Below are 230686 nucleotides of genomic sequence, written 5' to 3' on the forward strand. Positions count from 1 at the left end.
CGGCAGTCGGCTGCAGCTCGCCGGTTATAATATTTCCGCCTCCAAGCGCTAATGGGAAAAAACAGCCTATGATTCCGGCGAGAAGGAACGGAACCATCGGCCTTGTTTTTAAACGTAACCATTTGGCATTTTTATAAAGCTGCTGCGTTTTTAACAGGATAAAATTATAAAAAGCACCGCAAACCCCAAGAACGACACCAAGAATCAGCAGCAGCCAGTAGCCGCTTAGCGGAACATTGTTTGTCACTTGAAAATGAAAGACAGGCTCCATTCCAAAGAGTAAATTTGTCATCCAATCACTGACAACGGCCGCAGACATCACAGAAAGTAAAATTGTGGGAGAAAAATATTTAAAAATTTCTTCCAATGTAAACATTGTACCTGCCAATGGAGCGTTAAAAGCCGCTGCCAGCCCGGCACTTGCCCGCTGGCAATAAGTATTTTTTTCTCCGTCCGCGATCCCGCATATTTATCGCCGATGCCTTGTGCCACACAGGCGCCCAATTGGATGGAAGGGCCTTCACGTCCCAGTGACAGTCCCGCTGACATGGAAACAACTCCACCAAAAAATTTGCTAATGAGCGTACGGAACCAGTTGTAGTGAAAATACCCCATCATTACGCCTTTTACTTGCGGAATGCCGCTACCGCTGATCATCGGAATTTAGAGATAAGCATCCCGGTAACGTATCCGGCTGCCCCGAGCAGAAGCAGGGCAATCGGCAGGAAGGCAACATGGCTGCTTACAAAATCAGATACCTGTAATGAAAAGGATTCCGCCTTGATGAGAGAAAAGCGGTATGCTGCAACAATCATCCCGGCTAACAAGCCGACCACAATGCTTTTTAATAAAATTGGCAGTTTCTTCGATTCGCGATTGATAAGGGCACGATAATTGTTATCCATTTTTACAAATTCCCCAACTGAAAAAATTTTGTTATCTATTTATATTCGCACGTATTTACTTTACTGAATTGTATTTATTTTTATCAAAGCCAAAAGCCAGATAATCATCACAGTTTAAATCTCGGACAAATGGAGATATTTTTTCTTCTTTGCACGAGTAATTGCAACATATAAAATCCATTAGACCGAGTTCTCCGTCGGGTAGAAGTTATTTACCTAAATGAAGACAGCTATAGAATGAAACACCGAAGCACAATTTTCAAAGAGAAAAGTGTTCAAAATTAATTAGCAAACAGTGTTCAAAATTACTTGACGCTTACAATTTTATCCCTTTGTGGTCACAGATAACTTTTCCAAACTTGCCATCTCTTTCAGCAATGATATCTTCCACTTTTCACATTAATATGTCCATTCCTTTTTCTTTGCATTTAAAAAGCACCCTGATTAGAAGATGCTAAAATTCCTTTTTGTTTCTAGTTATGTTCGTCATCTATTATGTAATCATTTTGTCCCATACACAACCCAATATAGATTGATCAACTTCATCCATAATTTCAGGAGATAGCCTGCCAGCCCCCTCCAGAGAAACAGAATACCTGCTCATTTTCCCATATTCAGATAACCCTTTTTACACAATTATAAGAACTTAACTTAAGAGTCACAGACACTGTCGTAACCTCTATTTCATTGATCTAAATTGCACTTCTTGCATGTCTTTAGAGTTCTGATTATAAATTCCTTTTTCTTTACTATTCATTTTATGTCTAAGATTGGGGTCGTTTTTTCTCTTCATAGCTTGTTTTCTTAGTTCAGCTAATTCTGACTTTATTTTTTCTGAAGGAATTGCCATTTTTTTCTCCCTTTCTTATCACACATACCAACACCAATATAGAATGGTAACAGTTTTATAATTAAATTGCGGATTAAGTTACTTACCTAAAATTTATGGAAACTACTCACAGATCGCGAAACAGGCTGCTGGCAACAAACGGCTATATGCTCATTGTGAAATCATCCATCGTTATTTTTGCTTTTCGAGCTTAACCTTTGTAGTCGTCCCCATAGCAGAAGCTTCATAGCTTAATACACCATTTTGGTATGTCATAGTTTTAGTATCATCACTTGAAGCGAGCAAAGCGTGATCAGTTTTACCATGATCATTTTTTGAAACCCATTCATAAGGTTCATCGACAGTTGATGGAGCGATAAAAGATCCAGCCCAATAAAGCGATTTTGTGTCGCCGTTATCAGTAACCCAGTTAATTTCAATCGTATGACTGCTTATTTTAGCGACTTGATAAGAGTCATCAGATTTACTGTTAGTTTGTTTCCATGTGCCCTTCAAGTCAGGTATTTGCTTTTCAGGGCTTTGCTTTCTGTTGAACTTGAAAGAGAATTGTCGCCGTTGCTCGAGCTTGTCTGTGTAGTGCTGCACCCAGTAAATAGAATTGTAAGCAGAACCACACAAAAGGTTATGCCTGCCAGTTTTTTCATCTATGTTGTCCTCCTTTAGCCTTAACTTATCTAACAGCTTTGTATCGATAGTATATGAGCTCAATAAGCTTACATCTGTACAATCAACTTGGCTTTGATTTTGGAAAATTCCTCATCGCTGATGATTCCTGCGTCAAGCATTTGTTTTGCCTTATGAATTTTCTTCAATACAGAGCTGGATGAAGTTTTGCCTCCCTCTGTAACAATCTCTATATCGGGGGATTGAGTAATGTATTTCCCATCATTTTCACATACTTCCGTAATATCTCACCAATCAGCTTCAAAACCAGCATGAGAATATGAGAAGTAAACTTTGTCTAAAGCATCTGTAAGGCGCATCCCCATGGGGAGAAATGTAGCAAATGTGATTTTGCCTGAAACCACGCCTCCAATAAGAGGAATGACCTTTGAAACACTTTTGGCAAAGACTTTTTTCGTCATCTTTGCACCAAATGACTTGGCAATAGATTGAACTATGCGATAGTAAAATTTCTTTGTCATAGCTTGCTGAGGGACTTTCTTTAGTACTTGATCAGCCAAAGAGGATGAAAGTACTCTTACAGCCTGAGATGCACCCGACGCACCCAGCATAACACCACAATACAGGATCAACTGGTATGTGACCTTTTCTGTATCGAGCTTGTCACCAGACCACAAATCCTCTTCACCATATAAGTAGGTGATTTCTTGTGCCAAACAAGTGCAATTCCTTAAAACTGAAACATATCTGCAGGAATTGTAGCCGCCATTGCAATACCACCAGGGAGTCCGGCAACAAAAGATGCACCAGTAGAAAATGCAGTTCTTTTGTGTATAAGCTTATGGGTTTTTTCGCAATTCACTTCTGGGTCATTTTGCTTCAACAGGACCTTTTTCGATGATTAATTGTAAACGTTCAGGCGATACATCCTTAAATTGTTCTCTTAAAAAGAGATCTCTATCTACCTTTATGCCTGGGATTCAGATTGCCGTACTTATAATATTCACCAAGGAAATACCGCTATTGTTTTCGTATTCCATGTTTTCCAATAATGTTTTTTCCCCCCCCTTTTAATTTATTTCTCATAATATGCTGTGTATTTTTTGCGACGGCTTTTGCTTCTTCTAAATTAAGAATCCCTCTACAAATTTTCTGCTTTTCAAACATTCAAAATTTGAATTCTGTTGTCTCTTGAACAGATCAATTGACTTCTCTGAAAATCTTGCTTTTACAATGTTTATCACATTATCAATCTTCAGTTCAATCCCGATCTTTTTTATAAGTTTCTCGGTCTTCTGCTACGAGCATCCCGTCATATGTCTCGGCATCGGGTGCTTCGTTGCTTGACATCAGGTTGACCTGCTTCATCACGGTGTCAAGTGCAGCCTTTGCCTGTTCCGGCGGATAATGATACTTTTTCAGCAGTCGACGGATATGAATCCGCATCATGGCCTGAGCCTGTTCACGGATGTTGAAATCAATGGTAACATTTTTACGGATCGTGTTGGTCAGTTCTTGCGCAATCTTCTTCAGTGTGTCGTCCGTATAGAATTTACGGACAACCTGATCTTTAGAGAGGGCGTAGTAAAAGGCGATTTCATCCCTGTTTAAGCCAAGTTTGGCTTCATCTGCACCCATTTGCCGGATTTCATTAGCCATTCGGATCAGTTCTTCAATGACTTCAGCATTGGTGATCGATTGATTGCGGTACTTGTTCAGCGATCTCCGCAGCTTCTCCGAGAACAATTCGGATTTGACGAGGTTCGTGCGGCCCATGGTTTTGATCTCACCTTCGAGCAGTTTCTTCAACATTTCCCGGGCAAGATTTCTCGTCTTCATCGTCTTGACTTCCTGCAGAAACTGTTCGTCAAGCAGGGAAATTTCCGGCTGCTTCAGGCCCAGGGTATCAAATACGTCGATTACGTCTTCTGAAATGATTGAACGCTCCAGCATCTGGCTGACACGCTGTTCAATCGTTTTCTTCGCCAGATCGCTTGTATCCCGATGCTTGAGTTTTACCAGGCTGGCTTTTACTGCTTTAAAGAAGCCGACTTCCAGGGCAATCGCCTTGCCCTGTTCTGTGGCCGCGCACAGCCCGTGGGCCTTCCCCAGTTCCGTCGCATACTGAATATAGTCCTTCTGGTCCTTATCACCTTTCCCGAGGATAAAATCCATACCACCGGTAATCGCCCGCAGCCGTTTCACCGGTGATTTTTCAAAATAACCGCTGTAATCGAAGCCATGGAACATGCCTTTGACAATCTCGAACTTTTCTTCCATGACCGCAATGGCCGCCGAGGTATCGATCCCGGTATTCTTCCGGTCACTGTCTGTATATTGATTCAATGCTTTTTTCAGGCTTTCAAGGATCCCGATATAATCGACAACGACGCCGCCTTCCTTATCCTTGAACACGCGATTGACGCGGGCAATCGCCTGCATCAGGTTATGTCCCTTCATCGGTTTATCGATGTACATCGTGTTCAGCGAAGGCACATCAAACCCGGTCAGCCACATATCACGGACAATCACGATTTTCAGCGGATCGTTCACATCCTTCATCCGTTTCGCAAGAATGTCGCGGCGCTGCTTGCCGCCGACGTGCTTCTGCAGCCGTTCATTGTCGGCCGCACTGCCCGTCATGACCACTTTGATTTTTCCCTTATCCACATCATCGCTGTGCCAGTCCGGACGCAGCCTGACAATGGCATCGTACAGATCAACGCAGATGCGCCGGCTCATGCAGACGATCATCGCTTTTCCGGCCATTTCTTTTTCTTTGGCTTCGAAGTGCTGGACAATATCTGCCGCCAGCTTCCTGATCCGGTTCGGCGAGCCGACCACGGCTTCGAGACGGGACCATTTTGCCTTGATCCGCTCCCGTTCGACCTCTTCCTGACCCTCGGTGATCTCGTCAAATTCATCATCCAAGCTCTTAAGCACATCATCATTGGCGTCAAGCTTGATAATCCGGTTTTCATAATAAATTTTAACCGTTGCCTTATCCTCTACCGAACGGGTCATATCGTAAATATCTATGTAATTACCGAAAACAGCCGGCGTCGATTTATCTTCAAACTCAATCGGCGTCCCGGTAAAACCGATATAGGAAGCGTTCGGCAGGGCATCACGCATATACTTGGCGTAACCGAACTTCACGTTTCCGGTTTTCAGGTTCGTCTTCGCTTCGAGACCATACTGACTGCGATGGGCTTCATCAGCAATAATAATCACATTACGCCGGTCGGTTAACACCGGCATCCCGCCATCCTCCGGTTTGAACTTCTGAATGGTTGTGAAAATGATTCCGCCGGACACGCGGTCGTTGAGCAGGTCGTAGAGTCCGTTCACCTCGTGCGTATTCTCGCCGGTCTGAGCCTTCTTCTGCTCCTCACTTAACTTGCGGACATTGGCCTGTCTGGGTTCCTGTCTCAGGATCTCCTGAGATTTGGCGAACGTTGTGTAGAGCTGATCATCAAGATCATTACGGTCGGTGATCACGACAATGGTTGGATTATTCAGTTGCCGGACCAGTGCTGCCGCATAGAAGACCATCGTAAAACTTTTCCCGGATCCCTGAGTATGCCAGACGACCCCAATCTTCCGGTTTCCTGTAGCGCTGGTGGCGATCTTTGTCTTCTCAATCGCTTTCTTCACGGCAAAATATTGATGATATGCTGCCAAAATCTTAATCAGCGATTTTTTAGCACCGAGCTTCTTTCCGCTGCGATCGTAATTTTCTGAACTGGACGTCTGAAAAAGAATGAAGTGCGTGATGATATCCAGAAGACGTGACGGGCTCAGCATGCCGCGAAACAGTGTTTCATACTGCGGGACCGACAGCGGTTCCACATGCTGACCATCGGCGCTGCGCCAGTTCATGAACCGTTCCAGATTGGAAGTGATGGTCCCCGCCCTGGCATTGATCCCGTCGGAAATAATGCAGAAGGCATTGTAATTGAACAGATCCTCAATGTCCTTTTTATAGGTCTGAATCTGGTTGTAGGCATTTTCAATTCCAACATTGTCATCGGAAGCGGATTTCAATTCAACGACAACCAGCGGTAAACCGTTGATGAATAAAATCAGATCCGGCCGCCTTTTTTCCAATCCAAGAATGGTAAACTGATTGACGACCAGAAAATCATTCCGTTCAGGTTGCGCGACATCGATAAGATAGACGCGTTTCGTCCGGATCAGGCCGTGTTCCTTAAAGGAAACTTCAATCCCCTCGGTCAGCAGCTGATGAAAATAGTGGTTATTCTCAGCCAGTGATGGATTATTGAACGTGATCACCTGACGCCAGGCATCATCCAGCGCTTCACGCGGGATCTCCGGATTGATCCGAAACAGTGCATCTCTGAGTCGATTCTCAAGAAGAACCCCTTTGTAATCTTCACGTTCCGGACTCCTGCCATCGCAGGCAATGTCCGGCCCCGACTGATACTCATAACCCAGTTCCTGGCAAATTTCAATACATGCCTTCTCCAGAACATCTTCTGTAAAATTATCCGCCGCACTCATAGGTATTTCCCTCCTGTCTCAGTTTTACTTAAACAGCTTTTTCAGTAGAGAAAAAATATTAAACGTCGTCCGATGATACACCTTGTTATACACGTACTTCTTCGGATTCCGCGCCCAGCCGTAACCCTTTGGCATCTTCAGCCCCGCCCGCTGGACAATCTGGCGCTTCATGCTTGTCCGGGCAGCAATCCGTTTCCGTAAACTCGGTTTCCGTATCCCGAATTTCATTGTGTTACGCCTCTTTTTTGACAGTTGAATTGATCACAATCTGTCTCTTAATCAAATGATCATCAAATTAGAAAATATTGGTAATAAATATTACGATAAACAGTAATTTATCTGACCATCTGTTCCGTTGGCACCCGAATCTCACCAGACATCAGTTTGGGGAGGAGAGTGTCCCTGACTGATTCTAGAATTTTATTTTGATTACTCAAAGCCAGAATATGTTCAAATATGGGATGCACTATACAGTCAAAATTTTTTATTATGCTATCTGGTGCATTTACAAGTTTAAAGGTATTGAAATCCTTTACATTTATTGCACTAAACACAGCACCACTTGCATTGTTAATAATTTTTTTTATTATGCTCCTTAAAGAAAACAACATATAGTATTGTCTATCATTCTTATGCCATATAGCGTAACACGATTGATTCATAGCCATGTTTCTACTTGCCAGATTTAATTTGCCTACAGTTCCACGAGCAGTGATAAAAATTGTGTCCTTTCCATATAATCTACTGTTACACTTTTCAAGTCCCTCTTTTGTTATTAATTTTTCAGTATCTAAAGTATAGCAACCGTTTCTTGCATCCTTCGGTGTAAAAAAGGGAATGTTACCATCCCAATATCGCTTAATTTTTGTCTTAGGGGTCCCTCCACTAAGGATATCTGCAATTTCAGAAACTGAGACAACTTCCCATCCTTCAGGTATCCTCCCCAGTTCACTCTCAATCATCTTCCCGCCGCTGGATTTGTATGGGTTACCGTTCTCATCTGGAAATTCAAAATCCACAAACCAGTGCTTGAAGATGGCCTGAGCCATCTCTTCTAAATTCTGATTTCCCTAAAAGAATTAAAAAATCTTGTAACTACTTTTATCATGGCCTTTATGACCCGTTTTAACAAGTACAAATTCTGATTTATCCTGGTATTTAGCTCAATCTTGTCATCTAAGAGTGACAACATTCGAGCAATTACATTTTGTTCTTCTATTGGAGGTAGCGGTATTTCAAATTCTTTTAAAACTTTCCCAGAAATTTCTTTAAATGTTGAGCCACCTGCAATATTTTCTAACTGACGTCTTTTTACTATTAGAAGATAATAAAGAAAATAATTATTGATCTTTTCTTTGTTGCAAATGATACTCTTAAATCCCTGATTCGTGCACAGTTCTTTTCCTGCAATGGCAAGATAACCAATGGGTGCTCGTGAGCTAAATAAAACTGTCCCTTTTGGTAATAACTTTGCAGAAGAATTGCATAAGCCTTTATTAGTGATTTTGCGATGGCCTGTACAAATAAGCCGCCTGTTGTAATTGGACAAATCTTTAGGAGTTATCCAAGATATGTCCCCATTCCAATATTCATCAACAGTCTTTTTTGGAGTACCACCACCTACAACATCACCTATATCGCATATTGAAGTTACAATCCATTTTGTTGGGATCTTACCTATTTTTGTTTTTTCAAACTCCATGATTATTCACTCCAAATACTTATCAGCCTACCCGATATATTTCCTATGTGCATTTTTCACATTTATCTGATTTACCATCGCATATTGCAGCGTTGTATCAATACGCTGATGACCTAACAAGTGCTGCACTTGTTCGATTGGCATGCCCTTGTCGATAGCAGCTGTTGCCAGGGTTCGCCTGAATTTATGCGGATAAACTCTTTCATTACTTACGGTTTTCCCGATCTTTTTTAATCTGGCTTCGACTCCTCCGATTTTCAAACGATAATGCGGAGCATTCAACGAGACAAACAATGCAGGATTCCGATCATGTCTCTCATTAAGATAGTGCATCAGATGTATTTTTGTACGTGCATCAAAATAAACTAAACGTTCCTTGTTTCCCTTACCAAAAACGACACATTCACGCTCCTGAAAGTTAATATCCGCTTTGTTGAGTTTAACCAGCTCTCCAACCCGCATACCGGTGGAAGTGAGCATGTCAATTAAAGCGAGGTCTCTTGTTTGAACGCAGGAATCCCTCATCTTTTCCAGCATTTCATCTGAATAAGTATCTTTGACCACTTTGTTCGTCTTCACCTTATGAATTCTTCGCACCGGGCTCTTCATAATTAATTCCTCATCTTCCAGCCAAGAAAAGAAACTGGAAAAAATCCTTCTGATATTATCGATTGTAACTTTGCTGACCTTTCGTTTATCATGATAATTCGCCAAATATTTTCTTATATCTTCAGTTGTAATGCGTGTAATATCTTTATCTAATGATGAAAGCAGTCGTTCAATCGTCTTATGATAATACTCAAGAGATTGACTTGAACAACCCTCCACCTTTTTTGAAGAAAGAAAGCTGTTCAGCCTGTCCGTATTTGAAGAAACAAAATCACTTGTTTCATTTACTTCTTCGACCTCGATTGAAATTCCTGAAAAACTTACTGTCAACACGTCCTTCAGCTTCTGCAGCTGGTAATTATCGAGATAAGGTATCATCTTATTCAGAACGTCGCTTATAATTTCTTTTTTCATGATTTCCTCCATTATCTTATGTATTTTCTATCATTTTATCTTGAAAACACACAATTCAGGAGAAAAACAGTAATTTATCTGACCTTTTGTTCCATCGGTACCCGAATCTCACCGGACATCAGTTTGGGGAGGAGAGTGTCCCTGATTTTAGCAAGTTTCATGTTTTCTTCACCATTAACCTGGATCTTCCTGAACAGGCACTGAGCGATTATTCTAAAATCAAAGATAATATTATCTAATGGGATCAACGTTTTATAACTATTTATTAAGGTTCTAATATCCAAATTCTTTATCCCTGTAGTTCCATTCTCATAGAGAAAGAATACTCCTTGATCATATAAAGTCTTCCAGTAAAGATAGAAATATTCCATATAGTTGGGATCTCTCAAGGTTATCGCTCTACAAAAATTAGTGCAAACTAGACCAAATGAAAACTTACGTAGAATCTCATTGCTCACATATGTAATTCTTCCTGTTGATTGAGTAGGACTTCCACCTGAAATTTCTATTACCAAATTACCAGGCTTTAGTTCTTTCTTCTTATAATTTTTCTCAAGGATGTATCTAACAGGCAAACTTCCCATGTTACCCTTCTTTATTTCTAAGATATCTGCTCCTCTTAGGATATTTACTCTCCGTATATAGTTTCCTTGCTGGTTGGGCTTGCCCCAATCTCCTCCTATAATATCTTCTATAAAATTGCTAAAGTGTCCTACTTTCCAACCTTTAGGAATCATCCCTAGTTCACTCTCAACCATCTCCCCGCCGCTGGATTTGTATGGGTTACCGTTTTCATCTGGAAATTCAAAATCCACAAACCAGTGCTTGAAAATGGCCTGAGCCATTGCTTCTAAATTCTGATTTATATTAGAGTTGATCTCTATCTTTCTGTCAATGTTGGTTAGAATCCAAGAGATTTGCTTTTGTTCATTCAATGGTGGGATGGGAACTGGCACTTTCTTAAGTGATGTGGATGCTCTAGCTATAGCTGGTACTCCTACTTGAGATTTATTCATCAATAAAAAGTATTGGCCAAGTGGTGAATTTAAATAGTAATATAAAAATTTATTATCAATTTTATTACTATCACAAGTTAATTTCATCCCGCTCTGAGAAACTATATATACTGGGAATTTAGTTTTTTTCGGAATAAATCCAACTTGCCCAAGAGTACCCCTATGAGTTATAACTATATCTCCACTTTTTACCCAACTTGATTTGAGTGTAATTGCTTTCTCTTCAGTAACAAATACGAAATCATTATCCCAGAATTTGAATGGTCTCAAATTATTGCCCCTGATTATTGGTATTCCATGATTAACAAAAGAACTTTTTTTTAATTTCGAACCAAATGGTCCCATTGAAATTGCATGTCTATCCGCTGATTTCAAATGGTCTATGATTTCTACCGACCAATCGCTAGGAATGCTACCTACTTTTGTCTTTTTAAATCTCATACCCAATCCCCCTCAGATTCTTCTTAACCTCTTCTTCAAGTTTATGAGATTGGTTAAACAAGTCACTAAGTTCACTGGTTAACTGATTCATTTTCTGGTCAAAGGGAATGCCGTCGTCTTTTTCCTCTTCAATACCGACGTAGCGACCGGGCGTCAGAATATAGTCATTTTCTTTGACGTCATCGAGGGTCGCCGATTTGCAGAAACCTTTGACGTCTTCATATTTTCCGTCACGGTTGCGCCACTGATGGTAAGTGCCCGCAATTTTATCAATGTCCTCCTGACTGAGTTCCCGGTGACGACGGTCAATCATACTGCCGAAATGTCGGGCATCAAGGAACAGAAATTCGTGTGAGCGGTCCCGCTGCACGGCATTGCCTTTTTTATTCCGATTGAGAATCCAGAGAGAAACCGGGATGCTGACGGAATAGAACAACTTGTCCGGCATGGCAACGATAGCGTCGACCAGATCGGCTTCCAGCAGATTCTTTCGGATTTCACCTTCGTTGGATGTGTTTGTGCTGAGTGAACCGTTGGCCAGGACCACGCCAGCCGCGCCGCGTGGCGACAGATGATAAATAATGTGCTCCAGCCAGGCATAGTTGGCATTCCCATGCGGCGGAATCCCGTAAGCCCAGCGGACGTCTTCAGTCAGCTGATCGCCGCCCCAGTCACTGATATTGAACGGCGGATTGGCCAGAACAAAATCGGCCTTGAGATTTTTATGAAGATCGTTGTGGAACGTGTCCGCCTGATAGGGACCGATATCTCCGGACAAGCCGCGGATCGCCAGGTTCATTTTGCAGATCTTCCAGGTGGTTGCGTTCAGTTCCTGTCCGTAGATGGCCAGATCAGCCAGACGCCCCTTGTGCCTTGCAACAAACTTACTGCTCTGAACAAACATTCCGCCCGACCCGCAGCATGGATCGTACACCCGCCCTCTGTAAGGTTCAATCATCGAGACCAGCGTCTGAACGACACCGGTCGGCGTATAGAATTCACCACCGCCTTTGCCTTCCGCTTCAGCGAACTTGCCCAGAAAATATTCATAAACACGGCCGAGCAAATCCTGTTCGCCGGTGGTATAAAGCTTGATGGTCGAAACCAGATCAACCAGTTCGCCGAGCCGCCGTTTATCAATTTCCTGGCGCGCATACCGCTTTTCCAGCACATTTTTCAGACTGTCGTTATCCTTCTCAATCAGGATCATCGCGTCGTCAATGATCTGTCCGATTTTCTCACTTCTCGCATGGTCACGGATATGCTCCCAGCGGGCTTCCTTTGGCACCCAGAAAATGTTATATGCCAGGTATTCATCGCGCTCTTCTTCAAACCCAGCCCCTTCGGCAACCAGTTCCTGATATTTCATTTCGAATTTATCCGATATGTACTTTAAAAAGATCAGGCCGAGTACAACATGCTTGTATTCGCTGGCATCCATGCTGCCGCGCAGCTTGTCCGCCGCTTTCCACAATTTTTCTTCAAATCCGATATTTGCTGTCGATTCCGCCATTTTTCTCTCTCCTCAGAAATTGTAATCATCAAGCACTTCAAACAATGCGGCTTCGAATTCTTCCTGTTCCGGTCCGGTTGTAATATCACCGGGCAGAACGTTCAGGTAATGGGCCAGACCCTGAATGGTTTTTTGTAAAATGATTTCTGATCCGGCCTTCTCCAGCAAGGCCATCATAATCCGGTAGGTATCCATGTAGGGATGTTTATCCACCTGTTCCAGGGAGGCTTTGAATCGCTCAATCAGTTGCTCCTTCTCAATACTTCGTTCAATCCTGTTGATTTCTTCCCTGTCATAGACTGGGACAGACTCCAGCTTCTGTGCACTGCGACTGAGTACCTGCTCATGGCGTTCAATGATCGGCTTCAGTTCTGCCTTCAGCTTTTCCTTCTGAATCTCAAGTTTATCAATTTCAGTCAGCTCTTTTGAGAAGTAGTCCCGATTGATATGAAAAAGCTGCTCCAGAGTTGGCAAATACTTCTTCGGGATATTCTGTTTGCCTTTCAGCCACAGATTAATATTTTGTTTCTTAATCCCCAGCCGGTCGGCCAGTTCAAGCTGCTGCATGTTGTAGAGCCCAAGAACATACTCCAAACCGATCAATTCATCACCACCCGTTCGGGCATTACCAATTGTCTCGGTCAATAATATTTTAAATCCGCTTATTGACTGAGTCAATATTTTCTGCTATTTTTGTGTTGTGAGCCACACGATGTATTTCACAACTGCCTCCCGGATCCCAAAACCAGCCAGTTGCCCTGTGATATACAAGCATGGTTACTAACTCTATTATGGTCAAAACAGGAAGAAGTCTCAATATCGCCGGCATGACTTTTTTCTGATTCATGGTCTCAATAGGCGTTAAACCTTGCTCAACGGGTTGCCGCTTCCTGACCAGGGGACACCGGGACGCGAAAAATGGAGGGATGTTCATGCAGCTGACCCTGGTTCCCGTTCCATATGTGCAGACAAAAAAAGGGCTTACCGCCCAGTCAAAGGTGAACATACTGAAAACGATTGAGCACATGGACGAGGAGATTGAACGTTTGAAAGAATCAAAACTGGCGCTTGATGAAGCAAAACGGATTGTGTTAACAGAGCAACTGAAAGGCATGAAAATGGCACTTGAGTTAACCGGTTATACGTTAATGTATCGATAAATTATGACATTGGAGGCGTTTTTATGAAGAAGTTATGGTTTCTGCCACTGGCATTTATTCTTGTTTTTTCACTGAGTGCATGCACTGAGGATGTATCGGTTGGAAGCAGCTCATCAGATTCCAGTGCGGCTTCCAGCAGTAAAGCCCCGAAAGAAAAAATCCATAAGCAGGCGAAGCTCAATTTTTCCAACACTTCTGCGCAGCAAACGACAAAAGTAGATTCAGCCGAGATCAGGGATGTGACCGATCTCAATCTGGTTGACAATGAATTTGATCAAGTGAAATATGCGCTGCTTGTCCACATGAGCGTATCGAACAAGGCACCGGATGCGGCATCCACTTACCCCTCTCAGGGACATGTCGTACTTGCTGATGGGACGCAAATTGAAGGACTCGTTGGCGCCGACGTGAATATTGATGATGCCTTCAAAGATGGAGAAATTGCCAATGGAGCAACTGTATCCGGTTACGTGGTTTTTCCGTTAAAAGAAGACCAGGCTGAGAAATTTACGAAAGGCTCATTCAAATTCAGTGTTTTAGCCGGGGACGAAATGTTTACAGAGAAAAACTACACCGTTGATATGGCATTCTAATTCTGGGGGGAACTGCATTGAAAAAGAAGTTAAAGTTAAATATCTTTACAGGAATTGCTGATATCATTATGGCCTTCCTGATCATGATTTCCTGGTTTGCCGTCTTCTTTGCGGCAGTAGGAGACGCAGCGACAGGAACGCAGGCAACCGGAGGAGTCGGTACCTTCTTCTACGTTTGTGCCGGAATTACGCTGATCTTGCATATCATTGCCTTAGTGAAATCAAAAAAAGCCGGCATCTCTATTGTCGGCCACGTGCTCGGAATTGTCGGCATGGGCTGTTTTCTGATCACCATGTTTCTCGCTCTCCCGGCATTTGTCCTGGCGATCCTGGCGGCTATTTTTACCCTGTTACAAAAAAATGTGGATTCATCCGACAGTCTAAGCAAATAAAGCAAAAGCCCTGTGTGCAGGGCTTTTTGTCGTATACCCGTTTTCCGTTTCATGCGGTGGGACGGCCCGCGTGTTCTTCGGAATGATCGTGCGGTAGTTTCTGCAGCTTTGGTCATAACAAAGACAACGACGTAAACAAGGAAAGTAATCTGGGATACTCTTATCGGTTGGGGATCCGGTTAAGCGCCTGATCAGATGCATAGACGGAAAAATTCCGCTTACGTTAGTCATTAAATTTAAGAATAGCTAAGATAGACGGAGAGATTCCGCCTATTGACTCAGAAACCGGGAAAATGGAGCTTGTTGCCTGGCATAAGCGGAAAACTTCCGCTTATATACCCTCCGAAAAGCGTGCCGTTCTGCCCTAACCGGAAAATATCCGCTTATTTTACTTTCTGCTCTCAGGACAAAACATCTTAGGACAAGTAAGTGAGATGAAAACTCTTGCAAGATGGGAGATGGCCTGTGGCGGCTTTGAAAGGGATCACAATATGTTGAAGAAGATTTACCCGGCCAAGAGATAATCCGGAAAAGTTGCACCGCTTAGATTGACGTGATGAAAAAAAGCAACATCGCAAAAAGTTCTATAATCCATCCTGTTGACAGGTTCTCTATTATCATATACCCTTGGTTTGGAGGGGTAACCCCTTTCATTTACCAAAATAAAAAAGAAAGACCGAATTTCGGCCTTTCTCAAAAAAACACTATTGCTGTGCGACCTGTTTAGCTGGCTTGGGACGCTACTAAATTAGTCGTATATTTTTTCTTTTTATCCAAACTAAAATCTGTGACAACTGAGACGCCTATGCCTGCATATTTACTCATGTCGTTGAAGACGGTATCAACATTGCCAAGTGAAATTTTGGCTGTAACCAGTTTTCCTGGGTGGAGACGCTGCTTTTCAACCATCTGAAGCATTCTCGGATATTCGGAAATCGGCATACCGAACGAGCCAGAGAACTGAATTTCACGGTCGACAATTTCATTCAGTGGAATATTCAGCATCCCTTCGTTTTTAAAAGAGGTCATCCCGATTTGGACATGTCTGCCCTTCTTGTTGAGGCTGCGGATGGCATTAAGCATGGTTTCCTGAATACCTAATGCATCAACTGAGACATCGGCACCGCCCTTTGTCAGTTCCATAACGGCTTCAGGTGCTTTTTCTTTTTTACTGTTGATTGTGGCTACGGCACCCAGTTTTTTCGCAAATTTGAGCTTTTTATCGTCAATGTCTACGGCGATGACATTGGCACCGTAGGCTGTCGCAATCTGAATAGCTGATAATCCTACGCCACCGGCTCCGTACACGACAACCCATTCACCGCCGCGCACTTTTCCTCGTGTCGTCACACCATGAAAGGCAGTCATATAACGGCAACCCATGGCACTGGCATCAGTAAAATCGACGCCTTCCGGGAGTGCAACCAAATTGTAATCTGCTTTAGGAATCCGGACATATTCAGCAAAACCACCATTATAGGTAAAACCGGGCATAATTTGATGGTCGCAGACATTGGAATGACCAGCAAGACAATGCGGGCATGTCCCATCGCCCTGAGTGAATGGAACAATGACACGATCACCTTTTTTAAAATTATGAACATCTTTACCGACTTCTTCCACGTACCCACTCATTTCGTGACCCAGGATATGCGGAAGTGGCGCAATAAAACCAGTCCATTCGCCCATCCAGCCGTGCCAGTCGCTACGGCAGACACCTGTGGCCTTTAATTTGACGATCACCCCGTCAGAAGTCAGTTCAGGATCAGGAACCTTTTCAAGCGACAGAGGTTTTTTAAAAGCTGTAAGAACGGCAGCTTTCATAAATCATGCATCTCCTTGATTGTTATATAGTTGTGACATTTGTCACACTTGTATACTAGCACAGGAGATATATGATGTAAACGCTAACAACTTGAGTCCCTTTATACGTACATTCAGAAATACACAGTTCCTTTTCTCTCCAGGCAAACTCTCATTTCAGTGTAGTGAACTTCCCCAATTAGAATCTATTTTTGTTTACTTGCGTCGGCCCTATTCAATATATCAACATTTCTGAAATCCGGTACAGCCCCAAAGTGACCTGACGCAATAAAGGGGCAAAAGCCAGCAGGTCATACAACCGTAGCAGGGGGCACTTTCTTCTCCTGACCCTTCACAAAGGAGACACAACACAGCGGCTCTGTGTAAGCGCATAAATGATAAAATTATGGATAGATGTTAATGGGTTCACAATTTAAAGATCCCGGGAGGATAGTCTTATGTTATCTAAAGCAGAAACGGCCTTACTCGTGATTGATATGCAATACGGCGGTGGTGCGCCAGACGGTTCACTCGTGCAGATGCTGCATGTCGATGTGTCCAGGCAGGAAGATATCGTGACCCCGATTATCAGGCTGAAGGATTTTTTTAACGAAAACGGGATGCTGGTTGTAAATATTAAAACGGAATACGAAGAAGATTTCAGCAACTGGCCGATGCTTGCGAAACGTTTCGAGGTGAAAAAATACAGGCATTTTGCCAGGGGTTCCGCAGATGCAGCTATTATCCCGCCTCTTGCCCCGCGGAAGGGTGAAAAGCTGGTTGTAAAGCATCGCTGGGACGGGTTTTTCGAGACAGACCTCGATCAGCTGCTGAAAGCACATCACATTGTCAACCTGATTCTTGTCGGGGCCGCGACGGATGTCTGTGTCCTGGAAACCTGCAGTTCTGCTTTCTCGCTGAACTATAACTGTATTGTGCCCATTGAGACGACGGCTTCCTTCAGTCCTGAACGGAAAAAGCTCGGTCTTGAGGTACTTCGTTTTGGAAGAAGTCAGGTGGTTCCGGTCAAAGAAGTCTATAAGCTGTTCAATTAATAAAACTTCAGCTCTGAGTGATTTGCATGATCTGCCAATACTCAGAGCTGTTTCTCTTGTCAACTCAAACAGGGAGGGGACACGTTGTCCCCTCCCTGTATTTGTGTAAATCTTATTTTACTTCCTGATTTCCTGAAACTTCCCCTTCAATTTTAGCTGATTTCTGGATGGCGTCATTTGCGTAATACACGTTTCCGTCTATTTTTGCTGTTTTATGCACGTTAAATCCGTTCGCTTCTACGTACACATCACCTTTAAATGTTCCACCCTGTAATCTGAAATTCTCACTTTTTACAATCAGTTTCGGCGCAGTCAGAGTAAACGAATCGGTGATTTTCCGATTTTCATCCTGAGTATACAGCGCCAGCTTACGATAGATATCGGCAGATGGATCATTCTTGTCATGGAATTCACCTTCAACGACAATATCTTTGTCAACCGTGATGTTACCCAGTGTGGCAACCATCCAGGTCCCGTCTTTGCTTAAACCATTTACAAGAGCGTCCGCATCGTTGACAATCGACGCACTTGTCACAGCGTCCACAGAGGTTTTTCCGGTGACTTTTCCGTCAACAGTGGCCGCGTTTTTGAATTCATCACTGGTATAGATGATATTGCCATCGACAGTTGCCGACTTGTCAAGCGTGAATCCCTTAGCTTCAACATAAACATCGCCGACAAAGGTCCCACCCTGAATTTTGAAGTTTTCACTCTTTACGGTCATTTTCGGTGCGGTCAGTTTGAATGATTCGGTAATCTTATGATTTTCATCCTGGGTGTACAGTGCAAGTTTACGGTATATCTCTTTCGACGCATCACCCTTATCGTGGAATTCACCTTCTACAACAATATCCTGATCCACCTTCAGATCACCCAGTGTCGCAACGATCCAGGTCCCATCCTTACTTAAAGCTTTTACAAGAGCATCCGCATCATTGACGATTGAAGCCGTTGTCACAGCATCGGCGGATGACCCTGATGATTTTTCGCTGTCCCCTGAGCCGTTTCCGTTTCCGCAGGCGGTCATTGCGGTCAGCATGGCAACAGCCAGGACGGAAATAACCAACAGCCTGAATTTAGCCTTCATCAGTAAATCCCCCTAAAGTTCAGTATCCTATCTATATGTGATCTCTTTCACGTCACACTCCTATTTTATCATGTATGCGTTTACATATTTACACTCTGATTTGTATAATTTATGACGTTTTATATTGTGAAATCCGTGCGGTTTTAAGAAAGGGTCTGCTATAATGGGGGGCGGAGGTGTTTCTATCAACTACCTGCCGCTAAAGTGAACAGGCTTGCCGCTGCGTTCTTAATTTGAAGCTCATTCCTTCCTCTCATTATTAAAATAATGAGTTTCCTGGAGGTTACGAATCATGAAATTCGTGAAAATTCATCTCTTCAGCATGCTGTACGGTTTTCTCCTGTTCGTGCTCACCTTTATGATCTTCCGCCCTGATCTGGCAGCTGAACGCCTTCATATTTCAACCGATGCCGTATCCCGGGGCTATCTCTGGGTGGCTATCCTCGCGGCTGTCGTCTACATGCTGTTTATGAACCAGGTTTCCAGAGGCCGGCCACGGGACTGGAAGGCGGGACTTATTGTCGCGATACAGGCCATGCTCTGGTTCCCGTATTGGCTGCTGTTTGTCCTGATCGCATGGCTTATTTTGTGAAATCGATTAATACGTAATCGCCTGCCCGCCAAACTGTTCCCATCCCTGTATGAACGCTTTCCTGTCAAGCTTCTTGTTTTTCTTTCCATCCAGAGGATCGTTGACGTAGACAGAGTCTGGATCAAAACCGGTAACAAGAACGGCATGCTCGCGATAGGTTATTTTCACAGGCCCGTCCTTTGTCTGCCAGGTTTCCCATTCTTCTTCCGGCAGAGGTCGGAATGTGCTTGTTACGATGACCCATACCGGTTTTCCTGCCACAATCTTTTTTTCAACGTCCAACCAGGGCCGTCCGGTCAGATCAACTGCATCCATATATTGACGTGCCAGATTATAAACAGGGCCATGATAAACCGCATATCCCGATTCATCAAACGTCTCGATGTTACCGACAAATCCTTTATTCGGGTTTCCGCGATACACGCCATCACGAAAAGGAACCTTTTCAATCTGATCGGCAAGGGTCATTTTATCTACCGCTTTCCCGCTTGACTGAATCAGCATGGCCAGTACCGTGACCTCACAGCCGCGGGCAAGCTCCGGCATCTGGGAGATCACAGGGAAATTCATTATTTTCTTAGTGACCGGGACCGGTTTCCGGGGAACTTTATCCTTAATCAGAAGTGTGTTCCGGTCAACTGACCGGGGAGCCTCAGTAGAGGGTACTGCACTGTTTTCCGCAAGGCTCACCGGATGATCTGCGTCAACGTGGGGCACGATAATGATCGTGATCAGCAGGAGGGCCGCGACGGCCAAAACGATCGTATAAACGTATGCAGTCTTTTTCAATTAACGATCCGCTTCTCCTTTCAAATTTCAGACACTTTTTATCATTATACACTTCACTTCACTGAAAATTGCAGATCAGGTCATGGGTGAAACCAGAAATTGTGAACAGGCTTTGACATGTAAGGGGTTGCGATATGAATTGCTTTTATTTATGCCCTCAGGGTTATAAGATGATGTAGGGAGAGTTTACCCATGTTCAACCAAAATATACTTTTTCTGGAGGGATACTGTTGAAGCAAATCGCTATCGGACCGGAAAAGAAACAAAGATCTGCCGTAGTTCAGGGCTGTATGAGAATTGCCGACATGTCAGATGAGGCCGTTGAGCGGCTGATTCGGACAGATCTGGAAAATGGTGTGACTTTTTTTGATCATGCTGACTGTTATAACAATGGAGCATGTGAAGCCAAATTTGGTAAGGTGCTGGCAGCACATCCGGACCTGAGAGACAAGATCACCCTGCAGACCAAGTGCGGGATTGTTCACGGACCGGAATATACTATTTATAATTTTTCAAAAGATCATCTGCTTGAGACGGTCAATGCCAGTCTGAAGCGCCTTCAGACCGATCATCTTGACTATCTTCTACTTCACCGGCCAGACGCGCTGATGGAGCCTGAAGAGGTTGCTGAGGCATTTGATACCCTGCATCAGCAGGGAAAAGTGCTGCATTTCGGAGTCAGCAACCAGAATCCGATGCAGATGGAACTTCTGAAAAAGACGGTCAGACAACCTCTTGAAGTCAATCAGCTGCAATTCAGCATCATGGCGACAGGCATGGTTGATGCCGGAATCAACGTCAATATGACCGTAGATGCCTCTAATGTCCGCGATGGCAGCATTCTTGATTACTGCCGCCTGAATGGTGTCACGATCCAGGCCTGGTCACCGTTCCAGTACGGGTTCTTTGAAGGTGTCTTCCTTAATAATCCGAAGTTTCCCGAACTGAATAAGAAAATTGATGAAATTGCCAGGAAATACGATGTGACGAATAATGCTGTCGCTGTCGCATGGATACTCCGTCATCCGGCAGAAATGCAGGTCATTCTCGGCACAACAAATCCCGATCGCGTCAAGGCGTCGGCGAAAGGCGCAGACATTCATCTGACACGTGAGGAATGGTATGAAATTTATATGGCTGCAGGGAATAAATTACCGTAAGTGGCTGAAACGGGCAGATCCGGTTAACGGATCTGCCCGTTTTTTATAGATGAAATGAACCGTATATCAGATTCAGGCAAATGAATCCTGCGGCGAGGAGTACGATCACCAGCAGGCAGACCGTGTCTTTCATTTTCCATTTCAGAGCCCGATAAGAAGATCTTTTGCATTCGGCGCGGTAACCGCGAACCTCCATGATATCAGCCAGTTCCTCCCCGCGGTTCAGCGAATTTGAGAAAATCGGCAGAAATACGGGGACAAGTGCCTTCATCTGCCGGAAAATGGATCCCTCACCAAACACGGCACCGCGTGCACGCTGGGCATCCATAATTTTCTGCGTTTCATCGAGCAAGTCAGGCACGAATCGCAGGGCGATCGTCAGCATCATTGATAATTCTTCGACAGGAACATGAATGAAACGCAGCGGACGCATCAGAAAGTTAATCCCATCTGTCAGGTCAACCGGTTTGGTTGTTAAGGTCACAACCGTCGTTACGAAAATGATGGTGACAAACCGGGAAAAGATATAGATTGCGTTAATGAGACCGAACTCCGATATGGTGAACGGCCCCCAGTCTACATAGATGTCTCCTCCTGCCGTAAACAGGATCTGAAGGGCAACCGTAAACAGAATCAGCCAGATCAGCGGGCGGACACCGCGCAGGTACGTCCGGAAGCCTGTCCCGGACAGAAACATGACAAGAAATGTAAAAGTCCACAGCAGCAGGAGGCCCTGAATGTTGGTCGCCAGAAAGGTGATGAAGACAAATGCCAGGCCCGAGATCAGTTTCGCACGCGGATCCAGATGATGGATCCGCGAGGCGCCGGGAAAGTACCGGCCAAGGATGAGTTTATTCATACCCGTCCCACCTCGATCAGTGCATCGGTCAGTTCATCTGCAGTCAGACAGACGCGCGGCAGCTTGATTCCGGCACGCTGTTCCAGTTCCAGCTGAAATCTTCTTGCATCCGGCAGATCGAGATGCCAGGCCGCAAGTTGTTCCGTTCGTGAAAACAGCGCGCGTACATCACCGTGAAAGACCACTTCTCCCTTTTCCATAACTACCACAGCATCCGCATCACGGGCCACACTTTCCATATCATGAGTGACAAGCACAACGGTCATCCCCTGCTCATGATTCCACCTGGAAATCAGCGACAGAATCTCCCTTTGCCCGTGCGGATCAAGCCCCGCCGCCGGTTCATCCAGCAGGAGGATATCCGGCTCCGTCGCCAGTACGCCGGCCAGCGCAACCCGTCTCCTCTGACCGCCGGACAGGGAAAACGGTGATTTTCTCAGAAGAACCGGATCCAGTCCGACCTGGCGGATTGCTTTCTCCGCAATTTTTTTCGCCTCGGGCAGCCGGGCACCAAAATTCATCGGACCGAAACAAATATCTTTCTCCACTGTCTCAGCAAAAATCTGTGATTCCGGAAACTGAAAGACGAGGCCGACCCTTTTACGGATTTCTTTCAGTGTTTGTCTGTCATTATCCCGGGAAAAGTGAACGATCCGACGTGTACCCTTCCGGACCCGGGCATCAAAATACCGTCGATCACCTTCAGCAGGCTCGATTTACCCGCGCCTGTCGGACCGACCACAGCTGTAAATGACCCCGAAGGAAGCGTCAGACTGACGTCATTCAGAACCTTCGGGCTGTGGATCGGCCCCAGTATATAATCAGCTGTAATGTGTTCCAGTTTTATTTGCATAACCATTGAACCATTTCATTTTCCGTCATATAATGCCTGGGCGCCCGGCGGCCGTTTTTCAGCAGCAGCCTCCTCAGTCTCTCACTGAACGGGGCTTCCATCTCCATTTCTGTGCTGAAAATCTGTCGTGGTGTGCCGTCGTTGACCAGCCGGCCGTTTTTCAGAACCAGAATGCGGTCACTTTTCGCCGCTTCATTCATATCGTGTGTAATCGAAAGTATGGTCAGCCGCCCGCCCGCGCGGAGCTTCTGCAGTGTGCGGAGCATCTCACGTCTGCTCGCCGGGTCGAGCATCACAAGCGATTCATCCAGAATCAGAATGTCCGGTTTCAGCGCCAGAACACCCGCAATCGCCACGCGCTGTTTCTGACCGCCGGACAGGCGGGATGGGTCGGCTTCCTTCAGTTGTGACAAACCGACGGATTTCAGCGCTTCCTCCACCCTGACTCTCATCTCTTTAACAGGCATATTGATGTTTTCCAGTCCGAAAGCCACATCATCCTGAACCGTTGCGCCGATAAACTGATTATCAGGATTCTGAAAAACAATCCCTGCATGCCTTCTGATCTCCCATTTATTTTCTTCATTGAGTACGACACCTTTGATCCGGATCGTTCCACAGGAAGGCTTAAGCAGACCGACCAAAAGGCGGGCCAGAGTCGATTTTCCGGCGCCGTTATTGCCGATAACCGACAGCCATTCTCCCTGATGGACATCAAAGGAAACAGAAGACAGGGTATTCGCTTTCTCCCTCCTGTCATATTTAAAAGAAACATTCCTGACCTCAATGATTGCCATCTGATTAAAAAACTCCTTTTAAAGGATCACTGCGATGAAAAGCAGCATGGTCAGCGTCCCGTTAACCAGCGCGAGACTTTTCACAGATACGATAAACGTCTTCGATTTGAGCTGCACCCGGCTGAATCTGCGGCAGAGCCTGTACACCGGCACAGCCATCAGCAGTGTGAGCAAAAGGATCGCCGGCAGGATACGCAGGACGATGCAGACGACAATCGCTGCAAATGAAGCGGCGTACAGCCCATTATACAGCTGAATCGCATGGCGTTTACCAATATAATACGGCAGCGTATAGCGGTGATTACTGATGTCTTCTTCCAAGTCGCAGATATTGTTCGCCAGCATAATGTTGGCAATCGTGAAGACGAACGGAAGGGAAACCAGGATCATTTCTAATATTAGCACAATGTCCATGCGGACCTGAATCAGCCGGTCCTGCCAGATCAGATTGACAATGCCCTGATCATAGGCGTTGATATAAACGGCCAGAAAAAGATTGATGAACCCTTCCGTCACGCCCGAAAAAATTTCTCCGAGCGGCATTCTGGAAAGCGGAATCGGTCCAAAGGAATAGAGAATACCAATGGCAAAAGCAGCTGCGCCGAGAAGAAGCAGAACAAGATCCGTCCGGAAGGCAAGCCAGATGCCAAGTCCCGTTGCAATCGAAAACATGATAAGAATGATGGCAACGATCTGCCATTCCGGGACCCCTGCCTGACCGATAATGTTTTTGCGCCTGCGGTAATCGTCTGAAGTGGCCTTTCGAAAATCCATATAATTATTAATAGCTGTTGTGGTCATGACAAAGACGAGTAAAGCGGTAATGAAAATCAGTGTATTGATCGGTCGGAATGTCCCGAAACGATAAAATGCAAGCAGACATCCGGCAATAAACGGGAAAAGGCAGGTCAGTTTCGTCTGGATCTGCACCAGTTCCAGGAACGTACGCAAAGACATCCTTACACCTCCCGGATTTTTCTTCAGAAGAACACAGCGATCATCAGTAAAACAGCGATGGTCCCATTCACCAGAACGAGATTTTTCACAGCCACATTAAAAGTCTGTGATTTCACCTGTTTCTGATTAAATTTCTTCACGAGTCGATAGACCGGCAAAACAACAGGCAGCACGAGCAGCATAATGAGTGGAAGAATCTTCAGCAGAACGCAGGCCAGTATGGCGACAAAGGAAGCCAGATAGAGACCATTGAAGAGCCAGATCGCGTACCGTCTGCCGATATAATAGGGCAGGGTAAACCGATGATTCCTGATGTCGTCATCCAGATCGCAGATATTATTGGCCAGCATGATATTGGAAATGGTAAAAATACAGGGCAGAGAAACCAGGATGATGTCAATAAACTGAATCAGATCTACACGCAGAGTCACGATGGCCCCCTCCCAGACCAGATTGGCAATCCCCTGATCAAAGGCATTGACATAAACGGCCAGAAACAGAATACCGAACCCCATAGTAATCCCGGAAAAGATTTCACCAAGCGGCATTCTGGAAATAGGAATGGGACCGAATGAATACAGAATACCGATCGCAAAGCAGAGCATTCCGGCCAGAAGCACGATGAGATCCGTTCGTACAACAAGCCAAATGCCCAGTGCAGTCGCCGAAGTCACGAGCGTGAGAATGGTCAGGACGACCAGCCACTCGGGGATCCGTTCCTGACCGATAATATTTTCTCTTCGCCGGTACTCCTCACTCGTCGCCTTGCGATAATCCATGTAGTTGTTGATCGCCGTTGTCGCCATATCAAAAAGCACCATGGAGCCGAAAAAAATCAATGTGTTGAGCGGCTTAAATGTGTTGTAGCGATAAGTGACAAACAGCAGGCCGACGATCAGCGGAAACAGACTTGCCAGTTTCGTCTTAATTTCCACCAGTTTCAGAAAGGCGTACAGTGACAATTTTTCCACCTCTTATCTAAGATTTCATCAATCTGCCAGTTCAAAAGATGTATCTGTCAGTTCAAAATTTTTCTTCAGACCGGACGTGATATAAATCTTTTTATCCCGCGTGACAAAAATGGCTTCGACGTCTTTCATTTTTTCGGCGTTTCTGATCCCGGCCTGAACACCCTCGGCGAACAGCGTCGTCGACAGCGCGTCTCCGTTCACGGAACGGCCCGTCACAACAGAGACGCCGGCAATATCATTATTTAACGGATAGCCGGTATCCGGGTTCAGTAGATGATGATAGGTTTTTCCGCCGACTTTAAGATAACGTTCATAAATACCGGACGTTATGATGGTTTTATCGGATTCCCTGATTTTACCAACGATTTCTCCGCGCGGCGAAAAGGGATTCTGGATGCCGACCGTCCATTCTCCTCCCCTCGGACTGTCCCCGAGGACAAAGATATTGCCTCCAAGGTCAACGATCGCCGAATGTACGCCGTGAGCCTTCAGTACGGCGACTGCCTGATCTGTAATATAACCCTTGGCAATCGCACCGAGGTCAAGCTTCATCCCCTTGCCCTTCAGGAAGACCGTATGTTTCTTCTCGTTCACCACGACTTTTTTGTAATCAATCAGCGGCAGAACCCGGTCAATTTCACTCTGTTTCGGTTTACGCGCATCGGGAAAACCGATATGCCAGAGCCGCGACAGCGGACCGATCGACAAGTCAAATTTCCCTCCAGACTGATCGCTGAAATGTCTGCCGATTTTCAGCATATCCAGGATATCTTCGGAAACCCGGACCGGTTTCACCCCGGCATTTCTGTTGATTTCACTGATTTCTGATTGCTTTTCATTTTCTTCGGCCGTTGTGGTATCTGCGAGCACTCTGATCCGCTTAAAAACAGGGTCAAGCACTTTTCCTTTTCCCTCGTCATATATTTTTACTGTGACGACGGTCCCCATCAGAAACTCGGTTTTACTTGATGGATTATCGGATATTTTCGGCGTAGCCGGCTTCTCCTCTGAGGAGCAGCCGGCTGTTATAAGAAGCATGAGAATAAGTAATACGGTACATACCTTTTTCATGATGTTCAGCCTTTCTGCGCGGTGATCTGTTTTGCGGGATAAATAAAGGCTTTAGAGTGTGCACGCTCTAAAGCCTCCTGTCTTGAGCCGGGTATTACTTCTCTTCTTTAAAAACCTGATTATCCACGACAATCGGCGTGGTGTCACCCTTCTGAGCCGCGTTGATCAGCTGCGCCGCATAGATTTTAAAAGCATGGCTGGAATGCGTCGCACCGGTCACAACATCCACTTCACCGGCATTTTGTTTTTCCTTCAGTGACTGACTCAGCTCCGGTATATACTCCTGAGGCCCGGTACCGGATTGTGCTTTCATTTTCTTTTCGTATGCCTTATCTTCAGATTTCAGTTTGTTGTTTTTATCAAGGAAGTTGTAATCCACTTTCGTGATCTTGCCACCCTTGACCGTCATATTGATATAAGTCTTCCAGCCGGTGGGTCCAAGATTCTTTTCCGACAGCTTGTATTCACCGTCTTTCAGCGTTCCCTGGGCATCCACCTGAATAGGCGTTGTATCTCCCTTTTGCGCGGCCTGAGTCAGCTGCTGTGCATAATTCATAAAATTGCCTGAAGACTCGGTCGCACCGGATACAGCTTCAACCTGCTGCGCGCTCTGGCTGTCAACCAGTGATTTGTTCAGCTCAGGGATATATTCTTTCGGACCGGTCCCTGACTTGGCTTTCATCGCTTTCTCATAGTTTTTGTCTTCCGATTTCAATGCGCCATCCTTATTCACGTAGTCATAATCGGATTTTGTAATCTTACCGTCTTTTACGGTCATCTTAAATTGGGCTTTCCACCCGTGCTTATCAAAATCTTTTTCATTTAATGAATAAGTGCCGTCCTGATAAGCTGCTCCGGTAACCAGCTGAGGCGTACTGGTTTCGGAATTTCCTGCTGCTTTTTCCGTGTTTCCTGTGTCAGCGTTTTCATTTGAACCGCAGGAAGCGAGGATCATTGTAAATAAGAGTGTTCCCGTGAGTGCCAGTTTTTTCATCTTCATGATCTCTTGTACTCCCTCTCTATAGTATGTGTGAACTAATTCACATCTGTATCATAACACTGGGCAGTCCTTTATGACTATAAACAAACTGTGAACAATGTAAAAAAATTGAAACGTTTTCTTCTTGATTATATAGACACTTTTCACCTGCAAGGTTAAAATAAAAATTGATAGAATGATATTTGCTTCACAAATTCTATCATGTTCTTCTTCATAAATTCATTCATTGATTTATAACAGCCTGGGGGGAAAACGAATGAGTAACAAAAACATTGTGATCATCGGAGCAGGCTATGCCGGTGTACACGCCACCAAAAAACTGGCCAAAGCGTTCAAAAAAGATGATTCTGTTACCATCACACTGATTGATCGCCACTCCTACCATACAATGATGACCGAACTGCATGAAGTTGCTGCACATCGGGTAGAGCCTGATGCCATCCAGTTTGATCTGAGAAAACTGTTCAGAAAGTCTAAAGTCCGGCTGGTAACCGATTCAGTCCGGCAGCTGGACCGTGACAGGAAGACGGTGATTACTGACCACGGCGCCTATCCTTATGATTATCTGATTCTCGGTATAGGCGGCGAGCCGAATGATTTTGGTACACCCGGTGTGAAGGAACACGGGTTTACACTCCTGTCCTGGGAAGATGCCGTCAAACTTCGCCGGCATATTGAAGAAACAGTCAGAAAGGCCGCCACAGTTCACGATGAAGCCAAACGAAAAGCCATGCTGACGTTTGCTGTCTGTGGTTCCGGTTTTACCGGCGTGGAAATGATCGGCGAACTCCTTGAATGGAAAAGGGAACTGGCCGCCATCAATAAACTGGATGAAAGCGACATTTCGCTTATTCTTGTTGAAGCGGTGCCAACCATTTTGAATATGCTTGACCGAAAAGATGCCGGAAAAGCAGAACATTATATGGTGAAAAAAGGAATCAGAATCCTGACAAGTTCACCGATCGTCAAAGTCGAAGCTGACCGGATCGTGCTTAAATCGGGCGAAGAAATTCCAACCTATACGCTGATCTGGACAGCCGGCGTCCGGGCCAACTCTGATGTTAAACCCTTCGGCCTGGCTTCCGCCAAAGCCGGCCGGCTGAAAGTTAACCCGTATTTGGAAGCTGAAGGGATGGAGAACATTTACGTTGTCGGCGACCTCGCTTACCATGAGGAAGGCGGTAAACCGGTACCGCAGATTGTCGAAGCCGCTGAACAGACCGGCGGTACCGCAGCGAAAAACATTATCGCCTCAATAAACGGCGGTGAGAAAACGGCCTATCACGGTAAGTACCATGGCGTCATGGTTTCCATCGGTGCGCGCTTCGGTGTCGCCAATCTCATGGGCTGGCGCCTGAGCAGCTGGTTCGCCAATTTTATGAAACATGTGGTGAACCTGTATTACTTTCTCTGCATCCACAGCGGCTACTATATGTTCCATTACATTATGCATGAATTTTTCCATACGAAATATAAACGGAACATTTTCCGTAACTGGTCCGCGCGTTACGGAAACGTTCTCTGGAGTGTCCCGCTGCGCGTCGTTGTCGGCGGTTTCTGGCTGACCGAAGCCTTTGCGAAAATCTGGGGAGAGGCAACATGGAAAGAGGCAACATCCAGCTGGTCGAAAGTCCATCTGCTGTTTAACGGGATCGGCAAAGATTCCTGGCTGACCAGTGATACGGTGAAAATGCCCTTCGACTGGCTGCAGACCACGACAACCGGAGCCAGTCAGGCTGCCGGAAGTAGCAGTGATGCAGCAACACAGTGGGCTGCGCCGATTTTCAGTAAAATGCCGGGATGGTTTGAATGGATCATGAAGATCTTGCTTCCGAACGCAGATGTCGCGATTTTCATGCAGAAGATGATGCTGTTTATCGAACTGGGCATCGGGCTGGCTATTCTGGCCGGGCTTCTGACCTGGATCTGCAGCGCGGCAAGTGCCGGATTCCTTGTCGTCTTCATTCTCAGTGCGATGATGGGTTGGGATAAATTCTGGGCTCTTCCGGCATCCATTGCCCTGATGAACGGTTCCGGGCGGACGATTGGCCTTGATTACTGGGTTGTCCCCTTCTGCAGAAGTTCTTCGGACGCCTGTGGTACGGGAAGTCGCAATCCGTGTACGGGCCTGATCAGAACACCGGCAGCCATACGGACACCACTTCACGTGGCATGTAAAACAGAAATCAGAAAGGACGGGCAGAGATGAAATACGGTTTTTCAATGATCAGACGCTGGGATATCATTATCGTCTGCCTGCTCGTGCTTTTCTCTTTTCTTCCGTTCGGCATTTTCAGTTACGTTCAGGCAGAGCAAACTTCCGGCGATAGAAGTGAAGTGGCTGTGATTAAGGTTAATAATAAAAAAGTGAAACAAGTGGTGCTGTCCGGAAACGCGGAGAATCAGATTTTTGATATCCATACTAAAGACGGCGGTGTCAACACCATACAAGTCCGCAACAACCGGATCAGGATAAAAAGCGCGAACTGTCCCGACCAGGTCTGCGTCCGGACCGGTTATATTTCCAAACCGGGAGAGACGATTGTCTGCATCCCGCACAAAGTAGTTATTGAAATTCAGAGTGAAAAAAGCGCTCCGGAGCCGGTAATCATCAGCTCCTGAGTTTCTCGGGGATAAGGGGATCTGCATCATGATCATGACAAAAAATCATCTGTCGGCTTATATGGCTCTCCTCGCTGCGCAATCTGTCATTATCAGCCTGTTTGAGTCGGCCATCCCCTTCCCCTTTGCCGTCGCTCCGGGCGCGAAACTTGGCCTTGCCAATATCATCACCTGCATGGCATTATATACCCTGTCGGGAAAGAACGCGGCAAAAGTAGTGACCATTCGTCTGATCCTGGCGACCCTTCTGAGCGGCACGATTTCAACGTTTATGTACAGTGCGGCCGGTATGATTCTGAGTTTTACAGGCATGTGGGCAGTAAAAAAACTGGGGCCCCGGCGTGTGAGCCTGATCGGTGTCAGTGCAACAGGCGCCATTTTGCACAATGTCGGTCAGCTGATCGTTGCCAGCTGGATTGCCCGGACCTGGACCGTCCTTCTTTATCTGCCGGTATTATCTTTCGTCGGCATTCTTGCCGGTGTTGCGATCGGTATCATGGCTAACTATTTACTCACACACGTAGAGAAACTTCAATATTACAGATATTTACAAGAAGCCGATGATCGGGCATAGTAGAAAGAGAAAGGGGCGAGAAGGATGCGCGTACATCCGATGTGGGAGGCTTATCCGGAGTTAAAGGCTGATTTATCAGCCGTACTCGAATTGATCGATTCCCATATCCGTGTTCATGACTCCGCGATTGAACGCAGAATTAAAGACATGATCCGCTCGTCGGGAAAAATGCTCCGGCCGGCCTATTCGCTCTTATGCTCAAAAATCGGACCGGAGAGAAACAGAAGTCGGGCACTCGCTGTCGCCGCGGCGCTCGAGTGTCTGCACATGGCAACGCTCGTTCATGATGATGTGATTGACCAATCGGATACAAGGCATGGCCGGCCTGCTGTTCATACTTTATATGGAAATAAGATCGCTGTTTATACGGGAGATTATCTGTTCAGCCTGTCCTTTTCACTGCTCGCCCGGCATGCCTCTTCACTTCCTCATTTACGTGTCGACGGCATACCGGCCGACAGGATTCTGGCAGGCGAACTGGAACAGCTGCATGCTGAATTTAAACCGCCATCATCAATCAAAAATTATCTCTCACAAATATCCGGTAAAACGGCTCAGCTGTTTGCGATCAGCTGTTATTCCGGAGCGATGGAAAGCCGGAGCAGCTCTTTCTATGCGAATCGCGCTTATAATATGGGGCATGACATCGGCATGGCTTTTCAAATTATCGACGATATACTGGATTATCAGGGTAACCGGGACAGGATGGGAAAACCGGTAATGAGTGATCTGCGGCGGGGCATATATACCCTTCCGGTGATCTATACGTTCAAAACAGAACCGAAGACCATGCGTCCGCTTCTGGAAAAAAGGGCACATCTGACAGATCAGGAGATCGATACCATTCTGGATTGCATCCATCGCTGCCGGGGCATTGAACGAGCCAGGGAGCTTGCGAAAAAATATACCCGAAAGGCACTTCAGGAACTGGATCAGTTACCGGAGGGAAAGAATAAAGCAACACTCCGAAAATTAACGCTTGCACTGCTGGAAAGAAACCGGTAGCTGATTATATTCATATTCAGGGCTGCGGACAGTCACATATCCGCAGCCCTTTTTGTTTTACCGGTCGCCTTAATGATCTACATAAACAACACTTCGTTTCAGTGCGCGTCCATCCGTTTGATCGTGGCCGTTTGCCCTTTATCACTTTCAGAAGCTGCATGCAGAATCACAGAATAAAGCCGAAAATAAAATCTCCATAAAGACAGACAATCCCCTGCTGGGTGAAATACAGCTAATCCAAAAATTAAGGATCCCCATTTCTGCAGATTCAAAATAGATTCAGAGCGCCTGTAGTTTCGTGAAGACAAACTTATATGAAGAAACTGAATCACTTACTCATGACTGAAGTCACGAGTGTGCGTTCGCAACAAATCAACATCCTAGACAGATGTTTTCTCCGGAATTAAACTAGAATCTGTATCTATTTTAAACCACTCGTCATGGGAGAAAGGAGTCTGCGACATGATGCACAATCCAACAGGAAAAAAACGTTTGGTACTCGTCCTGCTTCTGGGGATGCTCGGCCTGTTAGGCCCGTTTAATATTGATCTGTATTTACCTGGTTTCCCTGATATTTCGCGTGATTTACATGCGAATGCTTCACTGGTCCAGCTGAGTTTGACCGCTTGTCTGATTGATTGGACTGACAATTGGTCAGGTTGTTGTCGGGCCGATCAGTGATGCACAGGGAAGAAGAAAGCCCTTATTAATTTCTATTTCTCTATTTGCTCTCACATCGCTGCTCTGTGCTTTTGCACCTGATATTTTCACGTTGGTGATCGCCCGGTTTTTGCAGGGATTCACGGCTTCGGCCGGTGTTGTCCTGTCCCGCGCGGTCGTGCGTGATGTGTTCAGCGGACGGGAAATGACGAGGTTCTTTTCTGTTTTAATGGTCATCAATGCGGTGGCACCAATGATCGCCCCGATGATTGGCGGGGCTATTTTACTGCTGCCGTTTGCGACGTGGCACACCATTTTCTTTTTTTTGTGCCTGGTCGGCCTGCTTATTGCTCTGATCGTGGCCTTGCAGTTAAAAGAAACCCTTCCCCGGAGAAGCGTATTTCCGGTTCAGTCGGTGAATCCGTTCGCGTTATGGGAGGGCTGCTTCATGATCGGACATTTATCGGTTACGCCTTAACGGTTGGATTCATACATGGAGGCAGCTTTGCTTACGTATCAGGAACGCCATTTGTCTATCAGGACATTTACGGGGTCTCGCCACAGGTCTTCAGTGTCCTCTACGGTCTGAATGGTTTAGCGATTATTATAGGAAGTTATATCATTGGGCGCCTCAGCGACCGGTTTCACGAATGGAATCTGCTCCGAGTCGGCGTGATGATTTCAATCAGTGCTACTGCACTGCTTCTTGTCATGACAATGATCCATGGACCGCTGGCAAGCCTGGTTCTGCTCATTTTTATCTACATGATATCTATTGGTATGACCGTTACCAGTACGTTTACGCTGGGAATGAAAAATCAGGGGCGGCATGCGGGAAGCGCCAGTGCGGTACTGGGCATGCTTCCTCTCCTGCTCGGTTCGATTGTCTCGCCCCTTGTCGGTATTAATGAATCGACTGCTGTACCGATGGGCGCGATCTTATTTGCTACCTCGTTCATTGGTTCGGTCGTGTTCTTTAAACTGACCAAAACCAAAAGGAAACGGACGCAACCCGTACATGGATGAAACTGTTTCTCCATCCATAACCGTCCGGATCATGAGTATCAGATGTTTTGCTTCATCGACTAAAAGTCCCGGCTCGGCTAACGTCCCTTCCGCTGATCCGGCAGAATTTGCGGCACGGTGACATTCCGGGTGAACACCGAATAACCTGGTCAGCATTTCATGGATTGTACGAACAGTCTCAATGATAGAGGAGGCAGTTCACACTGCCGGCCTCTCACACCGCCGTATACGGATCCGTATACGGCGATTCAATAACTTAGCACTTTGAACAGGCTGGAGCATCCTGGAAAGGTTAAATAATCCAGGATGCTCCAGCTAATAATTATTGACATCTACTTCATTACTAACTATATTGAAATAGTATTAAACTTTTCTGAATTCTCGATATTATCTTATTAGGTAAAAAAGCTAGCCTATTTGTACAGTTCAGGAAAAGGAGAAGAAAAATGGCTGGAAAAACAGCAAGTCATATAAATAACGATGCTCGCCCTTTAACAGATACTTTTAAGACATTAATATCTATTAGAAATTATCGTCTTTTAATTTCAGGTCAGCTTGTATCACTATTGGGTGACGGCGTTCAAATTCTTTCTCTTGTTTGGACAATGAAAGTATTAACAGGTTCTTCTGTACAAATGGCTTTTGTCTTGGTGGCTGATACTATTCCAATGATTATTTTCGGAATATTTTCCGGGGTCATTATAGACAGGGGAAATCAAATAATTCCCCGAACAAACCGTAGAATGACAAAAAGGGGGTAAGATAATTGATCAGTTCCTCCCATTCATCTGGGAGTCCATGGCGGTTATAATAGCACTTAATGGTTTGATTACCATTGTGCCGCGTTAACTCGATGGATAACCTTGGCGTTTTATCATCGCTATTCGTGTCGGTAAAATTAAATTCCTCAAAATAGCTTTCACAGTTGTCCAAAAGATCGCGGACACCATCCCGCACATAATATTCGTGCGTAACCAAGCAGCCACTTCCGATGCCTTTCTTATAGGTTAGTGTTTCCGTTTTTCTGTAGATGATTAGTTTTTCCGAATAGTCCCCTATAAAGTTTGATGGTATATTTGGAGCTGTTGATTCAGGATTCATCTGCCTGAGGCGATGATAATTTAATTCGATATGTTCCAGTTGCTCTGCATCGATCAGTGCGGCTTCCGGGGCAAGGCGATCCATGACTTCGATAAAATCATCCCAATTAGGCGGATAGGCGTTATCCCCTGATATGTGGCGACATTGTTTGCCAATTTCTTTATACTCGAGCCTCCACTGCGTCCCATCACAGATTGCAAAGTCCGGACTGTAATCGCCTTGCCAACGTTTGATCTGTAGCTTTGCAAGACTTGTCAGCCACGCATCACTGATCTTCTTTGGGACATTTACACTGTCAATCGTGGTTCCAAATAGTTCCGTGGTACTGACGGAATAAGAAATATGCCCTTCTTGCAGGCGAACACTGACAGAAGTAGAACCACCAAAGAAACCTCCGATTTCAATATGCACGTGACCGCATGAAGGATCATATTTTAAGTCTTTACGGTATTCCTTTCATGCGTTTTGCAACAAATGGAAGTGAAGAGATCACACAAATAGAACAGGCTTTAGATGGTTATGAGAAAAACAGATAGAAAACAGAGACTTTTAATTCTAGCAGCAGTAAGCCCTATTGAGAGTATCTCCGATGGCATTTAATCCAGAAACATCCTGATTGAAAACTCCAATAGCCATTGAAAATGATTTGTAAAAGAACAGCAGATTCAATGGCTATTTGCGATTAGTTTCTTGTACGCAGATGAATGGTAAGATTATCGATGTCTTGTTTCAATAGGTGTGTCAGCCAGTTGTGCCGCTCGTTTACATCCGTGTAACCAAGCCTTGTCTTCACACTTACGGACAGTCCCCTGCTTTTGTGGCTTGGATTAAATCTGCTGCAACTTCGGGACGCAGGATAAGGCCGCTACCCATTCCATTCGCCGTCACATTTTCCATACAACATATGCGCTATGATTGCACATCGCAATACAATCGAATATAATTGTGGTACAGGAGGTGTTTCAAATGACAAGAACTTCAAACATTTTCGCCCGCGTTGAACCTGAAATTAAGGAGCAGGCTGAGCAAGTGCTGAAGCAGCTCGGTATTCCCATGTCCAACGCGATCAGTCTTTTTCTGCGTCAGGTTGTGCTGCAGCGCGGGATTCCCTTCGATATAAAACTGTCCGAAAACAAGCCACTCACTTTCGGATCTCTCAATGAAAAGACGTTCAACGCTGAAATTGAAAAAGGACTAGCTGACCTGACCGCCGGGAGAATTACATCGGCTGACCACGTCGCCGAGAAGATGAGACAGGATTATGGCAAATGAGTCAATGGAAGATTGTATATACCGTTCAAGCGGAACGAGACCTGCATGACATTTATGAATATATTGCCCTCTCACTGCTGAATCCGGAAATTGCGAAAAAACAAACCCAACGTATAATGAACGCAGCGTCTAAATTGGATGAGATGCCGTTTCGTTTTTCTCTTTATAATAAGGAACCATGGCATAGCAAGGGTCTCCGCGTCCTACCCGTGGATAATTATCTTGTCTTTTATCTGACAGTGGAACCAATGAAAATCGTGGTAATCGTCCGTATCATGTATAGCGGGCGTAATACTGAGACACAGTTGCGGTAAGTTAAAAAAACTGTGAAACGGTAAGGATTCTAAGGATAGCGACGATGCGATCAAGCGCATGAACCGCCGTGAGCTGCTTCTTAAAATCTCCTCCATGTGCTTGCCTTTTGCCAATTCATCCACAAGTATGTCAATTTATCTGATTTTCTGCATGCGCGGTTCTTTGATTTCCTCGACTCGATGTCCGCAAATTACATCTGAAATTTAGGCAGCGTAATTTCTCTTTATCGTTTAATACTTCCTGAATGTCAACGAATTGGTTCACCTCACCAACAATCGAAATACTAACTTTACGATGCGGGACTGCTTGTGGATGGATAGCCCCTACTCATGCCTGGTAGTTACATTTCTTCTCAATAACCTCAAACATAAAGCCACTGTAAAAAAGGCAGGAATAAAGTCCAGCTTCTCTCCATTTACAAAGGGTGGCAGGCAAGATAGCCCAGCTTTTCTCCATTTATATTTTGGCTTTTTGACCGATCAAAAAGCCTGTCTCGCCAGGGTTTTCATTTCACTTCCTATAAAATGTTTTCCTTTAATTGAGTTACGAGCAAAAAAGTAAAATAAGAGGATTTTTTCCGGTTAGATGTAGAACGGAACGCTCTTCGGGGGTATATAAGCGGAGGTTTTCCGACTATGCAAAGCAAAAGTCCTCATTTTCACGTTTTTCAAGTCAACAGGCGGAATCTCTCCGTCTATTTCAGCTATTCTTCATTTTGTTCACTAAAAGTAAGCGGAACTTTTCCGTCTATTCATCTGCTCGCACGCTTAACCTGTTCCAACAACCGGTAAGAGCGGATTCCAGATAACCTCCCTGGTTGACGTCGTCGCCTTTGTCTATGACTTTTTTAATCTACCTGCATTGGGGGCACCTGAATTTTTCATATCGGGGTAAATTTTCTCGGTCGTCCCTGATTTTTGACCATACGACTTCAGATTGCCCTCTATTTTGGCAGAAAATGATTTCAGAACTCCTTATCATCCCTTTTACACAAGGGTTCCCCACATCGCAATTAGCTCTAAGGATTAATCCATGACCAGTACAAATAACCCCGAAAGGAATCTTATCCTTCAGAGGTATTGTAGGAACTCTACTTTATTCCCTGCGCATTCCACCAAACCGATTTCTGATCATTTATTAATTTCTTCCAGCGCTTTCCAATGCAATCAATAAATCCAGCGCACATTAATAGCCCATGATGGCGGCGACTTCTTCCCATATGCTTCCACCAAAGCCATTTCAACTCTATCAACGCCACGTACTCGACGTGGCTCGAGAGGACAGACCGAATGTCATTTGAGTGTGTCCGTTCACGGGAACATATCCACAGCGTTTTTAGCAGTATCTTTTTAGAGAATAGGATAGGTTTGTACGTATCGAGGATTAGTATAATAGGGCGGTCTGGGTCCTATTAACGGCATTGGCCACGTGTAAGGGTTGTCATCATAGAGCATCTCTACTTTTTCATCAGAAAAATTCACGAGTAATAATTGGACTTCAGGACTATATTGAAACAAGCGAATAACCTCCTCTTAAATTTACCTGATATACCTTATTCGGTAACCTCTAATAAAGAGCAAGTACTTCTTTCGTCAAGCTTTAAACGCTTTTGGATTGGAACATGCACTGGGTACGCCCAAGTAACATAGTGTAAAAGGTCATTTCTATTCATGCAAGGAGGATTCCAATGGGGCAGGATGGGCAAAAAAAAATCAGAAGAAAATTAACGATGGAAATTATCCAATGTATCCAAATTACGGGGTCATAACTCGCTATGAGGACATTCCGATTAATGTCCCTGAACAACGTCAACTTCGACAACCGGGTGTGGAAAGACTGATGGTCCCGCGGCCTATTATTGAAAATCCGGAGTACAGGGGAAGCGGGAAATTAACAGGGAAAGTTGCCCTCATCACAGGCGGGGACAACGGGATCGGAGCAGCTGTAGCGATTGCGTTTGCTAAAGTAGGCGCCAGTGTTGCTATTTCCTACTTTGATGAACATGAAGATGCAAACAGAACAAAAGCGCGGATCGAACAACTCGGTCAGCGCAGCCTTTTACTGCCAGGTGATGTCCGAGACAAAAATCAATGTATCTCCAACGTGGAACAAACGATTCAATCATTCGGACGATTGGATATTCTTGTTAATCACGTGGGTATCCAGTTCCAGCAGCCAAGTTTACTCGATATCACAGACGAGCAATTAGATGACACCTTGAAAGTTAATATCTATTCTCATTTTTACACAACCAGAGCGGCACTTCCCTATTTGAAAACAGGCAGCTCAATTATTAACACATCTTCGGTTGTAACTTTTAAAGGCCCTTCACAATTGATTGATTACACCTCAACGAAGGCGGCGAATATTGGCTTTACTCGTGCTTTGGCCAATAATCTTATAGATAAGGGAATTCGGGTCAATGCTGTCGCACCAGGATCAACCTGGACTCCGCTCCAGCCGTCAACCTATTCTGCAGATCAGGTCGCTATATTAGGTTCCGGTAATCCGATGCGGAGAATGGCCCAACCCTTTGAGCTTGCGCCAGCGTACGTCTATCTTGCCTCCGACGATTCCAGATTTGTTACTGGCCAAACCATTCATGTTAATGGTGGAGAGCTGACATCATCATAAGAAACGATTCAAGCAATAAGTTGAGAACTATCTCGAAATGTATTAAAAACCAGTCTTCCTAAAATCGTTGATTAAAGGAAAACTGGTTTTGATGAGTTTATATGAATGGCAGGCTGGATGGCTAAACCGCGGGCTGGAACCGCCCTGTTTTGATCACAGATTGGCAGGTACAATATTGTTTGCCTTTTTATAGGCAGCTTTAGCCAGTTCGCATAAGTAATTCCATTGCTGGTCAAACTCCGGCTGGAAGAAGAAATCAGCCAGTGCCAGTTGCTGTGTGGTCTGTTTTGTTTGAATGGCCAGAGACAGCGTGTTGATTGCCGGCGTGATATCGTGTTTCGACATGAGCTGTCCGCCGACAATACGATTGGTACCCACTTCGTAAGTTAATTTCATATAAATCTTTTCTGTATCTGGTACAAAGGACGGTCTATAATAATCTTCTACAAATACCGATTGAGTCTTCAGGCCGCTCTTTGCTGCTGTTGCTTCTTTAATCCCTGTCGTAGCAAATTTATAGTCGAAAAGAGACAAAGCTGATGTGCCGGAAACGCTGGGCATCTCAACCGATGGCTTCTCAAGATTCAGCGCGGCAACAACGGCCTGACGGCGCGCATTTGTAGCCAGAGCAATCGGCATTTTCTCGCCATTCGGGCTGTAATCGATCATGCAGGCATCACCGGCTGCAAAGACATCTGGTGCACTGGTTCTCTGATAACGATCTACTTTAATGGTTCCGTTCGGATTCTGTTCAATCGTTCCTTTCAGCCATTCTGTATTAGGCACAACGCCTGCAGCCTCAACAACCAGGTCGGCCGGATAGACACCTTTATCCGTTGCAACAGCTGTTGCTTTACCGTTTTGCCCTTGAATCTCCTGAACTTTTTCGCCAAGCTGAACGTTAATCCCCCGCTTGATGAGATCAGCCGTCAGTAAATCAGTAAATTCCTTATCCAGATAAGTCGGCAGAATCCGGTCAGCAACATCAATGACAGTCACCTGCTTGCCAGCTTTAACATAAGCTTCAACCAATTCAATGCCGATATAGCCGCTTCCGATAACGACGACATCTTTTATATTTGGATCATTGATTTTCGCTTTGTTTTTCAGCGCCCATTCTCTGCCGCGCAGAAAATAAACATTTTCCAAATCGTTGCCCTTAAATGGCAGCTGACGGGGAACGGCACCAGGGGTCAGAATGAGTTTATCATACGAGATATCAGACGCTTTCTGTGTATCCAGATTGATCGCATGAATCGTTTTCGCCTTCGGATCCAGGCCGGTTACCTGGTGATGTGCATAAACGTCTACACCCTGATCACTGTATCCTTCCCTGGTTGCATAGTGTATATAATCTATATTTTGAACAGCATCCTCTAAATACAGCTGAATCCCGCAAGAGAGAAAGGATACTTTATCCGTTTGCTCAAACAATTTGATTTTCGCATCAGGATAAGTCTCTAACGCTGTTTTCACAGCTTCATATCCACCATGAGATGTTCCGACAACAACAATATTCACATAAACCCCTCCAATAATGTTTATCATTAACCAACGTGTATACAATAACACATACTATATTATAATTAAAGTAATATGATAATCATTATAATAAAGACCTTTGATTATTGACTTAATCCTGCGGTTTATTCATTGAAGGGATTCTTATTTTTGGCTTTCTCATTCCGGCCGAAGCGACTCATAAGGCACGTTTGCCGCTTACTCATCCGTGTCCCTTCGTTTGATCATTACGGTTGTCCCTTTATCAATTTCAGAAGCCACATGCAAACTCAGTGACAGACGGTCGGTGACCTCTTTAACCAGAAAAAATCCTAATCCGGTCGCTTTTTTATCGCGCCGGCCATTGTAACCGGTAAAACCATGTTCGAACAGTCGTGGCAGATCTTCCGGTAAAATACCGATGCCTGTGTCCCTGATCTGAATGCTTTCCGAAGTCAGGCCGATACGGACACCACCCTTTTTCGTATACTTTACAGCATTACTGATGATTTGTTCCAGCGCAAAGGACAGCCACTTCTCATCAGTGGTCCAGGTTGCGTCACCATCGACCGTCACGCGGAGTCCTTTTTTAATAAACAAAGGGGCAAACTTGCGCACAGCTGCCTGGACGAGTGGTTTCAACGGCACCTTTGTAAAGCGGTAGTCCGTCTGCTCATGGTTCAAGCGCAGATAATGCAGCAGCATGTCCAGATAGTTCTCCAGCTGAAACGTCTGCTCTTTTAACTCATCTACGGTAAAATCGCCGGTCTGTCCCATCAGATCAAGGACAGAAAGCGGTACCTTCATCTGATGACTCCACATACGTACCACATCTGTTAAATCCGCATCAAAATGTCTGATCCCGGTCATCTTATGTTCGTAGTATTTTTTTTGTTCCTCGAGCAGCTTCAGCATATCTTTCTCGGCCTGAGACTGGGGTTTCAGATCGACCTGAGGCACGACCTGACGGAGCCGTCTGTGATGGCGGCGCTTGAAGCAGTAATAATCCCAGCTGCTGAAAACGATGAGCGCCGTCGTCCCAAAAAGGAGAGCCGACCAGAATGTCCGCATGGGCAGACCCCGCAGATAAAAGGTCAGGCACATCACGGTGACGATAAACAGAGCGGCATAGATATAGTGCTTTCGCTCACGCCAGTACATAGCCGACACCCGGACGGTTCCGATGTAGTCGAAGCCAATCACATGCAGCTTTTTCCGCATGCGGGCAATATTTACCTGCAGGGTATTGGCATCAATATACTCATCTGATTCCCAGAGTTTTGCGAGCAGGACGTCTTTTGCTACCGTTCGATTGGGCTGTTCGAAGAAGGTGCGAAGGAGTTTAGCTTCAGTAGGGGTCAGATCAACTTTATCCGACCCTTTTGTCAATTCGGTGCCTTCCAGGACGAAACCTTTAAAAGTCAGTTGTGCCTGAGAGAAGCTGTAGGTTCGCCGCAGCAGGGCATTAATTTTCGCCTTCAGCACATCGACCGAAAAAGGTTTGGTGATATAATCATCCGCACCCATGTTCATCGCCATCACCTGGTTCATCTCATCATCCGCCGAACTCAGGAAGATGATCGGTGTTGTTGCCCTTTTTCGAATCTCTGTCGTCCAATAAAAGCCATTAAAATAAGGCAAAGTAATATCCATCAAAATCAAATCAGGTGCCACTTCTTCGATTTCCTGACGTACGCTGCGAAAATTTCGAACGGAAACCAGCATGTATCCAGTCAGTGCCACAGTCAGCTGTTTCACGATCGCCGGGTCGTCTTCCACAATAAATACTTTTGTCATCAGTGAATCTCCCATTATGACAGGCTATATTCATTTTACTGATTTTTGCGATCAGGGACAAATGCAAAAAGGGCATCCCGAAACAGGATACCCTTACTGATCACCTTTCCACAATGCGATAATATGCCCGGCTCGTTTGTTTGTAGATCATGTAGTAAATCACGGCGACGACGGCGATCGTTCCGATACTTGTCAGCAGCAGTAAGCCGAAGCGTGTCGTGCCAAATAAGCTGATCAATTTTTGAATCATGATGAAGGCAAAGCCGAAATGGACAATCGCCACAGCAATGGGCAGGAAGAAGACGAGCAGCACCTGGGAGCGAATTGTCTTTTTTACTTCTTCGCCACTTAAACCGACTTCCTGCAGGATTTCAAAGCTGCGTTTATCCTGTTCCCCTTCAGAGATCTGTTTGTAGTAAATGATGAGCGCGGTGCCGAGAATGAAGGTGAAGCCTAAGACCAGGCCAATGAACAGGAACCCGCCGGCAAATGAAAGGAAAGCCTTGTGCGTCTCATCATAGGTTTGCAGGGATGGCGGCATACCGGCAAGCGTCTTTTCTTCACCGCGATCATCCGCTTCAATCTTTGATTCAGTATCGCCGGCATGTCTGATTGGATCGTCTCCATTCACCCGGTAATAGGACAAAGCGTTCTGGAGTTTCTTCGCATCATTGACCATCATATTGGCGCTGATTGTTGTATCGAAAGCAAGCGGATAATGATTACCCGCCGCTTTCGATGCAGCGTCGAGTACAGGCTGAATCTGCGCTTTCGACTGGACGATCAAAACCAGCCAGTTTGCTGTCGTCATGCTGTTTGATGGAAAATTTCGGATTTTGCTGATTTTGTCTTTGATTGCAAACGTGTGAGCCCCAAATGTCGCTTTATCTTCATTGAAACTGCCGACTACCGGGTAAGCGATGGCTTCATTGCCTTTTAAATAAACATTTTTACCGGTCAGCTGCTCATAAGTATCCGCGGTCATGAAGTTGACTTGCGTCAGGCTGGAAAATTTTTGCCTGTTCTCGAATTTTCCATCGTTCATTGAGCCCATCATGCCATTTGACATTTCATAAACGACAGGGTGCTTCAGTGTCATGCCATTTATTTCAGCCACCTGGTTGACCAGTTCACTGGCGCGCTGCTCGGTCGTGTTGACATTGATCACCGTATTGCGAACAAAATAGCCATCCATCACATTACTGATGCTGGAATACAGCCCGACCGTCGTCGCCAGGGTAACGAACGTCATCGTGACTAATATCGTCACATTGGCCAGACCAAGTGCATTTTGTTTCATCCGGTAAAGCATACTGGAGACCGTAATGAAGTGTTTCGGCTGATAGTAATAGGCTTTATTTTTCTTCTGCCGTTTGAGCAGCCAGATCGTAAAGCTCAGGTAAAACAGCAGCGTACCGAGGATGACAAACAGTACAGCAATAAAGAATTTCAATAACGCGTCGAGTGGAGACGTGACCGTTACGGCAAGGTAATAGCCAATCGCAAGTGATACGATGCCAAGCAGGGCGAGAATGCCGCGTGACTTCGGTTCTTTTTCTCCTTTGCTCGCATTTTTCAGCAAATCCAGGCTTGACTGGTGGTGGATGGAAAAAGTGCTGATTATGATTAAGAGCAGATAGATCCCTGCAAAAATGACGGTAACCACCCCAACGGCAAGTGGGCTCCACTGCAAGTCAAAATAACTTTCGCCAAGCAGGTGAATCAAAATAAGATAAAAAAATTTAGCAAGGATAATACCCAGAACGGTTCCTGCAACCACGGTCACGAGAAACATCATCAGCAGCTCCAGTAAGGAGATGCGGACAATCTGACTCTTTTTCAGACCAAGAATATGGTAGAGCCCGAACGCTTTCGTTCTCTGTTTCAATAAAAAACGATAACTGTAGATTAAAAAGATGGTGGCAAACAGGGCCAGAACGATCAGACCGAGGGCGAGCAGCATCGCTGCATTGGAGGCTCCCTGCAGCTTTTTCAAACTCGGACTAAACAAAATCGTTGCAATTAACATATTCATGATGAACATCACAACACTGGCCAGGCTGAAGGGAAGAAAATGGCTCATCGACTGACGGATGTTGCGGCTGGCTAATTTCAGGTAAAACAATTCAGTGCACCTCCGTCCCAAGCAGGTTGGTCATGGTCATGCTGATCTCCTGCATGAAAACGGCTGCTTTTCGACTGGCACGATAGAGCTGGTGAAAAATGCGGCCGTCCTTAATGAACAGCACGCGCTTTGCGTGACTGGCCGCGATCGCCGAGTGGGTCACCATCAGAATGGTCTGGCCCGTTTCATTGATATCTTCCAACAGTGAGAGCAGCCCCTCGCTGTTCTTGAAGTCGAGCGCTGCCGTCGGTTCATCGGCGAGGATAAGTTCCGGCTCGGTGATCAGGGCGCGCGCAATCGCCACGCGCTGCTTTTGACCGCCGGATAACTCGAAAGGCTGCTTGTTCAGCAGATCGGCGATGTGTAATTTGGGCGCCAGTTTTCCCAGACGCTGTTCCATCACGCGCACTTTTTGACGGCCAAGAACGAGTGGTAAGAAAATATTGTCACGCACGGACAGCGTATCAAGCAGATTAAAATCCTGGAAAATGAACCCCAAATGCGTACGGCGAAACTCCGCCAGCTGGTTTTCTTTAATTTTCGTCACATCCTGACCATTCAGGATGACCGACCCCGACGTTGGTTTCTCAAGTGTTGCCAATGTGTTCAGCAAGGTCGTTTTCCCTGAACCGCTTTCCCCCATAATGGCGATGTATTCGCCATCCTCGACACTGAAGGTAACGTCCTGCAGGGCAACGGTTTTTTCTTTACTGAATCGTGTCTGAAAAATTTTCTGCAAATGATTGGCTTGTAGCAACATCGTGCTCGCTCCTTGTCTGTAATTTCTCTGATGTATTCAGTATACAGGCTCTCGCGCGGGTCACGCTGACAGTTCCGGTGTAAATCCTTACAGATTTGTCAGACTTAAAAGCGCAAGCATGGCTGCGGTCTCTCGTCTGCAGGGCGGATCAGTCAAACTGCGTCTGCCAGTCTTTTTCTCTGTAAGCCCGAAAGCACATGCGGATCTGTTCTGCCGTGTTCTTTTCTTCAGACAAAGGGGGCAGTTCATCCAGGCCAAAGAATCGGCTTGCGATCGTTTCACAGTTCTCCCTGAACCTGCCGCCAATGATCGCACACTGAACAAAAATTTTGCAGACCCCATAGGCGTATACAGGGTAATTGTGGGCGTTTCGATCCTGGACAGCGATCACGCGCAGCGCTGCGACATCCAGTCCCGCCTCTTCCCTGACTTCTTTGACCGTGTTCGATCTGACCGACTGATCGACATCGACCCAGCCGCCGGGCAGTGACCAGGTGCCGGATCTTTCCTGGACAAGCAAAATCTTATGCTGTTCAAAGATGGCAGCACGGGTATCCAGTTTCGGTGTCTGATAACCCGTCTCACTGCAGAAAAGGTCTTTCACATGATCTTTGGAAATGCCCGTTTTCAGGCTCATCATTTCGGCAGCGATGTCTCTGATGCGTTCGAACCGTTCCCGATCGAACCGGTCTTTGGAATAGGCCAGTCCCGCCTGGCCCAGTGCCTGCAGTTCCATCGCCCAGCCAAGCCATGGCTGATGCGCCTGAATAGCTGCCCTCTGTGTCACGAGACTGAGCACATCTTCCGGCTGATTGAAATAACAGGTTGCTTTGATGTGCCGCGGTGAACGGCCGCCCCACAGGGCCAGTCCTCCGTCGACACCTGCGGCAGCAGCACATTGCATATCACTTGCGCTGTCTCCGATGTACAGAATCTCTTCTTTCTCAGCGCCGGACTCCCGCCGATACCGTTCCATCGGTTCCGGGTCCGGTTTGGGATGAACACAATCATCCGCACAAATCACGGTAGTGAAAAAGTGAGCCATTGAAGAAGGAAAAACCTGCCGGAACTCCTCCCTGGTCTGCGATGTGATCATCCCCAGTATGAAGTGCCTCTCTTTTAATGCTTCCAGCAGTTCCCGGACTCCGCCGAAGAGACGGATGGAAGAAGCATATTGGAAAAAGTACTCCCCCCACACGTGCATCGCCGGCTCAATATCGCCAATTCCCAGTTGTCTGAGCGTCTCTCTACCTGGCAGATGCATGGCGAATTTGAGGTCGGATAACGTGACGGTTCGCTGCTGCAAACGGCGGACGGTCTCCTGCAGAGAGTGCAGCGTTGCCTTTTCCGTATCGATCAGCGTGCCATCAATGTCGAATACAATCTGTCTGTACGTCATAAGTGCCTCCGTATACAGAAATTTGAACTCCTCCTCAAGTATAATCGAATTTCCGCTTCCATTTATCCATGACCGCCCGATTAAGGGATCTGGCTCAACAAATTTTCCGCCCTTCACAATTGACAAAAATGATGATATCTTATATAGTTCGTTACATAAGTAATTAACCATACAGGTGGTGAGCCAATGCGTGAACCCATGAATGATGGTCGTCCGATCTTCATCCAGATTGCGGAGCGGATCGAGAATGACATTCTTGACGGATCGCTGAAAGAATCAGCACAAGTCCCTTCCACGAATCAGTTTGCGGCTTATTACCAGATTAATCCGGCGACAGCTGCGAAAGGTGTCAATGTGCTCGTGCATGATGGTATTTTGTTCAAAAAAAGAGGAATTGGCATGTTTGTTGCCGAACATGCCCGTGAAAAACTGATGAAAAAACGCAGGAGAACATTTTTCAACGACTATGTGGTAACCCTGCTTCGCGAAGCAAAAAAATTAAACCTGTCAAAAGAAACACTGATTCGCATGATCAAAGACGAACACCAGTGAACGACTACAAGGAGGTTATTATGGCAACTGAAATTAACGTGAACCATGTTTCATTGCATTTAGGAAAGCAAACGGTTCTATCGGATGTTTCTTTTAAACTGAAAGGCGATAAGATCTATGGCCTGCTCGGGCGAAATGGTGCGGGAAAAACGTCACTCCTGTCGCTGCTTGCCTCTTTTCGTGAACCCACTGAAGGGACGATAACGATCAATGGGAAAACTCCCTTTGAAAATGAGCAGGTGATGAGTAAGGTCAGCTTCATCTATGCCAAAGATCTGAGTGCTGATACAGATACTGTAAAGGACGCGCTGGAATTTGCTGAACGCTATCGTCCAAACTGGGACAGTGAGTACGCCAAAAGGCTCGTCAGTCGGTACAAACTGCCCATGAAAAAGAAAATCACAGCACTATCCAGGGGAAAACAATCGGCACTTGGTATCGTGATCGGCCTTGCCGCCCGCACACCCATCACGATTTTCGATGAAGCGTATCTTGGCATGGATGCGCCGTCGCGGGCTATTTTCTACGAAGAGCTAATTAAAGATTACGCGGGGCACCCACGCTGCATCATTTTATCCAGCCATCTGATTTCCGAGGTGGCTACGATCCTGGAAGAAGTGGTGATCATCGACCATGGCCGGCTGCTTCTGCACGAGCCGGTCGACGCCCTGCTGTCCCGCGGGCTCAGTGTCACCGGACCGGCTGAACAGGTGGAACAGTTAACCGGCGGCTTGAACATTTTGAAGCAGCAGCAACTGGGATCAACCAAATCTGTCATGGTCTACGGAACGCCTGAGCCTGTGCAAATCGGGCAACTGAGAGACGCCGGTCTGGAACTCGGTCCAATCGGGCTTCAGGAATTATTTATCTATTTAACTGAAGAAAAGGAGAATGAAGCATGAGCGGTTTGCTGAATCGAACAGATCGGAAAGTAGCGGTTGATATTTTTATGCTGATGTCCGGATGGCTGATCTGGGCTTTGTCCATTTTCGTCGGTGTATTCGTTCTGAGCCAAATACTTCCCTGGATGGACATTGAGTTTAACTTTAACAGTCTGACGTATAACTTTTTTGATGGTGCGACACAAGCGGCAAAATATTTTATGCTGGTCACTGGGATTATTCTTGCATCCTATGTACCGGTAGCTTATGTGCGTCATGGGGTCACGAGAAAAAATGTATTCAAAGGCACTTTTTTCGGCATCACGGCCGTAGCTCTCTCATTGTCAATCGTTGTGCAAATCCTTTACAGCTTAGTGTCCCTGATCTTCGGTTCCGATGTCGGCGATACGAGCAGCTTGTCTCGGGTCTTTCACGGCCAGGTCCTGTTCCTGCTGCTGATCTTTCTCTTCTCCTGCGTGATTTATTTTACGATCGGATGGCTCATCAGTTTAGCCTTCTCTCGTTATGGATTCATTCCCGGCATGCTGTCGATCGCTTTGTCACTTGCTGTTATCATTGCATTCGAGTCCTTATGGAAAGCAACGATTCAACTACCATGGATACGCGAGGCACTGATGAACGGGATAAGATTACCACAATTGCCCATTTGGGCCGCACTGGCAGGCAGTCTTGTTCTATTTTCCCTGCTGCTTGCCCTGCTCCAATTGATGATGCGGCGCATGACTATTAAGCCGTAATAGATGGTTAAAGGCTGTGAAATACATGATGATGAACAGAGGAAGAATGAATGAATAGCCTCCTCTGTTTCCTGTTTACTCATCATTTTTCAAATGAGTCGTTACACCCGATATGAAAAAGGATGGGTATCAATCAGAGGAGTGATCAGATGGCTCAGTCATCTTGCAAATTTTATTGAACCATTCATCAAAAACCAGTGAAAAGAACGTCAATCCGATAAACACTCACCCACTGCGCAAGTTTTTCCGATTAAATAAAAAATGTTGATACAGCAGGATTTTTGAGTGCTTTTGTCGAATTGATATGCAGGGAGAAGTACATGATTTTTTGGCAATTTCGGAAAAAAACTTGCACATGGAGCCGGAGACGCCTCAGGGCTTCTTTGCGCTTTTTTAAGTTTTTCACAATAACCCTGCGGGGTTTTCGGACCCAAAACTGTCTGAAAATTGTCGAAAATCTGGATTGGTTCAGCAAACCCTATGTAACTGGTTCTATACTTTAGTGGAATTGCCCCGATTTCATTTTTTAATCCCCCACCGGATATGCTTCGATGCCGAACGAAAGGAGTCACAATATGAATACGATAGCTGTTATAGATGATGACGTATACATAGGCAACATGCTTGAAGAAGTATTGAAAAAGGAAGGTTACGCTGTATTTCACGCCTATTCGGGAACAGAAGCAGTCTATTTGCTTTCTGAAAAGCATCCTGATTTGATCTTACTCGACTTGATGCTCCCTGGTCTTTCAGGTGAAGAAGTATTGCCACGCATCAAAGGCATACCGGTCATTGTGATAAGCGCCAAAGTAGATGTACAGGACAAGGTGAGCCTCCTTCTTGGAGGCGCGGCGGATTATGTCACAAAACCGTTTGACACAAAAGAGCTTCTTGCACGAATTGCTGTTCAGCTTCGTAAAGTTCCAGCGGCGAATGAACGATCTTTTTTGAAATTTCTTGATCTTGAACTGGACATCGCTACTCGCAGGCTCACGGCAAACGGTACAGATATTCACCTTACAAGGACGGAATATGCCATCCTGAAACTGTTAATGCAGAATCCAAATCAAGTGATTACAAAATCCACTATGCTGGATAAAATTAGCAGAGAAACACCTGACTGTATGGAAAGCTCTCTCAAGGTTCACATCAGTAATCTACGCAAAAAACTGCGGGAGGCCAGTGGTAAGGACTATATTGAAGCGGTCTGGGGAATTGGTTTCAAAATGCGTGAAGCATAGATCTTTACTGTTTCTTTACGGTTTTCTTTACCGGCAGATTAACTATTTTGTTTTATGCTGTTGGTATCGAAAACGAGGAGGCTGGATTATGGAATATGTTTTGCAAACTAATGCGCTACAAAAACGGTATGGAAACTTCAAGGCATTAAATGGCCTTACCATGCATGTGCCAAAGGGGTCAATCTACGGTTTTGTGGGCAAAAACGGTGCGGGAAAGACGACGCTGATCCGTACGATCTGTGGATTGCAGGAGCCGACAGCAGGCGAATATACTCTGTATGGAACCCAAAACACTCAGAAAGAAATCACAAAATCCAGGCGGAGAATGGGCGCAATAGTGGAAACTCCTTCTATTTATCTGGATATGACCGCTAAAGAAAATCTCAAAGCACAGTACCGCATTTTGGGGCTTCCGTCGTTTGAGGGTATTCCGGAACTGCTTGCCTTAGTAGGTCTTGCACACACTGGGAACAAAAAGGCAAGAAACTTTTCTCTCGGTATGCGGCAGCGGCTTGGAATTGCAGTGGCGCTCTCCGGTGATCCGGATTTTCTGATTTTAGACGAACCGATCAACGGTCTTGATCCACAGGGCATTATTGAAATACGAGAGTTAATCTTGAAACTGAATCGTGAACGGCAGATCACAGTCCTGATTTCCAGTCATATTCTGGATGAGCTTTCCAGGCTCGTCACTCATTATGGATTTATCGAAAATGGACGCATGGTCAAAGAACTAAGTAGCGGGGAGCTGGAGGCTGCCTGCCGGAAGTGTATGCGGTTAAAAGTAACAAAGCTCGGAGTTCTTACACATGTGCTGGATACCATGGATCTGGAATACAACATTTTTTCCGACAGCGAAACTGATATTTACGGCGAGGTCAATATCACTGAGTTAGTGCTTGCACTTGCAAAAGAGCATTGCGAAATTCTTTCTCTGCATGATCACGATGAGAGTCTCGAAAGCTACTATATCGGTTTGTCAGGAGGAGGAGCCCATGAATAAGCTGATATCTGTGGGTTTTATGCGTCTTTGGCGGGACAAACCATTCTGGATTGCCTGTGCATTTATGATTTTATACGGTGCTGTAATTTCCTTGAGAACAGATACAAATGCGCCACTTGAGGCCATCTTTTTTGCCTTTGCCGTTGTGATTGGCATTCCGAGTGCTGCTTTTTGCAGCCTGTTCATGGGGACGGAATACAGCGATGGGACGCTTCGGAATAAAATCATTGTCGGACATACCAGGGCGACTGTCTATTTTTCCAGTTTGATTGTAAATTTCGCTGCCTGCCTTCTAATTGCCCTTTCTTACGTGCTGGCTGTCCTTGTCGCAGGCTGCCCAAGACTGGGTTTTTTTCAGTTCGGAATGAAACACATGGTTCTCTACTCATTTGCGGCAGTTATGATGATTTTTGCTTTTGCTTCGATCTACACGATTATAGGAATGCTTCTCACAAATAAGGCGACTTCAGCCGTTGTCTGTATCCTGCTTTTCCTTGCGTTGTTTGCACCTTCAATTACAATTCAGTCAAGGCTGTCTGAGCCGGAATACTACAAAAGTTCTGTTGATGTTAGTCATACCGGGGAGATGCAGTCAAAGAAGCCGAATCCCAATTATCTTGCTGGTATGAAGCGAGAAATGTACCGCTTTCTCTATAATTTGATTCTTCCTTGTCAGGGCATGCAGATTACCATACAATCATCGAAAGAGATCGTGCAGTTGCCACTTTTTTCTACAGGAACGATCATTATTTCTTCCGGATTGGGTGTATTCCTGTTCCGGAAAAAAGACTTAAAGTAAAGGAAAAAACAAAATGCTTTGGTTATGGACGTTATCAGGTTCTGCTCTAATCACTATATTCTTTCTGCTTGTAAAAATATATTTGTTACGAAAGTCTGCAGATGAAATCCGAAAAGCGTTTAAGCAGCGTCTCTACAGTGATACCAACACGCTGATCGATATTTCCAGCCGTGATCGGAAGATGCGAAAGCTGGCAGCGAAAATCAATCGTTCACTGCGGGATCTCCGTTTAGAACATTTGCGGTTTCAGCAGGGCGACCAGGAGTTGAAGGAAGCTGTCACAAATATTTCTCACGATCTGCGTACTCCGCTTACAGCCATCTGCGGCTATTTAGATTTGTTGCAGCAAGAAGAGAACAGTGAGAACACGACGCGGTATCTCTCCGTGATCGTGAAACGCACGGAAGACATGAAGCAGCTGACTGAGGAATTGTTCCGATATTCTGTCATTCTGTCCAACTCGGATGAGAAACATGAAATCGTAGATATGGGCAGTGTGCTGGAAGAAAGTCTTGTTTCTTATTATGGGGCAATGCAGCAGAGAGAGATTACACCGACGGTTCAGATGCCGAAACATAGAGTGAAACGGCTGTTGAGCCATTTTGACATTTCGCGGGTTTTTGCAAATATTATTGGAAACGCATTAAAATACAGCGATGGAGATTTTTCGGTATCCATGGAGGAAAATGGGAAAATTGTTTTTTCCAACACAGCCAGGGAATTGACACCAGTCATGGTCGGCAGACTCTTCGACCGATTTTATACAGTCGAAACCGGCAGAAATGCAACAGGGCTGGGACTGTCTATCGCAAAGCGTCTGACCGAGCAGATGGGAGGAACTATTTCAGCGGAGTATCAGGAGGGTAGACTGATCATTTGTATCATTTTTTCAGAGGACATCACGGGTGTTAATTAAACTTGATTTTGAAGAAAAGCTTGGCTCAGCCTGGCCTCTGGCGCTGGCTGAGCCTTAGTTGTTCTTACACCACCTTTCACAGAAATTTGCATACTTTCTATATTAATCCAGCAATCTTTCAACTTCCGATTTGCACCATAAGTTAAGTAAAGCAGCTTATGTTTACGATTGCCTGTTGCATGGCTGTACTCCCGGCTCACGAAACAGATCTTTCCCGTGCAGGGAAAGTGTTCAATCTGCTCGTTCTGAGCTTCTGAACGCCTGTACATTCATTATAACGAGGACTGGGTTTTTTAATGATGATCTCTGGTGCTTTCGAATTACTGTATAATGTTAGATAAGCGCATTCAGGAGGCTGACAATAAACGATGAAATCACTTGAGATCATACTTGCAGATATTACCACTGTCCATGCCGATGCCATTGTCAATGCGGCCAATACCACCTTACTGGGCGGGGGCGGTGTGGATGGTGCGATTCACCGGGCTGCCGGTCCTCAGCTGCTCGAAGCCTGCCGGGCGCTGCACGGGTGCCGGACAGGAGAGGCTAAAATCACGAAAGGGTATCGGCTGCCTGCGCGTTATGTCATTCACACCCCCGGTCCGATCTGGCATGGCGGGCATAAGGGGGAAGCGAAACTTCTGGAAAGCAACTACCGAAACAGTCTTGAGCTGGCGGAGAGCCATCAATGTCGTACGGTCGCTTTTCCCTCGATCAGCACAGGTGTCTATCATTTTCCGCTCGAACAGGCAGCCACGATTGCTGTCCGAACCATCCGCACTTTTCTGACACACTCACAGTACGTTGAACGTGTCCTGATGGTCTGTTTTGATGAAGAAACAAAAGCGGCTTACGATCAGGCGCAGGCTTCTCAATAACGGGGGGAGATCTATTGAAATTTGTCCTGCTGTTCGGCCCTCAGGCCGTAGGAAAAATGACAGTCGGTCAGGAACTTGCGAAAAAGACCGGTCTGAAATTGTTCCACAACCATATGACGATTGATCTGCTTGTCCCGCTGTTTGGGTTTACTCCTGAAATGTGGCAGTTGTGCCACCTGTTCCGTAAAGAAATCTTCAGGTCGGTAGCAAAAAGCAACCTGTACGGGATCATATTCACCACGGTGTGGGCCTTCAATCAGCAGGAAGACTGGGATCATGTGGAAACCATCTGCCGGATCTTCAGGGAAACCGGCGGAGAGATCTATTTTGTGGAACTGGAAGCTGACGTTAAAGAGAGACTGAGGCGTAACCGGACACCGAACCGGCTGAATCACAAACCAACGAAACGCAATATCAGCCAGTCCGAACAGGATCTGCTCGATTCACTGAAAAGGTATCGTCTGAACTCACATGACGGAGAAATCCGGGAGAAAAATTATCTACGGATCAATACGATGCATCTCAGTCCGGAAAAAGCAGCGCAAATTATTCAGCAACAATTCGATTTGTGATAAAAAGGCCCGGGCTGACGTCCGGGCCTTTTTCATTCACTATCACTGCACAGAAGGATGGTTACTGATTTACGTCTTTTACATATTTGTCCACATCTTTAAGAAATGCATCGACGGCTTCTTCTTTTGTTGCCCACGAAGTCACGAGCCTTACGGATGACTGATCCTCATCAATCTTTGACCAGATGTAAAAAGCGTAGTTTTTCCGCAGCTCATCAATGAGTGCATTGGGAAAGATGGGGAAAATCTGGTTCGACGGGGACTGCGTCAGGAAGCTGAATCCGGCTTTTTCAATGCCGCTGCACAGTTTTTCGGCCATATGGTTGGCATGTGCGGCAAGGTCAAAATACAGGCTGTCACGAAACAGTTCCAGAAACTGAATACCGATCAGCCTGCCTTTGGCGAGCATCGCCCCCTTCTGCTTGATCATATAGCGGAAGTCTTCTTTTAAGTCGGGATTGACGATCACGAGTGCTTCGCCAAGCAGTGCCCCGTTTTTCGTCCCGCCAATATAGAAGGCGTCGGTCAGCTGCGGCAGATCACTCAGCTGCAGATCGTTTCCCTTCGCAGTGAGGGCGGAACCGAGACGCGCTCCATCCAGATAAAGGAGCAGATGATGGGCAGTGCAGAAATCGTGCAGCGCTTCGAGTTCCTTTTTCTTATAAATGGCGCCCACTTCCGTTGTGTCGGAGATATAGACGAGTTTTGGCTTCACCATATGCTCATCTTCATGGATTTCCAGAACTTCCCTGATATCCGCAGGGGTCAGCTTCCCGCCATCATCTGACGGAGCGATCACAACTTTATGACCGGTTGCTTCAATCGCTCCTGTCTCATGAACATTAATATGACCGCTTTTCGCTGCAATGGCTGCTTCATGCGGACGGAGAAAGGCGGATATCGCCGTTAAATTGACCTGGGTCCCTCCAGTCAGGAAATGAATCGCTGCGTCGTCCCGGCCGAGCCGCTTCTTCAGCTGACTGATCGCCTGCTGCGAGTAAACATCCTCCCCGTAGCCTTCGCTCTGTTCCAGATTCGTTGCGGTTAATGCTTCGAGAATGCTTGGATGTGCGCCTTCACTATAATCATTTTTGAAACTGTACATGCCCTTCCTCCATCTCAGCTGTTCATTTTTTCATAGACTCTATGATGAGATCAGTGGATCCGGTCTCCATGCTTATCCCCCATAATAAAAACCGGTTTCCTTCATCGTCAGCGGATCGCCTTCACGATGTACGCCGGCATTGATCACTTCGCCGATATAGATGAAATGATCGCCTTTTTCGATACGATCTGTGACTTTACATTCAAAATAACTGAGTGCATCCTTAAAAATCGGACATCCGGTTTCCCGGGTATAGAATTCATAACCGGCCAGTTTGTGCTCTTCCGGTTCAAGCGCTTTGAAAAAGGCCATGACCATATTCTTCTGCCCTGTCTCGAGTATGTTCACGGTGAACACACTGGATGCGGCAATCTGCTGCTGCGACCGGCTGCCAGCTTTGGCGGCAAGCGCAACCAGCGGCGGTTCGAACGAGGTCTGGGTCAGCCAGTTTCCGGCAAAGGCGTTCACCCCGCTGTCATCTTTTGTCCCAATCAGATACAGTCCGTATGTAATGCCGCGCAGCGCCAGCTTTTTTGCTTTTTTATCCATTTTCAATCTCCCCTCTGATCTATTTTCACTATTTCGTCATATTCACAATTTATTATAGGTCAATCTCCTGTGCCAATTCCAGTGTCCGGCTGCGGTTTCTCATCAGATTTTCATCTGTTTTTCATCGTTTTCTTTGACAAATTTCGTACACTGAACATGCATCCTGATCGCTCTGTTGGTACCTGTAAGCGATTTTCCAGTAAAATGACTGTAGATCGTCAGATCAGGAGGGGAAGCGGTTGAACAAACACATTCTGATTGTTGAAGATGAGGAAAAAATTGCCCGTGTGATCCAACTGGAACTGGAGCACGAAGGCTATTCCGTTGAAAAAGTCAAAACCGGAGAAAGGGCTCTGGAAGAGTTTCAGAACGGCGGCTGGGATCTGATTCTGCTGGACGTCATGATCCCGCAACTGAACGGCATGGAAGTGCTGCGGCGTATTCGCGCGAAAGATAAACGCTTACCGGTGATTCTGGTCACGGCGAGAGATTCCGTGATCGATAAGGTCAGCGGGCTCGACCAGGGGGCGAACGATTACATTACCAAGCCGTTTGTGATTGAAGAATTGCTGGCACGTATCCGGGCCTGCCTGAGGACCCTCCACACGAATCAGGAAGAAGATGAAATCCTGAAAGTCAGTGACCTCACGCTCAATCCGTCAACACGGGAAGTCCTGCGTGGTGACCAGTCCGTTGAGCTTACGCCACGTGAATTTGATCTGCTGCTTTTCCTGATCAGGCACCACAGGCAGGTTCTTAATCGGGAGCAGATTTTGCAGCACGTCTGGGGTTATGCGTATTACGGGGACACCAATGTCGTTGACGTTTATATTCGTTATCTGAGGAAAAAAGTGGATGCGGGGTTCGACGCGCCTCTGATCCATACGGTACGCGGTATCGGCTACGTTCTGAAGGAGTAATGTGATGAAGCTGAAAACAAGGATTCAGGTGCTCACCACCGGACTGGTTCTGATCACCCTGCTTGTGACAAACCTGGCCATTTATCTGCTTTTTTACACCATGACCGTCCACGGCGAACAGGATCGGGTCGCCCGGCAGGCGGGCAACATCATGATCACGCTGAATGCAGAAAACGCCGCGCAGGTGGACCCGGAGCACCTGATCCGCGGCTATCTGCCTGAAGACGGCATGATCCGCCTGGTGACCAGGGCTGCAAAAGTGAAAATTGCGGCTGCAACCGATTCTTCCTATAACCGGGTTCCAACTGTTTTTCACGATCGAGAGACGAAGCGCACGGAGGAGATTGGAGGCAAACTTTCTGTCATCGCCTCTGTTCCGATGATCTGGCGCGACGGATCCATTGTCAGTCTCGAGGTCATCCAGAACATCGATGCCATCCGCCGAAACATGAACCTGCTGAAGATTGTACTCGCCCTGACCTCTCTGATCATCCTGATTCCAATTCTTTTCACCACTCAGATGCTGAGCCGGCTGATTCTCAATCCGATTCATGCCATGATCCGGACAATGGAGAAAATTCAGCAGGGGGACCAGATGCAGAAAATCAAATGGAAAAACAAATCAAAAGATGAGCTGCAGCAGCTGGCAGATACCTTTAACCGGATGATTGACCGACTGGAGCACAGTTTTGAAAAACAAAAGCAGTTTGTCTCAGATGCCTCACATGAACTGAAAACTCCGCTGACCGTCGTCGAAAGTTACGCTGCGCTGTTGAAACGCTGGGGCCGTGAAAAGCCGGACGTACTGGATGAAGCCATCCAGGCGATCCATTCGGAAGCCCTCCGGATGAAGTCCCTGATCGGACAGATGCTGCTGCTTGCACAGAGTGATGATGAATGGACCCTTGACGTGACGCGGGTCGATATCATCCGGCTCGCAGATGAAACGGGACGGCAGATGGGAAAGGTATACGATCGACACATCCGGACGATCTCCACGTTTACCAGCCTGCCTTGCGACATGGATGTGGCGAAAATCCGCCAGCTGCTCGTGATCTTACTCGACAACGCCATCAAGTACAGCAAAGAGTCGATCACCATCCGGATTGGGACTGACGATAATTCCCTTGAAATCAGAGTGGAAGACCGTGGCACAGGTATTCCTGAAAAAGATCAGGAGAAAGTGTTCGACCGCTTTTTCCGTGTAGATAAAGTGCGCAGCCGGGAAACCGGTGGATCAGGACTCGGTCTGGCCATTGCACGGCATATTGTTTCCGCCCATAAAGGCCGGATGAAACTGCAAAGTGTCGAAGGAATCGGGACGTGTGTCATTGTCCTTCTGCCACTTCACAGGGAGTTGAATAAATGAAGAAGAAAAAAGCAGGGTGGATCGCCGGCCTGACCCTTTTCACCCTGGTTACCGCAGCCGGTGTTGCACTGGCCATGGATTATGGAGAACGGATTCCTGAAGACCGGATCGCAAGTGCTGCCGTTGAACGATATGGTGGAAAAATCCTTTCAGTCCGGCTGGAGAATCAAAACGGACGTGAGGTGTACCTCATGGCTCTCAGGCATCCGCGCGGGGAGTACCAGCTGACGCTTGACGCCGAAACCGGAAGTACTGTGGCTTTGAAAAAAACAAAGAACGCCTCATCTGTCGCACCCGCGCCTGAGACGATCACCGAAAAACAGGCAGGATCCATTGCGACAAAGCGAACCGGTGGAGCCATTCTGTCTGTTGAAAAAGGTGAACTGGAGGGCCGGGCGGTCTACACTGTCCGGACCCGCTCAGGCAGTAACACCACCGAACTGAAGATTGGTGCGGCAGACGGAGCCATTATAAGCGAACAGGCGCTGCCTGCCCCGGAGCAGAAAAAAGAACCAAAGACTGTGATCAGTGAACAGGAGGCACGAACGCTCGCACTAAAAAAAGTGAAAGGAACCGTCATCCGGTCCCGTCTTGAAGAAAATGATGATCAATATGAATATCAGGTGACCATTCAATCCGGTAAGGGGACGGCAGAAGTCTATGTCCATGCCTACAGTGGGAAAACCTCAATCAGCTGGAATGATGACGACGCAGATGATGAAACGGATGAAAGTGAAAATGAACAGGATGAAAATGAAACCGATGAAGAGGATTGATCCTGATGCAGGTCTTCATTTCTCATCATTTTCTCATCTTACGCTCGCTTTCCATTAATCTCCTCAGACTAAGATAAAAATGTACCAGAAAACAAGGAGGAAATGGAAATGAAAAAAATTCTGGCAGCATTGGCAATTCTCGGGGTATTCATTCTGGCAGGCACCACTTTCAGCTTACTTGCGAGTTCACCGGATGTATCCCGGGCAGATGAAGCCGTCGTCTATACCGATGACGATCTGAAAGACGACGACAGCCGTGCCGAAAATGACGACAATCTGAAGGACGACGACACACGTGCAGAAAATGACGACGATCTGAAGGGCGATGACGGCCGCGTCGAAAATGATGACGATTCGAGAGATGATGATGCTAAAAAGCAGACGCAGAGGAAGCCGGAAACTGATGTCGTCTCTGCTGATCAGGCGGCAGAAGCAGCTGTGAAGGCAATCCCTGGGAAGGTTACCGAACTGGACCGGGACAGTGATGACGGAAAAGTGGAATATGAAGTCGAGATTGACGACAGGAACCACCACGAAAAAGAAGTCACTGTAGACGGCAAAACCGGAAAAGTAACCGCTGAACGTGATGATGACGATGACAGAGAGAGCGCTGAAGATGATGATGAAGGCGAGCATGATGATGACGGTGAACACGACGATGACGAAGATGATGAAGAGGATTAAAGTGAAACATCAATCAGTGGGGCTTTCTTCATCCCCCACTGATTTTGTTCGTTAAACCCATCGGGCTGCTACGGGCAGTGATCCCCACCGGGCCTGTTCTTTTCCCCCTCATAACCCTGAGGGGGAACTGCCCGTTCAGGCGGGATATGTTTTTGCCCGGCCGATTGCGGAAGTTGCGCAGAAAGCAGGCCCGACACTACTGCCAGGCGGCTCTATACATTAGGCGAAAAAATTCTGCTTAACTTAAGTAAAAAGGATAACAGCGAACTGCAATAGACGGAGGGATTCCGCCTATTGGCTCAAAAACCATGAAAAGGGGGAATTTTTTATTGTCTAATCGGAATTTCTCCGCTTATTACACTTCGAAACCCGTTCTACTTTGCATTAAGGCGGAAAATCTCCGCTTATTAAGCAGAAGGATTATATTTACAGGCTCAGTATTTCGGCCGGAAGAAAATTTCATTAAAAGCAGATAACGTCCCCCCTGCCGCCACGGATCCGCGCGTCCGGATTATTTTTGCTTTTCGATGCATGATAAAGCTAAAGAGACGTGCGGGAGGGGTGGATGATGAATCGTTTTTTATATCTGGCCGCTATGCTGAGCTATATAGCCGCCACACTCCTCCCCGCCTCTGATTTTCCGGACACTGCGGTCTCCGTACTCTGCCTGCTTGCCGTTCTCACCAGTCTGCCTGCCGTCCGTGGACCTGTCTTGTTTTTCGGGCTCGGTTTTCTCGCTGGCGGCATCCTTCTTCTGGCCCGTTCCGGTATCACGCCAGCAGCGTACGTCACATCATTCGGAGACATGATCCAGATGGTCACCCTTTTTGCCTTCATTCCGATCCTCACCTTTCCTGTCCGTTTTGGCGATTATGCGGAACAGATCCGTCACCTGGTCAGAAAGAGGCTCCGCGGAACAAACAGTCTGTATCTACTGACCTCGGCAGCTGCTTATCTCTTCAGCTCATTTATGAATCTTGCCGCGCTCCCGCTCACTTATGATACCATTGCCCGCTCCGCAGGGGATTATCCGATCGGGAAAAAGAAACGCTTTCTGACCCGGGCCATCACACATAGCTACGCGATGCCGCTTGTCTGGAGTCCACTGACACCGATCGTCGGTACCGTTCTTGATCTGACCGGTACTGAATATGCGCCTGTGCTGCCTTACCTGATTGGGCTCAGTGCCGCCGGACTGACTCTGGACTGGCTGACGGCAGGTTTGATACTCAGACGGGCCGAATCCGGACCCGTAAGAAATACCCGAACAGAAGTTGCAGCTGCCCGGGCGTTGCGTGATCGTCCGTACCGACTGATTCACATTCCCGTGGCGCTGATCATTCTGAACGGGCTGATTATCCTTCTTGATCAATGGTTGAAACAGAGCTTCCTTTTCCTTGTCACCTTGCTGGTTCTGCCTTTTTCCGGCATCTGGTGCCTGCTGATCAGGCGGGGAGCGCTCTTCTTCCCGGCTGTCCGGCATCATTTCAACACCTGGCTGCCGAAAATGGTCCATCCGTTCTTTATCTTTCTGTCCGCGGGATTCTTCATCACCACACTTCACGTTTCCGGAGCAGATGCGACCCTGACTGAATGGGTGGCCATCGTCATCCGCCGGACAGATCTGCGCGTTTTTCTGGTGGTTCTGCCGCTGATCCCGTTCGCCCTGGCTTTTCTCGGGCTGCATCCGGCGGTCAGTCTCGCCCTGATAGCCGGTTCTGTTCACTCCGGTTCTTTTTTTCACACACCTGTTGTCATCACCGTGGCCATGCTCGGCAGCGCGGTTCCGGCTTTTCTGATGGGACCTTATAATGCGACTCTCAGTATGATGTCCGGAATCGTTAATGAGAAGCCGTTCACCCTGTCGAAGTGGAACTTCTCCTTTACGTGGCGTTATCTCGTGATGCTGACCGTGATGATTCAACTGCTCTATACGCTGTTGTGATTTGGAAAAAAATACGGATGAGTTCCGCCCTCACCCTTCCATTTTACTTCTTGTCATAGGTCCCGATATGTTGCAGCGCTTCTTCGACGATGCTCATGTCTACAGCATCCTCCATATTCACCTTGCCGACAATCGCTCCTCTGTCCTGATAAAACTGGTACTGATCAGCAATATTTTCAACCCGCAGCCGTCCATCCGGATCAAGGCCCGTCACCGCGACTTGCTTCCACTGTTCTTTATCATCCAGCGGCGTATATTCCGTCATGATGTCTATGATCTGATTGAGGTTTTCACCTTTTTTTACAAAAGCATCATTATAATCCCGAAGCGCCTGAATATAGGCTGCCATAAAGCGAACCGCAACATCGCGCCGGTCAGAGGCAAATTCCGGTGAAGCCAGCACCATGGCGATCTGGGCATCTGGAGCGAAATCCGTCGCATCACCGAGCCGGACATGAATCCCGTCGCTGACGCCTTGCGTGATCTCCGGCTCAATCTGCAGCGCCGCATCAATCGATCCGTTGGCAATCGCCGAAAGCATATTGCCGAAGTCCGGCATCAGCACAAATCTGACATCCTTCCGCGTCAGCCCGGCGCTTTCCAGCATTTTCTGATAGATGTAGTCATCCACCGCATTTTCTGTGGAAACAGCCACTTTCTTCCCTTTCAAATCCTGATAATCTTTAATCTCATCCTGCTTATCCTTGCCAATGACGAAACTGAAATAGGCATTTCCCGGAAGATTATGTCCTTTGTCGCCAATCATCTTCACATTGATGCCCTGAGCGATGGAGTTGAAGAAGGAAGCCGAAGAAATGCCGCCGGCAATATCGATTTTGCCTGAAGCCAGAGCCGGAAGCATATCATCGCTGTTTGTAAAAGTGGTAAAAGAGACGTCAATGTTATAAGCATCAAAGTAGCCCAGCTTCTCCGCAATATAAAATCCCGCCCCTGAGGCCGACCCGTCTTCGGCAATCACGACTTTTGCCCGCTCTTTAAGTGGTGTAAGATTCCCCGGCAGATCGACTTTTTTTGCCGGCTTATCGTCGGTCTGATCACTCCCGCATGCTACAAGAAAAATCAGTGTGAGAATGAAAAATCCCTTCAGCCATCTGGACATCTTTACATATCCTCCTTATTTTTTGCCGTGCGGGAAGCCGTGACTTCCTGCCGCAAATGATGGTGAATCTTCACAAACAGCTTCGCCATGCCACTGTCCGCGCGCACCTTTTCAATGGTCCGCGGGCGATCGAGACGGACATCGATAGACTCTGTTATCGTCCCCGGCTGGGACGACATCAGTTCCATCCGGTCGCTCAGAAGCAGTGCTTCATCGATGTTATGTGTGATAAAGACAACGGTTTTTTTCGTCTCCGCCCATATGGTGAGCAGTTCCTCCTGCAGTATGATCTTATTCTGTTCATCAAGTGAGGCAAAGGGTTCATCCATCAACAAAATTTCCGGGTCATTGGCAAAAGCCCGGGCAATTGATACCCGCTGCTTCATTCCGCCGGACAATTCTTTCGGATATAGACGGGCGGACTCGCTCAGACCGGTTTTTTCCAGATATTCCTCTACACGGGAGCGGACGACCGATCCTGGGGCACCGCGGACTTTCAGCCCAAATGCCACATTTTCCCACACCGTCATCCAGGGAATGACCCCGTTTTCCTGAAAAACCATCGACTGAAGCGGGCGGTCTCTGGAACCGGGCCGGATTGTAAAAGAGCCTGAACTCGGCTTTTCCAGGCCGGCCAGGATACGCAGTAATGTCGATTTACCACAGCCGGACGGTCCAAGCAGGCAGACAAATTCCCCCTCCCGTACCTGGAGGGTGACATGGCGCAATGCAGCCGTACTGCCTCCCTTCTTATAAAAAACTTTTGAAACATCATCGACAGTGATTTTTACATCTGACATGGCATCTCTCCTCCTCTTACTGCCACGGGACCATTCTGCTCTGCAGGGCGCGGACGCCAAGCGAAAACAGGTAGCCGAAGAAAGAGATCAGAACGAGACCAACGTACATTTCCTTCATGACAAATGCACTGTACGAGGTCCAGATCAGGTAACCAATACCTGACGTGGCGCCGACCATTTCGGCGGCAACGATCGTCAGAAGGGCGATCGCCTGCCCCATCTGAATCCCTTCGAACATGACAGGCAGTGCGCCGGGCAATGCAATTTTCAGCATATAGTCCTTGCCTGTTGCTCCGAAATTTCTTGCGACATCCATGTAGATGCTGTCAATGCCCATCACCCCCGCCGCTGTATTGATCACGACAGGAAAAAAGACACTTGTTGCAATAGTGATCACTTTCGATACTTCACCAATCCCGAACAGGATGATGAAAATCGGAAGCAGGGCAATGGTCGGAATCGGCATCAGACTCATGACAATCGGCTGCACAAACAGTTTTACCGGCTTATAAAGACCCATGAACAGACCGATGATGATGCCCGGAATGACGCCGAGGAAAAAACCGCCGGCGATCCGCAGCAGACTGATTGTTAAATGGTTAAACAGTTCGCCGGATGCCATCAGATCGATAAAGGTACCGATAATTTCAGTCGGCGGCGGAAAGAAACGGGCGTCGACAAGATTTGTTCGTGAGAGTATTTCCCAGATCATCAAGAGGAAAACGGGAGAGGCAATCGTCAGCGATTGCTTCAGCCGTCCTCTCCGCCTGCGTCTGCGCCATTCCTCACGCTCACTCTCAATCATTTTTTTATCCTGTTCACTCATGGTTTCAATCCTGTTTGTCTCCTTCTCCAAGTGAACAACACCTCGATTTATCTGATCATTTATATATATAAAGAAAGGCTGAAAAACAGAAGTGGACAAAATTCACCTTTGTTTTTCGACCGGACACGCCAAGTGGGCTGCCTGAAATGATGGAGTGCAGAATCGTGTGTACTCAACTTTTTATATTCTTCATTAGAATCAAAGGTGAAAACATAGTTGCCATTGCATTTCATTAGTGAGACTCCGTTCTATGTGACCATGACAGCGGTCACTTAAACTTTTTTGCCTGTGTGATTTAGATTTGTTAAAGAATCGATGAAATGAAGGCAAATAAAATCAGGGACACCTGTATGGTGAAGGTATCCCTGATCTTTGTATTATGCGTGGGTTTTAAGCAGTTTTCATGGTGAGAAAACGGTTATATGCGGTTCATCGCTTGCTTCAATTTACTCCCTGACCTTGCCGGCACGGGCGCTCCTTTCCTTCTTTTCACCCGGCTTTTCACCCGGGTATTCATTTTTCACACACTGTCGACAGATTCCTGGCGAGCTCATTTTTCAGTTTTCCGTGTTTTTCCATGTTGAACTGTTTGTCTGCATCAAACCAGTTGGAGGCATCATAGAGCCACACCGGCTTTTTTCTTTGCTCTTCTTTTTCCCACTCATACCGGGGAAAAATATGAGCGTGCAAAAACGCGTCAGTATTGCCCAGGATATCGTAATTGACACGTATCGGATGACAGACATCGATGATGACGTCTCCAATCAGGCTCATATCCGTTAGAAACTGCGAGCGTTCAGAGACTGATAAATCATTCAGGCTGAACACTTCTTTTTTCGGAAGCAGGACGCAATAGCCGGGCAGAAACTGCGTATCGCCAATGACCGCGTAGCCGCTTTTCATTTGGGCCAGAACCATCGGATTCGTTCCGTTTCTTGCTGATTCAATTCTGTTTTTTCTCCAGTTCACGGCTGTCACCTCCAGCATCTGTTTTCTTCAGTCATTCTGTTACAGTTCGATCCAGTAGCGCTGAGTGATCCGCTCTTTATGTTGCCTTTCATTTTCAAGGATACCGCCATTATTGGTGATTGTTTTCGCAGAACCTATATTATTCTTATCACAAGTGATGAGCACACGTGTGAGTTGAAGGTTGCGTGCTTTATTCAGTGCCATGGCCAGCATCAGGGTTGCGTAGCCCTTATGCCGTTCCAAAGGGCGAATGCCATAACCCATGTGCCCGCCGAAATCGAGTAAAGCGTCATTCAATTCATGGCGCAACTGCACCGCCCCATAAAGGCGCATGTGATCGTCCGCCAAAAAGTATAAGGTTGCCGGAACCCAGTCACGCCTGCGCACCACATCGGTTTTTCCCTCTTCCAGGCCCGCCAGGAATTGCGACCAGGTGTGACTTCCTTTGTCCGAAGCCTCTGGAACAACCCTTTCCCCGGACTCTTTCCATTCCGATAAGTAATCATTATAATTGTCTTCAAGTTCTGGCGTCAGTTCAACTAATGTCAACATTGAATCACCCCGATACCTGTGTGGACTTCATCAGCCGGCACCGCATATTTTTTAATCACCCTTCTTATATACCAATTCAAAAACTTCGCAGACACATGGCATGTTTTCGGTAAACGTCACCCCGGCTTCAGCATATTCCTGTTTGAAAAAGGCTTCATGGACACGGCGCCAATATGCCAGTGTGCGGTCCCCTTCCCCTTCGTGCCAGGCATGCTCCCAGGTGACTAAGCGATAGGGAAGAGTTTCTACAACAACGGTTCGGGTCATTGCCACAGGGTCACCGCTGCCATCAAGAATCATGTTGAACTCGCCGACTTGCGGAAGGGGTTCGCCCTTTTCATAGAGTTCACGGGCTGAGGTTGTTGCTGTTTTTATCCCTTTAACAACAAGATCAGCCAGTTCATCAGCCATATCAGGCGTATTGCCAAACGCCCAGGCCTGATAATTGTTATGCGTGAACCCCTGCCTCTTTTTAAAATCGTTCCAGAAAGCCTGAATTGCTTTATCGTTCGTCATGGATACGCACTCCTCCGATTGGGCGAATTTTACTGATTTTTGTTCCCTCTTCCTATGTAAACGAGACCATTTGAACAATGTCCATTCATTGTCCTGTAAACAACCTTTTCATATACTAAATCCTCAAAACCCTCTGTCCAGATTTTTACACGTTCATCATCATGATGCCTCAGGACCGCACCATCCGGTAATTCGAAGACGCCATACGCCCCATATTTTTGTTCGTACCTTTTATACCGCATGACATTTCGCTCATCGGCATTTATCAGAAAATCATTCACGTAAATGATGCCGCCAGGTTTTAAAACACGCTTGATTTCGCTGATGATTGCGTCCTGCTCTTCATCTTTATGGACGCAGGTAAGAACAGCAAGCAGCAGCACCGCGTCAAAAGTGTGATCCTCAAAAGGTAACTTGCCGCTGTTTATGGCAGAAAGCTTCATTTCGTCAGATTCATTAAACCGGGCACGCTGAATCATTTCTTCTGAGAAATCAACCCCGTATAAATGAGTAAAATGACGGCTGCTCAACTCCGATAACGTTCGACCATAGCCGCAGCCATAGTCCAGTATTCTATCATCTTTCGATACATACCTGGAAAAAAGATCCAATCGAAAAGGAGTAGTAAACCGCTTATCACCTGCCACTTTATTCCAGTAGTCTTTCTGGCTTTGCATGCATCATGCCCCCTAACCACGCATGCGGCACATTCGCCTCATATGAAATTGATTGTACAATGACAGCAGGTAAAAAGCTACAGGTGACAGGCAGATACTTTATTTCAAATCTGAACAGGCGTGCCTGATTCGTCAATTCTGATGCATGAAAAACGATTTTCACTCATTACTGTGATACATTAATGGCGATGGGAAATACAAGGAGGTATTTGAATGAGCATCGTGACGATTGGAAAAAGCCAGGTCAAAACCGTCCCACTTGGGCTGGGGACAAATAAAGTCGGAGGCCATAACCTGTTTGCCGGTTTATCGGAGAAAGACGGTCGGGAAACCGTTCGGGCCGCGCTGAAATCAGGTATTCAACTGCTGGATACAGCTTTTATGTACGGTAAAGGGCGCTCAGAGGAATTAATCGGAGAAGTCATCAGGGATTTTCCAAGAGATCAGGTGATTATTGCCGATAAAGCTGCCCATGACTTTTCAAGCGGTCAAATGGTACTAAATAATGATCCTCAGTTTCTGAGACAATCAGTGGACAAGGCTCTGAAACGACTGAAGACGGATTATATCGATATTTTTTATATCCATTTTCCTGATGAAAAAACACCAAAAAGTGAAGCAGTCGGCGCCCTCCAGGAATTAAAAGAAGCAGGGAAAATTCGAGCCATCGGCATTTCCAATTTTTCATTAGAACAGACCAGGGAAGCTAATCAGGACGGTTATGTGGATGTGGTTGAGAATTATTACAGCCTGATCCACCGTGATGAAGAAATAAATTTATTCCCTTATTTGCGAGACGCGGGGATTTCCTTTGTCCCGTACTTCCCGCTTGAATCCGGACTGCTTACAGGCAAGTTCAACAAAGAGACGACGTTTGACGAAAGTGACCCACGCAGTAAAAATAAGAAATTTACGGGTCAGGCGTTCCAAAAGACGATGGAGGCGGTTGATACCCTTCGCCCGATTGCGCGCAGGCACCATGTTGACGTCCTTCAGGTTGTCCTGGCATGGTACCTGGAAAATCCTGATCTGACTGCTGTAATTCCGGGTGCCCGTAATGCCGGACAGATACCAGGCATTGTCCAGTCTCTGGATGTTCAACTGTCAAAAGAAGAATATGATCTTATTGACCAAAACTTCTCAACCCGATAAACCCTGACCAAAAAGAAGCGCTGTGAGGCGCTTCTTTTTTCCGCAGTCTGCCGTTTATCCCGCATAAACGGACAGGCCCGGGTGGGGATAACGGCCCGCACCAGCCCGATGAGTTCAACGAACAATCAGCGGGAGATGAAGAGCCCCCCACTGATTGAAGTTTGACTTTATTCAATCGAGCCAGAGCGTTTGGATAAAAGCACATGGATCAGCATCTGATGCCTGCAGATCTCATCATGGTTATTTTTTAATTCCCCAGTAGCAGCGTTTTGGGATACAATTTTCTCTTCTTTCTTGAGCTTTGCCATGATTTTGCTGACTTCTTTCTTGTCAATCCCGGTTGCTTCAGCTACAGCACCCGCATTTGCAGGTCCCGCAGCTTTTTCAAAAAAAGCAAGGACTGCATCATAATTTTCCACCTGGATCCTCTCCCTTAAACGTATTCACTCAAACTGAAAACACCTTCATTATACAAATTCACCGTTCCCCTGATATATTGCAGGTCGCAGTGAATATGGCATTTCTGTGTCGTTTTGACTACCATGAGGGAGCATCATACCGTATGATCAGGATCAGCTGAGCTTCGATAATGAGTACCGGGAGAAACGGGGATAGGTTTTCCCTCTCTGACAAATATTAGTTACCCGACCAGAGCACGTGCTTCACAGATTGGAAAACATCATATGATTCAATTAAAATACATTTCTCATTTGAAAAGACAAACTTGACAATCCAAGGCATCAGATGCTTCATAAGTTTAAAATTCTGGAATCCATAGTCCGAATCAAAGTAATGAATCATTACACTGAGAAGCGTGCCGTGACTGCTGATGACTAACGTTTGATCCCTATAGTTACGCAGTAATATATTTAAGAAGCCGATAACACGGTCCTGGGCTTCCTGCAGGCTTTCCCGGCAGGAAGCTTATACTGAAAATCTGCCCACTGTCTTTTTGCATATGATTGAAAATCATCCACCCATTGTCCGATAGTTCGTTCACGAAAACCCGGAACATGATGAATGGGCATACCTTTTTTATCTGTAAAATGACGGATGGTATCCAACGCACGCTGATACGGGCTTGAAAAAACAGTATTGACGTCTTTATCCTGAAGAAAGTCGGTAACCAGTGTTCTGTCCTTCAACCCCTTGCCGGTTAATGGTCGACATCTGTCATTGTGGACACGGGCATCTGACTCAGCATGCCGGACAAAATAGATGATGGTCATCTGGCGACACTCCCATAAGTAATCTTTATATCAGAATGTGTTTCTTACTTTCCTCATGGTGCTGCGCTATTCCGGAGAGTCCCCAGCTCACCCTACAATCAGTGCTCTGCGTCCCATTGCATCGTAAATCCGAATGAACTTTCCTTTTTCCACCCGAACATTTTTTCCGCTCCGCTCAGTAGATTCGCAGTCGTTGAAAGTGACGAAATCATCATTTGTGCCGGTGACGACAATACAGTGCAGCGGTCTCGGGGCAAAAACATTTTTCCGGCAGGAGTCTTCCAGTATCGCATGACCGGCATCTCATGGGAGATTGTGAACCAGACAAGGACCGGTTTCCCTTCGCCAACAGCCTGCTCAATAACCTTGAAATCTTTTCCATAAAGTGCCGTCCCGCCACCGCGATAATGGTCAAGGACCTGCTTTAATGGCTTCGGGTTAATCGTGACACCATCGCCATAAGGATCTCCGACAAAGCCGACTTCCGGATCGCCCCAGCTTCTCACGGAACCATCCGGGTTTTCGATCAGCGGTGTGCTGTCGCGCGGCATCTGCCGGACCACAGTCTCCTTATCCACATTTACTCCATAATAATGAAGGGCCATCGTCAGGGCGACCGCCTCACATCCGGTCGGCAGTTCCGGTCGCTGCCGGATCAGAGGGACATCCAAAAGAGCTGTCAATACGTCCACCTCCTGTTTTTCCTGCTTTATTCGCTTTTTTCAAAGGCGACTGGTAATATATTCGTATGGACAAAAGTCTGATCATTTTCCAGGCCATGCAGGCGATCTGTCTGAAGATACGTGTAGTATATCATATCAATATAGTATAATAATCTTAGTCTTTATTATAATCTTTTCCCGTTCGGGCAAAATATGGGTAAGGCTTTATTTGTGTTTATACTGATTCATAAAAATAAAACTAAAAAACTGTTTAACTGGGAGTGGACATTTTGACGTTGCAAATACCTGAGCATGTGAATCTGTATGATGAGATGGTGAAGCAGGCAAAATTACATCCTAAGAAAGTAATCATCGAAGATTTAAGCGTTGCGCTAACCTATAAAAAATTCTTAATCGCTGTCAATGTGATGAGCGGTAAGCTGGATCAGATTGTAAAGGGCGAGAAAAGGGTGGGCATTTTTCTGCCGAACGTCGCCGCACAGGTGATTGTCCTGTTCGCGCTGTTTAAAAATGAACAGCAGCCCTGTCTGCTGAATTTCACGATGGGCACGCAAAATATTATCGACTGCATCGAAACCGTCTCACCGATGGAGACCGTCATCACATCAAGGGAATTTGTGAAGAAGGCGGATCTCGAGTTTGTTATTGAAGAGATGGAAAAGCAGGTTAAAGTCGTTTACCTCGAAGATGTCCGCAGCAGTATCACCACATTTCAGAAGCTGTCCGGATTATTCGGATCCAGAGTGTCCGGTCTGAAGAAAAGGGAGCAGTCGGAAGTCATTCTGTTTACATCGGGAACCGAATCGAAACCAAAGGGGGTCATCCTGACACATCGGAACATTTATGCGAATATTAAACAGGTCTTTAATCATGTCGCACTCGATGAGGATAGGGACCGCATTTTAAACCCACTGCCACTCTTTCATTCTTTTGGCATGACAGTCGGTTCGATCCTTCCGGTTGTCGGGAATGTAAAAGTATTTCTCTACCCGTCACCACTCCATTACCGGGAAATCCCGAAGATCGTTGAAAAAGACAAAAGTACACTTTTTGTGGCGACCAATACTTTTTTCGAGAATTATGCAAAATATGCAACGAGAGAGCAGCTTCATACTCTGAGAATTGTCGTCTGCGGGGGTGAAAAGCTGCAGAAAGATGTCAGAGATACCTACCGCGATAAGTTTGGCATTCAAATTATGGAAGGATACGGAGCAACCGAAACGTCGCCGATTATTTCTCTGAATACCGCGCAGCACCATAAAGAAGGAACGGTCGGCCGTCTCGTTCCCCTGATGGAAGCCCGGATTTCCAAAGTGGAAGGAGTGAATGAAGGCGGTAACCTGCTACTTAAGGGGCCGAATGTTATGAAGGGCTACCTCATCCATGGAAAAGGATTCGTTCCGTGCGGAGAGTGGTATAATACCGGTGATATCGCTGAGATTGATAAGGATGGATATATTCGGATTATTTCCCGGTTAAAACGCTTCGCAAAAATAGCTGCAGAAATGATTTCATTAAATAAAGTTGAGGAACTGGCACTAGAATGCTTCGGCGAATCAGTTTTCTACGCCGTCAGTATCCCCGATAAGCGCAGGGGAGAAAAAATCATTCTGTTCACGACCAAAGAAGATGTCCCGGTCAGGAAGTTTAAAAAGTTCATCAAGGATAAGAAAATGTCTCTGCTCTATATTCCTTCCGAAATCAAACATATTGATGAAGTGCCACTGCTCGGCAGCGGGAAACCCAATTACTGGGTACTTGAGAAACTGGCCAAAAAAGAAGAATGAAAGCATACAGGAGCACGCAAAAAAGGATGGCAGATTCAGCCATCCTTTTTCTTTAACCTGATTTTCCGTTGTCGGAAGCACAATCCTCAGGCCGTCTGTTCAGGCACCGGTTCACCCGCTGTGACCAGGGTCTTATCACGTCCCATGAGGAACGTCAGAATTAAGATGAAGACCCCGGTACCGATCAGCAGCCATTCGATTTTAATGAAATCGGCGATGGGCCCGAAGATCAGCATACCGATCGGCATCATCGATGTAGAAATCATCCCCATGACGCCGAACACCCGGCCGAGATAACCTTCCTCAACTTTCTCCTGCAGCATAACAGTTGTCGGTGTATTCAGCATCGGCATAGAAACGCCGAATAGGGTCATAAAGACCAGATAAATCCAGAAAACCGGAATAGCGCCTAACGCGAAAGTGCAGATACCCATAATCAGAGTGGAGAAAACCAGCGTTTTCGTTCTGTTTCGGAAACCGCCCCAGGCTGCGATCAGCCCGCCGCCGGCCATCATACCGACAGAAAAGGCAATTTCAATTGCTGTCAGACGCCAGACATCGCCGCCGAATGTCCGTGTCACCTGCAGAGGTGTCAGAAATGCAGCAGGAGCCATTAAGACAAAAAACAAACCAAAGAAAAGAAAAAATTGCTTCAGAAAAGCATGATCACGCACATACCGCAAACCTTCTCTAAAGTCACTCAGATAACTTGTCGTCTGCTTCTGCATCGCTTTCTCATGAGGTGCGATTTTCACTAATGTGAGCAGGGTACTGATTGCGATGGCGGCAGTCACAACATCAATAAAGAAGATGATTTCAATGGACGCCAGGGACAAAAGTGCTGCACTGACGATCGGAGAGATAAACATAATCACCGCCTGAATACTTCCGTTGGTTCCATTGACCTTTGTCAGTTTATCCCTTGGGACAATCTGCGGCAGAATCGCGCCGACTGCCGGCGTCTGAATACCTGTTCCGAAGGCGCGGACCGCTGCCATAACAAACAGCAGCCAGATCGCGTTGTATCCCATGAGGAAAAAGAGGGCAAGTATAAGTGTCGAGACGGCGACCAGTCCGTCAGATAAAATAATCAGATGTTTTCGGTTATAGCGATCCGCCCATACACCTGCCACCGGGGACAGAATAAAAGTGGGTATAAATCCGCAAATGATATAGAGGGTCATCATCATACCGGACTTCGTCTGAAGTGTGATGTACCACATCATGGCGTATTGTACCAGGGAAGATCCGAAGAGCGAGATCGTCTGGCTGCTCAAAAACAGAATAATGTTCTTCAGCCAGTGTTCTTTCAAAGGAGGGTTTATTGTATTCATCTTATATCACTCATTTCCGTATCATATTGAACGCATCAAAAAAGAGAGGCCGTCAATCCTCTCTGTCATGACGTTTACATGAGGTTATTACATGGAAAGACTGATCCCGTTGCGCCAGGCGCTGTCGAAGCTGATAGCTTATGAAATTAGCGGACAAGACCGGCTCTTCTCAATCTGAGTGATGCTGTCATAAGACAACCCTCCATTTTTTCAATCCATAACATTTTTATCATAGCAGGTGCAAACCATTTGGGCAATGGAAAATGGATTCCGACCATCATTTTTCTTACTGGCCTTCATAGAAAAACGGCCTGTTGCTGAAAAAGCAGCAGGCCGCGAGTCAATCCGTCTCTTACAGAGTCAACAGGATTCAGGCAAGTGAATCCCAGGGAGCAAGTTGTACCGGTTCCATATCTGCGATTTTGCGCTGCGTCTCCGTCAGGTATTTGCGGCGGACAACAACCTCATAAGTGAACGCTTCAAACCAGCTGTCACTCATCACAAAGTAACCTTTTTCACCATTCTTTTCGCCCCAGCTGTTTTCAACCTTCCACTGCCGGACCTTTTCTCCATCCAGATCAACGCCGGTCAGAGTCATGGCATGTGACACCGAGGCTTCACCGTATCGCAGGCGATCTGCTTTGCTCATCGTCAGGTCAACATCGAAAAGCTCGCCGGTTTTATAAAGCTCCGTATCCAGCAGTCCTTCCTTGCGATTCATCTGTTTCAGTACATCATTTCCAAACCAGACGGTCTGCCCATCTTTAAGCTGTGCGACGGCAGCTTTCCGAAGGGCATCCATCTCGACATTGACGAAGATGATCGGCTTTCCCTCAATGATGTTGTCCTGGGCCGGCATGCTGTAGCTTTTGTTCAGTTCCTTATCCGGTGAATTGGTCAGAACAACATAATCGTCAAGGTCCATATCAAAGTAATCATGAAGGAATGCTGTCGGGGTCAGATTCTTCTTCAGATGATGTTTTTTATCATCATCCCTGTATTCCAGATCGAATGTGGCCGGCGGCTCACCAACCGCCATCGCAGTCATCCGGTAGACCTCCTCCAGCATCTTATGACGCTGCCCGCTCAGTTCACTTTCATCGGCACCATCCTGCTTTAACTGGCGCAGAATTTTTGCGTCTCGACGCAATTTCAGATTCAGGGTTTCCCGGAATCCGGTGGTATCATTTGTATTAAACGTCTCAGGCATTGCGTAAGCAGGAACGACCCCATACTTCTGTATCAGCCCTGCCGCCATTGCCCATTGACCGCCGTCACCCGCAGGTCCGTCCAGTTCAGTCAGATAAAAACGGACTTCCCTGTCGTTCGCTTCTTTTTCCGCCGTCCTCAGGATTTTCTCATAAAAGATGTTCGCCCGTTCAATTTTATCCCAGAAATAAAGATAAGCCTGTGACAGCTCAAAATCTTTCACTTTATACTTCTTTGCGAACTGATGGCGGAGTGTATTCAGTGTCGCAAACATCCAGCAGCGTCCACTGTTACGCTGGTTCGTCACTTCTCCTGTCTCGACTTCGACTGAAAAAACACGATTCAGCTTTTTCCTTGCTTCCGGATTGTAACTGGCTTCAAACACGCCGCTGCGCATCACTGCTCTCTGAATAACCGCCGAACTCGGATGATCCGCAAAATGGTTATGTAATGCTTTTATTTCCTGACTGGTTAATGGATGAGACATGACAAACTCTCCTTTATAGAAGTCTTCCTTAATAAATATAACGCACACACGCGATTAAGCAAGCAGACGTCATCAGCAACACGAATCCTGTCGTATAATAAGAGATAGCGAATTTCAGAGATAAAATAAAGAGGTGCGGTTCGTTTGGATAAAGAGTGGTTTTATTCCACAGGTTCAGAAGTCAGAGGTCCTTTCTCATCTGATCAAATGATTCGCCTCGCTATAGATCAAAAGATTAACAGAAACACGCAGATCATCGCCAGAGGGATGACGGACTGGGTGCCCTTCGCCGCGTCGGATCTGCATGCTCTGATGAAAGCACAAAGCGGAAAGAACAGTGCGCAAGCCCCGCATGCCACAGGCAGTCTTATCCGTGCCGCTGCCCGACGAATCAGCGAGATGACCGGAGAAACGGGACCGGTCAGCCTGAGTCTGAAAGATATTTTTTCTGAGGTATTCAAAAAGCATACGAAAGAAGACGGTGAAAAAATATTTATTGCCGGGACCGTCTATACCACGCCAAAAGTGAAAGATATTTCTGCGGATTGGCCGAAACCCTGGCTGTTCTTCCGCGTGTTTCTCGTCTCAATGATCGTCTACGGATTACTCTATGTGTGTGCCATCAGCCTGAGAAATCCAGTGACGCTTCCGGGATTGATTCTGGTTGGTTCCTTCGCTGTCCCCTTTTCCCTGGTCGTCTTCTTTTTTGAAACGAATGTACCGCGAAACATCAGTATATTCAGTGTCGTTCAAATGTTTTTTGTCGGCGGGACCGCTTCCATACTGGTCTCCCTGTTTCTTTACAGTATCGTGCCTCTTGATCAGCTGACGATGACCAGCGCAATCGGTGTCGGAGTGATCGAAGAAACCGGGAAGATGCTCATCGCCGCCTGGTTCATTTACCGGCTCAATTCCCGTTACGTCCTGAACGGGCTCCTGATCGGTGCGGCGATCGGGGCCGGATTTTCTGCTTTCGAGACCGCAGGCTATGTTTACCTGTTTCAGGCGTTTGGCTTGAGCGATACATCGTTCCTGGACGTGATTTTCGAACGCTCCTGGACAGTTGTCGGCACCCATACGCTGTGGACGGCCATCGCCGGCGCGGCGCTCATGATCGTCAAACAGGATCAGCCGCTTCACTCCCGTCATTTCATGCAGCGGCATTTCCTGACATTCTTCGCCATTGCTGTTGCTCTGCATGCCGTATGGGATATGCCGATCATGAATGGCTCTGATCTCAAAGTCATTGTGCTGACTGCAATCGGCTGGTTCATCGTTCTGATCCTGATGAACAGCGGTCTCCGGCAGGTCACGCGAATGATTCACAGCGAAACAGGTCATTAAAGATGAGAACGGACAGCAGGACATCTCCGCCTGCTCTTTTTTATAATTCTGATTTTATGATTAGAGAAAAAGAGCTGCACGGTTTCCACCATTCCTTTTCGCCTGATACATCGCTCGATCCGCACGCCTCATCAATTCAGGAAGCGCCACATAATCCGTCCTCGGAATCGTTAACCCGAGGCTGATGCTCAGATGAGCGCCAATACCCCTGGATGTCTGAAACGTGCTGTCATAGATCTTGCGTCTGATCCGCTCGGCCACCTGTTTTGCCTCGTTCTGATCCGTATTCGGAAGAAAAACCCCAAACTCCTCACCGCCAAGGCGTCCGATCAGATCCCCTTTTCGCAGGACACTCCGGCTCATATCCGTCACCTGTTTCAACGCCAGATCTCCCATAGCATGACCGTATGAATCATTCATGCCCTTAAAATCATCAATATCAAACAGAATGAACGCACAAGGGTATCCATTATCCTGATGCCATTGCAGTTCTGCCTGAACAGACCCTTCGAAAAATCCCCGATTGGAAATGCCAGTAAGTGAATCCGTGTGTGCAAGGTGTATCAGACGGTGCTCCAACTGTTCGGAGTACCTCAGATAGTAGAAGGAAGCATAGGACAATCCAGTGAAACTCGCCAGTACATTGGACAGATACATAAAATGCGTCATAGCCGTATTGGTTTCTGTAATGGGTGGGAAAATTTCTGAAGTATAGAAAAGTAAAAGTGCGACCGAAAAAAGGGTACTGGTCAGCATCAGGCGCAGAATACCTGAAAATCCCGAAAAAAACACAATCGGCACCAGGGCGAGCAGATAAAAATAGTATCCTTGATCCCAACCGTAGACAATGATGCAGCCTGTCGAATGGGCGACGATCTCAATCGTCCAGATTATACCTGCCAGGCGGGTCCGGCCCGCACGATTCAGCCGCAGACAGAAAAAGTCAATGATTACAGCCAGTATATTATTTATGAGAACGACCGGATTGCCAAGCATATAGAATATCGGCATAAATAAAATATGGGCGAGAAAAGTGAAGGAAAACATCGTATGGCAAAAAGCAGAAAATTTTCTGTTTCCCCCGGTTTCTTCGGAAGACAGCTCTGCCCATTGTTTTTTGGAAACATGTCTCATATCATAAATCATCCTCTGCTCGGGTGATGATCAATAACGGCCCAATGATTCTTACAGACAGCTGCGTTGGCCGCATCTCATTGATCTTCAATAACAGATGAAACCGCTACCGGTCAGTCTGTTAATCTATTTCACGGATTCAACCCTTTTCCAGTTTTATAGGACCTTTTTATTATAACTTAATACCTATTATCCGTGTGAACTATTTTCACCTGTCCGCTTCCGGCAAGGACATCAGACGCATGTCACCGATTCCGGTGTTACAGATCCAGGGAGGGCAACCCCCCCGGAGCCCTTTTATCACCAGGCGTTGCACTTCAGGAGAATAAAAAGCTCGCCGGCCGGATGCCGATGAACCATCGGATCTCAGCCAGCGAGCTTGTATTCATATGGAACGAGTGTCAACGGTTCTGTCCGTTCACTCAGTTAACTTGTTCATTAAACGTCTGGAATTTTTCTTTAATCGTATCTGCCGAATGTTTGAATTTGGCTTCCTCTTCATCTGTCAGCGGCAGAACCGTAACTTCTTCAATCCCGTTTTTACTGATGATGGCCGGCTGCCCGACATAAGTTCCGTACTTTTCGCTGTAGCAGGAACAGATGTAGGCGGCATGGGCATCAGAGAGCACCGCCTGGCTCAGTTTAACCGCACAGGTTGCAATGGCCCAGCTGGTATACCCTTTACCCTTATAGACCTCCCAGCCGCCGCGGCGTGCTGCTTCTTCCAGATCATCCAGATTCAGATCCCGCTGTTTTGCAAGCGCTGTAATGTCCAGGCCATTTACACGAACCGTAGACCATGCCGTGAACTGGGACTGGCCATGCTCACCATAAACATAGCCGCTGACGTTCTTCGGATCGCAATTAAACTCGTCGGACACAACTTTCTGCATCCGCGCCGTATCAAGGAAAGTCCCCGTTGCAAAGACCTGCTGACGGCTGAGTCCGGTATTTTCCTGGAAATATTGCGTGATCGCATCACATGGGTTCATCGTATCAATGGCAACGCCTCGGAACCCGGAAGCTTTAACTTTAGGGGCAATGTCTTTTACAATTTCTTTGGTGTATACGAATTCTGCCCAGCGATTGCCCTGCGCCTGTTTCTCCTGATACGCCAGAATATTACCGGCAGTAATAAACAGGATGTCTGCGTCCGCAAGTTCACTGTAATCATTGATTTTAATAATCGTCCGTGTTTCAATCCGGCCCTGCATATCCTGCAGATCAAGCTGTTCAGCCCGGGCCAGTTCCTCATTCTTGTCAATCAGAATCAGTTCATCAGCAATTCCTTTTGATACCAGGGTAAAGGCAACGGCCGCGCCAACGTGACCGAGACCAATGATGGCATATTTTCTCATCTATCTATCTCCACCTTTCTGAAATGTGAAAATGTATATCCTTTCTAATTTTAACATAACGAACAATTTCCGAGTCCGTTTTCTAATATTTTTCTAAAATCAGAGCATACGGGAAATATAATGACGCATGTATTTCCCTGTTTTCTCCATCTCTCTCATGACGACATGAATGCGATGATCATCCAGAAACCAGTTTTGTTTCGTTATCCCCGTCCGGTCAACGATTGGGCTGACATAGAAAAGCGTGTGACGAAAGTGAATTTGATAGGTTAACAACGCTCTTCGTGCATGGTAGTTTTTACAAACAAGGATAGCTTTTTCAGGCGTTATGCCTTTCTGCTGCAGCACATTCCAGGAATATTTCGCATTCTCAAAGGTATTGGTTGCCTGATCTTCTTTAAGAATTGCCCCGTCCGGTACACCCAGAGACAGTCCGATTTCCCGTAAAAATGCCCATTCCGTCGTTGGAACGTTCCGACTTTTCCCTCCGGATGGAAGAATGAAGGGAGCTAGCCCCTGATGATAGAGCTCTGCCGCCCTGACCATTAGTCCGGACTGGCCGCTCCCGGGTATCAAAATGATATTTGAGGGTTTAACCGGCGTTTCAAAGAACATGAAGTCTGTAATACAGTCAAAGGGATGCGACATGCGATTCTCTCCTGCTTTCCTTAGAATTCCCTTTCCCTTTTTCACTTCCACAGGATTATGGCCAATTCCTTTATTTCTCTATAAAACGGATATCGGAACCTGAGCCAACTTTCCCGCAGTAAAGAAATTCCTGCTGATTGACAAACTGACGGATAACAATACCTGTATTCGATCATCCACCACGCCCTAAAGGGCGCGGTGCCCATTTCCCACTTTGTGTTTTTGTCCAGCCGATTGTGGACGTTGCGCAGAAACCAGGCCATATAAATTAGGCGGAAAAATTCCGCTTAACCTAGTAAAAAGGATACCAGGGAGCTTCAATAGACGGAGGGATTCCGCCTAACCTAGTAAAAAGGATACCAGGGAGCTTCAATAGACGGAGAGATTCCGCCTAACCTAGTAAAAAGGATACCAGGGAGCTTCAATAGACGGAGGAATTCCGCTTAACCTAGTAAAAAGGATACCAGGGAGCTTCAATAGACGGAGGGATTCCGCCTGTTAACTCAAAAAACATGAAATTGGGAGGACTTTTCATTGCCTAATCGGAAATCCTCCGCTTATTAGATTTCGAAACCCGTTCTATTCTGCATTTAAGCGGAAAATCTCCGCTCATGAACCAAGACAATAATACTATTTACAGGCACGAGATACCTGCCGGGAATTTTCATTAAATCAATCGCTCAATATATTGTTGCTCAAACTGCACAGGCCGTCCAGATTATCTTTTTCTAAGGGTGTAAAGCCGATCCAACTTAATTCTCTCTGGAGTCTTTCTGGAAGTTGATCATAGACGTGTTCAAAACTGATGGAATCATTTATACAGAAAAATAACCACAGCGCCTCCCCATACATCTGCCATTGAAGATTAAAGGAGTCGCCTGTTTCAATGAATCGCTTATTCTTACGTTCAACCAATTTCTCCTGCAATGGATCAAGATCGAAAGGTGCTTTCACATGATGTGCTCTTAAGTACTCACGAAGCCGGTGAAGAATGGGCGAAAAGTCAGTCATAAAGTCGCAATCACGAATAGATGCATGTGTCCGAAACGCACGGTACAGGTCCTGATCCTTCCGAATGCAAGGGATAACGCGGCTTGTGGACAGACTGCCTTCCTTCAGAAATAAATTCAAAAAAGCAGCCTCCGACCAGGCACCCATCGCCGCATTCGTCGCCGAATAGAAGCGACCAGCCTGAAAAAAACGTTTTGTAGCCAGAATCCTGTCCTGAACAATGGCCTGGACCGTACGAATCATCTTCTTCTGACCTGCTGATGAATTTAAAAATTTTTTCGCATCACTTTGGACGCAGCTGAGAAGATTGTTTTTGTCTTTAATGATTTTAATTTCGTTTAGAAAGCGATACGCCCAGGGATTCTGGTAAACAGCTTCCAGCCGCGGTATTGGAGAACATTGAACCTGGATCAGGGTATGACGAAATTCGATGTTTTGATCGCACATCTGTGTCGAATTATTATAGACTGTCAAATCAAGATCACTGTACTGATCGGCTGTTCCTCTTGCTGCCGAGCCGCCAATTGAAACGCAGCATGCACTGGGATAAAAAGAAGCAATAAAGCTCATGGCCAACTGCATTAACTCATGGCATCTCGAATTCATTGGAATCAACTCCCGCAGACACGCTTTAAGTTACTCTTAGCCGGTATTACGCATTGTGACCTGATTTATACCTTGAACCGTTATTTCCCAATCCGGTCAATGATTTTGTATGCTGCCTGTTCAGCGGAAAGATGGCTCACGTTGATTTTCTGTGTCGCTAATTTCTGGTACAGCTCCATTCGCTCATAGCTTTTCTCAAGTGCATCCATCGTTCGGATACCGTTTTGAACGTCCTTTGCGAAATGTTCACGTAATGTTTCTCTTGAGCAGATCAGCGAAAATTTATACAGTTCAAAATCACCATGCAATTGCGAGAGAATCTGGTCAAAAATGGATTCACGATGAAGCACCCAACAAAAGACAAGATAGCGAAATGAAGAATTCGCCAAATATGCATTCAGTAAATATGTAATATTGTCTGTGACCATTGCTTTATTTTCTTCCGAGAAGACCCAGGGATTCATTTTCCAGCACCAGTCGCCATCAAGATATATACTTGGTACCAGTTTGTCCGCGACGATTTCCGAAACGGTTGACTTTCCGACGCCCATTGTTCCATTAATTATGATCAATTTTTTCAATCTCATCAATCCTCGTTCATTTTTTATCCGCGACCCGTATTGCTGTGTTTTGAGATCGATTATACACCCTGACCCTGTCAAAACCTGAAGCCCTTTTTGCGGATCAGTAAGGATGGTACTGATGTGCCGCTGAAAAGCCACTTCACTGCGAGCGCAATAAAGTGAAACTTCAATCCGTGGGGGGATCGACGCACAGGACGTGCTCGTGCAGGATTGCGACAGGACGCCCTCGTTTTTAGCCTGCGCGCATCCCCGCTGATTGTCAATTATACCCATCGGGCTTCTGCGGACAGCGAGTCCCCCACCCGGGCATCGTTCGTTTTCTCTCATGACCCTGAGGTGGAGGTCTTACCGACCATCCGGGGTAACAGTCCCTTCTGTCCTCGTCAAATGACAGGCTGTTCATGTCCCGCACCTGCCTGTCATATTGATTCTATCGGTCTTTTAATCTATAGTTAAATAAGAATTCATTGATTTAGCCGCTGCTTTTCATCAGGCGGTTCGATTCGCATAGATGATGTGTACAGGCAGCAGCGATTACGCGAAAAAGAGAGATGAACCTTGTGAAACTCTTTACAATAATGAATAATCTATTCATTTTTCTGACCATCTCTTTAGTCAACACATTCATATCGATAAAGCTGCCCTTATCGATCTTCCATTTTGACAGCTGGCTGTTCAAAGTAAGAAATTGGGAGAGAAACGGAAGAATCTATCAGGACTGTTTAAGCGTAAAAAAATGGAAGAACCGGTTACCGGAACTCAGTGATTTTCTTTCATTCCTTTTTTCCAAAAAACAGATGGAGCATCACAATACGGATTATCTGTATCGATTTGCACTGGAGACCTGCCGTGCTGAACTTGCCCACTGGTGTATTATTCTCAGTTCTCTCATTTTCACCCAGTGGAATCCGACCGGCATGTCGCTTCTGATGATCTTTCTTGCTGTCCTGCTTAATCTCCCGTATATCATCATACAGCGATATAACCGGCCCAGAATCCTGGCCATCCTCTCCAGCAGAAGAACGGATATGAATGATCGTATGGTCCACGACTGGGAAGTCATCCATAAAGATATTTAAAGGGGAACTATTAACGTGAACAGAATCCTGTTTATCTCTTCTAAGCATACTGGCGGTGGGCATCAAAGTATTATTAAAGCACTCAGTCAGCAGCTTCTTCTTCTTTCTCCGGAAACAGCATTTTCCGTTATCGACGGATTTGAACTCGGTCACGGGTTCCTCCGGTTTTCCAGCCGCAGTTATGATTCATTTGCGATTAAATTTCCCGCCTTATGGGGACTGATCTATCAGCTCAGCACACCGTTTAAACCGCTGGTCAATTTATTCATTGCACGAAGTATCAGAAAATCTCTGTTAAAACAGATCCATATCTTCCATCCGGATATCATCGTGTCCGTACATAACCTCTTTGTCGGATCTGTGATTCATATTCTACGTCAGGAAGGTCTGGACATTCCGGTTATTTCTTTGATTGCTGATCTGGACCATGTCACCAGTCTCTGGGCAGACAAGCGGGCGAAATATATTCTCTGCCCAACGGAAGAGTCCAGACAAAGGATGTTAAAAGCAGGTATGGCAAAAGATCAGCTGATTCTGACCGGATTCCCGGTCCGCAGAGAATTCTGTGACCTGAACCCTGATACTCCCTTTCACCGGCCGCTTAAAGACCGGAAAGATCTCTCTGTCCTGCTTATCAGTGGAAGTCAGGGGTCAGCCCAGGTAATCAGGATCGCCAGAACGCTGTTAAGGAATCAGAATATCCGGATCACGATTATTGCCGGTCATAATGCACATTTAAAAAAAACAATGGAGAAGGCATTATACTCCTCCTCTGCCGGAAACCGGGTGACGATCTATGGCTTTGTCAGGGAAATGAGCACACGGATGAAGGAAGCAGATCTTCTGATCATGCGGGCAAGCCCCAATGTCTTAATGGAGGCCGTTAATCTGTGCAAACCGGTCATCGTGACCGGAGCATTACGGGGGCAGGAAGCCAGGAACCCTCAATTTGTCTTAAAATATGAGTTAGGTTTTGTTTGCAAAGATGTGGACCGCCTGCCAAACATCATTTCAGCGTTAATGAAAAATCATGGTGAACAGCTGAAACGGCTGGCTGAACACCAATACCGTTTTCGAAAACCGGAGTCTGCCCGCAGAATCACTGAACGGCTGATTCAAACAGCCAGTGAAGCCCACACGTCACGAAGCCTTCCAATCGCCTGAGAGCCGCCGGCCACAAACCGGCAAAAAGTTCAGTAATCAGTAAGGAGTCACCAGATGTCAGGGAAAACAAAATTCAAGCTTATCGCAGGAATAATCATCACCATCGTGATCATCTATTATTCAATAAAGTCGCTCGGAAAACTGGATCTGAGTCTGCTGTCACAATCGAAAATCAACTGGGTCCTTGTCTTTTTTTCCATTGTCATCACGATCTATTCCAATTATATTCGCGGTCTGGGCTATACACGGGGTATGGATCCAAACATAGATCGGCTGACTGCCTTTCAGATTGTTGGCATCGGACATGCAGCGAACATGGTCTTGCCTCTCCATATTGGTGATGGCCTGCGTCTGGCCTTCTTCCCGGCTGATTACTCCGCGATTCGTCGTACGAAACTGGTGGTGATACCGGCTATCGCCGACTCGATCGCAATCATCATGATTTCACTCCTTGCTGTTCCCTTCTCCGGGTTCAGAGACCCTGAAATCGTACGGACGTTATGGATCCTTTTCTTTATATGTATTGCTCTTGCCGTCGTGTTTCTGGCAAGTATTTTCCTGATTCCGCGATTCCGCAAATATATGAATGACTACTTAAATATCGGCCTGCTGAAAATGATGTTCTGGGCCTTTTTATCCTATCTGCTGCTGCTTATCGCCACATGGCTGGGGCTTGCTGCCTGCGGATTTGGCCTGTCTGCATCGCTGCGGATGTCACTGGCTGTTTTCGCCACGACGAATATTATCGGATTTATTCCCGCCTCACCCGGGGCTGTCGGTCTTTTTGAATACGGAGTCATTATCGGCCTTGCCGGACTGGGGGTCCCGCAGAGCACCGCACTGTCGGTCGGTCTGCTGCTTCATGTAAGCCTGTATGCAGCCATGCTTCCGATGGGCATCATCCTGTACATCATTGCCCTGAAAAGCAAATATAGGAAGGAACTGAAAAAGTTGCTGCGACAGAAATAACGCCGGGCAGTCACGAACACGATCGGTAAGCCTTTTTCTGATGCAGCCTGCCGAATGAACTGTCATTCGTTTGCACAGCGACCCTGAATTGAAAAACGGACCCTGCGGATTCATTCGTACGGGATCCATTAATCGATCGAAAATTGTACCACGCCTTTTGAAAGCACTTTTTGATTAGCTGATATGCCGCCCGGTATCGGATAAAGTGATACTTCAATCAGTGAGAGCTTCTCGGGCACAGGGCGTGCTCGGGCCGGCGTTGCGACAGGACGCCCTTGTTTTCAGCCTGTCATCCCCCCACTGATTGTTCGTTGAACCCATCGGGCTGCTGCGGGCAGTGATCCCCACCTGGGGTCAGTTGCAGGCAATTTTCAAATTTCCCAGGCCTGCCTTAAAGAATAAAGCATTACCGTTACAGCAGTAATATACCCGGACCTTGTTGATAAAAGATCGTTCCAAAGCGTTTCAATTTTTTTTGCTGCGAATTACATCGAATGACATCACATTAAATATTTAACGATCTGGATGATGGCAATCAAAGGTAGGCAGCATGTTCAGTTTCAAGTTGGACATTTCCAAAAATAGATGTTCATGCTTGCTGCTTTTGTTGTGGAATACCTCCTGTTTATAAAAGCCCGGACGGAATCATTATCCGTGCGGGCTTTTGAATGGATATTTTTATTGTTATCTGACATGATTCTATATACCTGACTATCCTACAATGAAAATGAGCTCTTTTGGAAGATTACTTTGTTTATGTGAATATGAGCTCATAACAGCAACTTTTTGATTCCATTTCTATTTTATAGTCGATGTTACGGGAATAAACAATACTTTTCCATAATAACTTTGAGACTGCAGTGAAAGCTACAGCTCACATAATGAAGTGAAAATGTGGACCTGCTGGTAACTACCCCTAATGCATGCATTGGTAGAAAATATCATTCTATTGAATATAGTTCACTGGGTTAACTGCTCCCTTATGTGGTGGCGGAGTCCAGGGACCTATGTATAATTCAAAATGTAGATGAGAACCAAATGATTCCCCCGTATTACCCATTCCTCCAATGACTTGGCCCTGTGCCACTCGTTCACCTGCAGAGACATTATAAGCATTTAGGTGAGCGTAAACCGTCGTATACAATTTCCCATTAATTCTATGAGATAGTATCACTGTATTACCATAACTGGAAGATTTATAGGCTTTGAACACTACTCCATCCGCAGACGCTTTTACCGGTGTTCCGTCAATGTTCGCAATATCAATTCCTGGGTGAAAGCTATTGTCAAACGACCGCTTACCAAAACCTGATGAGATATAACCCTTAGTAGGATTTATAAAAACCGATCGGCTCACAGATAATTTTTTAATTTCTATTGACGGCATCTGCTTATTGACTTCGCTCGTTTGAGCTTTAGCAATTTCTGTTTCTTCTTTTTTATTCATTTCTTTTTCTTTGATTTTTGAAGCTTCTTTTCTTAATAACGCTAACTCGCGGCGTTGATCTTCCTTTTCATTAAAAAGATCCCTCTCTAATTTTCTTAAATCCGCCAATCCATTTTGCAATTTTCTTTGTTCCTTTATTAAAGAAATTCTTTTAAATACCTGATGCTTCTTATCATTCTCTTGGGCGGTCAGTAATTTTTGATCATTTTCATAAATAACTTTCAGTGCAAATAACCGATCAAGAAAATTCCCAAAACTTTCTGCACCTAAAAGTACATCAAGATAGCTTATTGCCCCTCCATTGATGTATATGGAACGAAGTCGTTTTTTTAATAATTTTTCTCTGGCATTGATCTGCCTGGTCAGCCGATTAATTTCCTTATTCAACCACCTGGATTTTTCTTGACTCTCATCTAATTTGCTCTGCTTGTCCATCACATTTTTTTGTAGTGTTTCAATTCGCTTTTCAATGGCCTTAATTCGTTTAACGACCACATCTTGTTGCTTATTGTTGTTTGTTAGTTGTGGATTGTTTGATAGATTCTGTTTAATATCCGTTTGGCGATCAGATGCTGCCTGTGCGTTATACGCATTAAAACCAAGCGTTAATGAAAGTACCATCCCTAAAGTCATAGTCACGTGTAAATAGTTTCTTTTCACTAATTTCTTTCCCTTTAACTTCCTCTCTGTTCTATGGAGTATTAGGTGAAAGACCCCCGTTCCGTACTACGTTGAATGATATGTCTGACAACTATCTCTTAAATTTTCAAGCCCTTTAAATTTCATTTATATTTTTTATTCTGCTTCACCCCTTTAGAACCCCTCAATTGGTCCATTCGAACATTGCGCTAAATATAAAACATATTCGGACCTTGAATTTGTGAGCCTGAATCATTATGAATCAAATCGTCAAGCGTTGTCCCCTCCAAAATATTACAGACGGCATCGTGAATTTTTGCCCACATTTCACGTTTTGCTAATTCATCTTCTTCAGCGACTTTTACAGGTTGAATCGGGCCATCTAACACCCGAATAACATTCGCTGCCGTGATCTCTTTTGGGGTTTTCGACAAAATGTACCCCTCGTATGCACCACGTACACTTTATACTAATCCGGCGTTACGGAGAGGGGCGACCAGAAGTTCCAAATAATTTTCGGAAAGATTATAGGCCTTAGCAATTGCATTCAACGACAGTGGTCCTTTACCCAGATTTTTGGCCAAAGCCATCATGATCGTCAGTCCGTAACGGCCCTTTGTCGAAATCAGCATCAAAAGGACCTCCCTTAACTGCCCTTAACATGACATTAATTAGTTTCGATATTTTCTATTTAAAGATAATAAGCAATAAATGTGTGGATTTTGTTTGGAAACTATGTAGAAACAAAATATGTTGTGAGGCGAAACACCTGCCATTACGTATGGCAGCAGTAAAACATCAGTAAAACAACATCATTCTGATTTGAAGTAACTTGTCATCGGAGTTATGTCTTTTTAAATTAGTTTTAATTTGTTTCTTTAATTATTAATATTGTTATCCTGCACAACAAGACAGCGAAGATATATCTTTGTCAAATGTGAGTGCTGCTAATCTCAGGCCCTCCGCCATAGTCAAATAGGGTGCAAGACTTTTCTGAAGATCTTCTACAGTCAGCCCGAACTTAATGGCCAATGTTGCAGCATAAATCACGTCTCCCGCATTTTCAGCGACAATATGGACGCCCAGGACTTTGAGCGTCTTTGCTTCTGCCACTAATTTAAAGACACCAGTCGTCTCTCGATTAACGATTGCTCTGGGCACGGCATTTAAAGGCAGAACAGACGTTTTTACCTTAAGGCCCTTTTTTAGTGCCTGCTCTTCCGTTAATCCAACCGTGGCAGTTGATGGCGTTGTAAACATAACGCCCGGTACAATGCCTAAGTCAACTTTTCGACTAAGTCCTCCGACAGCGTTGTCTGCAGCAAGACCGCCTTGGTAAGCAGCGACATAGACGAACTGCGGGCCGAGCGTGACATCCCCAGCTGCATAAATACGTGGATTGGACGTTCTGGAAAATTCATCAATGAGGACTTCGCCCTGGGTACCGACCTTAACGTTTGCTAAATACAGATTTAAGTCTGCTGAGTTCGGTTTGCGTCCTGTTGCGACAAGTAGCTGCTCTGCTTCAATAACTTGTTCCTTACCCTCAGTCTCTATATGAACCTTCTTTATCTGCCCGTCTTGTTCGATACGCTTGAATTTTATTCCGGTAATAAAATGAATACCTTGTTGTGTTAAAGCTCGCCTTATGGTTTCCGATATTTCCGAATCATATTTTTTTAATAATTGATTGCCCCGCTGCATCAACGTGACTTCCGCACCTAAATAATGATAAAGCTGACCTAATTCAAAACCTACATAACCGGAACCGATGACCGCAAGACGTTTCGGGACCTTTTTCAGTTCAAGTAAAGTTGTGCTTGTTAAGAAATCCACATGATTTAATCCGGGAATATCGGGTATGAACGGTGAAGCACCGGTGGCGATTAAAAAACGTTTTGCCGTCAATTGTCTGCCATTCACTTCGACCGTTTTTTCATTGACAAACTTTGCCTCTCCTTTAATAAGTTCAAAACCATAAGTTCCAATTAAACTTTCATACTTTTGGATCCGTAATGTTTCAACCAATTTATTTTTTTGCTTAACCAGTAGTGCTAAATCAGGTTCAGCTGCTGAAGTGTGCAATCCCTCGAATGGATGATTTTTTGCCTGGTTATTAATTTCCCCGGCTCTGAGCAAGGTCTTAGAAGGAACACAACCGATATTGACACAGGTACCGCCCACTATACCTCTTTCTATCATTGCCACTCTGGCACCATACTCTCTGGCTTTAATGGCTGAAGCAAAAGCCGCACCGCCAGAGCCAATAATAATATAATCGTAATCGTCTTCTTTATCAGAATCTCCTTCTGTTTGAATCTGCATAAAATTCCCGGGTTGGTAGTGTGCTTCAACTATTGCCTGTTCCACAGCCTCCTTTTTAATATTAACTGGTAGCTTAAAAAAGGCTTCTCCACGATGATAATTAACCTTAATGTTTCTTGCACCAATATGTTCCAGAGCACTTGCCACATGGTCTTCACAACTGGCACAGGTCATCCCCTGAACAGTCATTCGATACGTTATCATATGAGTTCCTCCTCGTATTCTCACATTAAAGATCCAATAATGGGGCAATCATAAATTTCTTTATTCTCAGGACATCTTTTTTTCAGATCGACAAGCATCTTTTCTACTTTTTTTAATTCCCCGATTTTACGCTGTATCTCACTAATCTTGTTAACGGTAAAATCATATATATCCCTGCACTTCACTTCATTGCGGTCAACAACACCTAACAACTTGTCAATTTCATTCAATGTAAATCCTAATCTCTGCAACTTTTTAATAAAATTCACTCGATCCACTGTTTGAGTCGTATAGAGACGGTATCCTTTAGCAGTACGAGAGGGAATTGAAATAAGCCCCAGCCGTTCATAGTACCGGATCGTTTCTTTGTTGACGCAAGTTCGGCTGGCCAGCTGTCCGATTCGTAACCTCATTTGTTTCACCTCATATACAATATAAACCCTGTACCAAAGTACAGGGTCAACTCTTATTCCTAAACATAACTCCATATCATAACGATAAAATCATTAATCGTTCTTTTAGAATGGACTCAACTGAAAAAAGAGCTTTTCTGATTAAAAAATTGGTCATACAAATTTACTATATTGAATTTCTTGTACAGTTTGCTATAATCTCTTTTTCCTTCTAATACATCAAAAAGTAAGCTTAATAACTTAGGGAAACGAGAAACAATTTTTTGCATCAATTTCGGATCTTTGTAAAATTCCCGGCCAAACTGATCCAATGTACTGAGTTCGGGCATGATTGTCAGATCAACATCTCTTTGATAGGTTGAAAATGCTTCATTATATCCATCCCTGATCGTCTTTATTAAATGGTCAGCAAGTAATTCAGCACTCCACAAAGCATAATAGATGCCCTCTCCGGCAAATGAATCGACCAGTCCGGCTGCATCTCCGATTAATGCTGTTCGTTGCGTCATGATTGTCTGCCGGGTACCGCTGGCAGACAAAAAAGATCCTTTCGCACTTAGAAGATCTTCACTCACTTCCTGATGGTTCAGAAATGAATGCAAATATCTCGACATCAATTTCTGACCTAACGAGTAAGAACCGATACCTGCCGATAGAATTCCATTTTTCGGAAATATCCATATATATCCGTCAGGTACACTGGTATAATCAATAATAACTTTGTGTTTATATTTTGTGTTTGTTGCCTGGTTACATCTGAATTCATATTCCAATGCCAGAGCTTTCCTGCGTTCCGACATTAACCCGACCTGTTTCGCAACGATACTGTTTACGCCATCGGCTCCAACCAAATACCGTCCTGAATATTTCTCATCCCTTGTGAAGACCTCGACCCCTCCACCATGCTCGACCACTTTTTTAACGAAGGAATCCTCTTTCAGTTCTGCACCACAGTCAACGGCATGTTTCGCCAGTAGTTGATCCAATTCGTCTCTCATTACCATATAAATAAACGGCGTTTTATGTTTAAACTCCTGAATATCATGATTCCCTTCCACCGTGACAAATGAAGTGATCTGATCTCGAATAATCGGTGTGATATCAATCGGCATTTTCAGGAGGGCTCTCTTGGTTACCCCGCCTCCACATACTTTATAACGCGGAAAACTTTGCTTCTCTACAATTAAAACATGAAGCCCTGCTTCAGCAAGTTTTGCTGCCAGTGAACTGCCACCGGGACCTGCTCCGACAATAATCACATCATAAAGCCTTGAATCCATTTTAATTCCTCCAGCTTACATCACTTAGAATATAATTGCACGGACTACCTGTTCGTAACGCCATGATTGTGATCATGAGTATTTATACTGTCATTGTCGGAATCCTGATTTTGTGTATCAGGAGAAGGCTGAACGAATGTGGCGATCGTTTGGGGAATCGCAGAAAATACAATCACAATCGAAAGAATTGATGAGATAGCATAAACCCATGCGATGGATCGTTCATGGCGCCATTTACGTTTTGCAACGAAAATAAATTGGACTGAAATAAGCAGAGAAACAATTAACAGAATCATCTTCAAAAGAGGTGACATATTAAATAAAAACGCTCCAATCGATGTCAGACCCACTGAAATTAACAGTACATGCAGCCAATGGTGGGAGGTAGCAAGAATGGCGAACAGAACAGATCCTATTGACTTCAGCCAAGTTTTCCCCTGACCTGATTTCTTTGCATCCGAATCAGATTCAAGCGCTCGCTTTCTCATAACTTTTCTCCTCTCTACTCTCTATATTCCCTGTTTCCTTAAATTTTTTCCCTTTGATAATTTTTCGTTTGCCTATAGCGTCGGATCATAAAACCAATAGCGATTATAATTGTAAGCAGGGCAGTCACTTGAGCTGTTTTCAAATTAAATACGGTACTGAGGCTGTCGCCTCTCCAGAACTCCAACGAAAATCTCAAAATCGAGTATAATTCCAGCATCAGAAGGAACAAGAATCCTTGAAATGGTTTTCTGTGTTTAATCAAAAACAGAATACCCAAAATCACAAGATCGCCGATCGCTTCGAATAAGGGTGTTGGCAATACCGGCGTGCTACCAAAGGCATGGTAGACAAACGTTCCCGGAGGATATGTAACAGCCAGGAACGAATCACTTGGAATACCGTAGGCATCACCAGCGAGAAAATCGGATAAACGACCGATAGACATTCCGAGTATTAACGCCGGAGCGACGATATCCGCTACCTGCCAGACCGGCAACTTATGTTTTTTCGCAAGCCAGATGCCAATTAAAATCCCACCAAGAATTCCACCTTGCAAGGCCAGTCCACCCATCCAAACCATAAGTATTTCTCCTGGGTGAGCCGCATAATAAGGCCATTTAAAAAGTACATACCATAATCTCGCCCCTATGACTCCACCCAGTACACAGTAGAGAGCAAATTCAACCATATAATCGGCATTAATATTCTGCTTTCTGGCCTCACGATTCACGATCCATAAACCAAGCAGTGTTGAAAGCGCAACTGATACTCCTAAAGTATTGATCGCTATTGGACCAACCCTAAATAAAACAGGTCCTGGAAACCACACGTATCGTCATCCTTTCCATGAATCTCATTTTTCTAATTTGAATCTTATAGTAAACATTTGTGGAAATGATATAGAAACAGTAAAGAAAACGATACCCCGTTTTTGTTTTCACTATCGGCAGATGTCATTTAGTGGCGTTAATGATTCGACTCTATCTATAAGTAAATAAGAAAAGATGACGATTAAACCATAGTCAACTTTTTTACGTGTGTTCTTTTTTTGTAAAATTAATCAAATGAATCCGGGGAATGAACCTGGGTACTCTCTTCATATAATCGATATACTCTTTGCCAAACTCCTGTATCATATTTTGCTCCTCTTTTTTGGCCAGTTTTCTGTACATAATTAATAATGTTGGTGCCATGATCAGCGTAATCAATGTGGGCCACTGTATCAGGAAGCCAAGGATACTGAGTCCAAAACCAGTGTATTGAGGGTGACGGACAAATCGATAAATTCCATCCTGGACTAATTTTCCATGGCCAGAATGTATTTTTCTCCAACCAATCCAAATTATAATTAACCCACCAAAAATAAACACATTGCTTAATGGATGCAGAATTTCAAACAATACCGGAGATCCTCCCGTTAGCGCCACCCAGAGATGGCCATTTATATGATTGAAGGGATCAAGGACCGGATAATTTTTACCTAAAATCGATGTCAGAATATAAATGGTCAAAGGAAAACCGAACATCTCGCTGAACAACGCGACTATAAATCCTGTAAATGCCCCTAAGGTTCGCCAGTCCCGCTTCGTTGTCGGCTTAAAAACAGACAGTGCAAATAGTCCAAAGAAAATGATGTTAAACAGAACAGCGCCCCATAGACCATATGCGTATTCATTCTCCGGCAAGACTAAATCTCCCCTCTCAGCTGTTTTTATTTGTTTCAGTTTTTAACAATAATCTTTCCCTTGAACATGCCCATTTGGCAATTAAAATCATAGGCACCTGTTTTCATAGGAGGAAGATCGACGATCACTTTCTCGCCGGCAGGAAGCGTTGCGCTTTTCTCAAAATCGGGAAAGACCACCATGCCGTCGCATGCGCCGGTCTCAACTCGAGTAAATTCAAATCGAACTGGCTTCCCGCTCTGTACAAAAATTCGGGAAGGATTGTAACCATTCTTGACAAGAATCTTTGCTTCCTGGTATCCGGATGCATTGATTTCCGCCTGACTCCCACCTTTTTTCGGTCCCCAGAAAAACCAGGCTATGACACCCACTAATAACAATCCTCCGATCGTAACAATCCAATCCAATCCAATCACCCTCTTTTTTTAACTGAATTTTAATTTTAATCCCTTTAAACGATTAGCATTAAGGACAACGGTTAAAGAACTGAAAGCCATCGCGGCCGCAGCGAAAAGCGGCGATAATAAGATTCCGGTGAAGGGATAGAGGACGCCTAAAGCAACGGGAATGCCGATTGCGTTGTATATAAAGGCACCAAATAAGCCTTCGTAAATGTTTCTCATCGTTGCGCGGCTCACTTTGATTGCACTGACGACCCCTTTCAGACTGCCCGAAATTAGAGTAATATCGCTGGCTTCGATTGCGACATCTGTACCGGTTCCGATTGCAATACCGACATCCGCCTGAGTAAGCGCAGGTGCATCATTAATGCCATCACCAACCATGGCCACCTTTTTGTCCTCTTTCTGGAGATTTCGGACATTCTCAGCTTTATCCTGCGGAAGCACCTCTGCCAGTACTCGACCAATACCGACCTGTCTGGCAATCGCATGAGCCGTCCGCTCATTGTCCCCGGTAATCATTACGATTTCAAGGCCCATCGCTTTCAATTCACGAATAACGGATATCGAATCACTCTTTACCGTGTCTGCAACTGCGACAATTCCCCCAGGTTCTCCATCAATTGCCAGAAACATCGGCGTTTTTCCTTGATCGGCAATAGATGAGGCATAACGTTGAAAACCGTCCAGCGGAATATTTTTTTCTTTCATCAATTTTAAGTTGCCAAAATAGATTTTCTTCCTGTCCACAATTCCTTCGACTCCATGTCCCGGGATCGCATTGAAGTCTGTACTTTGAACAACTGTCAGCCCTTCTTCTCTTGCCTTTTCCACTATAGCGGATGCCAGTGGATGCTCTGAACCTTGTTCAATCGATGCGGTAATCAAAAGAACTTCTACTTTAGAGAAACTTCCTAATGGAATGATATCTGTCAGGGAAGGCCTACCCTCCGTAATGGTACCGGTTTTATCCATAACAATGGTTTCCAGTTTTTGGGCAATCTGAAGTGCTTCTCCTGAACGAATTAAAATCCCATTTTCTGCTCCCTTCCCAATGCCTGTCGTGAGTGACATTGGAGTGGCCATCCCCAAGGCACATGGGCAGGCAATAATCAATGTCGTCACGGCAACGACCAGGGCGTAAACCCATCCGGGCTGCGGCCCAAAATTAAACCAGACGAGATAACCAAGTATGGCTGCGATAATCACCCCTGGTGTAAAGATAGACGAGACCTTATCGACTACTTTTTGAACCGGTATCCGGGAGCCCTGAGCTTGCTTAACCATCTCGACGATGTTGGCCAGAGCCGAATCTTTTTGTTCCTTGGTCACGAGAAGTGTGAAGCTTCCCGTTTTATTCAGTGTTCCTCCGAACACTTCATCGCCCTTTTTCTTTTCAACCGGGATGGATTCCCCGGTCAGCATGGATTCATCAATCGCCGACCCTCCGGAAAGAATGATCCCATCAATAGCAACCTTTTCACCCGGCCGGACGATGATCTGATCGCCGATTTTTATTTCTTCAAGCGGTATCTTGACTTCCTTCCCGTTCCGAACAACATTCGCTGTCTGCGGCTGCAGAGCGATCAACTTATTGATTGCCTCAGACGAACGCCCTCGCGCTTTGACTTCTAACGCCGATCCAAGCACAACCAGTGCCGTAACAACCGTAGTCACATCGTAATATACATCGGCCATTTCCGGGCGGGGGAAAATTTGCGGCCAAAACAGGGCAATCATTGAATAGAGCCACGCTGCCGATACACCGGTTGCGATCAACGTATTCATATTTGCGGAGCGTTGTTTTATGCTCTCCCATGCTCCGATAAAAAATTGTCCGCCACTTCGAATGACAACATACAGAGCTAACAAACCCATGACCAACCGCGTCCACCAGAGTTGTTCACTGCCCATTGGCAACAGGTCTCCCAGCCCAAATAAATTTGGATAAGAGACTAAGATAACAGGAACGGATACGATGGCTGCCCGCCACCATTTTCTCATCAAAGAACGATATTCCTGTTCTTCACCGGAACTTTTCTGGTCGCTCCTTTGTTCTGAATGTGTATGACCTTCCATCATCGTGTCTTCTTCTCTCACTTTTCACCCCTCCTTTGAAATTTTAAAAAAACATGGTTAATTTGTTCTTCTTTAAATGGATGATCCAAACCATCGCTCATGTTTGTTAAATGGTTGTCGACTGCCTGCCATGTACCTTATTGAATAGGTTCCCCTCACTTATAGATGGTATAGGAAAATCATGTAGAATTTGAGTAGAAAGCATGTAGAATCTGTTTACAACTACTAAATAATAAGGTGCTGATCGATTGATGCCCATTCGTCTCTTTTAATATGATGAATGTCATGAATTTTATAATCTCGAGTTACATTTGTTGTTGCTCCTTAAGTTTTGTCATCTTTTCATCCGCCTTTAATATCTACAATGACTATTAAACAGGGGCGAAAAAACCGAATCGATTTTTCGCCCCTGCCGTTGAAATTATCTTTTTCATTTCTAATTTACATTTAATGATGGTGCTCTTTATCTTTTTTCATTATTCCCGGCATCATGAACAGATGCATCAATGGGCAAATGAGGACTGCAGCGAGAATAAGCAGATTTGCGGATCCTGAAACGCCGCCTGTTAAGAATAAACCGACAACCACGGCGATGGGAATGATGAAGCAGATCGCCATCATCAAGCTATGGTTGTGATTATGCGTTCCATGATGATCCAGATTGTTATTTCCCTGGTTGTGATTTTCATGGCTCTGATGATCATGATTTCCGCAACAATTCATCGAAATCCCTCCTGAATTCTATTCCTTTATTACTGTTTTACGATTGGCGCTTCCCCTGATGATGATCATTGTGTCCTTTTAACAGATCCGATTTCTTCTGCGCCTCATGAGTAGGCGTGTGCTGCTGAGTGTGCTGATGGTGCTCAGATTGATGGTCTTGATGATTGTGATCTCCGCAACATGACATAAAACATGTCTCCTGGTTATTCATTTTTGTTTTTGAGTTGCTGCAGTTGCTCGCGTAAAAGGTGATTCTGTTCCTTCAGTTCGTTTAATTCAGACGAATTTTTCTGGTGTTTCGAATGATCTGCGTCTGAATGATCCCCCTTCATCATAAACATCATGGGAAGCATCATCAGGGGGCAGGCAAGTAAGAGTAGCCATGACCAATCCATCGATTTCTTCCTCCTCTCGTTCTTTATACTGAATTATAGGCAGGAATTGTGTGGAATCTGTGTGGAAAACAAGTCTTTATACGAAAAAGAAAATTTGGAGGGACTACCGTTTATTTCGGTAATGAAACCATAAATAGAGGCCGCCGATGACGACCACCGGACAGGCGACCCACATGCAGGCTCTGACAAAAGTCCTTCCGAAAGCGAGTAAACTTTCGTGGCCAAAGGCATTAGCGGAGAAGAACAGGCAGGTCAGCCCCATAATAATTAAAAAAAGGGAAAGAAACCAATCGATTTTTTTCATGGCTGCACGTCGTCCTTTCTCCACTACTTTTTATGAGGAAAACGCAGAATAAAAGTTGTCCCTGTTCCTTTTTGACTCTTCACATCGACTGTGCCGCCCTGCATCTCAACATACTTCTTGACAATGGACAGGCCGAGACCAGTCCCGCCATATTTCCGTGCTCTTGACTTCTCCACACGATAAAAGCGGTCAAAAAGATACGGCAGCTCATGCTCAGGGATCCCGATTCCGGTGTCCGATACAGATAAAACGGTCGCTTCCTTCTCATCAGTCAGCTGAACAGAAACATGTCCCCTTTCCGTATAACGGATCGCATTTTCAAGCAGGTTCAGCAGCACCTGTTCCATGCGCTGACGATCCCCATAAACAGGCGGCACATGATCTTGCAGCTCCAATTGCAGACTTAATTGCTTTTTTTCTGCCTTGAGTCGGACCTTCTGCATAGCTGTTTTCGCCATTTCTTTGAGATCGAGCGGTTCCAGGGAGAGCGTGATCCGTCCCTCTTCCATCTTTGCAAGGTCAAACAGATCATGGATTAAATGTTCCAGCCGGACGGATTCCTGATAAATGATCGAAAGATACTGCTTTTTCTCCCTTTCAGAATCCACCAGGCCATCGTTCAGCACTTTGGCATAGCCTTGCAGATAAGTCACCGGCGTGCGAAGTTCATGGGAAATATTTGAGAAAAAAGCGCGCCGCGAGTCCCGATATCTTTGCAGACTCGCCGCCAGATCATTAATGGAACGTCCGAGCTTGCCGATTTCGTCCCGGCCCTTCACCTGAAGGCGGGTATCCCAGTTTCCCTTTGCCATTTTATCAGTCATTTGCTGCATTTTCAGCAGCGGGCGGGAAAATAATTTGCTCATGATCACAATCAGACCAAGGGCAAGGAGAAAGGCCCCTAATCCGGAAAGCAGCAGCAGATTTCGCAGTTGCTGCAGAGACGCTTCCATGTTTTTCGTTGAAGCCATCACATAGATGGCCGAATGTGTTGCCCCTCCCTTTTGAACGGGCCTGCCAACAATATAAAACTTTCCACGGGCATCGCTTCTCAAAAAAGACTCAGCGTGGCCCTCCAGCAGGCGGCGGGTATCCTGCGCTTTTATTAAAGACAGATTTTCTTCTTCACCAGGAAATGTCACGATTTTTCCCCGGTCGTTTACCCATAAAACTTCTACATCCGAAAACTCGGCAAAGGTACGAATCATCGATTGAGTGGTGGCTTCACCGGACTCAGCCATCGTAGTAAAATGAGCGGCGATTTGCTGCGTATCTTCTTTCATCTGCGTATCGTAAAAATTCATAAATAATCGATCAACGGCAAAACCTGAAAATACCAGAATCACAATCATCAACGCCATCACTGCCGCACCCAGTTCAAGAGCGATCCGATTGATTTTCATGATTGTCCGGCCTCTGTCTCAAATTTATAGCCGACGCCCCAGCTTGTCTGGATCGGATGATAGGCCAGGCCTGATCTTTTTAACTTCTCTCTGATATTTTTGACGTGTATATCGACTACTCGGGCATCTCCTTCAAAATCATAGCCCCATATTTTTTCGATTAACTGCTCGCGGGACAGGACGCGCCCTTTATTTTCCGCCAGTGTCATCAACAGGTCGAATTCTTTAGGCGTCAAATCAAGCGGCTGGTCATGAACAAAAATCCGCCGTCCGTCCCTGTCAAGCGTCAGCCCGGGAAAGTGGAGCAGATGATCTTCCGATTGTTGGGGTGAAACGAAAGAAGCACGGCGAATAAGCGCATGGACACGGGCGATCAATTCTTCCGGATCAAACGGTTTGGTCAGATAATCATCCGCCCCGAGTTCAAGGCCCTGAACCTTATCTTTTGTCTCATCCAGTGCAGTCAGCATCAAAATGGGGACCGTCCGGATTTCCCGAATCGATCGACAGACTTCCCAGCCATCCATATGGGGCATCATGATGTCAAGGATCACCAGGTCAAAAGATTGATTTTTCATTTTCACAAGGGCTTCACAACCATCAGCGGCTTCAACAGGATCAAATCCAGCTTTTGATAAATAGATGCGCAGCAGATTGCGCATCTTCCATTCGTCATCAATGACCAGGATTTTCAGCTTTTTCATGATCATCACCTTTTCTTATCATATAACCCATGTTTTTTCTCGAAAAACAGGTTCATCTCATGCCTGTCATAAACCTGGTTTCCGTTTTCTTCTAACGCCTCATCCCAGCTGAGTCACGTTCCTCACTATCAATCGCAACCGGTTCCCGCTCAATTTCTCTCTTAAAGTGTGAAAAGGTGCCTTCACCATGCGGCGAGGCACCTTTCCTGATTAATTATGACCGACTACATCGTAGCCCTGCTTTTCGACAGCTTCCTTCATGTCGTTAAACCGGACTTTCGTGTCGTCATACTCAACGGCCGCCTGACCTGAGGGCAAATCCACTTCAGCCGCTGAAACGCCATTCAGGTCTTTCAGTGTCTTCGTCACCAGGCGTTTGCAGTGGTCACCCATCATACCTTTGACATTCAATGTTGTTTTTGCCATTTGACTCAAACTCCTTTACTGATTATTTTCCGGCATCAGATTTTCACACGTTTCAGGCGCAAACTGTTTGCAACAACAGAAACAGAACTAAAGGCCATGGCTGCACCGGCAACCCATGGTGCAAGGAGTCCGAATGCAGCTACAGGAATGCCGACCGAATTATAGAACAGTGCCCAGAACAGGTTCTGACGAATGTTTCGCATCGTTTTCCGGCTCAAATCAATGGCTTTTGGAATATGAAGCAGATCGCCGCCGACCAAGGTGATGTCGGCTGCCTCAATGGCAACATCCGTACCGGTACCGATTGCCATGCCGATATCCGCCGTAGCAAGCGCCGGTGCATCATTGATGCCGTCGCCGACCATGGCCACTTTCAACCCTTTGTTCTGAAGAACCTTTACTTTCGCTGCTTTTTCTTCAGGAAGAACTTCGGAAAACACATGGTCAATACCCGCCTGCCTGGCAATAGCCTGCGCCGTTCGCTCGTTGTCACCCGTAATCATATAGACGGCAAGGCCATGGGCTTTCAATTTTTCAATGGCCTGCTTTGAAGACGATTTAATGGCGTCGGCAACCGCGACGATCCCCTGAAGCCTGCCGTCACTTGCGACAAACATCGCCGTCTTCCCTTCTGATTCAAGCTGCTTCATTTGCTGCTCACTATCCGCATAGGCAATACCTTCCTCTTTCATCAACCGCCGCGTGCCGATCGCAACCTCTTTTCCGGAGACAACGGCTTTAATACCGTAACCAGCCACTGCTTTAAACTTGTCGGGGGATGAAAGCGCCGGGTGACTTTGTTTACCGAAGGCGACAATCGCCTGTGCCAGGGGATGTTCACTTGCTGATTCAGCTGAAGCAGCAAGCGACACCAGTTCATTTTGATCAGAACCGTTCAACGGGATAACATCTGTCACTTCCGGTTTTCCTTTTGTAATCGTCCCGGTCTTATCAAGCAGTATCGCCTGCAGATTGTGCGTCGTTTCGAGATACTCACCCCCCTTAAAGAGAATGCCATGCTCAGCTCCTTTGCCGGTTCCGACCATGATAGACGTCGGCGTCGCCAGACCCAGGGCGCATGGGCAGGCGATCACCAGCACACTGATTGCCGCAACGAGTGCCGGAGCGAACTGACCTGGTGTGACAAACAGAATCCAGACAAGGAAAGCCAGCAGTGCGATGCCGATGACGATCGGCACAAAGATACCCGAAATGCTGTCGGCGAGCCGCTGGATTGGTGCCTTGGATCCCTGCGCCTCCTCAACGATTTTGACAATCGAGGCCAGTGCGGTGTCCTTACCTACTTTTTCGGCCCGCATCGTCAGTGTCCCATTGGCATTCACCGTGGCACCAATGACTTTGTCATCTCTTCCCTTTTCAACGGGAATCGATTCGCCGGTAATCATCGACTCGTCAACCGATGACTCGCCGTCAGTGACGATACCGTCTACCGGTACTTTCTCTCCGGGTTTGATACGAAGCACGTCCCCGACAGCTACCTGGTCAATCGGCACTTTTCGTTCCTGACCGTTCTCAATGACCGTAGCCTCTTTCGCCGAAAGTCCCATCAGTTCCGTGATCGCCGCAGTGGTTCTCCGCTTTGCCCGGCTCTCAAAATATTTGCCTAAGAGGACAAGCGTGATCAGAATGGCACTCGTCTCGAAATAAAGATCCGGATTGGTAAGCCCGCCGAACTGGAAGCGGAATGTTTCAAATGCACTGTAAAACCAGGCGGCACTTGTCCCAAGCGCAACCAGTACATCCATATTGGCGCTTTTATTAATCAAAGCCTTTGTCCCGCTGATGTAGAACTGCCCGCCGATATAGAACTGGACAATTCCGGCAACAACAAGCTGAAACCACGGATTCATCAACAGATCCGGCATGGGAAGCCCTGTCTGGAACGGCAGATGGGCCAGCATGGTGTAGAGCAGCGGAAGTGAGAGAACAGCAGACAGGATCAGTTTCTGCAACTTTTTTCTCAGCTCCCGCTCTTTGGTGTCCTCTGTCTGTTCTTTTTTGGGAACAGCCTGGTAACCAAGTTTTTTCACGCGGTTATAGATCGCATCAGGATCAACAATCCCGGGTTGAAAAATTACCATCCCGGACTCTGTCGCCAGATTGACCTGAGCGGATACAACGCCGGCCATCCGATTCAGTCCCTTTTCGATACGCGCGGCACAGGAGGCACAGGTCATTCCCATAATATCGGCATCGAGCCTCTTCGTTCGTACGCCATAACCTAACTTTTCTATTTTTTGGACAATATCCGCCGGCTTTGTCTTTTCTTCATCAAGAGTTACTTTTGCCTTTTCCAGTGCAAGATTAACATTCGCCTGAACACCGTCCATCCTGTTAAGCGATTTTTCAATTCTTGCAGAACAGGAGGCGCAGGTCATTCCTGTAATCCCGATTTGTATCGCCTTTGAACTCATCCCTCTCATCTCCCTGTATGATGACTTCAGAAAAAATATCATAAACATCCGGAATCGTTTTGTATCCATTAAAGAATTACCGTACTTCATGTTCATGATACCCCCATAGGGTATATATGTCAAAGTATCCGATACATGCCTGTCTCTATTTGCACAACTTTCTTAGATTCTCCCTTATTCTAATAAACAAATGTGTAGATTTTGTCAGGATAGAAAAAAATCCTGTCTTTTTTCTTCCGCCATTTTTCAATCTTCACAGTTTCCCCACATTTATACGCTACACTGAGGGAAACCAGAGAAAGGACGTCGATTCATGAAAAAATTGCTTTTCGCCGCCGTCATCGGGTTCGCCTTACTGATCTTCACGGCGTGTTCTGCGAATACAGAAAACGGCAATGAAGGAACGGCTCAGCAGGAAGCGGGCGGTGAAACGGCGACATTACCATCACCTCCAATACTAAAGGGACCAAATATCACGCTTGTTGCTAAAAAGGGGGCACAAAAGTTAAAGAACGGCGTCACCGTTCCGGTCTGGACATTTAATGGAACGGCTCCCGGCCCGGAAATTCGCGTGAAAAAAGGGCAGAAAGTGCGTGTCACGCTTAAAAATGAACTCCCCTCACCTGTTTCCATACACTGGCACGGTTATCCGGTCCCAAATAAAATGGACGGCGTTCCGGGCGTGACGCAGGACGCCGTTGCACCCGGAAAGAGCTTTACCTATTCGTTTGTCGCTGACAGAGCGGGAACCTACTGGTATCATTCACATCAGGACTCAGTAAACCAGGTGGATCGGGGATTATATGGCGCTTTTATTGTCGAAGATCCCGAAGAAAAATATGATAGGGAGTACACGCTGATGCTGGATGAATGGGTGACCGATAAAAGTCAGATCGACCGCCAGATTAAGTCTATGACTCAGGGAAGCGGCCAAAAAGGCAGTAATGACTCTGGAGGAATGAATCATATGCCCGGGATGAACATGGGAGACAATGGCGACATGGATATGGGCGACATGGATATGGGCAACATGGGCATGTCCGGAAATATGATGAAAGATAACATGAGCATGTATGACCTGTATACGATCAACGGAAGGAGCGGCAACTCAGTTAAACCACTGGACGTTAAAAAGGGCGATCATGTCCGGCTTCGTTTCATTAATGCCGGCTATCTCCCGCACAGTATTCATATCCATGGCCATCGCATCAGGGTTATCGCAACCGACGGGCAGCCGATTAACAAGCCTCAGACCGTTAAGGATCAGGTCATTCCCATAGCCCCTGGTGAACGCTATGATGTTTCCTTTATTGCCGACAATCCGGGAAAATGGTACATTGAAGATCATGGAACCGCCAAGGGTACGGACGGCATGAAAGCCGTTATTGACTATGAGGGAAGCAAAACAACAACCGATCGTTCTGATGCCGACTTGTCTTTGCCGGCAATCAGCCTCGACCAATACGGAGCAAGCGCAAAACCGACGTTCACTCTGAACCAGAAATATGATGTGAACTACACGATGGATTTGAACGCTGGCATGGACAACAACGGGATGATCTATACTATTAATGGAAAGACTTTTCCGAATTTCGATCCAATCAAAGTCAAAAAGGGGGACCGTGTAAAGGTTAAACTGGTCAATCATGATCATATGAATAATCATCCAATGCATCTGCATGGTCATTCTTTTCAGATCCTCAGTAAAAATGGCAAGCCGATAACCGGTTCACCTGTTTATAAAGATACTTTAAATATGAAGCCGGGAGAAACCTATGAAGTCGCCTTCCTGGCCAATAATCCCGGAAACTGGCTGTTTCACTGCCACGATCTTCATCATGCAGCGACCGGGATGATAACAGAAGTCAACTATACAGATGATAGTAAATAGAAGAAAGGTATGATAGACATGATGGGATGGAACAATGGAATGATGAATGGATTCGGCATTGGAATGGGCTTTATCGGATGGCTTTTACAGCTCGCGCTCTTTATCGCCCTGATTTATCTGGCAGTTGTCCTGGTTAAAAAAGTGAATCACCATCATTCAGGCAACAGCGATCATGCCGAATCGATTTTAAGGGAACGGTTTGCCCGCGGTGAAATTACCGAAGAGGAATACGAGAAAATGAAAAGAATTTTGCACGAATCCTAAATCAACGAAAAACGATTGAACTGGCTTTCCTGATTTTGAATTGTGCGCCCGGCAAAACGCTGCCGGCCTGATACTTCCGATATAAGAAAGCGACCCGGGAAAGGTCGCTTTCTTTTTTTAGTGTTATCCTTCCCCACTTTTTTGGGGAGTATGCCGGCGGTCACATCGGGGCAGGCGTTCTCCACCAGCTGCGTGATTGCTGGCCGTTTCTTCTCGCAGGTTACCAGGAAAGCGTTTAGCAGTTCCTGGGCCACTTTGGTGTTCGGCGCATGAAAGATTTCCCGGACGGTGTTGCTCACTTCCCGCTTTGTGTTTATGCCCTGGCGATCCCGGACGTTGCGCAGAAAAAGGGGCCCGGCATCGCTGCCAGGAGGCCCTGTAAATTAGACGGAGAAATTCCGCTTAACTTGGTAAAAAGGACAGCAGCGAGCCTCAATAGGCGGAGAAATTCCGCCTATTGACTCAAAAGACATGAAAAGGGGGAGGTTTCACTGAATAAGCGGAAAACTTCCGCTTATGCTACTCCGAATCCCGTTTTATCCCACATTTAAGCGAAAAATTTCCGCTTAAGCAAAACGACTGTATTTACAAAATAGCCATGGTTGACTTACAAAGCCATAAGTGTAAAAAAAGCTCCGGCCTGCAGGCTTTTTCAAGATCAAACCTGCTGGCAAGGAGCTTTCTGCAAAAAATTTCACAAGGTAACTTCATGCGTGGTGACTTACCTTACGGGCAATGATATCACCGATGAACTGAATAACGAAAACCAAGAGAAGGATGATGATCATCGCCATAAATGTCACATCGTTTTGGAAACGCTGGTAGCCGACACTGACGGCGAGGTTACCGAGACCACCGCCTCCAACGGCACCGGCCATTGCCGTTAAGCCGATCAGGCTGATCATCGTCAATACAGACACTCGGATAATATCAGCCAGTCCTTCCCTTAAATAGACTCGAAAAATAATTTCCAGCGGACCGGAACCCATTGATTCCGCGGCCTCAATGATTCCCGAGTCTACCAACGACCAATGCGTTTTGAATCTGCCTCGCATAAAATGGCGAGGTTCCAATCACCAGCGGTACGATTGCTGCCGTCGTGCCGATCGTCGTCCCGTCGGTGTAGTTCTCATGTAACCATTCCCTGGCGAACGCCGTTGGGCAATTCACGATAAAGGTTTTAGGATTTAAGAGAGACATGGGCAATCAGCGAGCGAACAATACCGCCTGTCTAATTAATCTACGTCTTTCATAAATCCGTGGATCCAGGGAGAAACAAGATACAGCACGCCGCTAAGAATGAGTACAATGCCGCCTATAACCAGGAAATACAGGACTTCAGTCTGGCTATTATAAAGCGGAACAACAATTGCATTGATGGCCTGAGCGGTTGCATCAGACAGCAGCCACAGGCTCATCGTCTGAGCAGCGAATGCCTTCGGTGCCAGTTTCGTCGTGGCCGACAAGCCAATTGGAGACAGGCACAGTTCTCCGAAAACCACGAGCAGGAAGCTGGCAACCAGCCACAGCGCACTGACTTTAACATCCGTGCCATAGAGAAATCCGGGTAATGCCATAATTAGAAACGAAAGACTGGCAAAAAACAGACCAAAAGCAAATTTTTTGGGTGTGTTAGGCTGTCTCTTTCCGAGTTTGAACCAGATATAAGAAAAAATGGGGGCGAAAATAATGATAAACACTGGATTTAAGGACTGGAACCACGATGAAGGAATGGTGAAATTGCCCAGCGAAAGATCCGTTCTTTCATTTGCAAACGCGGACAGGATGACCGCACCCTGCTCTTGAATCATCCAGAAGAAAATCGATGAGAGAAACAGGGGGATATACGCATACAGACGTGGTTTTTCTTCCGGCATGGTCTTCTCGCTGTGAAGCATTTTGTAGAAGTATCCGATCGGAAGAAGAATAGCAAGAAACGTAATGCCCCAGACGAATCCAGTAGCGCTCACCTTGCCGGCTGATCCAAGCAGAATCAGAACCACTATCACCAGAACCGCAGCAGCTATCCCGAGAGACATACTTTTTTTCTCGTGGGCGTTCAGCGGGTTAATCGGTGTACTGTTGGCCAGCTTCGGATTTCTCTTGCTGTTAATTCCGTAAACGATCAGCCCCAGCGCCATACCGAATGCCGCACAGCTGAAGCCCAGATGGTAATTGTAATTCTGGCCAAGTGTTCCGGCAATATAGGGCGCAAGAAATGCACCGATATTAATCCCGGTATAATAAATGCTGAATCCTGCATCTCTGCGGGTGTCATCCGCCTCATACAGTTTACCAACCGAAGTTGCAATGGTTGGTTTCAGCAGTCCTGTCCCGGCAATAATCAGCGCCATCGAGACGAACAGGGCGGGAACACCTGCCGGAATCGACAAGGCGATATGCCCGAACATAATAAGGATGCCCCCGTAAAACACCGTACGTCTCATGCCGAGTACCCGGTCGGCAATCCAGCCGCCGGCAATTCCGGACATGTATACGAGCGCTCCGTAGATACTCATTATCGAAGCTGCCAGCCCCAATGACAGCCCTAACCCACCGTTACTGATCTGGTCATACATGTAATAGAGAAGGATAGCCCGCATCCCATAATAAGAAAATCGTTCCCATAGTTCTGTAAAGAACAAGGTGAATAAGCCTTTAGGGTGACCGAAAAAATTGCTATTTGCATCAGCCTGATTGTGGCTGCCTGTATTCATGATGTCTGTCAAACTCCTTTATCTATAGTATTATTTAGTTGCATGGCGCATCCTGGTATCCGGTCTCTTCCGGGCAAATAACAGGGAATGCTTGTCCTGCCGGAAGAAAACCGCAGATCTGTTAAAAGATGCGCCGCCCGTGAACGGTAAACTTTCTAAATGAATAAAGCCATTCACACCTGACCGATAAAAATTGATGAGAAATGGAGAAAAAATCGAGCGACAGAATGAAATGGATCATAATTTGATAGACCATACTGATAAGGTAATGAGAAGTAAATTCACTCAATTTATAGTGGTTCGAAAAAGAGGCAGAAAACATGAACGGAACGTAAAAAGTCAAGCAGTTCAGACAAAACACAAAGCAATAAAGTAAACTTCCATTAGCGCGAACTGTCTGGCCCAACCTGAGGGGAAACTCCTTCAATGACAATACCGATAACGCAGACAAAAATTATCTGATCTGTGAAGATATTTTCGTCCACAGACGATTGACTGTGGATTTTCTTCATCTTTAATTTTCTCTCCGCGAACACCGCAGACGACTCCCGTTATTTTATGGGCGTTAGGGTGGTTCTGCTTTATGGCATTTTTTACAGGGAAGTGGGGTAACCCGCTCTTCAGAAAGTCATCGTCCACAGGCCAGTAGAACCAGTTTGGATTCACGACTGGTGTTATGTTCGATGTTATAGAGGAAAATGCCATCTGCTTTTCGTATCTGATCTATTTTTCCAAAATGATGTCACTATGAAATATCCCTCATTCACCTATTTCCTGTAATCCTTCCTTATAAAAGGCTCTTTTATACATTCGGAAGTGAGCAGCCTGTACTTCTGCGGATGGCGGTAGGCGTTTCCCTGCGTTTCAAGACTTCTGTACTTCCTGATTTCATCGACAGGAAAATCGGCAATGTAGATTCCCTCTCGTTCCCCGGCTTCAATAATCAGCGTATCTCTGGAAACGGGTTCGGAAGGTCTGTATGCCATCCCGTCAAACGCAGTGGAATGGCCATTACAGTCGGGCTGACCCATCGGATAGTTAACCGTTGCAATACCCACCATATTTTCAAAAGCTCGCGCCCGCAGCTGCGAGATACGGTTAATCTCCATCGGACAGGCATTCGGCACCAGAATAATCTCGGCACCCTTCAGCATCAAAATTCGCGCGCTTTCCGGAAATTCGCGGTCATAGCAGATCATCGCACCAATCTTTACATTACCCTGCCCGGTGTCTAAATCGACGACGTAAAAATCATCGCCGGCTGTCAATCTGCATTCGGCACCAAAATCACAGGTGTGTACCTTCGCATAGGTGAGTACCCTGTTCCCTGAACGATCAAACAGGCAGATCGTGTTCCTTGGCAAAGGCTCGTACTTTTCGAGAAAGGTTATGCCAATTGCCATATTAAGATCCCTCGCAAGCTTTCCGAATGAACCCGTAAATTCACCAGTGGCCGATACTGCGGTTGCCTTTAATTCATCTATATCTTCCGGTATGTTGTAGCCAACGCTCCACATTTCAGGGAACAGCGCAATATCCGCGCCCATTTTCTTTGCTTTTCTGCAATATGCTAATCCCTTACGCAGATTGCCATCCATAGTGTCTTCAGGCAGGAGCTGCAATAAAGCGACTTTCAAATTTTTCATTATCTATTGCTCCTTTTAATCATGATTCATCTCTGTAAAACAGCATACACCCATATCCAGGCTACGGACTGATTCGCTTAACCGGTTAAAAGTGTCATTTTCAGACTTTGCCTTCAAGTCTTAAAATCACAGAAGTGGCTGATTTTCGTGCCTTCACTCTTTTGCCTCGACATCAGTACGCACGTCTCTATGTGATAAGAGTTGACAGCAATATGTCTTTTCCAGCGTTGCTGGTAACAGATCTACAACATTTTGGGCACGATCTGCAGGCAGAAACATAGCAATCGGAGCTCTTCAAAATTCTCAATCAAGGGTTCTACCATTTAATATATCTTAACTCTGTGAAATTGCTTATTCCTATCCTTTTCCCTTGATACTTTCTTGTGAGACTTAACTCAAATTGCCTAAAATAGGGTGATGACAGCCATTAATGCCCAGATTCCAATACCCATATATCCCTTAGAATATTACAGGGGGAACGGGTAACAAAATCATGCTTAGCATCAGCATACTGTACCATAGAGCATCATTGAATGTGAAACAAGATAACCCGGGGTATGCCAGCCCGAAGCAATTAAAATGTTCAGAATTTTAATGTGACGCATGATCTTGTTGGTTATAATAATATTTGGAGTATATACTCCCAATAAAATCAGAGGAGCTGAAAAAATGCAAATTATTCCTTATTTACAGTTGAACGGAAATGCAAGAGAGGCAATTGGATTTTACGAAAAGGTATTTCATGCAGAAGTTTTAGCAGTTACTACATTTGGTGAAATGCCTGTTACCGCGGATTTTTCTTTCCCTGAGGATGCAAAAGACTTCATTTCACACGCTGCGATAAGGGTTGGAGAGTCAGTAATGATGTTTTCAGATACATTCCCAGGTCAACCCGCTCACGAAGGAAACCTGGTGACCATTTGTGTCACGTTTGATAATGCAGACAAAGCCCGCCAAATTTTTGGAGCCTTACAGGATGGCGGACAAGTTGAAATGCCACTGTCAGAAACGGGTTTTAGTCCTGCTTACGGGGTGATTAAAGATAAATTCGGTGTAACCTTCCAAATTTACACTGAATAATATCAAGGTTAGTACATGTGATAACAGTAGAAAAGCGGCTTTGCACAAATGACAAAGTCATCTTTTAAGCTGGCTCCATTTTCCCACAAAATCGACTGCAAACTATTAGCATACTTTTCTTCTCAAAACAAATAAGAACCGGGGAAGGATGCTCAATTTCTTCGCCAGTTCCTATTAGCGAATCCAACAGATACAAAAAAATCGATCCAAAACACAAACGATGTGCGAAGGATCGGCTTTTAAACATTTGTCTATCATTTTCATCCTCTATAGCGGATTATTGACCGCCTTGTTCCCCCCATAAATCACGCACTTGAAAGTCACAATAATCCCCCAACAGTTCCGGCTATTTCTTTGCTGTTATCTGCTGATCATGGGCCACTAGTCATAACGGCAGGGTATTTGATGTCGAATTATGTCGATTCTTGCTTTTTCGTAAAATCCCAATGCCCTTTTAGGCATTTCGGCCGTGTTCATCAAACGGTCACATTTTGTACACTAGTACTAAACCAAACTTCATCCTTCTTCACTGACTGTTTCTTCTAAAAACACATCACGTTTTTGCATTTCCTGATCATCAATCCTATTGAACAGCCCTCTATTCTGAAGGTGATAAAATGAGAGTAAACATGGGCTCCGGCTCAGCCGGCGAGACACAAACCTACGATGCCGAGGGACTGATCGCAGCCGCCGAAGCACGTGCCAGACACTATCAAACGTTACGGGATCAATTCCATAGCTTACGCACCGCATTCCAGCAAATCGCCGGACTCGGCTCCGATTTCCAGGGTATGGGTGCGGATGCGATTAAAGAATTTTATGCCGCTCAAGTCACTGTCGCCGATAGCTGGCTGCGGCTGATTGACAAGAAGATTGCCTATTTCCAGGGCGTTGCCGGGACCATTGAGGATAAGCATCTTGGCGGAGACACAAAGATTCATGTATCTTTTCTGAACGAGGACTTGTCAGTCGGTCACGCACGCTCCAAAGAAATGGTGCGCGAGCAGCGTGAGGACATTGCCAGGATCCTAAGCAGCATCTCTGATCTTGTACCGATCCATGTCTTTTCCAACCACGACGTCGATCAGGCCTTAGACGCTGCCGATAAAAAGCGTGCACAAACAGCGCTCGATGTTCAAGACCTGGACCAGTCTCTGACCAGCGAATACCGGCAAATCAGTGAAGATCTGCCGCACATCCAGGCACTGTATGAAGCACTGATCCAATCGACCCGCCAGGGCGCAGACGTGCTGCCGATGCATTTCAATGCAACCACCTATTATGACAGCAAAGCTTATCAACTTGAGGAGAATAGGACAAAGGAAACATATCTTTACCTTAATTACAAGGCTCAGCAAAAAGCAAAGTACCACCGGTTAAGGGGCAAAACAGCTTTTCCCGCTGACCGTCCAGCAGCAAAAAAATTGAAACCAAAATTAAGGCTTTACGTGAATAAAGCAATAGAAGACCATAAAAAAGGAAAAATCAGCAAAAAAACACTTGATTCCATTCTGTCCGGAATTCTTAATACAGGGACCGCTTTTATACAAAATTCTATTGAAACAAAACTAACCAATAAAGTTTCAAAACAAATCGCTTCTTCTGTAATCACATGGATACAGAAGAATACGACTCATTTTGTAGATCGCGGTTTGGTTGGTGCCACAATTACTGGAGGAACAACCACCATTCGTGAAGCGCCTGCCTTATTAAGCAGTGCAATTAGAACCGGCGCCATCTATGGTGTGCCAGTCGTGGGTTCTGCAATAGACTTTACAGTACAATTGTACCGTGGCGAAGATACCAAAGACGCCGCAATCAAAACCGGGGGTCATGTTGGAGCAGGGATGGTTGGTGCTGCAATTGGATCGGCAATTCCTATTCCAATTTTTGGATCAGCTGCTGGATTTGCTATAGGTGTCACTGCTTCTATGGCTTTTGATTGGTTATATGATCATAAAGACGATATTGCTCATCAATTAAAGAAATTAAGCGAAGACGCAGCTCATATAAAAAAGAAAGTTGTTCACTCAATAATGGACAATGGTAAAGAAGTTGGTGAAGCAGTCTCTGGTTTCTTTGGGAACTTAGGTTCTGCATTCAATTGAAAACAGGAAGTGAAAAAATGGCACGTCGACTCATTCCTTTTTATCGAGAAATGGGCAAAAACAATCCGGGATTTACGCTCTTTTTGGATACAAACTCCGGCAAAGTTTACAAAGCATACCATAAAAAAGTGAATCAGCTGATCTATTGGGTAGCCTTTGTACTGGTTCTTGCTTTGCTGAGAAGCATCCAACCGCTGAACCTGCTCACGGACACCCCACTTGCTTTGTCCATTCTGCTCCTTTTAGAATTAACAATCAGTTTTTTTATTGGTTATAAACTTTATAAATCCTACTATTTTAAAGAATTAAAAGAAGTATTTTTTGACCAGACGATGCTTCAGGAGTACATCATTTCCGGTAAACGTATGCTTAAAATTGATTTGATTGCTACTGTTAGTTCATTTGTCGTTTTTGCGCTCGCTTTAGCATTGTTTTTACTCACCTATTGGATTATTTGGTACCTATTATCATTCCTGATGCTTGTACTTACTGACTATATGTTATGCAGCTTCTCTCGAGATCGATTTAAACTGTACAAACGCGGGTGACCCATTAACCACACCATTGGTTAACAAATACTTTGAAAAAAAAGGAGAAATCACGACATGAAGGTATTGCCTATCGGAAGTGTCGTTCGTCTGAAGAATGGCGATGTCAAACTGATGATTTTAAACCGAGCACCCCTTTACAATAAAAATGGAGTCATTGGATACTTTGACTATTCAGCTTGTATCTATCCAACCGGTAAAGTTGAGGAACAGGTCTATTTCTTTAATCATGAAAATATAGAAGAAATCTATTTCAAAGGTTACATAGATGAAGAAGAGGAATTATTTCAAAAACAATATCAGTTGAAAATGAAAGACATCCCCTATGAAAGGTTTCTAATAGAGGGGTAATTTTTAGAATTTACAGATATTAACATATTTATGGCCAACAGATTCGCTTAAAGATCCAGTAGATGCAGGTAAATACAGTTTGCGAATTTATCAACCTAATCCTTATTTCTTATCCTTATTTCTTAAAAAACTTCGACAGATACAGTTAATCACTTTTACCGATGCGTCATGTGTCGAAAAAAGACACACAGCCCATCAATCATCTGCCGGTAAACGCAACCAAAGCGACGATCCTAGATCAGGAAATTCAGTATGGCATACGTGACGGCGCAAAAGACGCGGTTAAAGACACCGTCATGGGCTTATGGGAGGCAGCAACAAATCCGGTTGAGACGCTCAAAGGCACTTGGCACGCAGTGACCCACCCAATTCAAACGGTGTATTTGTCAACTGAAAAATCCCCCGGATTTAAAATCTAAGTGCAACACATCAAGATTACACAAATAGGCCATGGAGACCTAAACTTAAAGTGGCAAAACTCTAAAGAAAGGAAATCTCCATGACCCAATCTAAGAATAGCACTGCCGAGCATTACCAACAACTCACACCAGAAGAAAGAAGCGCAATTGAAGCGTATTTGAACGCTGGTAAGTCAAAAGCCGAAATCAGCCGTCTGCTTCATCGCAGTCGCAGTACCATCTCTCGCGAAATCAGGCGGGGCAGGGTTCAACAGCGTAATTATGACTACCTCTTTGTCTATCGATACTACGCTGACACCAGCCAGCTCTTTCATGAACGGGCCCGTCAAAAGTGCCATTCTAAGGGCTTAGAAGAACGCTGCTGGTTGTTCTTCAAGATGTTCACAAAGGCGCTCAAACGGCGTCCGCGGATTGAAAGTGTGGACAGTTATATCCATGTCTTCAAACAGGCGCATCCAGACAAGCCCTGTCCATCAACGCCGACCGTTTACCGCTACATTGATCAAGGCCGGTTAGGCGTGAAGAACATTGATCTGCCGGCCAAACTGAGGCGTCATGTGAAAGCCAGTCACCACAATCATTCACGTAAGAATCAGCGCCTGGCTGGCACCTCAATTGAAGAACGGTCAGACGTCATCAACGACCGGAAACGCTTTGGCGACTGGGAAGGTGATCTGGTTAAAGGCAAGCGCCGGGCCAGTGAACCAGCTCTCCTGACGTTAACTGAACGACAGTTACGTTATGAACTGATTGTGAAGATTCCCGACTACCACGCTGACACCTGTTTGAAGTATCTTCAAAACGTTGTCGACAAGCAGCCTGAGCTCTTTAAGACCATCACCTTTGACAACGGTTCTGAGTTCAAACTCTTAGATCAAGTCAAGGGCCCTCAGGTCTACTTTGCCCACCCTTATTCACCCTGGGAACGAGGCAGTAACGAGAACCAGAACGGTCTGATCCGGGAGTACATCCCTAAAGGCCAGTCACTACGTGGCTTCTCTAAAGATGCTATTGCTCAGGTTCAAGAGGCACTGAATCAGAAACACCGCAAGGCGCTCAGCTATGCTAGCGCCGCCGAGCTTATTGAGGCCGCGCTGGCAAGCTAGCTCACGGCCTGACTCCATGGTTGTTGCGCTTGATTTGACATTCCGGGTTGAAAAAAATGATTAATAATAGATTATTTTTTAATCCTAATTGGAGTATGGAAGACATAAGTAAGTATTCTGAGATTGCTTACAATGATTTATTGTATTTGTCAACTGAAAAATCCCCCATATAGTCATTTAAAATTCCCCCACCCAACTTATTAAGCTCATGGGGGAATGGGATAGAGTTCAACCGATTTGTTGCTGCTCCATCCAAGCTTTTGTTTCTTTCATTCGATAGGAATTGCCATTCATATTGACTAAATACGCCTGATGCGTGAGTCGATCAATCATCGCTGCAGTCATGACGGGATCCTGAAAGATTTCGCCCCATCGTTCAAAGGATAAATTTGTTGTGATGAGGGTAGACTTTTGTCCTGCCCGTAGTGAAAGATGAGTAAATAAGAGTTCTGCCCCTTCCTTGTCAAAAGAGATATAGCCCATCTCATCCAAAATGACCAAATCATATTTTTTAAAGCGGGTTTGAAAGGCGCGAAGCGTCCGTTCTGATCGACACTCTTTCATATAATTAATGAGCAGGGGAACCGTCGTAAACCAAACGCTATACCCTTCCTCACAGGCTTTGATGCCAAGTCCAATAGCTGTATGGGTTTTCCCGGTTCCGGGATTGCCGGCTAAAATAAGATTTCTTCCTTCCTGGATGAATTGAAGGGTTCTCAGTTGTTTGTATTTCTTTTGGGCATCCTCCGGCAAGTCCTGAACGGACAGATCTTCCAGATATTTTTTGTATGGAAATTTAGCGCGTCGAATGCGATTAGCCTGTGCAGTCTGCCTTCGGGCATCCCATTCCTTTTGCAGGAGTTCTGCTAAAAAGGCTTCATAATTGATGTCACGGATCACCGCATCATTAATCTGTTCCTTAAAGCATTCACGAATCGTCGGTAATTTAATATCCTTGCAATACTGGTAAATTCTATCGTTCACGTTGTTTGACTTGTTCATACGCATACCTCCTCATGCTGTCCAACCTTTGTCGTGTTGAATAATTCGTCATAAAGTCTGAGATGCCGTTCTGCCTGACTTGCAATGGATTGCGTTTCCTCTGATGTGAGCGGGGGAACATCCTTGGGTATTCGATTTTTTGCACAGACGGCTTTAATCTTATCGGTCGTTACATGATTCGGTCCCATTTGTCTGAGCTCCTGAATGCTCTGTTCAATCTCCGGCAGTGTAGCTTTTTCTTTTAAATAATGAATCAGTTCTATAAAATCACGCTCACGGTTGATATAATGGGTAGTGTAGATATTTCTGATTTTGGGATCTGCCTGTTGCAGTGCTGCGCTACCAGCTAATGCACCGGGCTTTTTCCTTAGGGTCTCAAGGTAGTGCTCAATCTGAAGACCCCATTCATGACAACCGGTCAGTAGTTTGTGCTCAGCGACTTTTTGTTCGTTATAGAAACAGTGAATCCGATTCGTATAAATTTTAACCTGAACCTGTTCACCCACTAAATGATCTGGAACCGAATAGTGATTTTGATCAACCACAACCGTGGCATATTTGTCTACCCGCAATGTCGCGTATCGAGCGGCGTCAAAGGGCTCAGGCAGACGAAGGAAAAAGGGACGTTCAGCCTCCAGAGCCACTACAGGTGTCTGATCGTTATATGATCGCTCCTTTTGATTTAATCGCATGCAGACTTGATACAAATAGCTATTGGCTTCCTCGATGCTTTCAAAGGAATCTTGAAAGGCAAACGCTTTCCTACGAATAACTTCCACGCTCCGCTCAACATGCCCCTTCTCATTTCCGCGTCTTGTATTACAGAAACGAAAAGTGAATCCATAATAGATCGACAGTTTAAGCAGACCCTCGGTCGGCTCTTTTTCATTCGGCCCGACAAAACGTTTCACCGCCACACGCATATTGTCGTAAACCATGGTATGATAGACACCACCCACCTCTTTGAAGAACATCGCGTGTGCTTCTTGAAAACACTCCGTTTTTTGTTTTGAAAACAAGTACGCCATGCGAAAATTGCCATAAGCAGACGTAAACACGGCCATCTGAAACGTTCTCAGCTTTCCTCCAATCTTTATTTTGACTTCACCCCAATCAAATTCACAAATGTCCCCTGGAGTATAAGACCCTTTAATATAAGCATCCTTCACTTTTTTCTCGATGGATCGAACGGTTCGAAGAACCGTACTGTAACTGATAGGAACACCTCCTGCCTGCAGCGATTCGAAAATATCCATCGGTTTCTTTTGTTGCTTATGGAGCCCCTGTTTCCGTTTGTTCTCATTTTCCTTAAGATGACCCCGAATCATTTGTTCAATCTCATCCGTTACAACGCGCTTTTTTCGATTGTTCACGTGATACCTTGGCTTCTCAACTAACTCCTGGATTAATTCACCTCGATCGACCTCATGATCAACCTTTTGAAGCTGTTTCAATTTCTCCTCGTAGTCATGGATATACTTCCGAATGGTTTTTCGATCAACCCCCGTTTCTCTCGCAATCTCTCTTTGGGATCGCCCCTCCCTCAAATACATAAGTAAAATGTCTTGTTTCTGCATCAAAGCAATCATCTTCCCATTCTCCCCACAAAAGAATTTATAGTCTGTGGGTTTATTATAATAGAGTGGGGGAATTTTCAGTGACTATCCTGGGGTACTTTTAGATTACTATATACAATTTATTACGTCGCGGCAAAACAGGAAATTTAACCTATAAGATAAATGGTGAAATTTTGAATGTATATATTCATTCTGACGGTACTTTTGGTACAGTGTATGGAACTCATAAGTTCACTGTTCAAGAAATTAGAAACATCAATAATTAACCGGAGGGATCAAAATGTTTCACATAAACTATAAGATATTTAATCATATAGTAAACGAAGTAAATGAGCTTAGGGGGGCAGATGGATACTTTCAAATACAAGTTGGTGATTCAAAGTATGGTCTAATGCTTACAGAGGACCTAGATGCTTTTTCTGTTTCAGTATACTGGTGGTTTATCTATTTTTTAGAAGCACTGTACCTTATTCAAAGGGAAGATCAGGTATACATAAGTGATATTGAAACACCTCAAGTATGGATTGAGCTAAAGAGAATAAACAATGATAAGCTGCTAATTAGTGAAGCCCATGCAACTAAGCCTGAAGGAAGCCATGCCGTTGTCTGCACTATTTCAAACAAGGTGACCTATCCTGCCTGGAGCGGAAAACCTGTATTATTCACTGAATTTAGAGATGAACTATTAACAAGTTCAATCAGCTACTTAAATGATTTATATAAAATAAACGCGAAAAGTCACCCCAATCTCATAAAATTGAAAACATTAATAGATAAGGTGAAAAAATAAAAAATAATATCATATAAAAAAACTCAGACTTTAACTGTCGTTTGTCTTTACCTTTAGATGCAGTCACGTGTCGAAAAAAGACACACAGCCCGTCACTCCTCTGCCGGTAAACGCAACCAAAGCGGCGATCCTGGATCAGGAAATTCAATATGACATACGTGACGGCGCAAAAGACGCGGTTAAAGACACCGTCAGCGGTTTATGGGAGGCAGCGACAAACCCGGTTGAGACGCTCAAAGGCACCTGGCATGCAGTGAACCCACCCAATTCAAACGGCTGACCTCATCAAAAACGCGTTGGTTCAGTCGTTTGATAAAGAGATGGTGCACGGCAATGCCTACACACGCACAAGATGGGTCACCTATGCCCTTACCACGCTGGCAGTCTCTGTTTTCGGTACAAAAAGCGTTGATAAAATCAGCAAAACAGCCAAAGCTGGAAAAACAGGCGAAGCAGCAGGCAAAGCAAGCACTGCCATTAAAACAACACGAACCAGGGGAACAGAATGGGTGAATCAAAAACTGGATCAATGGCGCCGCCCGCTCCCAGAAGGCTGGAAAGTCCTTTTTGTATCTAATCAAAATGCAAGGTTATGTACTTTTAGGCTGCATAACTCTGTACTTTTATTTTGCCATACACAAGACATTCAAGACAGTATCACTATCTGTAATTCCAAAACCATGTATTGTAATCATCTATCAAATGATCATTTGGGGTGTCTAAACTAACTTTGAGATTTCCTATCGGAATATAACGCCTCTTTCTTCCAATTTTAACAGAGCAAATAAGTCCGTAAAAATCATCAATTTCTTCATCAAGTCCTGTAACCCTGACTTCGTACGTCTTCGCAGACAAAAAACCCGTTTCACGTTCGTAACTGGCCGTGAACGGAAAAACAAGATGATCTTTCAAATAGTTTAAAAATGTTTCAAGCGTTTCACCTGTAACCATGGGAAGATCGTTATCATACCCGATTTTTCGGAAAGAACGTCTCTTAATATATCACTTACTCTCTTCTCCCATTCATCCTTCATCTATTGACCTTCTTTCACCGCGATATGGGCCATCTGCTATTTTTTCTCCTCACAGTGGGGTTTCCCCTCACTTCCCACAGCATTTCTTATACTTCAGTCCACTGCCGCAAGGACAAGGATCATTCCGTCCAATTTTGTCAACTTTAACGGGCTGATGACTTGATTCGAGATGATATGTGCTCTTCGCTAATTCTTTTTCCCATAGAAGTTGTTCCTTCTCCCCGTTCTTATCAAAACATGCCCACCATTCCATTTCAGCAATCGAATCCTCAATGAATTGAAAGTATGGGTTATTTCTGGATTGATTAAGCGTTTCCTCTTTAGTGGACTGTAAAACGCGTTCTACATCCTTCAAACCGATCACCATCGTATCTACGCTGCCTTTCGCGTAAACACGTTTTATAGAATCATAGGTTTCTTGCGGATACAAGTCCGTGCAACAGTTGATAATATGGGCATTAAAATAGTAATGTTCATCAGATAGTTTTTCCGTGAGCAAACTTTCAAGATACTTGACGATCCTTTCCCTCTCGATCTGTCCATTCAGGGCAAGGATGACCAGTGCGCTGAGACCTTGACCGCGCGCAAACTCATCTAACTCTTTATTCTCGATCAGTTGCTGAAGCATTTGAATGTCTCCATTATAAACGGACGCAAGCATACGACTTGTTCCTTCGGTAAGTACGTCTCCCAGTATCAAATCAAGTTTATCATCCGGAAGGTGCAGAATTTTCACTAATAATGGAAATAGTTCTTTGACACGGAATTGCGATAACAGATATAAAGCATAAATAAGATCTATTCGCTTCTCTTCATACTCATCAGGATGTTTGACAACTTCTTCGACGATCTCAATAAGAAACGGAATGGCCTCGTCTTTTCTTTCAATGATTTGCTGCAACTGATCTTTCGGAAATGTTCCATTATAATACTTGATGGACTCGATTATCTGTTTCATTTGCTCATGATCCTTTCACATATGTATGGGGCCGCCAATACATTTTTTAACAAAGTCTGATGAAAAAATAGAGATAAAAATGGTAGTCCGAAAATCTATTACCGTTTCCTGGGCCCTCATCTCTCTGTTATTTTTTTGCGACACACACCATTCGGCATGGAACGACTGGCATCGGATTGATGTCAGGTCTCTTTTTTCCGTTTTTCCATTTGGGAGAATATGTCCAACATGATTTTTAAGGCCTTTTTCGTGTGTGGGACCAAATCCACAGTATTTCTATATCTTATATCCATTGGCGGGAACAAGTCAGCATAGTAAAAGATTAAGTCCTGTCATCTCCGGCAGCAGTGGTGAAATTTCACCCTCATCTCCGCAAAATCTTCTCCATTGTCTTGCCTTTCGCCAATTCGTCCACCAGTTTGTCAAGCCAACGAATTTTCTGCATAAGCGGTTCTTCAATCTTCTCGACGCGATGCCCGCAAATCACGCCTGTAATTTTGACGGCGTTCGGATTGATCTGCGGAGCATTGGCGAAGAACGTTTCAAAATCAGTGTTCTTGTCAATTTGTTCCGCAAGGCCTGCATCGTCATACCCTGTCAGCCAGCAAATCACAGCATCCACCTCAGATTTGCTGCGCCCTTTTCGCTCAGCCTTTTGAATGTAGAGCGGATAAACTCTCGAAAATGCCATTTTGTACACGCGCTCATTTTTCATAAAGTATCATCCCTTTTCGCTTCATGTTTACCCTCACCGCGTGATATCGATGAGGTCCCCACCCTGCCCGAACGTCGGCATCTGCCACGAGATTTTCTCTGTCTTCCGGCGCGGCAGGTTTTCGGTTACTTTGCCACTCCGGATCGCCCTTGTCTTATTGCCGGACAAAGTGATCAAGCAATGCACGCACTTCATCGGTTGTCTCTGTGTTCATCAGTTGATTTCTTAGTTCACTTGCCCCTCGAAAACCATGGACATAAATCTTAAAAAAACGATGAAGAGCCTTAAACGGACGCAGCTCTAATTTTTCCGAATAGTGATCACGGAGATCCAGATGCAGCCTTAAGAGATCAAGCAGTTCCATACTGCTATGGTCTTTCGGTACTTTTTCAAAAGCAAATGGATTTTTAAAAACGCCACGCCCGATCATTATCCCATCCACACCATACTGATCCGCGAGTTGCAGACCGGTTTGACGGTCAGGGATATCGCCATTGATTGTCAAAAGTGTATCTGGTGCCACCTCATCACGCAGTTTCTTTATCTCCGGGATGAGTTCCCAGTGGGCATCTACTTTGCTCATTTCCTTCTTTGTACGCAGATGAATGGACAAATTCGCAATATCTTGTCTCAACAGGTGTGTCAGCCAGCCGCGCCATTCATCTACATTCGTGTAACCCAGCCTTGTCTTCACACTTACGGGCAATCCCCCGGCTTTTGTTGCCTGTATGACATCTGCTGCGACTTCGGGACGCAGGATCAAGCCGCTTCCCTTCCCTTTCTTTATCACATTAGCCACTGGACAGCCCATATTGATATCAACACCACGAAACCCCTGCTTCGCCAGACCAATACTCATTTGCCGAAAGTATTCAGGCTTGTCCCCCCATATTTGGGCGACAATAGGCTGTTCATCCTCTGTAAAAGTCAGACGCCCACGCACACTATAGATCCCCTCCGGGTGACAATAACTATCTGTGTTTGTAAACTCTGTAAAAAACACATCGGGTCTGGCGGCTGCACGCACGACATGGCGAAAAACAACATCCGTTACTTCTTCCATTGGTGCCAATGCAAAAAAAGGTCGTGGTAAATCACGCCAAAAATTATCGATCATCGTTACATTCAAATCCTCACATTATATGGGATGCCAGATCAAAAACTTCATCCCCAAAATTGCTTTCTTAACACTTATAGCACGATCAAGCTCACTAAATCAAATGACATACCCTAAATCGATCACTTGAAGGATTTGTGCCTGCAACTGTCGAAGTCGAGTTTAGAACCCGGGATGAACCGTCCGGCTTTTGAAGGACCAGGCCAGGGTGAAGCATGACGTCGCCAGTGTACTTCCGCAATGACTATGAAAAAGTGGTCACACCGGTTGTGGATTTTGTTAGAACGCTTGACGGAATCGATCCATGTTAAAAACATGATGTTTATCGTTCTTCCTTTAATTCATCCAGTCTCTCTTTTATTGCTTCAATAGCCGTTTGATCCCTGGCAATTGTTAAGCCCTTTTCGTATACTTCTCGTGCTTTATGAACATCCTTCTTTTGTCCAAAGAAGTACAAATCTCCCCAGCCGATATAGCCCCAGGGATTGTCAGGAAAATCTTGCACTAACTTCTCAAACTCGGAGTCAGCCTTTTCATATTGGCCTAATTCAGCGTAAGATTCCGCAATGGCACGCCGCATATTATGAATTATCTCACTTTCTTTGGGAAAATAGTGACAGAACTCACGACAATAATTTATTCTTTTTTCAAAATAAACAGGCTTATTCACACCCGCATTATGAAGTTCATCTTCCAGATCCTGGCAAAAATTTCGAATAAAAAAACTGCCTTTATAGTGCTTGTCCAAATAATCTAAGTTTTGGTATTCAGGGTTGATCCTGTCCTTTATTGCCTCCCAGACTGTCAACCATATATCACATGCAGATGTTGCGTTATTTTCATCCAGATACTCATAACCCCTGTCAATCAAGTCATTCATTTGTTCCATGGATAGTTTTTTAGGTGGAGCCAACCTTTCCCATAAAACCCATGCCGCCAGCCAGGGGAAATCTTCATCTCGGCCTTTGATAGTAATCATATATTGATCGAACCAGTTCTCCGAAAGCTCCTCGGCAGAGTAGAACTTTTCAACATCTTCTAAAAATGTTTTCTGTTTAAATGGAATACCAAATCTTTGTAACTTGTGAATGATTTCATTGGTACTTAGTGCGTTCACTTCTTCATAGGTCATAAGCCTGTTAACGGGATTTCTTCCAATTTTAGCCATGCTTTCTTCTCCCCTCTCACGATTTCTGTGACAAATTTACCCTTCATTGTCAAAATATTAAATTTGTTCATCTACCACAATCAAAACCGTTCTAACCAAAATTCAAACCCTCAGCGAGCCTCGGAACCCCCTGGCAGCATAGTAACTCCCTGCTCCATTGTGATACACAAAAACAGTGTCATAGCGACGATCACAAAAGATGGCTCCACCGAGTTTTCTGATATGAGAAGGTGTTTTCACCCAGCTCGATGTTTTAGTATCGAAATTTCCAAGCCTCTGCAATTCCCGGTATTGTTCTTCCGTTAATAGCTCAATACCCATGTCAGCAGCCCTGTCCAAAGCGTTGTTTTCCGGTTTGTGTGCTTTCCTTGATTCCAGTGCCTCGCGGTCGTAACAAAAACTTCTTCGACCTTTAGGACTTTCCGCTGAACAATCATAAAAAATGTATTCGTCCGTCTTTATATCGTGACCAACAACATCCGGTTCCCCCCCGGTTACTTCCATTTCATTGAGGGACCACAGTTTTTCAGTATTCATTTCCAGCTTTGCTTGTATTTTAGTCCATTCGAGTCCTTTATGACGATTCATGTTTTTCTCAAAGCGTGCTTTCAATACACCGAGTATTTCCTCACGGTGTTCTGATGACAGCTTCCTTTTTTCATTATCCACTCCAGAGCTCCTCATTTCCTATTGTTTAGTTACAAATTCCTTTGTAGCAGTGCGACTATCTCAACATGGCTCGAGGGGACAGAATGATATTTCACTATTGCTTTTAGTGGTTAAATGATCAAAGAAAATTGTAAGATTTGATCATTTCATTCCTTGTCCATATTTCTTCGGTACGTTAATTTTATAGAGTTCCGCCCAACGGAAAGAGTTCTCCATTCCATCTTTTGTTGATCTTCAATTGTTGGCAATTCAATAGGCTATGTTACTGATTTTTAATCCTGCAATCTTTTTATCCAACGTGTAAAAGACTCTCTATGTCGCTCATACCACTGGCTTGTAGCCAAAATCTTCATTCCGTTAAATTCAAAAATCTCTTTCCAATAATGGCCATACTTTTCATCCCTAATTTGAACAGAAATATCTTCACCGTCTTTATATTTTCTAAGAAGTGGGTAATCTATTCCCAGTATTTCTTTTGACCATTGTTTTGACAGCATCAAGGTTAATTCTTTATCAGTAAAGCGCCTATTTGATAGCTGCCTCAGTGTTTGGCGGACTAATTCCCCGATTTTTTCCTCATTATTGAGGCTATCATATTGCATAGAATTATATTCATCTTACACTTCCTCATTTTTATGTACATGTAATGGAGTATAATCTGCTCTTAGATATACGTAATAGTCAGTCAATTTTATATTAAATTTCTTGAGCAGCTTTCTTATAAGCTTTCTTATACTGTTTGCACTTAAATTAGTCCAGACATATACCTCAATGTTTTTCATTTTAGCATTTTTTCTATCGAGATGTTTTTTGCTGAAATAAGAAATCTTTCTTCCCTTCATAACAGGATCATTAATAAACTCTGAGAATTTAGTGGCATCTATCTCTGCTAACAAATCACATGTTTGCAGCAATGCATCCTTCCAGTCTTTTGCTGGATACCGATTATTATTAAATGAAAACGCAACCACTTTTTTATGGGTAAAATCTTCATAAAGGGTATGAGGTATTGAAGAATCAACTAAATAATTGGAATAGTTTGGTATGGATCTCCGTTCCTCTATTTCGCCTGGTTCTTCTTCAGGCTCTTCTTCATCAATTTCAGCATCTATACTTATCGAAGTTGAATATTCATTGATTTTGTCCTGAATCTCTGACACTGATTTAGAAAACTCCAGCAATTCCATACCTTTGTCATAATCTTTATTCTTAAGGAATTCTACAATAGTCGTATTTGTGCTACTCAGTAGTCCGTCTAAGGCAAGGTTTAGTAAATCCAATGCATCAGAGATTTCGGTCGCATCCTCTGGAAAGTATAGCTTGATAAAATCAATTAATCTGTTGATATCAATCTCAACCATTTTACACCGTCCCCTTTTCAACAAATGCATAATGATTATACCTTTTTGGTTCTATGATTTATCCCAAATATACATTCTCATTATGTCACTCTAAGTAGTTTGGAAATCATAAATAGTCAATTCTTCGTTATTATCAAAGCCTTCTCGCACATATCTTTTTTCCTCATCATCCAAATCATTTATATGGCCAACAATTAATGCTTGCTGTTACAACTTTTCTGCCATTCATGAACCACACTCCAAAACTTATCAATTTTTCCCAAAATTATAGATCACCGCCACTAGTACTTTCTTAAATCAATCGAGCCTCTATTCAACAATTTTTTCAGCCAAACTGTACAATCATGAAAAACGGTCTTGATATCCTTTGTTTCATTTCCGAAAACTCGTACGATAACTCCCTGGGTATTCAGTCGAGAAAAACCAATTCTGCAGGTTTCATGATAACGATCAAGGATTTCCATCAATTCTTCCGTTTTATTTTCTACTTTTTTATTGATCATGAATAATGTACCTAAATGGGTGTAGCCCTCGAGAAAACCGGTATTCTTCATATACTGCATTTTAGGAATTAATGACAAATGATCTAGAACCACTAATTTCCCATCAACATAAATCTCGGTTTTCATTCGAATATTCCGGTATGGAAACAATTGATCATTGTCCGACCATCCAGGGGTAATCATATCCTCATACAAAAGCATTGCTTTAGTAGACATACGAATCACACTTTTTTGATAATAGGAAGCATCACGATAAGCGATGAGTGGTTCCGGTTTATATTCAAGTAAACTATCATCGTGCAGCTCAAAAAAATTCTCTTGATAGACGGTTTTTGTTGGCGTTCTATAAACTTTCGTCGCGGCCTGTGTTGTCAGAAGCAGTTCAGACCCGTCTTTTAAAACGACATCCATTTTATACTTATCTTGGTCAACATAACCACCCCCAGGGTTAATGACAATGTAGCAAGCCTGACCGCTATTATCCAAATATAAAGGGCGCATCACTTTCAATGCTCCCCGGAAATAAACAGATGAGGGTACTGTTTTCCCTTGTTTTCCGCTCATCTCCAGCCTTAACTCACCCGTCCATTCGCTCATATCCGCTATACCCCTCTTTATTGTCAACCATATATAGCACTTCCTCACTTAATTCATCCCCGAGAGCATTGCATTATGATTCAGCCAATCGATAATTTCATTAAGTCCGGTGCCATCCAGTAAATTCGTAAATACAAACGGTTTCTTCCCTCGAAAAATTTTAGTATCACGTGCCATGACATCCAGATTAGCGTGAACATATGGCACAAGATCTGTTTTATTAATAATAAACAGATCAGATTTTATCATCCCCTGCCCTCTCTTACGTGGGATTTTTTCACCTTGTGCCACATCAATAACATATATTGAAAAATCCGCGAGTTCCGGGCTGAATGTTGCAGCTAGATTATCTCCGCCGCTTTCAACAAAAATCAATTCGAGATCCGGGTGATCTTTTTTTAGTGTTTCAATGGCTTCCACATTCATCGAGATATCTTCCCGAATCGCCGTATGCGGGCACCCGCCTGTTTCCACACCGACAATTCTGTCTTTTGACAGCACACCGCGTTTTATTAAAAACTCAGCATCTTCTTTAGTATAAATGTCATTTGTTACGACAGCCATGCTGAAATGATCTTTTAAATGATTTGTTAATTGATCGACAAGCATTGTTTTCCCAGCACCTACCGGACCACCGACCCCGATAATTACAGGTTCCATAATAGTTTCCCTCCCACAATTTAACTCATAAAAATTCTGACTGTCAGATGTTCATGTCGCATCTGAGCTATCTCCAAACCAGGAGGAGTGGCTCCCAGGTCATCCATTGACAAGGATTTCATTTTCAACACAAGGTTTTCCAGTCTCTTTCCCATATTCTGAAGCAAAAGCTGTCCTTCTGTCTGACCGAGTGGAATGCCCCTAACGGCATTTTGAATCAAGCTGGACGCTATACTGTACAAAAATGCCAATGTTGTCTCAAACTTATTTAGATCTAAAGAGTATCCAATGATAGCAAAAACAAGAGCGGGATGAGCCATCATTTGTCCTGCTTGAATCTTCTCCTCAAATTGATCAAGTAGTGAATCAGGAAACAGTTTACGGCCCAAAGTCAAAAAACGGACACCAATTTTGCGATTAGCCTCGCGCACCTCCCGGGCTAATGCCATGGCTTCCAATCTCTCGCTCACCTTCAAAAAGGACGCATCATTTTGCGTTTTCAATGCTTCGCAGGCGAGAAAACAACCCAGACCATCTGATTTCAGCATCAATTCCCCAAAATAAACCGAAAGCCACTCACTCATCGTTTGCCTGTCTTTGATTTTTTCCTCCTGAATGTACGTTTCAAGTCCATAGGAATGGCTGAAGTTGCCAATCGGAAAATTGGAATCAACTAATTGCATTAATGATAGAACTTGAGCATTATTCATGATGATGCCCAATATGCCGAAAAGCGGTATGAACCTTCCTTTTCTGGCGAATATAAGGAATCGATAATTCATTAAGAAGGTCTTCCACGAGATAGTCATACTGAACCAACATCTCATTCCCCTCAAACTGTACCGGTAAATGCCTGTTCCCTAACTGATAAGCGATTTTCCCCATTTCCTGTATAGAACCTGGGTGTATAGCGAGCACTTCTTCCGGTAGGACATCCACAATGATTAATTGATTGTCTTTCTGATACAAAATATCGCCTGTATGTAATTCCGTATGTGCAGAAAGACGGATTCCGATCTCACGTTCATGATCCGTTTTTACACGTTGAATACGTTTTAATAAATCACTACTTTCCAAAAACACCTTTTCAATATGAAAAGCTTTCTGTTTCTCAGGTAAAATTGTATTAATATTGCCTTTTATTTTTTCAATAATCATCATCCAGCAACGATAAGTTAATACCGTCGCGCCCACCTCCTCAATCAAAAATACCCTAGTGAATCTCTCCGTTTATTTTCACTAAAAAAGTCCGTTCAAAAAGGAAGACAAAAAGAGCCGAGAAGGTCAAGGAAGCGCAGCTTAGAGCGCCGGATCGAATAACAGAAATACGTGAGGAGCGCATAAACAAGATAGCGATGAGATTCGACAGCAATTTGTCCCGGACTTTTTGAACACCCTCTAAAAAAGAAAATACCTCTGCGCCATAGACAATCGATCCAAGGGCTCGCATGTGATCCGTTCTCCATCAACCGCAACGTCATAGGTTTGGGGATCAACCTTTATATCCGGTGTTTTATCGTTAAATTTCATATCTTTCTTTGACAAATTCCGAATACCCTCAACAGGCAAAACCTGCCTTTGAAGCCCTAATTGTCCCTTAAGATCATGGTCATAGGCATATCGGGAGACAAACGTTGCACATGTTGATGGCAGTGCTTTACCAAAAGAGCCAAACATCGGTCGATAGATACCCGGCTGCGGTGTTGGAATAGATGCATTTGCATCACCCATGATACTATAAGAAATCATCCCGCCCTTGATAATCTTATCAGGTTTCACACCAAAAAATTTAGGATCCCAGATCACCAGATCAGCCATCTTCCCAACTTCGACTGAACCGACATATTTAGAGATGCCATGCGTAATCGCCGGATTGATTGTGTATTTCGAAACAAAGCGTTTTACTCGAGTGTTATCGCCGATCCCTTTGTCCTCACTTAATTTTCCCCGCTGTTTTTTCATCTTATCCGCAGTTTGCCACGTACGAATGATCGTTTCGCCGATTCGTCCCATGGCTTGCGAATCCGAACTGGTCATACTAATGACACCCATATCATGCAGCACATCTTCTGCAGCAATCGTTTCCGGCCGAATACGAGAATCAGCAAACGCAATATCTTCTGGCACACTTGGATTCAAATGATGGCAAACCATTAGCATATCTAAATGTTCATCAATCGTATTGACCGTGTAAGGCAAGGTTGGGTTGGTTGATGAAGGCAAAACATTGGAATAACTTGCTATTTTGATAATATCCGGCGAATGGCCGCCGCCTGCGCCTTCCGTATGATAAGTATGGATAACACGATTTTTAAATGCTTCAACTGTGTGTTCCATGAACCCGCCTTCATTAAGTGTATCCGTATGAATAGCCACTTGAACATCATATTCATCAGCGACATTTAACGAATGATCTATAGCTGCAAAGGTTGCACCCCAATCCTCATGTACTTTAAGCCCAATAGCTCCTGCTCGGATCTGTTCAGCTAACGGTTCGTCTGCAGACGCATGTCCTTTTCCTAAGTAACCTAAATTAACCGGCAATCCTTCAGAAGCCTCAATCATTCGATGAAGATTCCATTCACCGGGCGTAATCGTCGTGGCATTTGTCCCTTCTGCCGGTCCTGTCCCGCCGCCAAGCAACGTTGTGATACCGGCCATCAATGCAGTCTCTACCAGCTGGGGGCTGATAAAATGGACATGGGAATCAATCCCGCCGGCTGTTACGATCTTCCCTTCACCGGAGATCACTTCAGTTGATGCACCAATCATAATATCCACACCATCCATGACCAGCGGATTGCCCGCCTTACCAATCTTAAAAATATTACCATCACGAATAGCCAAATCCGCTTTGTAGATGCCTGTATAATCGACAACGACTGCATTTGTGATTACTAAATCGGGTACCTGATCGTTCCGGACAACAAGAGGATGCTGCCCCATACCGTCACGGATCACTTTCCCACCACCGAAAACAATTTCATCTCCATAATGTGTATAATCCTTTTCAATCTCAATAAACAAATCCGTATCTGCTAAACGAATGGCATCGCCAACCGTCGGGCCATACAAACCTGCATATTGTTTTCGAGTCATTTTAAGAGACATATCACTGCAAGCCTCCATCTGTTTTCCCATTTGTTTTATCGTTCAAGCCATATACTCTTTTCTCTCCGCCCAGCTCAACTAATTCAATCGTTTTACCATCACCCGGTTCAAAACGAACAGCTAGTCCAGCGGGAATATTCAATCGATAGCCAAATGCCGCATTTCGATCAAATTTTAGCGCTTCATTGACCTCATAAAAGTGATGATGAGAACCTACCTGTATCGGACGATCTCCTCGATTGAATACTTTCATTCGTTTCGTTTGATGACCTGTGTTACATTTAATCTCTCCTTCTTGTAACATATACTCTCCTGGAATCACGCTGCATCTCTCCTCGCCTTATCGAATAGGATCGTGAACCGTCACTAATTTTGTCCCGTCCGGAAAAGTTGCTTCAACCTGAACGTCGGATATCATCTCCGGAATGCCCTCCATGACATCTTCCCTTGCTAAAATTTGCATTCCATAAGACATCAGTTCAGCCACGCTCATACCGTCCCTTGCACCCTCCAAAATTTCATAGGTGATTAATGCTATCGCTTCGGGATAGTTGAGCTTAAGCCCCCGTTTTTTTCTCCTTCTCGCTAAATCGGCTGCCACAACAATGAGCAGTTTTTCCTTTTCTCTTTCCTGTAACCTCATACTTTACACTCCTGTTCAGTAATTTAATTTCAAGAAACACTTATGACACCTAACATAACTAGTTAGCCATTCTTCTTACTGATTGATACAATCTCCATTAATAAGTGGCAAAAAATAGCCGCATGATGCACCATGTTTACTTATATGACGATCTCTTAGGTCAAGTCTTTTTTTATGTGTAAATTATCTCAGCCAGGATAGGGTTGATTATCCTGGATAAATGGCTGTCACTTTACTGGAATTAGCCACTTTGGGTTGTTTCGCTTTCCAGTCAAAATAGTCATCCATTCTCAGGTAGCGCCGGCCGTTCGACCACTTTTCGTCCTGCTCCATGAGAACAGAACCCATGAGGCGGATGACTGACTCGCGGTTAGGAAAAATACGAATGACCTGCTCCCGACGGCGAAATTCTTCATTGAGGCGCTCCATACCGTTTGTCGTCCGCAGGCGGCGACGATACGGCTCCGGAAGTGAAAGGACTGCAGTGACATCATCAAAAGCTTCCTCCACCATTTCAGTCACTTTAGACGCTTTCTCCTGATAAGTATCCAGAAAAGACTGAAGGAGCGTACGAGCGGTTTCGATGTCTGGGGCGTGCAGAATCGCTTTTACCTGTTCAGCTCCTTCTCGCTGTAAATCATCTGGGAACCGATCGTTTACGTTGCGCAGAAAGTGAGCCTGGCACCGTTGCCATGTGGCTCCCTGAAACGCTTTTTGAACGGCACCGACGAGACCCCCATGATCATCACTGACAATCACATCGACGCCCTTCAGACCACGAGACTTCAGCCAATCGAAATAGTTCTTCCACGCCTCCGTGCTTTCGCTGTCATCGACTTTCAGACCCAGAATCATGCGATACCCTTTCTCGTTGACGCCATAACTAATCAATACACCACGAGAACGAACACGGCCATTTTCACGCACCTTTGTATAAATCGCATCAACAAACAGAAACGGATAGCTGCCCTCCAGAGGGCGGTCATTCCAGCCATGGACCAGTGGATCCAGATGTCCGCAAAGATCCGATACGGTCGACTTCGAGAAGTCTGTGCCGCAAAGCTCTTCAGTGATGTGACTGACACGGCGTGTTGAAACCCCATTGATCACCATTTCCATCAAAGACAAAACGAGCGCTTGTTCACTGCGCTGATAGCGTTTAAAGAGATCGGTTGAAAAATGACCGTTGCGTAGTCGAGGAACGTTCAGCGAAAGCTTGCCCACACGGGTCGTTAGTTGGTGGGGATAGGAGCCGTTTCGGTAATCGGTCCGGGCCTCACTACGTTCATATTTTTCGGCTTTCAGTTGCTCACTGGCCTGCGCCTGAAGTACTTGATCTAAAATCGCCTCCAAAAGGGCATTCATGCCAGATTCTTTTGAATCGCCAAGAAATAATTGATGCAAAAGTTGTTCATCTAGAGTAATATGTAGTTGAGCCATCCCTGAATCTCTCCTTTAGAATTTGGTTTTTGGTTAACTCTATTCTAACTGAGATGATGGGCTCCGGCTCATTTTCTATGAAAAAAATGACAGAGACGAGAGAGAAATGAAATCCCGCTGTTTTTTTGGAGGGGCTGGCCAGCCCCTCCAGAAAAACAGATTCCCTGCTCACCATTTTCTCATATTCAGAAACCCTTTTTACACAATTATACGGACTCAACTATCTCTTAATTTCAATATTGTATAAATGTAGTTTTTTATATAACGTGGTTCGAGACATATTTAACCTTTTGGCCACTAGGCTAACATTGGAACCTGTTTCTTTTAAAGAATTAAGTATAACGTCCTTTTCAGATTCTGCAGAATCAATGACAATTTTTCGATCCCTATTCTCCATATTTTCATTAGGCGGTCGATAAATATAGGAATCAATATTGTGGGCGTCAATGGTTGTTTGGAAATGTGACAAGTAATAACTTCGTTCGACAATATTGCCTAGTTCTCGAACATTCCCGGGCCATTGATGTTTTTGAAGAATTTCCAATGCCTCTTCTGAAAACTTCTTTTTTGTGAGATATTTCCGATTTAATTTCTCCAAAAAATCCTGAGCTAACTCAGGTATATCATCTCGTCTTTCCCTTAAGGGAATTAACTCTAATTGAAACACATTTAAACGATAGTAAAGGTCTCGACGAAAATTACCTTTATAAGCGATTTCATCCATGATATTTTTATTTGTTGCAGCAATAATTCTTACATCAATCGGAATCGGTTTAAAGGATCCAATTCGTGTGACTTTCTTTTCTTGAAGGACTCGCAATAAAGTCGCTTGCAAATCCAGTGGCATTTCTCCAATCTCATCTAAAAATACGGTACCTCCACTGGCTGTCTCGAATAAACCTGGTTTCCCTCCCTTCTTCGCACCGGTAAAAGCGCCATCAACATAGCCAAAAAACTCTGAATAAATCAGCTCCTTTGATATTGCGCCGCAGTTAACAGCCACAAACGGATTTTCTCTGCGCTCACTCTCATTGTGAATTGCATTTGCAAATAGTTCCTTTCCGGTACCACTCTCTCCAATGATGAGAACATTCGCATCTGTCTCAGCAGCCGTTCTAGCAATATTAATAGTGGTTACAAACTTACTGTTCATGCCAATAATATCTTGAAATTTAATTATTTTATTCTCTTTGGAATTTTCTGCTTTTTTAATGTGAAAAGGTTTAATGTGGATAAGATCTGTATCCATGAAATGTTGAAGATTAATATCAAACACTTCATCTTCTACTCTCCTGCGTAAATGTTTTTCCATTGTACTGTCAAGGTGTTCTAAATGTTCGAGAAGAAGTTTAATTAATGAAGGTTTTTTACTCTGCAAATAATCAGCAACCACATTTGAAAAGATGATTTGTTGATTATGCACTAAAAAAAAGCCTTCGGTATTTTGATTCGTTTCCCTCTCCAAGATATTCTTAAACAGATTCAGTTTCTTTTGGACATTGATAAATTTAATAAAAGAATTGATAAACATTTTAAGCGAATCCAGCTCTGAGGAGTAAAAATTCTTCGCGATAAAATCAACAACAGCCCCCTAAATAATGCTATATATGAGATAATTTAACAGTAATAAATCCCATAATAGTGCTATTTTTTTAGGAGGTTCTTATGATTACACGGAAAGAGAAACGAGAGCAGGAGAAGAACGTCAATTATTTTCTCGAGTTTCAGAAAATATGCCATCATTTCTTTAAAGGATTCACCAACAGGCTCAGAAAGGTCAAAGATCCGAGACATCAGAGTTATGTCACCTATGATTCAGACTTGTTGCTCTGGATGATGATCCTGAAAAATGTCTGTCAGTTCACCAGCATGCGCAGCCTGAGCAACGGACTTAATCGTGAAGAATGTATCGATAACCTGCAAAAGATGCTCGCTACTCAAGAGCTTCATGAACTGCCCCACTATGACACGATCAACGATTTCTTGTCGCGGCTTGATCCGAAGGAGCTGGAAAACATTCGCATCGGTTTAATCCGGGAGCTCCTCAAAAAGCGGTGTTTTGAGGCCGAACGGATCGAGGGGAAGTATTGGGGGATTATCATTGATGGGACCGGGCTTTTCCACTTTAACAAGAAGCATTGTGCACATTGCCTGAAACGCGAACATACCCACAAAAAGACCGGAGAAACCTGGACGGATTACCAGCATCACGTTCTGGAAGCCAAACTGGTCGTTGGGGACATGGTGCTGAGTATCGACTCGGAATTTATAGAGAACGAGCACGAGGACGTGACCAAACAGGACTGTGAACGTCGCGCCTTCGAGCGCCTGAGCACCCGATTGAAAGCGACCTTCAAGCGTCTGCCCATCTGTATCCTGGCGGATAGCCTATATGCGTGTGAATCAGTCTTTCAGCGATGTGAGGCTAACCGCTGGAAATACATGTTTCGCTTCAAAGCAGGCAGTATTCCGAGTGTGGCGCAGGAATTCGAGGCGCTGAAAGCGCTGAAGTATCGGGGACAATCTGCAACGACCTACTGGGTGGATGACATCGCCTACCAGGAAAGAAAACTAAATGCCCTGGAAGCTACGGTTCAGGAAAAAGAAAAAGCGCACACCTTTCTGTTTCTGACCAATCTGCCCATCACGGAGAAAAAGGCAGAGGCGTTGGTAGCAGTTGGGCGAAGGCGCTGGAAGATTGAAAATCAGGGGTTTAATCGACAAAAGCACGTACAGTACGCCATTCAACACGTGAACAGCCAGAATCATCAGGCGATGAAGAATCACTATCTTCTTACACAGATTGCGGATATTTTGATGCAGTTATATGAAAAAGGGTCAAAGCTGCTCCGTACGCAAAAAAAGACGGCAAAAGAAATATCCTCAGCCCTGTTAGAAGCGATTCGGACACGCAGATTAACAGAGGAGGATATGGCTAGCCTGGTGAAACCGATGCAAGTCCGGTTCACCGGTTAAGAACAGTATATCAGAAAGGGGGAATGCCAGGCAAAGCTACAGTCAAAAAAAATTAAAAAAGGCCATCAAAATTTGGCTTGTCCCTTTTTCAAAAAAAGCGGAAAAGCAGAATTGGAAATATATGTAAAATTTAATCAGCTATTCGCATGACACGGAGGGCCTCACAAAAATTTACTCCTCAGAGCTGAAGCGAATCAAGTTGACTTGACAATTCTCTAAAGTCATCTAAATCTGCTAATATCCCTATAACACCTAAACAGTTTTTATCATGTATGATGGGAATTCCTGCAGTAACCGAATCATTTAATGATGCATAGTCATGCTGTTCCCCCTGCATAATGTAAGTTTTTTTACACGCTAGCGCCATTCCAAACCCATTTTTTCCCTTGAAATCAGATAACCAATTCGTTCCCATTCCTATTCCCTTGTTACTCAAAGGGACTTGATCATTATTCAGCTTATCGATTAATATACCGTCTGGATCCAAAAGAAAAAATTGATATTGGTAAAATTGAGGAAGCTGATATAAAAAAGGCATATAATCCTTCCATCGACTCTGCCGTACTTTCAATTGATCATCTGATATCACTCGCTTTTTAAATTTATTGTTAAAGAAAGATTTTTTGATAGGGAGATTCGACTGCGCATAGGACATGAACGGTGTGGGAGCAATAAGGGAATCGGATTCCCAAACGATTTCAAAATTGCCTCTTTCAGTGATATGCCCTATTCTTGAACCTTGCCAAAGATGGTGATTATTTTCGTCAAACCGAATATAACCCTGAGGCGAATCGAAACTCGACTGGTTTAAAGATCTTCTAATTGAATCTGTATCTAATTTGTTGGCTCTTTGCACAGCGTCCTTTAATAGATAGATACTATTATACGTATTTTGCATCACCGAACTGATAACTTTGGAGCTGTATTGTTTTTCATAGGCTTGAATAAATGTCTTATTAGACAGCGATTTCACTGTATTGAAATAGGGAAAAGAAGAAAAAATATTTTTGCTATACTCATGATGCATGGCAGTGATTTCCGTTTCCGCTGTAATCGGACTACAAATGGGCTGTTCAAAACCATTCTGATAAAACTGTTGATAGAACGATACAGCACTGTCCCCAACTAGTGTCGAAAATACAACATCCGGTTTTAAATACTCGATTTCACTTAATACTTGTTCAAAATTCTGTGTTCCTAATGAAGCATACGATTCTTCGTTCACTCTACCACCATTTATTTTTAACAACTCATGCATATGCTGATTTGTAATTCTTGGAAAGATATAGTCTGATCCTACAAGATAGAATGACATCCCCAAATGAGAGATAATCCAAGGAATAAAAAATTGCAATTGCTGATTGGGAAGAGCACCAGTGTAATAAATCCAGTTATTTTGTTCGTTTCCTTCATATAGAGTTGGATAAAACAGAAGAATATTGTATTGTTTTAGAACAGGAATGACTTCCTTTCTGCATGCAGAAGTATAAGGCCCAACAAGAATTTGAACTTTGTCTTGTTCAATCAATTTTCTAGCCTTTTCTCTAGCAAGAATTGGATCAGAAGCAATGTCTTCTACAAAAGCTTCAATCGGAAGATCATGAATTCCACCGGTTTGATTAATTTGCTGAATAGCTAGAAGGGCTGACCGATATTGTCCCACCTCGGTAATCGCTGTACAACCTGTTAAAGAAAACAAGATCCCAACTCTTATACTCTCGCTATGCATTTTTTAACACTCCTCTAAAATGAATAATCGATTAGCTTAATTATAATCTATTCATCTAAATAATCATAATATTTTACTAATTTGAACGAATGTGAACAAATTGTGTCCACATGTGTCCATACGATATTTTAAAAATAGCCTAAAATCTGAATTTTAAATTTGGCACGTTTCTTGCTTATATAAATTTAAGTGAAAAAATCACTTTATTAATCAACAATGGAGGGATTATCGATGCCAGTTGGTACTATTTCTAGTTCAAGGGATACTGTTGGTATTGCTGTGGTGAATTATCGCGTACCGGTTCTAGAGTCAAAGGAGGAAGTCTTAGCAAATTGTCATCGGATTGCAGATTTTGTTGAAGGCACAAAGTTAGGTTACCCTGGATTGGATTTAATTGTATTCCCTGAATACTCCACACAAGGTTTCCACCCTACTAAATGGAGAGACCTCTGCACCACTGTTCCTGGACCCGAAACCGATATTTTTTGTGAAGCTTGTCGGAAGAATAAGGTTTGGGGTGTTTTCTCAATCACCGGAGAAATAAATCCTGTCGGTAATCCATTTAATTGTTTTATTCTTATTGATGATAAAGGAGAAATCAAGCTCAATTATCATAAAATTAATCCTTGGGTCCCAAAAGAACCATGGTATCCTGGCGATGAAACGATGGTCATTAAGGGGCCAAAAGGGCTAATGATCGGCGCAAATGTCTGCTACGATTCCAACATGCCGGAAATTGTGCGTGACACAGTTATGAAAGGTGCGGAACTCGTTGTTCGAATCCAGGGCTATATGTATCCTTCAAAGGAACAGCAAATAAAAGTAGCCAGTGTTCGTGCTTGGGAAAATAATGTTTACTTCGTTGTTGCTAATATGGCTGGCCGTGATAAAGTGTATTCTTATTTCGGTCATTCTAACATTATTAATTTTGATGGCACGACATTAGCAGAATGTGGCACAACACCTGATGAGGTAACTTATTCCGAACTGTCCATTTCTGCCATCCGCAATGCGAGAAAAAATTGGACTGCAGAAAATCAAATCTTTAATTTAACACACAGGGGCTATACTGCCGTTAAAAACGGTGTCGCAGAAAGTCCTTATACCTTTTATAAAACCTGGGCTGAAGATCCAGAAAAAGCCAAAACGATTTGCGAATCTTTGACACGCAATACACCTGGACAACCTGTTGAAGAATTATCTGATAATACGCTGCTAAATAGATAATCTAATCTTCTTTTTCAGATAAAGAAAACTTGTGATATCATCTCTGGAGAAGGCTGAGCCTTAGTTACGCTTATGCCGTTTTCTTTTTATACTTTCCTAACTGTATAAAAAAGCTAAATTCAATATTGACTTGCGCTTATGTCTCTACTGTTTTCTTTAGCAAAAGATCAGAATTTAGAGAAAGCGAGGATTTATAGACATGGAAACTACAACTCCTGTTAAAATAACAAGAACGTTTAATAAATGGGTAAACAATCCCGTATTAGAGGACTACGCGTTACGTTATGCCCCTCGATCCTTCCGGAAATTTTCAGAATCCGCTGTTGCAAATTCAGCACTTGGTGGGATTGCTTTTCTCGCTAACTTTGCCATCGGAGCATCAGTTACTATTGCTTATGGTTTTTCTAGCGCATTTTGGGGAATCCTCGCTGCCGGACTTGTTATTTTTCTAACAGGCATTCCAATTTCTTATTATTCAGCGAAATACAACGTGGATATGGATCTTCTAACACGCGGGTCAGGATTTGGTTATCTAGGATCCACACTGACATCACTCGTTTACGCGACCTTCACTATCATCTATTTTGCTACAGAAGGGGCTATCTTAGCCCAGGCATTGGATCTCTATTTTGGAATTCCCCTTGGAGTAGGCTATCTAATCGGTGCGATTGTCGTTATTCCAATCGTTACCTATGGTATGACTTTACTTTCTCGGGTGCAAACGTGGACTCAGCCTTTATGGATTGTTCTGATGATTGCACCACTAATTGGTATCTTGGTGAAAGATCCACAATCATTAGCAGCATGGACAAATTTTGGTGGAAATTCACCTTCAGGATCAGCTTTTAATCCATTGTTTTTCGCTCTGTCCGCCGGCGTTGTTTTATCCCTTATTACACAAATAGGCGAACAAGTGGATTATCTGCGATTCATGCCGGAACGAAAACTAAAAAATCACAAAATTTGGTTATGGGTAGTCATCCTTGCAGGTCCAGGTTGGGTGATTCTCGGTGCCTTTAATATGCTTTGTGGTTCATTATATGCTTCTTATATTGCACCATCAGTTGGGCTTACCGCTGCCGTTGAACCTATACAACAATTTATTCATGGATTTGGAACATTTATACCCGGCACATTTCTTGTTTTAACAATCGCAACACTTTTCGTTGTATTATCCCAGATGAAAATCCAAGTCACTAACGCCTATTCCGGTTCGTTGTCTTGGTCGAACTTTTTCTCTCGGCTCCTTCATTTCCACCCCGGGAGAGTCGCGTGGCTTTTCCTGCAGGTAGCGATTGCTTTAGCAATCATGGAAGCAGGGATGTTTAACTTTCTAAATGCTGTTCTTGGCTTCTACTCGAATGTGGCGGTTGCATGGATAGGTGCTATCGTCTCTGATCTTGTCGTGAATAAATCAATACTTAAGATAAGTCCAAACTATATCGAGTTTAAAAGAGCGCATCTTTATAATTTCAATCCGGTAGGTTTTGGTTCGATGATTATTGCTTCTATTGTTTCAATCATCGCCTATTTTGGATTGCTCGGGCCAGTTTTGCAGGCCTTCTCACCATTCTTGTCACTCGTATTAGCCTTTATATTAGCACCCATTTTTGCCATCGCTACAAAGGGTAAGTATTATATTGCACGAGAAAATCCAATGTACGCTACCAATCAAGAAACAGCTTCAACCATTCACAAGCCTTTAGAACACGGACATAATCATGTCCATTCAAATAACGATGGCGTCGAAACCTATACTTGCTCCGTTTGTCACTATGATTATGAACAAGAAGATATGACATTCTGTCCATTTCATGATGGGATGATCTGCTCTCTCTGCTGCAGTCTTGAAAAAAATTGTCACGATATGTGTAAGACTGAAAAAGTGTTGAATGATTTATCTGCGAAATAATTTTCAAGGAATTTTTTTAAACAGTATTCTGAAAAATATTAACTATATAAGGAGAGATTATTTATGGGAAGTATTGGAAGCATGACGAAACCAAGTGAAGGATTTCTTGCCGCTCTTATTCAATATCCGGTGCCAGTTGTTGACTCTCGAGCAGACATTGACAAACAAATTAAACAAATCGTAAAAATCCTTCATTCAACGAAGGCCGGATATCCCGGAGTTGAACTCATAGTATTCCCAGAATACAGTACCCAAGGATTGAATACGAAAAAATGGACAACTGATGAATTTCTCTGTTCGGTACCAGGTCCTGAAACAGACATCTATGCCAAGGCCTGCATGGATGCCGGAGTGTTTGGTGTCTTTTCAATTATGGAAAAAGATCCAGAAGGCGGTGCCCCTTTTAATACCTCAATAATTATTAATCCCGAGGGAGAAATCGTATTAAAATATCGAAAACTTAACCCGTGGGTTCCTGTTGAACCATGGCAAGCAGGCAATTTAGGGTTGCCGGTCTGTGAGGGACCGGGTGGAAGCATATTATCAGTTTGTATTTGCCATGATGGGATGTTCCCGGAAATCGCGAGAGAAGCAGCTTACAAGGGTGCCAATGTGCTGATCCGAATTTCCGGATATAGCACACAAGTCAACGATCAATGGATATTAACGAATCGTTCAAATGCATGGCAAAATTTAATGTACACACTGTCTGTCAACTTGGCCGGATACGATGGGACATTCTATTACTTTGGAGAAGGTCAGGCGTGCAATTTCGATGGAACAACATTGGTGCAGGGTCACCGAAATCCATATGAAATTGTCACAGCAGAAATTTATCCGAAATTAGCTGACCAGGCTCGATTAGACTGGGGACTAGAAAACAATATCTATAATTTGGGGACACGTGGGTATGTAGCAACCCCTGGTGGAGTCAAAGAAAATCCTTATACCTTCATCCAGGATTTGGCTGAGAACAACTACAAATTACCTTGGGAAGACAAAATTAAGATTAAGGATGGTTCAATTTACGGCTATCCAGTTAATAAGGAAATGAGCAATAAATAAATAACGAAAGCTGAAGAGAGCAAACATCGTCTCTCGTTCCTATCAACCTGTTGATTGAATAGAATTACCTACACCTATTCTCTATGATTTATTTACTAGACTATCCTATATCTTCATTTCCTGGTTCTGCGAACAAGCCATAACCGGGATTTTTTATGGAAAATTTAAGAAGCATTATTGCTGCTAGCGTTTATTATCGTTGCATCTTCTACTAGAGCGTATAGTACCACACTTACCTGGAAGAAGAAAAAGCTTTTCAATTCAGATCCGCATGCCTTTAAAATGCGTTACATTTACCAGAAATTCCGGATTAATTTTCAGCCCTTATCTCACCAATCGCCGAAAAAGCCGAGGGTCAATCTGTCCCAAACACAGTGCTCTGCCAACGTACTGGACTCATCCTGACGTATCACCTCAATCACGGCCTTTCGGCCCGTCGGACCGCCGCCTTGATGAAGGATGTACATGGCGACTCGATCTCGCATCAGATTGTTTTTCTTTTTCGATACCATGAAAAAGATCCCGGAGGATCTGGTTTTCATCGTCGACGGGAATCCGTTCTATCTTATGGCTCAGCAATTCTTTGCCCAACACGGGATTGTCTTCGACATCAAGCAAGCAAGTGGTTGGCTCTAGACCAACGAAGATCCAGTAACGGCCGATGAAACAGATTATCGAGCGGCTCAATCGTATCAGTAAGGGCAACTACCGGGCAACTCAGGGCTTCAGCTCCAGTGCAGGATCCGTCTCGGTTTGACAGTCTGCTTACTTCAACTTTCTCCGGCCACACGCAGCCCTGGATGGTCGGGTCCCAGTGGTTCTACTATAGAGATGGAGGAACCAGGAAATATTCTGAGACGCTGGGTCAAGCTGCTTGGTTTATCCCAGGGATGGCTGAAGGATCCGGTTACCTAACTTTTTTGTTTTGCAGAGCCCGGAAACAGCAATCGGCAAAGCGAACACTTGACAAACCAAACAAGCCAATGGTTTATAATGAACAGACTAAGGGTGGCTTTGTTGTGCCAGCTTTTCTGTCCCCTCGTCGTCCTTGACACCTACCATCCAAATTATGGGCCTGTATGCCAGGACGATTACGGGACTCACCACATCCCTTATGCCGAAAGTCATTATCCGCCATGCTTTTTCAAAAAACTTTTGACACTACCTGTATTTGTAATGCAGTCGTTAAACACTCCGAGATAGCTTTCGCCATATTCATAACTAAATTTAATCTCGTATTTTGCAATACAATCGATTCTAAATAATTCGCTGCATTAACGACTCCTGATAGGCTTATATCACCTACTATTGGTAATTTTTTATTTAACGCTGCTCCTGGATTAATCGGTTCATTATCTGCATAAATCATTCCTATATTGGCTTTATCCCCTAGACAAGAATCAACGCCAATAACGAATGGATTATCAAATGATTTATATATTTTCCGCATAACATCTTTAAGATTAACGGCGTGTACGGGACTGCTTAAGGTTCCATAAACAATTACATTAACCAAATTTTTCTGACTAAGCATCATACCGGTTAGTGGTCCTAGTGAATCACCTGTTGATCGATCTGTGCCAATACAAACAATAACGATTGATCTATTGCATGGGATTAGATGATGAATAAATTTAGATAAATGATAAAGTTCTAACTCATTTTCATAATAGGCATTTGCATTTTTGTAATCCTTAATATTTAATTTCAACGTAACATCACTTCCTTACATAAGAAGTACTAAGATCTATTATAGGATCCTATTATAATTTTATTTTTCCAGAGTATTTCCGTTGATCATTTTATTTATCCTTCTCGCATGATGTATGCGCTTTCATTAATTATTGTATTACATTAGAAATATTATTTCCACTGGAAGTGAAAAGTTCTCCATGAGAAATTCAACAAAAAGATAACTCTTTTGTTGGATTTTATGGTATCCTCAATATCTGCTAAGAAAAAAGGAGTATAAAATCGCCAAGGGTTATCGGGTTCCCAGTTTACCCCGTTCTGCAGCGATTGACTAGTGCCATGTTCTTGATTCTGTTTTTATGTTTCCGTTCCTGTTTCCATGGATTTGCTGCTTTCAAATGGTTTGTTGTTGTTATTACTGGGATGATGATCCATTCTGATTGTCTTGGCGCTACCTGTGTGATTCGTGATTTAGCTCAGATCCCCAAGGGGTATGAATCGATAATTCATTCTTTCCGCTCATCTACCTGATCGCTCGATTCCCTCTAGCAAATGTGGCTCCAAGTTGTTCTGAAAAACACGCGCCTCTTCGCCGAGTAGGCGATGCAGTGATTCTCGTTGGCGATGGCGTCAAATATACGAAAGAAGCACGGCGCATGCCAGGCGTCAAGAAGCTTTGTCAAGAGTCTGAGGATGTGTCCAGAGCCCGCTTCATTTTTGGCCATCTCTGGGGCGCCGGCGGCGTCCTGGTAGGAACCTTCGGCAAAGTCTTTTGCCTGCCTCTGTTCCTCAACCTTCAGGATGGCGTCAAAAACATCTCTAGTTGGGCGGACGAACACAACACACGCGAAGACTCACATGTGGTTCAGATGGTTGACCATGGGTACGCCACGCCGCAGCTAAAGCTCTGGAGCATGTTCTTTTTCTCCTTGATCATTATTTTTTATCTGTTCCTGCGCTTCAATATGACTCGATCGGCTGAATTAGGAAGGAACGGTCAAACTCGATCTGGTGACTCGGGCTAAAGCTTCTGCTGCCGCCTATACTTATCCCGTTCAAACAAGGCGAAGGGGGGCATCCGAGAAAGAAAGGTGAGAAAGTCAAAGCCAGGAGCGACGCGTTTCAGACAATCACGCTCCAACTGTATGGTAAAGAAGAACTTGTGTCGTATCTTTGTCGAGATCTGTTATGAGATTTGGGATTATACCATGACATGCGCTTGTACTGGCTAAGAATGTGTTAGACGGCAGGAAATTCTGCCAAAACACAGACCAGTCATGGGCTTCTGAAGCAATCATTCGCCTCTATGCCTGACGCTGTACCATAGAAGCCACCTTTCGGACGATAAAGCAATCCATGGGCTCTTTTGCGTATCATGTTTAGATCCGCTCGATACCAAAACTGAAGCGCTACTTTAAAAAGGGTTGAATCCAGTGGTTGGATCAGGTGATCAACCAAACAACCAGAAAGGAATTCTGAAAACCATAAACGCTATGGAAGTCTACATGATATGCAGTGTATCGCATTGAGACTCCTTCAGATGATGGCTTTAAACTATTCGAAAAGGGTGCCGCAGCTCCTTTTTCGATATTTGCGTACGCCGGTCGAAAGGCGTTGTTTCTGAAGCGAACGTATGGCCTATTTACGCCGTTCAATTTTTTGCCTGTTTGCCCGAAAACTTCGTTTAACTTAACGCAAATAATTCGAGAAAGGTAGGAAAACATTAGCAACAGACAAGAAATTGATGGTTTCTTAGATGCTTAGGACTTTTGACTGTCCAAGAACTAAGAAGCAAAAACTTATACCCATTTTTTCGGTTTTGCAGCAAAATCTTTTATTACCTGATCTCTCTCCGCTCAACAGTTGAACCTATCCCGCATTCTCGGCGATATTTTGATACAACACGTCTTGAACATTGCAATCCTTGTTCCCCGAGCAAGTCGACCAGTTTTATATCGGCAAGCGGTTTTTTCTTATCTTCATTATTAATCCATGTCCGGATCAAAGACTTGATCTTAAAAACTGAAGCAGTACCTGTTCGTGTTTCAATCCCTTTGACAAAAAATCTTTTTAACGGATAAAGGCCGTATGGCGTCTGAACATACTTATTAGCTACAGTCCGACTGACAGTCGATTCAGCCACTTGAAGTTGTTTCGCCGCTTGGTTCATTGTTAATGACTGGAGATATTTTTCGTCTCCGGACAGAAAATAAAGTCGCTGATGCTCCATGACCAGTTGAGCAAGAGCAATAATCGTTTGTCTACGTTTGGAAAGACTTGACACCAACCAGTTGGCTTCATTCATTTTTTTACGCAGATAACTCTTGGTTTCATCATCTGCATTCTTAAAATACAACTCGAACTCAGAGCGAGCAATCGTCACTTTTGGCAGGTAACGATCTTCTAATTCCAATGCTAGATTATCCCCATTCTTAATAATTGACATATCAGGAACAACATACTGGACTGATTCTTTATGAAAATTACGGGCAGGTGCAGGATCAAGCCTCCGGATCTCCGAGACCGCTTTCTTAACTGATTCCTCCGTTACATTCAACGATTGACAAAGCCCCGTCCAGTCTTCTGTCAAAAAGTAGTTACTATATTCTGAGATAATCGTCTCTGCTAGTTGATTGCGGGTTTCTCTCCTCCTGAGCTGAAGAAGCAGACAATCGGTAAGAGACCGGGCACCAATGCCAGCCGGATCAAGCGACTGAACAGCCACAAGCGCCTGTTTCATACCGTCCCGATTCAATCCGGAATTTCTGAGTACCTCTTCAGGCTCCACATCTAAGTATCCATTATCATTCAGACTATCGATCAGTAGATCCGCAGCCATTAAGTATTCTTTGTCGACCTTCAACATATGAAGATCCCGATGCAGCCGTTCACGAAAATCAACCGTCTGAGCCAGTGTTTCTTCAAGCACATCGGTTGTACTTTTAGTTTGGTCTCTACCCGAATAGGAGAAATAATCAGCCTGGCGATCCGAATCTGCAAAGTTAAGTAATGGATTCTCAAGACTCTTTTCAAGAAGAATGTCTGCCAATTCCAGATTATTATATTGCAGCAACTTCACTGACTGATACATCGCGGGTGCCATTCTTAATTGCTGGGACTGTTTCTGAACGAGTTCCAGGCTCATCTTCATTCACCTCTTTGCTTACCATTATATCAGAAAATAGTGATAATTTTTACAGGATACTTGTGTAATGTTTTTTATAAACGCAGAATGTTCCAACTACCAAACAGTAGATTACTTGAATATATTCACCAGCTGGTTGTTATCTATACCGGCGTTAGAAAAACTAGCCCTTACGAAGTGCGGAGTTAAGACCGTGTAATTGTGTAAAAAGACTATCTGAATAAGAAAAAATGAAGAGCGTGGGGTTCTGTTTTTTTCCGGAGGGGGCCAGTCCCCTCCTCAATCGATCAAAGTTTTTCATTTCATAACTTTGTCATTTTGAATGTATGTCAATATATTGGACACAAAAAAGTTGCCAGATGATGTGAACCCCCTAAAGTTGAATTTTGTTCGTCCAACTTTAGGGGCTCAGTTTCAAAAAAAGGATCTTAGTAAATGTCTGCTCATAAAAGTGTGCCTACATCTGTCTAACTCGATTTATAGGCACTTCTTCCTCCGTTTCATCCGAAACATCATCAATAATGGCTTTAGGCAAACCAGTATATGCGCCCCAATAATATGAGGTAACTGAAATAGCCGTCACCACAATAAAATCCCATGGCTGAGAGACCATTTCATTTCCGCCGAATGTCCCTAAGTAAGAAATAACCATCATTGCAGCGTAATAGAAGATCAACCATAGTGATGACTTGATTTGCTGAGCAAAAGATGTCTTGTCTGTTGGGACAACACGTTTAAACAGTAGATAAATAAGAAACATCACTATTTGCGATCCGAGCAGCCAGAAAATGGTATTCCAACCAGACCAATAAACAATTAGAGAAGCAATGATAAAGGATAAGGGACCAATAATAGCCATTCCTTTTAAATAAAACGGGCGCGACAGATCGGGAGCATTTTTTCTTAAAGCAGCAGCCGATATCGGAGCAATGGCATAACTCAAGACTAAAGCAGCAGAAACAACGCTGATTAATTTCTCCCAGGAAGGAAAAGGCAAAGTCCAAAAAACAGAAAGCAGGAAAGAAAGCCATAAAGCTGAACGAGGGACACCTGATTTTTTATCAATTTTTTGAAATACCTTAAATAATGTTCCGCTTTTTGCCCAACCATACACGACTCGGGAAGATGCTGACAGAAAAATGTTACCCGTACCCGTTGGTGAAATAATGGCATCGGATATGATAAACCACGTGAGCCACCCAAGGCCGAGACTCACCGCAATATCTCTGAATGGAAGACTGAATTCGCTGGAAATACCACTCCAGCCTGAAGAGAGTATATTCGTTGGAATGGCACCTATAAAAGCGATTTGTAAAAAAAGATAGATAGCAGTAGCTAGGATGGTTGATAAAATCAGCGCAATAGGAATGGTTTTTTGCGGATTTTTTACCTCGCTAGCCACAGACACAATCGGCGTTAACCCAAGATAGGCGAATATAATGCCACCGACGGAAATAGCTGACTGGATACCATTAATACCAAAGGGAGAAAAACCACTCACTGTGAAATTCTCAAACTTGATTTGAGTTAACAGAACAACGATTGTCAGTAAGGGAACAATAAACTTAAATAGCGTAATTATCATATTAGATCTTGCAAAGATCTTCACACTCCAGTAATTTAGGACAAAGAATAAAATCAGTAGCAGAAATTGAAATAGCCATCCGGAAATGGTTGGCATCGTAGATCCCTCCTCAGTGAGAAAGGGTGCCCATGAAGCCGCGTATTGGCGGGCAGCTTCAACTTCTATAGCGACAAGACTGGTATTAGCAATGAGTGTGATAAAACCCATAAGATAGCCCATTATAGACCCATGAGAATAGACGGGGAAACGAACTATAGCGCCTGCCTGGGGAAGAGCTGCACCAAGTTCAGCAAAAATTAACCCAAGTAAAAGAATGGAAATGCCGCCGATAACCCATGATATCAGTCCAGCTGGCCCGGCAATTGAGGCGACATGACTTGACGCGAAAAGCCATCCTGAACCAAACATAGAACCGAATCCGATAAAAATAAGGTCTGATAATGTAATTTCTCGTTTAAATTTTCCTTGATTTAACAAAAGACGTCACCTCTCAAATATAAACTAAACATAACATGCACAATGAATTGGATACTCGCTGTTTCATTGTTCCGTTTCTCTGAACGTTTTCAAACGTATGATTCTATCCTATCGATATCATGGTAATAAAGAAAACTTCATGTATTGGTGTAACTTTAGGCATCAACGCTGGCTAGACTTTGTGGTTTTAAAAAAAACTTCAAACCCCTTCATCAAGAGCATCTTAAAAGTACATTTAAAATACATGAATTAGTCGTCTGTCATTCATGAATTAACAGAAAAGCAGAATTCAATATACAAAATAATCTGTATTCTCCAGGCAAGAGGGGGCTTGTCCCAAATAGCCCCACCAATATCAAAAAGAGGCTTTTTTGGAAAGCCTCATGAATCAACAATACTTAGCCTTTCTTTCATTTTACTAACATGAATAAAAGATTCTAAGTACCGGAGGATTTTGACAAATCAACATGAAATTTCAGAATTAGCTTTGATAATTGATCTCTGTACTTGCTGCAACCGAATCTTTTAAAATTTCATAGGCCTTATCACAGTCATTCTTGCTGGCAATAAGCGGTGGTATCAGTCGAATGATACGGTCACCTATAAGCGTGACAAGCATGCGACGGTCGAAGCACCCATGCTTCACGGCGTAACCGATCGGAGCATCAAATTCCACACCAATCATCAGACCCTTACCTCTGACCTCCTTTACATGAGGCAATGTTTGCAGCTTTTCTACTAGATATGCCCCGACTTCCTTCGCGTTTCCAGCAAGATCCCGATCCAGCAATTCTTTTACCTCTGCATAGGCCGCCGCACAACAGACTGGATTACCGCCAAATGTGGTTCCATGCGAACCCATTGTAAACGCCTTGCCGACTTGCTCAGTAGCGCAAATAGCAGAAATCGGCATCCCGCCGCCGAGTGCCTTGGCCATTGATACAATGTCCGGCTTAACGCCGTAATCCATGTAGGCCATAATTTTACCGCTCCGGCACCAGCCGCACTGTACTTCATCAAAAAGCAACAGCAGCCCCTTCTCTTGACATAACGCGACAATTCCCTTCATAAATTCTGGAGTCGCCGGCTTAACGCCACCTTCACCCTGGATCGGTTCTAGCATAATCGCAATAGTATCATCCGTAACCTTGGAACGAAAATCATCCACATTGTTAAATTCAGCATAGCTGAACCCAGGGAGCATTGGTTTGAATCCAATCTGGCAGGCATTGTCTGGCTGTCCTGTCGCTGACAGAGCGCCATAAGTTCGTCCGTGGAAGCTGCCTTTAGCGGTCACGATGTGGTATTTGTTCGGTCCATATTTTGTCACACCATACTTGCGGGCCATTTTAATCATGGCTTCATTGGCTTCGGTCCCTGTGCTTTGAAAAAAGATTTTATCCATGTGCAATGTCTCGCAGATCAGCTCCGCAAGCAATGCCTGGGGTATAGTATAGGGATAATTGAAGGTATGCATGATCTCGCCGACTTGATCACGAACAGCCGCTACAACCTTCTCATTGCAGTTACCCGCACTGTTTACGGCAATCCCGCCGTAAAAATCAAGGTAACCATTTCCCTGTTCATCGTAAAGATACATTCCCTTGGCACTTTGGGCCACGAAATCATAGCGTTCATACGTCTCAATCATATACTTTTTTGTTAATGCTTTTATCTCGTCCGACGTTTTATGGACTTCAGATAGTTTCATAGCTTCTCACCCATCTTATATATTCTTATACACGATTAATCAGGCTTTCGATCATCCGGTTTTGCTTATCACCATTAATTGTGTCTATATTCATAAGGAAGAACTCTCATCTGTCCAAATGTATCCATTTCTTCAACTGCTTTGAGCGTATCCTTCAAAATCGCTGTCTGCATCTCAATGTTGTTAGGCTCACCTGCGTTGGAACCAATTGGGACATGGGGTGCAGTGATTCGAGGCGCTCCCTGTTGTTTCGCTATCGGAGGCAGAGCAGCAATGATTGCCGTTGCAATGCCGGCGGCTTCAACAGCCCGTTCAACGATGGTTGCCGAACGATGACACGTCCCGCAGCCGCCAGTAAATAGTGCGATATCTACCCCCTCATCCTTAAGGATTTGCGCAATAGCTGGCCCGGTTTCACTCTTGAATTTTTCCACGTTGCCACCGCCGCCCATAAAGCCAATCATTGTTGGTGCAAGTTTGCCAATATATCCTTGGGCTTGTAATTCTCTCAGACGATCAATGGGTAACATCGAATTGATATCTTTATTGACATCACTGTTATCATATCCGCCATGACTTACCATCATTTCTGAGGTCGGTACCTCTGATGGAATCTTTCGGAACGAATAATCTCCTGATAGAACAAATCGTTTCTGAGATTTCAGATGGACACCTCCTGCGGTACATAAAGCCACTGTACATTGATTTAATGGTTTATTTAAGTCTGTCCATACTGGTTTTGGTGTAATTGGAACAAAAATCTCCGACTTTATACCTCTAGCAACTGTTAATGTCATTATTTTTTCCCCTTTCTTTATAAAACCTGAATATAGCTTAGATACACTTGAATCGTCTGACCAACCTGAAGCTGTTTATCAGTGATGACACATCTCATCGGAACTTGAATGATCCCCATACGACCCTTAAGCGTTACCTTGACACCGAGATCGGTAACTTCTATGATTTTGCCAGGTAACAGGGTTGGTGTGAGTTCATAATTCACAGACAGCCACATCCTTTATCTCAGTTATGAACAAGTTTCTGGTTTCCCTCAACCACGTCCACTGACCATTTATGGTTTGCTGGTTCGATCGGAATTCCTGCCATTTTCGTTTTCAACATGAGTAGAGCACGTTCGGCATCCGACTGGCACAGCGTACTGTCGCCAAGAATTTCATTTTCAAATCCTTCTTTGTCTTTATTCAGTTCAACCATGGCATCCATATATTTGTTGCCGACGACTAATTGTCCCTGATAAGCACTGAAAGAAACGCCCACGACTTCTATACCTCGGCTGCCAATCTGTTCGATATTTTCCGCAAAATCGATATGATTGTTTCCAAACCCTTCAGTTGTAACGATGGCTCCTTCTACATTCAACGCTTCTGCTAAAGCACCTAACCGAGCGGAAACAAAAGACTTTTCGTCATTTACCTGTGGACTGCCGATAAAAACGATACCAGCCAGATCAATTTCATCATCATTTGCCATCAAATTAACCAATGGCTCCCGGAAATAATGACGGGTGTCCTCTTTTGTAGCGGGGCCGATACACGTCAGCGCATGAATCCCACCATCTCGTACTTCATTCGGAGAAAGAACGACGGGAACATTGCCAAGGTCAACATTGCGTCGCCCGCCTTTAACGCCTGCCGGCTCAACTGGAAGGATCACATTGTCATGCATCGCCCCCTGACCCATAATTTCCTTGACAAGTACGACACGTGGTCTGCCTGGCTTTTTCCAGTCATGAAATACATCCTCTTTGATACAGGCTTTAGATGGCGCCTTTTTCAGAACTTCACGGATTTCCTGAATAATATAATCACAGGCTTTATGAGCAGCGTAAGGACCACGTCGCTCCATACCGGTATTTGCTTGCACCGTTACATTGACCCGGACAATAATATCATTTACATCCGGGCAACCCGGGCGTCCGAAGCGAATCTTCTCATCAAGATACCCTTCGCAAGAACCAAACTCGTGGACTTGAACGCCTTCTTCATCGATACCGGTCAGTACGACGACGACACCATTCATCACGTGAGTCCTTCCTGCCCCTAACGTGCCCTCCACCTTAGTTGCAATTGGAATAACGTCCATGATCGTGTTCGAATATACATGACGATTTTCCGGTGTTATTATGTCCATGTCTACTTTCTTAACGAGGGGATCTGCTTTCAGGGATTCTTTACAGAGTCCCTTACGAATCGTCAGAATGCCGTTTTCATAATCCGTCTGTGACCCTAGATTAACTTGCTTGACTTTAAATTCTCTTTGAGTCAGCGTGCGAAGTGCTTTTTTCTCTTTTTTCTCCGGCTTTTTCTCAGATGTCTGCGGAGGAACGAAGGACAATCCGTTATTTATCCAATCAGTAGGAAGTTCAATTTGTCCTTTCAGTTCATTAATATTAAACTTAATAACGCCCTTTTGATCTTGTCCTTGTTCTGTTGCCACTGTTATAGAGTGTTCAGACCCTTGCGTTTCTGCTTTGTGAGTTATTTCGGTATAATGGCTGACTATTTTCGGTGTTAAAGGGGTCATTGCATCTGCATCTTGTTCCAAGGTCGCTCCTATGACTTGTCCGATAGCTAACGAATCATCAGGTACCGTCAGGAGACCAGATTCCTCGAGTTCGAGGAAAAGAGTCGGATCCTCGAGATCGGACGCAGAAATAATGGTTCCCTTTTGTCTCAGGCAACAAAGTACCGCTGGATCGTTTTTATGCTGGTTGACTGTTTCACTGGAAATTGACATTTTCCTTCTCCTTTTACAAAGTGATTGGTAAATAATTAAAATGATACGATTTCACTTTTTTAGTGAAGCTTCCGAATAAGATGTAGACCCATGGCACGCATCGCACTGTCCGTTACGTGATGCACATGAAGATGGAGCTTGGGTGCAATCTGCATCACTGTATTGGTACAATCGCTGCAATTGCCAATCAATACTGCTTTTGCCCCAGCCTTTCTTAGTTTGAGCAGTCGATCAGCCTGGCCGGGGCAGACACCGGGATTTTGGCATCTGAGCGCACCACGGGCTTTTACAGCATATTTACATTTTTGCACATCGACGACGTCTCCCCCCATCTCATAGGCCATTTCCTTCATCCGAGTTTCATCGGCACTACAAGCACAAACGAGTAGGCCAATGGGTGAGCGTTCTTTCAGGAAGGGCATTGTAACGATAATGCCACCACTTGTCTTAGTCACCACATCATCCAGTGTCACTCTGTGGCCGGTAAATGGACCACCCATCAGAATTTCACCATAATCTCCATCGATTCCACCGACCGATTCGATTAAATCACCGATGCGCGTGCCAATAGGTACATCCATAAGGGGAATTGATTTAGCCCCTCCATACAATTTTCCAGCAATCGTTAAATTTTTGGAAACGGCCGGCCGACCAAGTTCGACAGCCTGTGTAACACGAGAAAGGGTTTCCGAATTAATGACAATAGCATTAGCGGTAATGACACGTTCCTCCGGAGGAAGCAACTTGCCGAGAATATCACGAATCAGTGCCCTTTCCTCACCCACAGGGTATAAGTCAGGCATGAGAAAAACGGATACACGGTCATCGTTAATGGCTTCTTTTATAAGCGATACGGCTTTTTTATGTTTGGCCTTGATCGCAATGACGCCACGTGCCGCATCCACAGCTTCCATAGCGTAGAGCAGTCCACGATAGACTTCATCGGGGTTCGATTCAATCTGAGCAATATTGTGTAAGAGTATTGGCTCACATTCGGCCGCGTTAACAATCACCGTTCCGCCGGATATCTTCTGGCTTAGTTTGATTCCGGTTGGGAATCCTGCGCCCCCCATCCCGACGATCCCTGCTGAACGGACCCGCTCTGCAATCGTTCCAGGCCGGAGCGATTCAAACTCGTCTTTCTCGGGTTTGTCTCCCTTGATTAGAATCGCTTCGGGCGTCACCTTGATGACTTTGCCGGAAACACTTGCGTGCAAATCTGCTCCCAGACCATTTGCGCTAGCAATCCGACTGCCCCTTTTAACGACATCTCCCTCCTTTACGCACGGACTATCCGGATTACCGATGTGCTGTTTTAAAAGGAGTTTATAAATTTGAGTCAACTATGTACCTCCCTTCCGACTATGCTCGTTAAACCATATTCAAATGGATCCTGGTCATCAAAAAGCAGTCTGTTTTCTCCCGTTACATAAGCTCGCCCAGTAATTTCGGGAATAACCGCCGGATAATCTTTAACAGTCGTTTCTTTCAAAGCGCATCCCTTGAACCGGGTACCTGTAATACTTTCATTCACAAGATATTCACCGATCTTCAGCTTTCCTTTTGCAAAGAGCTGGGCAATTTTCGCACTCGTTCCTGTCCCACAGGGTGAACGATCAACCTGCTTTTCCCCAAATACAACAACATTCCGCATGGTCGCGTCGGCTGATTGCGCCGGCCCATAGAATTCCACCAGATCGACTGAGTGAATGTCGGGAAGCAGAGGATGCCGGATTTTAACTTGTCGGTTAACGGCATTTCGTATGGCAATGCCTTCCTCCAGTAGTTTGTTTAAATCGTCTCTTACAAGCGAGATACCCATTTTCTCCGCATCGACCAGCGCGAAAAAGTTACCACCGAACGCAATGTCTAACTGAATTTTCCCTAATTTGGGAACATGGATGTCTACATCTGACCTGTAAAGAAAAGCCGGCACATTAATAATACTGACTTCCTTTGCCCTGCCATTCTCCACTTTGACCTTTGTGTGGATCAAACCCGCAGGTGCCTCCAGTGTTACGTACGTAAAAGGCTCAGTAACCGGCACTAATCCGCGATCAACAGCTACTGTTGCGACACCCATCGACCCATGACCACACATGTTCAGGTAACCCCCGCCATCTAAAAATACGACACCTAAATCCGCTTCTCGGCGAGTAGGCATCAGAAGCACGGCACCGAACATATCCTTATGTCCCCGTGGCTCGTTTATGACGGCACAACGAAGATGGTCATAATACTTCTTGAGATAATTTTTCTTTTCCATCATGGTCTCCCCGTCAACTTTCGGAAACCCCTCCAAGATAATTCTTGTGGGTTCGCCCATTGTATGCGAATCAATCGCAAAAAGGCTTTTTCGATAGAGCATCGATGTCCTCCCTTCCATCCTGACTAGCGGGTTCATAATTAAATAAGCAACTTTCATGCCAATTATTAAATCATGGTTAAATACTCATTTTTCAGATTAAAGTGTATAACATGATTAAACAAATGTGTATAAATAATTCTAAATTTTACAAGTATGTAAATTACCGAGGAGTGATCGTTGTGTTTTCGAACGTTCCCATTTCTTCACTCGCTTTGCCATGTGATAAAATGCCGGACATCCATCATCTGCAGGCAGTGCCTGAACATTTGTCTCTATCCGACCTTGATGACTTCTCCTCTAAAAAAGACTTAGTCCTTGTCAATAGGGAGGGTAGACCAGTTAGCTGGATTCCCTTTGAAAGACTGACAACTTTTCTTTTTCATAGACTAATAGAGGTTTCCGCGCAATATGAAGCACTTCTTGAATCTGTAGACGATGCAGTCACTGTCGTTGACAAAAAGGAAAATATAACCGGTTGGAATAGCGGTGCTGAACGTCTTTATCATTATGTTGAGAAAGATGCAGATGATCAGCCAATCACTCATTTCTTTAAAAAAGATGCACTTATTTTGATGTCCGTATTACATGACGGGAAAAAAGTCAACAGAAAATATAATCAGCCAGCGCCCAATGTTCATGTGCTCATTAACTGTCATCCGATTATCCTCGGTAAACAAATTATCGGTGCTATCTCTGTTGAGCGAAACATTAATGATATCGTAAAATTAAATGAAAGTTTATCCTCAACATCAGCCTACATACAGCATTTGGAAAGTCGGCTGAATAACGATCAAAAAAATATGCCCTTTCATAAAATCAAAGGTAGAAGTCCCGCACTTCACACATCCATCAAACTCGCGAAAAAAGTGGCCTCAACTGAAGCATCCGTTTTATTAACAGGAGAAAGCGGTGTTGGCAAAGAACTATTTGCACAAGCCATTCATCAGTCAAGCAACAGATCTGCTCACCCTTTCGTTGCGATCAACTGTGGAGCCATACCGGCTAATCTTTTTGAAAGTGAATTATTTGGCTATACAAGTGGCGCATTTACCGGTGCCGCGAAAGAGGGAAAAACAGGAAAAATGGACGCTGCTAAGGGGGGCACGTTGTTTCTTGATGAGATCGGAGAAATGCCGATGGAGCTACAGGTCAAATTACTCCGTGTATTACAAGATAATAAATTCTATCGAGTTGGGGGAAACCGTCCGATACCCATGAATACAAGGATTATCGCCGCAACCAATCGTGATTTGGAACAGATGATTGCCCAAGGTCAATTCAGAGCGGATCTCTACTATCGCCTAAATGTTGTTTCTATAAGAATCCCGTCGCTGCGTGAACGAATTGAGGATATCCCGGAACTCGTGCAGATTTATATGAAACGATTTGCTTTAAAATATAAAAAAAGAGTCCCCGTACTTGACCCTGAAGTCATGGTGCGCTTCATTCAGTATCCTTGGCCAGGAAATATCCGTGAGCTTTCCAACACGCTTGAAAGACTAATTATCCTCTCAGAGAAAAACCGGATCACGAAACATTTGCTTCCTGAGGCCTTCTACAAAGATGAAAAAGTAAATCAAAAAAATGAACCAGCACTTGTACAAGCAAGGTCACAAAAAATCACAGAAGTCTCCGACAAAGTAAAGATACGGGATGCCTTACAGAGAACATACGGAAATAAGGCCGCTGCAGCCCGGCTCCTGGGTATCTCTAGAGCAACACTGTACAATTACTTAAAAAAATACTTTCCAAATGGCATTCAGATATTAGGGAAAAACACAAGATGAGCGAGTCATTCATTGTATCCCGGCAAACACAGCCCTCCCTTGGCGCCTTTCTCGCCACCACTTTGACATTTTGTAAAAAATGAGGGGATTCGGCAATCGAACATTTAAATTACTGGTCGTTCCTGCCAACATGCAAACGATTATCAATGAAAACATCACCATCGTTTAAACCGAGAAGGGTTATTTCTATATTATGCATCGATGTCATTCGGAGAAACGTCTGAACTTTATCAAGGACATGCACGCCTGCGGTTTATATGCTTCGATCAGTGTCGTTGTAAAAGAAGGTAAATACAGCAGCTTCATTGAAAAGCTGGCGGAAAACCGTCTGGTTCCGGAATATATCACGATCGATGTCACCCATAGCCATGCCGACTCGGTTATTAGGATGATTCACTATATCAAAAGCCATTTTCGGATGATTCACTATATCAAAAGCCATTTACCGAATAGTTTCGTTATCACCGGAAATGTCGGTACTCCGGAGGCCGTATGGGAACTGGAACATGCCGGTGCAAACGCCACGAAAGTTGGGATCGGTCCCGGAAAGGTATGCATTACGAAAATCAAGACTGGTTTTGGAACCGGTGGCTGGCAATTGTCAGCCCTCCGCTGGTGCAGTAAGGCAGCCAGCAATCCCATTATAGCCGATGGTGACATCCCGACACACCGCGACATTGTGAAGTCGATTCGGTTTGGCGCTTCCATGGTCATGATCGGCTCTCTGTTCGCCGGGCATGAGAAATCTCCGGGAAAAGTGATTGAGAAAGACGGGAAGATTTACACAGAGTATTTCGGGTCCGCTTCTGAGTTTCAAAAGGGTGAAAAGAGAAACGTCGAAAGGGAAAAAATGTACCTCGCTTATCGAGGGCCGCTGAAAGAAACATTGGACGAAATGAAACAGGACCTTCAATCTTCCATTTCCTATGCATGCAAAAAAATTGGATGCGATCCTCAATGTGGATTATATTATTGTCAAAAATTCAATCTTCAACGGCGATATGAAATATAGTTATTGAAACTAAATCGTATGAAGAAATCGACCCCTCAATAACCCAATCAATTAATGAATGGTAAGACCCGAGAAACTTTAGAAACGGTTTCGGGTTTTTTTGATCACGTTACATCACGCCAATATCGGTTATATCTTTTTTAAAGCACTGAAGCAGGTCCGCTACGATAAGAATAAGGACCATGATCCGCTGTCGCATATTAACCTGGCGCTCCTTTATGGAGAGATCTCCGGTCTGCCGGGGGATATTTATGATGTCAAAACCATACGGAACTCGCTTATGTGGACTTCCTCAAACAGAAGAAAGTGAAAGTGATCATGGATCGTGGCTTTTACAGTGAGAAGAATATTAATGCTTTTTATCGGGATCATGTCAAATTTTTGATGGGTACCGAGTGTCACTGAAATTCGTTCATCAAAAGTTAAACGATGTCCGTCAGAGCATGATTACCATGATTACCAGTGCCCATTATGTTTCCGACTGCAATCTTTATTATCAATCTTTCCTGACCGACTGGGACTATACCGAGGTCAAAAAGCGATCAGGTCAAATCATCGCTGGCAAGAAAAGGCTGCACTTTCATCTTTTCTATAATGACCAAAAAGCAGCCGACGATAAGATGGCGTTCAATAAACTGTTGGATCGTCTGGAAGGAGGGCTGCAGTCCGCATGAACTGAACTAGCTGAAAAAATTCATGTTAGTCGCCAATCATTTTCAAAATGGGAAACTGGTAAGAACTATCCCAGTATCGAAGTTATCATTGCTTTGGGTGATTTATTCGGTATTACAATAGATGAAATGCTGCGGAGTGACGAAGAATTGAAGGAAAAAGTCATTCGAGATATTCCAAAATGGAACTTGATTTGATTGCAGAATTTTATTTTGCTATTTGAAAAACGTATTTAATATCACTCCCAATTTTTTGGGAGCATCCAAATTCACTTCATGCCCTGCATTTTCAATAATCGAAATTTCTGCATGAGGTATCTGTTCTTTGAGTTGTAATGAAGCCCGCTTGTTTACATTATCTTTCTCTCCGCATATAACAAGTACAGGACAGCTTATATTCTGCAAATTCTGTCTAAAATCCAAATTCATCATTGACTTTGAAAGATTAATAAAATCTTTCTTTCCAAATCCCATTTTCTTAAATGTACTATTAGGCATAATATGAAAAACTACATTTTGAAGTTTCAATAATCCTTTTGGCATAACATACTGTGTCCCAATTAACACCATAGAATTTATCTTATTTGGATTTTCAATGCCATACTGTAAGGTAAGAATACCACCTAATGATAAACCACATATATTGAGCGGTTCAGTAAAATTCATGCAATATTCAGAGAACACTTTATACAGATTAGAATAATTAACTTCTTCATCACGAAGCAAATCAGATAAATTAGGACAGAGTATATCTGATTTCTTTTCCATAACTTCAATAGTATCATTCCAACTTGACGAAGTTTGCCCTAAGCCATGAAGTAGAATATATTTCACTGTTGCACATCCTTTGCAAATTCTAATTGTACAAAATCGTTGCGCGACGGCCTGTTAGTTTGCGGTATAGCGATTTTATGTGGGCATCCACCGGGCCGTCATTACGGTTTATTACGGTTGCTTTGATTACCTCGTGATGTTCAGCTCTACCCATTGGCCATCTGCCATGACGATTGATGATATTGCACAAAAGGTGGGGCTTAACAATGTCTGTACCTTTTACAGGCTCTTCAAAAATGAAATGTCTGTCTCTCCCGCAAAATACCGGGGTCATAAATTAGAACAATCGTAAGCGTTGACTTTCTATTTCTTATCCCTCTTCATGTCATTGCCGCAAGTCCTTCGCCTAAAAGGCGAAGGGTTTAGACCTAGTGTATTCTTCGGCGCCTCTTCCGGCCGGCTTTCAGCCAGATTTTCCGACGATCCGGCTGGAAGCTCCTGCATCACCAGCCATTCGTTGATTTGATTGATGTCCTTTTGCTTCAGACGCTTGCGAAAACGAGACGTCATCGAGTGATGAAAGGGCGGTTTCTTTCTCCTGGAAGGCCCAGAAAGTACTGCATGTACGGGTTTTCCGTGATCTGCAGGACGGTTTCCCAGTCCGTAGTTCCCTGGCGTTGTTGAATGATCAGCGCTCCGAGAGCCAAACGGGCTGACAACGGTCTTGTGCCTTTCGCCGTAGCCTTTTTAAACGTCGTAGCGTAGTACTCCTCAACCTTCCACCAAGGGATGATCTGAGCAAGCTGTACCTAGCGGTTATCTTTATTCAATGTACCTCCGAAGGGGAGGAAAAAAGTCTTCCGACATGATGATTTGCTGTTCCTGATATCGATACATTTGAATCGGCTTGCAAAGTTTTTTCCGGGATTGCCCGGAAATCTGGTATTTTTCCTTGAATATTTCGACAAAAGTGCCCGAAAATCCTGCTGAATCAACATTTTTTATTTATTCAGCAAGCCCTAATTAATGGTCTCTTTCCTTTACTGGAATCCAGATTTCGCTTCTTTTCTTATCTGACCCTGTCATTGAATATTGGCTCCTTTCAGGTGCTCAACCTCATTTACTAGTCTTTGGAGAATCTCTATTCCTTTTCTTGTACAATCTTCATCAGTTGATATTAAGGAAATAACCTTATCGACCCTTTCCTTGTAATCGCTTGGCTTGATCTTAAAATCATCAATCATTTTAACAGCCTTTTTTTCATTTATACAGTATTCTTTATTTACTGCAAATAAGACTTGATTAAGGGAAGCTATGCTTCGAAAGCAATGTCCGCAAACATAGGATACATCGTCTTTATCTATATTGTTCTCAGCAAACATTAAAGAGAAACCAGCCTCAAACATAAAAAATTCAGTTAATTCTTTCTGCAAAGCGGTTGGATAACGTTCTGCTTGCTTTTTAAACTCATAAAAGCTTTCATCATTAGCATATTGTATCTTGCTGATTGCCAATTCTCCACGATACATAGCACTTATATAACCATGGGGATGCCCAGTCTGATAATTGGCAGTAACAATTCCTTGCTCCGTATCTTTCATTATTTGTTCCACCCGTTTTATATCACGTAAAATTAAGTCAACATGATACCCATTTATGACTAACCATCCACCGCCATTAACCCAATCGCCCCACGCTCCGGGAGGTACAACAAGGTTGCTTCTATGCTCATCATCCAACTCTGTAGCAACTTGATTAATGGTAACCAGGTCAAATGATTCTGAATTGTAATAGATTCCGATATCTATATCAGAATCCTCTGTATGGGTGCCTCTTGCACGTGAGCCACCTAATACAACGCCTTCTATATAAGGCAAAGAGGATAGTTTCTTTGTTACTAATTGAATAATATTATCCACCATATAAAAGCGCTCCTAAAACCTTTTTATCTTGAATCTAATTTTCTTATCTCCGTTATCATCGGGCAAACTATAGCAATTCCAATGATTAAAATATCTGATATTAAAAACCAATGGTTTATACCAATTCTATCAGCAAAGGACCCACAAAGGATTAAGTGTGCATTTATGGGGCATTCAGTTCCATTTTACAGTGGTGTACAAACAGCACTATTTCAGGAAAAATCAAACCTGAATATTTAGGATGTGTATTTTCCTTGACCGGCAGTATCATGTCACTTGCTATGCCACTTGAAGGGTAAAATCGACGACACCACGGGAGGTGTAGACATTGCCAGAACGTAGTTCGGCTTTCAGGCAGTAGCCGGTCAGCGAGTCAAACAGGAGAAGTGGGTGGTAGCTGGTGTCCTGGTAATGTGCATTGTAGGCCGCCCCTTCCTGATGCCCGTCGGTCTCAAAATTGGCTGAATCCACGTCAAGCACTACCTGCTGACTGGGCCTGAGGGCATAGAGTCGATCCAGATAAGCTTGATTGACGGCTTCCAGCGATTGAACGGTGTCGGTATCCCGGTATCCACGCGTTGATTAAAGCGGGACAGCCGCGGTTGGGAGGCCAGGTGCTTCTTCTCAAGCACGATCGTGAATATGGGATCTGTTCCCAACTCATCGGCCTGGTCGTCGGTGTGATAGCCAGCCGGGTGCTGATAGATTTTCTGAATCACCACCTTTGGGTTGGTGTGCCTGGCATGAGTGACCGGATCGTTCACGTACAGTTTTTCCTGGATCAACTCACTGAGGCCAGTCTTTTCATCGAATTCTCGATAAAGTAATAAGCCGGAATCGGAAGAAAGCGCGCCGCCTGAGAAACTGGCCTTAATCTTTTTATTGAAATGGAACGTTGATTCCTTTACACTGGACATATGAGGAGCCCCTGTATGTTTGGTTTCGCTTAACTTAATCATACAAGGAATGAGCTCCTTTTTCATTTCCTTTTTTCACTTTTCAGGTGAAAAGTGAAAATGGCTGTAAACCCTGGTGGCTCAACGACAAGTAAAGTTCATACCGCGGGCTATGAATATTCTAGGATACAGATTGTCCTCATAATCTCATCGATAAATTGAAATCTGACTGCTCCATATTATGCTTATACTGCTACTGCTCGTCAATGACTCGCTAAACGTTTTTCAAGATCTTCCTTAAACAATAGAATAGCATCAATATTTAAAGCAAAATCGTGGTCGCTGATATTAAAATTGGTTATAAACTCGCCAGATCTCTCACGAACCATAATTGTCGAACGGCTATTGTCGCCAATATCATCCTGAGTTACAGCACTTCCGTAGAAATACCAGTTAGTTTCGGTAGGGGTATGAGCAGCGTTCTTGGATAAGTCTTTTTTTATTATTTCGCATAGATTATTCATTAAACTTTCATTAAGCCCAATGACTTTTCCGTACTCACCATCAACATAGATATCAGCATCTCCATACCAAATATTCCTGCTCGCTTGCTTTCCGTCATTTGAAGCATATGTTTCATCAAAAAGAATCTTCATTTTCTTTATCCTCCATATAATGTGAATAATTTGCAGTTCAAAACTGGCGTTCAAATTCTAATTTGTTTTATCTGAATTATATAAAAGCTCTTTACTGAACATAATTCTATACCTATGCATATGAATCTAAAAGAAGTTTCTTTGTTCCTTTTTTATTTTCATCATCAATTATTAAATCACAAGTTAATTTGTCTATGTCACAGAAATCCATATCTGGTAACCAATGATTCATCATCAATCTGTCAAATGCTGCTTCACAACTTCTCCTAGGGGATCTTCCTATTGTTGTTGTAAAAAAGTTTGGTATGAATAATGATGCGTATGAATAAAATCGTCCCACGATTTGATAACTTCATCTTCATCACACAAATCAACTATTTCTATTTCTTCAAACTTCCTGTCTTCCACCGCACCCCATGCATTTTTCAACATTGCAATAGCTTCTACATCACTTTTTGGTGCGCTATATCCAAAAATAGTAACCATTTTGGTTTATAGGTTTGTGATGCTTTTTCAAAAGTCTTTGCAATACACCAACGCATACAGCTTTCCACTGCGGTGTTTTGTGTTTCATTTGTTACATTCAATGCGATGCAGAATTTCTCGGACACATCTGCATCCACTGTAAAGGTCACGCTCTGGTTCACCGTTTACGCCTCACTGTTTACTCTATAAAAAATTATATCTGTGATTTGTATTTTGTGAATATTAATAATCTAATTTGTATTAACTCATCGCAATAAATATGAAAACACCCTGTATTTCAACAAGGTGTCAGATCCTAATAATATTTAGTTATTCAGTTCAATTTTCAACATCTATACTAATGCCTGACCTGAATTCCACCTCAATTTTGTCATCATGCACTGTAACTGTCCGCAGTAAACAATAGTCGATTAAGTGCCTGACGTTAACATAGCTCAGACCCTGCTCTAGCCATGAACTTCTTCTGCAGCTATAGCGTCTTCTTTGGTAACATGAACTGTGGCAAATGGATGATTAGGCGGAGCATAAATTGAATAAAGTTTCAGTGGAACATTACCTGTATTGATTAAATTATGCCAAGTTCCTGCGGGTATCATAATAGCAGAGTCATCAAATACCCTTCTCTCAAAGTTCAAATTCTCTGGACTATTCCCCATGCGAACAATCCCTTGACCTTGTTCAATTCGTAAAAATTGATCAACGTCTGAGTGCATTTCCAGACCAATATCTTCACCAACATTAAGACTCATTAATGTTACTTGCAAGTGTGTTCCAGTCCATAAAGCGGTACGAAATGTATTGTTTTGCTTTGATGCTTCATTGATATTTATGACAAATGGCCCTGGTCCATAATCTGTTAGCAAAATAGTTCCATTACCATTGGAAGAGCGAAAAGAAGCAAACCCGTTTATCTGCTCATTCTTTTTAGAATAAGGGCAGTAAGCGGAATGTCTTTCATAGTTATACACAGGTACATTAGCATAATTAGGATACTGATATTGATACCCATATGGGTTATAGTACATTTTTCTCATTCCCTCATCAGTTTTTCTAATTATCTTATGCAATTGTTATCATGACTGTACTTAGGGTTTGTTGCACCCATCCCGATTTTCAGCAATTATAATTTTCAGACATATTTAGGCCTGAAAATTACCGAAAAACCTGCGAAAATAGAATCGACGTTCGGAAAAGCCATAAAAAAGCACAGAGAAACCCTGAGGCGTCTCTCTAAGTTCAAAACCAGAAACTTGAGCGCAATCACCGTTTCATTCCTGAGCATCGCGTAGATCTTGTCCAGCCCAAAGAGGTGTTTGGCCTGGCCCAAACTTTCCTTCAACCGGGATCCGGCCTTTAAAGTCGCTCTGCTCCACCCTTCGATCTGTTTTCCGGGCTTGTTTATCTTTCGGCTTCCGGCCGAGTTTCGGTCCGCTGAGCAAGATGTTACGTGCCTTGCAGAAAGCCCGATTCTTCCGATTGCGATAGAGTGTGTGGCCAGGACGGCTTCCGGATAAAAGCCATAGCACCTTCGATAGGCTTCGACAGAGTCCTGAAGGGTTTTCCCCTCGTTGAAGTTGTCCCAGCCCAGTTATTCGACCAACAATTTTTCGTGTACACAGGTCCATGACTGAGGCCAGGTAGCACGAGCCCTCTTTGATCGTGTGAATATAAGTGATATCAGCCACCCATTTTTGGTTGATTTTTGTGGCTGTAAAGTCTTGAGCAAGTACATTTTTCTGTTCTCAACCGGTCTATAATTCTGCAATTTTTCACACAAAAGGAGGCGCCGGCCTTTGGGTTTTGGCCTATAGAGATTTGGACCGCCCCTGCTCCTTCTTGTGGAAGTTTTGATTTTGTATTGCTAATCGTTATACAAAAGAATACAATAAAGAAAAAAGAAAGGTGGAATGATTTATGGCAGCTAAAACCGCAAATGTCCTTGCACGTGTTGAACCGGAAATAAAAGAAAAAGCTGAAGCAATTATGTCTCAATTGGGAGTGCCTGCTTCTGTTGTCATCAATATGCTTTACAAACAAATCATCATGACAAGGAGCATCCCTTTCTCTCTGTCCGTTCCCACTGCACCGATTGCTCTCGATGAAATGGATGCAGCACAATTCGATGCCATGATGCAAGCTGGGTTTGAAGATGCTAAAGCAAACCGTTCCCGTCCTGTAGCCGATGTATTTGCCGACTTAAGACGGGAGTTATAAAACGATGGCTGAAACCTACGCTGTAAAAATTACCACTCAGGCAGAGGAACAGATGCAGGAAATCACACACTACATTGCTTCTAAACTGAAAGCCCCGAATGCAGCACTAAATCTATTGGATGCGTTAGAGGATGTGATTTCCTCTTTCTCCGAATTTCCACAGCGAATTGCCCTTACTGAAGAAGAACCGTGGCACAGCTTCTGTTCAACATCAGAAAACATAGTAAACACCTCCGTTATTTGAAACTCTTACTTCTCCTCAGTATCTTCTTTAATGCCAAATAGAACCTTCAGGTCATTGAAGTTGTATGGATAAGAATTATCACCGTCAAAACGAACATTCCTGTGTCCGTTGTCATATTCAATTTCAACTTCCCACTGTGTACTGATAGGTTACACCTAATTGAACGGATGAGTTAAGGTCATATAAACTTGGTTCAACGATACTATCCGCCTGGATCATAGGTATGTATTTTGACAACATATCGTATTTACTCATCCTCGTCCTCCTCCTCAGTATCGTCAATGCCAAATAACATCTGGAACTTATCGAAGTTATATGGGTATGAGTTATCACCATCAAACCTTACCGGTCTATGGCCGTTGTCATATTCAAATTCCAGCTCCCACTGCGTACCATCACACACTGTGAATCCAAAGCGCTTAGTTGAATATCGTCTGCTCCATTCACCGATGTGTAGATCCTGAAGTGCGGCTATGAAAGTATCCTTTGTAAATGGCTCCTTATTATCATAATTTAACAATAAGAGTGGTTCTTCATCTTCCCATAATTTTGTATAGGCTTTCAATCCATCTGATAGTTCTACAACATAACTACGGTGGCCAACAAAGAAACCGCCAATGCTAAAGGTAATCTTGCAGATAGCATCCATATTTGCGTCAAAGTCGGCAACCTTTTCTTCTGCCTTTGATAAGGTATAAGTTCCACCAGCTTCAGCATAGGCTTGCCTGGCTCCTTCCAAGTATTCACGAGTCCAGTGAAGGCACGTTTCTTTACTTGGATGCACAATAGGTACTATGCCATAGTCTGGGTTTTCCATTGTATTTTTAAGGCGGCCTATTTCTTGCTTAAGCCCACGTATAACGGTCAGAATTTGTTCTTTAGTTTTTCCTTTGAGATACTCTTCATAGTATCCTTCCGGGCTGATCATCATATTAGGTCGCCTCCTTTACTCATTTCCTGTCTTTATTTCATTGCCATTGGGCAGAATGAAAGCCTGCTCAAACTTAACATCCATCACATCTGCTATGGCCTTAAGTTCTTCTAATGTAATAGTCTCACGCTTCAGCTTCTTCCCGAAGTTCTGTGGTGACTGGCCTAACCGTCTGGCCAATTCTGAAACGCTGATATTCATTTGTTCACATAGCTGTCGAATCATGTCCGAAGTTTTCAATATAATTCCTCCAAACCTTAATAGGAATATTGTAAATCATTTGGTTTCAATTTGCGATATTAACATATAAATGTTTACAAACAACAAACCCGCAATTTAGGTACGTGAGTTACGAATTTTGTTGTGTTACTAATTATTTATCGATTTGGATTTCGATTCCTGATTTGAATTCTACTTCAAAGTTATTACCGTGTACTGTAACTTTTTCAATAAACTGCCTTACCAACTGTTCATCATATTCCTCCAACTCGCAGGATTGTTCATTCAAAAAATCAGTCATTTCACTGATTCGTCGTCTTTTCCCTTCTCGCTCTGCATTTTCAACCAGTGCATTTTGCTTCAATTCTCGAAGGCGGTAAATTTCATCAGCTACATCTTCATAGTCATTCATGACTTTGCTTGGAGAAACTGTTGTTGTAATTCTTCCAATTTGCTATCAATGTCATCGATGGCATTATCATTTTCTTCATTAAATACAGTGGTTATTTTTTTCTGCAACGCCTGGAGGAAGGGTTCTTTGTTAGCTAAAAGTTCGTTAATTGCCTTGACCACTGCTGTCTGCAATGTTTCTTCGTTTATGGTAGGGGCATGCCATAATGGTCAGCAGGACTTCACCCTTAGAATCCATGGTGTTAATATTCTCTTTCTCAAAGAATACAGCGGTGCTTTTATCCTTTAACTGACGAATGTACTTAAGGCAGTCCAACGTGTTTCTGGCAAATCGGCTACACATGTTTATCCGTTCGACCTGTTTCCTCAATAAATAAAATAAGGATTTCCACGGCAAAAGACACTGCCAGACATTGGGCAGAAAACCCTTCACTCTTAGAAACCCTTTATTTATCAATGTTTTGCGTAGTCCTGTAGTACTATTTCTCCACCCTAGACATCAATACCACGCACTCCACATGTGTCGTCTGTGGGAACATGTCCACTGGCTGAACTTTTTTAATATCATATCCGCCTGGTACCAGCATTTTCAGATCGCGGGCAAGGGTTGCCGGATTACACGATACATAAACGATCCGATCAGGTTTCATGTCCAGCATGGTCTGAATCAGGGCAGCGTCGCAGCCTTTGCGCGGTGGATCCACAACGATTACGTCCGGTTTAATACCCTGATCACGCCACTTCGGTATAACTTCCTCCGCCTTACCGGTTTCAAAGCGGGCATTCGCAATCTGGTTCAGTTCGGCATTTTTTCGTGCGTCCTCAATCGCCTCGGGGACGATTTCCACACCGTAGACCTGTTTCGCTTGTCCTGCAAGGAAAAGGGAGATCGTACCGATGCCGCAATAAGCGTCAATCACTGTCTCCTCTCCGGTGAGTCCCGCAAATTCGAGTGCTTTACCGTAGAGCACTTCCGTCTGCTGCGGATTAACCTGAAAAAAGGAACGGGCGGAAATAGCGAATCTGACCGTGCCAATCTGGTCATAGATGACGTCGCGCCCCCACAGCGTTTTCGTTGTTTCTCCGAATATAGCGTTCGTCCGTTTCAGATTGATATTCTGCATGATTGACTTGATCTGCGGGTATTTGCCGATTAACGTTTTGATCAGTTTTTTCCGGTGCGGGAGGTCTTTGGTTCGTGTGACAAGAACAACCATGACTTCACCGGTATTCCGGCCGGTCCGCGCCATGACATGACGGAGAACGCCGTGGTTTTTCGACTCATTGTAGGGTTCGACTCCCGCCGTCTCCATAAATGTCCTGGCTGTCTGTACGATTTCGTCAATCAGCGGATCGGTGATCAGACAGTGATCCATCGGAACAATATCGTGACTGCGTTTTCGATAAAAGCCAAAAGCAAAGGAACCGTGCTGAATCGCAACTGGAACCTGAATTTTATTCCGGTAGTACCATGGATTCGCCATGCCGAGTGTCTTTTCCACATTAATTTCTTTAAACCCGCCGATATGTGCAAGGGCATCCCGCACCAGGCCGCGTTTGAAGTCGAGCTGAGCGCCGGCCGCAACGTGCTGAATGGCGCATCCGCCGCACTGATCGAAAATCGGGCAGGGCGGATCGGTTCGCATGCGGCTTCGCTCAGTCAGCTCACAAATCCGGGCAAATCCATAATTTTTCTTTGTCTTCACTACCTGTACCCTGGCCTTCTCACCAGGCAGCGCCCCCGGAACGAACAAAGTGTAGCCGCCTGTTGTTTTTGCTACACCCGATCCATCCTGAGTCAGATCGGAAAATGAGACCTCTATTTGATCATTTTTTGAAACAGGCAGGGTTTTGGACATGATTTATTGCTCCTTTCCGGTTAAAAAGCCACGGCTTTGTTAACCCCATGAAAAAAGTGTACCCGCCCAGGTCATGCGGACACACCTTAGTCACTCCATTCCTTTTACTGCAGCGATTGCTCAATCTGTGTTAATAACGCTGACTGCTCCTCAGAGACTTTCTTCGGTACCATTAACTGAAGATGTTGACGAAGATTAACGATTTCTCCGGGAAGATCACCGCCGTATTCCCCGTCAATGTTCAGTTGCATCTTTTCATTTGTTTCAATTTTGATCCGGCTCGCCTGAGCGTAGATCACTTTTGGATCTTTCATATGTTCACCGCGTGAAGCAAGTGAAGCCAGGCGGATAAATTCAGCCAGATTAACCGCTTTTAAAATGATCAGGTCAAACAGACCATCATTCAGCCGGGCATCCGGTGCAAGCCGTTCGAAACCACCGACGGAATTTGTATTGGATACAAGAAAAAGCATGATATCCCCGGAGAAGGTCTCCTGATCATAGTGAATCGTACAGTTTGTCGGGCGAAGTGAAGGCAGCATTTCAATGCCCTTGATATAATAGGCCAGCTGACCGAGCATCGTCTTCAGTTTGCTCGGAACGTCGTAGCTGAGTTCCGTCAATTTTCCGGCACCGGCAATATTGATGAAATAGCGGTCATTCACTTTTCCGATATCAACGGGCATTTCGTAACCTGCACACAGCACGTCGCAGGCTTTGACTATATCGCGCGGGATATTTACTGCCCGGGCGAAATCATTGGTCGTACCCATCGGAAGAACACCCAGCCTTGGCCTGTATTCATTCTCAGCAAGTCCGTTAATGACTTCATTAATCGTCCCGTCTCCACCTGCTGCAATCACCAGATCGAACTTCCTTTTCACTGCCAGATGTGCACCACGGGTTGCATCACCCTTACCTTTTGTTGCATACGCTGATGCTTCATAGCCCGCGCCTTCCAGTCTGTCCAGTATATAGGCGATGCTCTTTTTCGCCATCTCTCGCCCGGAAGTTGGATTATATATCAATCTTGCCTTCTTCATGCTTTATCACCCAATCACTCTCTGTATAGCAAGTACCGTCGGACACACCCGTGGGGATCCTCCGTTATTTTTATCTGAATAAAAGCTAACTACGATAATTATATTTGAATCCTTTTTTAAAAGCAAAGCATCAATGACAACTGCTCGATCACGTAAATTCAGAGGGTACGAAAAAAAAGAGAAGGTGATCCTTCTCAACCCCTTACAAAAGAAGGGGACTTCCCTCCATTATGGTAAAAAAACAGGCGGAGTGAAACACAGACCCCCTGCTCTCTCTTCTTATTTATTTTCGGCATTTTTTTCAGATCAGCTGATCAACGGTCTCCAGCCTTTTTTATTATCTGCTGAAATAACAGGTAGCCCCCGGCAGAAAAGGGGAGAACAAACAGAGAAAGAAGCAGAACGATACCGGTCGAAGTGAAGCCAGAGTGAGCCTTCAGTACCGAAGCCGGCTGACAGGGGTTATTCCCTCCTGATAACAGATCATCCATAGTTTATTTCATCTTTCGGCACCGTAAATTTAAAATGAATCCGGCAGAAAACGGCCAAACCCCTGTTTTTTCACTTCTGATCGTCATATGATAATGATTTACGAAACAACGGAACAGCCGTCTTCTCGTTTTTTCGATACTACTCTTTTCACCTGCTCTGTTTTCTGAACACTTCTGTAAGTGTTTCATTAATAGCCTATCGAAATCCTTCTGATCCCCGGTTTATTGATGATACTCTGTCCCACCGGCCTGATTGCCTTCGTTTTCGTCCTGAAGGGAAGAGTTATAGGTATTTTTTATTAGAAACCGCTTACATTTATCTGCTTTAATCATCCGCTCTTTAAGTGAAGAGCTGACCTGCAGGTTGTTTCGTACCGGGTAGTCAACCATGACATCCGTTGAACCGGCCTCCCGCAGCAAGTGAAAGGTCTCGCGGGCAATCACCAGCTCTTCATCAGTCGGAATCACCAGAACGGCCGGTTCCGATGCCTCTGACTGGATAATTGGCCCGTTCTGTTCATTTTTTTCCGAATCAAGATAAATATGCAGCCCTTTCAGCTTATCGCAAACCTTTTTTCGTAAAAAAGGAGAATGTTCTCCGATACCGGCCGTAAACACAAGCGCATCCAGTTTTCCAAGTTCTGATTTGTAGCGTTCAATAAATGAACAAATTCTCCTGGTGAACATCTCGATAGCCAGAATGGACCGTTTGTCACCTTTATTTGCGTATGCAAGGACGTCTCGAAAATCGTTAGAGACACCTGACACGCCCATGATCCCTGATTTCCGGTTAATCACCTCTTCTGTCTCATCGACTGTCAAATGCAATTTCCGCTGCAAATAGGTCAGGATGGTCGGATCAATATCTCCTGATCGCGTCCCCATCATCAGTCCCGCGGTCGGTGTAAATCCCATCGATGTGTCGATGGATTTCCCCGGTCGATACAGCAAATACTTGAACCGTTACCGAGATGACAGGTAATGATTTTCAGTTCGGTGATCTTTCTCCCCAGAATTTTTGCTGCTTCTTGGGCAACATATTCGTGGCTGGTCCCGTGAAAGCCGTATTTTCTGATTTTATATTTTTCATAATACTCGTACGGGATCGGATACATATAGTTTTCTGCCGGCATCGTCTGATGGAACGACGTATCAAATACCGCAACCTGAATGGCCTGCGGCAGCGCCTCGGAAAAGAGCCTGATTCCTGCTGCATTCACCGGATTGTGCATCGGCGCAAGATCGCTTAGCCTGTCAATCGTCTGCAGCACATACTGATCGACCCGAACCGGATGTTTGAAGATTTCGCCCCCGTGTGCAATCCGGTGCCCGACACCTTTAATTTCATCGAGTGAATGCACAACATGGAGATTAAGCAAAAGATTCAGTAAATGATCTACTGCCTTCTCATGAGAAGTGACAGCGAGCGCTCCACTTGCCCTGAAGTTTTTAAAGTTCATCCTGAACGCCGCATTTGGGTTCCCCAGGCGCTCATAGGCTCCACTGAGGATCAGATGTTCAGAAGGCATGTCAAAGAGTTTGTATTTCAGCGAAGAACTTCCTGAATTAATCGCCAACAGTTTGTCACTCATTCTTTTATCCCTTTCCTGATTTGGCTTTTTCTAACCGTCACCGTCCGGAATCGTCTGATTTTCTGCTTTTCGCCCTTCTTATCTCCTGTTATGTTATTTTACGGTTGGTCGGGGCATCTGCACACCACATTGCAAAGAATTTCGATACGAACGTTCAGTTATCCTGCCGGCCCCGCCCTTTTTATTTTTCCGGTCCGTTCTTTTGTTAATTGATCTCCTTGTCCTGATGGCCCGTTTATCCTGTCAGAAAGCCATTTTATCAGTATGAAGGACCCATTTCCGTAAAACAGAATATTTTTCGACATGTGCCTGTTATCCTGACCCTGACCCGCTGCAGCAGAAAGAAAGGACCCGGGAAGGTAAGCAGAACCCGCAGACTCGTGGAACCCTTATCGAAAAAGATAATAGAGCGATAAATAGAATGAAACTTCAATCAGTGGAGGTTTTGGGGCGCACAGGACGCCCTTATTTTTAGCCTGCGCGCATTCCCGCGGATTGTCGTTGCCCATCAGGCGTCTGCGGGCCTGGGCCTGTTCGTTTGTCCTCTTGACCCTGAGGGGCACTGCCCGTTCATGCGGTAAATAAAATTTTAACTGACGTCATCAGCCTGCAGTACGATTTAAAGATCCTGCCAGGTCTATTCTATTTTTCAGATTTTTTGTCTATGATAGAATATGTAATCAATAAAACAGATGACAGCAGAAGGAAGGGAACTGCTATTCGCAGGGGACAAAAAGGACCGCTTATATTTAATCTTATCGTTTTTCTGCTGATTACGGTCGGCATTATCTGGCTGAGCTGGCTGTACGGACCTGCATTGACCAGTCTGGCCGCAAACCCCGGCAAGCTGGAGAGGTTCCTGAATTCGTTCGGCGGGATCAGTATTTTAATATTTATCGGGTTACAGATGATTCAGGTAATTATCGCGGTTGTTCCCGGCGAACTTCTGGAAATTGCCGGCGGCTACATATACGGCACCCTCGCCGGATCTCTTTTTTCCATCATCGGTATCGCACTCGGTTCTGCCGTGAACTTCTTCCTTGGCAGACTGTTTGGCATGTCCCTGCTGCAGCTGTTCATCTCTAAAGAAAAGCTAATAAAAATGAGTATCCTGCTGAATGGACAAAAATCGAAATTAGCCATACTGATTCTCTTTTTACTGCCCGGGATCCCGAAGGACATTCTCTGTTATGTCGGCGGACTCCTGCCCGTCAGGCCGCTTTATTTTCTGAGCGTTTCCGCTGCCGCCAGGATTCCCGCGCTTCTTATCAGCTGTTATGTCGGTGCAAACCTGCGCAAGGAAAATTTTCTGCTTGCGGCCATCGTCACAGGTTCGTCAATCATTATTATTGTTCTTGCTTTTCTCCTGAAAAAGCGGATCACGGCACTTTTGCACCGGCATCATCAGTCAGAGGAAAAAGACAAATATCCTGATCTTCCCCGGGCGATTCACCGAAAATGATCAAAGAGGGTATCTCAAAAGTCAGCTTTATGACAATGATATACCCTCTCTTTAAATGTGGCTCTGTTTATCTGTCTGTTATTTTCGCCAGGTGTTTGACTTTCGGCGGGCGCACCTTTATCCTTCAAGCCTTCACGTCCGTCCCCTCGCTTGCGCGGCCAAAAATGAGTGCTTCTTAAGATAAAAAAGGAGTAGGGCACCGAAAAACCTCAGTTTTTCAGTGCCCTGCTCTTTGTGTCCTTCTTTAAAGCTTTTCAATTTCTCCAAGAATGATCTTATTGACCATCTTCGGATTGGCCTTGCCACGGGACTGTTTCATCACCTGACCGACGAGAAAGCCGAGTGCACGATCCTTGCCGTTTTTATAATCAATCATGGATTGTTGATTGGCTGCAAGGATCGGGTCAATCAATTCGTGAAGCGCCTTTTCATCAGAAATCTGAACAAGCCCTTTGGCTTTAACGATTTCTTCCGGATCGCCGCCTTTTGTAATCAACGTTTTAAAAACTTTCTTGGCAATCTTGCTGGAGATTGTCCCTTTCTCAATCAGTTTAACCAGTTTGGCCAGATCTTCCGGCTTCATCGGCACCTGATCGATCGTGATATATTTACTGTTCAGGTAAGCTGAAACGTCACCCATCAGCCAGTTGGCGACAAGTTTCGGATCAGCGCCTTCATCGATCGCACGCTCAAAGAAGTCAGACATCGTTTTCGCCTGAGTCAGAACCATCGCATCGTATTCAGGAAGTCCAAGTTCTTCAATATAGCGTTTCCGACGGGCATCCGGCAGCTCAGGGATCTCATCCTGAATCCGTTTGATCCATGCATCATCAATTTTCAGCTTGATAATGTCCGGTTCCGGGAAGTAACGGTAATCGTCCGAGCCTTCCTTGCCACGCATCAGCGTCGTTGTCTTCGTGGCATCGTTATAGCGGCGGGTTTCCTGTTCCACTTTACCGCCGGAAAGCAGGATTTTCTCCTGACGCCGTTCTTCATAGGAGAGTCCTTTTTCTACAAAGGCAAAGGAGTTGATGTTCTTCAGCTCTGTTTTCGTACCGAACGTGGTCTGACCGTACGGACGGATGGAGAGGTTGGCATCACAGCGCAGCGATCCTTCCTCCATCTTCACATCGGAGACGCCAATATACTGCATAATGGCCTTCAGCTGATCAAGATAAGCATAAGCTTCCTGCGGCGAACGCATATCTGCTTCAGATACAATCTCGATCAGCGGTGTACCGACACGGTTGAAATCGACAAGCGAGCCGGAGCCGTCTTCCAGGTGACTCAGTTTCCCGGCGTCTTCCTCCAGATGGAGGCGGTGCACGCCGATCTTTTTCGGCTTTCCATCGACTTCAATTTCGATATAGCCGTTTCTGCCGATCGGCTGGTCGAATTGGGAAATCTGATAGGCCTTCGGATTGTCCGGATAGAAGTAATTCTTCCGATCGAATTTGGTCTCGCGGGAGATGTCGCAGTTTAAGGCGAGTGCCGCTTTAATGGCATAGTCTACGGCCTCTCTGTTCAGAATCGGCAGGACACCGGGGTGCCCCAGACAGATCGGACAGGTATGTGTATTCGGCGGTGCGCCAAATTCATTGGCACAACCGCAAAAGGCTTTCGTTTTTGTTTTCAGTTCAACATGGACTTCGAGGCCGATTATCGTTTCAAAATTGCTGCTCATCAGTCATTCGCCCCTTTGAATGCCGGCTCCAGTTTAAACCCGGCAGTCTGTTCATAAGCATGTGCCGCGCGGTAAAGTGTTTTTTCACCAAACGGCCGGGCAATCATCTGCAATCCGACAGGCAGTCCATCCGCAAGTCCGCACGGAAGACTGATCGCCGGTACGCCGGCAAGATTGACAGGTATCGTCAGAATATCATTGGCGTACATGGTCAGCGGATCATCAATAATCTCACCAATTTTGAAAGCCGTCGTCGGTGTCGTCGGGCCGACGATGATATCGTGATCTTCAAGAACTTTTTCAAAATCCTGTTTGATCAGCGTACGTACCTGCTGTGCTTTTTTATAATACGCGTCGTAATAGCCGGAACTTAAAGCAAAGGTTCCAAGCATGATCCGGCGTTTCACTTCGTCACCGAATCCTTCACTTCTCGACTTTTTATACATCTCGATCAGATCATCGGAATCCGCACGTACCCCGTAGCGGACCCCGTCAAAACGGGCGAGGTTCGCCGAGGCTTCCGATGACGCAATCAGGTAATAAGCCGGCACCGCATATTTGGTATGCGGCAGCGAAACTTCTTCACAGACCGCGCCAAGCGCTTCAAGCTGACGGACGGCCGCCTTAATTTTGTCCTTGACCGGCTCGCTGACGCCTTCGCCCAGATATTCTTTTGGGACTGCCACGCGCAGGCCTTTAATGTCACCCGTCAGCGCATCTGCATAATGCGGCACCGGGATATTCGCACTCGTCGAATCCCACGGATCGAGTCCGGATATGGCCTCGAGCAAGTAGGCGTTGTCTTCAACGGTCCGGGTAATCGGTCCGATCTGGTCAAGAGAGGAGGCAAAGGCCACCAGTCCGTAACGGGAAACGCGGCCATAGGTCGGTTTCATCCCGACAACACCGCAGAAGGCCGATGGCTGGCGGATGGATCCGCCTGTGTCGGATCCAAGAGAGAAGAGGACTTCCCCGACTGCGACGGAGGCTGCGGAACCCCCGCTTGATCCACCGGGAACCCGCTCAAGATCCCATGGATTATGTGTGATCGCCATGCCTGAATTTTCTGTTGAGGACCCCATCGCGAACTCGTCCATATTCAGCTTGCCGGCCACGATCCCTTTCTGATCAGAGATCTTTTTAACCACTGTGGCATCGTAGATGGGATCATAGTTTTCAAGAATATGGCTCGCACACGTGGTTTTCAGCCCTTTGGTCACGATATTATCCTTGAGGCCGATCGGCATGCCGAAAAGCAGCGTATCGGAAGGAGTCCCTCCCTCATCTATCTTTCCTGCTGCCTTTCTGGCTGCTTCTTCGTTTAAAGTCAGAAAAGCTTTGATTTTATCATCGACTTCATTAATGCGTGAGAATGCTTCATCAACGAGATCGGATGCCTTAATTTCCTTTTTATGTATCTTTTCTTTAAGAGACACAAGGCCTTCTTCAAAAAGTGGCATCTTCCGTTTTCCTCCTTCTGTATCGCTCAGTCTGCTTCCATAATCTGCGGTACTTTAATCTGTCCGTCTTCCTGGACAGGGGCGTTCTTGAGCGCTTCCTCTCTTGGCAGAGACGGGACAACGACATCGTCACGCATCACATTATGCATATCGAGCACGTGCGTTGTTGGTTCAACACCCTCGGTATCGAGTTCATTCAGCTGTTCAGCAAAACCGATAATATCATCGAGCTGTGTCGTAAACGTGCTGATTTCCTCATCATTAAAAGAAAGCCGTGCCAGGTTAGCGACATATTTCACTTGTTCTTCAGAAATCCGGCTCATAAAATCACCTCCGTCAAAAAGTTGGCCCGGGGGCGCGTCCAGCGTTCCGCGGGCCCCCGACAATGCCTCTATCATACCAAATTAGAGGGTTATGATGCAATGACAGCGCCGATCAATCCGCCGCCTGTTTTTGTGGCCTGCAGAACCTTTTTATCATCAATCCGGCGGAAGAAACCCCCGCTGATTGAAGCTTCACTTTATGAGAACATCATCGCGATCCTGATGACGCGCGGGGTCAGTTATTATAAACAGAGACATAGGCATCATCCATGTCAGGTGTCCTTTCAATCAATGCTTCCTGCACATCGCCTGTTGTCAGATAAATGTGTACACTGACCGTGCGGGGAAAACGGAAACGCGTGTTGAGCACAGAGGCAATATAGTTGGTAAAGCCGATGATTTCCGTCTTGTCCCGGAACTTATCCAGATTGACGGTCAACGTAAGATCCTGAAGCTTTTTATCCCGATAAAAACCTTTACCGATCACATCTACATAATCCGGATAATAACTCTTGATGTCATCTACAAAGACGTTAAACTTGTCCAGGTCGGCTTTATATTTTGATGAAGCCTGACTGGAAGGAAACAGGACGTGGTCCTCATTTACATTGGTCCATTTATTAATGGATGAGGACCCCTGTGGAATTTCAGTATGGGCAAAGAAGTCTCCGGAAACAAGTGAATCCGGGGCCGCCGTCATATAAAGTGCGAGAAAAATCGGTACCTTTTCCAGACCTTCGACACTACGGATGCGCTGAATAATCTGCGGCGCATGGGCTTTTCCCCACACCTGCACGTCGGAGGCTTTCAAAGGGACATTGACATTATGAATCATCTTCTTATTGTCCATAATTTTATCGGCATAGACCGAATTAAGCGAAATGGCGATAGATACCCCGCTGAGTGTATATTTCCCACCGGACCCCTTTTTCAGATAATCCTGTTCCAGAACATAGTTGATCATTTTCGGACTGTTCCTGGACTGCTCTACTTTGTTTTTTCCCTTTCCGAGCGCCGGATTGAGACCTGGCAGAGGTTTGATCTTTTTTCCCTGATCATTCAGTTTCCGGGGTTCCTGACCGCGCCGGTAAAGTATACCGTTAATATCGTCTTCTTTCAGATACTGCCCGCTTTGAAAGACGTAATCATCCGGGCTGAAAACGTCTTTTGACATCTGCATTAAACCCGTTTCCAGCTGGTCGCTGTCCGCCTGATTCTTAGCTCCGTACTGGATATAACCACGTACTCGGTCATTGCCGAGCGGGCGAAGTGAGGTATATTCTTTATCGCTTGCTCCCGGAACGAGCTGAGCGGTCTTCGTTTTTCCGTTTTTCTGATCAACCACTTTACTTTGATCACTGCCGCCAAATCCGCAGCCGGCTACGACCAGCTGTATGCTGATCAGGACGGATAAGACGGCTGCTGCTTTTTTGCCTTTCATCCGGATACCTCCTCAGTCTATCTGAGCGTTTCAAGAAAACGCCCCTCGTCCCATATTTCTATATTCAAATCTCTTGCTTTCTTCAGTTTTGATCCCGCGGCTTCACCTGCAATCACAAGATCTGTCGACGCGCTGACGCTGCCGGTCACATTGCCTCCGCGGCTTTCAATTTCCTTCTTCGCCTGGGAGCGGGTCAGTTGTTCCAGTTTTCCTGTCAGGACCACAGTCTTTCCATTAAAAGGTGAATCGGCGTTTGCGATGGTTTCCGGATCGGGGCCAAGATAGTTCATATTGAGTCCGTGGGCCTTCAGTTCGGCAATCAGCGACTGGAATTCAGGCTTGGAAAAATAGGTGACCAGGGAATCTGCCATTTTATCACCAATTTCATCCACCGCCGTCAGTTCTTCTACGCTTGCACGGGAAAGGTCATCCATTGTCCTGAATGCCATGGCAAGAATTCGGGCAGCCTTTGCACCGATGAACCGGATACCGAGCCCGAAAAGCAGCCGCTCGAGTGAGTTCTGTTTGGAGCGCTCGATCGCATGCAGCAGATTGGTGACTGATTTATCCCCCATTCTTTCCATTGAAATCAGATCATTGTAAGTCAGGCTGTAAAGATCCGCCACATCGTGGATCAGATGCTTTTCAAAAAGCTGTGTGATTACTTTTTCACCGAGTCCGTCAATATTCATCGCATTTCGGGAGACAAAGTGAATCAGACCCTCCCGGATCAGCGCCGGGCATTTCGGATTGATGCAGCGCAGGGCGACTTCCTCATCCAGTCTGACGAGTTCACTGCCGCATTCCGGACAATGTGTCGGCATCGAAAACGGTTTTTCATTTCCGGACCGCTGTTCAGTCAGAACATTGACCACTTCAGGGATAATGTCACCGGCTTTGCGGATCACCACCCGGTCACCGATCCGCAGATCTTTCTCCCGGATCAAGTCTTCGTTATGCAGAGAGGCTCTTCTGACCGTCGTTCCGGCCACCTGTACCGGAGTCAGTACGGCAGTCGGTGTGACGGCGCCGGTTCTCCCGACGCTGACTTCAATATCTTCCAGTGTCGATACGACTTCCTCCGCCGGAAATTTATAAGCGATCATCCAGCGTGGCGATTTGACTGTATGCCCGAGCTGTGCCTGCTGAGCCATGGAATCGACCTTGACGACAATCCCGTCGATCCCGTACGGCAGCGCATCGCGTTTTGCCGTATAGGCATCAATGTAGTCGAAAACTTCCTGCATTGTGGCACAGCGGCGCGACTCCGGATTAACAGGAAGTCCGTACGATTTGATGGCTTCGAGCAGTCCGTAGTGTGTGGTGATCTTCTCACGATCGAAGGTGCCGGCACTGTACAGAAAAATGGAGAGGCGGCGCCGCGCGGTAATCTTCGGATCCAGCTGACGGAGTGAACCGGCTGCGGCGTTGCGCGGATTGGCGAAAAGCGGTTCTCCGTTTTTTCTGCGGTCTTCGTTGAGTTTTTCGAAAGACCGTTTTGGCATGTAACACTCTCCGCGCACCTCGATGTTCAGCGGTTCCGGAAGAGTCAGCGGCAGGGCGCGTACAGTCCGCAGATTATTGGTAATGTCTTCTCCGGTTGTTCCATCTCCGCGCGTGGCTCCAAGAACAAACTGTCCTTTTTCATAAGTCAGAGATATGGCGAGTCCGTCAATTTTCAATTCACAGACATAGGTCACATCATTTCCGACCGTCTGACGGACCCGGCGGTCAAAATCGAGTAATTCCTCCTTACTGAATACATCGCCGAGACTGAGCATCGGAATCTCATGGGTCACCTTGGAAAAGGCTTTGAGCGGCCGGCCGCCAACACGCTGAGTCGGCGAGTCCGGTGTAATCCACTCAGGATGTGCCTTCTCAATGGCAATCAGCTCCTGCATCAGCCGGTCATATTCACTGTCCGGAACACTCGGATTATCTTCCACATAATATTCGTAGCTGTATTGGTCAAGCAGTGCCCGCAGGCTGCGGAGACGCTCTGATAATTGCTCTGCCATGTTCGTTTCTCCTTTAATTAACAGAAGATGATTCATATTTTTTCAATCGGCGCGAATGAAGCAAGGAGACGCTTCAGACCGGTGGGATTCGGAAAGACGATGTCAAGTTCGATACTGTCGCCGCTCCCCCTGGTGCTGACGACGGTTCCCTTCCCCCATTTCTTATGCATCACCTTATCACCGGCCTGCCAGTGTTTCTCGCCGCCGGACCGTTTCTTCAGCATGGGGACAGGCTGGCGGTAAACCGGCGCCGCCTGCCTGTTGTAAGGGGTATTGCTCCTTTTGCTCCAGGGCAACGGGCCCGCCTGCGGGCGATGTTCCGGTTCCTGAACGTCAAGCAGTTCCTCAGGAATTTCCCGGATGAAGCGGGATTCGGCGTTGGTGACCGTCTGACCGAAAAGCATGCGGATCTGGGCGGATGTCAGGAACAGGCGCTTTTTTGCCCGGGTAATCCCGACATAGGCAAGCCGCCGCTCTTCCTCCATCTCTTCCTGATCATCCAGCGCACGGGCATGGGGGAAAATCCCTTCTTCCATGCCAATCAGGAAAACAACAGGGAACTCAAGGCCCTTAGCCGAGTGCAGCGTCATCAGTGTCACGGCATCAGAAGGCGCCTCCGGATCTTCTTCATCATGATCGGTGTCGAGGGCAAGTTCAGTCAGGAAGGTGATCAGCGATTTATCCTCATGAGATGATTCAAATTCTTTCGTCACGGACAGGAATTCATCAAGGTTTTCCAGGCGGCTCTGAGCTTCAATCGTCCGTTCGGATTTCAGCGCTTCACGATAGCCGGATTTATCCAGCACTTCATCAACCAGGTCGGTAATCGACAGAAACTCCTGCATTTTCGACCAGTTCACGATCATTTCAGAAAAGCTTTCCATTTTATGTGCTGTCCGCGCGGCAATGCCTGTCTGTGAGACTTCACCAATCGCTTTCATCAGCGAGAGATCTCCGGCCAGTGCATAATCTGCCAGTTTATCCATGGAAGAAGCCCCGATTCCGCGCTTCGGTTCATTGATCACACGGGCCAGACTGATATCATCATCCGGATTGGCAATCAGTTTCAGATAGGCAAGAACATCTTTAATTTCCTTACGATCGTAGAATTTAATACTGCCAACCATCCGGTAAGGGATATTTGATTTGACAAGCGTCTCTTCAATAACACGGGACTGGGCATTCGTGCGGTACAGAACGGCAAGATCCGAATAACGGTACCCGTCTTTGGCCAGGTCACGCATCTTTCCAGCCACATAATAGGCTTCATCGTGTTCCGTTCCGGCCCGGTAATAAGCAATTTTCTTTCCATCCGCGTTCTCCGTCCAGAGATTCTTTGGCTTACGGTTTTGGTTGTTTTCAATGACATGATTCGCCGCTTCAAGAATTTTCTTTGTTGAGCGGTAGTTCTGTTCGAGTTTAATCACCGTTGCATCGGGATAGTCTTCCTCAAAGGAAAGAATGTTATGAATATCCGCTCCGCGCCAGCCATATATCGACTGATCGGAATCACCGACAACGCACAGATTCTTAAACCGGTCGGCCAGCATATGGACGAGCAGATACTGAGCGCGGTTGGTATCCTGATATTCATCGACATGGATATATTGAAATTTATTTTGATAGTAGCTCAGCGATTCAGGCACTCTTTGAAAAAGATGTACGGTTGTCATGATCAGATCATCAAAGTCGAGCGACTGATTCTGCAGCAGGCGCTTTTCGTAAGCTTTATAGACATCGCGGACCACCTCGTCAAACGGACCGGAGGCTGTCTTTGCAAAATCCGCTGCCGTTTTCAGCTCATTTTTCGCTCCGCTGATCCGTCCGAGAATGCTTCGCGGCGTGAATTTTTTCGGATCAAGGTTCTGCTCTTTGAGAATATGCTTGACCACGGACTGCTGATCTGTTCCGTCGAGAATCGAAAAATTCCGGCTGATGCCGAGTCTGTCACTGTCTCTTCTGAGTATACGTACGCACATCGAGTGAAATGTGGACACCCAGGCATCGTCCGCCAGCGGGCCGACGAGTTCCGCCAGACGTTCCCGCATTTCTTTTGCCGCTTTGTTGGTAAATGTGATGGCGAGCAGATTCCAGGGAGCGACATCCCGCTCAAGCATCAGCCAGGCCATGCGATGCGTCAGGACGCGTGTCTTTCCGCTCCCCGCGCCGGCCATAATCAAAAGTGGACCTTCATGATGCCTGACCGCCTTCAGCTGCTCTGGATTCAGTCCTTCAAGCAGTTCCTGTGACATTTTTTCCAAAAAACCACATCCTAATATATAAGTCTCTCAATGATTTTTATCGTTTAGCCGTTTGAGGGTCATCTGATAACCGTCATTACCAAAATTTATGCAGCGTTTGACACGGGAAATGGTTGCTGTGCTGGCGCCGGTATCCTCTTCAATGCGATGATAGGTCAGACCGGCCATCAGCATTCGCGCCACTTCCAGCCGCTGTGAAAGCGACTGAATCTCGCCCATGGTGCATAAATCATCGAAAAAACGGTAGCATTCCTCACGGTCTTTTAAGGTCAGAATAGCATCAAACAGCTGATCCAGTGTTTTACCTCTCAATTTATCGATCTGCACATTGTCCATTCCTTTCAGGTTCACTAAATATTCAGTGAGAATGATTCATCTTCACTGCTCACTTATTCGGGCTCCACGAGGCTTCTGCGCATGACATCATACAGCCCCTTGGGTGTCAGCCGGATATAGGGCAGATGGGTGGAAGACAGGAACAGCAGGCTGAAATATGGATTGCCGGCTCCGCAGCCAAAGCGGCGCAGTACCTGCTCAAACTGCCCCGCATCATGCATGAGCCGCTCCATTGGCTCCTCGGACATGCATCCGAGAAGCGGCAGACTGAGTTCCGCAAGCACCCTTCCGCCCTCGGCAATGACGAGGCCGCCTCCAATCTCCTTCAGCCTTCTGAAAGCTGTGATCATATCGCTTTTATTTCTGCCCATCAGCAACAGGTCTCCTGTAGCCGTGAAACTGCCGGCAAAGCCGGACAGGCGCGCCGCAAAGCCGCGCAGATACGTATTGCGGATCCAGGTGCCCTTTTTATCTAAAAGTGTCAGGTACAATACAGAGTCCGGGAGCTGTTTTCCAGGCTCCAGTTCAAAGGATCTTGTGATCACATCATTAACCATGTCGATGCCGGTCCGCGTCGATGCCTGAAGGCTGTCTGTATCAGGCGATGCCGTAATCTCCAGCGGCGTAAGATCCTCAGTGAGGTCATATCCGGAGAAGGCGTCTGCAACCATTTTGTTGTGGCGCCGCACCCAGCGTCCCTTGGCAAGTACCGAAACCGGTCGCGGATCAAGTGAATCATTCAGAAAATTGATATTTGCGATCCGTCCCGGCGCAATATGCCCGATCCGGTCGCCAAGATGATAGTGAGAAGCGATATTGGCGGAAACCATCATATAGGCGTCTGCGGGCGTGATGCCCGCTTCAAGTGCAATCTGAATCAGCTGATCGCACACGCCTTTCTTTAAAAAGCCGGGGGTTGCCCCGTCAAGGGTCATCGTTACATGATCAAAAGATCTCACGCCTTTTTTTAACAACGTGCGAAGAATCTCCGGTAAATCCGGGCGGATCGGTGAATAACGCAGCGAGACCATATAGCCCAGCTTCAGACGCGCCAGCGCTTCATCTCCGGTCATCGCTTCGTGGTCACCATCGGCCCCGAACAGTTTCAGCCGGGTCAGTGTCCGCTCGGAAGCCCCGGGCAGATGGGACTCAATCGGCTTTCTTAAATGCTTGGTCGCACGCATCCACGAGAGCATCTGATCATCACCATGAACGACACGCGGCCAGCCTGTCAGTTCTCCGCCCTGCACCACGCGCGGGTGGTGCAGCCAGCGGTAAATACGCTCATCAGTAAAAGGAGAGTGATAAACCTCCGATTGCGGATCATACCGGCACCACCAGTAGAAGGTCTCCGGCAGCCGTTCCAGTTTTTCGATAATCTGAAAGGCCTTTTCATCTGTGAGACTTCTGACCAGAAGCGCATTGTCACAGATTAATGCGGTCGTACCCAGCGGGGCGGCATATTGTGCCAGTGTCTGCGGGTTATACAGCTGCCCGGGGTGGACATGCGGTTCAATATACCCGGGCACAAGTGTCAGTCCTGAACAATCAATAATCTCTGTCGACTCCGTTTTCACCGGCATGTTATTGCCGACGTAGACGATCCGGTCTCGGTCTGTCCAAATATTCGCTTTGATCCAGGTTTTCAGATACGTATTCAGATAAACCGCAGACTGCAGGACTAAGGTCGGCGCTACTGTACCACTGAGGATGGCCGAATGCCTGCGCATGTCACCTATTGTCCAATACCCGTTCCGATCCATACTGCACTCCCTCTGAACGATTGTCGCACACTAATCCGTAAAAGCATTTCATTTATCATTTTACATCAAATAAAAGATCATTGGAAACCGCGCTTTTTGCGATATTGATTTTTTTATCACGCCAATCTGAGTGGCGCAACTTTTCCAGATGGTCAAAGGTTTGCCTTCTGATTCGATGGGATTTTTTCAATGATCCACCCAATCAACCCATCTTGCAGGGGCTTTCATCTCACTTACTTGTCATAAGCGGTTTTATACTGAGAGCAAAAAGTAAAATAAGCGGAGATTTTCCGGTTAGGAGGCAGAACGGCACGCTTTTCGGGAGGGATATAAGCGGAATTTTTCCGCTTATGCCAGACAACAAGCGCCATTTTCCCATTCCTCCAGTCAATAGACGGAATCTCTCCGTCTATTCTAGCTGTTTTTAAATTGAATGACTTAAGTAACCGGAAGTTTTCCGTCTATTCATCTGATCATGCGCTTAACTCGATCCCCCAACCGATAAGGGCGGACTCCCTCTGTATTTTTCAGCAAACCCGAAACGCCAGGAACAGAGTTATTATATAATGAACACAGACGACAAAGATTTTTCTGATCCCGCCTTAAGACATGGAGCTGACTCATGATGCATATACTATGGGATTTTGATGGTACACTTTTTAACACCTATCCGATCTATCAGAAGTTGATGAAGGAGGTCCTGCCCGACCGGTCTGAACAAGAAATTCTCGCCCATATTAAAATTTCATTCACCCACGCCTTCAGCTATTTCCACATGACGGTGTCACAGATCCGAGCGTTCCGTGACCTCATGCACCAGGTCCCCGCGAAAGCAGTCCAGCCTTTCGATGGCCTGGAAAATGTCCTGTCCTCTGCCGAAAAGCATGTCATCATGACACACAACAACCGACATGATGTGCTCCAGGTACTGAAATATCATCAGCTTGATTCATATTTCAATGATATCGTCGCCTATGAGGACGGATTTCCTAAAAAACCGGACCCCGCTTCCTATGTTTATCTCGACAGAAAATACGGCATCGATCTCGTGATCGGTGACCGGTTGCTTGACATTATTTCCGGGCGAAAAATTGGAAGCAGGACCTGTCTCTTCCAGAACAGACAACCCGGAGCAGATTTTTATCTGGAGGATTACCGGGAGTTTTTCAATGTCATAAATAACAATTTTTAAGTCCTTCATAAGGATGAATTTATTTTTTTCAATAAATGGATAAAATAAAGGAATTTCTATGTTTTTCGTCGAATATAATCTCTTGGTTCAACTTTTTATAAATAAAACTTCTTTTTATCCTTTTGATCTTATTGATGCAAGCCTTTATGATAAGAAACAGACTCCACTATATAGATATACATATCCTGAGAGAGTACGACAGGTAACACGTAGGGGAATTATTTTATTTATGAGGATTTGATTATGTTGAATACTATAGATTTTCTACCAAGGACCCCAAAAAGAAGTCATTTAAACAAGAAGGGGAAAAGCGGCTTCTATGATTATTATGCAGGATATTCATCAGAATTCGTTGAGGATGTCCTTAATTTCTGGAATCTTCCACATGCTTCAGTCATTCTGGATCCATGGAATGGGAGCGGAACCACAACGAATGTTGCGGCAGCTCATGGATACAAAGCACTTGGGTTTGACATTAATCCAGTCATGCTGATTGTAGCAAAATCCAGAGAGATCTCACCTTCTGCTGCGTCAAGGCTGGAGTTTTTTAAAAGGTTAATTATCGAGAGATATAATTCACATCGTTCCAATCAGTTTCCGTACTCCGACCCGCTCGAAGGTTGGCTGACTCTTGAAACGAGTACAGCGATTCGCAACATTGAAGCTTTGATCCAGACGATCATTATCAAGCATAAAACTCCTTTTCTGCTTTATCATAATCTGGGGGAATTAAAAAACCTGTCAGCTGAAGCCTCTTTTTTTTATGTTGGTCTTTTCCGGTTGCTCAGAGAAATTTCTCTCCCGCTTCGCTCCTCGAATCCCACTTGGATTAAAAGGCCAAAATTGGGTGAGCGGAAAATCAGTATAAGTGACAATAGCATACTTGAGATTTTCCAAGATCAGGTAGAAGAGCTCATTGAGTTACTTCATCAGGAACAGAACATAAATGGACCGCGACAAGTTCGATTAGATATCGCCATGTCTGAAAATCTTCCACTTGAAGACAAATCGGTCAATGCCATTGTAACCTCCCCACCTTATTGCACGAGAATCGACTATGCTGTATTAACCAGTCTTGAACTTGGTCTCCTGGGGTGTAGTCAGAAGGAAATGAAACATCTTCGTCAAAACTTCATGGGCACTCCTGTGATCAGTAAAACAAAGCCCGTCGTGAGTCAAAAGTGGGGACAAGGCTGTCTGAAGATTATAGACGCAATTGGAAATCACGAATCTAAAGCGTCGCAGACGTATTATTTAAGAACATATCTTCAATATTTTGATTCGCTGAACCATTCTTTGAGAGAACTGAATCGCGTTCTGAAAAATGATGGTCAGTGTGTGCTTGTGGTCCAGAATTCATATTACAAGAATGTTTATATCAATCTGGCTGAAATTATTAAGGATATGACTGAACCTTTCCACTGGGAAATCGTTCAGATATTTGACTATTTATCACCTCAAAATATGCTTCAGATTAATTCAAAAAGCAAAAAATACAGGGTGGACGGAAAAGAAAAAGAATTTGTACTTTTTTTCAAAAAGGAGGGATCCGATGACTAATCGTGGAAAATCAGCACCAGTTGAACTAATTGAAAAAGTTGACTCAAAAATTGAAATGGTAAGAACTCGAAGCCTTGACCTTTCTTTTAACGAACTACTGGATATGTACCAAAGCGAGGAATTAGAGATTGCTCCGGAATATCAAAGGTTATTTAGATGGTCAGAAGAAAAGCAGTCTCAATTTATTGAATCACTCATTCTTGAAATGCCGATACCCCCAATATATGTTATTGAAACCGAGGAAGGCGTTTATGAACTGATTGACGGCTTACAGCGTATTTCCTCCTATCTGCATTTTCGCGGTGCTCTGAAAGATTCTGATTTTTTACGTCTGATTGACTGTGATATTGTTACCGAATTGAATGGTTACACGTATGACGAACTGCCAAAGGCCTTACAAATCAAATTAAAAAGAAACTTTATCCGGGTAGAAGTTATTAGAAAAGGCAGCGATCAGCGCCTTCGTTACTATATGTTTAAACGGCTCAATACTGGCGGGGAGTTGCTGAGTGAACAGGAATTAAGAAATTGTACCATTCGTTTATTGGATGAAAGGTTCAATGATTTCATTATTGAATTGAGCCGGAATAAAGATTTCAAGGCCTGTATGACGCACCTTTCGGCCCAAAATTTTAATTTGAAAATTGATCAGGAATATGTGTTAAAGTTTTTTGCTTTTAAAAATGATCGGGAACATTATCAAAAAAACATTGCCTCTTTTGTCACTTCATACATGGAAGGTGTTTCTTACTCTCCTGGCGAAGAGGAACACATTCCTTTTGATTATCAGAAAGAGAAAGCTATCTTTAACAAGACATTTGCTGTTCTTCATTCATCTCTTGGAGAATATGCTTTTGCCCGTGTTAACAATCATGGAAACTGGGTGTCCTCTGTTTCGCCGACCCATTTTGATGCGATAACACTTGGTATTCAGCCGTACATTGAGGAACTAAACGCAGAAGACCCCCGGCAAATGGGGCATCTCAATCAATTGTTGAAACAGATCAAACAGAACTCTGACTTTTTGAACGCAACTCTTGGCGGCGGTAAAAATACCAGAAGTTATCTTGAACAGCGCATTAAACTCGTGGAGGAGAGAGTTGGTGAGTGGCTTCGTGGATCAGGAAAAACTTCTTGATAAAAGGGCACAGCTGGAAGAGGAACTGACTTGGAGAGCTGATGAAATTCGACTGCTGCGAAATCAACTCTCATATATTGAATTCGAGAAAGATCAGAATCGTTTTCGCAAAGCATTACTTGTTATGCTTTATTCTCACTACGAAGGATTTTGTTCGATAGCTTTTCAGATATATATTGCCGCTATTAATGAGGAACATCTAAAACGAAGCGAGGTCAATCATTTTCTCGCTGCTTCATCTATGATTGAAGCATTTGATGCTTATGAGGATGATAACATCAAACCCCGGCACTATAAAAAAATTTTTAAGAAGACATTACCTGATAAAAACAATCTGCAGAAATTCGCCCGACAGATCGACTTTGTCGACAGTTTCTCTGACTTATGGACGCAGAACGTATATATTCCGGATGATATCGTCGATACAGAATCTAATCTTTGGCCGATTGTGCTGAAAAAGCTTCTTTATCGACTTGGACTGCCCTGTAATTATTTTGAGGATCAGGAGTGTTATATTCATGAATTGGTAAATCGCAGAAACGGAATTGCCCATGGACGGGATAAGGAAGGGATTACGGCAGATATATATAACCACATTGAGAAGTCTACATTTTCAATTATGGAACGTGTGATTAACTTGATCATTGATGCATTGAAGAAAGGAATTTACCTCGTTCCTTCTTCTTAACCTCTCCGGTTTGTATTTTTTTATAAAGGTTGCTAACTTAGAAAACCTGGCTTTTTAATGCCAGGATGATTCAGTGCCCTGGACGATCATATATTCTATGATATATAGTTATTAGGACAAAAACCAGTTCTTAAAAATATGGTGCTACTAAAACTGGCTCGGAATGAGCTATGGTAAGTAGCAGTAATCTCTACTTAGCCTGTCTAAGCCAGTTAGCAATGCTCTCAGAACCCCGGTACTTAAGTGCCCATGTAGACAGACATTTTCCGGCATTTTCAACATCTTATATATAAAGGCGCTGCACCGGTATTCCGGGCAGCGCCTTTTCCATTACTGTGCAGGCTAATTATTTTTCAGCTGTCTCTTCGTAATCGGTCAGGGTCTGATCAATGTGGTCCCTGATCAGTTTCGCTGAAGCATTGAATGATTTGGTCTCTCTTTCGTTCAGGTGAAAATGAAGGATTTCTTCCACACCGTTTCCGCCAAGCACAATCGGAACACCGATAGAGACATGATGCTGCCCGTACTCCCCTTCCAGAATAACCGAAGCAGGCGTAATCGTATGGGCCTGATTCAGAATCGTTTTAGCAAAGAAAGCGAGCTGGTTGCCGATACCAAACTGTGTATTGCCTTTGCGCTTATGAATCTCCCAGCCAAAGTGACGGGCGGCGTCTTCAATCTTATCACGGTCAAGTTTCCCAAACCTGGCCCTGTTTTCAGCCTCATAATCATCGATGGACTGGCCGCCAATCCGGGCGTGCGACCAGGCGGCAAACTGTGAGTCTCCGTGTTCGCCCAGCATGTAGGCACTGATGCTGCGCGGATCGATGTCGCCGACTGCTTTGGAAATCTGCCTGCGCAGCCTCATACTGTCAAGTGCCGTGCCGGTTCCGATTACATGGTTCTTTGGCAGTCCGGACAGATGATAGAATAAATAGGTAATAATATCACACGGATTGGTTGCAACGACATAAAAACCGTTGAATCCGGCCTGACGAAGTTTCGGCACGATATCATAGGCAATAGCCGAGGTGCCCTTCAGAAGTTTAAGCCGCGAACTGGTCGCGATCAGCGACCTGTCTGTTACAGTAACCAGAATGACATCACATGGCACCAGACCCTCAAGGGGCACTTCATAAACCCGCGTACGCGAAGGGTTGGTTTCAATGCTGTCCGCAAAGTCCCACGCTTCGCCTTTAGCCCGCTCACTGTCAATATCAGAAATGTAAAGTTCGTCCGCCACATTTTCATGAAGAATGGCTGTAGCTGCCGCTTTCCCTACATTTCCAATTCCGACTATACCGATTTTTCTGACTGTATGACTCATGAGTAACCCTCTCCTTTTTCTGATCGTCTATCCTTTTTTTCTGTGTTGTGTGACGTTATTTTACACCTTGCGTTATCTGGTATCAAGACGCCTCCGGGTAAAGAAAAAAACAGAGCCGGATTTCTCATGCTCTGCTTTGAATAAAAAACCGCTGTTTCATTAAAATGTTCCGTCAGTCAGACAGACTCTGATGAATCCATCGACATCCGCAAGCAGCTCTGCCTGCCGTTCAGGCTGACGAAAAGCCGGATCCATCATTTTTTGGAAACACTTCTTTTTACTTTCCGGATCGTGCAGTTTTTCCCTGATCTTGCGGCGTGCCTGGAACAGAAACTCAAGCCAGGTTTCCGTATCTTCAGGAAGCTGATCAGAAAGACTGTTGCGGATTTGCCGCGCAAGACCGGGACTCGCCCCGCCTGTTGAAACAGAAAGAGTGAGCCGGCCTCGACGCAGAACCGCCGGCAGGATAAAGTCCCCCTGTTCATAATCACCGGCGATATGTACCAGCTGATTTGGCCCTACCTGTCCGGCAATCTCAGTATTCAGTTCCGCATCATCCGTCGCTGCAAAAGTCAGGAAAGCACCTCTGGCATCGCCTTCCTGCCACGCTCTCCGTAACCATTTGATCTGCCCGGCAGCCGCCCATTTTTCAAGCTCCGCTGATTTCCGCGGACTGATCACCGTCACAAATGCGCCCCCGCTCAGGAGCGCCTGTATTTTCAAAGCGGCCGCCCGTCCGCCTCCGGCAACAACCGCTTTTCTCCCTTTCATGTCAAGCATAATGGGGAGGTACATCCTGCAGCGACTCCCTGATGCGTTTTTTCATTAACTGAATCAGAGCCGGATGATAACCGAGCGGACGGCACAGAACAAACGCTGCCCCGGCTTCATTCTTTTCGCGAACAGATCTGCTGATCGTTTTCATCAGCACACCGGTAAACAGCAGGTAGGGGATGACAAATGTCTGTCCCCGTTTTTCCCGGACCACCCGCTCAAGACCCTCCTGAAAAGAGGGCGATGCGGCTGCCATGTAGCAGACGATGACGGACGGGATACCTTTATTCAGCAGCAGTCGCCGGATTGCGGCAAAATCACGTTTTGTATCCGGATCACTTGATCCGCGGCCGACCAGCAGAATAGCGTAGCGTTCCGGAAGATTCTGCTGTTTTTCATGCAGGCGCTCAATTAACAGATGGATAATGATATCATCCACCCCGAACGGACGGCCACAGATAAAATGCACATGGCGATACTTCTTTCTGGCCTTATCAATTTCCCCGGGAATATCCCGCTTCGCGTGTCCCGCCGTCAGGAGCAGCAGCGGCTGAACAAGAAGTGTACGCACTCCGGCTGCCACACATCGACGGATCCCCTCCTGAATATTAGGCCGAACCAGTTCAAGATAACAGACTTTTTGAATCGGTACATGAACCTGCAGCATGCATTTCTGTAAAAAATGGTTGGCCTGATGGAGTCCTTCTTTGACTCGGGTTCCGTGGCTGACATAAAGCACGCCCAGCATCTAGTACGCCTCCCTTGCCGTATTGACCGAGGGACGGACAGCCTCAAACCATTTTAATGTCTCCCTGAGCCGGACCACTTCGCCGACAATGATCATGGCCGGATTCAGCAGGTGCCGTCTTCCTGCTTCCTCAGATGCCTCTTTCAATGACGTGGTGATCGTCCGCTGATGATCGGTTGTACCCCATTCAATCAGTGCAACCGGCGTTGCGGGCTGACGGCCGTGTGCTATCAGCTCCGCAGTGATATGGGCGAGGCTGCTGACGCCCATATAAATCGCCAGCGTATCCACACTTGTCGCCAGTTTCGACCAGTCAACCGTCTCTTTCCCACCTTTTTTCGCATGACCGGTCACAAACGCGATCGAACTGGAATAATCACGGTGAGTGACCGGGATACCGGCATAAGCCGGCGCGGCGATCCCTGCTGTGACGCCGGGAACAATTTCAAACGGGATACCTGCCTTGGCAAGAAAGGCCGCCTCCTCACCGCCACGACCGAAAACAAACGGATCACCGCCCTTCAGGCGTACCACTCTTTTTTTCTTTCTGGCCTGATTCACAAGCAGATGATTAATCGCTTCCTGTTTCAGCGGATGCGCATGAGGCAGTTTCCCGCAGTAAATCCGTTCCGCCGACGGCCTGGCTTCATCAAGCAGTTCCTCGTTCACCAGCCGGTCATAGAGGATCACATCTGCAGATCGAATCAGATGCAGCCCTTTCACGGTGATCAGTTCCGGATCACCCGGACCGGCACCGACTAGATAGACTTTGCCCATCAGCTATGCCCCTTTCATTCAAATGATTTTCTCTTATGCAGAACAAATCCGGCGCCGTTTTTCAGAATTCTTTTCTTTTCCACGAGTGCAATATCATCCACACGAATTTTTTTCAGAAAGGTTCGATCCAGCTCCCGGTCAACAATCCTGAATGCCGATTCTTCATTTTCCGCAACAGCGACCACCGGGATTTCCTGCTCTTCGGAGGTGACGATAAAACGATATAATTCCATAGTTTTTTCACCCGGCTTCCTCTGAATGGCCCGCCATAATTTTATTGAGCAGATGCTGAAGAAAATCGGTCCCCACGCGATTTTTAAAAGAGAAAAACGACTCGCCTTTTCCCTTATGCTCCTTAAAATAGACCAGAAAATCCTTCAGTACAGCGGGAAGCAGATAATCGGGTATCCGCCCTTTAAGCCGTTCATTAAAATGACCCGTCCCTTTCAGCGACCCGCCGACAAACAGTTCATAAGCATCGACCAGCTGTTTATCCTTCGTGCGCAGTTTGAGTCCCTGGATACCGATATCGGCAATCTGTCGCTGGCCGCAGGAATTCGTGCAGCCAACCATGTTTATACGCACCAGTACATCGATATCAATTTCTCTGTCCAGAAATTGAGCGATTTCCCGCATCCGGTCTTTTGTATTGGTCAGGGCAAGGTTACAGAACTCATTCCCCGTGCAGGCCACAGCATAGCCCATAAAGTGGGAGGGATGAATCGGAAACTTTTTGAAAAGATCATCGGCAAGCAATTGATCCGTTTTTTCATTCGGTATATTAGGCAGAATCAGATTCTGAGAGTTGGCTGTACGCAGCTCGCCTGTTCCATATGCTCCGGCCAGGCGGGCAAAGCTTCGGAAATCATCTGCTGAAAGGCGACCGACCGGCACGCTGACGCCGACATAACTCAGGCCGTTTTGTTTCTGAGGATGCACGCCGTAAAAATATCCGGCATTCCATCCTTTGGTCTCGTCATGGCCGGCCGGGGTCAGGGGTCCGGTTAACTCCAGAACTTTCTCCTCAAATTTCTTAATCCCCCAGTCGGCGATCAGATACTTAAGCCGGGCCCGGGCACGGCTTTTCCGATAGCCAAAGTCTCGGTAAAGCCTGGTTACGGCATCAGCTACTTTGATCACCTCATCTGCCGTATGGATAAAGACATTCAGCTTCTTAGCAAGATAGGGTCTGGCAGCAAGCCCGCCCCCGACCAGGACATGGAAACCGCTGACTTTTTTGCTGTCGATCACTTTAGTGGCCGGCATGAAGGCAAGGTCGTTGATCTGAGCCTGACCGACATTATATACATTCGAATTAATGGATATCTTGTACTTACGCGGGAGATTGGAAAAATCGGGATTATCCTGAAAGTAGTGGAAAACCCGGTCAACAATCGGACGCGTGTCAAAAAGTTCATCCGGATCAATGCCGGCGAGCGGGTTTCCAACAATATTACGCGGCGCGTCGCCTTCCGCCTCACTTGTCGTCAGCCCGACTGCCTTCAGCCGGTCAAAGATTTCCGGAAGGTGCTCAAGCGGGATCCAGTGGTACTGGATGGCCTGGCGGGTGGTCAGGTCCAGAAAGCCGCGCCCGAATTCATCACCAATGTCTGCCAGAACGATCGCCTGCTCGCTCCTCAGAACCCCGGACGGCACCTTCACACGCATCATAAAAAGCCCTTTGTCCTGCGGTTTCTGTACAGTCAGTCCCGCAAATTTAAAATACATATATTGATCCCTGGGAATTGATTCGAACCCGTTTTTTGCATATTTTGGAATATCGTCAAAGATCGACAGGCCGTCTTTTTTCAGCTTATTGATTTCATTTTTATTCAGTCTTTCATTCTGAGCCCAGACTTTTTCATAAGCCATTTTCGCAGGTTCCTCCTTTGCAACAGATCACGTGCCGGGTTACGCACCGATGATTTTGTTCTTTTCTAATAACGCAATCACACGGGCCGTGCTTTGATCGAGTGTCTCTTCTGAGGTATCGACAACCAGTTCCGGGGCCGGCGGTTCTTCGTAGGGGGAACTGATACCGGTAAAAGCTTCAATTTCCCCGTCACGTGCTTTTCGGTACAGTCCCTTGGGATCACGTGCTTCACAGACGTCAAGCGGACACTTGACATAAATTTCAAAAAATTCATCTTCGGGTACTTTTTCGCGGGCGGCCCTGCGCTCGGAGGTAAACGGTGAGATAAAGGCAGTCAGAACAACGGCATTACTGTCGACAAAGAGGGCCGCAACTTCACTGATTCTGCGAATGTTCTCCTTCCGGTCAGCATCAGTAAATCCGAGATCATGGTTCAGTCCGGACCGGATGTTGTCGCCATCCAGCAGATACGTCCGAATCCCCTTCTTAAACAGCTCAGCTTCGACACGATTGGCGAGCGTAGATTTGCCGGAGCCGGAAAGTCCGGTGAACCAGACCACTGCGCCACGATGTCCGCTCCTTGCTTCTCTGTCCGCCCGGGTCACCGTCGTTTTATGCCAGACAATATTCTCTGAACCTGCCATATGCCATACACGCTCCTTATTTAGCCTGGCCGGCTTTTTCTTTCAGTCCGTCGATCAGCACCTGCACGACTTGCGGCCGGCTGAATGTTTCCGGCGGCCGGATGCCGTCGCGCAGCATCGCTCTGACTTTCGTTCCGGACAAAGCCACATGATAGGAAGCATCGTGCGGGCAGGTTTTATTCGATGCCATACTGCCGCATTTCGTGCAGTAATAACTGTTTTCAAAGAACAGCGTCTGAATGTCCAGCTCCTCACGTGTAAAATGAGAAAAAATTTTCTGTGCATCATAAGGACCATAGTAATCTTTGACGCCTGCATGATCTCTGCCGACGATAAAGTGGGTACATCCGAAGTTCTTACGGCAGATCGCGTGAAACACCGCTTCACGCGGACCGGCATAGCGCATGGCGGCCGGAAATACGGCAAGCGCCGTCCGTTCTTTAACATAATAGTTGTCTATCAGAACATGGTAGCTGCGCAGACGAATATCGGCCGGAATATCATCCTTCTTCGTCTCTCCTACCAGTGGATTGATGAAAAGGCCGTCCACCGTCTCAAGGGCAGTCTTCTGAATATATTCATGTGCCCGGTGAATCGGGTTCCGGGTCTGGAAACCGACGATCGTCTTCCACCCTTTCTGATCAAACAGCCGGCGTGTTTCCACGGGATCGAGAAAGTCCGCGGCGAAGGCCTGCGGGCGCGGTGAACGTCTCAGAAGCCGGACCGGGCCGGAAAGATAAACCGCTCCCCGATCGAACAACCGCTTTACGCCCGGATGCTCGCGGTCGGTTGTTCCATACACTTTCCGGGCTTCATTTTCCTTATCCGGGCGAAATTTACCGGTGACCTCAAGTGTCCCATAGACCACGCCCTGATAGACCAGACGGGCTCTGTCTCCCGCCGACACCTGAGCGGCTGCCTCCTCACTGACCGGCAGGGTGACCGGAATGGTCCAGGCAAGACCCCTTTTCAGTCTCATTTCCTCGACCACAGATTCATAGTTTTCCTGATCGAGAAATCCGGTCAGTGGACTGTATGTGCCATTCGCAATCAGTTCGAGGTCGCTCAGAGCAACGCGATCTATCGGAATGATCTGAGCATAACCTGCACCCGTCTGACCGAAGCTCTGGCGGTTGATCAGGATACCGCCGTGCGGTTTACTTGTCATAGAAAAGCCTCCCATACGCTATTTCATTGTTGATACCTTGCAGCCATGTTTCGCATCTTCTTCTCATTTATTCAGATGGAGACCGCACTCCGTTTTATCAAAAGCACTCCATCTTCCTGCCCGCTGAGATTCACCGGGCTTCACCGGACGCGTACAGAACGTGCAGCCGATGCTGGGGTAATTCTGATCGTGGAGGGGATTATAAGGCAGCTGACGGCTGTGCACGTAATCCCAGACGTCGTCCCAGGTCCAGTAGATCAGCGGACAGATTTTAACAGAATGAAATTTTTCATCCCTGTTGACATAGGCAACCGAACGTCTTGTCGGAGACTGCTCATGTCTGAGCCCGGAAATCCAGGCATCATAGGCTCCGATCCTTGCAGCAAGTGGCTGAATTTTCCGTATATTGCAGCAAAGATCCGGACGTTTCGACCAAAGCGCGTCTCCGTATTTTTCTGCCTGCTGCTGCGGCGTGAGCGCCGGCTTCAGCCGGATGATATGCAACTTCGGGTACCGGTTTTCCACACGACGGATCAGCTCATAGGTTTCTTTGAAGTGAAAATCGGTATCGAGGAAGATGACTGAAGCCTCTTTTTTTACTGAATAAATCAAGTCGATCAGGACGATGCCTTCAACCCCGAAGCTGCAGGAATAAACGACTTTACCTCCATAAGAATGATACGCCCACTCCAGGACCTCCCGGGCACCTTTAGATGTCGACTGCGGATTAAAATCCGGCAGCTGCACGTCTTTCCAGGTGCTGTATGTTGGAATTTTCGTTGTCCTCACCTCTTCTCTTAATCAAATAGCATGAAAAGCTCAGGAAAAGAAATCGCGATTGAGCTGAACGTACTGGCGCTCTCCGTCCGGCACTTCGTCTTCCGGATAAATAGCTTCAACCGGACAGACCGCTTCACAGGCCCCGCAGTCAATACAGTCATCCGGATTGATATAAAACATCTCATCTCCTTCAAAGATACAATCCACCGGGCAGGTCTCCACACATTCTCCCGCTTTTTCACCTTTACAGGCCGATGTAATCACAAAAGCCACTTCAGTCACCTCCTCTAAAGATCAATGAAAAAAAAGCTTTTTCCATCCAGAAAGTCAGGAAAAAGCTTCGCGTCACGATTCCTATCTTTCAAAATGGTCTGCCATTTTGCTGGAATTAGCACCTTACAGAGAAATACATGCTGTGCAGGTTGCCGGATGTCATCGGGCCAGTCCCTCAATCACTCTGGATAGTTATTGAATTGGCTTTCATTTTAAAGGGGATGCATCGAATTGTCAATTATTCACCTTGTTTTAGTGTGAATTAATTTTTTTCTTGCATTATTCCAACCTGCATGATAGGATTAAACCAATTTCATTGATTCTTATCGAGAGCGGCGGAGGGAATTGGCCCAATGAAGCCCGGCAACCACGATGACAGACGTGATCGTACAGGTGCCACGTCCAACAGGTTATCCTGAAAGATAAGGAGATGCAGTGTGACCAAATCACGTACAGCACTCCTCATCCTTTCGGAATGAGGTTTTTTTATACGCTTAGAGAACAAAACAATTTTTGTGGGGAAAAAAGCCTGTGGCGGCATCTGCGACCTGTGAGTCAGTACTTTTTTCCTGGTCTGGTAAACCAGTCATTCCCGGAGGTGAGCGCGGGGGGCGCAAGATGTATTTGCTGTTAATCCAAGTATTCCTATGTTTTTTTATTTTATTTCAGAAATCAGAATGTACGTCTTAAAACAACTACAAGGGGGCGTTTACAAATGAAAAAAATCAGTCTGTTCATCGTATCCATCTTAATTCTCGGGGCACTCAGCGCCTGCGGATCAGACCGTTCAGCTCAGGGATCCGGCTCAGGTGAAGCAAAAAAACCGGTCAGACTGCTCAATGTTTCTTATGATCCGACACGTGAACTTTATCAGCAGTACAATAAGCTGTTCGCGAAGTACTGGAAAAAGACAGGCCATCAGGATGTGACGATTCAGCAGTCTCATGGTGGATCCGGAAAACAGGCGCGCTCCGTTATTGACGGACTCAAGGCAGACGTCGTCACGCTCGCTCTTTCCGGCGATATCGATGCCATTGCCGAAAACACGGACAGGCTGGATAAGGACTGGCAGAAACGACTGCCGCAGAATGCAACACCGTATACGTCAACCATTGTTTTCCTCGTCCGGGCCGGTAATCCAAAGAACATTAAGGACTGGGATGATCTGACAAGGAAAAATGTATCTGTTGTTACGCCCAATCCGAAAACCTCAGGCGGGGCTCGATGGAATTATCTGGCCGCCTGGGCTTATGCCGACAAGAAATTCAATAATGACCAGAAGAAAGCAGAGGACTTCGTGAAAAAGATCTATGCAAACGTCAAAGTTCTCGATTCCGGAGCACGCGGAGCGACCACGACTTTCACGGAAAGAGGTGTCGGCGACGTGCTGATCGCCTGGGAGAATGAAGCCTTCCTGAGCATCGATGAACTCGGTAAGGACAAATTTGAAAGGGTCAGCCCTTCACTGAGTATTCTCGCTGAACCGCCCGTTGCCGTTGTTGATAAGAATGCGGAAAGTAACGGAACAGCAAAAGTGGCTGAGGCATATCTGAAGTACCTGTACAGTGATGAAGCCCAGGAAATCATTGCGAAAAGTTATTACCGCCCGCGTAACAAGGAGATTCTGGCAAAGTACAGCGATCAGTTCCCGAAAATTGAACTAGTCACTGTAGATGATCATTTCGGTGGCTGGGCGAAGGCGCAGAAAGAGCATTTTGCCGACGGCGGCACCTTTGATCAGATTTACCAGCCTAAATAAACAAGCTCCGGGTAAATCCATCCGTAGATAATGGAGTTGAGTATTGTGGCTTTTTCCCAACATTTAAAAAAAGGACGGTCCATCCCCGTTTCGGACTGACCATGGGGCTGTCGACGTTCTATCTTTCCCTGCTCGTCCTGATCCCGCTGTCATTTATCTTTATCTATTCAGCACGATCCGGATGGGCGTCCTTTTGGCAGGACGTCACCAACCCGCGTGTCGTTGCATCGTACAAACTGAGTTTCCTGACAGCCCTGGCGGCGGCTTTTGTTAATCTGATTTTCGGTGTCCTGATCGCCTGGGTACTGACCCGTTATACTTTCCCATGGAAACGGGCAGTCGACGGGCTCGTGGATTTGCCTTTCGCTCTTCCGACCGCTGTGGCCGGCATTACGTTGACGACACTCTACTCAGAAAATGGATGGATTGGGCGATGGCTGCCCTTCGACGTCTCTTTTACACCGATCGGTATCACGATTGCCCTGATTTTCGTTGGTCTGCCATTTGTCGTGCGCATGGTTCAGCCGGTTCTGCAGAATTTTGAACGCGAAGTGGAAGAAGCCTCATCTTCGCTTGGTGCGACACCTTTTCAGACCTTCAGAAAGGTGATTTTCCCTCAGCTGATGCCGGCGGCGCTGTCCGGATTCTCGCTGGCGTTTGCCCGCTCACTTGGCGAATATGGTTCTGTTGTATTTATTGCCGGCAATATGCCTTATAAAACAGAAATCGCGCCGCTGATGATTATGACCAAACTGGAGCAATTTGATTATTCTGCTGCGACGGCCATAGCCGTTGTCATGCTTGTCATCTCGTTTCTGCTTATTCTGCTGATTAATCTGATTCAATGGTGGTCGCGTCTTCGCTACGCCGGCCGGTAAAGATACTGAGAGGGAGTCCTTTATGGAAAGTCCTGTTGCGTCTCGTGTTGCCCGTCAGGCAGGTATTGCCCGGCATAATGTAAAAAATACCGCCATACGACTGACTCTGATCGCTCTTGTTCTGCTGTTTCTTTTCTTTTTTCTCGTCATTCCGCTGGTTGCGATCTTTACCGAGGCATTCAGACAGGGGGCAGGATTCTATTTTTCATCCATTACGGAACCTGATGCCCTGTCAGCGATCCGTCTGACGCTGCTGGTTGCCCTGATCGCGGTACCTGTGAACACCATCTTCGGGATCCTGTTCGCCTGGGTCATGACCAAGTACGCCTTCAGGGGGAAAAGTGTACTCATGACATTGATTGATCTGCCTTTTTCCGTCTCTCCTGTCATCGCCGGTCTGATTTTTATCCTGATATTCGGTCAGCACAGTTCATTCGGCAGATGGCTGATGGCGCATGATATCAATATTGTTTTCAATGTACCCGGTATTGTCCTTGCGACGTTATTTGTGACTTTCCCGTTTGTTTCCCGCGAGCTGATTCCGCTCATGCAAAACCAGGGCACTACAGCAGAAGAAGCCTCTCTGACACTTGGGGCAAGCGGCTGGCAAACTTTTCTGAAGGTCACCCTGCCTAATATCAAATGGGCGCTTTTCTACGGCATTATTTTATGCAATGCCCGGGCAATCGGCGAGTTTGGTGCCGTTTCTGTCGTATCCGGCCACATCCGCGGCCTGACGAATACCATGCCGCTGCAAATTGAGAACCTGTATAACGAATATCAGTTTGTTGCCGCCTTTGCCCTGGCTTCAGTCATGTCCCTTCTGGCTGTTCTGACTATGATTCTCAAAGTCATCCTGGAAAATCGTGTGAAACAAGGATTACGCTGAAAAACTACACCCTCGGGAGGGATATCATTTTGAGTATTGAAATCAAGCATGTTTCCAAGGCATATGATGATTTCCAGATTCTGGAAGATATTAATCTGACCATTCCATCGGGGGAACTGGTTGCCCTGCTCGGTCCATCCGGTTCGGGAAAAACCTCTCTGCTGCGCATTGTTGCCGGCCTTGAAGAACCTGATCAGGGACAGATTATCTTTCATGGTGAAAATCTGACCGAGGCCAGCATAAAAGAGCGTCAGGTCGGCTTCGTCTTTCAGCATTATGCCCTGTTTCAGAATATGACGGTTTTCGACAATATTGCTTATGGTCTGCGTGTCCGTCCAAGAAAAATCCGGCCCTCCAGAAGGGAAATCCGTGAAAGGGTCGATCGCCTGCTCAGACTTGTCCGTCTTGAGCCGTACGGAAAACGTTACCCTTCTCAGCTTTCCGGCGGTCAGAAGCAGCGCGTCGCTCTCGCCCGGGCACTGGCTATAGAGCCAAAAATTCTGCTGCTTGATGAACCCTTCGGTGCGCTCGATGCCAAGGTGAGAAAAGAGCTGCGCTTCTGGCTGCGTCACCTGCATGAATCTGTCAGAGTGACGAGCATCTTTGTGACGCATGATCAGGAAGAAGCCTTCGAAGTGGCCGATCGGGTGGTCATCATCCGGGACGGAAAGATTGAACAGATCGGAACACCGGAAGACGTTTACGAATACCCGGCTAATCCTTTTGTTTATGATTTTATCGGAAGTGCGAATCGTTTTGAAGGGAAAATTACACATGGTAAATTCATCGATGGCGCGTTTGAGACCGAGGTCCCGGAATATGCAGATCATGAATCCGGCGGTTTGGGTTTTGTCCGTCCCCATCATTTCATCATTGAAAAAAACCGCTCCGGCAAACAATCGATTCCCGGAACAGTAAAGCACATCCATGCAGCAGGACCCACCATTCGGATTGAAGTTGAAAGATCCGATACTCATGACTTTCTCAACATTGAATTGAATCGTGAGGAATTTGCTGCCCTTGAATTACATGCCGGTCAGCCGACTTACATCCGGCCAAAGAAAGTGCAGGTATTTGTCACTACTCAGTGAAGCATTACCTGGCGGCTGTCACTTATGTTCATCAAACAGGGGAGAAAATTCAATAAAGCGAAACAGGTGCCTGGAGCGCACCTGTTTTTTATGCATTTCCCCGTCTGCCAGGATCTGTTCAGGAGTCGCATCATGCAGGCATCCACAGTGGGTCTCCAAAGAAGATGGCTTTACAGCCCTGACTCCAGATAGAAAAAACAACCATGATATGCACCATGATTGCCCGTATACAAGCCTCTCTTTTTCATGATCCTCTATATGTCGGTTACGGTTTTTCCGCCGCTTCCAGTGCCCGGTGACCGATGTCTTTCCGGAAAAACACATCATCTGTCGCGATGCGCTCAAGATCTTTATTCACAGCGTCGCGTGTGGTACGCAGATCATCACCGAGCCTGGTCACCAGCAGCACCCGGCCGCCGCTGGTCAGCCAGTCCTCACCGTTCTTTTTCGTTCCGGCATGGAAAAGTAATGCCGCACCGGGCAGTGCGCCCAGATCTCCCAGTTTCCTGCCTTTGGGATAGGAACCCGGATAGCCTGCCGTTGCGAGTACAACGCCGACCGCTGTCTTGTCCGACCATGAGAGTGCCGGCTGCCCTCCATCCATCACATCCAGGACAACCTGAACAAGATCGGATTCCAGACGCGGCAGAACGACCTGCGTTTCCGGATCACCAAATCGGCAGTTAAATTCGATCACTTTCGGGCCATCCTTCGTCAGCATCAGACCGGCATAAAGAACACCGGTAAAAGGGCAGCCTTCCTGAACCATCCCGGAAGCAGCAGGTTTGAGGATGGTCTGCACCGCTTCATTGGCAATCTTCCCGGGAATCTGGGGAACCGGCGAATAGGCACCCATACCGCCGGTGTTCGGACCCTTATCCCCATCAAAGGCCCGTTTATGGTCCTGTGCAATCGCAAGCGGCGTCACCGTCTCCCCATTAACGAGTGCCATCAGAGAGAACTCATCACCTGCCAGATATTCTTCAATGACGACACGTGCGCCGGCATCGGCAAATTTTCGATCCTTCATGATGGCTTTGAGCCCCTGTTCAGCTTCGGCCATCGTCATGGCGACAATGACTCCTTTTCCTGCAGCGAGCCCGTCCGCTTTCAGAACAATCGGAGCACCGACCTGCTGCAGATAGTCGCCCGCCTGCTGATAATCTGTAAACGTCTGATAGTGTGACGTCGGGATCTGATTGTTTTTCATCAGGGCCTTCGCAAACGATTTACTGCCCTCAATGCGTGCCGCGGCTTTTGACGGACCAAAAATTTTCAGCCCGCGTGCGGAAAAATAATCAACAATACCACCGACAAGCGGCTGTTCCGGTCCGACAAGGGTCAGATCAACATCATGTGTCTCGGCAAAATCGGCCAGACCTTGAAAATCCATCACGTCAATGGGCGCACATTCGGCGACTGAAGCGATTCCGTCACTTCCCGGTGCCGCATAGAGTTTATCGACCAACGTACTCTGAGCGACTTTCCAGGCCATGGCATGTTCCCGGCCGCCGCCGCCGACAATCAATATGTTCATAGTCCATTCCCCTTTAATCAATGTTTGAAATGGCGCATGCCGGTGAAGACCATGGCAATATGGTATTTATTGGCCATATTGATCGATTCCTTGTCGCGGATTGAGCCGCCCGGCTGAATAATTGCCGTAATTCCGGCTTTTGCCGCTGCTTCCACGGTATCTCCCATCGGGAAGAAGGCATCAGATGACAGGACGGCACCTTTTGCTTTGTCCCCTGCTTCTTCAAGTGCAATTTTTGCCGCACCGACGCGGTTCGTCTGTCCGCCGCCCATACCGACCATCCGGCCATGATTAACCAGCGCAATGGCGTTTGACTTCACATGCTTGACAATTGTCCAGGCAAATTTCAGACTTTCCATTTCTTCATCCGTTGGTTTGCGCTCCGTCGCGACTTTCAGCTGATCCCTGATATCATCATAGCCTTTGGTATCCAGTTCCTGGACAAGCATGCCACCACGTACAGACGTATATTGGACAAAATTCTGCTTATCGTCCGTCAGTTTTACCTGGAGGAGTCTCAGATTCTTCTTTTTCTCAAGAATGGTCAGCGCCTCATCCGAGTACGCCGGTGCAATAACGATTTCCAGGAAAATATGATGCAGTTTCTCTGCCAGAGCCGCATCGACTTCGCGGTTCAGTGCAATGATCCCGCCAAAAATGGACACCGGATCGGCAGCATACGCTCTGTCATAAGCTTCATTCACATTCTCACCGATTCCGATGCCACATGGATTCATGTGCTTGACGGCCACTGCCGCCGGCTGTTTGAATTCTTTGATGATGCCGAGTGCTGCATCAGCGTCGCGGATATTATTATAGGAAAGTTTTTTCCCATGCAGCTGTTTTGCGGCGGCAATCGTTGATTCATTTAACAGGGGATCGCTGTAGAATGCCGCCTTCTGATGCGGATTTTCGCCGTAACGCAGTCCCTGCTTCTTCTCATAGGTGATGGTCAGCTTTTCCGGGAACTCCTCACCGGTCTGCTTTGTAAAGTAATCGGCAATCAGCGCATCATAAGCAGCCGTATGACGGAAAGCTTTGGCCGCAAGTTTCTGTCTCAGTTCAAACGGTACTTCAGCATGTTCATTGAGACTTTCCGCAACACGATCATAATCGGCCGGATCACAGACAACCGTGACGCTCTTATGATTCTTCGCTGCAGAGCGGAGCATACTCGGACCACCGATATCGATGTTTTCTACCGCTTCGTCATAGGTGACATCCGGCTTCGCAATCGTTTCTTTAAACGGGTAAAGGTTCACAATAACAAAATCGATCGGCTGAATGCCATGTTCTGCGATCGCGTCCATATGCGCCTTTTTATCACGGACAGCGAGCAGTCCGCCGTGGATCGCCGGATGAAGGGTCTTGACACGTCCATCGAGAATTTCCGGAAAACCGGTAACGTCGCTGACTGATTTGACCGGGATACCGGCCGCTTCAATCTCTTTTTTGGTCCCGCCGGTTGAGATGATCTCAATCCCTGCATTCACCAGTTTTTTCACAAAATCGATCAGTCCAGTTTTGTCTGAAACGCTAACCAGAGCACGTTTTACCACGTTGATACTTCCTTTCACTTATCTGTCAGTAATTTTTCAATGGTTTTCGGATAAAGCCGGTGTTCTGTTTCATGGATCCGCTGTTCAAGTGTATCAAGGGTGTCGGCGCTCGCAACAGGAACGGGCGCCTGGGCGATGATCGGCCCGGTATCCATGCCTTCGTCAACATAATGCACGGTCACGCCGGTCACCTTAACCCCTTTGCGAAACGCCTGCCCGATCGCATCCAGACCGGTGAAAGACGGCAGCAGCGACGGATGAATATTCACAATCCGGTGCGGGTAAGCGTCAAGCAGTGTATGCCCAAGCAGTCGCATATATCCGGCAAGGAAAATATATTCGATGCCGCGTTTCCGGCAGGCAGCAACAATCTGCTCTTCAAAGGCACGCTTCGAAGGGAAGTCCTTCCGTGAGACCACAAGTTTTGCCACATCTGCCTCTTGGGCACGGCGGATGACCCGGGCTCCCGGCTGATCACAGACCAGCAGTTCAAGCGTTGCCGGTATCTTGCCGAGTCGCACAGCTTCAAGGATCGCCTGAAAGTTTGTTCCGTTTCCGGACGCAAAGACGGCTATTTTATGCTTCATGATGGTTCACCAGCGTCAATCCCTGTTTTTCCACAACACGCCCAATGATATAAGGCCTCTCGCCGAACTCAAGGAGTTTCTCAAAAGCATTCTGTTCGTCCTGAGGGGAAACGGCAATCACCATACCGATCCCCATGTTGAACGTATGAAACATGTCGTCCGGATCGAGACTGCCGATCTCTTTCAGCCACCGGAACACATCCGGAAGCGGCCAGGCGTCTGTATCAATTTCCGCACCAAGCCCTCCGGTGAACATGCGCGGGACATTTTCATACAATCCCCCGCCGGTGATGTGAGCCAGCCCGTGAACATCCAGGGAGCGAATCAGCTTAAGCAGCGGTTTTACATAGATACGCGTCGGTTTCAGCAGTTCCTGACCAACCGTGAGCTTCGGATCGGGCGCGAACGGGCTGTCATAACCCAGACCTGCCGCGGTGATCAGTTGCCGGACCAGGGAAAATCCATTGCTGTGCAGACCGTTTGAAGCAAGACCGATCAGGCTGTCTCCGGCTTCGATCCGCTCGCCGGTGATTCTCTTCGCTTTTTCAACCACACCGACTGAAAAACCGGCAATATCGTAATCTTCTCCCTGATACATGCCAGGCATCTCAGCGGTTTCGCCGCCGACAAGCGCGCAACCCGCTGCTGCGCAGCCATCAGCAATCCCCTTTACGATGGCTTCCGCTTTCTCCGGCTCCAGTGAGCCACAGGCCAGATAATCGAGAAAATAAAGCGGTTCAGCCCCCTGCGTGACAATGTCATTCACACACATGGCAACCGCGTCGATCCCGATCGTGTCGTGTTGCCCGGTTTTAAAGGCAACCATCAGCTTGGTTCCGACACCGTCCGTTCCGGAAACGAGCACCGGTTCCTTTATGTTCATCTTCGACAGATCAACGGCTCCGCCGAATCCGCCCAGGCCGCCGATGACTTCCGGTCTGAACGTTCGCCGGACGTGTTTCCTGATCCGATCGACCGTCTCATAACCGGCTTTAATATTCACACCGGCCTTTTTATATGCATCGGCCATTCCAGATCCTCCTCAGACAAGCAGTTCTTTTTCATGTGGCAGCACCGTATCCGGATAAATTTCCGTCGGGTAACTGCCGGTAAAGCAGGCCAGACACTGGCCGCAATTTTTCAGCGCCGGATCACGGCCAATCGCCTTCTTCAGACCGTCCACACTGAGATAGACAAGGGAGTCGGCGCCGATGATTTCCCGGATTTCTTCCACTGAATGTTTGGCGGCAATCAGTTCCGACGACGTCGACGTGTCGATCCCGTAAAAGCAGGGATGGGTAATCGGTGGCGAACTGATCCGTACGTGCACTTCAGTGGCACCGGCTTCACGCATCATGTTGACGATGCGCCGGCTCGTGGTCCCGCGGACAATCGAATCGTCAACCATGACGACTCTTTTCCCTTCAATAATAGCCCGGACCGGGGATAATTTCATCTTCACGCCCTGCTCACGAAGCTCCTGAGACGGCTGGATGAAGGTCCGCCCGACATAACGGTTCTTGATCATTCCAAGTTCATAGGGGATTCCTGTGGCTTCGGCATAGCCGATCGCGGCTGAAATACTGGAATCCGGAACGCCGGTTACGACATCTGCCTCAACAGGTGCTTCCTGGGCCAGCATTTTTCCAAGATTTTTACGTGCGGCATGAACATTAATCCCCTGAATATTGCTGTCCGGGCGTGAGAAATAGATGTATTCCATACTGCAGATCGCCGGTTCGGTATGATTGGTAAAAAATTCCGAACGCACCCCTTGATTATCGATCACCAGGATTTCACCCGGGTTCACATCGCGAACATACGTCGCACCGATCAGGTCAAAGGCACAGGTCTCAGAGGCAACCACCCAGCTATTGCCGAGCCGGCCTAGTGAAAGCGGCCGCAGACCGTTCGGATCCAGTGCCGCAATCATCTGATGCTCCGTCAGCATGGTCAGAGCATAAGCCCCCTTGATCACCGACAGTGCATGCTTCAGGCTTTCCATAAAGTTGTCAGAAAAATCCCGTTTGATCAGATGAGCAATGACTTCCGTGTCTGAGGTGGTCTGGAAAATACTTCCCCGTTCCTCGAGCTCCCCCTTCAGTTTGTGCGCATTCACCAGGTTGCCGTTATGGGCAATCGAAAGGGAATCCTTCTGTGAGCGAAAAACAAGCGGCTGCACATTCGCATAACTGTTTCCACCCTGAGTGGAGTAGCGGACGTGTCCGATCGCCGCATAACCCTTGCTGAGTGCTTCCAGTTTTTCGTGATCGAAAACGTCGTTAACCAGCCCGAGGCCTTTATGATCATAAAGATGTTTTCCATCTGTTACAGCAATGCCGGCGCCTTCCTGGCCTCTGTGCTGCATGCTGTGAAGTCCGTAATAGGTCAGCTTTGCTGCATTTTCATGCCCCCAGATTCCAAAAACACCACATTCCTCGTTCAGTTCTTTGCCGACATCATACATGACAGAACTCCTCTCCAGTCCTTTTCAAGTTCCGGTCGATTAAGTCGCACTGTTTCAGAGTCAAATTTCAGGATGATTTGTTCACTGCGGATCACCGTCCCGATTCGGACGGCGTCTTCAACTGTAGATTCAAAGGCGGCCGAAGCCGGTTCAGGGACGGAAATCAGGTATCGTGACTGGGTTTCGGAGAACAGTTCCACCACCGGATCCGTGTGAAAAGAAAGACGGGCGCCGAAATCCGTACCGAATACCGAGTCGGCCACAGCGGCGGCCAGGCCGCCTTCGGACAGGTCGTGTGCTGAAGAGACAAGGCCGGATGTAATCGCTTTGAGAATCTGCTTCTGACGCTTTTTCTCAAGAGAAAGATCCAGCTTTGGTGCCTTCCCGGATGCCTTTCCTTTCAACAGCAGCTGCAGCGCGCTGCCTCCGAATTCAGCCTGCGCCCGCCCGACAAGATAGACAGCGTCGCCTTCCTGTTTAAATGCGGCCGAAGTCACGTGATCCAGATGCTCAATGAGCCCGACCATGCCGACGACCGGAGTCGGATCAATGGCTTCATGATCCGTCTCATTATAAAGCGAAACGTTTCCGCTGATGACCGGTGTCTCAAGGACCCGGCAGGCTTCCGCCATCCCGTTCACCGCTTCTTCCATTTCCCAGAACACTTCCGGATTTTCCGGACTGCCAAAATTGAGGCAATCGGTGATGCCAAGGGGGATGCCTCCGGAGCAGACAATATTGCGTGCTGCTTCGGCAACTGCAATCCGGCCTCCCTCTTTTGGATCAACGGCCAGATATTTCGCATTGCAGTCCGTCGTCATCGCCAGTCCCTTATTCGTGCCGCGAACGCGGATCACGGCTGCGTCAGAACCTGGCGGGATGACTGTATTCGTCTGCACCATATAATCGTACTGACGGGTCACCCAGTCTTTCGCAGCCAGAGTCGGCTGCATCAGCAGCTTTCGGATCGTCCCGGCATAATCGGTAATGGATGGATGCCATGCAGGGGCTGACTGATTTTCTTTATATTCAGCGGGAACTTGCGAGGGCATGTGCCGGACCGGAGCGGAAGCAAGTGCATCCGAAGGCACTTCTGCCACGACTTTGCCCCGGTGTTCCAGTCTGAGCACTTCTTCTTCAATCACTTCGCCGACAGCTACCGCGTGCAAGCCCCAGTGGGAGAAGATCGACTGGATTTCCTTCTCACTGCCCTTTTTAATCACGATCAGCATCCGTTCCTGTGATTCAGAAAGCATCATTTCATAAGGCGTCATCCCGGTCTCACGCTGGGGAATCAGATCGAGATTCATATGAATCCCGACGCCCGCTTTGGCGGCCATTTCACTGGCTGAAGAAACAAGCCCCGCCGCCCCCATGTCCTGGATCCCGACAAGTGCTTCGTGTCTCGTAAGTTCCAGGCACGCTTCAACAAGCAGCTTTTCCATAAACGGGTCACCAACCTGAACAGCCGAGCGCTTCTCATCCGACTTCGCTGAGATTTCTTCAGAGGCAAAGGTGGCCCCGTTAATTCCATCGCGCCCCGTGCTCGCTCCGACATACATCACCGTATTGCCGATACCGCGCGCCTGGCCGACCTGAATATCCTGATGGTTCATGATGCCGACACACATGGCGTTGACAAGCGGATTGCCGTTATAACACGGGTCAAACTGCAATTCACCTCCGACCGTGGGGATCCCGATGCAGTTCCCGTATCCGGCAATGCCGCTGACCACCTCTTCAAACAGATAACGGACACGCGGATCACTCAGATCACCGAAACGGAGAGAATCGAGCAGGGCCACCGGGCGGGCACCCATCGAAAAGACATCCCGAATAATTCCGCCGACGCCTGTCGCCGCCCCCTGGTACGGCTCAATCGCCGACGGATGGTTATGACTTTCAATTTTAAAGACAACTGCCTGACCGTCACCGATATCCAGGATCCCTGCACCTTCACCGGGACCCTGGAGCACGCGTTTACCTCGGGTTGGAAATTTTTTTAAAAGCGGTTTTGACGTCTTGTAACTGCAGTGCTCCGACCACATCACGGAAAAAAGTCCGGTCTCCGTGTAATTCGGTTTGCGTCCAAGAAGCCGTTTGACTTCCTGAAACTCATCCTCCGTCAGCCCCATGGTTCTATAGATTTTTTTCTGTTCAATCTGTTCCGGTGACGGTTCAAGATGTGTAAGCGGCATGAGCGGATTCCCTCCAGTTGTTCAAAATGGACTTGAAAAGGCGGAGACCGTCGACGTTGCCAAGCAGCGCATCAGCTGCCCGTTCCGGATGAGGCATCATCCCGAGCACGTTCCCGCTGCTGTTGACAATTCCGGCAATATTGGCCATTGAGCCGTTTGGATTTTCACCGGCATAGGAAAAGACAATCCGGTGGTTCTCCTTAAGTTCCTTCAGCGTCTGATCATCACAGAAGTAATTCCCTTCGCCATGAGCGATGGGGATGCGAATGGTTTCCCCTTTTTGATATAAAGAGGTAAAAAGCGTCCGGTTATTCTCTACTTTAAGATGGACGGTTTCACAGATGAATTTCAGATCGCGGTTTTTCAGGAGTGCTCCCGGCAGAAGTCCGGACTCTGTCAGGATCTGGAAACCGTTGCAGACGCCGAGCACCGGTTTTCCTTCCCGTGCTGCACGGATCACCGCCGGCATAATCCCGGAGAAACGGGCAATCGCCCCGCAGCGGAGATAATCTCCGTAAGAGAAGCCGCCCGGAATCATCACGGCATCGAACCCCTCAAGCGAGGTCTCCCCGTGCCAGACGTATTCCACGTCTTCACCCAGTCCGTCTTTTATCGCGTAGTACATGTCCTGATCACAGTTTGATCCTGGAAAAACGATGACTGCGGTTTTCACGGGCGGGCCTCCTCTTCGATTTCATAACGGTAATTTTCAATGACGGTGTTGGCCAGCAATTTGTCGCAAATTTCGTCCACCTGCTGAGCCAGGTCTGCCGTATCCTCCATTTCGAGTTCGATGAATTTCCCGATCCGGACATCTTTCACCTTTTTATAATCCATATTATGAAGCGACTGCATGACCGCCTGTCCCTGCGGATCCAGGACACTTTCCTTGAGCGTAATGAATACCTTCACCTTTTTCATTTCACACCCTCCAGTCGGTTCAGCAGTTTTTCATAAGTCTCCGGGAGATCAGCGATATTGCGACGGAATACATCCTTATCCAGCTTCTCGTGCGTTTTTCTGTCCCACAGGCGGCAGCTGTCCGGGGAAATTTCATCAGCAAGGACAATATCTCCTGTTGTTTTCAGTCTGCCGAACTCAATCTTGAAGTCGACCAGCAGAATGCCCGCTTCTGAGAAAAGGTCCTGCAGAATCGTGTTGACACGGGCGGCCAGACTGCGGATCTCCGCCAGATCTTTCTCTGTCGCGAGCCCGATTGCCTGCGCGTGATCATCGTTAATCATCGGATCGCCGAGTTCATCGCTTTTGTAATAAAATTCAATGATCGTCCGTCCGAGGCGGACCCCTTCATCAAGCCCGAAGCGCTTTGCCAGGCTGCCTGCCACCACGTTACGGACAACGACTTCAATCGGAATGATATCCACAGCTTTGACCAGCTGCTCTGTCTCAGAGATTTTGTCGATAAAATGTGTCGGAATACCCTTGCCCTGAAGCACATGAAAGATTCGGGTGCAGATGGCATTGTTCAGTTTTCCCTTGCCCGGAAATACAGCTTTTTTCTTCCCGTTAAAAGCTGTTGCATCGTTTTTATACACGACACGCAGAACATTCGGATCATCGGTCGTAAACATTTTTTTCGCTTTACCTTCGTAGAGCAGCTGGCTCATGGTTTTATCCCCTTTTGTTCGATATTTTTCTATGATTATGGGCGCGATCATTTACTCCGGCTTCAGTCATTCAGGCCGAGCCGTTCAAAAATCAGATTCACGTTCTTCAGGTGATAGGTTTCATCAAAGCAGGCATCCAGTTCCGCCGGTGAGAGCCGGTCCGTCACGCGGGTATCCTTATCCAGCAGTGATCTGAACGGTGTTTCCGTCTCCCAGGATTTCATCGCATTCGGCTGAACGATATCATAGGCTTCCTCCCGGCTCAGACCTTTTTCAATCAGTGCCAGAAGCACATGCTGAGAGAAGGGCAGGCCGAATGTCCGTTTCATGTTGCGCCGCATATTTTTCGGGAACACGGTCAGGTTTTCCAGGATGTTCGAGAAACGGTGCAGCATATAATCGAGACCAATCGTCGCATCCGGCAGAATGACGCGTTCTGCCGAGGAATGCGAGATATCACGTTCATGCCAGAGCGGCACATTTTCGTAGGCTGTGAGCATGTAGCCGCGGATCACCCGGGCCATGCCGCACATATTTTCCGAACCGATCGGATTGCGCTTATGAGGCATGGCAGAGGATCCCTTCTGGCCCTTGGCAAAACCTTCTTCGACTTCACGAATCTCCGAGCGCTGCAAGCCGCGGATTTCCACGGCAAATTTTTCGATCGATGTCGCGATCAAAGCCAGCGTCGCCATATAATGGGCATGACGGTCACGCTGCAGCACCTGAGTCGAAATGGGAGAAGCTTTCAGACCGAGATGCGTGCAAACATAGCGTTCAACGGACGGATCAATATTGGCATAAGTGCCGACCGCACCGGATAGTTTCCCGACACGGATATCCTCCGCAGCCGCCTTAAACCGGGCCAGATTCCGTTTCATTTCTTCGTACCACAGGGCCATGACAAGGCCAAATGTCGTCGGTTCGGCATGGACACCATGCGTCCGGCCCATCATCACAGTATTTTTATATTTTTTCGCTTTGCCGCGGATGACATCGATAAAATGTTCGATATCCTTCAACAAAAGGGTATTGCATTGTTTCAGCAGATAAGACTGCGCCGTATCGACCACGTCCGTCGATGTCAGGCCATAATGTACCCACTTTTTTTCATCGCCGAGCGATTCGGAAACGGTCCGGGTGAAAGCCACCACATCATGGCGGGTGATCTTTTCAATTTCGTGAATCCGGTCCACCGTAAATGTAGCCTTCTCCCGCAGTTTTCTGCAGTCTTCTTTGGGAATCTCACCGATTTCGGACCAGCCCTCGCAGGCAAGAAGCTCTACTTCGAGCCAGACCCTGTACTTATTTTCTTCCGTCCAGATTGCGCCCATCTCCGGCCGCGTGTAACGATCAATCATGCCTTTCGACCTGCTTCCTGTTCGATTTTCCATATCCCTGATTTCTGAGCTTTCGCTATCGCGTCCTCAACTGTATCGCCGAGGATGTTCAGATGGCCCATTTTTCTGCCGTACCTTGCTTCCGCTTTTCCGTACAGATGCAGATGAGCATCAGACAGCAGATCCAGGTGATCCAGAAGCGGCTGCACATGCTGGCCAAGGATATTGACCATAATCACCGGCTTTAACAGCTGCGTGCCCGCAAGCGGCAGACCGCAGATTGCGCGGACATGCTGCTCGAACTGCGAGGTTTCACAGGCATTGATGGAAAAATGTCCGGAATTATGCGGGCGCGGTGCCGTCTCATTCACGTAGACGGTGCCGTCCGTTCCGACAAACATCTCAACCGCGAGCGTCCCGACAAGATGCAGGGACTCCGCAAGACGCAGGGCATGCTGTGTCGCCTCTTCGCGGAGTGCGTCTGTAATCCGGGCCGGAACAAGGGTATGATGAAGAATATTATGACGGTGAATGTTTTCAGCAACCGGAAAAACCGAGGTTTCCCCCTTCGTGCTGCGAACCACAATGACCGAAATCTCTTTCTCAAATGGCAGCCATTTTTCAAGTTCAAACGGCGTCCTGCCGATGTACGGGAGGGCTTCCTGCAGGTCATTTTCAGAATGCAGAACATACTGCCCCTTACCGTCGTAACCCCCTTCCGTCGTTTTCAATACGGAAGGAAATCCGATTTTGGCAAGCGCCGTTTTCAATTCGTCGCTGTTTCTCACAGGCAGATACGGAACAACCGGCAGTCCGGCCTTACGGATTGCTGCCTTTTCATTCAGCCTGTCTTTTGTTATTTCAAGTAAATGATAGCCCTGCGGAAGATAACTGTATTTCTGCAGATAATCCGCTGTCTTCACGTCCACATTCTCAAATTCATAAGTGACCACATCGGCACAGGCGGCCATTTTCTTTGCTGCCTCGGGATCATCGTATGCGGCAACAATGGCTGTGTCGGCAACCTGGGCACAGGGGCAGTCCTCAGTCGGATCGAGCACGGCAATGCGGTATCCCATCTGTTTCGCCGCAATCGCCATCATCCGTCCAAGCTGTCCGCCGCCCAGGATGCCAATGGTTTGTCCCGGTAAAATGGTTTTCTGCATCAGTTTAACTCACTTTCCTTTACTTTCTGCTCCATTGATTTCCGGTAATGTTCCAGTCTGTCTTTTAATGCCTCATCAAATGCCGACAGGAACTGTGCGGCAAGAAGTCCGGCATTGACCGCACCGGATTTGCCGATGGCTACAGTCGCAACCGGTATACCGGCCGGCATCTGGACAATCGACAGCAGTGAATCCATACCACTCAGCGCATGTGACTGAACCGGAACACCGATAACCGGCAGGGTCGTCTTCGCGGCAATCATTCCCGGCAGGTGTGCCGCTCCCCCGGCTCCGGCAATGATGACCTTCAGTCCGCGTTCTCTTGCCGACTCGGCATAGCGGAACATCAGATCCGGTGTCCGATGCGCCGAAACGACATTTTTCTCATATGGAATCTCCATTTTGTCCAGAATGTCACAGGAACGCTTCATAGTTTCCCAGTCCGATGTGCTTCCCATCACTACACCAACTGCTATCTGACTCACATTATGGCCTCCTAAAATCTTTGCCCGGTGAACACGTACAGACATAAAAAAGCCCAGAACAGCTGATTCTCCGTGCGAAGAGAAAACAGACCGTCTGGTCAAACCGCGGGCAGCGGTCTGCAAGTCAAACGTTTCTTTTTTCCCTTCATAGTCCGGCAATTCTCGGTCGCCGGGTAGAAACAGTTGGGCCATATTCCCAAAAATATATGACAGGGTTTGTTATGTCCTTTTTTAACACCTTCATCATATCAGTATCGTTCAGAATGTGTCAACCAAAATTCGAACATTACACGAAGCTTTTGGATTTATTGTTCGCCTTTTGCCGGTCGCAGCTGCCCCTCAATCACACAATGCCGGCCGGCAACTTCCGGTCCTTCCGGTCCTTCCCGGAAAAAAGGACGCTGTGAACGCATAATGGGATCATATCCTTCTTTTTTCATCCGATCCAGACAGTCATCAATCGTTTCATTTTCCTGAACAATAAAGATCTTCCGGGCCGAATGACGTTTCTGATGCGCATGCTGCTTTCTGCTTTTCTTCAATGAACTTCACCACCTGATTCGAGCGATCCTGTCTATTATACCAGTGGACGTGTGCGAGGCGCACCAGTGCCACATTTTTCAGGAAACATAAAACCCGAGTGCAACGCACCCAAATGCAAACAGAATCGCTCCGGTGACACCTGTCACAACATGGATGACAAAACTGGGGATATGGTTCAGCGCGCTGCCTTCGATCGTCATCGCAATGCTTGCCGAATTGTCCTTTCCTTTTTCGTGCTCGGCACGCATCATTAATTTTCTTCCTGCCGTTCTGAGCCGGTTGGTCAGTACAAATCCGAGCGTCAGGACGGCGAATCCGGCAACCCAGAAAATAACCGCCAGAATCAATGAAATCATGGTCCATCACGTCCTTTACAGGGGTTATTTCTATCTTGCCTGTATCCGGACCGGCTTATGCAGAAAGCTGTTCCTGTGAAGAAAACGGCGATCGTCAACTCAGGCATGCCTTAAAGCTAAAAAATCCTCTCTCTTTTTACAGAGAAAGGATCTATTGCACTATCCGTTCAGATATTCAGGACCCAGAAGAAAATGATAAAGACAAAGAACAGCCCGTAAACGATCGGGTGTACTTCTTTTCCGCGGCCGGCGGCAATCATCGTGATTGGATAAACAATGAATCCGAGCGCGATACCGTCGGAAATGCTGTACGTCAGCGGCATGCCCAGTACGGTCAGGAAAGCCGGAACAGCAATTTCAAATTTATCCCACGGAATGCCCTTCAGCGCGGTGGCCATCAGCACGCCGACAATGATCAGCGCCGGGGCAGTGACCTGCGAGGTGACAACAGCCAGGAGCGGCGAGAACAGCAGGCCGAACAGGAAGAGAATCCCGGTGACGACCGCTGTAAAGCCGGAACGGCCGCCTACTGCAATTCCGGTTGATGACTCAACGTAAGCTGAAGTCGGTGAAGTCCCCAGTATAGAACCGGCAAGCATTGATGTCGAGTCGGCAAGCAGGGCCTGCCCGACGCGCGGCATTTTATTATTTTTAATAAATCCAGCCTGTTCCGCGAGCCCGATCAGTGTCCCTGCTGTATCGAAGAAGGTGACCAGAAGGAAAGTCAGAACAACGACAGCGAGCTGAAGCGTATTGATATCACCAATATGGGTAAGGGCAACACCAAAAGTCGGAGCGAGACTCGGTGCGGCCGAAACAATTGCGGAGGGCAGCGGAACCAGATGGAAAATCATGCCGACAATTGCTGTCAGCACCATACCGATAAAAACCGATCCCGGTACCTTGCGAACCATCAGAATGATCGTTGCGATCAGTCCGAAAATCGTCAGCCAGGTTGTGCCGACGTTCAGTGGGCCGAAAGCGACAAGTGTTGACTTGTTAGCGACAATCAGTCCGCCTTGTTGAAGTCCGATAAAAGCAATAAAAAGTCCGATGCCGGCCGCCATCGCCAGCTTCAGGCTCTGTGGGATGGCATCGATGATCAGTTCCCGGATCTTAAAAATGGTAATCAGGAAGAAAATAACGGCAGCGATAAACACGCCGGCCAGCGCTGTCTGCCAGGGGATTTTCATGCCAATAACAACAGAAAAGGCGAAAAAGGCGTTGACCCCCATGCCCGGTGCAATCGCGATCGGATATTTAGCGACAAGCCCCATGATCAGGCAGCCGAGAGCACTCGAAAGAGCCGTTGCTGTGAATACGGCCCCCTTGTCCAGACCCGCGTTGGCAAGAACAACCGGATTGACGAACAGTATGTAGGCCATGGAAATAAATGTCGTCAGTCCGGCCAGTGATTCACGTCCTGCTGATGTTTTCAGTTCGGAAAAATGGAAATAACGTGAAAGCCAGTTTTCGTTCACAATGATCCTCCTTTTGCAGCTGTTAGCGTCTGTCCTCTTAGAAACAGAAAGAAACCGGTACAGGCCGCCCGTTCGATAATATCCGGGAGTTTATGAAAAGCCAATAAGAGCAGAAAAAGGCGGCCGGTACAGGATCTGAATGTCTTTTGAAGAGGTACAGACTCTTTTTTGCACGTTCATTATAACAGTGTGCAGGCAGAGGAGTCAATCAAATAACGAACGTTTACAGTCCAGTTCAATTTGAATGTTCGTTCTTTACAGGCCGCTGGCGCACGGCACCGTTTACAGATTGGCCCCCTTCTCCGACTGCCATCTGCTGACTTCCGGCTTCTGAACCCTGATTTTCTCTTTATGTGTCCACTTTTTTGCTGCCTCCTCCGTTTCCCAGGTGTCGTCCATTCCGTGAATCAGCCACTGTCTGGTCTCCGCCTCCCAGATCATCCGGAACACGACCCCGCGCTGATAGGAGTCATCATACATATGTGAATCCCCTTTTATCCAGTAGACATATTTATAGGAAACAACTGTTTCAATCGATGCATTCCATCTTCCGCCATACCGGGAGATCTCGATGGAATCAAGATTGACCGTCATACCAAGATAGGAAGATTCAATGGCTTCAAGGTGCGTTCTGATGGTCGCAAACTGGGCCATTCTGCTTTGTGATTGCTGCATCCTGAATATTTCCGTCGCCGACGGCAGTTTATCCGGATGATAATCAGCAGTTTCCCATTCGGATACCTCAGCATTAAACTGATGAACGGAAGCCATTACCTGCTTCTGAAAAGTCGGATCAGAGCGGACCCACTGCGCCGTATCTGCCTGAACCGTCACTTCATCTCCCCAGAGCGCTATCTGTTCTTTTTTGACAAAAAGCCCAAGTTCATTCGTCAGAAATTTCTCAAGCCGGTATTTGCCGGGGAATACCGGACCGAAACGATCCTTTTCTTTCGTCTGCGGAACCGTATGCCCTTCCAGTTTGAGTGACAACCTGTCCCCTTCCTGCAGCCCGGAAACCATGATCATCTGAGGCTTGATTTTTACTCTGTACGTTGTAAAAAAGAACAGGAATTTATCGGAAGGGGTTAAAGTCAGGACCGCGTCCGAATCAAAGCTGCCTTCTCTGATCTCCTTTTTTAAGGCGTGCATTGCCTCTGTAAACACATCTTTCTCCTCTTTCAGATAAAGAAGCAGTCCGCCGGCTGCATTCCTGTCAAATGCCGTCTTTTTGTCCGCGGAGATCATCAGGCCCTGCAGCTTCTCTGCCTTGTTTTCCCGTATGGCCTGTTCAAACCTTTCGAGTGTACGTTCCGGAGCAGACAGGTGCCATCCGGTGAGAAGAAACAGGACCGCAGCTATACTGACAAGCGCGCCGGCAATGATCCAATAGTTCCGAAGCATATCAATCCCTCCCTTCAGGCATTCTATGCCGGGAACGTTTGTCCGCGGCATCGCCGTTTCATTTTTACTCAGATAAATCCCGTATATTTCTCCGGCGGGAAAAAGGACAAACCGGTTCATTCTATTTCATTTTCCCGACGCATAGAACCCCTTGTAGAAGTTTTATAAGGTTATTGATGAAACGGAATTGGAGGTTGATCGCCATTAAGAACAGAGTCAGCTTATTGATTTTCAGTCTTGTCCTCGTACTCTTTGTCGCCGGATGCGGTAAGGATGAAAATGGAAAGGGAAGCTCCGATGTTGCGTCCGTCAAAGTTAAAAACGGACTGTATATCACACATGAAGGCCAGGAAAACACAAAAGAAAGTGCCCTTCTTGCACTCAATCTCACCGTCACCAACCACATGGGCGAAACACTGGAACTTTACCCCGGGGATTTTACACTGTTTGATTCCGATGAGACGAAAGTACCGGCTGAGGAGACGATTTATGACGATTCAGGCAAATTCAAAGTGATGGACAGCGCCGATCTTCCAGACGGGAAGTCCGCCTCGGGATACATTGCATTCAGAATTGATAAAAGCAAGTCCTATGAACTGCACTATCAGCCCTCTGTTTTCGATCCGGATAAAAAAGCCGAACCTGTTATTGTCAAAATCAGCGGCAAGGATTATAAAGATCAGCAAAAGGATATCCTCGATGCCGCCAGTGCCTACCTGAATGTCGTTTTCTTCGGAAAACAGGAGACAAACTACGCAAAGCTTGTCGCAAATGATGCGAAAAAAGAGGAGGAACAGATCAGGGACCTGTTTACGGAAAATGCAGATTTTGGTGAAGACATCTCACCATCAGAAACAGAGGCAGCCTGGCAGGCGTTTAAAAAAACAAACGGTGAAAAAGGGAAAATTGACTTGAATGTGCAGACGGCTTTCGCCGAAACGGCTGAGGTCGAAGTGACACCCACCGTGCTGAATTTTAATGATATGTACGATGCGGTTCAGGATCTCCGGGATCAGTTTATCGATGACAACCGGGGGAAATACCCGGATTATAATACGGCCCAAAAGGCATGGAATAAGTATCTGATCAAACATATCGCCGATGTTTTCAATAACTCCGATGTGAAAGAATCAGACGAAAGCTACCCGATCAAACTGATTAAGGATGGAACCAGGTGGCGTATAGATTCCGAAAAACGAACGGAAAACTACGAATTCGAATCTCTCTCTGAAGTGATGACAGGGGGGTATTAATGGGGAACGACCGGCTGCGGTTTTTATTGATTTTCACACTCAGACTTTCTTGATCAGGATGACAGCATCCTGATTTCTTTTTTTAATTTATGTCTGAATTATCCCATAGAAAAGTGCATCATTAAGCCCCCGTTAACCGGAGTTGCCTTTTTCAGTTCAAGACAGGGTTCAGAAAAACTAATCCTCCGACGCACCTCGGACTTGCCCGCCGGGAAGCCTTTTTTCATTAGATGACATGCAAAAGTGAGGGCATAGAGCGTAAAATTTCACTTCAATTCAAACCTGGCGGCGAAAACTCCGTCGGACATTTCTCTGATCACCCGGTACTTTCCCGTGTCAGCGGATATTTGAGGGTTTTTTCTGAAAGGCTGATGTCTTCCTCTGCCATTTGACCCGGTTTCAGTAGCCTGGCTATCTCTATAAATGCCACATCGTCACGGAAAGGGATCTGAAACCACGTCCCCTCCTGATATTTTTCGATCTGATAACTCAGACCGTAACTGAGCGTCTTTCCGGTTCGGTTTACAAGGGTCACGGTAATCCTCTCTGTATGGACAGGATAGGTGCTTCTCCCCGTTTTCATGATGATATTCGGATTCTTATTCATCTGATCCTCAGAAAATCTCGATTTTGCAAGCGGCATCTCACGGGTGTCTGAACCCCGACTGAAATCAGAGTTGCAGCCGGCTACAAGATTCAGTGACAACGATACAAATACAAGCCACCGTATTTTTCTTCTGAACATGTCCTGGCCTCTTTTCGAATGACATCTGTGACAGAAACATCAGGTAAAAACAGAACCGAAACTGGATAAATGGCGTTTTGACCAGCAGGAGAACGGCTTATGGGGCAGGATCATGTCCACGTTTTACAGGCTGCCTGTCCGCTTCTCCCACTGTTATTATTCATTATATTCAGGAGGTGAGTCAATTGACATGCAAACTCCAGATGGTGATGCGGGCTGTTAACGTACCGGGGCAAAGAATAAAAGGGGCAGGAATCAATAACCGGCTCATCGCTCAGATTATTTTCTTCCTGCCCCTGACCATTCATTTTAGATCTTCATCATTCTTCACCAGTCCGTGCAGGCTCATCGTCAGCATGGCCAGCAGCTTATCGACATACGGCATGATCTCTTCAAAAGTAGCTCCCGGATGAGTTTTAAAATAGCCCAAAGTTTCTTTTGCATAATATTCGTAATGAGATACAAGCACGGCTTTTAATACCTCTCTGTCGACACCTTCTTTGAGGTCAAGCCGGTCAATGGTCTGCTCAACAAACGCCGGCGTGGTATCCATCAGTTCTCTGAACAACTTTTTCATTTTCTCTGACAGGGTCTTCGGGGGCCTGATCAGTGCACTCAGAATGAACCGGTAAATATCCGGATAGGTTTTGTAAAAGCGGAATTCCGTCTCACAGATCTGCTTAATATCCGCAATGACGTGCTTCGTCAGATGCCAGTTTTCATAATCCAGTTCCTTCAGCGTGAATTTAAGCGCGTAATCCACACTGGCCTCAAAGAGCTTCTCCTTAGACTCAAAGTAATGAAAAATCAGTCCTTTGGAAACGCCGGCTGACCTGGCCATCTGATTGGTTGAAGCCTGATCGAAACCTTTAACAGCAAACTCATGAACAGCAGCCATTAAAATCGCTTTTTCTTTTGATTCATCCATTTAGGCCTTCAAATCCTTCCTCCTGTAAATCCAGTATGTCGCAAGAAAGCAGACGGCAAGCACAATCAGATCGGTAATCACATATTTCCATTCAATGCCGTGATTGAATACATTACTCGGAAGCGCGGTGTCCACCGGCGAGAAATAGACGAGGAACTCATAGTCAGCCTGGAGCCTGCCGACAATTCCGAGAATATAGGTTAAAAATACCAGCGCCAGCGAAATCGATGTCGTCGACTTACTCGATGCAAGCAGTGAAGAAATCAGGATGCCCACGCTGAGAAAAGTCAGACCCATCACTTCCCCGGCAAACAGCAGAACGGAAAAATCCTTAAACACTTCCGATGCCGAAGCACCTTCCTCAAGGAACAGCAGGCAGATCAGAAAAGAGGCGACGACCGTGATCACCCAGTATAATGTATAAACAAGCACGTTCGCCAGAATTTTCGATGAGACAATAGACGCCCGGGATATCGGCTGCGCATACAGATAACCGATCGTTCCGTCCGATTCTTCCCTTGCCAGTGCGTTCGTACCCAGCATCGCGGCAAAAATAGCTGAAGCGATCAGGATATACTGAAAATAGTAACCGAAAAAGCCTTCCGCTGTCCCCAGAACCGCCATATCAGACAAATTGAAAGCTTCCAGCATCTCTTTCGGGAAAGCGCTCATATCAAATGAGGCCATGCTGTCACGCATCGAAGGAAAAAGTGCCATCATACCGAAGATCAGCGCAACAACCACAATCACCCAGATCAACAGACTTTTGATATGTGTTTTACTTTCGAGTCTGAAAAGTGTCATACACGTTCCGCCTCCTGATTTTCATACATAGACATAAATTGTTCCTCGAGATCGCGGTTGGTTACCGTCACATCATCGAGATTGACGGACAGCGCTGCCAGTGTGGCAAAAAGCCGGTCCAGCCCTTTCTCATAAATAAAATGCGCTTCGTGTCCCTCTTTTTTAATCAGTTCAGCTCCGATCGCTTTCATCTCATCCACAGGCAGACGGTCCCCTTTCAGAGTAATGATCTTGATCTTCTTATTCATTTGTGTCAGGTCTTCAACCCCGATCAGATGTCCCGCCTTGATAAAAGCAATTTTGGTGCAATAATCCTCAACTTCTTTCAGGTTGTGGCTGGACAGAAAGACCGTCACACCTGCTTTCTGCTTTTCCTTCAGGAGTCGAAACAGTCTGGAATGGATCAGCGGATCAAGTCCATTCGTCGGTTCGTCCAGGATCAGCAATTCGGGATGATGAATCAGGGCACAGATCACAGCCACCTTCTTCTTATTGCCAAGCGAAAGTTCGCCGAATTTTTTATTCAGATCAACCTGAAACAGATCGCAGTAACGGTCGAGTTCCTGCCGGTCCTCTGCCAGGTGGTGGAAGTCGAGCGTATAGCGGATCAGGTCGTGCACCCTGAGCTGCGGATAAAATCGTACATCACTTGGTGCATAGCCAATCCGTTTTTTAACCAGACGGTTTGCGGCCGGCATCGGCTGCCCGAATACCCTGACACTGCCTTCACTTGTCTTGATGAAATTGAGGATCATGTTCATCGTTGTCGACTTCCCGGCACCATTTGGTCCGATAAATCCGAAAAATTCACCCTCATGAACCTGAAAGGATACATTTTTAACGGCAGCAAATTTTCCAAAATACTTACTGATATGATTCAGTTCAATGACCGATTTCATGATAACACCCCTTGTTGGAACGTGATTGACCACCTGGTCAAGACCAATATAGCATCTATTGACCGGGTGGTCAACACAGGATGAAATAAATTCTTTGTCAGATCTTTTCACAAACCAGCCATAACAATTTTCAGGAAGTGATATACTTTTTTACTAAAAGCAGACACTGGAGGCAAAAAAAATGGCCTATTCTTCAGTAACAGAACTTATCCTGGAAGCAAAAGAAAAGAAACATCTGAGCTTCGCGCAGATTGCGGAAACGGCCGGCTGTTCGGAGGTCTTTTGCACTGCCGCTATTTACGGTCAGCAAACGCTGAACCCCGAGCAGGCAAAAGCGGTTACCGATCTGCTGGATCTGCCGGAAGAAGCTGAGCGGGATTTAAAGTCCATACCTTATCGTGGCATGAATTTTTCTTCCCCTCCGACCGACCCGACCATTTACCGGCTGTATGAAATTGTTCTCGTTTATGGTGATGCCATCAAAGCGCTGATTCACGAAAAGTTTGGTGACGGAATCATGAGCGCCATTGATTTCAAAATGGATCTGGACAAAAAAGAAGATCCGCATGGCGACCGCGTGGTGATTACGTTAAATGGTAAATTCCTGAAGTATAAAACATTCTGATTGTCCCCCATTCATATTCCTCTGATCAGGCGGCATACTAATCCTGACTGAAAGGAGGCAATATCAATGGCAAAACCGGATGATCGTTCGGATAATATGGAAAAGATCGAAAAAAACATCGGCCATACATTGAAAAACATGGATGAAGCGGATGATTACCTGAAGGCGCACGGCTCACAGATGAGTGAAGCAGAAAAGCGGCAGATCATGGAGAAAAATGAACGCCGCGAACAAAGTATCGAAGGTTTACGTGAAGAAATCAGGGATGAAGCTGCCTACAGCAAGACAGGCAAATAAGAATGTAGCGTCGCCATGAAGGCGGCGCTATTTTACATCCATCGGTCGGGCGGAGTTATGAAAAAAAATCCGGATCTTCAGAAGCTAAATAAACCGCGCCATCATATATTCATCCACGTATGCATCGCCTTCTCTCATGGCTTCCCTGTCTTCTCCATAGATTTCAAATCCCATATTTTTATAGGCCTGGATGGCCCTTTCATTGGCGACCATCACGTAGAGGTAGAATTTTTTTACGATGCCTTCTTCACGGGCAATTTCCATTAATTTTTCGATCATCTTCCGGGAGATCCCCATTCTTCGGTAATTGGGTGTGACATAGACTGCTTCGAGGGTTGCCCTGTGCTGCATTTTAGGCAATGTTTCCTTAACCAGCGTCACGACTCCGACCAGCTGGTCTGCATCGAACGCCCCGACCGTGATCGCATGTCCTCGGGAAAGCCGCCCGGCATAATCGGCTACAGATAAATCCTTCTCAATCGCATATTCCGATGCAAAAGCCTTCGGATTCTTCAGCAGGGCTTCCAGCCTCAGTTTCCGGTAAATCGCCGCATCTTTTTCTGTCAGTTCTTCATATCGTATCACTGTGCATTCCCCCTGATGGATGTTTGTTCCTTTGGTAAGATAGATCTATTATGTGCCGATCACTGCCATCTTATTGTTGCCCTTAACACGTTATATGGATTGTTCTGAGAAATTGACCTGATCGGTTTTTACGACAAAAAGAATCCGTCCCTCTGCTGAAGAGACGAATTCCATACGATTTGAAAATGATCGTTATTTTCTTTTCATACGCCGGAGCAGATCCGCCAGAAAGCGGCACCCAAAGCGTCGTGACACCCGAAAAGGAGCTGAAAATAATTATAGCGTATATTATTGAGAAAACTGCGCCCGAATGGCCCCGCATAAACGTGTGTCCGTCCAATCCATCAATGTGTGATAATGCCCATTCTACTGGATCCTGAACCAGGGGTCAATACCGGCTGAAATCGTCATGCATCTGGTCGCATCTTTTACCGGAGGGTTGAAAAACCCTGCCCTGCCCGGCTGATGGATTCGTCCGACATGCCGGCCGTGTGCCGGAATCGCACCCTGTCTGCCGAAATGAGCGGACCATTCCGCCTGATTACAGGGGATTTTTCCGCTTATTTAATGTTGAGGACCTGCGCCGTGGAGGCATGAATTTCATCCAGAAGCGCCGGATGTTCAGCCAGAGACAACCCGTAAGAAGGAATCATTTCCTTAATTTTCGGTGTCCACTCCGCCATCTTCTGCGAAAAACACCGGTTCAGGACATCCAACATCACGTAAACGGCAGTTGATGCGCCGGGTGAAGCGCCAAGCAATGCGGCAATCGAGCCGTCTGAGCCCGTCACGACTTCTGTGCCGAATTGAAGGGTTCCTTTGCCTCCGGAAGCGGTGTCTTTGATCACCTGTACACGTTGTCCGGCCGTCACCAGATTCCAGTCCGCGCCGTTTGCCGCCGGAATAAACTCGCGCAGGGCATCCACCCGTTTCTCCTGCGATAAGAGCAGCTGCTGGATCAGATACCGGGTCAGTTTTCTCTGTTTGACCCCCGCGGCCAGCATCGTCAGCACATTATCCGGTCTGACAGAACGGAGAAGATCACAATTTGATCCGGATTTCAGAAATTTCGGTGAGAATCCGGCAAAAGGTCCGAACAGAAGAGTCTGTTTACCGGCAATATACCGGGTATCCAGATGGGGCACCGACATGGGGGGAGCACCGATTTTCGCCTTCCCGTACACTTTCGCATGATGCTGAGCAATGACCTGCGGATTTTTACATACCATAAACAGTCCGCTGACCGGAAATCCACCAATGTGTCTGGATTCGGGAATGCCTGTTTTCTGCAAGAGAGGCAGGCTCCCGCCACCGCCACCGATAAAGACGAATTTCGCTGTATGGACTTCATTATACCCACTGGCCAGATCGCGCACCCTGACTTTCCACTGTCCGCCTGAACGCTGGATGTTTTCAACGCGATGCCTGTAACTGACTTCGACGTTCTCTTTTTCCAGATGATCAATCAGCATGCGTGTCAGCGCTCCAAAATTCACATCCGTGCCTGATTCCATTTTCGTTGCTGCTACCGGTTCCCGTGATGACCGTCCGTTCATAATCAATGGAATCCATTCTTCCAGCTGAGCCGGATCTTCGGAAAACGCCATTCCCTTAAAAAGGGGATGACCGGAGAGCGCCTGAAATCTTTTTTTCAAAAAAGAAACATTTTGCTGTCCAGTAACAAAACTCATATGAGGGATTGGACGAATAAAGTTCTGTGGATGCCGTAACAAATCGTTTCTGACGAGATAAGACCAGAATTGTCTTGAAAGTTGAAACCGCTCATTAATCGTGATCGCTTTACGAATATCGACCGAACCATCCGGTTTCTCAGGTGTATAGTTCAGTTCACACAAAGCGGAGTGCCCGGTACCGGCATTATTCCACTCATTAGAACTTTCCTGACCTGCTTTGTCAAGTTTCTCAAATACTTTGATATTCCAATCGGGTGATAGCGCTTTCAACAATGATCCCAAAGTGGCACTCATAATTCCCGCACCGATTAAGATGACGTCTGTTTTCTTCTGAATACTCATGATCTCTTTCCTCATCCCCTGTTTTTTCATTAGATGCTGCTGTCCCTGCATCAAAAAGGCGAAACTCAAAATGTACTATTTCTGTCACAATGTTAAGTCTATAATAATCGAAAATCAGCCGATAATAAAGCGGGAAGGTAATTGCCCGCAATGAATAGCCTCATTCCCGTCTATGGGACTGTCCAACTTTAATTCTGAATGGAAGGACGTGTCCCCCAGATCTGTCTTAAATATTATGTTAAAACGAGACCGTTTATTATGAGGGAAGCGAAAACATATATATAAGGTCATTCCAGTATAAAGTCAGATCTGACCTGCCTGATAGTCGTTCGATTTGTGGAAGGAGGATGGATATGCGCACAGATCAAAAAGCAAGTCATGATGAGCAAATCAGCATCCAGAGAGCCCAGACGAAAGATGTGTTTGGCCTTCTGGGAACCCGTTCCGACGGGCGTCGCGCGGATGAACTGGAAGGATTAAGAAGCAAATACGGCACCAATAAAATCACAGAGACAAAAAAAGAATCGACTTTTATTAAATTTGTGAAAAATTTCATAAGTTTAATGGCCATTCTGCTGTGGGTTGGCGGTGCCGTCGCCTTCTTCGCCGGAACGCCTGAGCTGGGGTTTGCCATATGGCTCGTCAATATCATCAACGGCCTTTTCAGCTTCTTTCAGGAAAACAAGGCCAGCAAAGCCACAGAGGCACTGAAAAACATGCTGCCCTCTTACACCAGAGTCATCCGTGACGGCCAGGAGCAGAAGATTCTTGCAGAAGAACTGGTGCCGGGTGATATCATGCTGGTGGAAGAAGGCGATCGCATCTCAGCTGATGCACGTCTGGTGGCTTCTACCGATTTACAGATTAATCAGGCCGCACTGACCGGGGAATCGAATCCGGTGAGAAAAAATGCGGAACCGGTCAGTGATCCGGATGTCTCCCGACTTGAATTTAAAGATATGATCTTTACCGGTACCACCGTATCGAGCGGAAGCGGTAAAGCTGTTGTGACCAAAATTGGCATGGCGACCGAATTCGGTAAAATTGCCGGGCTCACCCAATCAATGGATGAAGACATGAGCCCGATGCAAAAAGAACTGAACAAATTGACCCGGCAAATCTCCGTTATCGCCATTTCAATCGGCATCTTCTTCTTTATCGCAGCTGTCCTGTTTGTTGATGAACCGATGGCACAGGCCTTCATCTTTTCACTGGGGATGATTGTCGCCTTTATTCCTGAAGGGCTGCTGCCGACCGTAACGCTTTCCCTGGCCATGGGCGTTCAGCGGATGGCAAAAGAGCACGCCCTGGTCAAGAAGCTGTCCTCTGTGGAAACGCTTGGCTCGACATCTGTGATCTGTTCGGACAAGACAGGTACATTAACGCAGAACGAAATGACGGTGAATGATATCTGGCTGCCCGGTCAGGAATTGAAGGTCACCGGCTCCGGATACGCCCCGAAAGGATCGGTACTTGATCAGGGCCGGAAGGTTTCCGCAAATGAAAACTTCGATCTGAAACTACTCTTATCAGCCGCATCACTTTGCAGTAATGCCCGGATACTCCCGCCCGATAAGCAGCATACGCGTTACACCGTCCTGGGGGATCCGACAGAAGCCTGTCTGGGCGTGGCCGCACAAAAGGCCGGACTCACTCTGAAGGATATTGAGACTGAGGCTCCGCGAATCAGGGAACTTCCTTTTGATTCGACCCGTAAGCGGATGACGACGATCCATCAGTTAAAATCACCACTGGACGGCTCCAGTCGTATCGCCTGCGTGAAAGGAGCTCCTAAGGAAACTGTGGAATCCTGCAGTCAGATACGCGTCCACGGCAAGGTTCGCTCTATAACAGATGACGACCGTCAGAAGATCATGGCGGCAAATGATCGATATGCCCGCAATGGACTGCGGGTCCTGGCTGTGGCATACCGGGGACTGGACCACGCAGAAGGTCTTCCTGCAGCCCTGAGCGCATACACACCTGAACTGATTGAAAAGCAAATGACATTTACAGGCCTCGTCGTGATGGTCGATCCGCCACGGGTTGAAGTCGCTGCAGCGGTTAAAAAATGTCACGAAGCCAGCATCCGTATCATCATGATTACAGGCGATTATGGACTGACGGCAGAAAGCATCGCCAGGCGGATCGGGATTGTCCAGGGAGATCACCCGAGAGTGGTAACGGGTATCGAACTCGGAAAAATGTCTGATGAGCAGCTGAAAGACGCACTGTCAGATGAAGTGATTTTTGCCCGCGTGGCTCCGGAACAGAAATATCGTGTCGTCACAAATCTTCAGGAAATGAATAATGTTGTTGCGGTAACCGGAGATGGAGTCAATGATGCACCTGCATTGAAAAAGGCCGACATTGGCGTAGCAATGGGGATGACCGGAACCGATGTTGCCAAAGAATCAGCAGATATGATTCTGACAGATGATAATTTTGCTTCCATTGTCCACGCCGTTGAGGAAGGACGGGCGGTCTTCAACAACATCCGGAAGTTCCTCCTGTATATCTTCAACAGTAACACGTCTGAAGCCGTTCCTTCGGCTGCTTTCCTGTTCTCACGGGGAGGCATCCCCCTGCCCCTGACTGTCATGCAGATTTTATCCATCGACCTTGGAACAGATATGGTACCAGCTCTGGGTCTTGGAACTGAATTACCGGAGAAGGGCATTATGAATCGTCCCCCTCGAAAGATGAACGATTCACTGCTGAACAGGCGCATTCTGGTCAAAGCCTTCCTGTGGTATGGAATGATTGAAGCGATCATTGCCATGGCCGCCTATTTCTTCGTCAACCTGATGCACAGCGGCTCATTATTCCAGTTAGCAGATTCCGGGCAGATCTATCGCGAGGCAACAACAATGACGCTTGGCGCGATTATTTTCTGCCAGATCGGTGCGGTCATCAACTGCAGAACCGAATCTCAGTCTATTTTTTCATTAAACCCGTTCGGTAACCGGCTGATCAATATCGGGATTGTGACTGAAATCGTTCTATTGTGTCTTTTATCGTACGTTCCCTTTTTACACGGGTTATTTAATACGGCTCCGCTCAGTTGGGCAGACTGGCTGTTCCTGATTCTCTGTCCGATTCCTGTTGTGGCACTGGAAGAAGCCCGCAAGGCATGGATTCGAAGAAAAGATTTAAGGAGGTCATCTGAATGAAGATCATCATTGCCGGATGCGGCCGGCTTGGTTCCGGACTGGCACTTGAATTATCCCGTCAGGGGGAGAATGTCACTGTAATCAGCTCAAACGCTGAGCTGTTCAAACCACTGGCAAAAGATTTTTCCGGAAAAACGATTGAAGGGGTGGAATATGATAAAGACACACTGGAGAAGGCCGGAATTCAGCGTACCGACAGCCTGATTTCCTGTACCAGAAGCGATGAAGTCAATGCCCTGGTCGCCAGAATTGCCCGTAATCACTACCGGGTGCCCAAAGTGATTGCACAGCTGAACGACAGCCGGAAGAAGGAGATCTTTAATTCTTTAGGGATCCAGGTGATTACAACGGTTCAGTGGGGGATTGCCCGGACCAAAGAACTGCTCACCTTTAATCGTGTGGAACGTGTCATGAGCATCGGCAATACCCCTGTAGAAATCATCCGCGTCGTGATCCCCGCGCTGCTTTCGGGTCACACCATCAGAGAAGCCTTTCCTGTGAATGAAGCAGGACTCGTCGCCGTTAACCGGGGAAATCATTCCTTTATTCCTGCTCCTGACACAAAATTACAAAATCGGGATATTGTCTATCTATCCGTGTTAGCTGATTCGATGGATGAAATCAGCCGCATTCTGGATCTATAAGGAGGGAATCTGAATGAAAATTATCGTAATAGGCGGCGGGCAGATTGGTTCCTACGTTGCCCGGATGATGTTAGCGTCAGGAAACGATGTGAAAATAATCGAGCACAGAGAAAAGCTGATCAAAGATATCCGACATCATTTCCCGGATGATTTGATTATTGAGGGCGATGAAGCAAGCCCGAAAGTGCTGGAGAAGGCCGGAATCAGCGAAGCAGATGTTCTGGCCGCCGTAACAGATGCCGATGAGATC

227 protein-coding genes, 11 pseudogenes and 3 riboswitches (1 of these 241 cut by a window edge) are annotated in these 230686 nt (G+C 45.7%); of the genes and pseudogenes, 75 read left to right on the top strand and 163 right to left on the bottom strand.

Features of this window, described 5'->3' with window-relative positions:
• Nucleotides 1-91 precede the first annotated feature (91 nt).
• Both ABNN70_RS00005 and ABNN70_RS00010 read right to left on the bottom strand, forming a co-directional pair.
• Nucleotides 92-657 (bottom strand): annotated as a pseudogene (locus ABNN70_RS00005) (chloride channel protein); the annotation flags it as partial.
• The gene (locus tag ABNN70_RS00010) at nt 654-905 is read right to left on the bottom strand and encodes a hypothetical protein (protein WP_353948318.1); all 252 of its coding nucleotides are present in this window, start codon (nt 903-905) and stop codon (nt 654-656) included. The pseudogene ABNN70_RS00005 and the gene ABNN70_RS00010, both read right to left, overlap by 4 nt.
• 180 nt (nt 906-1085) lie before the next feature.
• Here ABNN70_RS00010 and ABNN70_RS00015 point away from each other — a divergent pair.
• Nucleotides 1086-1190: pseudogene (locus tag ABNN70_RS00015) on the top strand (ATP-binding protein); the annotation flags it as partial.
• Nucleotides 1191-1584: 394 nt separating this feature from the next.
• On the opposite strand, the gene ABNN70_RS00020 reads toward ABNN70_RS00015, so the two are convergent.
• The 12 genes from ABNN70_RS00020 to ABNN70_RS00075 form a co-directional block, all read right to left on the bottom strand.
• Nucleotides 1585-1755: a hypothetical protein gene (locus tag ABNN70_RS00020; protein WP_353948319.1), complete on the bottom strand. Its 171-nt coding sequence runs from the start codon at nt 1753-1755 to the stop codon at nt 1585-1587.
• 171 nt (nt 1756-1926) lie between these two features.
• A complete protein-coding gene (locus ABNN70_RS00025; RefSeq protein ID WP_353948320.1) occupies nt 1927-2463 on the bottom strand; it encodes a hypothetical protein in 537 nt (178 codons plus the stop codon).
• 5 nt (nt 2464-2468) lie between these two features.
• The gene (locus ABNN70_RS00030; RefSeq protein WP_353948321.1) at nt 2469-2567 is read right to left on the bottom strand and encodes an SHOCT domain-containing protein; all 99 of its coding nucleotides are present in this window, start codon (nt 2565-2567) and stop codon (nt 2469-2471) included.
• A 99-nt stretch (nt 2568-2666) separates the two neighbouring features.
• The gene (locus tag ABNN70_RS00035) at nt 2667-3095 is read right to left on the bottom strand and encodes a hypothetical protein (protein WP_353948322.1); all 429 of its coding nucleotides are present in this window, start codon (nt 3093-3095) and stop codon (nt 2667-2669) included.
• 544 nt (nt 3096-3639) lie between these two features.
• The gene (locus tag ABNN70_RS00040; RefSeq protein WP_353948323.1) at nt 3640-6903 is read right to left on the bottom strand and encodes a type I restriction endonuclease subunit R; all 3264 of its coding nucleotides are present in this window, start codon (nt 6901-6903) and stop codon (nt 3640-3642) included.
• A gap of 24 nt (nt 6904-6927) precedes the next feature.
• Entirely contained in the window at nt 6928-7131 is a 204-nt protein-coding gene (locus tag ABNN70_RS00045) for a hypothetical protein (protein WP_353948324.1), read from the bottom strand.
• 107 nt (nt 7132-7238) lie between these two features.
• Nucleotides 7239-7952, bottom strand: a complete 714-nt coding sequence (locus tag ABNN70_RS00050; RefSeq protein WP_353948325.1) for a restriction endonuclease subunit S — start codon at nt 7950-7952, stop codon at nt 7239-7241.
• A gap of 5 nt (nt 7953-7957) precedes the next feature.
• Nucleotides 7958-8605 carry a restriction endonuclease subunit S gene (locus ABNN70_RS00055; RefSeq protein WP_353948326.1) on the bottom strand — a complete coding sequence of 216 codons (648 nt, stop codon included), beginning with the start codon at nt 8603-8605 and terminating at the stop codon, nt 7958-7960.
• 27 nt (nt 8606-8632) lie between these two features.
• A complete protein-coding gene (xerA, locus tag ABNN70_RS00060; protein ID WP_353948327.1) occupies nt 8633-9628 on the bottom strand; it encodes a site-specific tyrosine recombinase/integron integrase in 996 nt (331 codons plus the stop codon).
• Between the two features lie 74 nt (nt 9629-9702).
• Nucleotides 9703-11085, bottom strand: coding sequence for a restriction endonuclease subunit S (locus tag ABNN70_RS00065; RefSeq protein WP_353948328.1), 1383 nt, complete (start codon nt 11083-11085; stop codon nt 9703-9705).
• Nucleotides 11075-12598 (bottom strand): class I SAM-dependent DNA methyltransferase, encoded by a 1524-nt coding sequence (locus ABNN70_RS00070; RefSeq protein ID WP_353948329.1) that lies wholly within the window; start codon nt 12596-12598, stop codon nt 11075-11077. The genes ABNN70_RS00065 and ABNN70_RS00070 overlap by 11 nt, the downstream gene beginning before the upstream one ends.
• 12 nt (nt 12599-12610) lie before the next feature.
• Nucleotides 12611-13243 (bottom strand): YdaS family helix-turn-helix protein, encoded by a 633-nt coding sequence (locus ABNN70_RS00075; protein ID WP_240697298.1) that lies wholly within the window; start codon nt 13241-13243, stop codon nt 12611-12613.
• A 287-nt stretch (nt 13244-13530) separates the two neighbouring features.
• On the opposite strand from ABNN70_RS00075, the gene ABNN70_RS00080 reads away from it, so the two are divergent.
• The 3 genes from ABNN70_RS00080 to ABNN70_RS00090 are packed head-to-tail and all read left to right on the top strand — an operon-like array spanning nt 13531 to nt 14743.
• Nucleotides 13531-13758, top strand: a complete 228-nt coding sequence (locus ABNN70_RS00080) for a hypothetical protein (protein WP_129929457.1) — start codon at nt 13531-13533, stop codon at nt 13756-13758.
• Between the two features lie 23 nt (nt 13759-13781).
• A complete protein-coding gene (locus ABNN70_RS00085) occupies nt 13782-14351 on the top strand; it encodes a DUF4352 domain-containing protein (protein ID WP_129929458.1) in 570 nt (189 codons plus the stop codon).
• 17 nt (nt 14352-14368) lie between these two features.
• On the top strand, nt 14369-14743 hold the full coding sequence (locus tag ABNN70_RS00090; RefSeq protein ID WP_353948330.1) for a transporter: 375 nt from the start codon (nt 14369-14371) through the stop codon (nt 14741-14743).
• A 723-nt stretch (nt 14744-15466) separates the two neighbouring features.
• On the opposite strand, the gene ABNN70_RS00095 is transcribed toward ABNN70_RS00090, so the two are convergent.
• Nucleotides 15467-16567: a zinc-dependent alcohol dehydrogenase family protein gene (locus tag ABNN70_RS00095; protein WP_353948331.1), complete on the bottom strand. Its 1101-nt coding sequence runs from the start codon at nt 16565-16567 to the stop codon at nt 15467-15469.
• 437 nt (nt 16568-17004) lie between these two features.
• On the opposite strand from ABNN70_RS00095, the gene ABNN70_RS00100 reads away from it, so the two are divergent.
• Nucleotides 17005-17601 carry an isochorismatase family cysteine hydrolase gene (locus ABNN70_RS00100; RefSeq protein ID WP_353948332.1) on the top strand — a complete coding sequence of 199 codons (597 nt, stop codon included), beginning with the start codon at nt 17005-17007 and terminating at the stop codon, nt 17599-17601.
• A 112-nt stretch (nt 17602-17713) separates the two neighbouring features.
• On the opposite strand, the gene ABNN70_RS00105 is transcribed toward ABNN70_RS00100, so the two are convergent.
• The gene (locus ABNN70_RS00105; RefSeq protein ID WP_353948333.1) at nt 17714-18688 is read right to left on the bottom strand and encodes a polymer-forming cytoskeletal protein; all 975 of its coding nucleotides are present in this window, start codon (nt 18686-18688) and stop codon (nt 17714-17716) included.
• 292 nt (nt 18689-18980) lie between these two features.
• On the opposite strand from ABNN70_RS00105, the gene ABNN70_RS00110 reads away from it, so the two are divergent.
• Nucleotides 18981-19280: a hypothetical protein gene (locus ABNN70_RS00110; protein WP_353948334.1), complete on the top strand. Its 300-nt coding sequence runs from the start codon at nt 18981-18983 to the stop codon at nt 19278-19280.
• Between the two features lie 6 nt (nt 19281-19286).
• Here ABNN70_RS00110 and ABNN70_RS00115 read toward each other — a convergent pair whose 3' ends face one another.
• Complete coding sequence (locus ABNN70_RS00115; protein WP_353948335.1) at nt 19287-20069, bottom strand: C39 family peptidase; 783 nt, start codon at nt 20067-20069, stop codon at nt 19287-19289.
• Between the two features lie 290 nt (nt 20070-20359).
• Between ABNN70_RS00115 and ABNN70_RS00120 the strand changes: the two genes are divergently transcribed.
• On the top strand, nt 20360-21229 hold the full coding sequence (locus ABNN70_RS00120; RefSeq protein ID WP_240697302.1) for an aldo/keto reductase: 870 nt from the start codon (nt 20360-20362) through the stop codon (nt 21227-21229).
• 43 nt (nt 21230-21272) lie between these two features.
• On the opposite strand, the gene ABNN70_RS00125 is transcribed toward ABNN70_RS00120, so the two are convergent.
• The 8 genes from ABNN70_RS00125 to pplA form a co-directional block, all read right to left on the bottom strand.
• The gene (locus ABNN70_RS00125; RefSeq protein ID WP_353948336.1) at nt 21273-22088 is read right to left on the bottom strand and encodes an energy-coupling factor transporter transmembrane component T; all 816 of its coding nucleotides are present in this window, start codon (nt 22086-22088) and stop codon (nt 21273-21275) included.
• Entirely contained in the window at nt 22085-22804 is a 720-nt protein-coding gene (locus ABNN70_RS00130; protein WP_353949459.1) for an ATP-binding cassette domain-containing protein, read from the bottom strand. The genes ABNN70_RS00125 and ABNN70_RS00130 overlap by 4 nt, the downstream gene beginning before the upstream one ends.
• Nucleotides 22702-22941, bottom strand: a complete 240-nt coding sequence (locus ABNN70_RS00135; RefSeq protein ID WP_353948337.1) for an ABC transporter ATP-binding protein — start codon at nt 22939-22941, stop codon at nt 22702-22704. Before ABNN70_RS00135 ends, ABNN70_RS00130 begins: the two co-directional genes overlap by 103 nt.
• Nucleotides 22932-23738, bottom strand: coding sequence for an energy-coupling factor transporter ATPase (locus tag ABNN70_RS00140; protein ID WP_129929470.1), 807 nt, complete (start codon nt 23736-23738; stop codon nt 22932-22934). Before ABNN70_RS00140 ends, ABNN70_RS00135 begins: the two co-directional genes overlap by 10 nt.
• A gap of 18 nt (nt 23739-23756) precedes the next feature.
• A complete protein-coding gene (gene menA, locus ABNN70_RS00145) occupies nt 23757-24695 on the bottom strand; it encodes a 1,4-dihydroxy-2-naphthoate polyprenyltransferase (RefSeq protein WP_353948338.1) in 939 nt (312 codons plus the stop codon).
• Nucleotides 24696-24718: 23 nt separating this feature from the next.
• A complete protein-coding gene (gene menA, locus ABNN70_RS00150) occupies nt 24719-25657 on the bottom strand; it encodes a 1,4-dihydroxy-2-naphthoate polyprenyltransferase (RefSeq protein ID WP_353948339.1) in 939 nt (312 codons plus the stop codon).
• Nucleotides 25658-25684: 27 nt separating this feature from the next.
• Nucleotides 25685-26737 carry an FAD:protein FMN transferase gene (locus ABNN70_RS00155; RefSeq protein WP_129929473.1) on the bottom strand — a complete coding sequence of 351 codons (1053 nt, stop codon included), beginning with the start codon at nt 26735-26737 and terminating at the stop codon, nt 25685-25687.
• Between the two features lie 94 nt (nt 26738-26831).
• Nucleotides 26832-27737: an extracellular electron transfer flavoprotein PplA gene (gene pplA, locus ABNN70_RS00160; protein ID WP_353948340.1), complete on the bottom strand. Its 906-nt coding sequence runs from the start codon at nt 27735-27737 to the stop codon at nt 26832-26834.
• Nucleotides 27738-27993: 256 nt separating this feature from the next.
• Between pplA and ABNN70_RS00165 the strand changes: the two are divergent.
• The 6 genes and pseudogenes from ABNN70_RS00165 (at nt 27994) to ABNN70_RS00190 (ending at nt 34385) form a co-directional block, all read left to right on the top strand.
• Nucleotides 27994-29915, top strand: a pseudogene (locus ABNN70_RS00165) (FAD-dependent oxidoreductase).
• A 27-nt stretch (nt 29916-29942) separates the two neighbouring features.
• Nucleotides 29943-30359, top strand: a complete 417-nt coding sequence (locus tag ABNN70_RS00170; protein WP_129929476.1) for a NusG domain II-containing protein — start codon at nt 29943-29945, stop codon at nt 30357-30359.
• A gap of 34 nt (nt 30360-30393) precedes the next feature.
• Nucleotides 30394-30933 (top strand): Gx transporter family protein, encoded by a 540-nt coding sequence (locus ABNN70_RS00175; protein WP_129929520.1) that lies wholly within the window; start codon nt 30394-30396, stop codon nt 30931-30933.
• Nucleotides 30934-30957: 24 nt separating this feature from the next.
• Entirely contained in the window at nt 30958-31938 is a 981-nt protein-coding gene (locus ABNN70_RS00180; protein ID WP_129929477.1) for a polyprenyl synthetase family protein, read from the top strand.
• A gap of 462 nt (nt 31939-32400) precedes the next feature.
• Nucleotides 32401-33624 (top strand): annotated as a pseudogene (locus tag ABNN70_RS00185) (Bcr/CflA family efflux MFS transporter).
• Nucleotides 33625-34070: 446 nt separating this feature from the next.
• The gene (locus ABNN70_RS00190; RefSeq protein WP_353948341.1) at nt 34071-34385 is read left to right on the top strand and encodes a hypothetical protein; all 315 of its coding nucleotides are present in this window, start codon (nt 34071-34073) and stop codon (nt 34383-34385) included.
• Here ABNN70_RS00190 and ABNN70_RS00195 read toward each other — a convergent pair.
• Both ABNN70_RS00195 and ABNN70_RS00200 read right to left on the bottom strand, forming a co-directional pair.
• Nucleotides 34324-35136, bottom strand: a complete 813-nt coding sequence (locus ABNN70_RS00195) for a hypothetical protein (protein ID WP_353948342.1) — start codon at nt 35134-35136, stop codon at nt 34324-34326. The two genes, ABNN70_RS00190 and ABNN70_RS00195, sit on opposite strands and share 62 nt — an antisense overlap.
• Nucleotides 35137-35413: 277 nt before the next feature.
• Nucleotides 35414-35616: pseudogene (locus ABNN70_RS00200) on the bottom strand (tRNA-dihydrouridine synthase); the annotation flags it as partial.
• 75 nt (nt 35617-35691) lie between these two features.
• On the opposite strand from ABNN70_RS00200, the gene ABNN70_RS00205 reads away from it, so the two are divergent.
• Both ABNN70_RS00205 and ABNN70_RS00210 read left to right on the top strand, forming a co-directional pair.
• The gene (locus ABNN70_RS00205) at nt 35692-35997 is read left to right on the top strand and encodes a type II toxin-antitoxin system RelB/DinJ family antitoxin (protein WP_353948343.1); all 306 of its coding nucleotides are present in this window, start codon (nt 35692-35694) and stop codon (nt 35995-35997) included.
• Nucleotides 35994-36311 (top strand): type II toxin-antitoxin system RelE/ParE family toxin, encoded by a 318-nt coding sequence (locus ABNN70_RS00210; protein WP_353948344.1) that lies wholly within the window; start codon nt 35994-35996, stop codon nt 36309-36311. Before ABNN70_RS00205 ends, ABNN70_RS00210 begins: the two co-directional genes overlap by 4 nt.
• Before the next feature lie 135 nt (nt 36312-36446).
• Here ABNN70_RS00210 and ABNN70_RS00215 read toward each other — a convergent pair whose 3' ends face one another.
• A complete protein-coding gene (locus ABNN70_RS00215) occupies nt 36447-36515 on the bottom strand; it encodes a DUF2200 family protein (protein WP_353949460.1) in 69 nt (22 codons plus the stop codon).
• A 1540-nt stretch (nt 36516-38055) separates the two neighbouring features.
• Between ABNN70_RS00215 and ABNN70_RS00220 the strand changes: the two genes are divergently transcribed.
• The gene (locus tag ABNN70_RS00220; RefSeq protein WP_353948345.1) at nt 38056-38946 is read left to right on the top strand and encodes an SDR family oxidoreductase; all 891 of its coding nucleotides are present in this window, start codon (nt 38056-38058) and stop codon (nt 38944-38946) included.
• A gap of 153 nt (nt 38947-39099) precedes the next feature.
• Here ABNN70_RS00220 and ABNN70_RS00225 read toward each other — a convergent pair whose 3' ends face one another.
• The 5 genes from ABNN70_RS00225 to ABNN70_RS00245 all read right to left on the bottom strand — a co-directional run bounded on the left by ABNN70_RS00225 (nt 39100) and on the right by ABNN70_RS00245 (nt 46644).
• A complete protein-coding gene (locus tag ABNN70_RS00225; protein WP_353948346.1) occupies nt 39100-40467 on the bottom strand; it encodes an FAD-dependent oxidoreductase in 1368 nt (455 codons plus the stop codon).
• Between the two features lie 198 nt (nt 40468-40665).
• On the bottom strand, nt 40666-42243 hold the full coding sequence (locus tag ABNN70_RS00230) for a response regulator (protein WP_353948347.1): 1578 nt from the start codon (nt 42241-42243) through the stop codon (nt 40666-40668).
• A 100-nt stretch (nt 42244-42343) separates the two neighbouring features.
• Nucleotides 42344-44368, bottom strand: a complete 2025-nt coding sequence (locus ABNN70_RS00235; RefSeq protein WP_129929486.1) for an FtsX-like permease family protein — start codon at nt 44366-44368, stop codon at nt 42344-42346.
• Nucleotide 44369: 1 nt separating this feature from the next.
• Nucleotides 44370-45128 carry an ABC transporter ATP-binding protein gene (locus tag ABNN70_RS00240; protein ID WP_353948348.1) on the bottom strand — a complete coding sequence of 253 codons (759 nt, stop codon included), beginning with the start codon at nt 45126-45128 and terminating at the stop codon, nt 44370-44372.
• Nucleotides 45129-45276: 148 nt separating this feature from the next.
• Nucleotides 45277-46644 carry an NUDIX hydrolase N-terminal domain-containing protein gene (locus tag ABNN70_RS00245; protein ID WP_353949461.1) on the bottom strand — a complete coding sequence of 456 codons (1368 nt, stop codon included), beginning with the start codon at nt 46642-46644 and terminating at the stop codon, nt 45277-45279.
• A gap of 69 nt (nt 46645-46713) precedes the next feature.
• On the opposite strand from ABNN70_RS00245, the gene ABNN70_RS00250 reads away from it, so the two are divergent.
• From ABNN70_RS00250 to ABNN70_RS00290, 9 genes are all read left to right on the top strand, one after another.
• On the top strand, nt 46714-47079 hold the full coding sequence (locus ABNN70_RS00250; RefSeq protein ID WP_129929488.1) for a GntR family transcriptional regulator: 366 nt from the start codon (nt 46714-46716) through the stop codon (nt 47077-47079).
• A gap of 20 nt (nt 47080-47099) precedes the next feature.
• On the top strand, nt 47100-47981 hold the full coding sequence (locus tag ABNN70_RS00255) for an ABC transporter ATP-binding protein (protein WP_129929489.1): 882 nt from the start codon (nt 47100-47102) through the stop codon (nt 47979-47981).
• The gene (locus tag ABNN70_RS00260) at nt 47978-48718 is read left to right on the top strand and encodes a hypothetical protein (RefSeq protein WP_353948349.1); all 741 of its coding nucleotides are present in this window, start codon (nt 47978-47980) and stop codon (nt 48716-48718) included. Before ABNN70_RS00255 ends, ABNN70_RS00260 begins: the two co-directional genes overlap by 4 nt.
• Nucleotides 48719-49293: 575 nt before the next feature.
• A complete protein-coding gene (locus tag ABNN70_RS00265) occupies nt 49294-49959 on the top strand; it encodes a response regulator transcription factor (protein ID WP_353948350.1) in 666 nt (221 codons plus the stop codon).
• An 88-nt stretch (nt 49960-50047) separates the two neighbouring features.
• Nucleotides 50048-50962 (top strand): ATP-binding cassette domain-containing protein, encoded by a 915-nt coding sequence (locus ABNN70_RS00270; RefSeq protein WP_129929492.1) that lies wholly within the window; start codon nt 50048-50050, stop codon nt 50960-50962.
• Nucleotides 50955-51761, top strand: a complete 807-nt coding sequence (locus ABNN70_RS00275) for an ABC transporter permease subunit (protein WP_353948351.1) — start codon at nt 50955-50957, stop codon at nt 51759-51761. The genes ABNN70_RS00270 and ABNN70_RS00275 overlap by 8 nt, the downstream gene beginning before the upstream one ends.
• A 13-nt stretch (nt 51762-51774) precedes the next feature.
• A complete protein-coding gene (locus ABNN70_RS00280; protein WP_353948352.1) occupies nt 51775-52677 on the top strand; it encodes a HAMP domain-containing sensor histidine kinase in 903 nt (300 codons plus the stop codon).
• A gap of 368 nt (nt 52678-53045) precedes the next feature.
• Complete coding sequence (locus ABNN70_RS00285) at nt 53046-53555, top strand: O-acetyl-ADP-ribose deacetylase (protein ID WP_129929495.1); 510 nt, start codon at nt 53046-53048, stop codon at nt 53553-53555.
• 14 nt (nt 53556-53569) lie between these two features.
• The gene (locus ABNN70_RS00290; protein WP_129929496.1) at nt 53570-54127 is read left to right on the top strand and encodes an AAA family ATPase; all 558 of its coding nucleotides are present in this window, start codon (nt 53570-53572) and stop codon (nt 54125-54127) included.
• A gap of 61 nt (nt 54128-54188) precedes the next feature.
• Here ABNN70_RS00290 and ABNN70_RS00295 read toward each other — a convergent pair whose 3' ends face one another.
• Both ABNN70_RS00295 and ABNN70_RS00300 read right to left on the bottom strand, forming a co-directional pair.
• A complete protein-coding gene (locus ABNN70_RS00295; protein WP_353948353.1) occupies nt 54189-55232 on the bottom strand; it encodes a low specificity L-threonine aldolase in 1044 nt (347 codons plus the stop codon).
• 72 nt (nt 55233-55304) lie between these two features.
• Nucleotides 55305-55781 (bottom strand): flavin reductase family protein, encoded by a 477-nt coding sequence (locus ABNN70_RS00300; RefSeq protein WP_129929498.1) that lies wholly within the window; start codon nt 55779-55781, stop codon nt 55305-55307.
• A gap of 239 nt (nt 55782-56020) precedes the next feature.
• On the opposite strand from ABNN70_RS00300, the gene ABNN70_RS00305 reads away from it, so the two are divergent.
• From ABNN70_RS00305 to ABNN70_RS00325, 5 genes are all read left to right on the top strand, one after another.
• Nucleotides 56021-56701, top strand: a complete 681-nt coding sequence (locus ABNN70_RS00305; protein WP_129929499.1) for a response regulator transcription factor — start codon at nt 56021-56023, stop codon at nt 56699-56701.
• Nucleotides 56702-56705: 4 nt separating this feature from the next.
• Nucleotides 56706-58070: a HAMP domain-containing sensor histidine kinase gene (locus ABNN70_RS00310; protein WP_129929500.1), complete on the top strand. Its 1365-nt coding sequence runs from the start codon at nt 56706-56708 to the stop codon at nt 58068-58070.
• The gene (locus ABNN70_RS00315; RefSeq protein WP_353948354.1) at nt 58067-58846 is read left to right on the top strand and encodes a PepSY domain-containing protein; all 780 of its coding nucleotides are present in this window, start codon (nt 58067-58069) and stop codon (nt 58844-58846) included. The genes ABNN70_RS00310 and ABNN70_RS00315 overlap by 4 nt, the downstream gene beginning before the upstream one ends.
• Nucleotides 58847-58954: 108 nt before the next feature.
• Nucleotides 58955-59530, top strand: a complete 576-nt coding sequence (locus ABNN70_RS00320; RefSeq protein ID WP_353948355.1) for a PepSY domain-containing protein — start codon at nt 58955-58957, stop codon at nt 59528-59530.
• Between the two features lie 568 nt (nt 59531-60098).
• The gene (locus ABNN70_RS00325) at nt 60099-61475 is read left to right on the top strand and encodes a hypothetical protein (RefSeq protein ID WP_353948356.1); all 1377 of its coding nucleotides are present in this window, start codon (nt 60099-60101) and stop codon (nt 61473-61475) included.
• A gap of 43 nt (nt 61476-61518) precedes the next feature.
• On the opposite strand, the gene ABNN70_RS00330 is transcribed toward ABNN70_RS00325, so the two are convergent.
• From ABNN70_RS00330 to ABNN70_RS00360, 7 genes are all read right to left on the bottom strand, one after another.
• Nucleotides 61519-62595, bottom strand: coding sequence for an ABC transporter substrate-binding protein (locus tag ABNN70_RS00330; RefSeq protein ID WP_353948357.1), 1077 nt, complete (start codon nt 62593-62595; stop codon nt 61519-61521).
• A gap of 2 nt (nt 62596-62597) precedes the next feature.
• Entirely contained in the window at nt 62598-63395 is a 798-nt protein-coding gene (locus tag ABNN70_RS00335) for an ABC transporter ATP-binding protein (protein WP_353948358.1), read from the bottom strand.
• Between the two features lie 16 nt (nt 63396-63411).
• Nucleotides 63412-64221 (bottom strand): ABC transporter permease, encoded by an 810-nt coding sequence (locus ABNN70_RS00340; protein ID WP_353949462.1) that lies wholly within the window; start codon nt 64219-64221, stop codon nt 63412-63414.
• A gap of 513 nt (nt 64222-64734) precedes the next feature.
• Nucleotides 64735-65190, bottom strand: coding sequence for an HIT domain-containing protein (locus ABNN70_RS00345; protein WP_353948359.1), 456 nt, complete (start codon nt 65188-65190; stop codon nt 64735-64737).
• Nucleotides 65191-65229: 39 nt separating this feature from the next.
• A complete protein-coding gene (locus ABNN70_RS00350) occupies nt 65230-65742 on the bottom strand; it encodes a GNAT family N-acetyltransferase (RefSeq protein ID WP_353948360.1) in 513 nt (170 codons plus the stop codon).
• Between the two features lie 51 nt (nt 65743-65793).
• Complete coding sequence (locus ABNN70_RS00355) at nt 65794-66258, bottom strand: ASCH domain-containing protein (RefSeq protein WP_353948361.1); 465 nt, start codon at nt 66256-66258, stop codon at nt 65794-65796.
• A gap of 29 nt (nt 66259-66287) precedes the next feature.
• Nucleotides 66288-66935: a class I SAM-dependent methyltransferase gene (locus ABNN70_RS00360; protein ID WP_353948362.1), complete on the bottom strand. Its 648-nt coding sequence runs from the start codon at nt 66933-66935 to the stop codon at nt 66288-66290.
• Nucleotides 66936-67148: 213 nt separating this feature from the next.
• Between ABNN70_RS00360 and ABNN70_RS00365 the strand changes: the two genes are divergently transcribed.
• Entirely contained in the window at nt 67149-68087 is a 939-nt protein-coding gene (locus ABNN70_RS00365) for an aldo/keto reductase (protein WP_353948363.1), read from the top strand.
• Between the two features lie 167 nt (nt 68088-68254).
• Here ABNN70_RS00365 and ABNN70_RS00370 read toward each other — a convergent pair whose 3' ends face one another.
• The 4 genes from ABNN70_RS00370 to ABNN70_RS00385 all read right to left on the bottom strand — a co-directional run bounded on the left by ABNN70_RS00370 (nt 68255) and on the right by ABNN70_RS00385 (nt 69999).
• Nucleotides 68255-68506 (bottom strand): hypothetical protein, encoded by a 252-nt coding sequence (locus ABNN70_RS00370; protein WP_353948364.1) that lies wholly within the window; start codon nt 68504-68506, stop codon nt 68255-68257.
• Between the two features lie 217 nt (nt 68507-68723).
• On the bottom strand, nt 68724-68993 hold the full coding sequence (locus ABNN70_RS00375) for a histidine phosphatase family protein (protein WP_353949463.1): 270 nt from the start codon (nt 68991-68993) through the stop codon (nt 68724-68726).
• On the bottom strand, nt 68957-69316 hold the full coding sequence (locus ABNN70_RS00380; RefSeq protein WP_353948365.1) for a histidine phosphatase family protein: 360 nt from the start codon (nt 69314-69316) through the stop codon (nt 68957-68959). Before ABNN70_RS00380 ends, ABNN70_RS00375 begins: the two co-directional genes overlap by 37 nt.
• A gap of 98 nt (nt 69317-69414) precedes the next feature.
• Complete coding sequence (locus ABNN70_RS00385) at nt 69415-69999, bottom strand: C39 family peptidase (RefSeq protein ID WP_353948366.1); 585 nt, start codon at nt 69997-69999, stop codon at nt 69415-69417.
• 260 nt (nt 70000-70259) lie between these two features.
• Between ABNN70_RS00385 and ABNN70_RS00390 the strand changes: the two genes are divergently transcribed.
• Complete coding sequence (locus ABNN70_RS00390) at nt 70260-71786, top strand: AMP-binding protein (RefSeq protein WP_353948367.1); 1527 nt, start codon at nt 70260-70262, stop codon at nt 71784-71786.
• An 86-nt stretch (nt 71787-71872) separates the two neighbouring features.
• Here ABNN70_RS00390 and ABNN70_RS00395 read toward each other — a convergent pair whose 3' ends face one another.
• Nucleotides 71873-73120: an MFS transporter gene (locus ABNN70_RS00395; RefSeq protein ID WP_353948368.1), complete on the bottom strand. Its 1248-nt coding sequence runs from the start codon at nt 73118-73120 to the stop codon at nt 71873-71875.
• A gap of 370 nt (nt 73121-73490) precedes the next feature.
• Nucleotides 73491-74816 carry a C1 family peptidase gene (locus ABNN70_RS00400; RefSeq protein ID WP_353948369.1) on the bottom strand — a complete coding sequence of 442 codons (1326 nt, stop codon included), beginning with the start codon at nt 74814-74816 and terminating at the stop codon, nt 73491-73493.
• A gap of 144 nt (nt 74817-74960) precedes the next feature.
• Between ABNN70_RS00400 and ABNN70_RS00405 the strand changes: the two genes are divergently transcribed.
• Nucleotides 74961-76160 (top strand): PrsW family glutamic-type intramembrane protease, encoded by a 1200-nt coding sequence (locus ABNN70_RS00405; protein WP_353948370.1) that lies wholly within the window; start codon nt 74961-74963, stop codon nt 76158-76160.
• 60 nt (nt 76161-76220) lie between these two features.
• Here the strand turns inward: ABNN70_RS00405 and ABNN70_RS00410 are convergent, their stop codons facing one another.
• From ABNN70_RS00410 to ABNN70_RS00430, 5 genes are all read right to left on the bottom strand, one after another.
• Nucleotides 76221-77294, bottom strand: a complete 1074-nt coding sequence (locus tag ABNN70_RS00410; protein ID WP_165364327.1) for a GGDEF domain-containing protein — start codon at nt 77292-77294, stop codon at nt 76221-76223.
• 422 nt (nt 77295-77716) lie between these two features.
• The gene (locus tag ABNN70_RS00415; protein WP_353948371.1) at nt 77717-78652 is read right to left on the bottom strand and encodes an L-lactate dehydrogenase; all 936 of its coding nucleotides are present in this window, start codon (nt 78650-78652) and stop codon (nt 77717-77719) included.
• 99 nt (nt 78653-78751) lie between these two features.
• Nucleotides 78752-79300, bottom strand: a complete 549-nt coding sequence (locus tag ABNN70_RS00420) for a YdcF family protein (RefSeq protein WP_353948372.1) — start codon at nt 79298-79300, stop codon at nt 78752-78754.
• A 672-nt stretch (nt 79301-79972) separates the two neighbouring features.
• Nucleotides 79973-80917, bottom strand: a complete 945-nt coding sequence (locus tag ABNN70_RS00425) for a hypothetical protein (protein ID WP_353948373.1) — start codon at nt 80915-80917, stop codon at nt 79973-79975.
• Between the two features lie 80 nt (nt 80918-80997).
• Nucleotides 80998-81498 carry an AAA family ATPase gene (locus ABNN70_RS00430; protein WP_353948374.1) on the bottom strand — a complete coding sequence of 167 codons (501 nt, stop codon included), beginning with the start codon at nt 81496-81498 and terminating at the stop codon, nt 80998-81000.
• Between the two features lie 563 nt (nt 81499-82061).
• Here ABNN70_RS00430 and ABNN70_RS00435 point away from each other — a divergent pair.
• From ABNN70_RS00435 to ABNN70_RS00445, 3 genes are read left to right on the top strand one after another with little or no spacing between them, the layout of a single operon-like run.
• A complete protein-coding gene (locus ABNN70_RS00435) occupies nt 82062-82580 on the top strand; it encodes a glycosyl-4,4'-diaponeurosporenoate acyltransferase (protein ID WP_353948375.1) in 519 nt (172 codons plus the stop codon).
• 15 nt (nt 82581-82595) lie between these two features.
• Entirely contained in the window at nt 82596-83744 is a 1149-nt protein-coding gene (locus tag ABNN70_RS00440; RefSeq protein ID WP_353948376.1) for a glycosyltransferase, read from the top strand.
• A gap of 54 nt (nt 83745-83798) precedes the next feature.
• A complete protein-coding gene (locus ABNN70_RS00445; RefSeq protein ID WP_353948377.1) occupies nt 83799-84713 on the top strand; it encodes a lysylphosphatidylglycerol synthase transmembrane domain-containing protein in 915 nt (304 codons plus the stop codon).
• Nucleotides 84714-85659: 946 nt separating this feature from the next.
• On the opposite strand, the gene ABNN70_RS00450 is transcribed toward ABNN70_RS00445, so the two are convergent.
• From ABNN70_RS00450 to ABNN70_RS00530, 17 genes and pseudogenes are all read right to left on the bottom strand, one after another.
• Nucleotides 85660-86820 (bottom strand): peptidoglycan DD-metalloendopeptidase family protein, encoded by a 1161-nt coding sequence (locus ABNN70_RS00450; protein WP_353948378.1) that lies wholly within the window; start codon nt 86818-86820, stop codon nt 85660-85662.
• A 188-nt stretch (nt 86821-87008) separates the two neighbouring features.
• A pseudogene (locus tag ABNN70_RS00455) lies at nt 87009-87431 on the bottom strand (Rrf2 family transcriptional regulator).
• 262 nt (nt 87432-87693) lie between these two features.
• Nucleotides 87694-89328, bottom strand: a complete 1635-nt coding sequence (gene merA, locus ABNN70_RS00460; RefSeq protein ID WP_353948379.1) for a mercury(II) reductase — start codon at nt 89326-89328, stop codon at nt 87694-87696.
• Between the two features lie 20 nt (nt 89329-89348).
• Nucleotides 89349-89741 carry an Hg(II)-responsive transcriptional regulator gene (gene merR / locus ABNN70_RS00465; protein ID WP_353948380.1) on the bottom strand — a complete coding sequence of 131 codons (393 nt, stop codon included), beginning with the start codon at nt 89739-89741 and terminating at the stop codon, nt 89349-89351.
• 116 nt (nt 89742-89857) lie between these two features.
• Nucleotides 89858-91021, bottom strand: coding sequence for a geranylgeranyl reductase family protein (locus ABNN70_RS00470; protein ID WP_353948381.1), 1164 nt, complete (start codon nt 91019-91021; stop codon nt 89858-89860).
• A 44-nt stretch (nt 91022-91065) separates the two neighbouring features.
• A complete protein-coding gene (locus ABNN70_RS00475) occupies nt 91066-91509 on the bottom strand; it encodes a hypothetical protein (RefSeq protein WP_353948382.1) in 444 nt (147 codons plus the stop codon).
• 38 nt (nt 91510-91547) lie between these two features.
• Nucleotides 91548-92339, bottom strand: a complete 792-nt coding sequence (gene lgt, locus ABNN70_RS00480; RefSeq protein WP_353948383.1) for a prolipoprotein diacylglyceryl transferase — start codon at nt 92337-92339, stop codon at nt 91548-91550.
• A gap of 202 nt (nt 92340-92541) precedes the next feature.
• Entirely contained in the window at nt 92542-93195 is a 654-nt protein-coding gene (locus ABNN70_RS00485; RefSeq protein WP_353948384.1) for an isoprenylcysteine carboxylmethyltransferase family protein, read from the bottom strand.
• A gap of 35 nt (nt 93196-93230) precedes the next feature.
• Nucleotides 93231-93602, bottom strand: a complete 372-nt coding sequence (locus ABNN70_RS00490) for a cupredoxin domain-containing protein (protein ID WP_129930462.1) — start codon at nt 93600-93602, stop codon at nt 93231-93233.
• A gap of 18 nt (nt 93603-93620) precedes the next feature.
• Entirely contained in the window at nt 93621-95696 is a 2076-nt protein-coding gene (locus ABNN70_RS00495) for a copper-translocating P-type ATPase (protein ID WP_353948385.1), read from the bottom strand.
• A 426-nt stretch (nt 95697-96122) separates the two neighbouring features.
• Entirely contained in the window at nt 96123-96398 is a 276-nt protein-coding gene (locus ABNN70_RS00500; RefSeq protein WP_353948386.1) for a DUF2933 domain-containing protein, read from the bottom strand.
• Between the two features lie 203 nt (nt 96399-96601).
• Entirely contained in the window at nt 96602-96793 is a 192-nt protein-coding gene (locus ABNN70_RS00505) for a DUF2933 domain-containing protein (protein WP_129930466.1), read from the bottom strand.
• Between the two features lie 103 nt (nt 96794-96896).
• Nucleotides 96897-97097, bottom strand: a complete 201-nt coding sequence (locus ABNN70_RS00510; RefSeq protein ID WP_129930468.1) for a hypothetical protein — start codon at nt 97095-97097, stop codon at nt 96897-96899.
• 23 nt (nt 97098-97120) lie between these two features.
• Nucleotides 97121-98500 (bottom strand): HAMP domain-containing sensor histidine kinase, encoded by a 1380-nt coding sequence (locus tag ABNN70_RS00515; protein WP_129930470.1) that lies wholly within the window; start codon nt 98498-98500, stop codon nt 97121-97123.
• Complete coding sequence (locus ABNN70_RS00520) at nt 98497-99210, bottom strand: response regulator transcription factor (RefSeq protein ID WP_129930472.1); 714 nt, start codon at nt 99208-99210, stop codon at nt 98497-98499. The genes ABNN70_RS00515 and ABNN70_RS00520 overlap by 4 nt, the downstream gene beginning before the upstream one ends.
• A 204-nt stretch (nt 99211-99414) precedes the next feature.
• Nucleotides 99415-99630: a cation transporter gene (locus ABNN70_RS00525; RefSeq protein WP_353948387.1), complete on the bottom strand. Its 216-nt coding sequence runs from the start codon at nt 99628-99630 to the stop codon at nt 99415-99417.
• Nucleotides 99631-99665: 35 nt separating this feature from the next.
• Complete coding sequence (locus tag ABNN70_RS00530; RefSeq protein ID WP_353948388.1) at nt 99666-102065, bottom strand: heavy metal translocating P-type ATPase; 2400 nt, start codon at nt 102063-102065, stop codon at nt 99666-99668.
• A 313-nt stretch (nt 102066-102378) separates the two neighbouring features.
• On the opposite strand from ABNN70_RS00530, the gene ABNN70_RS00535 reads away from it, so the two are divergent.
• Together ABNN70_RS00535 and ABNN70_RS00540 are read left to right on the top strand one after the other, a co-directional pair.
• Nucleotides 102379-103956, top strand: a complete 1578-nt coding sequence (locus ABNN70_RS00535) for a multicopper oxidase family protein (RefSeq protein WP_353948389.1) — start codon at nt 102379-102381, stop codon at nt 103954-103956.
• Nucleotides 103957-103974: 18 nt separating this feature from the next.
• Nucleotides 103975-104220 carry an SHOCT domain-containing protein gene (locus ABNN70_RS00540; protein ID WP_129930479.1) on the top strand — a complete coding sequence of 82 codons (246 nt, stop codon included), beginning with the start codon at nt 103975-103977 and terminating at the stop codon, nt 104218-104220.
• On the opposite strand, the gene ABNN70_RS00545 is transcribed toward ABNN70_RS00540, so the two are convergent.
• The 4 genes from ABNN70_RS00545 to ABNN70_RS00560 form a co-directional block, all read right to left on the bottom strand.
• Nucleotides 104217-104519 (bottom strand): hypothetical protein, encoded by a 303-nt coding sequence (locus ABNN70_RS00545; protein WP_353948390.1) that lies wholly within the window; start codon nt 104517-104519, stop codon nt 104217-104219. The two genes, ABNN70_RS00540 and ABNN70_RS00545, sit on opposite strands and share 4 nt — an antisense overlap.
• A gap of 408 nt (nt 104520-104927) precedes the next feature.
• Nucleotides 104928-105209, bottom strand: a complete 282-nt coding sequence (locus ABNN70_RS00550) for an ABC transporter permease subunit (RefSeq protein WP_353948391.1) — start codon at nt 105207-105209, stop codon at nt 104928-104930.
• Nucleotides 105210-105455: 246 nt separating this feature from the next.
• The gene (locus ABNN70_RS00555) at nt 105456-106937 is read right to left on the bottom strand and encodes a peptide MFS transporter (protein WP_353948392.1); all 1482 of its coding nucleotides are present in this window, start codon (nt 106935-106937) and stop codon (nt 105456-105458) included.
• A 767-nt stretch (nt 106938-107704) separates the two neighbouring features.
• Nucleotides 107705-108583: a carbon-nitrogen hydrolase family protein gene (locus tag ABNN70_RS00560; protein ID WP_129930487.1), complete on the bottom strand. Its 879-nt coding sequence runs from the start codon at nt 108581-108583 to the stop codon at nt 107705-107707.
• 669 nt (nt 108584-109252) lie between these two features.
• On the opposite strand from ABNN70_RS00560, the gene ABNN70_RS00565 reads away from it, so the two are divergent.
• The 6 genes from ABNN70_RS00565 (at nt 109253) to ABNN70_RS00590 (ending at nt 114195) form a co-directional block, all read left to right on the top strand.
• Nucleotides 109253-109663 carry a VOC family protein gene (locus ABNN70_RS00565; protein WP_353948393.1) on the top strand — a complete coding sequence of 137 codons (411 nt, stop codon included), beginning with the start codon at nt 109253-109255 and terminating at the stop codon, nt 109661-109663.
• Between the two features lie 617 nt (nt 109664-110280).
• A complete protein-coding gene (locus ABNN70_RS00570; protein WP_353948394.1) occupies nt 110281-111771 on the top strand; it encodes an LXG domain-containing protein in 1491 nt (496 codons plus the stop codon).
• Between the two features lie 17 nt (nt 111772-111788).
• Nucleotides 111789-112319: a hypothetical protein gene (locus tag ABNN70_RS00575; protein ID WP_129930651.1), complete on the top strand. Its 531-nt coding sequence runs from the start codon at nt 111789-111791 to the stop codon at nt 112317-112319.
• A gap of 57 nt (nt 112320-112376) precedes the next feature.
• The gene (locus tag ABNN70_RS00580; protein WP_129930649.1) at nt 112377-112670 is read left to right on the top strand and encodes a DUF4176 domain-containing protein; all 294 of its coding nucleotides are present in this window, start codon (nt 112377-112379) and stop codon (nt 112668-112670) included.
• A gap of 170 nt (nt 112671-112840) precedes the next feature.
• Complete coding sequence (locus tag ABNN70_RS00585; protein ID WP_129930647.1) at nt 112841-113089, top strand: hypothetical protein; 249 nt, start codon at nt 112841-112843, stop codon at nt 113087-113089.
• Between the two features lie 80 nt (nt 113090-113169).
• Nucleotides 113170-114195, top strand: coding sequence for an IS30 family transposase (locus ABNN70_RS00590; protein ID WP_353948395.1), 1026 nt, complete (start codon nt 113170-113172; stop codon nt 114193-114195).
• A gap of 228 nt (nt 114196-114423) precedes the next feature.
• Here the strand turns inward: ABNN70_RS00590 and istB are convergent, their stop codons facing one another.
• Both istB and istA read right to left on the bottom strand, forming a co-directional pair.
• A complete protein-coding gene (istB, locus tag ABNN70_RS00595) occupies nt 114424-115197 on the bottom strand; it encodes an IS21-like element helper ATPase IstB (protein ID WP_353948396.1) in 774 nt (257 codons plus the stop codon).
• Nucleotides 115194-116786: an IS21 family transposase gene (istA, locus tag ABNN70_RS00600; RefSeq protein WP_353948397.1), complete on the bottom strand. Its 1593-nt coding sequence runs from the start codon at nt 116784-116786 to the stop codon at nt 115194-115196. The genes istB and istA overlap by 4 nt, the downstream gene beginning before the upstream one ends.
• A 268-nt stretch (nt 116787-117054) precedes the next feature.
• Between istA and ABNN70_RS00605 the strand changes: the two genes are divergently transcribed.
• The 3 genes from ABNN70_RS00605 (at nt 117055) to ABNN70_RS00615 (ending at nt 118292) form a co-directional block, all read left to right on the top strand.
• Nucleotides 117055-117564 carry a hypothetical protein gene (locus ABNN70_RS00605; protein WP_129930643.1) on the top strand — a complete coding sequence of 170 codons (510 nt, stop codon included), beginning with the start codon at nt 117055-117057 and terminating at the stop codon, nt 117562-117564.
• A gap of 67 nt (nt 117565-117631) precedes the next feature.
• A complete protein-coding gene (locus ABNN70_RS00610; protein ID WP_129930641.1) occupies nt 117632-117844 on the top strand; it encodes a hypothetical protein in 213 nt (70 codons plus the stop codon).
• Nucleotides 117845-117887: 43 nt separating this feature from the next.
• Nucleotides 117888-118292, top strand: a complete 405-nt coding sequence (locus tag ABNN70_RS00615; RefSeq protein WP_353949471.1) for a hypothetical protein — start codon at nt 117888-117890, stop codon at nt 118290-118292.
• Here the strand turns inward: ABNN70_RS00615 and ABNN70_RS00620 are convergent.
• From ABNN70_RS00620 to ABNN70_RS00700, 17 genes are all read right to left on the bottom strand, one after another.
• Nucleotides 118225-118515 carry a calcium-binding protein gene (locus ABNN70_RS00620; RefSeq protein WP_353948398.1) on the bottom strand — a complete coding sequence of 97 codons (291 nt, stop codon included), beginning with the start codon at nt 118513-118515 and terminating at the stop codon, nt 118225-118227. The genes ABNN70_RS00615 and ABNN70_RS00620 overlap by 68 nt on opposite strands.
• 150 nt (nt 118516-118665) lie before the next feature.
• A complete protein-coding gene (locus ABNN70_RS00625; RefSeq protein ID WP_353948399.1) occupies nt 118666-119556 on the bottom strand; it encodes a DUF1186 domain-containing protein in 891 nt (296 codons plus the stop codon).
• A gap of 364 nt (nt 119557-119920) precedes the next feature.
• Nucleotides 119921-120271 carry a DUF2200 domain-containing protein gene (locus tag ABNN70_RS00630; RefSeq protein ID WP_353948400.1) on the bottom strand — a complete coding sequence of 117 codons (351 nt, stop codon included), beginning with the start codon at nt 120269-120271 and terminating at the stop codon, nt 119921-119923.
• Between the two features lie 154 nt (nt 120272-120425).
• Nucleotides 120426-121388, bottom strand: a complete 963-nt coding sequence (locus ABNN70_RS00635; protein ID WP_353948401.1) for a tRNA-dihydrouridine synthase — start codon at nt 121386-121388, stop codon at nt 120426-120428.
• A 322-nt stretch (nt 121389-121710) separates the two neighbouring features.
• Complete coding sequence (locus tag ABNN70_RS00640) at nt 121711-122556, bottom strand: tetratricopeptide repeat protein (protein ID WP_353948402.1); 846 nt, start codon at nt 122554-122556, stop codon at nt 121711-121713.
• 102 nt (nt 122557-122658) lie between these two features.
• Entirely contained in the window at nt 122659-123225 is a 567-nt protein-coding gene (locus tag ABNN70_RS00645; protein ID WP_353948403.1) for a DUF4256 domain-containing protein, read from the bottom strand.
• Nucleotides 123226-123497: 272 nt separating this feature from the next.
• Nucleotides 123498-123827 carry a hypothetical protein gene (locus ABNN70_RS00650; protein ID WP_353948404.1) on the bottom strand — a complete coding sequence of 110 codons (330 nt, stop codon included), beginning with the start codon at nt 123825-123827 and terminating at the stop codon, nt 123498-123500.
• Nucleotides 123828-123842: 15 nt separating this feature from the next.
• The gene (locus tag ABNN70_RS00655; RefSeq protein ID WP_353948405.1) at nt 123843-124586 is read right to left on the bottom strand and encodes a hypothetical protein; all 744 of its coding nucleotides are present in this window, start codon (nt 124584-124586) and stop codon (nt 123843-123845) included.
• 281 nt (nt 124587-124867) lie between these two features.
• Nucleotides 124868-125686, bottom strand: a complete 819-nt coding sequence (locus ABNN70_RS00660) for an urease accessory protein UreD (RefSeq protein WP_353948406.1) — start codon at nt 125684-125686, stop codon at nt 124868-124870.
• Between the two features lie 48 nt (nt 125687-125734).
• Nucleotides 125735-126346: an urease accessory protein UreG gene (gene ureG / locus ABNN70_RS00665; protein ID WP_353948407.1), complete on the bottom strand. Its 612-nt coding sequence runs from the start codon at nt 126344-126346 to the stop codon at nt 125735-125737.
• A gap of 20 nt (nt 126347-126366) precedes the next feature.
• Nucleotides 126367-127128 (bottom strand): urease accessory protein UreF, encoded by a 762-nt coding sequence (locus ABNN70_RS00670; protein WP_353948408.1) that lies wholly within the window; start codon nt 127126-127128, stop codon nt 126367-126369.
• Nucleotides 127049-127504: an urease accessory protein UreE gene (gene ureE / locus ABNN70_RS00675; RefSeq protein WP_353948409.1), complete on the bottom strand. Its 456-nt coding sequence runs from the start codon at nt 127502-127504 to the stop codon at nt 127049-127051. Before ureE ends, ABNN70_RS00670 begins: the two co-directional genes overlap by 80 nt.
• A 240-nt stretch (nt 127505-127744) precedes the next feature.
• Nucleotides 127745-129457, bottom strand: a complete 1713-nt coding sequence (gene ureC, locus ABNN70_RS00680) for an urease subunit alpha (RefSeq protein WP_353948410.1) — start codon at nt 129455-129457, stop codon at nt 127745-127747.
• Nucleotide 129458: 1 nt separating this feature from the next.
• Nucleotides 129459-129779: an urease subunit beta gene (locus tag ABNN70_RS00685; RefSeq protein ID WP_353948411.1), complete on the bottom strand. Its 321-nt coding sequence runs from the start codon at nt 129777-129779 to the stop codon at nt 129459-129461.
• Between the two features lie 18 nt (nt 129780-129797).
• Complete coding sequence (locus tag ABNN70_RS00690; protein ID WP_353948412.1) at nt 129798-130100, bottom strand: urease subunit gamma; 303 nt, start codon at nt 130098-130100, stop codon at nt 129798-129800.
• Between the two features lie 207 nt (nt 130101-130307).
• The gene (locus ABNN70_RS00695) at nt 130308-131540 is read right to left on the bottom strand and encodes an IS256 family transposase (RefSeq protein ID WP_353948413.1); all 1233 of its coding nucleotides are present in this window, start codon (nt 131538-131540) and stop codon (nt 130308-130310) included.
• A 220-nt stretch (nt 131541-131760) separates the two neighbouring features.
• Nucleotides 131761-133071, bottom strand: coding sequence for a sigma 54-interacting transcriptional regulator (locus ABNN70_RS00700; protein WP_353948414.1), 1311 nt, complete (start codon nt 133069-133071; stop codon nt 131761-131763).
• Nucleotides 133072-133205: 134 nt separating this feature from the next.
• On the opposite strand from ABNN70_RS00700, the gene ABNN70_RS00705 reads away from it, so the two are divergent.
• Nucleotides 133206-134516 (top strand): transposase family protein, encoded by a 1311-nt coding sequence (locus ABNN70_RS00705; RefSeq protein WP_353948415.1) that lies wholly within the window; start codon nt 133206-133208, stop codon nt 134514-134516.
• 178 nt (nt 134517-134694) lie between these two features.
• On the opposite strand, the gene ABNN70_RS00710 is transcribed toward ABNN70_RS00705, so the two are convergent.
• Nucleotides 134695-136245, bottom strand: coding sequence for a transporter substrate-binding protein (locus ABNN70_RS00710; RefSeq protein ID WP_353948416.1), 1551 nt, complete (start codon nt 136243-136245; stop codon nt 134695-134697).
• A gap of 231 nt (nt 136246-136476) precedes the next feature.
• On the opposite strand from ABNN70_RS00710, the gene ABNN70_RS00715 reads away from it, so the two are divergent.
• From ABNN70_RS00715 to ABNN70_RS00725, 3 genes are all read left to right on the top strand, one after another.
• Entirely contained in the window at nt 136477-137472 is a 996-nt protein-coding gene (locus ABNN70_RS00715; RefSeq protein ID WP_353948417.1) for an aliphatic amidase, read from the top strand.
• A gap of 199 nt (nt 137473-137671) precedes the next feature.
• Nucleotides 137672-139384, top strand: a complete 1713-nt coding sequence (locus ABNN70_RS00720; protein ID WP_353948418.1) for a hypothetical protein — start codon at nt 137672-137674, stop codon at nt 139382-139384.
• 63 nt (nt 139385-139447) lie between these two features.
• Nucleotides 139448-140449: a formamidase gene (locus ABNN70_RS00725; protein ID WP_353948419.1), complete on the top strand. Its 1002-nt coding sequence runs from the start codon at nt 139448-139450 to the stop codon at nt 140447-140449.
• A 1144-nt stretch (nt 140450-141593) separates the two neighbouring features.
• Here the strand turns inward: ABNN70_RS00725 and yyaC are convergent.
• The gene (yyaC, locus tag ABNN70_RS00730) at nt 141594-142160 is read right to left on the bottom strand and encodes a spore protease YyaC (protein ID WP_353948420.1); all 567 of its coding nucleotides are present in this window, start codon (nt 142158-142160) and stop codon (nt 141594-141596) included.
• 589 nt (nt 142161-142749) lie between these two features.
• Between yyaC and ABNN70_RS00735 the strand changes: the two genes are divergently transcribed.
• The gene (locus tag ABNN70_RS00735; protein ID WP_353948421.1) at nt 142750-143166 is read left to right on the top strand and encodes a hypothetical protein; all 417 of its coding nucleotides are present in this window, start codon (nt 142750-142752) and stop codon (nt 143164-143166) included.
• Between the two features lie 812 nt (nt 143167-143978).
• Here the strand turns inward: ABNN70_RS00735 and rpoN are convergent.
• From rpoN to ABNN70_RS00775, 8 genes are all read right to left on the bottom strand, one after another.
• Complete coding sequence (gene rpoN / locus ABNN70_RS00740) at nt 143979-145286, bottom strand: RNA polymerase factor sigma-54 (RefSeq protein ID WP_353948422.1); 1308 nt, start codon at nt 145284-145286, stop codon at nt 143979-143981.
• A gap of 457 nt (nt 145287-145743) precedes the next feature.
• Complete coding sequence (locus tag ABNN70_RS00745; protein ID WP_353948423.1) at nt 145744-147348, bottom strand: APC family permease; 1605 nt, start codon at nt 147346-147348, stop codon at nt 145744-145746.
• 481 nt (nt 147349-147829) lie between these two features.
• Complete coding sequence (locus ABNN70_RS00750) at nt 147830-149059, bottom strand: acetylornithine/succinylornithine family transaminase (protein WP_353948424.1); 1230 nt, start codon at nt 149057-149059, stop codon at nt 147830-147832.
• Between the two features lie 74 nt (nt 149060-149133).
• Complete coding sequence (gene prdB, locus ABNN70_RS00755; RefSeq protein ID WP_353948425.1) at nt 149134-149856, bottom strand: D-proline reductase (dithiol) protein PrdB; 723 nt, start codon at nt 149854-149856, stop codon at nt 149134-149136.
• 17 nt (nt 149857-149873) lie between these two features.
• A complete protein-coding gene (locus ABNN70_RS00760; RefSeq protein WP_353948426.1) occupies nt 149874-150062 on the bottom strand; it encodes a CBO2463/CBO2479 domain-containing protein in 189 nt (62 codons plus the stop codon).
• Nucleotides 150063-150082: 20 nt separating this feature from the next.
• On the bottom strand, nt 150083-151816 hold the full coding sequence (prdA, locus tag ABNN70_RS00765) for a D-proline reductase (dithiol) proprotein PrdA (protein WP_353948427.1): 1734 nt from the start codon (nt 151814-151816) through the stop codon (nt 150083-150085).
• Nucleotides 151817-151875: 59 nt separating this feature from the next.
• Nucleotides 151876-153159: a proline reductase-associated electron transfer protein PrdC gene (prdC, locus tag ABNN70_RS00770; RefSeq protein WP_353948428.1), complete on the bottom strand. Its 1284-nt coding sequence runs from the start codon at nt 153157-153159 to the stop codon at nt 151876-151878.
• Nucleotides 153156-154184 (bottom strand): proline racemase family protein, encoded by a 1029-nt coding sequence (locus ABNN70_RS00775; protein WP_353948429.1) that lies wholly within the window; start codon nt 154182-154184, stop codon nt 153156-153158. Before ABNN70_RS00775 ends, prdC begins: the two co-directional genes overlap by 4 nt.
• A gap of 179 nt (nt 154185-154363) precedes the next feature.
• Between ABNN70_RS00775 and ABNN70_RS00780 the strand changes: the two genes are divergently transcribed.
• From ABNN70_RS00780 to ABNN70_RS00800, 5 genes and pseudogenes are all read left to right on the top strand, one after another.
• Nucleotides 154364-155971, top strand: a complete 1608-nt coding sequence (locus tag ABNN70_RS00780) for a sigma 54-interacting transcriptional regulator (RefSeq protein ID WP_353948430.1) — start codon at nt 154364-154366, stop codon at nt 155969-155971.
• 91 nt (nt 155972-156062) lie between these two features.
• Nucleotides 156063-156990: pseudogene (gene guaC, locus ABNN70_RS00785) on the top strand (GMP reductase); the annotation flags it as partial.
• Nucleotides 156991-157083: 93 nt separating this feature from the next.
• Nucleotides 157084-157293: a hypothetical protein gene (locus tag ABNN70_RS00790; protein ID WP_353948431.1), complete on the top strand. Its 210-nt coding sequence runs from the start codon at nt 157084-157086 to the stop codon at nt 157291-157293.
• 85 nt (nt 157294-157378) lie between these two features.
• Nucleotides 157379-157657 carry a hypothetical protein gene (locus tag ABNN70_RS00795; RefSeq protein ID WP_353948432.1) on the top strand — a complete coding sequence of 93 codons (279 nt, stop codon included), beginning with the start codon at nt 157379-157381 and terminating at the stop codon, nt 157655-157657.
• Nucleotides 157658-157822: pseudogene (locus tag ABNN70_RS00800) on the top strand (helix-turn-helix transcriptional regulator); the annotation flags it as partial.
• A 48-nt stretch (nt 157823-157870) separates the two neighbouring features.
• Here the strand turns inward: ABNN70_RS00800 and ABNN70_RS00805 are convergent.
• Complete coding sequence (locus ABNN70_RS00805) at nt 157871-158488, bottom strand: alpha/beta fold hydrolase (protein ID WP_353948433.1); 618 nt, start codon at nt 158486-158488, stop codon at nt 157871-157873.
• A 136-nt stretch (nt 158489-158624) separates the two neighbouring features.
• On the opposite strand from ABNN70_RS00805, the gene ABNN70_RS00810 reads away from it, so the two are divergent.
• Nucleotides 158625-158780: an AraC family transcriptional regulator gene (locus ABNN70_RS00810; protein ID WP_353949464.1), complete on the top strand. Its 156-nt coding sequence runs from the start codon at nt 158625-158627 to the stop codon at nt 158778-158780.
• A gap of 214 nt (nt 158781-158994) precedes the next feature.
• Here the strand turns inward: ABNN70_RS00810 and ABNN70_RS00815 are convergent, their stop codons facing one another.
• The 11 genes and pseudogenes from ABNN70_RS00815 to ABNN70_RS00865 form a co-directional block, all read right to left on the bottom strand.
• Nucleotides 158995-159147: a transposase gene (locus tag ABNN70_RS00815; RefSeq protein WP_353948434.1), complete on the bottom strand. Its 153-nt coding sequence runs from the start codon at nt 159145-159147 to the stop codon at nt 158995-158997.
• Nucleotides 159148-159510: 363 nt separating this feature from the next.
• Entirely contained in the window at nt 159511-160350 is an 840-nt protein-coding gene (locus ABNN70_RS00820; RefSeq protein ID WP_353948435.1) for a nucleotidyltransferase domain-containing protein, read from the bottom strand.
• Nucleotides 160351-160373: 23 nt separating this feature from the next.
• Nucleotides 160374-160505: pseudogene (locus tag ABNN70_RS00825) on the bottom strand (MFS transporter); the annotation flags it as partial.
• 124 nt (nt 160506-160629) lie between these two features.
• Nucleotides 160630-160893 (bottom strand): transposase, encoded by a 264-nt coding sequence (locus ABNN70_RS00830; protein ID WP_353949465.1) that lies wholly within the window; start codon nt 160891-160893, stop codon nt 160630-160632.
• Complete coding sequence (locus ABNN70_RS00835) at nt 160830-161267, bottom strand: transposase (RefSeq protein ID WP_353948436.1); 438 nt, start codon at nt 161265-161267, stop codon at nt 160830-160832. The genes ABNN70_RS00830 and ABNN70_RS00835 overlap by 64 nt, the downstream gene beginning before the upstream one ends.
• Before the next feature lie 242 nt (nt 161268-161509).
• Nucleotides 161510-161902, bottom strand: coding sequence for a hypothetical protein (locus ABNN70_RS00840; protein ID WP_130001709.1), 393 nt, complete (start codon nt 161900-161902; stop codon nt 161510-161512).
• 279 nt (nt 161903-162181) lie between these two features.
• Complete coding sequence (locus ABNN70_RS00845) at nt 162182-162334, bottom strand: hypothetical protein (protein WP_353948437.1); 153 nt, start codon at nt 162332-162334, stop codon at nt 162182-162184.
• An 11-nt stretch (nt 162335-162345) separates the two neighbouring features.
• Complete coding sequence (locus ABNN70_RS00850; RefSeq protein WP_353948438.1) at nt 162346-162549, bottom strand: hypothetical protein; 204 nt, start codon at nt 162547-162549, stop codon at nt 162346-162348.
• Nucleotides 162550-162834: 285 nt separating this feature from the next.
• Nucleotides 162835-163413 carry a cupin domain-containing protein gene (locus ABNN70_RS00855; protein ID WP_353948439.1) on the bottom strand — a complete coding sequence of 193 codons (579 nt, stop codon included), beginning with the start codon at nt 163411-163413 and terminating at the stop codon, nt 162835-162837.
• A 243-nt stretch (nt 163414-163656) separates the two neighbouring features.
• A complete protein-coding gene (locus ABNN70_RS00860; protein WP_353948440.1) occupies nt 163657-163914 on the bottom strand; it encodes a transposase in 258 nt (85 codons plus the stop codon).
• A 69-nt stretch (nt 163915-163983) separates the two neighbouring features.
• Nucleotides 163984-164121: pseudogene (locus tag ABNN70_RS00865) on the bottom strand (IS3 family transposase); the annotation flags it as partial.
• A 181-nt stretch (nt 164122-164302) separates the two neighbouring features.
• Between ABNN70_RS00865 and ABNN70_RS00870 the strand changes: the two are divergent.
• Both ABNN70_RS00870 and ABNN70_RS00875 read left to right on the top strand, forming a co-directional pair.
• Entirely contained in the window at nt 164303-164602 is a 300-nt protein-coding gene (locus ABNN70_RS00870) for a type II toxin-antitoxin system RelB/DinJ family antitoxin (RefSeq protein WP_353948441.1), read from the top strand.
• Between the two features lie 4 nt (nt 164603-164606).
• Entirely contained in the window at nt 164607-164846 is a 240-nt protein-coding gene (locus ABNN70_RS00875; protein ID WP_353948442.1) for a type II toxin-antitoxin system RelE/ParE family toxin, read from the top strand.
• 247 nt (nt 164847-165093) lie between these two features.
• Here the strand turns inward: ABNN70_RS00875 and ABNN70_RS00880 are convergent, their stop codons facing one another.
• The 8 genes and pseudogenes from ABNN70_RS00880 to ABNN70_RS00915 form a co-directional block, all read right to left on the bottom strand.
• On the bottom strand, nt 165094-165777 hold the full coding sequence (locus tag ABNN70_RS00880; protein WP_353948443.1) for a hypothetical protein: 684 nt from the start codon (nt 165775-165777) through the stop codon (nt 165094-165096).
• 15 nt (nt 165778-165792) lie between these two features.
• Entirely contained in the window at nt 165793-166017 is a 225-nt protein-coding gene (locus ABNN70_RS00885; RefSeq protein WP_353948444.1) for a helix-turn-helix transcriptional regulator, read from the bottom strand.
• Between the two features lie 133 nt (nt 166018-166150).
• Nucleotides 166151-166408, bottom strand: coding sequence for a resolvase (locus ABNN70_RS00890; protein WP_353948445.1), 258 nt, complete (start codon nt 166406-166408; stop codon nt 166151-166153).
• Nucleotides 166405-166569 (bottom strand): hypothetical protein, encoded by a 165-nt coding sequence (locus ABNN70_RS00895; protein WP_353949472.1) that lies wholly within the window; start codon nt 166567-166569, stop codon nt 166405-166407. Before ABNN70_RS00895 ends, ABNN70_RS00890 begins: the two co-directional genes overlap by 4 nt.
• Nucleotides 166553-166750, bottom strand: coding sequence for a recombinase family protein (locus ABNN70_RS00900; RefSeq protein WP_353949466.1), 198 nt, complete (start codon nt 166748-166750; stop codon nt 166553-166555). Before ABNN70_RS00900 ends, ABNN70_RS00895 begins: the two co-directional genes overlap by 17 nt.
• A gap of 136 nt (nt 166751-166886) precedes the next feature.
• Nucleotides 166887-168266, bottom strand: coding sequence for a 23S rRNA (uracil(1939)-C(5))-methyltransferase RlmD (gene rlmD / locus ABNN70_RS00905; protein WP_353948446.1), 1380 nt, complete (start codon nt 168264-168266; stop codon nt 166887-166889).
• A gap of 104 nt (nt 168267-168370) precedes the next feature.
• The gene (locus tag ABNN70_RS00910; protein WP_129929800.1) at nt 168371-169309 is read right to left on the bottom strand and encodes a diacylglycerol kinase; all 939 of its coding nucleotides are present in this window, start codon (nt 169307-169309) and stop codon (nt 168371-168373) included.
• Nucleotides 169310-170229: 920 nt separating this feature from the next.
• A pseudogene (locus tag ABNN70_RS00915) lies at nt 170230-171392 on the bottom strand (acetate kinase); the annotation flags it as partial.
• Between the two features lie 664 nt (nt 171393-172056).
• Here ABNN70_RS00915 and ABNN70_RS00920 point away from each other — a divergent pair.
• Nucleotides 172057-172854: a TVP38/TMEM64 family protein gene (locus ABNN70_RS00920; protein WP_353948447.1), complete on the top strand. Its 798-nt coding sequence runs from the start codon at nt 172057-172059 to the stop codon at nt 172852-172854.
• Between the two features lie 244 nt (nt 172855-173098).
• Here ABNN70_RS00920 and gatB read toward each other — a convergent pair whose 3' ends face one another.
• The 8 genes from gatB to ABNN70_RS00960 form a co-directional block, all read right to left on the bottom strand.
• Complete coding sequence (gene gatB / locus ABNN70_RS00925; protein WP_129929797.1) at nt 173099-174538, bottom strand: Asp-tRNA(Asn)/Glu-tRNA(Gln) amidotransferase subunit GatB; 1440 nt, start codon at nt 174536-174538, stop codon at nt 173099-173101.
• Nucleotides 174538-175998: an Asp-tRNA(Asn)/Glu-tRNA(Gln) amidotransferase subunit GatA gene (gene gatA, locus ABNN70_RS00930; RefSeq protein ID WP_353948448.1), complete on the bottom strand. Its 1461-nt coding sequence runs from the start codon at nt 175996-175998 to the stop codon at nt 174538-174540. The genes gatB and gatA overlap by 1 nt, the downstream gene beginning before the upstream one ends.
• 26 nt (nt 175999-176024) lie before the next feature.
• On the bottom strand, nt 176025-176321 hold the full coding sequence (gatC, locus tag ABNN70_RS00935; RefSeq protein ID WP_353948449.1) for an Asp-tRNA(Asn)/Glu-tRNA(Gln) amidotransferase subunit GatC: 297 nt from the start codon (nt 176319-176321) through the stop codon (nt 176025-176027).
• A 235-nt stretch (nt 176322-176556) separates the two neighbouring features.
• Complete coding sequence (locus ABNN70_RS00940; protein ID WP_353948450.1) at nt 176557-177762, bottom strand: CamS family sex pheromone protein; 1206 nt, start codon at nt 177760-177762, stop codon at nt 176557-176559.
• 17 nt (nt 177763-177779) lie between these two features.
• The gene (ligA, locus tag ABNN70_RS00945) at nt 177780-179780 is read right to left on the bottom strand and encodes an NAD-dependent DNA ligase LigA (RefSeq protein ID WP_353948451.1); all 2001 of its coding nucleotides are present in this window, start codon (nt 179778-179780) and stop codon (nt 177780-177782) included.
• Nucleotides 179781-179812: 32 nt separating this feature from the next.
• Entirely contained in the window at nt 179813-182041 is a 2229-nt protein-coding gene (gene pcrA / locus ABNN70_RS00950) for a DNA helicase PcrA (RefSeq protein WP_353948452.1), read from the bottom strand.
• Between the two features lie 27 nt (nt 182042-182068).
• Nucleotides 182069-182368 carry a YerC/YecD family TrpR-related protein gene (locus ABNN70_RS00955; RefSeq protein WP_353949467.1) on the bottom strand — a complete coding sequence of 100 codons (300 nt, stop codon included), beginning with the start codon at nt 182366-182368 and terminating at the stop codon, nt 182069-182071.
• Nucleotides 182369-182430: 62 nt separating this feature from the next.
• On the bottom strand, nt 182431-184140 hold the full coding sequence (locus tag ABNN70_RS00960) for an adenine deaminase C-terminal domain-containing protein (RefSeq protein ID WP_353948453.1): 1710 nt from the start codon (nt 184138-184140) through the stop codon (nt 182431-182433).
• A gap of 625 nt (nt 184141-184765) precedes the next feature.
• Here ABNN70_RS00960 and ABNN70_RS00965 point away from each other — a divergent pair.
• From ABNN70_RS00965 to ABNN70_RS00980, 4 genes are all read left to right on the top strand, one after another.
• Nucleotides 184766-185332 carry an HAD-IA family hydrolase gene (locus ABNN70_RS00965; RefSeq protein WP_353948454.1) on the top strand — a complete coding sequence of 189 codons (567 nt, stop codon included), beginning with the start codon at nt 184766-184768 and terminating at the stop codon, nt 185330-185332.
• A gap of 243 nt (nt 185333-185575) precedes the next feature.
• On the top strand, nt 185576-186892 hold the full coding sequence (locus tag ABNN70_RS00970) for a DNA methyltransferase (RefSeq protein ID WP_353948455.1): 1317 nt from the start codon (nt 185576-185578) through the stop codon (nt 186890-186892).
• The gene (locus tag ABNN70_RS00975) at nt 186885-188030 is read left to right on the top strand and encodes a DUF262 domain-containing protein (RefSeq protein ID WP_353948456.1); all 1146 of its coding nucleotides are present in this window, start codon (nt 186885-186887) and stop codon (nt 188028-188030) included. Before ABNN70_RS00970 ends, ABNN70_RS00975 begins: the two co-directional genes overlap by 8 nt.
• Nucleotides 187996-188718: an MAE_28990/MAE_18760 family HEPN-like nuclease gene (locus ABNN70_RS00980; RefSeq protein ID WP_353948457.1), complete on the top strand. Its 723-nt coding sequence runs from the start codon at nt 187996-187998 to the stop codon at nt 188716-188718. Before ABNN70_RS00975 ends, ABNN70_RS00980 begins: the two co-directional genes overlap by 35 nt.
• Nucleotides 188719-189064: 346 nt before the next feature.
• On the opposite strand, the gene ABNN70_RS00985 is transcribed toward ABNN70_RS00980, so the two are convergent.
• The 10 genes from ABNN70_RS00985 to ABNN70_RS01030 form a co-directional block, all read right to left on the bottom strand.
• Nucleotides 189065-190045, bottom strand: a complete 981-nt coding sequence (locus ABNN70_RS00985) for an L-lactate dehydrogenase (protein ID WP_353948458.1) — start codon at nt 190043-190045, stop codon at nt 189065-189067.
• 159 nt (nt 190046-190204) lie between these two features.
• Nucleotides 190205-190825, bottom strand: a complete 621-nt coding sequence (locus ABNN70_RS00990) for an NAD(P)-dependent oxidoreductase (protein WP_353948459.1) — start codon at nt 190823-190825, stop codon at nt 190205-190207.
• Nucleotides 190818-191567: a sirohydrochlorin chelatase gene (locus ABNN70_RS00995; protein WP_353948460.1), complete on the bottom strand. Its 750-nt coding sequence runs from the start codon at nt 191565-191567 to the stop codon at nt 190818-190820. The genes ABNN70_RS00990 and ABNN70_RS00995 overlap by 8 nt, the downstream gene beginning before the upstream one ends.
• Nucleotides 191568-192344, bottom strand: a complete 777-nt coding sequence (gene cobA, locus ABNN70_RS01000; protein ID WP_353948461.1) for a uroporphyrinogen-III C-methyltransferase — start codon at nt 192342-192344, stop codon at nt 191568-191570.
• A gap of 14 nt (nt 192345-192358) precedes the next feature.
• Entirely contained in the window at nt 192359-192577 is a 219-nt protein-coding gene (locus ABNN70_RS01005; RefSeq protein WP_353948462.1) for a DUF3906 family protein, read from the bottom strand.
• A 7-nt stretch (nt 192578-192584) separates the two neighbouring features.
• Nucleotides 192585-194216, bottom strand: coding sequence for a nitrite/sulfite reductase (locus ABNN70_RS01010; protein WP_353948463.1), 1632 nt, complete (start codon nt 194214-194216; stop codon nt 192585-192587).
• Between the two features lie 39 nt (nt 194217-194255).
• Complete coding sequence (gene cysC, locus ABNN70_RS01015; RefSeq protein WP_353948464.1) at nt 194256-194861, bottom strand: adenylyl-sulfate kinase; 606 nt, start codon at nt 194859-194861, stop codon at nt 194256-194258.
• A gap of 16 nt (nt 194862-194877) precedes the next feature.
• Entirely contained in the window at nt 194878-196029 is a 1152-nt protein-coding gene (gene sat, locus ABNN70_RS01020) for a sulfate adenylyltransferase (protein ID WP_353948465.1), read from the bottom strand.
• A gap of 63 nt (nt 196030-196092) precedes the next feature.
• Nucleotides 196093-196803, bottom strand: a complete 711-nt coding sequence (locus tag ABNN70_RS01025; RefSeq protein ID WP_353949468.1) for a phosphoadenylyl-sulfate reductase — start codon at nt 196801-196803, stop codon at nt 196093-196095.
• Nucleotides 196804-196848: 45 nt separating this feature from the next.
• On the bottom strand, nt 196849-197082 hold the full coding sequence (locus tag ABNN70_RS01030; RefSeq protein WP_353948466.1) for a ferredoxin family protein: 234 nt from the start codon (nt 197080-197082) through the stop codon (nt 196849-196851).
• A 78-nt stretch (nt 197083-197160) separates the two neighbouring features.
• A riboswitch (SAM riboswitch) is annotated at nt 197161-197277 on the bottom strand.
• Between the two features lie 125 nt (nt 197278-197402).
• A riboswitch (SAM riboswitch) is annotated at nt 197403-197511 on the top strand.
• Nucleotides 197512-197797: 286 nt separating this feature from the next.
• On the opposite strand from ABNN70_RS01030, the gene ABNN70_RS01035 reads away from it, so the two are divergent.
• The 4 genes from ABNN70_RS01035 to ABNN70_RS01050 all read left to right on the top strand — a co-directional run bounded on the left by ABNN70_RS01035 (nt 197798) and on the right by ABNN70_RS01050 (nt 201699).
• Nucleotides 197798-198841, top strand: coding sequence for a sulfate ABC transporter substrate-binding protein (locus ABNN70_RS01035; RefSeq protein ID WP_353948467.1), 1044 nt, complete (start codon nt 197798-197800; stop codon nt 198839-198841).
• Nucleotides 198842-198942: 101 nt separating this feature from the next.
• Nucleotides 198943-199719 carry a sulfate ABC transporter permease subunit CysT gene (gene cysT, locus ABNN70_RS01040; protein WP_353948468.1) on the top strand — a complete coding sequence of 259 codons (777 nt, stop codon included), beginning with the start codon at nt 198943-198945 and terminating at the stop codon, nt 199717-199719.
• A 22-nt stretch (nt 199720-199741) separates the two neighbouring features.
• Nucleotides 199742-200608 carry a sulfate ABC transporter permease subunit CysW gene (cysW, locus tag ABNN70_RS01045; protein ID WP_353948469.1) on the top strand — a complete coding sequence of 289 codons (867 nt, stop codon included), beginning with the start codon at nt 199742-199744 and terminating at the stop codon, nt 200606-200608.
• Nucleotides 200609-200637: 29 nt separating this feature from the next.
• Nucleotides 200638-201699 (top strand): sulfate/molybdate ABC transporter ATP-binding protein, encoded by a 1062-nt coding sequence (locus ABNN70_RS01050; RefSeq protein ID WP_353948470.1) that lies wholly within the window; start codon nt 200638-200640, stop codon nt 201697-201699.
• A gap of 265 nt (nt 201700-201964) precedes the next feature.
• Here the strand turns inward: ABNN70_RS01050 and purD are convergent, their stop codons facing one another.
• From purD to ABNN70_RS01130, 16 genes are all read right to left on the bottom strand, one after another.
• Nucleotides 201965-203236, bottom strand: a complete 1272-nt coding sequence (purD, locus tag ABNN70_RS01055; protein WP_353948471.1) for a phosphoribosylamine--glycine ligase — start codon at nt 203234-203236, stop codon at nt 201965-201967.
• 17 nt (nt 203237-203253) lie between these two features.
• Complete coding sequence (gene purH / locus ABNN70_RS01060) at nt 203254-204795, bottom strand: bifunctional phosphoribosylaminoimidazolecarboxamide formyltransferase/IMP cyclohydrolase (RefSeq protein WP_129929775.1); 1542 nt, start codon at nt 204793-204795, stop codon at nt 203254-203256.
• Nucleotides 204796-204809: 14 nt separating this feature from the next.
• On the bottom strand, nt 204810-205382 hold the full coding sequence (gene purN, locus ABNN70_RS01065; RefSeq protein ID WP_129929774.1) for a phosphoribosylglycinamide formyltransferase: 573 nt from the start codon (nt 205380-205382) through the stop codon (nt 204810-204812).
• On the bottom strand, nt 205372-206412 hold the full coding sequence (gene purM / locus ABNN70_RS01070; protein WP_129929773.1) for a phosphoribosylformylglycinamidine cyclo-ligase: 1041 nt from the start codon (nt 206410-206412) through the stop codon (nt 205372-205374). The genes purN and purM overlap by 11 nt, the downstream gene beginning before the upstream one ends.
• A gap of 12 nt (nt 206413-206424) precedes the next feature.
• The gene (gene purF, locus ABNN70_RS01075) at nt 206425-207849 is read right to left on the bottom strand and encodes an amidophosphoribosyltransferase (protein WP_129929772.1); all 1425 of its coding nucleotides are present in this window, start codon (nt 207847-207849) and stop codon (nt 206425-206427) included.
• Nucleotides 207825-210047 (bottom strand): phosphoribosylformylglycinamidine synthase subunit PurL, encoded by a 2223-nt coding sequence (gene purL, locus ABNN70_RS01080; protein ID WP_353948472.1) that lies wholly within the window; start codon nt 210045-210047, stop codon nt 207825-207827. The genes purF and purL overlap by 25 nt, the downstream gene beginning before the upstream one ends.
• Nucleotides 210028-210720, bottom strand: a complete 693-nt coding sequence (gene purQ / locus ABNN70_RS01085) for a phosphoribosylformylglycinamidine synthase subunit PurQ (protein ID WP_353948473.1) — start codon at nt 210718-210720, stop codon at nt 210028-210030. The genes purL and purQ overlap by 20 nt, the downstream gene beginning before the upstream one ends.
• Complete coding sequence (purS, locus tag ABNN70_RS01090; RefSeq protein ID WP_353948474.1) at nt 210717-210968, bottom strand: phosphoribosylformylglycinamidine synthase subunit PurS; 252 nt, start codon at nt 210966-210968, stop codon at nt 210717-210719. Before purS ends, purQ begins: the two co-directional genes overlap by 4 nt.
• The gene (gene purC / locus ABNN70_RS01095; RefSeq protein WP_353948475.1) at nt 210965-211675 is read right to left on the bottom strand and encodes a phosphoribosylaminoimidazolesuccinocarboxamide synthase; all 711 of its coding nucleotides are present in this window, start codon (nt 211673-211675) and stop codon (nt 210965-210967) included. The genes purS and purC overlap by 4 nt, the downstream gene beginning before the upstream one ends.
• A 62-nt stretch (nt 211676-211737) precedes the next feature.
• Nucleotides 211738-213036, bottom strand: coding sequence for an adenylosuccinate lyase (gene purB / locus ABNN70_RS01100; protein ID WP_353948476.1), 1299 nt, complete (start codon nt 213034-213036; stop codon nt 211738-211740).
• A complete protein-coding gene (gene purK, locus ABNN70_RS01105; protein ID WP_353948477.1) occupies nt 213033-214181 on the bottom strand; it encodes a 5-(carboxyamino)imidazole ribonucleotide synthase in 1149 nt (382 codons plus the stop codon). Before purK ends, purB begins: the two co-directional genes overlap by 4 nt.
• Complete coding sequence (purE, locus tag ABNN70_RS01110) at nt 214181-214639, bottom strand: 5-(carboxyamino)imidazole ribonucleotide mutase (RefSeq protein ID WP_240697320.1); 459 nt, start codon at nt 214637-214639, stop codon at nt 214181-214183. The genes purK and purE overlap by 1 nt, the downstream gene beginning before the upstream one ends.
• A gap of 155 nt (nt 214640-214794) precedes the next feature.
• Nucleotides 214795-214896, bottom strand: a riboswitch (purine riboswitch).
• A 75-nt stretch (nt 214897-214971) separates the two neighbouring features.
• Nucleotides 214972-215208 carry an NETI motif-containing protein gene (locus ABNN70_RS01115; protein ID WP_353948478.1) on the bottom strand — a complete coding sequence of 79 codons (237 nt, stop codon included), beginning with the start codon at nt 215206-215208 and terminating at the stop codon, nt 214972-214974.
• A gap of 78 nt (nt 215209-215286) precedes the next feature.
• Nucleotides 215287-215565 (bottom strand): hypothetical protein, encoded by a 279-nt coding sequence (locus ABNN70_RS01120; protein ID WP_353948479.1) that lies wholly within the window; start codon nt 215563-215565, stop codon nt 215287-215289.
• Between the two features lie 167 nt (nt 215566-215732).
• Nucleotides 215733-217046 carry an NCS2 family permease gene (locus ABNN70_RS01125; RefSeq protein ID WP_353948480.1) on the bottom strand — a complete coding sequence of 438 codons (1314 nt, stop codon included), beginning with the start codon at nt 217044-217046 and terminating at the stop codon, nt 215733-215735.
• Between the two features lie 282 nt (nt 217047-217328).
• Complete coding sequence (locus ABNN70_RS01130) at nt 217329-218447, bottom strand: hypothetical protein (RefSeq protein WP_353948481.1); 1119 nt, start codon at nt 218445-218447, stop codon at nt 217329-217331.
• Nucleotides 218448-218623: 176 nt separating this feature from the next.
• On the opposite strand from ABNN70_RS01130, the gene ABNN70_RS01135 reads away from it, so the two are divergent.
• Nucleotides 218624-219700 carry a DUF5105 domain-containing protein gene (locus ABNN70_RS01135; RefSeq protein WP_353948482.1) on the top strand — a complete coding sequence of 359 codons (1077 nt, stop codon included), beginning with the start codon at nt 218624-218626 and terminating at the stop codon, nt 219698-219700.
• Between the two features lie 316 nt (nt 219701-220016).
• Here the strand turns inward: ABNN70_RS01135 and ABNN70_RS01140 are convergent, their stop codons facing one another.
• The 4 genes from ABNN70_RS01140 to ABNN70_RS01155 all read right to left on the bottom strand — a co-directional run bounded on the left by ABNN70_RS01140 (nt 220017) and on the right by ABNN70_RS01155 (nt 223076).
• Nucleotides 220017-220445 carry an immunoglobulin-like domain-containing protein gene (locus ABNN70_RS01140; RefSeq protein WP_353948483.1) on the bottom strand — a complete coding sequence of 143 codons (429 nt, stop codon included), beginning with the start codon at nt 220443-220445 and terminating at the stop codon, nt 220017-220019.
• A 304-nt stretch (nt 220446-220749) separates the two neighbouring features.
• Nucleotides 220750-221373 carry a TetR/AcrR family transcriptional regulator gene (locus ABNN70_RS01145; protein ID WP_353948484.1) on the bottom strand — a complete coding sequence of 208 codons (624 nt, stop codon included), beginning with the start codon at nt 221371-221373 and terminating at the stop codon, nt 220750-220752.
• Entirely contained in the window at nt 221374-222177 is an 804-nt protein-coding gene (locus ABNN70_RS01150) for an ABC transporter permease subunit (protein WP_353948485.1), read from the bottom strand.
• Nucleotides 222174-223076, bottom strand: a complete 903-nt coding sequence (locus tag ABNN70_RS01155; RefSeq protein ID WP_353948486.1) for an ABC transporter ATP-binding protein — start codon at nt 223074-223076, stop codon at nt 222174-222176. Before ABNN70_RS01155 ends, ABNN70_RS01150 begins: the two co-directional genes overlap by 4 nt.
• A 181-nt stretch (nt 223077-223257) precedes the next feature.
• On the opposite strand from ABNN70_RS01155, the gene cynS reads away from it, so the two are divergent.
• Entirely contained in the window at nt 223258-223701 is a 444-nt protein-coding gene (gene cynS, locus ABNN70_RS01160) for a cyanase (protein ID WP_129929755.1), read from the top strand.
• Between the two features lie 60 nt (nt 223702-223761).
• Entirely contained in the window at nt 223762-223998 is a 237-nt protein-coding gene (gene tlp, locus ABNN70_RS01165) for a small acid-soluble spore protein Tlp (protein ID WP_206184318.1), read from the top strand.
• Between the two features lie 84 nt (nt 223999-224082).
• Here tlp and ABNN70_RS01170 read toward each other — a convergent pair whose 3' ends face one another.
• Entirely contained in the window at nt 224083-224583 is a 501-nt protein-coding gene (locus ABNN70_RS01170; RefSeq protein ID WP_353948487.1) for a GNAT family N-acetyltransferase, read from the bottom strand.
• Nucleotides 224584-225143: 560 nt separating this feature from the next.
• Complete coding sequence (locus tag ABNN70_RS01175; RefSeq protein WP_129929806.1) at nt 225144-226634, bottom strand: malate:quinone oxidoreductase; 1491 nt, start codon at nt 226632-226634, stop codon at nt 225144-225146.
• 338 nt (nt 226635-226972) lie between these two features.
• Between ABNN70_RS01175 and ABNN70_RS01180 the strand changes: the two genes are divergently transcribed.
• The 3 genes in view from ABNN70_RS01180 to ABNN70_RS01190 are tightly spaced (at most 13 nt apart) and all read left to right on the top strand, a layout consistent with a single transcriptional unit that may run on beyond the window.
• Entirely contained in the window at nt 226973-229792 is a 2820-nt protein-coding gene (locus tag ABNN70_RS01180) for a cation-transporting P-type ATPase (protein WP_129929752.1), read from the top strand.
• A complete protein-coding gene (locus ABNN70_RS01185; protein WP_129929751.1) occupies nt 229789-230436 on the top strand; it encodes a TrkA family potassium uptake protein in 648 nt (215 codons plus the stop codon). The genes ABNN70_RS01180 and ABNN70_RS01185 overlap by 4 nt, the downstream gene beginning before the upstream one ends.
• Before the next feature lie 13 nt (nt 230437-230449).
• Nucleotides 230450-230686, top strand: the 5' portion of a protein-coding gene (locus ABNN70_RS01190) for a TrkA family potassium uptake protein (RefSeq protein ID WP_353948488.1). It continues 423 nt past the right edge of the window; 237 of the gene's 660 nt are visible here — the first part of the coding sequence; its start codon is at nt 230450-230452; the stop codon falls past the right edge of the window.

The sequence above is a fragment of the Sporolactobacillus sp. Y61 genome, from assembly GCF_040529185.1.
In the GTDB taxonomy this organism is placed as follows: domain Bacteria; phylum Bacillota; class Bacilli; order Bacillales; family Sporolactobacillaceae; genus Sporolactobacillus.

Coding starts and splice junctions, on each gene's coding strand:
- ABNN70_RS00810 (WP_353949464.1), top strand. CDS start 158,625: ATGTTCAGCTCTACCCATTGGCCATCTGCCATGACGATTGATGATATT.
- ABNN70_RS01005 (WP_353948462.1), bottom strand. CDS start 192,577: ATGGAATTATATCGTTTTATCGTCACCTCCGAAGAGCAGGAAATCCCG.
- ABNN70_RS00975 (WP_353948456.1), top strand. CDS start 186,885: ATGACTAATCGTGGAAAATCAGCACCAGTTGAACTAATTGAAAAAGTT.
- purN (WP_129929774.1), bottom strand. CDS start 205,382: ATGAAGCATAAAATAGCCGTCTTTGCGTCCGGAAACGGAACAAACTTT.
- sat (WP_353948465.1), bottom strand. CDS start 196,029: ATGACAAGTAAACCGCACGGCGGTATCCTGATCAACCGCCAGAGCTTC.
- prdB (WP_353948425.1), bottom strand. CDS start 149,856: ATGACATTAACAGTTGCTAGAGGTATAAAGTCGGAGATTTTTGTTCCA.
- ABNN70_RS00350 (WP_353948360.1), bottom strand. CDS start 65,742: ATGTTGACATTAGTTGAACTGACGCCAGAACTTGAAGACAATTATAAT.
- ABNN70_RS00835 (WP_353948436.1), bottom strand. CDS start 161,267: ATGTCCAGTGTAAAGGAATCAACGTTCCATTTCAATAAAAAGATTAAG.
- menA (WP_353948338.1), bottom strand. CDS start 24,695: ATGTCTTTGCGTACGTTCCTGGAACTGGTGCAGATCCAGACGAAACTG.
- ABNN70_RS01130 (WP_353948481.1), bottom strand. CDS start 218,447: ATGCTTCGGAACTATTGGATCATTGCCGGCGCGCTTGTCAGTATAGCT.
- ABNN70_RS00700 (WP_353948414.1), bottom strand. CDS start 133,071: ATGTTTATCAATTCTTTTATTAAATTTATCAATGTCCAAAAGAAACTG.
- ABNN70_RS00175 (WP_129929520.1), top strand. CDS start 30,394: ATGACAAAAAATCATCTGTCGGCTTATATGGCTCTCCTCGCTGCGCAA.
- ABNN70_RS00040 (WP_353948323.1), bottom strand. CDS start 6,903: ATGAGTGCGGCGGATAATTTTACAGAAGATGTTCTGGAGAAGGCATGT.
- ABNN70_RS00845 (WP_353948437.1), bottom strand. CDS start 162,334: ATGTTGAAAAATGCATGGGGTGCGGTGGAAGACAGGAAGTTTGAAGAA.
- purS (WP_353948474.1), bottom strand. CDS start 210,968: ATGAAAAAGGTGAAGGTATTCATTACGCTCAAGGAAAGTGTCCTGGAT.
- ABNN70_RS00365 (WP_353948363.1), top strand. CDS start 67,149: ATGAGCATCGTGACGATTGGAAAAAGCCAGGTCAAAACCGTCCCACTT.
- ABNN70_RS00065 (WP_353948328.1), bottom strand. CDS start 11,085: ATGAGATTTAAAAAGACAAAAGTAGGTAGCATTCCTAGCGATTGGTCG.
- ABNN70_RS00575 (WP_129930651.1), top strand. CDS start 111,789: ATGGCACGTCGACTCATTCCTTTTTATCGAGAAATGGGCAAAAACAAT.
- ABNN70_RS00295 (WP_353948353.1), bottom strand. CDS start 55,232: ATGTACAGTTTCAAAAATGATTATAGTGAAGGCGCACATCCAAGCATT.
- ABNN70_RS00875 (WP_353948442.1), top strand. CDS start 164,607: ATGGCTGAAACCTACGCTGTAAAAATTACCACTCAGGCAGAGGAACAG.
- ABNN70_RS00180 (WP_129929477.1), top strand. CDS start 30,958: ATGCGCGTACATCCGATGTGGGAGGCTTATCCGGAGTTAAAGGCTGAT.
- ABNN70_RS00540 (WP_129930479.1), top strand. CDS start 103,975: ATGATGGGATGGAACAATGGAATGATGAATGGATTCGGCATTGGAATG.
- ABNN70_RS00775 (WP_353948429.1), bottom strand. CDS start 154,184: ATGCTCTATCGAAAAAGCCTTTTTGCGATTGATTCGCATACAATGGGC.
- ABNN70_RS00330 (WP_353948357.1), bottom strand. CDS start 62,595: ATGTCCAGATGGCTGAAGGGATTTTTCATTCTCACACTGATTTTTCTT.
- ABNN70_RS00170 (WP_129929476.1), top strand. CDS start 29,943: ATGAAATACGGTTTTTCAATGATCAGACGCTGGGATATCATTATCGTC.
- ABNN70_RS00620 (WP_353948398.1), bottom strand. CDS start 118,515: ATGGTTACAGGTGAAACGCTTGAAACATTTTTAAACTATTTGAAAGAT.
- ureE (WP_353948409.1), bottom strand. CDS start 127,504: ATGATTATTGAAAAAATAAAAGGCAATATTAATACAATTTTACCTGAG.
- ABNN70_RS00640 (WP_353948402.1), bottom strand. CDS start 122,556: ATGGCTAAAATTGGAAGAAATCCCGTTAACAGGCTTATGACCTATGAA.
- purC (WP_353948475.1), bottom strand. CDS start 211,675: ATGAGCCAGCTGCTCTACGAAGGTAAAGCGAAAAAAATGTTTACGACC.
- ABNN70_RS00275 (WP_353948351.1), top strand. CDS start 50,955: ATGAATAAGCTGATATCTGTGGGTTTTATGCGTCTTTGGCGGGACAAA.
- ABNN70_RS00045 (WP_353948324.1), bottom strand. CDS start 7,131: ATGAAATTCGGGATACGGAAACCGAGTTTACGGAAACGGATTGCTGCC.
- ABNN70_RS00720 (WP_353948418.1), top strand. CDS start 137,672: ATGGAAACTACAACTCCTGTTAAAATAACAAGAACGTTTAATAAATGG.
- ABNN70_RS00260 (WP_353948349.1), top strand. CDS start 47,978: ATGAGCGGTTTGCTGAATCGAACAGATCGGAAAGTAGCGGTTGATATT.
- ABNN70_RS00095 (WP_353948331.1), bottom strand. CDS start 16,567: ATGAAAGCTGCCGTTCTTACAGCTTTTAAAAAACCTCTGTCGCTTGAA.
- ABNN70_RS00515 (WP_129930470.1), bottom strand. CDS start 98,500: ATGAAAATCAATCGGATCGCTCTTGAACTGGGTGCGGCAGTGATGGCG.
- ABNN70_RS00940 (WP_353948450.1), bottom strand. CDS start 177,762: ATGAAAGGCAAAAAAGCAGCAGCCGTCTTATCCGTCCTGATCAGCATA.
- ABNN70_RS00900 (WP_353949466.1), bottom strand. CDS start 166,750: ATGTGTAGCCGATTTGCCAGAAACACGTTGGACTGCCTTAAGTACATT.
- ABNN70_RS00625 (WP_353948399.1), bottom strand. CDS start 119,556: ATGAAACAGATAATCGAGTCCATCAAGTATTATAATGGAACATTTCCG.
- ABNN70_RS00505 (WP_129930466.1), bottom strand. CDS start 96,793: ATGGATTGGTCATGGCTACTCTTACTTGCCTGCCCCCTGATGATGCTT.
- ABNN70_RS00445 (WP_353948377.1), top strand. CDS start 83,799: ATGTCAGGGAAAACAAAATTCAAGCTTATCGCAGGAATAATCATCACC.
- ABNN70_RS00100 (WP_353948332.1), top strand. CDS start 17,005: ATGTTATCTAAAGCAGAAACGGCCTTACTCGTGATTGATATGCAATAC.
- ABNN70_RS00355 (WP_353948361.1), bottom strand. CDS start 66,258: ATGACGAACGATAAAGCAATTCAGGCTTTCTGGAACGATTTTAAAAAG.
- ABNN70_RS00970 (WP_353948455.1), top strand. CDS start 185,576: ATGTTGAATACTATAGATTTTCTACCAAGGACCCCAAAAAGAAGTCAT.
- purB (WP_353948476.1), bottom strand. CDS start 213,036: ATGATTGATCGTTACACGCGGCCGGAGATGGGCGCAATCTGGACGGAA.
- ABNN70_RS00650 (WP_353948404.1), bottom strand. CDS start 123,827: ATGCAATATGATAGCCTCAATAATGAGGAAAAAATCGGGGAATTAGTC.
- ABNN70_RS00265 (WP_353948350.1), top strand. CDS start 49,294: ATGAATACGATAGCTGTTATAGATGATGACGTATACATAGGCAACATG.
- cysT (WP_353948468.1), top strand. CDS start 198,943: ATGGGGCTGTCGACGTTCTATCTTTCCCTGCTCGTCCTGATCCCGCTG.
- purL (WP_353948472.1), bottom strand. CDS start 210,047: ATGCCGCTTACACATCTTGAACCGTCACCGGAACAGATTGAACAGAAA.
- ABNN70_RS00580 (WP_129930649.1), top strand. CDS start 112,377: ATGAAGGTATTGCCTATCGGAAGTGTCGTTCGTCTGAAGAATGGCGAT.
- ABNN70_RS00690 (WP_353948412.1), bottom strand. CDS start 130,100: ATGAGGTTACAGGAAAGAGAAAAGGAAAAACTGCTCATTGTTGTGGCA.
- ABNN70_RS00395 (WP_353948368.1), bottom strand. CDS start 73,120: ATGAATACAATAAACCCTCCTTTGAAAGAACACTGGCTGAAGAACATT.
- ABNN70_RS00135 (WP_353948337.1), bottom strand. CDS start 22,941: ATGCAAATAAAACTGGAACACATTACAGCTGATTATATACTGGGGCCG.
- ureC (WP_353948410.1), bottom strand. CDS start 129,457: ATGTCTCTTAAAATGACTCGAAAACAATATGCAGGTTTGTATGGCCCG.
- ABNN70_RS00590 (WP_353948395.1), top strand. CDS start 113,170: ATGACCCAATCTAAGAATAGCACTGCCGAGCATTACCAACAACTCACA.
- ABNN70_RS00055 (WP_353948326.1), bottom strand. CDS start 8,605: ATGGAGTTTGAAAAAACAAAAATAGGTAAGATCCCAACAAAATGGATT.
- ABNN70_RS00520 (WP_129930472.1), bottom strand. CDS start 99,210: ATGATCATGAAAAAGCTGAAAATCCTGGTCATTGATGACGAATGGAAG.
- rlmD (WP_353948446.1), bottom strand. CDS start 168,266: ATGTCCAAAACCCTGCCTGTTTCAAAAAATGATCAAATAGAGGTCTCA.
- ABNN70_RS00995 (WP_353948460.1), bottom strand. CDS start 191,567: ATGCTGGGCGTGCTTTATGTCAGCCACGGAACCCGAGTCAAAGAAGGA.
- ABNN70_RS01010 (WP_353948463.1), bottom strand. CDS start 194,216: ATGGCTTATGAAAAAGTCTGGGCTCAGAATGAAAGACTGAATAAAAAT.
- purD (WP_353948471.1), bottom strand. CDS start 203,236: ATGAACATATTGATTGTCGGCGGCGGCGGCCGGGAACATGCCATGGCC.
- ABNN70_RS00105 (WP_353948333.1), bottom strand. CDS start 18,688: ATGAAGGCTAAATTCAGGCTGTTGGTTATTTCCGTCCTGGCTGTTGCC.
- ABNN70_RS00400 (WP_353948369.1), bottom strand. CDS start 74,816: ATGTCTCATCCATTAACCAGTCAGGAAATAAAAGCATTACATAACCAT.
- ABNN70_RS00570 (WP_353948394.1), top strand. CDS start 110,281: ATGAGAGTAAACATGGGCTCCGGCTCAGCCGGCGAGACACAAACCTAC.
- ABNN70_RS00120 (WP_240697302.1), top strand. CDS start 20,360: ATGAGAATTGCCGACATGTCAGATGAGGCCGTTGAGCGGCTGATTCGG.
- cobA (WP_353948461.1), bottom strand. CDS start 192,344: ATGGGCAAAGTCTATCTAGTCGGTGCCGGTCCGGGTGATCCGGAACTG.
- ABNN70_RS00285 (WP_129929495.1), top strand. CDS start 53,046: ATGAAATCACTTGAGATCATACTTGCAGATATTACCACTGTCCATGCC.
- ABNN70_RS01180 (WP_129929752.1), top strand. CDS start 226,973: ATGCGCACAGATCAAAAAGCAAGTCATGATGAGCAAATCAGCATCCAG.
- ABNN70_RS00910 (WP_129929800.1), bottom strand. CDS start 169,309: ATGAAGAAGGCAAGATTGATATATAATCCAACTTCCGGGCGAGAGATG.
- ABNN70_RS00510 (WP_129930468.1), bottom strand. CDS start 97,097: ATGAAAAAAATCGATTGGTTTCTTTCCCTTTTTTTAATTATTATGGGG.
- ABNN70_RS00840 (WP_130001709.1), bottom strand. CDS start 161,902: ATGAAGATTCTTTTTGATGAAACATATGCTTCAAATGACGGAAAGCAA.
- ligA (WP_353948451.1), bottom strand. CDS start 179,780: ATGGCAGAGCAATTATCAGAGCGTCTCCGCAGCCTGCGGGCACTGCTT.
- ABNN70_RS00220 (WP_353948345.1), top strand. CDS start 38,056: ATGTATCCAAATTACGGGGTCATAACTCGCTATGAGGACATTCCGATT.
- ABNN70_RS00315 (WP_353948354.1), top strand. CDS start 58,067: ATGAAGAAGAAAAAAGCAGGGTGGATCGCCGGCCTGACCCTTTTCACC.
- ABNN70_RS01120 (WP_353948479.1), bottom strand. CDS start 215,565: ATGATTTCATTGATTCTGGCGGTTATTTTCTGGGTTGCCGGATTCGCC.
- ABNN70_RS00470 (WP_353948381.1), bottom strand. CDS start 91,021: ATGGATTCAAGGCTTTATGATGTGATTATTGTCGGAGCAGGTCCCGGT.
- ABNN70_RS00920 (WP_353948447.1), top strand. CDS start 172,057: ATGATAGAATATGTAATCAATAAAACAGATGACAGCAGAAGGAAGGGA.
- gatA (WP_353948448.1), bottom strand. CDS start 175,998: ATGCCACTTTTTGAAGAAGGCCTTGTGTCTCTTAAAGAAAAGATACAT.
- ABNN70_RS01155 (WP_353948486.1), bottom strand. CDS start 223,076: ATGAAATCGGTCATTGAACTGAATCATATCAGTAAGTATTTTGGAAAA.
- xerA (WP_353948327.1), bottom strand. CDS start 9,628: ATGAAAAAAGAAATTATAAGCGACGTTCTGAATAAGATGATACCTTAT.
- ABNN70_RS00710 (WP_353948416.1), bottom strand. CDS start 136,245: ATGCATAGCGAGAGTATAAGAGTTGGGATCTTGTTTTCTTTAACAGGT.
- ABNN70_RS00750 (WP_353948424.1), bottom strand. CDS start 149,059: ATGAAACTATCTGAAGTCCATAAAACGTCGGACGAGATAAAAGCATTA.
- ABNN70_RS00300 (WP_129929498.1), bottom strand. CDS start 55,781: ATGGATAAAAAAGCAAAAAAGCTGGCGCTGCGCGGCATTACATACGGA.
- ABNN70_RS00240 (WP_353948348.1), bottom strand. CDS start 45,128: ATGTTGCTACAAGCCAATCATTTGCAGAAAATTTTTCAGACACGATTC.
- prdA (WP_353948427.1), bottom strand. CDS start 151,816: ATGTCAATTTCCAGTGAAACAGTCAACCAGCATAAAAACGATCCAGCG.
- istB (WP_353948396.1), bottom strand. CDS start 115,197: ATGAACAAGTCAAACAACGTGAACGATAGAATTTACCAGTATTGCAAG.
- ABNN70_RS00475 (WP_353948382.1), bottom strand. CDS start 91,509: ATGAGAAAGCGAGCGCTTGAATCTGATTCGGATGCAAAGAAATCAGGT.
- ABNN70_RS01175 (WP_129929806.1), bottom strand. CDS start 226,634: ATGAGGAAAGAGATCATGAGTATTCAGAAGAAAACAGACGTCATCTTA.
- ABNN70_RS01140 (WP_353948483.1), bottom strand. CDS start 220,445: ATGTTCAGAAGAAAAATACGGTGGCTTGTATTTGTATCGTTGTCACTG.
- gatB (WP_129929797.1), bottom strand. CDS start 174,538: ATGAGCAGCAATTTTGAAACGATAATCGGCCTCGAAGTCCATGTTGAA.
- ABNN70_RS00530 (WP_353948388.1), bottom strand. CDS start 102,065: ATGAGTTCAAAGGCGATACAAATCGGGATTACAGGAATGACCTGCGCC.
- ABNN70_RS00605 (WP_129930643.1), top strand. CDS start 117,055: ATGTTTCACATAAACTATAAGATATTTAATCATATAGTAAACGAAGTA.
- ABNN70_RS00725 (WP_353948419.1), top strand. CDS start 139,448: ATGGGAAGTATTGGAAGCATGACGAAACCAAGTGAAGGATTTCTTGCC.
- ABNN70_RS00140 (WP_129929470.1), bottom strand. CDS start 23,738: ATGGCAATCATTGAGGTCAGGAATGTTTCTTTTAAATATGACAGGAGG.
- ABNN70_RS00080 (WP_129929457.1), top strand. CDS start 13,531: ATGCAGCTGACCCTGGTTCCCGTTCCATATGTGCAGACAAAAAAAGGG.
- ABNN70_RS00110 (WP_353948334.1), top strand. CDS start 18,981: ATGAAATTCGTGAAAATTCATCTCTTCAGCATGCTGTACGGTTTTCTC.
- ABNN70_RS00715 (WP_353948417.1), top strand. CDS start 136,477: ATGCCAGTTGGTACTATTTCTAGTTCAAGGGATACTGTTGGTATTGCT.
- ABNN70_RS00250 (WP_129929488.1), top strand. CDS start 46,714: ATGCGTGAACCCATGAATGATGGTCGTCCGATCTTCATCCAGATTGCG.
- ABNN70_RS00565 (WP_353948393.1), top strand. CDS start 109,253: ATGCAAATTATTCCTTATTTACAGTTGAACGGAAATGCAAGAGAGGCA.
- ABNN70_RS00425 (WP_353948373.1), bottom strand. CDS start 80,917: ATGAATTCGAGATGCCATGAGTTAATGCAGTTGGCCATGAGCTTTATT.
- ABNN70_RS00890 (WP_353948445.1), bottom strand. CDS start 166,408: ATGAATGACTATGAAGATGTAGCTGATGAAATTTACCGCCTTCGAGAA.
- ABNN70_RS00340 (WP_353949462.1), bottom strand. CDS start 64,221: ATGAGTGAACAGGATAAAAAAATGATTGAGAGTGAGCGTGAGGAATGG.
- cysW (WP_353948469.1), top strand. CDS start 199,742: ATGGAAAGTCCTGTTGCGTCTCGTGTTGCCCGTCAGGCAGGTATTGCC.
- ABNN70_RS00380 (WP_353948365.1), bottom strand. CDS start 69,316: ATGACCATCATCTATTTTGTCCGGCATGCTGAGTCAGATGCCCGTGTC.
- pplA (WP_353948340.1), bottom strand. CDS start 27,737: ATGAAGATGAAAAAACTGGCACTCACGGGAACACTCTTATTTACAATG.
- ABNN70_RS00255 (WP_129929489.1), top strand. CDS start 47,100: ATGGCAACTGAAATTAACGTGAACCATGTTTCATTGCATTTAGGAAAG.
- ABNN70_RS00310 (WP_129929500.1), top strand. CDS start 56,706: ATGAAGCTGAAAACAAGGATTCAGGTGCTCACCACCGGACTGGTTCTG.
- ABNN70_RS00010 (WP_353948318.1), bottom strand. CDS start 905: ATGGATAACAATTATCGTGCCCTTATCAATCGCGAATCGAAGAAACTG.
- istA (WP_353948397.1), bottom strand. CDS start 116,786: ATGATTGCTTTGATGCAGAAACAAGACATTTTACTTATGTATTTGAGG.
- ABNN70_RS00415 (WP_353948371.1), bottom strand. CDS start 78,652: ATGAGAAAATATGCCATCATTGGTCTCGGTCACGTTGGCGCGGCCGTT.
- ABNN70_RS00990 (WP_353948459.1), bottom strand. CDS start 190,825: ATGCTTGACATGAAAGGGAGAAAAGCGGTTGTTGCCGGAGGCGGACGG.
- ABNN70_RS00280 (WP_353948352.1), top strand. CDS start 51,775: ATGCTTTGGTTATGGACGTTATCAGGTTCTGCTCTAATCACTATATTC.
- cynS (WP_129929755.1), top strand. CDS start 223,258: ATGGCCTATTCTTCAGTAACAGAACTTATCCTGGAAGCAAAAGAAAAG.
- ABNN70_RS00205 (WP_353948343.1), top strand. CDS start 35,692: ATGACAAGAACTTCAAACATTTTCGCCCGCGTTGAACCTGAAATTAAG.
- merA (WP_353948379.1), bottom strand. CDS start 89,328: ATGATAACGTATCGAATGACTGTTCAGGGGATGACCTGTGCCAGTTGT.
- purE (WP_240697320.1), bottom strand. CDS start 214,639: ATGGGAAGCACATCGGACTGGGAAACTATGAAGCGTTCCTGTGACATT.
- merR (WP_353948380.1), bottom strand. CDS start 89,741: ATGAGGTTACGAATCGGACAGCTGGCCAGCCGAACTTGCGTCAACAAA.
- ABNN70_RS00270 (WP_129929492.1), top strand. CDS start 50,048: ATGGAATATGTTTTGCAAACTAATGCGCTACAAAAACGGTATGGAAAC.
- gatC (WP_353948449.1), bottom strand. CDS start 176,321: ATGAGCCGGATTTCTGAAGAACAAGTGAAATATGTCGCTAACCTGGCA.
- ABNN70_RS00985 (WP_353948458.1), bottom strand. CDS start 190,045: ATGAGTCATACAGTCAGAAAAATCGGTATAGTCGGAATTGGAAATGTA.
- purM (WP_129929773.1), bottom strand. CDS start 206,412: ATGGCCGATGCATATAAAAAGGCCGGTGTGAATATTAAAGCCGGTTAT.
- ABNN70_RS00500 (WP_353948386.1), bottom strand. CDS start 96,398: ATGAATTGTTGCGGAAATCATGATCATCAGAGCCATGAAAATCACAAC.
- ABNN70_RS00050 (WP_353948325.1), bottom strand. CDS start 7,952: ATGGCTCAGGCCATCTTCAAGCACTGGTTTGTGGATTTTGAATTTCCA.
- ABNN70_RS00070 (WP_353948329.1), bottom strand. CDS start 12,598: ATGGCGGAATCGACAGCAAATATCGGATTTGAAGAAAAATTGTGGAAA.
- ABNN70_RS01145 (WP_353948484.1), bottom strand. CDS start 221,373: ATGGATGAATCAAAAGAAAAAGCGATTTTAATGGCTGCTGTTCATGAG.
- ABNN70_RS00560 (WP_129930487.1), bottom strand. CDS start 108,583: ATGAAAAATTTGAAAGTCGCTTTATTGCAGCTCCTGCCTGAAGACACT.
- ABNN70_RS00420 (WP_353948372.1), bottom strand. CDS start 79,300: ATGTCGCATCCCTTTGACTGTATTACAGACTTCATGTTCTTTGAAACG.
- ABNN70_RS00655 (WP_353948405.1), bottom strand. CDS start 124,586: ATGGTTGAGATTGATATCAACAGATTAATTGATTTTATCAAGCTATAC.
- cysC (WP_353948464.1), bottom strand. CDS start 194,861: ATGGCAGGTTCAGAGAATATTGTCTGGCATAAAACGACGGTGACCCGG.
- ABNN70_RS00230 (WP_353948347.1), bottom strand. CDS start 42,243: ATGACAAAAGTATTTATTGTGGAAGACGACCCGGCGATCGTGAAACAG.
- ABNN70_RS00695 (WP_353948413.1), bottom strand. CDS start 131,540: ATGGCTCAACTACATATTACTCTAGATGAACAACTTTTGCATCAATTA.
- ABNN70_RS00555 (WP_353948392.1), bottom strand. CDS start 106,937: ATGAATACAGGCAGCCACAATCAGGCTGATGCAAATAGCAATTTTTTC.
- ABNN70_RS00855 (WP_353948439.1), bottom strand. CDS start 163,413: ATGTACTATAACCCATATGGGTATCAATATCAGTATCCTAATTATGCT.
- ureG (WP_353948407.1), bottom strand. CDS start 126,346: ATGGAACCTGTAATTATCGGGGTCGGTGGTCCGGTAGGTGCTGGGAAA.
- ABNN70_RS01150 (WP_353948485.1), bottom strand. CDS start 222,177: ATGACACTTTTCAGACTCGAAAGTAAAACACATATCAAAAGTCTGTTG.
- ABNN70_RS00965 (WP_353948454.1), top strand. CDS start 184,766: ATGCATATACTATGGGATTTTGATGGTACACTTTTTAACACCTATCCG.
- ABNN70_RS00335 (WP_353948358.1), bottom strand. CDS start 63,395: ATGTCAGATGTAAAAATCACTGTCGATGATGTTTCAAAAGTTTTTTAT.
- ABNN70_RS01135 (WP_353948482.1), top strand. CDS start 218,624: ATGAAACGGAATTGGAGGTTGATCGCCATTAAGAACAGAGTCAGCTTA.
- ABNN70_RS00670 (WP_353948408.1), bottom strand. CDS start 127,128: ATGAATTATCGATTCCTTATATTCGCCAGAAAAGGAAGGTTCATACCG.
- ABNN70_RS00660 (WP_353948406.1), bottom strand. CDS start 125,686: ATGAGCGAATGGACGGGTGAGTTAAGGCTGGAGATGAGCGGAAAACAA.
- ABNN70_RS00085 (WP_129929458.1), top strand. CDS start 13,782: ATGAAGAAGTTATGGTTTCTGCCACTGGCATTTATTCTTGTTTTTTCA.
- ABNN70_RS00525 (WP_353948387.1), bottom strand. CDS start 99,630: ATGGCAAAAACAACATTGAATGTCAAAGGTATGATGGGTGACCACTGC.
- ABNN70_RS01185 (WP_129929751.1), top strand. CDS start 229,789: ATGAAGATCATCATTGCCGGATGCGGCCGGCTTGGTTCCGGACTGGCA.
- ABNN70_RS00630 (WP_353948400.1), bottom strand. CDS start 120,271: ATGAAAAATGAGCGCGTGTACAAAATGGCATTTTCGAGAGTTTATCCG.
- ABNN70_RS00550 (WP_353948391.1), bottom strand. CDS start 105,209: ATGGGTTCCGGTCCGCTGGAAATTATTTTTCGAGTCTATTTAAGGGAA.
- ABNN70_RS00155 (WP_129929473.1), bottom strand. CDS start 26,737: ATGAAAAAGGTATGTACCGTATTACTTATTCTCATGCTTCTTATAACA.
- ABNN70_RS00410 (WP_165364327.1), bottom strand. CDS start 77,294: ATGAGACATGTTTCCAAAAAACAATGGGCAGAGCTGTCTTCCGAAGAA.
- ABNN70_RS00870 (WP_353948441.1), top strand. CDS start 164,303: ATGGCAGCTAAAACCGCAAATGTCCTTGCACGTGTTGAACCGGAAATA.
- ABNN70_RS00210 (WP_353948344.1), top strand. CDS start 35,994: ATGAGTCAATGGAAGATTGTATATACCGTTCAAGCGGAACGAGACCTG.
- purF (WP_129929772.1), bottom strand. CDS start 207,849: ATGTATGATGTCGGCAAAGAACTGAACGAGGAATGTGGTGTTTTTGGA.
- ABNN70_RS00880 (WP_353948443.1), bottom strand. CDS start 165,777: ATGATGATCAGCCCGGAAGGATACTATGAAGAGTATCTCAAAGGAAAA.
- ABNN70_RS00820 (WP_353948435.1), bottom strand. CDS start 160,350: ATGGTGGATAATATTATTCAATTAGTAACAAAGAAACTATCCTCTTTG.
- ABNN70_RS00535 (WP_353948389.1), top strand. CDS start 102,379: ATGAAAAAATTGCTTTTCGCCGCCGTCATCGGGTTCGCCTTACTGATC.
- ABNN70_RS00020 (WP_353948319.1), bottom strand. CDS start 1,755: ATGGCAATTCCTTCAGAAAAAATAAAGTCAGAATTAGCTGAACTAAGA.
- rpoN (WP_353948422.1), bottom strand. CDS start 145,286: ATGAGCCTGGAACTCGTTCAGAAACAGTCCCAGCAATTAAGAATGGCA.
- ABNN70_RS01035 (WP_353948467.1), top strand. CDS start 197,798: ATGAAAAAAATCAGTCTGTTCATCGTATCCATCTTAATTCTCGGGGCA.
- purK (WP_353948477.1), bottom strand. CDS start 214,181: ATGCAGAAAACCATTTTACCGGGACAAACCATTGGCATCCTGGGCGGC.
- ABNN70_RS00325 (WP_353948356.1), top strand. CDS start 60,099: ATGAATCGTTTTTTATATCTGGCCGCTATGCTGAGCTATATAGCCGCC.
- ABNN70_RS00705 (WP_353948415.1), top strand. CDS start 133,206: ATGATTACACGGAAAGAGAAACGAGAGCAGGAGAAGAACGTCAATTAT.
- ABNN70_RS00960 (WP_353948453.1), bottom strand. CDS start 184,140: ATGGATCGGAACGGGTATTGGACAATAGGTGACATGCGCAGGCATTCG.
- ABNN70_RS00190 (WP_353948341.1), top strand. CDS start 34,071: ATGGCTGGAAAAACAGCAAGTCATATAAATAACGATGCTCGCCCTTTA.
- ABNN70_RS00320 (WP_353948355.1), top strand. CDS start 58,955: ATGAAAAAAATTCTGGCAGCATTGGCAATTCTCGGGGTATTCATTCTG.
- ABNN70_RS00125 (WP_353948336.1), bottom strand. CDS start 22,088: ATGAATAAACTCATCCTTGGCCGGTACTTTCCCGGCGCCTCGCGGATC.
- ABNN70_RS00360 (WP_353948362.1), bottom strand. CDS start 66,935: ATGCAAAGCCAGAAAGACTACTGGAATAAAGTGGCAGGTGATAAGCGG.
- ABNN70_RS00635 (WP_353948401.1), bottom strand. CDS start 121,388: ATGATCGATAATTTTTGGCGTGATTTACCACGACCTTTTTTTGCATTG.